This is a genomic window from Micromonospora aridisoli, from assembly GCF_056150025.1.
The window spans coordinates 1-230,686 of sequence record NZ_JAXCFK010000008.1 but is presented as its reverse complement, the minus strand read 5'-3'; the positions used below and the strand labels follow the sequence as shown (position 1 = coordinate 230,686).

Below are 230,686 nucleotides of genomic sequence, written 5' to 3'. Positions count from 1 at the left end.
GCCCGGTCCACGGCGAAGTTGTGCGAGCCGCCGAGATAGTAGTCGTACATGCGGGCGACGCTGGGACGTTCGACGTCGATCGTTTCGGGTGCCCAGTCCGGCCGCTGCAATGCCCCTCACCCCTTCGCACGCCCTCGGGGCGACTGTGCCCCGGCGGGTATTCTGCCCCGCTTTCGCAAGCGAGGCCATAGCGGGTGAGTGCCGGAGGACGATCGATGTGCCGGATCCGTGCCCGCCGTGGCGGACACGGATCCTCGTCGGTGCCCGTCGGGGGCGCGCTCAGAACTTCGGGGCGTCCGGCGCCTCGAGCAGACCCAGCCGCAGCGCGGTCATCAACGCCTGCGCCCGGTTGGCCGCGCCAAGCTTCTCGTACAGCTTCGAAATGTGGGTCTTGGCGGTCGACTCGCTGACGAACAACTGCTTGGCGATGCCGGCGACGCTCATTCCGTCGGCGAGCAGCCGCAGCACCTGACCCTCCCGGGGGGACAGTTGCGGACCGGACGGGGCGAGCCGTCGCTTCATCGCCTCGGCCAGGTCGGCGGCGGTGAAGGCGCTGGGGGAGGAGGCGGCGTGCCGGGCGGCGGCGACGACCTCGTCGGCCGGCGCGGTCTTCGGCACGAACGCGCTGGCACCGGCCTCCAGGGCGCCGAACAGCTGGTCGTCACCGGCATACATGGTGAGCACCACGATGCCCATCGACGCGCTGGACTTGCGCAACGCCCGGGTGGCCTCCAGGCCGCTGCCGTCGGGCAGTCGCAGATCCATGATCACCACATCCGGCTGCAGGGCGCCGGCCTGCCGGACGCCCTCCGCCGCCGTGGCCGCCTCGCCGACGACCTCGAACTGCCGGTCGCGCTCGAAGGCGTGCCGCAGGCCCTTGCGGATCAAGTCGTGATCGTCGACAAGGAGGACCTTGGTACGGGTTGCCGGTGTCGGGCTTGTGGTCATCCTCGGCTTACTCCCCTTCTGCTGCGGCGGCGCTACCGCGAACGTTATCGCGCCGGGGCGGTGAACCGACCACCACAGCGACGGTCGTGCCGCTCGGCTGCCGCGGCCTGATCTCCAACCGGCCCCGGATACGTTCCGCTCTCTCGGCCATGATCGCAAGACCATAGTGCCCGTCCGAGCGCTGGTCACCTATGCCGTGACCGTCATCCGACACTTCGATCTGCGCGTACGGCGGATCCACCTCGCAGGTGACCCAGAGATTGGACGCGCCGGCGTGCTTGCGGGCGTTGGTGACCGCCTCCTGGGCGATGCGCAGCAGCTCGGCCTCGGTGGCGGCGGGCAGCCGGGCGGTGGACTCGTCCAGCGACAGGTGCACCCGCAGACCGCCGGAGGCACCGACGGTGCGCGCGTACTCGGCGATCGCGGCGGCCAGCCCACCGTGCCGATCCACCTCGCTGCGCAGCTCGAACAGGCTCAGCCGCAGTTCGGTGATCACCCGGGTCACCTCCTGGCGCAGCAGACGCAGCGACTCGGCGGTCTCCTCGGCGTCGTCGTGGACGGTGGCCAGGGCGTTGTCGATGCCGTAGCCCACCATCACCAGTTCCTGGGCCACCCCGTCGTGGATCTCCCGGGCCAGCCGCTGCCGTTCCTCGTTGGTGGCCAGCGAGCGCACCTCGTCGAAGAGCAGGGCGGCCTCCAGGCGCAGCGCCGCCGGGCCGGTCAACCCGGTTACCTGCGCCACCACCGGTGACGGATAGGCGTGCGCGGCATCGGCCTCCAGCACCACCAGACCGACCGTACGCAACCCGGCCACCAACGGCACGATCAGCGCCGAGACCTCCCCACCGCGGTGCGAGCGGGACTGCGAGCGGGCCGCGGTCTGGGACTGCTGGCTGGCCCAGGCGTCGGCGATCGCCGAGTCCGCGTCGAGGGTGGTCTCCCAGTCGACCCGTTCGGCACCGAGCTGAGCGAGCACCACCAGCCGACCTCCGCCGCTGGCGGAGAGCACCGCGCCACGGTCGGTGCGGGCCACCGTGCGCAGCTCCTCCAACAGGTGCTCGGCGATCCCACCGGGATCCAGGGTGGCGCCGGGCAGCTGCCGGGCGACCGTACGCAGCTGGGTCAGCAGCCGGGTCGCCTCCGCGTACGGCTGGGGCTTGCTGTCGTGCCGGGCCTGCATCACCCGGTGCAGCGTGCCGGCGGCGTAGAGCCCGAGGGCCGCCAGGATCAGCCACTGCGCGCAGACCGCGAGGTACCCGGGCTGGGTCAGTTGCCGGACGCCACCGACCTCGGTCACCGCCCCGGCGACCAGCAGGCTGGCGGCGGTCACGGCGATCAGCGCCGCGCCCTCGCGGAAGCGGCGGCGCAGCGCCGTGACGGTCACCGGCACCGCGAGGTAGGGCAGCACGGCGGAGGCACCCAACCCGCCGATGTGACCGCCGACGGTGGCCACCGCGGCGACCTGGCTGGCGGCCAGACCGAGCACCACCACCTCCGCCACCCGGCTGAGCGGACCGACCAGCCGGTGCTGGGGAGCCAGCAACGCCGGTAGCCCGGCCAGTGCCAGCAGGACGATCCACCACAGCTGGGTCACGTCGCGGGTGGCGAACAGGGTCAGGACGGCGACCAGCGTGAGCACGACCACGCGCGCCGCCGCGGCGAGCGGGTGCGAACGGGCCAGGGCGGATGTGGAGGCGGGCACGTGACGGATGGTAGTCAGCCGCGGTAGATGTCGGCGATCTCCGCCGCGTAGGTCTTGTGCACGACCTGGCGCTTGACCTTCAGCGACGGGGTCAGCTCGCCGGTCGCCTCGGTGAAGTCGCGCGGCAGCACCCGGAAGACCTTGATCGCCTCGGCCTTGGAGACCGCCTGGTTGGCCCGGTCCACGGCGGTCTGGATCTCCGCCCGCAGCCCCTCGTGCCGGCGCAGCTCCTCGATCCCGGTGTCGGCGGGCAGTCCGGCCGACTCCAGCCAGGCCGGCAGGGCCTCCTCGTCGAGGGTGACCAGCGCGGCGATGAACGGCTGCCGGTCACCCACCACCACGCACTGGCTGACCAGGGGGTGTGCCCGTACCTGGTCCTCGAGCACGGCCGGGGCGACGTTCTTGCCGCCCGCCGTCACGATGATCTCCTTCTTCCGGCCGGTGATGGTCAGGTAGCCGTCACCGTCGAGCGAGCCGAGGTCGCCGGTGCGGAACCAGCCGTCGGAGGTGATCGCCTCGGCGGTGGCCTCGTCGTTGCGCCAGTAACCCTGGAAGATGAGGTCGCCGGCGATGAGGATCTCGCCGTCGTCGTCGATGCGGATGGTCACGCCCGGCAACGGCCGGCCGACCGTGCCGATCCGGGTGAAGCCCGGCAGGTTGGCCGAGGCGGCGGGAGAGGTCTCGGTCAGGCCGTACCCCTCGCAGACGGTCACGCCGACACCGCGGAAGAAGTGGCCGAGCCGGGCACCGAGCGGCGCGCCGCCGGAGATGGCGTCGCGGCAGCGGCCGCCGAGCGCGGCCCGCAGCTTGCCGTAGACCAGCCGGTCGAAGAGCGCGTGCTGGGCGCGCAGGGCCAGACCCGGCCCGCCGGGCGTCTCCAGCGCCTCGCTGTACGCGATGGCGACCGCCTCGGCCCGGGCGAAGATCTTGCCCTTGCCGGCGGCCTCGGCCTTCTGCTTGGCGCCGTTGTAGACCTTCTCGAACACGCGCGGCACCGACAGGACGAAGGTCGGCTTGAACTCCTGGAGCTGGGCGACCAGGTCCTTGGTGTCGGAGCAGTGGGCCATGGTGGCCCGGGCCTGCACCACGCCGATCTGGATGAGCCGGGCGAAGGCGTGCGCGAGGGGCAGGAACAGCAGGGTCGACGCGTTCGGTCCGAACAGGTTCGGCAGCACCGGAACGGCGTTGGCGATGTCGGCGTACATGTTGCGGTGGGTCAGCATGCAGCCCTTGGGCCGGCCGGTGGTGCCGCTGGTGTAGATGATGGTCGCCATGTCCGAGGAGCGCAGCCCCGCCCGGCGGCGCTCGATCTCGGTCGGCTCCACCGTCGCGCCGGCCGCGGTGAGCTCGTCCACTCCGCCCAGGTCGATCTGCCAGACGTGGGACAGCGCGGGCAACTGGTCGCGGACGCCGGCCACCAGCGTGGCGTGCGCGGTGCTCTCCACCATGACGGCCACCGCGCCGGAATCGGCCAGGATCCAGGACGCCTGCTCGGCGCTGGACGTCTCGTAGATCGGCACGGTGACCGCGCCGGCCGCCCAGATGGCGTAGTCGACCAGCGTCCACTCGTAGCGGGTGCGGCTCATCAGCGCCACCCGGTCACCGGGCTGGACTCCGGCGGCGACCAGCCCGCGGGCGACCGCCGCGACCTCGTCGCGGAACTGCCGGCAGGTCACGTCGACCCAGGCGCCCGCCGCGTCGCGGCGGACGAACTGCACCGCGTCGGGCGCGGTCTCGGCGTTCTCCCAGACCGGATCGGTGAGGTTGGCCGAATCGCCGACGGTGACGATCGGCGGGACGGAGAACTCGCGCACCTGCACTCCCTCGTGCTCACGGGACCGGGTCGGGCCGCCACCTGCGCCGGTGGCTTTGTCGAAACCTACCCGTCCGGTCGGCGTGGAGCACACTGCGGTGGGGCGGCGCGGCACGCGGGCGCTCACCGGACGGGTAGCCTCCCAGCATGGCGGACTCCTCCACCCAGTCGATCATCATCGGCGCGTCACCGGACCGGGTGGCCGCGGTCATCTGTGACTTCCCGAGCTACCCGGAGTGGACCGACGCGGTCCGCGCCGCGGAGGTGATCGAGGAGTACGAGGACGGATACGCCAGTCAGGTCCGTTTCGTCCTCGATGCCGGGGTGATGGCCGACGAGTACGTGCTGGCGTACGCCTACGCCGAGGATCTGTCCCGCATCGAGTGGCACCTGGTGGCCCCGTCGAAGATGCAGAAGGCGCAGCGGGGCGCGTACGACCTGGTGGCCAACGCCGACGGGGGCACCACCGTGACCTACACCCTGGAGGTGGAGCTCGCGGTCGGGATGCTCGGAATGTTCCGTCGCAAGGCCGAGAAAATGATCATGGATGCCGCGTTGAAGCAGCTCAAGCGCCGGGTAGAAGCATCCGGTGCGGCGCAGTGACGCGTCCGGCGACCCGGTCGCCGCGATAGAGGAGCCCAGCATGGGTGCGACAGATCCGGGTACGGCCCGGGAAGAGGCGGAGCGGCTGGTTGCCACTCTGCTGGCCACCGTGCGGATGGCCGCCGCCAACCCGGCGGCGGTGCCCCTCGGCCCGCTCGGTGGGATCGTGACCGGTGTCCTCGGTCACAACGACGCCCCCGGCGCCGGCGCCACCGGGGGTGGGTTCGCCACCGGCGCCGCCGAATGCTGCGTCTGTCCGGTGTGCCGGGGTATCGCCGCCCTGCGGGACCCGAGTCCCGAATTCGCCGAACGATTGGCCACCGGCGCCGGGGACCTGGCCGCCGGTCTGGCCAGTTTCCTACGCGCCTTCAGTTCCGCGGAACCGGCCGGTCGCCCCGCCGAGCCGCCCGCCGGTCCCTCCTCCGACGCCACCGGTGCCACCGACGTCGACCCGGACGGCGACCACGTGTGGCGCGAGGCCACCCGTACCGGGCATGATTCTCAGCCGGCACCGGAGCGGGACGTCTGGTCCGCCGCGACCCGGGCGGAGGACGTCACCGTTTCGACCGCCGCGCCCGTCGATGCCGCCGGGCCGGTCGCGCCGGCCGGCCGCCGGCCGCCGGCCGACCGTCGCGTGGTGCCCGCCTCCCGGGTACCCGACGGCGAGCCCGCGCCGGGCGACGAGCCCGCACCGGACGGCCGTGCCGTGCCCGGCGGGCGGCAGGGCGCACCAGGCGACGGGGCCTGACCAGGGACGACCCGCACCACCGGCGAGGGCAGGTGTGCGCGGGGTGGCACAGCAGAGGGGAGTGGCAGCGGTGACGCTGACCATCGGAGTCGACGTCGGTGGCACCAAGGTGGCCGGCGGTGTCGTCGACGACACCGGCACGGTCCTCGTGCAGACCCGACGGGACACCCCCGCCGACGATGTCGGCAAGACCCGCGACGTCATCATCGAGCTGGTGGCCGAGCTGGCCGCCGGCCACGACATCCGGGCGGTCGGCATCGGCGCGGCCGGTTGGATCGACGCCAGCCGCGCCACCGTGCTCTTCGCTCCCAACCTGGCCTGGCGCGACGAGCCCCTGCGGGCGTACGTCAGCGCGGCGGTCGGACTGCCGGTCATCGTCGAGAACGACGGCAACGTGGCGGCCTGGGCGGAGTTCCGTTACGGCGCCGCCCGGCACGCCGACGACTCGATGGTCATGTTCACCATCGGCACCGGCGTCGGCGGCGGCATCGTGCTCGGTGGCGAACTCGTGCGGGGCGCCAACGGCATCGCCGCCGAACTCGGCCACATGCTCACCGTCCCCGACGGCCACCAGTGCGGGTGCGGGCGACTCGGCTGCATCGAGCAGTACGCCAGCGGCAGCGCGCTGGTCCGGTTCGCCCGGGCCGCGGCCCGACAGGAGCCGCACCGGGCCGCCGCGCTGCTCGAGCTGGCCGACGGGGACGCCGAGGCGATCACCGGCCCGATGGTCACCGCCGCGGCCAAGGGCGGCGACCCGGTCTCGGCGGAGGCGTTCGCGCAGGTCGGGCGCTGGCTCGGCACCAGCCTGGCGGACATGGCGCAGATCCTCGACCCGCAGATCCTGGTCGTCGGAGGTGGCGTCATCGACGCCGGTGAACTGTTGATGGGCCCCACCCGTCGCTCGTTCACCGAGGCTCTGGCGCAACGCAGCCGACTGCCGGTGGCCGAGATCCGCCCGGCCGAACTCGGCAACTCCGCCGGGGTCATCGGCGCGGCCGACCTGGCCCGGCGGATCTAGCGGTGTCCTCGACACCGCAGCCGGTGACCGACCTCGGCGTGCCGCTGCGCGTCCTGTCGTACAACGTCCACGGCCAGCGCGACGACACCGCCGCGCTGGCCACGGTGGTGCGCGAGGTGGCACCGGACGTGGTCGTCGTCCAGGAGGGACCGCGCCGGTTCCGGTGGCGGGAGAAGTCGGCCGCGCTGGCCGAGTCGTTCGGCCTGGTGGTCGCCACCGGCGGGCTGCCGTCGCTGGGCAACCTGGTGCTGACCAGCCTGCGGGTGCGGGTGATGGGGACCCGCTGCCGGCGCTTCCCGCTCACCCCCGGCCGGCACCTGCGCGGCGCCGCGTACGCCGACTGCCGGGTGGGCACCTCGGCCCGGTTCACCGTCGCCGGGTCGCACCTGTCCACGGATCCGGCCGAACGCCCCGGCCAGGCCGAGCTGTTCAAGCGGGACCTGGCCGCCGCCCCCCACCCGGTGATCGCCGCCGCCGACCTCAACGAGGAGCCGGGGGGACCGGCGTGGCGCACCGTCGCCGACGGGTTGACCGACGCGGCGGTGGCGGCCGAGCGGGCCGACCGGCTGACCTACTCGTGCGCGGATCCCCGCCGGCGCATCGACGCGCTGTTCGTCGACCCCCGGATCACCGTGGTCGACTACGACGTGGTGGACAACCCGTTGACCCGGCGGGCGAGCGACCACTTCCCGGTCCTGGCCGACCTGTTGCTGCCAGCCACCGCCTGAGTGGCCGTCGGGCTGGACATCCCGCTCCGTTGTGGAGAGGATTTCGCGCGACCCGGCATTCGTGCCGAGACGAAGGAGACCCCCGGTGCCCACCCCCACCGAGCCCGGCCGGCCTGATCCGGAGACGACCACGCTCGCCCGCAGCCGCGACGGCGGCCCGGTGTCCGACCGGGGCGACACCGTCTGCGTCATCGGCGCCGGCGCCAGCGGCCTGACCGCCGTCAAGAACCTCGCCGAGCACGGCTTCGGGGTCGACTGCTACGAACGCGAGACCGGCGTCGGCGGCGCCTGGAACTGGCGGCACGACCGCAGCCCGGTGTACGCCAGCACCCACCTGATCTCGTCGCGGCCGTTCACGCAGTTTCCCGACTTCCCGATGCCGGACCACTGGCCGGACTACCCGCACCACAGCCAGCTGCTGTCGTACTTCGAGCGCTACGCGGACCATTTCGACCTGCGTCGACACATCTGGTTCGGCACCGAGGTGGTGCGCGTCGAGCCGGTGGCCGACGACCGGTGGGACGTGACCACCCGCAGCACCGGCGGCTACGGCCCCGAGCGGACCTCCCGGTACGCCGCGGTGGTGATCGCCAACGGGCACAACTGGTCACCCAAGCTGCCCCGGTACGACGGGCTGGAGCAGTTCCGGGGCGAGGTCATGCACGCCTCGTCGTACAAGGACCCGGCGCAGCTGCGCGGCAAGCGGGTGCTGGTGGTGGGTGCCGGCAACACCGGCTGCGACATCGCCGTGGAGGCCGCCCAGCAGGCGTCGCGCTGCTGGCACTCCACCCGGCGCGGCTACTGGTACGCCCCGAAGTACGTCTTCGGTCGCCCCGCCGACCAGGTCAACGACACGCTGCTGGCGCTGCGGGTGCCGCTGCGCGTACGACAGTGGCTCTACCACCGGACGCTGCGACTGACCGTCGGCGACCTGACCCGCTTCGGGCTGCCGAAGCCGGACCACCGGGTGTACGAGACGCACCCGATCGCCAACAGCCTGCTCGTCTACCACGTGGGCCACGGCGCGATCACCCCGGTGCCGGACGTCGGACGCTTCCACCCGCACTCGGTGGAGCTGACCGACGGTCGGCAGATCGACCCCGAACTGGTGGTCTTCGCCACCGGCTACCTGCCGCGTTTCGAGTTCCTCGACGGGAAGATCCTCGGCGACGACGAGGGCGTCGGCCGGCCCCGGCTGTGGCTCAACTCCCTCGTGCCCGACCATCCCACCCTCGCGGTGACCGGGCTGCTCCAGCCGGACTCCGGCATTTTCACCCTGGCGCACTGGCAGGCGGTGCTCTTCGCCCGGCTGCTGCGCCTGCGTGCCACCCGCCCGGAGCGGGCCGCGGCCTTCGCCGCTCGGGTGCGGGCCGGGGCCGGTGAGCGCTACTCGCCGCAGGTCAAAGACTCGACCCGGCACTGGTTCGAGGTCGGGCACGCCGACTACCTGCGCGCGCTCGAGCGCGCCCTGCGGGACCTGGAGGGCAAATGACCGTGGGCGCTGGCGAGCGGGTGATGCGCAGCTGGGAGTGGGCGCGGCCGGTGCGTCCGGTCCGGCGCGAGGTGCTCAGCGCGGTGCCGCAACTCGAGGAGGGCCGGCCACCACTGCTGTTCGTGCCCGGTTTCGGCCACGGTGCCTGGGCGTACGCCGAGAACTGGCTCGGACATGCGGCGGCCCGTGGCTTCAGCGCCTACGCGGTGAGCCTGCGTGGGCACGGCGGCAGCGAGCCGGCACCGGAGGCGACGCTGCGGGCGTACGCCCACGACGTGGTCCAGGTGGCGGCCGAGCTGCCGCGCCAGGCGGTGCTGGTGGGGCACGGCGCGGGTGCCCTGGTGGTGGCGCACGCCCTGGCCCGCTATCCGGCGCGGGCGGCGGTGTTGGCGGCGCCGGTCCTCGGCGGTTGGGCGACGTTCGGCACGGCCCTGCGTCGTAACCCGATCGGCACCCTGCCGGCGGTGTTCGGCGGCGGGCTGCGGCTGAGCCGCCGGCAACTGTTCAGCAACGAACTGCCCGACGCCGACGCCCGGCGGTACACCGCGCGGCTGGGTCGGGCGGCCCGGCGGGCCCAGTGGCAGCTGCTGACCGGGGCGGGTCCGGAGCCGGCGGTGGGCAACCCGCCCGTGCTGGTACTGGGCAGCCCGGACGACCGGGTGGTGCCGGCGTCGGCGCTGACCCGCGCGGCGCGGCGGTACGGTTCGGCTCCCCTGCTCTTCCCCGGCATGGGGCATGACCTGATGCTCGACGCTCGGTGGCGGGAGCCGATCGACGCGATCCTCGACTGGCTGCTCAAGGACCCGGCCGGCGCCGACCGGCCGTGACCGGCGGGGCCCGGGTCAGCTGCCGCCGAGCCGGGTGAGCAGCGAACCGCTCTGGTCCAAAGTGGACAGATAGGAGCGGGCCCAGGCGTGGATGTCGTGCTCGTGCAGGTGCGCGCGCATGGCCCGCATCCGGTCCCGCACGTCCGCCGGGTCGGCCCGCAACGCCGCGAGCAGGCCCTGCTTGAGCCCCTCAAGGTCGTGCGGATTGACCAGATAGGCCTGCGGCAGCTCGGCGGCGGCCCCGGCGAACTCGCTGAGCAGCAGCGCGCCGGTGTCGTCGACCCGGGCGGCGACGTACTCCTTGGCGACCAGGTTCATGCCGTCGCGTAGCGGGGTCACCGCCATCACGTCCGCGACCCGGTAGAGCGCGGCCAGTTCGGCGCGGTCGAAGGGCTGGGTCAGGTAGTGGATCGCGGGTTCGCCCACGCGGCCGAACTCGCCGTTGATCCGCCCGACCTCCCGCTCGACCCGGTCCCGGAGGATCTGGTACTGGCTGACCCGCTCCCGGCTGGGCACCGCCACCTGCACCAGCACCGTGTCGTGGACCTTCACGTGGCCGCCGGCGAGCAACTCGCTGTAGGCCTTGAGCCGGTGCTCGATGCCCTTGGTGTAGTCCATCCGGTCGACGCTGAGGATGACCTGGTCGGGGCTGCCCAGGTCGTGGCGTAACCGGCGGGCCCGATCGGCAACGTCGGGGCGGTCGGCCAGCGCGGCCATCTCCACGGTGTCGATCGACACCGGAAACGCGCCGATGCGCACCACCCGGTCCTCGATCCCGATCCGCCGGTCGGTGGCCGGCAGGTCCAGCACCTTCGTCACCAGCTGAGCGAAGTTGTGCGCGGCCTGGGCGCGCTGGAAGCCGACCAGGTCGGCGCCGAGCATCCCGCGCAGCAGCTCGGCCCGCCGGGGCAGCTGCATGAACAGCTCCGGCGGCGGGAACGGCACGTGCAGGAAGAAGCCGATGCGCAGATCGGGCCGCAGGGCGCGGAGCAAACCCGGCACCAGTTGCAGGTGGTAGTCCTGTACCCAGACCACCGCGCCTTCCTCGGCGGCCTGCGCGGTGGCTTCGGCGAACCGCTGGTTGACCCGTTGGTACGCGTCCCACCAGCGCCGATGATGCTGCGGCTGCTCTACCGCGTCGTGATAGATCGGCCATAGCGTGGCGTTGGCGAAGCCCTCGTAGTGGTCGCGCAGGTCGTCCTCGGTCAGTGCCACGGACTTCATCCGCACCCCGTCGATGTCGGGCAGGGCGGGTGCGGGGCCGGTCCCGCCGGCCCAGCCGACCCAGGTCGCGGGAGTGTGCCGCAGCAGAGGGTGCAGCGCGCTGACCAGCCCGCCGGGGCTGCGGCGCCACTCGCAGGCACCGTCGGGCGCCACGCTGTCGTCGATGGGTAGGCGGTTGGCCACCACCACGAGGGAGCTCTGTCGCATCTCGGGCATTCCGATCAGCAGGGGTGTGACCGCCACGAGGAAGGAACAACCGGGCAGTCGGCGGGGGATGTGACGTACTGCGGTATTCCTACTGACAGTAAGTTACACCACTGTTACGCACCTCGGCGCGGGCGGTAGCCGTCCCGGTATCCGGGCGGCTACCCTGCGCGGTGGCTCAGGGTCCGGTGGGCGTCCGCGTCCCCGGGCCGGCCGTCACACCACGGCGCCGTCGTCGGGGTCGCGGTCGTCGGCGTCGCCGGGGCGCAGCCGCCACACCAGCGTGACGAAACCGGCGAGGATGCCGGTGAAGCCGAGCAGCGTCACGATGCCCTGATCGGCGGGGAGCAGGTCGGGGAAGAGGAAGAGCACGAAGCCGAGCACCACGGCGAGGACCCCGGCCAGCGCGAACTTCGACACCCGGGGCAGCGGCGGAGGCGGCGGCGGTACGTAGCGCTCGTCGGCGTCCGGGTCGTCGGGCAGATCCGCGCCGAAGGTGTCCAGGCCGTCCAGCAGTGACGGGCCTTCCCCGTCCCGGGGACCACGCCCCACGGTGACGCCGGAGATGTCGGCTGCGTACGGCAGTCGGCGTACGTCCGTGGCGGTCGGCCCGGGCTCCTCGCCGCCCGGCCGGGTGGCGGTGGTGGTGCCACCGCCCCGCCCGGCCGGATCGTCCACGTTCTCGGCGGCGGGCCACGGGTGGTCGCCGGTGTCCGGCGGGTTGTGGAAGCCGGCGACGATCCGCTCCCACTCGGCGTCGATGTCCGGTTCCTCGCCGGAGCGGGGGGCACCGGACTCGTCGGCGAGTTGACTGAGGTAGTCGCGGGCGGTGCTCAGGTGCGACCGGTCCACGTAGAGCCGGTCCACCGGTCGGGGCGGCACGGTCGTGGTGCGGGTGACCGGGTTGAGGTCGGCCGACGGTTGCAGGTAGGCGGCGATCCCTCCGGCGGCCAGCACATCGAGCAGGTGCTCGCCGACGCGCGGGTCGACGTCGCCAGCGATGGCGTACTCGCTCGCGTCGAGCCCGTTGTCCCGCCGTCCCCGGCGGGCCCCACCCGCTGACACCGGACATCCTCCTCATCGCGCCACCGGCGCGCCCCGCAGCCCCTCGACGCGCCCCCGCACGCCCCGTGCCCTGAATCGTGACACGTCGAGGGTGGGTTCGGGGAGTGCCTTGTGGCGCGGCGTACGGCCGGCGTCGACCGACCGCTGGTTGCGCCCGGACCCTTTGCGCCCGCATGTCACCCGGTGGGCGACCGTGGGTGACGGCCACCCTCCGTGTCGAACGACGCTCCGGCACCGCATGCCATACCGACGCTTTGCTCTGCTTCAACGGACGCAACGGGTCCTGACCAGGCGCGGCAACATGGGCAACGTTGGGTTCCGCGCGACGACCGACACGGACAGTGACCCATGCGTGGATTGAAGCAGAGCAAAGCGTGGCGTGGGGGACGTGCTGGCGTGAGTCGATCCGCACTCAACGTGACGGTGATTTCGGCCCGGGCGTCCGTTGCCGCGGCCGGCCGGCGGTTCGTAGGCTCGTGACAGATCACCGACCCGGTACGGGCCGCGGTGACCAGAACCTGGGGAAGGGACGCCGGTGCTGTACTGGCTGCTGAAGTACGTCATCCTCGGCCCGCTGCTGAGGCTGATCTTCCGGCCGCAGGTGGAGGGCCTGCACCACGTACCGGCCACCGGCCCGGTCATCCTGGCCAGCAACCACCTATCCTTCTCCGACTCGATCTTCACGCCGCTGATCGTGCCCCGGAAGGTCACCTTCGTCGCCAAGGCCGAGTACTTCACCGGCAAGGGGATCAAGGGCTGGCTGACCAAGATGTTCTTCACCGGCACCGGCACCATCCCGGTGGATCGCTCCGGCGGCCGGGCCGCCCGCGCCGCGCTGGACACCCAGCTGAAGGTGCTGCGGGCCGGGGGCATCGCCGGCATCTACCCGGAGGGCACCCGATCGCCCGACGGGCGGCTCTACCGGGGCAAGACCGGGGTGGCCCGGCTGGCACTGGAGAGCGGCGCTCCGGTCGTGCCGGTGGTGATGCTCAACCTGGACGAGATCCAGCCGCCCGGCCAGCTCATCCCGAAGCTGGCGCGGGTCCGGATCCGGTTCGGTCCGCCACTGGACTTCTCCCGGTACGCCGGTCTGGCCGGTGACCGGTTCGTCGAGCGCGCGGTCACCGACGAGATCATGTACGAGTTGATGGAACTCTCCGGCCGCGAGTACGTCGACGTCTACGCCCAGAAGCTCAAGACGCAGCCCGCGCCACCCGCCACGCCCGTCGCCGCCTGACCGCAGCGCTTCAGGAGGCGAGGGTCCGTGCGGCGCCGGCGGGCGGGTGAGCGAGGGCGAGCAGTCCCGGGGCGGCGTTGCGGTGGGCGAAGGCCCGCAGCTCGGCCAGAGACGCGCCGGCCGCGGCGTGGTCGTCGCCGGCCGCCATCTCGCGCACCGCGAAGGTCAGCGCCAGCATCCGGTCGGTGACGTCGGGTATGCCGGCGTAGATCTCGGCGGCGGCCAGGTGCAGCTCGGCGGCGTGCCGGTGGTCGCCGTCGGCTCCGGCCAGCGCGCCGGTCACGGTTCGCAGCGCCGCCTCGGACCAGGGCGTACGGTGGCCGACCTGGTCGAGCATGGCGCGTACCCGGGCCGCGGGCTTACGCCCGGCGAGGCTGGCCGCCCAACCGGCTGCGGCGATCCACTCGCCGCTGGCCAGCGCGGGCACCGCCGCCCACGACCCGGCCAGCTCTTCGACCAGCGCGGTGGCCTCGTCGAGACGCCCCTGCACCGCCCGGCACAGCGCACCCATCGCCAGCATCGTCCAGTGCAGCCGGTGGAAGCCGCTGCGCCGTGCGGTGTCCAGCGCGGCGGCCACGTCGTCGCGCGGCGGCGTCCCGTCGGTCGACGCATCGAGGGCTGGGCCCGGCGGCACCGGCTGGCCGCGCAGCACCAGCAGGCACGATCGCAGGCCGCGCACCTGCATGTCCCAGCTGCCGGTCGGGGTGTCCACGAACGCCTCGGCGGCGGCGAGCAACCGACCGAAGTCCCCTTCGAACCAGGCCCGCATCGCCTCGCTGGAGTAGCTGGTGGTCAGCGTCTGCCCGCTCGCGGTGCGGGCCGGCACGGCCGAGAGCAGGGCGTCGGAACGGACCCAGTCGCCCTCCTCGCAGACGGCGTAGGCCAGATTCTGGGTGGCCCGGGGCAGCGCGAGCAGCTGACCGGCCCGACTGAACTCGACGATCGCGTACAACTCGTCGAGTCCGGCCCGGTCGCCGGCCTGATACCGGGCGGTGGCCGCGGTGATCCGGGCGTTGGTGCGGATCTCGGTCAACCCCAACCGCTCGCCGATCTCCGCCGCCGTGTCGGCCGCCGCCACCGCCGGGTCCCGCTCGTAGTTGAGCATGTGCAGCCGACCCAGTTCGGCGAAGGCGTCGGCCTTCTGCGCGCTGTCCGGCAGCGGCTCGAACAGCCGTACCGCCCGGTCCAGGCAGGCCAACGCCGCCGGCCGGTCGGCTCGCAGCCACGCCGCCTGTCCGAGCAGCGTCCAGGCCCGCGCCGCGCACGCCTCGTCGCCGTACGCGAGCAGCCGGTCGGCCAGCGCCTGCACCTGATCGGACCCGCCGCCGGAGAGGAAGGCGTTGCCGTCGCGGTGGAACGAGACTTCGGTACTGAGCAGCTCCAGTTGGAGCCGGCCAACCGGGTCGGAGTCGTCGGCCAGGCCGAGGGCCCGCGCGGCGTGGCTGGCGGCGGCGTCCAGCGCGTGCAGCGCGTACGCCCGGCGCGCCGCGCGGTGCAGCGCGGCCCGCGCCGGACCGGCGTAGCGGCGGGTCTCCATGCCCAGCGAGCGAGCGATCTCGTGCGCCGCCCAGCGGTGGTGGGCCAGCACCTCGGCCAGATCGGTGTCCCGGCTCTGCGACAGCGTGTCCAGCCAGTCGGCGGCGCGTTCGTGCCGGGCCACCCGCTCGGTGCGGGGCAACCGCTGATAACAGACGTCGCGGACCAGGACGTGCCGGAACCGGTACTCCGGCTGACCGGCCATCGTGGAGGCGGCCTGCTCGTGGACGAAGTCCCGCTGCTCCAGTCGGCGCAGGGCACGCTCGACGGACTCGACCGGCTGCCCGAGCGCGGCGGCCACCGCGCCGGGCCAGAACTGCACCCCGACCACCGCGGCGGCCAGCAGCACCGCCCGGTCCTTCGCGTCGAGCAGGTCGACCCGGTTGGCGATGACCGCGTGCACGCTCTCCGGCATCGGCAGGTCCAGGCGCTTCTCCAGCGACCAGCCGCGTCCGGACTGCCGCAGCGTGCCCTGCTCGATCAGCATCCGGACGTACTCGTGGGCATAGAGCGGATTGCCGCCGGCCACCTCGACCAGCGGGGTCAACAGATCGGCGGAGAACGCGGCCTGGCCGAACATGTGCGCGTACAGCGCGGCGATGCCGGTGTCCCGCAGCGGCGGCAGGGTGATGGTCACCGAGCCGGTGATGGTCCCCGCCCAGCTCGGATCCCGGTCGACCAGCTCGGGGCGGGCGGTGCACAGCAGCAGCAGCGGTACGTCCCGGGCCGCGGCGCCGAGCAGCTCCACGAAGCGCAGCATCGCGTCGTCGGCCCAGTGCAGGTCCTCGAAGACCAGCACGGTGGGGCGGCGGGCCGCGAGCGCCAGCAGAAACCGTCGCCATGCCGACTCCGCCTCCTCCGCCGGCAGCGGGTTACCGGCCAGGCCGACCAGCGGACGCAGCGCGTCGGCGACCCGGTCCCGCCCGGCGACGCCGACCAGCTCGCCGACGGCGGCGGCGAGTCGTTGCGCGGCGCTGGAGGCCGGGTCGGTGTCGAGGATGCCCGCCTCGGCCTTGACGATGTCGGCCAGCGCGGCGAACGTGACGTTCTCGCCGAACGGCGGGCATCGGCCGGTCCGCCAGGTCAGCGGCTCGTCGACCAGCCGTTCGGTGTGCCGGTGCAGCTCGCGGAGCAGCCGACTCTTGCCGATGCCGGCGCGCCCGAAGACGGTCACCACCTGGGGCCGGCGGTCGCGCAGGCTGCGATGCAGGGCGTTGACCAGCATGCCCAGCTCATGTTCGCGGTCGATCAGCGGGGTGGTGTCCGGTTCCCGGTCGGTGGGTTGTTGACGCACCGCGGACCGGGCCAGCCACACCTCGGTCGGCGCAGACCGCCCCCGCAGGGTGACCGGGGGCTGCTCGTCGTACCGGATGGTGTCCCGGGTCAACGCGTGCGTGGCGCCGTCGACCAGCACCCCGCCGGGGGGTGCCGCCGACTGCAACCGGCTGGCGGTGTTGACCACGTCGCCGGCGACGATCGCCTGCCCACCGTCGCGGGCGGCGGCCACGTCGACCAGGGCCTCCCCGGTCGCCACCCCGACCCGGAAACGCAGCCCGTCGGTGCCGGTGGGGGTGAACCGGGTGAGCACCCGCTGCAGCTCCAATCCGGCCCGCACGCACCGTAACGCGTCGGTCTCGGTGGCCACCGGCGCGCCGAACAGTGCCATCACCGCGTCGCCGATGTATTTCTCGACCACCCCGCCGTACTGGCCGACCACCCGTCGGGCCGCCGAGAAGAAGCCGGTCTGCATGCCGCGGACCAGCTCCGGATCGGCCCGCTCGACGTACGGGGTGAAGTCGATCAGATCGACGAAGAGCACACTGACCCGGCGGCGATCCTCCTGGTTGATGGTCACCGGCCGGTCGGTGCCCGCGCGTGGTGCGCCGCAGGAGGTGCAGAAGGCGACGTCGGGGGCGAGCGGGCGCAGGCAGTGCGGGCAGACGGCACCGAGTTCCGCGCCGCAGCCACCGCAGAAGCGGTCACCCTCGGCGGCGGTACGTCCACACCGGTCACACTGCGCGGCGATGACATCCTCCACTGGCAGGCCCCCGACGCCCCGGGGCGCAGCATCGAGTATCGCCGCCCGAGGCACTGTCGGGTACCGGGCTGTTGGCTTGTGGACATTCAGCCGGGCAGCTCACCACGCTTCGGAACGGCTAGATTCAGGCAGCCGATTCGTCGACCGCTGATCAGGGGGACAGCTCCATGGTGTACGTGATGTTGAAGAGTGACTGGACCGACGGCAACGGGGTCACCCACTCCGCCGGAGACTCGGTGGACGTGGACGCCGCCACCCTCGCTCAGCTCCAGGCGCAGGGAATCGTCGGCGAGGTGCCCGGCAGCGGCAAGGACGGTACCGACTGGGTCGGACCGGGCGGCACGGACTGGGTCGGGCCGGGCAGCACCAAGCCCTGACCAGGTGGACGGTGGCGGGGCCGGGACGAGCGTCCCGGCCCCGCTCGTACGTTGCGTCCTTCGTCCGGTGAAGCCCGCCGTGCCGGCGCGGCGGCACCGGCCCCGGTTCAGCGCTCGTTCATGCCGGCGCGGCGGCGCAGCGCCGGTACGTCGGTGACCACGATCCGCCGACCCTCTGTCCGCAGCCATCCGCGGTTGGCGAACGAGCCGATCGCCTGGTTGACGCTCTGCCGGGAACCGCCGGCCATCTCGGCGAGCTGGCTCTGGTTCAGCTCGATGGTGATCATCGGGGCCTGGCTCTCCCCGGCGAGCCGGACCAGGGTCTTGGCCACCCGGCCGGGCAGGTCGAGGAAGACGTGGTCGGCGTTCTGCTCGGTCAGCCGGCGGATCAGGGCGCCGAGGGAGCGCATCACCGCGTCGAGGATGCGCGCGTTCGAGTGGACCAGCTCCATGAACGCCGGCCGGGACAACGCCAGCGCGGCGGTGTCCTCGATCGCCTCGGCCGAGGTCGACCGGGTCGAGGCGTCCAACAGGGAGACCTCGCCGAGCACGTCCGGCGGTCGCATCACGGTCAGGATCGCCCGCTCACCGGTGGGCGCGGTCCGGAACACGGCCACCGCGCCCCGACGCAGGATGATCAGCGACTCGCCGGGGTCGTTCTCCACGAACAGCAGCTGACCCTTGCGGTACGTCCGGGGCACCGCCGCGGCGACCACCCGCTGACGCACCTCCGGCTCCAGCCCGGCGAACATGTCCACGCCGGTGAGCGCGTCGCCCGGCTCCGGCAGGCGCATCTCCACGGCCCCACCCCTCCCCGGTCAAGGACCCCAACTCGCTCACCGGGTGAGCCTGGCGGCCCTGACGAGGTGATCCGACACCCGTTCGGCGTCCGGCAGCGGTAACACATCAGATCATGACGGTCCGGTCGCGTGCTGTACACCCCTCAAATCACTTCCGTGACCGGTTCGAGCTGGGCGTGTCCCCGCGGCAGTCCGTGGAAGCGCTCCCGGCGGCGCCGACCCGGGCGACGGGCCGCAGTGGCCGTCGGCGAGGATGACGGGGATGGCCTACCGCTACTTCTACGACTGCGAGTTCATCGAGGACGGCCGGACCGTCGAGCTGGTGTCGATCGGCGTCGTCGACGAGCACGGCCGCGAGTTCTACGCGGTCTCCACCGAGTTCGACGCCTCCCGGGCGGTGCCCTGGGTCCGCCGCAACGTGCTCGACAAGCTGCCCTCCCCGGCCGACCCGTCCTGGCGGTCCCGGGAACGCATCCGGGACGAGCTGTACGACTTCCTCGTCGAGCCGATCCGGGGACGGCCCGGCGAGGAACTGGAGCTGTGGGCCTGGTACGCCGCGTACGACCATGTGGTGCTGGCGCAGCTGTGGGGCGCGATGCCCGCGCTGCCCCGGGAGATCCCCCGGTACACCAAGGAACTGCGGCAGCTGTGGGACGACCGGGGGCGGCCACCACTGCCCAACGCCGCCGCGGCCCGGCACGACGCGCTGGTCGACGCCCGGCACAACCTGGCCCGGTGGCGGGCGATGACCGGTTCGTGAGATCCGGTATTTCGGTGGTTTGACCCGTGCTGTCCCGGGCACCGCATTCGCCGATGGGCCGAGGCTAGGGAGTGCCGGCGTGAAGAGGGGGCAGGGGAGTACCGGAGTGAACGGTGGGGCGATCGGTGGGCGACAGGCCCGGACCCGGATCACGGAACTGATCCGGGCCGCCCGGATCTGCACCCTGACCACCATCTCCCTCGACGGTCGGCTGGTGGGCCGGCCGATGACCCTCCAGCGGGCGGAGTTCGACGGGGAGCTGTGGTTCTTCGCGTACGCCGCCTCGGCGACCGTCCGCCAGCTGCGGGTCAACCCGGAGGTCGAGGTGAGCCTGGGCGACCCGGGGACACGGGTCTGGGCGTCGATCACCGGCAGCGCCCGCGACGAGCACGACCAGGGGCGCGCCGAGCGGCTGTGGCAGCCGGAGCTGGACGCCTGGTTTCCCGACGGTCCGGTGACGGCCGGTCTCACCCTGGTCGCCGTGCACGCCACCGGCGCCCGGTGCTGGGACAGCCGGGGCGGGCAGGTCGACCTGATCGGCGGCGCCACGGTCTCGGACGGTGGGCCGAACGCCGATTCCCTCAACGACGGCTACTGACCGGTAGCGGGCCGCGGTGTGCGGCGTACCGAGCGGCGACTACAGTTCGTAGGGACGGCCCGCCCCGGGCCGGCAACGGTGCCGAGGTCCGCGCTGACACATATCCTGGGGCTTGATCGGGCTTGACCAGATGCTCCCCAGGAGGATGAGCAGATCATGCGTATCGGCGTGCTCACCGGCGGCGGCGACTGCCCGGGTCTCAACGCGGTCATCCGGGCGGTGGTCCGTAAGGGCGTCGCCACTTACGGTCACGAGTTCGTGGGTTTCCGCGACGGCTGGAAGGGCCCGCTGGAAGGGCTGTCCCGCCCGCTGGGAATCGCGGAGGTCCGCGGCATCCTGCCCCGTGGCGGCACGATCCTCGGTTCCTCCCGGACCAACCCGTTCAAGATTGAGAACGGCGTCGAGCGGATCAAGGACAACCTGGCCGCGCAGGGCGTCGACGCGCTCATCGCCATCGGCGGCGAGGACACCCTCGGCGTCGCGACCAAGCTGCACGAGTTGGGCGTCCACGTCATCGGCGTGCCCAAGACGATCGACAACGACCTGGGCGCCACCGACTACACCTTCGGCTTCGACACCGCGGTGAACATCGCCATGGAGGCGATCGACCGGCTGCACACCACCGCCGAGAGCCACCACCGCACCCTGGTGGTCGAGGTGATGGGTCGGCACGCCGGCTGGATCGCCCTGCACGCCGGTCTGGCCGGCGGCGCCAACGTGATCCTGCTGCCCGAGCGGCAGTTCGACGTCGAGCAGGTCGCCGGCTACGTCGAGAAGCGCTTCCAGCACCAGTACGCCCCCATCGTGGTGGTCGCCGAGGGCGCCCAGCCGCTGGAGGGCCAGATGGTCCTGCAGAACCAGGAGCTGGACGCGTTCGGTCACGTCCGGCTCGGTGGCATCGGCCAGTGGCTGGCCGAGCAGCTGGAGGCCAAGACCGGCAAGGAGGCCCGCACGGTCGTGCTCGGGCACATCCAGCGCGGTGGCACCCCGACCGCGTTCGACCGGGTGCTCGCCACCCGGCTCGGCCTTCAGGCGATCGACGCGGCGCACGAGGGTGACTGGGGCAAGATGGTTGCGATGCAGAGCACCGACATCGTCCGCGTCCCGCTCGCCGACGCCACCGCCGAGCTGAAGACCGTGCCGCTGGAGCGGTACGCCGAGGCCGAGGTCTTCTTCGGCAGCTGATCGTCGTTCCGGCGTCGCGGCCGGCCCGCCGGGGCCGCCGTGACGCCGGACCACCAAGGGGGTACGTCAGGTGTCAGCCGGGGTGCGGACCGTAGCGGTGATCGGTGCGGGCAAGATCGGCGAGCTGATGCTCTCCGGGCTGCTGCGTTCGGGCTGGCCGGTGGACCGGCTGCTCGCCACCGCCCGTCGCCCGGCCCGCGCCGAGGAACTGACCGCCCGCTACGGCGTGCGGGTGGTGGACAACCTCACCGCTGTGGACGAGGCCGAGGTGCTGGCCGTCTCGGTCAAGCCGCAGGACGCCGCCGCGCTGCTGGACGAGATCGGGCCCAAGGTGCCGACCGGCAAACTGCTGATCTCGCTCTGCGCCGGCCTGCCGAGCAGCTTCTTCAGCCGCCGACTGCCCGAGGGCACGCCGGTGGTGCGGGTCATGACCAACACCCCGGCCCTGGTCGACCAGGCGATGACCGCGATCTCGGCTGGCGCGCACGCCACCGGCGAGCACCTGGCCCTGGCCGAGGAGATGTTCAAGCCGCTGGGCGCGACTATCCGGGTGCCGGAGACCCAGCAGGACGCGGTGACCGCCCTCTCCGGCTCCGGTCCGGCCTACTTCTACCTGCTGGTCGAGGCGATGACCGACGCCGGCATCCTGCTCGGCCTGCCCCGCCAGGTGGCGCACGACCTGATCGTGCAGACCGCGATCGGGTCGGCGGTGATGCTGCGCGACTCCGGTGAGCATCCCGTGAAGCTCCGCGAGGCGGTCACCTCGCCCGCCGGCACCACCATCTCCGCCGTCCGCGAGCTGGAGAACCACGGCGTACGCGCAGCCCTGTTGGCCGCCCTCGAGGCCGCCCGCGACCGCGCCCGCGAACTAGCCGCCCAAGCCGAGTAACCCGCCCCACCCCCACCCCCACCCCAGCGTTGATCATGAGGTTAGCGGCAGTCTTCGATCTCTGAAACGCCGCTAACGTCATGATCAACGGGAGCGGGCGCATTTCGGTGTGGGCGGAGGGTGGTGTGGGGGTCGTGGGCAGGGCGGGGTGGCGCATACTGGCGCGGTGTTCACTCTCGCCCAGGCCCGGCACCTGGTAGCCACCCTGCATCCGCGGATCGACGAGCTGATCCGGGTCCGCGCCGACCTGGCCGAGTTGCAGGCCGACCTGGCCGGCCACGGGCTCAGCGCACTCGGCGGCCGGGCCGAGGTCAAGGGCCTGGAGGCTCGCCTGTACGCGGTCCTCGACGAGATCCAGCAGCACGGCATCGAGGTCAAGAGCGTGGCACCCGTACTGCTCGACTTCCCCGGCGAACGCGAGGGCCGGCAGGTGCTCTGGTGCTGGCTGGAGGGCGACACCGACGTCCGCTGGTACCACCGCGCCGACTGCGGTTTCGCCGGCCGCCGCCCCATCTGACGCCCTGCCCCGGAAGATCGGCGGACGACACGATCTCCTAGTCTTTGCCGGTGAGCGGGGTGCGGCGGGCGAATGTGGACGATGCCCGGGAACTGGTGCGGTTGCGGGCGGTCATGTTGGGCGCGATGAACGGTGCCCCGCCGGAGCCCGGCGAGTGGCAGCACGTCGCCCTGCGTACGTTGCGGCGACAGCTGCCGGACCCGGAGGCCGACCTGGCCGCCTACGTGGTGGAAGCCCCGGGCCGACCCGGGGTGCTGGCCGCGTGCGCGGTGGGCGTGGTCGACCTGCGGCTCGGTGGGCCGGCAGACGCGAGCGACCAGCGTGGTTACGTCCTGAACGTGGTCACCGACCCCGCGTACCGCCGGCGGGGTTACTCACGGGGCTGCGTGTCGGCGCTGCTCGACTGGTTCGCCGGGCGGGGGGTGCGGACGGTCGACCTGAAGGCCAGCCCGGAGGCGGAGCCGCTTTACCGGGAGTTGGGCTTCCGCCCCACCTCGACGCCGGTCCTGCGTCGAGGCGTACCGGAAGGTGAGTGCTGATGTTCGCCCTGCCGTTGACCGGCGACGCCGAACTGCGGCCGCTGAACCCGTGGCACGCCGAGGAGTTCCTGGCCAACCTGGACCGGTCGCGGGAACACATCGCGCCGTGGGTGTCGGCGTCCTTCGTGGCCACCGATCTCGACGGGGCGCGGCACGTGCTCCAGCGCTACGCCGACCGGTGGGCCCGGGACGACGGCGGGATCTGGGGAATCTGGTCCGGCGGCACGTTGGTCGGCGGGGTGCTGCTCGTCTCGCTGAGCACCGCGACCGGGGTCTGCGAGGCGGGTTGCTGGCTGGAGCCGGCGGCCGAGGGACGTGGGCTGGCGACCCGCGCGGTCGAGCGGATCGTCGACTGGGCGCTCGTCGAGCGTGGCCTGCACCGGGTCGAGTGGCGGGTCAACGCCGGCAACGTACGCAGCATCGGCGTGGCCCGTCGGCTCGGCATGCGCCGCGACGGTGTCCTACGGGACGCGTTGCCGGGACCGCAGGGGCGCATCGACCTGGAGGTCTGGTCGGTGCTGGCACCCGAGTGGCGAGCCCGCCGTGGGGTAGCGGCCTGAGGCGGGTCGGCAGCCGTCCGGCCGGTCAGGTCAGCCGCCAGCCCGGTCGGCGGGGCCAGGTCAGCGCCGTCCTCGGCGGGTCGGGTCAGCCGGCCTTGGCCAGCGCGGAGCGTAGGACGCCGGCGCCGGCCGGGCTTTCCCGTTCCAGGTTCGTCTGATCGGCGGAGTAGATGACGCCGTAGGCGGGAGTGTCCGGCTGGAAGCGCCAGCCGTCGGCGAGCGTACCGGCGTCAACCGTGTCGTACCCGATCCGGTCGAGGAAGGCGGCGACGGTGGCCTTGGCCTCGGCGTCGTCACCGGCGATCGGCAGCGCGCTGCGGTCGGCCGCGCCGGCCGGCCGGGCCAGGGTGAGCAGGTGCTTGAAGAAGATGTTGTTGAACGCCTTCACCACCCGGGACTGCGGCAGGTGGCGTTGCAGCAGCTCGCTGCTGGTGGTGCTGCCCTCGTCCAACTCGGGGATCTGGCCGTCGCGCTGTGGGTAGTAGTTGTTCGTGTCGATGACCACCTTGCCGGCCAGCGGTTCGGCCGGCACGGACCGGTACGACTTGAACGGAATGGTGACCACCACCAGGTCGCCGGCGCGGGCCGCGGCGTCGGCGGTGCCCGCGCTGGCCTGCGGCCCGAGTTCCTCGACCAGGTCGGTCAGGGTCTCCGGCCCGCGCGAGTTGCTCAACACCACGTCGTAGCCGGCGTCCACGGCCAGCCGCGCGAGCGTCCCGCCGATGTGCCCGCTCCCGATCAACCCCACCGTCGCCATACCCACCCCTCCATCTCCACCCCGAACCTACCTCGCTCCGCCGGCCCACCCACCGGCTCGTCGATCATCAGTTGTTGTCGGTCCGAAGGTGTGTGAAAGCCAGAAAAAGGCGCGACCACAACTGCAAGATCGACGAGGCGGGGTGGGGTGGGTGGTTACGCGGGGAGGGTCTTGTCGACGGCGGTACGCAGGTCCGGATCGTCGGGCGTGACGGTGGGCGCGAAGCGGGCGGCGACGGAGCCGTCGGGGGAGACGAGGAACTTCTCGAAGTTCCAGCGGACGTCGCCGGTGTGACCGTCGGCGTCGGCGGTGTCCACCAGGGCCGCGTACAGGGGGTGACGGTCGGGACCGTTGACGTCGACCTTCTCGGTGAGCGGGAAGGTCACGCCGTAGTTGACCTGGCAGAAGTCGCTGATCTCCGCCGCGCCGCCCGGCTCCTGGCCGGCGAACTGGTTGCACGGCACGCCGAGCACGGTCAGCCCTCGGTCGGCGTACTCGTCCTGAAGGGCCTGCAGGCCGGCGTACTGCGGAGTGAGGCCGCAACGGGAGGCCACGTTCACGATCAGCAGTGCGCGCCCGCGGTACTGCGCGAGGTCGGCCGGTCCGCCGGCGAGCGCGCCGATCGGGATGTCGAAGACGGTCATGCTCCGGAGGCTACCGGCGGTCGGACGGTCCCGGGCGGGTCGGGGTGGCCCGAAGTTACCGTCCGGTACCCGGGGCGCCGCCGACGGTGACGCCGGGTGCCGGGTCGATCTGACTCTCCGCGGCTAATCGATACATGCACATCTTGACGAAGTGGTGGCGTGTGAGTAGCGTCTCCTCATCATTTTGGAAAGTTTCCTAACTGTTTGGAGACGCCACATGAAGAGATCGCTCCGCCGGGCCCTCTGGGTCGGCGCCGTGGTCGCGGTGACCGTCGCCACGGTCCCGATGGCCTCGGCGTTCGGCGCCGGAAGCGTGACCACCTCGTTCGCCCGGGTGTCCGACTGGGGGACCGGTCACGAGACGCGGGTCACCATCACCAACGGGTCGGCCGCCAGCCTCAGCACCTGGCGCATCGAGTTCGAGCTGCCGTCCGGCACCAGCATCAGCAGCTCCTGGGATGCCGACGTCACCCGCAACGGCAACCGCTATGTGGCGGTCAAGAAGAGCTGGGCCGGTGCGCTGGCTCCGGGCGCCTCCTTCAGCTGGGGCTACAACGGCACCGGTGCGTACCGGGCGCCGCTCAACTGCACCATCAACGGTGCGCCCTGCGGTGGCGGCACCACGCCCACCACGGCACCGCCCACCACGACCCCGCCCACGACCACGCCGCCCACCACCGCCCCGCCGACCACCCCGCCCCCGACCACCCCGCCCCCGAACCCGGGCGCGCAGAAGGTGGTCGGCTACTTCGCCCAGTGGGGCGTGTACGCCCGCAACTACCACGTCAAGAACATCCACACCAGCGGCTCGGCCGCGAAGCTGACGCACATCCTGTACGCCTTCGGCAACACCACGGGCGGCCGGTGCACCATCGGCGACAGCTACGCCGACTACGAGAAGGCGTACACCGCGGCGGAGAGCGTCGACGGTGTGGCCGACACCTGGGACCAGCCGCTGCGCGGCAGCTTCAACCAGCTGCGCAAGCTCAAGCGGATGTACCCGCACATCAAGGTCATCTGGTCGTTCGGTGGCTGGACCTGGTCCGGCGGCTTCACCCAGGCCGCGCAGAACCCGACCGCCTTCGCCGAGAGCTGCTACAACCTGGTCGAGGACCCGCGCTGGGCGGATGTCTTCGACGGCATCGACATCGACTGGGAGTATCCGAACGCCTGCGGTCTGACCTGTGACGCCAGTGGCCCGAACGCGTTCAAGAACGTGGCCAGCGCGCTGCGCAACCGGTTCGGCTCGAACAACCTGGTCACCGCCGCGATCACCGCGGACGGCAGCAGCGGCGGCAAGATCGACGCCACCGACTACGCCGGTGCCGCCACGCACCTGAACTGGATCATGCCGATGACGTACGACTACTTCGGCGCCTTCAACGCGCAGGGCCCCACCGCCCCGCACTCGCCGCTGTACTCGTACTCCGGCATCCCGCAGCAGGGCTTCTGGTCCGACGCGGCGATCCAGAAGCTCAAGAGCAAGGGCATCCCGGCCAACAAGCTGCTGCTCGGCATCGGCTTCTACGGCCGTGGCTGGACCGGGGTGACCCAGACCACGCCGGGCGGCACCGCGACCGGACCGGCGCCGGGCACCTACGAGCAGGGCATCGAGGACTACAAGGTGCTCAAGAACACCTGCCCGGCGACCGCCACCATCGCCGGTACGGCGTACGCCAAGTGCGGCAGCAACTGGTGGAGCTACGACACGCCGTCGACCATCGGCGGCAAGATGACGTACGCCAAGAACCAGGGCCTCGGTGGCGCCTTCTTCTGGGAGCTCTCCGGTGACACCAGCAACGGTGAGCTGATCAGCGCCATCAAGGGCGGCCTCGGCTGAGCCGACGGCCGACGCACCACCCACACGACGGGGAGGGGCCCGCACCGGCCCCTCCCCGTCCGCGTGCGTGACGTGCGTGAAAGGAAGGGCCCCTTGTTAACGCCTCCGGTATAGCAGGGGCCCCCTCTTAACAGACCGTCGACGTGCGCCGAGCCGGCCGGCCTCAGGTTGCCGAATCCGCGCCGGTCCGGTCGCGCGTGTTAACAGGGGGCCCTTCCTATACAAAAGGCGTTAATAAGGGGCCCTTCCTTGAGCCAGCGGCGGGTGTGACAGACTCGCCGCTCGACCGTTGCTCGATGTCCGCCGTCGAGGAGGTGACCATGGTCCGGCGTCCGGCGACCACCGCCGCGCTGCTGGCTGCCGTGCCGTTCGCGTTGGTCGGCTGTGGGCTCGTCGGCGACGGGGAGGCGGAGCAGCCCGGGCGGGCACCGGCCGAGGAGGCCATGCTGAAGTCCCGCGAACGCGTCCAGGCGTACCTCGACGCGATGGCGGCCAAGGACGTGGCGGCCGGCCGGAGCCAGCTCTGCGCGGTGCTGCACGAGGCGTTCGATGCGGCCGCCACCGAGCCGAACGGTGACTTCGCCGACCACTTCGAGGTGTCGAAGTCCGAGATCACCGACATCCGACCCGGCCCGGCCGGGCAGGAGGTCAGCACCGCGGTCACGGTGACCGTCGGCAAGAAGAAGGCGACCCGCCCGCTGCTGTTCACCGTCACCCGCGACGGTCTCGACTGGTGCATCTCCGACGAGCGGCCCGGGGCGAACAGCCCGGCCCCGCCCGAGGTGTCCGCGCCCTGACCTGCGCCACCGGCGCGGGTCGTCCATCTGCCGGAACCCGGCCCCTCGCCGGTCGATCTCCCAGCCGGTCGCCGTACGCTGCATGTCATGCGCCATGAGTGGCATCAGTTGAGTCATCCGGCGGTGGGCAGCCCGGTGCTGCAGACCAGCCGCCCGACCGTCGACTCCGCCGAGGACGAGGCTCTCGGCCTGGACCGCTGGCGGGAGCTGCCGCGCGCCCAGACCCCACCCTGGCCCGACGAGGCCCAGGTGGCCGAGGTCTGCAAGGTGCTCGACACCGTGCCGTCGGTGGTCGCCCCGTACGAGGTCGACCAGTTGCGCCAGCGCCTCGCGCTGGTCTGCGAGGGCAAGGCGTTCCTGCTCCAGGGCGGTGACTGCGCGGAGACCTTCGCCGACAACACCGAGAGCCACCTGCTGGCCAACGCCCGCACGCTGCTGCAGATGGCGATCGTGCTGACCTACGGTGCGTCGCTGCCGGTGGTCAAGGTGGCCCGGGTCGCGGGGCAGTACACCAAGCCGAGGTCGCTGCCGACCGACGCCCGGGGGCTGCCGGCCTACCGCGGCGACATGATCAACTCGCTGGAGGCCACGCCGGAGGCGCGGGTCGCCGACCCGCAGCGCATGATCAGGGCGTACGCCAACTCGGCCGCCGCCATGAACATGCTGCGTGCGTACCTGGCCGGTGGGCTGGCCGACCTGCACGCCGTGCACGACTGGAACAAGGGCTTCGTGCGCAACTCGCCGGCCGGCGAACGCTACGAGGCGATCGCCCGGGAGATCGACCGGGCGCTGGCGTTCATCCGTGCCTGCGGGATGACCGACGACGAGGCGTTGCGTACGGTCACCCTCTACTGCTCCCACGAGGCGCTGGCGCTGGAGTACGACCGGGCGTTGACCCGGGTCTCCGGCGGCCGGCCGTACGGGCTCTCCGGGCACTTCCTGTGGATCGGCGAGCGCACCCGGCAGATCGACGGTGCGCACATCGACTTCATCTCCCGCATCGCCAACCCGATCGGGGTCAAGCTCGGCCCCACCACCACCCCGGACCAGGCGATCGAGCTGTGCGAGAAGCTTAACCCGGACAACGTCCCCGGTCGGCTCACCCTGATCAGCCGGATGGGTAACCACAAGGTCCGCGACGCGCTGCCGCCGATCGTGGCCAAGGTGACCGCCGCCGGGGCGAAGGTGGTGTGGCAGTGCGATCCGATGCACGGCAACACCCATGAGTCCTCCAACGGCTACAAGACCCGCCACTTCGACCGGATCGTCGACGAGGTGCTGGGCTACTTCGAGGTGCACCGGGGCCTGGAGACCCACCCCGGCGGCCTGCATGTCGAGCTGACCGGCGAGGACGTCACCGAGTGCCTTGGCGGCGCCCAGGGCATCGCCGACCTCGACCTGCCCGGCCGGTACGAGACCGCCTGCGACCCCCGACTGAACACCCAGCAGTCGCTGGAGCTGGCCTTCCTCGTCGCGGAGATGCTCCGTGGCTGACGCGAGGAGTGAGCTTGCGAGCCCCGCAGTCGGCGGCCGGAGGGACGACTGTGGCTGACGCGAGGAGTGAGCTTGCGAGCCCCGCAGTCGGCGGCCGAAGGAATGACCGTGGCTGATCCGATCGACCTGCGTTCGGACACGGTGACCCGGCCGACCGCCGGGATGCGCGAGGCCATGGCTGGCGCCGAGGTGGGTGACGACGTCTACGGCGAGGATCCGACGGTCACCGCTCTGGAGGCCGAGGTCGCCGCGCTGTTCGGGCACGAGGCGGCGTTGTTCTGCCCGACCGGGTCGATGGCCAACCAGATCGCCCTGCAACTGCTGGTGCCGCCCGGCGCGGAGCTGCTCTGCGACGCCGACGCGCACGTGGTCACGTACGAGATGGGGGCTGCCGCCGCGTACGGTGGGGTCACCTCGCGGACCTGGCCTGCGGTGGGCGCCCAGCTCGACCCCGACGTGGTCGCCGGCATGGTCCGTCCCGACGGCTACTGGGCGGTGCCCACCAGGGCGATCGCGGTGGAGCAGACCCACAACCGTGGCGGCGGCGGGGTGATCGCTCTCGACACGCTGCGGGAGCTGCGTCGAGTGGCCGACGCCGGGCAGCTGGCGCTGCACTGCGACGGCGCCCGCATCTGGCACGCCCACGTCGCCGACGGGGTGCCGCTGGCCACCTACGGCGGGCTCTTCGACACCCTGTCGGTCTGCCTGTCCAAGGGGCTCGGCGCGCCGGTCGGCTCACTGGTGGTCGGTTCCGCCGACCGGTTGGAACGGGCGCGGGTGATCCGCAAGCGGATGGGTGGGGGGATGCGCCAGGCCGGCATCCTGGCCGCCGCTGGCCGTTACGCGCTGGCGCACCACGTGGACCGGCTCGCGGAGGATCACGCGAAGGCGGCCCGGCTGGCCGAGGCGATCGCTCCGTTCGGGGTGCTGGCCACCACGGTACGCACCAACATCGTGCCGCTGGACCTGAGCAAGGCTCCACTGGACGCGCCCGCGTTGGCCGCCGCCGCCCGGGCCGAGGGCGTGCTGATCTCGGTGCTCGGCCCCCGCACCGCCCGTCTGGTCACCCACCTCGACGTCACCGACGCCGAGGTCGACCACGCCGCCACCACCCTCACCCGCATCCTCCGCCACTGACCCCACCCACAGCCCTCGCGATCTTGCACTTTCGGTCGCCGTTACGCCCCTTTCGTGGCTTGTGCGGCGACAAAAAGTGCAAGATCGCGGAGCGAAGGGGGATGGCGGGGTTGGTCAGGGGAGGAGGCGGCGGAGGGTGGTGATGTCGGCGGCGTGGCCCTCGTGGCGTTCGGTGGGGGTCTCGACGAGGATCGGAACGCCGAGGGTGGCGGGGTGACGCATCAGCTCGGCGAAGGCTGGTTCGCCGATCATGCCCTTGCCGATGTTCTCGTGCCGGTCCCGGGTGGACCCGCACAGGTCCTTCGAGTCGTTCGCGTGCACCAGCCGTAGCCGGTCCGCCCCGACCGTAGCCACCAGGGCGTCCAACGTCGCGGTCATCCCGCCCTCGGCGGCCAGGTCATGCCCGGCGGCCCAGGCGTGGCAGGTGTCGAAGCAGACCCCGAGCCACGGGTGCCGGTCCACCGCGTCGAGGTACGGCCCGAGCTGCTCCACCCGGCAGGCCAACGACCGGCCGCCGCCGGCGCTCGGCTCGACCAGCAGCATCGGCCCGCCCGCGTCGGCGGCCGCGTCCAGCAGCGGCAGGAGTGCCTCGCGTACCTGCCGCATGGCCGCCTCGGTGTGCCCGGCGTCCACCGCGCTGCCGGCGTGGAAGACCACTCCGCGCGCGCCGATCGCCGCGCCCCGGCGCAGCGCGTGCGCCAGCGTCTGCGCCGACCGCTGCACCGTCGCCGCGGTCGGGGAACCGAGGTTGACCAGCAGCGACGCGTGGATGTAGGCGGAGACGCCGCGCTCGGCGCAGCCGTCCCGGAACAGCGCGTCCTGCACCGGGTCGCCGGCCGGCATCGCCCAGCCCCGGGAGTTGCCGACGTAGACCTGCGCCACCTCGGAGCCGGCCGCGTCGAGGTACGGCAGTGCCGCCTTCGCCAGCCCGCCCGAGGTGGGCGTGTGTGAACCGATCGGCCGGTGGCCGGGATCCGTGACCGACATCAGAAGCACCCGATGGTGATCTGCGTCCCCGGCGGAACCTGGGCGTTCTCGTTCGGGTTCTGGAACCGGGTGACGGCGTTCGGGTTGAACTGCACCGCCACCGGGAAGCCCTGGCTCTCCAGCACCTGCTTGGCCTGCTGGCAGGGCAGGTCGACGACCCGTGGCACGGTCACCAGCGGGGGCCCCTCGCTCACCTCCAGCCGGATCTGAGCGCCCGGCTCCACGCCGCTGCCGTCGGCCGGGCTCTGCCCGATCACCTCGTCGCGCGGCTTGTCGGACTGCTTGCGGGTCGGCTCCACCAGCACCAGGCCGAGCTGGGCGATCTGGTTACGGGCGTCGTTGAGGTTCTTGCCGACCAGGTTCGGCACCGTGATCGGGGCCCGGCCCTTGCTGAGGATGACGGTGATCTCGTCGCCCGGCTTGACCTGCTTGCCCGCCTCCGGTTTGGTGGCCACCACCACGCCCTCGGGCAGGCTGTCGTCGTACCGGGCGGTGCCCTTGACGACCTTGAGCTGGGCGCTGAGCAGGTCGGCCTCGGCCAGGTCGAACTCCTTGCCGACCACGTCCGGCAGCTCGAAGCGCTCCGGCCCGAGCGACAGGGTGAGGGTGATGGTGCCGCCCTTGAGAATCCGGGCGGACGACGCGGGACTCTGCCCCAGCACGCCGTCGCGCGGGACCTGATCGTCGTGGCGCGGCTCGGCGTAGGCCACGGTGAAGCCGGACTGGGAGGCCTGCGCCTCCGCCTCTGCCTTGGTCATGCTCACCAGCTGCGGCGCGGTGGTGTACCGACCGACCCCGAACCACCAGCCACCGAGTGCGGCCACCAGCCCGAGCACCACGACGACGGCGGCGACGGCGAGACGGTTGCCGCCCGGGCCGGTCAGTCGGGCGGCCAGCCCGGCCAGTTGGGTACGCAGATCGTTGCCGCCCGACGTCGCCCGACGTCGCCCGCGAGCGGGCCCGTCCCCCTCCGGCAGGCGGGCCCAGGTCGGCCGCTCGGGTGGGCGCACGGGCGCGACCACCATCGTCGGTTGGGACACGGCCGGGCCGTCGGGCACCGGAGAGATCCGGGCGGTGTGGCTGTTCGGGTTGCCCAGGCCGTCCCGGGCCACCTGCACCTCGGCGAGCAGCGTGCCGGCGTCGCCGGGACGGGCCGTCGGGTCGCGTCGGGTGGCGCGGGCGACCAGGTCGTCGAGCACCCGCGGCAGACTGGGCACCAGCATCGAGGGTGCGGGGACGTCCCGGTCGACGTGCTGCCAGGCGATGTCGATCGGCCGGTCACCGTCGTACGGCACCCGGCCGGTGAGCATCTCGAACAGCACGATGCCCGTCGAGTAGACGTCGGTACGGGCGTCGGCGCGGCCGTCGGTGACCAGTTCGGGGGCGACGTACGCCACGGTGGCCATCAACTGGTTGCCGCTGTCGTGGTCGGTGCTGGCCTCGACCGCCCGGGCCAGCCCGAAGTCGGTCACCTTGACCACGCTGTCGACGAGGTTGGCGGGGCCGCCGCTGGGTGCCTCGGCGACCAGCACGTTCTCCGGTTTGACGTCCCGGTGCACCAGGCCGGCCCGGTGGGCGGCGCCGATCGCGGCGAGCATCTGTTCGGTGATGGCCAGCGCCTCGTCCGGATTGAGGCGACGGCGCTCGGTCAGCACCTCACGCAGGGTGCGCCCGCGGACGTACTCCATGACCAGGTACGGCCGCCCGGCGTGGGTGCCCTGGTCGTAGACCGCCACCACGTTGGGATGGGTGAGCCGGGCGATGGTCTTGGCCTCGTCGGTGAACCGGTCGACGAAGCTGGGCTGCCCGGCCTGGCCGGTCGGCCCCTGGGTGGAGTGAATGATCTTGACGGCGACGGTGCGTTCGAGCCGCTCGTCGGTGGCGGTGTACACGGTCGCCATGCCGCCACGGGCCACGCGACCGCGAATGCGGTAGCGCCCGTCGATCAGCGAGCCAAGCAACGTGTCGGCGACCTGTGTGTCCATCAGCAGGCAGTCTATGTGTCGGGGGGACGAAGGTTGAACAGGATGCTACCGCCGGGCATCCGTCGGCGGGTCCGGCGCGCGCGTAGCGTGACGGTCGTCCCTGCTCAGGGTGGTCGTCGGCAGGTCGTTGACCGGGCCTGGGGGTGGCGTGGCAGGGTGTTGCGCGTGACCGATTCCGTACCCGCCGAGGGTGCCGCGCCCGCGGCCGGCCCCGCCGACGCGGCCGGCTGGCTGACCCTGCCGGACGTCGCCGAGCGGCTCGACCTGCCGATCAGCAAGGTGCACCAGATGATCAGGGAGCGGGAACTGATCGCGGTACGCCGCGACGGTGTCCGCCGGATCCCGGCCGATCTGGTGGCCAACCGCACCGTGCTCAAACACCTGCCGGGTGTGCTCACCCTGCTGGCCGACGCGGGCTACGACGACGAGGCCGCCCTGCGCTGGCTCTACGAGACCGACGACACGTTGGCCGGCGGTACCCCCGCCGCCGCCCTCGCCGGCGACCAGGCCCGCGAGGTCAAGCGCCGCGCTCAGGCCCTGGGCTTCTGAGAGCGGTCCGAGAAGGCGGGCGCGGCTCCTCGAACCCGTTCTGAAGCTCAGTCGGCGCGGCGGGTGGCGGCGATGGCCAGGTCCACCAGGGCCTGGCGGGCCTCGGTGTCCAGGTCGACGGCGGTGAGCGCGGCGAGCGCCGCGTCGGTCAGCGTGACGATGCGTTGCTCCGTACGGGTCAACGCGCCGGTGTCGATGATCACCTCCCGCAGTCGGGCCACCCCGGCGGCGTCCAGCTCCGCGTCGCCGAGGCCACCGAGCAGCAGCGTGCGACCGGCGTCGTCGGCCGCCTCCAGGGCCGCCGCCACCAGGTAGGTCCGCTTGCCCTCGCGCAGGTCGTCGCCGGCCGGCTTGCCCGTCTGCGCCGGGTCGCCGAAGACGCCCAGCACGTCGTCGCGCAGCTGGAAGGCCTCACCCAACGGCAACCCGTACGCCGAGTACGCGATGCGTACGTCGGCGGGAGCGTCGGCCAGCGCCGCGCCGATCAGCAGCGGCCGTTCCACGGTGTACTTGGCCGACTTGTACCGGGCGACCTTGCCGGCCCGCTCCACCGAGGTGTCGCCGGTGGCCTGGGTCAGCACGTCGAGGTACTGCCCGATGGTGACCTCGGTGCGCATCTCGTCGAAGTCCGGCCGGGCGCGGGCCACCGCCCGGGGATCGAGCCCGGCGGAGTGCAGCAGCTCGTCGGACCAGACCAGGCACAGATCTCCCAGCAGGATCGCCGCGGCGTCACCGAAGCCGTCGGGGTCGCCACCCCAGCCGGCCGAGCGGTGCCGAGCGGCGAACCGCCGGTGCACCGCCGGCTCACCCCGGCGGGTGTCCGAGCGGTCCATCAGGTCGTCGTGGATCAGCGCGCTGGCCTGCACGAACTCCAGCGCCGCGAGAGCGGTCACCACCGGATCGGTGTCCACCCCGCCGGCCCCCCGGTAGCCCCAGTAGGCGAAGGCCGGCCGCAGCCGCTTGCCGCCGCCCAGCACGAACGCCTCGATCGCCTCGGCGACCGGCACCAGCGCGTCGTCGACGTCGGTCATCCAGGTGCGACGGCCGGCGAGGAAGTCCGACAGCGCCTTGTCCACCCGCTGGCGCAGGCTGGCACGGTCGACGGGGGAGACGGGAGCAGCATGGGTCACGTCCCGACGCTAATGGGTCGGGACGCGGCGCGCCGACCCACCCGCCCTCCGGCGCGTCGTGTTCGGCGCTGCTCGCGGCCGGGTCGACCCGGCCGACCCCGCCGTCGGGGCGTCGGGCGTCGGGGCACGCCGGGTCGGGCGCGGTCGAGCCCCGCCGGGCCTGGCGGCGGGCGCGGACGCGGCGGGCCGACAGTGCGGCACCCGGCCGGTCGGCGGCGGGTCGGCCCGGACGCAGCCGGCCGGCGGCCGGTCGGTCCGGGTACAGCCGATGGGTGGCGGGTCGGTCCCGACGCAGCCGGTGGGTGGCGGGTCGACGGTGAGGACCCGGGCCAGCCAGCCGCGCCAGAACGGCCCAGGCACGCGTACCTGCCGCTCCCACCGGGAGATCTCGTGCCGGCTCAGGGTGGCCACCCCGGCGGCGGCACAGAGTTCCGTGGCGAGGCGGGACTGACTCCAGCCCCGGGCGAGTCGTGACCTGGCCACCAGCGGGCCGAGCGGCGGCCGGCCGGGTGAGGTCGGGGACATCATGGGCCTCCGGACGGGTCGGCGTGGCGGTGGTCCGACCCGCCCCGCTCGGGCAGGTGCCGGCACCCACCGGTCTGCTGCTGACCCCCGGCGCGGGCCCCCGGTGCGGTTTCCGACCGCATCCGCGCCAGGTGAGCAAGCTAGCCCGGGGGTGTGACAGTCGCCCAAGGCGGACACCGCATCAACGGGCCTCGTCCCCACCGCTGGGAAGCCGGTGGGGGTGTCCGGCCCGGCCCGCTAGAGTCGGTGCGTGGCGCTCGGTCTTCCCTCGGTCCTCCCGAACTCGCAGCCGGCGATCGGAGAGCTGGTCCGCGACTGCCAGCCGACCTTCTCCTTCGAGTTCATGCCGCCGAAGACGGAGCAGGGCGAGCGGCAGTTGTGGCAGGCCATCCGGGAGCTGGAGCCACTGCGCCCCTCGTTCGTCTCGATCACCTACGGTGCCGGCGGCTCCACCCGGGACACCACGGTCGCGGTCACCGAGCGGATCGCCACCGAGACCACGTTGCTGCCGATGGCCCACCTGACCGCGGTCAACCACTCCGTCGCCGAGCTGCGGCACGTGGTCGGCCGGCTGGCCGGCGCGGGGGTGCGCAACGTGCTGGTGGTACGCGGTGACCCGCCGGGCGATCCCACCGGCGAGTGGATCCCGCACCCCGACGGCGTGCAGTACGCCGAGGATCTCGTCCGCCTGGTCCGTCAGTCCGGTGACTTCAGCGTCGGTGTCGCCGCCTTCCCCTACCGGCATCCGCGCTCGCCGGACGTCGACACCGACACCGAGTACTTCATCCGCAAGTGCCGGGCCGGCGCGGACTTCGCGATCACTCAGATGTTCTTCGACGCCGACGAGTACCTTCGGCTGCGGGACCGGGTGGCCGCGGCCGGCTGCGACACCCCGATCCTGGCCGGGGTGATGCCGGTGACCCGGATCGGCACCATCGAACGATCGGTGCAGCTGTCCGGGGCGCCCTTCCCGCCGGCGCTGGCCGCCCGGTTCGAGCGGGTCGCCGACGATCCGGAGGCGGTCCGTCGGCTGGGCATCGAGCAGACCAGCGAGATGTGCCGGCGGCTGCTCGACGAGGGGGTCCCGGGGATCCACTTCATCACCTTCAACCGGTCCACCGCGACCCGGGAGATCTGGCAGAACCTGCGGGTGGGCGCCGCGACGTGACACCCGGCGCGCGACACCTCGGCGCCGTCGCGACGGTTGAACCGTGGTGGGCAGACAGCTGAACTGGAACGAGTACGCCACGGCGTGGGCCCGGCTGCACGGGGGGTTCGATCCCCGGGCCGCCACTCCGGTGGTACGCGGCTGGCTGCGCTTCTCCTACCACGTCGGGTTCCTGCTGGGCCGGCTGCGGGTCGGCCCTACCGCGGTGACGGTGGTCGGGGTGCTGCTCTGCCTCTGCGTACCGCTGTTCGCGGTCCGGCCGGGCGACGGGCCGTTCCTGGCTGCCCTGTTCGTGCTGCTCGCCTCGGTGGCCGACAGCGTCGACGGGGCGGTGGCCGTGGCCACCGGCCGGACCACCCGCCTCGGTTACGTCTACGACTCGCTGGCCGACCGGCTCGGCGAGGCCGCCTGGCTGGTGGCGTTCTGGCTGGTGGGTGCGCCGGGGGCGCTGGTCGCCGCGGGCGGGGCGCTCTCCTGGCTGCACGAGTACGTCCGAGCCCGCGCGGTCGCCGCGGGCATGCGGGAGATCGGCGCGGTCACCGTGGGGGAGCGGCCCACCCGGGTCTGTGTGGCGGTGGCGGGCCTCCTGCTGGCCGGCCTGTCCGGGCTGATCGAGGCGGATCTGGCCGCCGGCACCATCACCATGGCGACCGCGGTCTGGGTGCTGCTCGCCGCCTTCGGCCTGGGGCAGCTGCTCTCCGCCGTCCGCCGGGCGCTGATCGACGCCGACTGACCGGCCACCGCCCGAGCGCGTTAACAAGGGGCCCTTCCTATACCGCAGGCGTTAACAGGGGGCCCTTCCTTGCACCTACCAGGCAGGGCCGATCGCGTCGGCGACGATCTGCGCGGACAGGGTCACCATCGGCAGGCCGCCGCCCGGGTGGCTGGAGCCGCCGACCAGCCACAGACCGCGGGCCGGTCCCCGGTTGGTCGGCCGGAGCAGGCCGCCGGCGGTGCCGTAGATGGTGCCGCCCGGAGCGCCGGTGGCGGTGGCCAGGTCCGCCGGGGTACGCACGTCGCGGAACACCAGCCGGTCGCGTACGTCCACCCCCCGCTCGGCCAGCACGTCGAGGATCCGGTCGGCGTACGCCTGGGCCAGGCCCGGTCGACGCCAGTCGACCGCCCCCGGTCCGGTGCCCTGCCGGGCGGCGTTGACCAGCACGAACCACGCCTCGTGCCCGGCGGGGCGGACGGCCGGGTCGTTCGCCACGGTGACGAAGACCGTCGGGTCGGCGGCCGGGCGGGCCCGCCTCCCGCGCCCCGGATCACCGAAGACCGCGTCGAACTCGGCGTCGTAGTCGTCGGGGAAGAAGACGTTGTGGTGGGCCAGCCCGGAGTCGCCGCGTACGCCGAGCAGCAGCACGAATCCGGCCAGGCTGCGGGCGGTGAGCCCGGCCAGCCGGCGCGGATCGGGCAGCAGATCGCGGTAGACGCTGAGCGCGTCCACGTTGGCCACCACCACGTCGGCCGGGACCGGGGTGGTCGAGTCGGCCACGCGTACCCCGTGCACCCGGCCGCCCACGGCGTCGATCCGGGTGACCGTGGTGCCGGTACGTACCACCACGCCCAGGTCCAGGCAGCGCGACAGCAGCGCGTCGGCGAGGGTGCCCAGCCCGCCGCGTAGGTACCAGCCGCCGAAGGCCAGCTCGGCGTAGGGGACCGCGACCAGCGCGGCGGGCGCCCGGCGGGGGTCGGCGCCGGTGTAGGTGGCGTACCGGTCCAGCAGCATCCGCAGTCGCGGATCGGACATCAGGGTGCGACCCAGCCCGCGGAGGCTCTGACCCGGCCGGATCGCGGCCAGGTCGCCCAGCCGCCAGGCCAGCCGGGCCAGGTCACGGGGAGAGTCGACGCGACGGCGCAGGATGTCGTGCTCGGAGGCTCGCCATACCCGGGCGGCGCGCCGCCACAGCCGCTGCCAGTCGGTGGCGGCCCGGTCGCCGAGGGCCGCGCCGATCCGGGCGGTGAACTCCGCCGGGTCGGCGCAGGAGTCGAGCACCGCTCCGCCACCGGGGAAGACGTGCCGCACGATCGGGTCCAGCGGCACCAGGTCGAGGTACTCGTCGAGCTTCGCCCCGGTCGCCTCGAACAGCTCGTGGAACACCTCGGGCAGGGTCAACAGGCTGGGGCCGGTGTCGAAGTGGAACGAGCCCTCGAGGGTGTCCCGGGTGTGTCGTCCGAGCTTGCCGCCGACCGTCTCGGCGCGTTCGAGGACGGTCACCTGGTGCCCGGTGACGGCCAGCCGGGCCGCGGTGGCCAGGCCACCCACCCCGGCGCCGACGACCACGATCCGCGCCATGCCGCACTCCCTAGCTGACCGGACGGCCGCGCCAGGACAGGCGCCGCCGCTTGCGCAGATGGTACGACCGCAGAGTCAGCCAACCGAGGACCGCGACCGACACGGGGTGGCTCAGCGCGTCGGGCCAGGCCCGTCCGCCGGTGGCCCGGGCGCTGACCACCCGCCCGGCCACCCCCGCCAGGTACGTGCCGGCGGCGATCCCGGCCACCGCCGGCGCACCGGCGAGCGAGGCCGCGACGGCGAGCAGCGGCGGTGCCGTGTAGAGCGTCAGCAGCAGGGTCAGCACGATGGCGGCGGCGGCCGGGTGCCCGAACGAGGCCCACAGCGACTTGGTGTAGCCGTCGCGCAGCTGCGGCCAGTTCTCGTACATCCGGCAACTGGCCAGCCGGGAACCGTCGGCGAGGGCGATCCGGCCGCCGGCCCGCTTCACCGCCCGGGCCAGCTCGATGTCCTCCAGCACCCGGTCGGCGACCGCCGCGTGTCCGCCGGCCCGCAGGTAACCGGCCCGGTCGACGACCAGGAACTGTCCGCCGGCCGCGGCCAGCGACGGCCGTGCCGAGCGTTCCATCGCCCGCAGCGGCAGGAAGGTCAGCCACAACCACTGCAACAGCGGCTGCACCAGCCGGTCGGCGGCCGTCCGCACCACGATCCGTGGGTACGGCGACAGCAGTGTCGCCCCGGCGGCGCGCAGTTCGGTGACGGCCGCCGCCACGGCGTACGGGTCGAGCACCACGTCGGCGTCCACGAAGACCAGGGCGCTGGCCGACTCCTCGGCGCGGGTGGCCAGTTGCCAGCAGGCGTGCGGCTTGCCCAGCCAGCCCGGTGGCGGGGCCGCCCCGGTGAGCAGGGTGACCCGGGGGTCGTCGGCGACCACCGCGCGGACCACCTCGGCGGTGCCGTCGGTCGAACCGTCGTCGAGCACCACGATGCGCAGCCCGGGCACGCCCCGCTGGGCGAGCAGCGCGCGCAGGCACGGGGTGACCCGGGTGGCCTCGTCGCGCAGCGGCAGCAGCACCGCCACCGTCTCGGTGACCTCGGTCGGCCGGTCGGGTGGTCGACGTAGCCAGCGGCCCGCGTTGACCAGGGTGTGCACGGTCAGCGTGGTGACACCGACCAGCAGGACGAGCGCGACGGTCATGCCGTCACGTCGGCCGCGTCGGCCGGGGAGCGCGGCGGGTCGGCCGCGCGGTCGCCGGTACGCCGGGCCCGCAGCAGCGTGAGGGCCAGCGGTACCGCGACCACCGCCATGCCGGCCGCGCCCCACACCGCCGAGGCGGGCAGGTCGAGGAAGACCGCGTGGGCCAGCACGCTGGAGCCGTACGTCCACAGGTAGAGCGCGTACATCGGCTGGTCGCCGTCGCCGGTGGTGGCCACGGCGGGCCCGGCGAGCGGGCGCAGCGCGGCCATCATCAGCACCGCGAACAGCAGCCAACCGAGGTAGTTGCTGACCGGGATGCCGGGCAGCCCGGGCAGGGCCGGAGTGGGGTCCCGCCACACCCAGTGCCCCTCGGCCACCATCTGCGGATCGAGGAAGAGGTCCCAGGCGGCCAACCCGACCGTGGCCAGCGCGATCCGGCCCGGCCAGCGCCATCGACCGGACGGCCGCCCGGTGAGCCGGGTCGCCGCCAGCCAGGCCGGCCAGGCCATCCAGGTCCAGGCGAGCGGAATGATCAGCGGCACCCCGGCGAGTTTCGGGCCGAGCTGTCCCGAGTAGTCGTAGCTGCCGAACGGAAATCCGGTGGCCACGCCGAGCGCCTCGATGGCGAACCCGCCGCCGGTGGCCACCGTGACCAGTGCCGCCGCCGTCCGGGGGCCCCGGGTGAGCAGGGCGTGGCCGACCGAGAGCAGGTAGCCGAGCACGACGGTGGCCACGGTCAGCCGCGCCCGGGTGACCCCGCCGGTCAGCGGGTAACAGATCTGCGCCAGCACCAGCAGGGCCAGCAGCGTCCAGGCGTAACCGCGGGCCGGTGACCGCCCGGTCATGACGGCGGCGTGGTCGGCGCCGACGCCGGTGGGATCGGGCCCGGCGCGGGCAGCGGCAGATCCCGGCCGAGCACCCCGAACGGACGCTCGTCGCCGGGGAAGCGGAAGTCGCGCAGCACGTCGACGAAGCCGAACCGGCGGTACAGCCGCCAGGCACGCGAGGTGGCCTCGTCGGCCTCCGGGGTGGACAGCAGGGTGGTGGCGCCCTCGGCCATGCTGAGCAGGGCGCGCAGCTGCCCGGCGCCCAGCCCGTGCCCCTGGGCCGGTGGCCGCACGTGCAGCTCGACCACCTCGAAGCAGTGGGCCAGCCAGCGTCGCCGGGTGGCCTGGTCCAGTGCCCGCCAGACCTGGTCGTGCCACCACTGCCCGGCGGCGCCGAGGTAGCCGTACCCGAAACCAGCCAGGTGACCGGAGCTGGTGAGGCTGGCCACGGCGCGGAAGCCGGGCCGGCGCACGTGGGTGGCGATGTAGCCGCGACGGGCCTCCAGCAGGTCGGCGCGGTAGCCCATCGCCTCGCCGTAGACGGCCACCACGTCGTCCAGCCGCCGGAGGAGATCGTCCGGTGTCCACCGCACCAACCTCATGCCCGCTCACCCTTCGCCGGGTCACCGTCGTCGGTGACCCACCCCAGTACCGTTCGGTCACCGACCACGTCCCGCACCTCGAATCGGGCGAAGAGTTCCTCCGCGTACCACCGCTGGGTCTCCGTCCGGGTGATCGCGGCCCGGTGCTGCGGGTGACGGTACGCGAACGCCACCAGATCCGCCGGATCGCGCCACACGCTCACCGTGCCCTGCCAGCCGAGGGGTGCCTCGCCGATGCCGAAGCGGGCCAACAGCCCCGGTGCGGCGTGCAGGGCCGCGGCGACCGGCGGGACCGCCCGCCAGAAGGTGAGGGCCCGGGGCGGGCGCAACCGGGCCCGGGTCAACGCCAGCACCGGGCCGGTGACCCGACCGCCGGTGGGCTCACCGAACGGCCGCCGGCCGGACCATTCGCCCCGGCTGGTCAAGGGTCGCAGGTCGAGCCGGACGCCCGCGTGGGCGAGGCCGGACCAGGCCCGTGCCACCGGCGAGTCGGCGAACCGGTCGGCCGCGGCGGGGGAGTCCCACACCGTCAGCGCCGCCCACCGGGTCAGGTCCGCGTCGCCGGGCCCGAAGCCGGTGCCGGTCCCGGTGCCGAGCAGCTTGCCGAAGCGTACGCCGGGCAGGGCACGCAGCCGGCGCGGATCGACCGCCATCCGGGTCAGCGCCCGGCCCACGGCGACCGGGGCGATCCGCCACACGTGCAGGGTGACCAGCTCGGGGACGCTCTCCGGGTGACTCACGCCGCCACCTCGCTGCGCTCGCCGCCGGCGCGAGGCACCACTGTGCTGTGCCTGATGGTTCGCTCGCTTCGCTCGTTCACGCCACGTCGGTCGGGGTTCCGCCGGTGACCCGCAGCAGTTCGGCGTACGTGGTGGGGAAGACCGCCTGCGGTACGCCGCCGGCGGCCCAGATCTCGTCGTACTTGTCCAGGGCGGTGTCGACCAGCGTGCGCAACGGCTGCGGGTGACCCACCGGGGCGACCCCGCCGATCACCTGCCCGGTGTGCTCCTTGACGAACTGCGGGGTGGCCCGGCGCAGCCGCGCGACGGCGAGCCGGGTGGCCAGGCCGGTGGTGTCCACCCGGTGGGCGCCGGAGGTGAGCACCAGCAACGGGGACCCGTCGGCGTCGAAGACGAGCGAGTTGGCGATGGCGCCGACGTCGACGCCGAGCGCCTCGGCGGCGGCCGTGGCGGTGTGCACGGCGTCGGGCAGCAGGCGGACCGTGGCGGGCGCGCCGGCGCCGTTCCGGGCGTTCGCGGCGTCGAGTGCGTCCTGCACCGCCCGGACGTTCGGGTGTGACTGCATGCCGCCATTCTTCCCGGTACGCGGGGCGCCCGCGCAGCCGGCCACGCCCGAGCCTCGCCCGGGATGTCGGCGCGTCACACGTTGCGTTTTCGTCGGTGGGAGGGTGTACTGTCAGCAGCAGTTAGAACGAGTGTTCGATTGCCTCGAACGTTCGTTCCAACCCCTCTCGGGGGCGGGTGTTTCGCGGCACCGGCTTCCGACAGGTGCGGTGCCGCGGACCGCACCTGGGCTCCGGGCAGTCGCGAGTCCGAGCCCGTCAGGCAGGACCGTCGTCCGCCGCCCACGACCCCCGGGCGGCGGACGACGGACCCGCCGGTACGCCGGCCGGGTGTGGTGTGGGGAAGCTCCGCACCCGGCTGGCCGCCCACCTGGTGCGTCTTCCTCCGCACCGACCGCCGCGGGCTTTCGCCGACGGATCCGACTCCGTCGTGCGCCTGCCCGCCCCGGCCCACCTGGAGGAGAGACCATGCCGACCAGTCCGGCTCAGGCGCCGACGGTGCCCGCGCACGTGCTGCCGCACCGCACTCCCGTCCAGTTGCTCGCGGTGGCCCGGCAGGGGCTCGCCGAGGCCGCCCGGACCGGCCCCGACGGCCTTCGGTACGCCGCCGCCCACCTCGCTGCCCTGCGTGCCGCGGCGGCGGTGCTCGCCGCCCGTGCCCGTCCCGCGCCCATCCGACGTCACCGGATCACCAGCGTCTGGGTTCTGCTCGCCAGCGTCGCCCCCGAGCTCGACGAGTGGGCCAGCTACTTCGCCCTCGGCGCCGGCAAACGGGCCGCCGCCGAGGCCGGCATACCCCGGGTGGTGACCGCCCGGGAGGCCGATGACCTGCTCCGTGCCGCCGAGGAGTTCGTGACGGTGGTGGAGGCTGCGCTCGGTCTGGCACACCAGCCGGCGATCGACGGTCTCGTCGCCTGAGCCGCGGCGTCCGGCCACCACCGGCGGGACCCCAGGGTGGCCGGACGCCGCCACGCGCACGTTCTTCTGATCCACGACAGCACCATCCATGGGCCGGATGCCCGTGGCGACGACGGGGGAGGTCCGATGGCGGGCCGCATGGTGGTCGGTTCCGCCGCGCTGGCCGGGCTGGTCCGCCCGGCCAGCGCACCCGACCCGGCGGGTGGGCACCGGGTGCTGCCGGTGCGGCCCGAGTTGACCGGGTTGCTGCCCAACCGGGGATTGCGGCGCGGCAGCACCATCGCGGTCGGTGTCGGTCAGGTCCGCCACAGCGGCACCACCTCGTTGCTGCTCGCGCTGCTCGCCGAGGCGTCCCGTGCCGGATCCTGGTGCGCCGTGGTCGGGCTGCCGACCTTCGGGGCCGGGGCGGCGGCCGAGGCCGGCATCGCCCTGGATCGGCTCGCCCTGGTGCCGCAGCCCGGTCCGGAGTGGCCCACCGTCGTCGCCGCGCTCATCGACGGGGTCGACGTGGTGGTCACCGCGGTGCCGTCCACCGTCTCCGCCTCCGTCGCCGACCGGCTGGCCGCGCGGGCCCGGCAACGGGGCAGTGTGCTGGTGCCGTACGGCCGGTGGGACGGCGCGGACGTGACGCTCCAGGTGGTCCGGGGGATCTGGGAGGGGCTCGGGCCGGGGCGGGGGCGGCTGCGCCGCCGGGAGGTGACCATCTCGGCTCGCGGGCGGGGTGCCGCCGCCCGCCCCCGGGAGGTGAAGGTCTGGCTGCCCGGCGACGACCTGACCCGGGTCATCCCCGCTCCGGCCGCCGCCGGTCGGCCGGGTGCCACTCGGCTGCGGGTGGTGGCGGATCGTGGGTGAACCGGTTCGGACGCTGCTGCTGTGGTGTCCGGACTGGCCGGTCCTCGCCGCCGAGATCGTCGACGGGGTACCCGCCACCGGGCCGGTCGCGGTGCTGCAGGCCAACCGGGTGATCGCCTGCTCCGAGCGGGCGCGCGCCGAGGGGATACGCCGAGGGCTGCGTCGACGGGAGGCGCAGGGACGCTGCTCCGGGCTCACCGTCGTCGACCACGACCCGGGGCGGGACGCCCGGGCGTTCGAGCCGGTGGTGGCCGCGGTCGAGGAGGTGGCGGTCGGGGTCGAGGTGATCCGCCCGGGGGCCTGCGCGTTGGCCGCGCGAGGGCCGAGCCGCTATCTGGGTGGCGAGGAGGTGGCCGCCGAACGGATCGTCGAGCACGTCGCCCTCAGTTGCGCGGTGGAGAGCCAGGTCGGTGTCGCCGCGGGGGTCTTCGCCGCCGGGCTGGCCGCCCGCGAGGGGCGGATCGTGCCGCCCGGCGGTACGGCGGAGTTTCTGGCCGGTCAGCCCGTCGAGGCGCTCGGCCGTCCTGCCCTGGCCGACCTGCTGCGCCGGCTCGGGGTGCGTACGCTCGGCGACTTCGCCGCGCTGCCGGCCGGCGACGTGCTGGCCCGGTTCGGGTTCGACGGGGCCCTGGCACACCGGCTGGCCGCCGGGCGGGACGACCGGCCGCTCGCGGTGCGGCGCCCGCCGGTCGACCTGACGGTCACCGCCGACCTGGACGAGCCGATCGACCGGGTCGACGTGGCGGCGTTCGCGGCCCGGACGTTGGCCGAGCGGCTGCACGAACGGCTCGCCGGGCACGGGCTGGCCTGCACCCGGCTCGGCATCGAAGCGGTCACCGCGCACGGCCAGGAGTTGCACCGGGTCTGGCGGCACGACGGCCTGCTCACCGCGGCGGCGATCGCCGACCGGGTCCGTTGGCAACTCGACGGTTGGCTCTCCGGCGCCCGTCGCGGCGGTGACCGTCCGGCCCGTCCCACCGCCGGGATCATCCGGCTGCGGCTGGTGCCGGACGGGGTGCTGGCCCAGGCCGGCCTGCAACCCGGGCTGTGGGGGGAGACCGGCGCGGAACGCGAGCGGGCGCACCGCGCGCTGAGCCGGGTGCAGGGCCTGCTCGGCCCCGAAGCGGTGGTCACCGCCGTGCTCGGCGGCGGGCGGTCACCGGCCGACCAGACGCGGCTGGTGCCCTGGGGCGACGAGCGCCGGCCCGCCCGCCCCGGTCCGCCGCCGCTGCCCGAGCCCGTCGAGCGCTCCTGGCCCGGTCCGGAGATCAAGCCCGCCGGCTCGGGTGAGTCGGCCAGCTTCGGTGAGTCGGTCGGCTTCGGTGAGTCGGCCGCTTCCGGTGGGCCGGCGGTCTCCGGCGGTGGATCGGCCCGGTCCGGTGGTCGGCGGGCGAGCGCCGGGCCGGCCGTACCGTCCTGGCCGGGGCGGCTGCCGCCGCCCTCGCCGGCCGTGGTGCTGCCCGTCCCGCTCGCCGCGAGCGTGCTCGACGCCACCGGCGCGCCGGTCGTGGTGAGCGCCCGGCTGGCGGTCAGCGCGCCACCGGCCCGGCTGAGCATCGGCGCGGTGCCACCGCAGGCCACCACCCCCATTCCCGCCCCGGGTTCCGCCGCATCGGCCACTGCGGCTTCGGCCACCGCTCTTCGCGGTGGCACGGTCGCGTCGGCCGAGATCGTCGGTTGGGCCGGTCCGTGGCCGGTCGACGAGCGGTGGTGGGCCCCGGCCGAGGCCCGCCGCCGAGCCCGGTTCCAGGTCCGCCTGGCCGACGGCAGCGCCCTGCTGCTCGCCGTCGAGTCCGGCCAGTGGCTGCTGGAGGCGATCTATGACTGACGTGAATCTTGGTGCGAAACAGCCCTCCGGAGGGTCGTTTCGTACCAAGATCCACCGGGTCTTCCGGGCGAGGTGGGGGTGGTGAGTTTCCACAATCCGCGGTTGCCGTGGTCGGAGTTGGAGCGGGTGCTCTCCGGGCGGGGTGGCGGGCCGGGCGACGGTGGCGGGCCGGGTGACGGCGGGCGGCGGCACCTGCATGTGGTGGATCCGCTCGCGGTCGACGCCGACGGGGGTGACTCGCCGGCCTGGAGCCGGCGGCGGGAGCACTACCGGCCGCCGGAGCTGACCCGGCCCGAGGGCGTGCCGGCGTACGCCGAGTTGCACGCGCACACCAACTTCAGCTTCCTCGACGGGGCCAGCCACCCCGAGGAACTGGCCGAGGAGGCCGTCCGGTTGGGGCTCACCGCGCTCGCCGTCACCGACCACGACGGCTTCTACGGCGTGGTGCGGTTCGCCGAGGCGGCCCGCGCGCTGGACCTGCCGACGATCTTCGGAGCGGAGCTGTCCCTCGGTCTGCCCGGCCCGCAGAACGGCGTACCCGACCCGCACGGCAACCACCTGCTGGTGCTGGCCCACGGCCACGAGGGGTACGCCCGGCTGGCCGCGACCATTGCCCGCGCCCAGCTGCGCGGCGGTGAGAAGGGCCGCCCGGTCTACGGCGAGCTGGAGGAGATCGCCGCCGACCTGCGTGACCACGTGCTGGTGCTCACCGGCTGCCGCAAGGGGCACGTGCCGGCCGCCCTGCTCACCGAGGGGGTCGACGCGGCGGCCCGGGAGCTGGACCGGCTCACCGCGCTGTTCGGCGCGGAGACGGTGGCGGTGGAGCTGACCGACCACGGGCACCCGGTCGACGGCGACCGCAACGACGCCCTGGCCGAGCTGGCGGCCGCCGCCGGGCTGCCCACGGTGGCCACGAACAACGTGCACTACGCCACCCCGGGGCGGCGCCGGCTGGCCACCACCCTTGCGGCCGTCCGGGCCCGACGCAGCCTGGACGAGATCGACGGCTGGCTGCCCGCGGCGGGCACCGCCCACCTGCGGGACGGCACCGAGATGGCGGCCCGGTTCGCCGCCTACCCGGGCGCGGTGGCCCGGGCCGCCGAGTTCGGCGCCGAGCTGGCCTTCGACCTTCAGCTCGTCGCGCCGCAGCTGCCGGCGTACCCGGTGCCGCCGGGGCACAGCGAGATGAGCTGGCTGCGCCATCTCACCGAGGCCGGCGCGCGGGAACGCTACGGCCCGCGCGAGGCGCACCCGCAGGCGTACGCGCAGCTCGACCACGAGCTGAACATGATCGAGGAGCTGGGCTTTCCCGGCTACTTCCTGGTGGTGTACGACATCGTCGACTTCTGCCGCCGGGCGGACATCTACTGCCAGGGCCGGGGTTCGGCGGCGAACTCGGCGGTCTGCTACGCGCTGCGGATCACCAACGTGGACGCGGTCCGGCACCGGCTGCTGTTCGAGCGGTTCCTGGCTCCGGAGCGGGACGGGCCGCCCGACATCGACGTGGACATCGAGTCCGACCGCCGGGAGGAGGTCATCCAGCACGTCTACGCCCGCTACGGCCGGGAGCACACCGCCCAGGTCGCCAACGTGATCTCCTACCGGCCCCGCTCGGCGGTGCGGGACGTGGCCAAGGCGTTCGGCTTTCCGCCCGGTCAGCAGGACGCGTGGAGCAAGCAGATCGACCGGTGGGGCGACGTGGCCACCGTCGACGTGCCGGAGATCCCCGAGCTGGTGGTCGCGTACGCCAACGAGCTCCAGACGTTCCCTCGGCACCTGGGCATCCACTCCGGTGGCATGGTGATCTGCGACCGGCCGGTGATCGAGGTCTGCCCGGTGGAGTGGGGTCGGATGCCCGGGCGCAGCGTGCTCCAGTGGGACAAGGACGACTGCGCCGCCGTCGGCCTGGTCAAGTTCGACCTGCTCGGCCTCGGCATGCTGTCGGCCCTGCACTACGGCTACGACATGATCGGGATGAGCCTGGATCTCGGCGACATGACGCTGGACGACCCCGAGGTCTACGACATGCTCTGTCGAGCCGACTCGGTCGGGGTGTTCCAGGTGGAGAGCCGGGCCCAGATGGCCACCCTGCCCCGGCTGCGGCCGCGCGAGTTCTACGACCTGGTGGTCGAGGTGGCGCTGATCCGGCCCGGCCCGATCCAGGGCGGCTCGGTGCACCCGTACATCCGGCGCAAGAACGGCCAGGAGCCGGTGACCTACCCGCATCCGCTGATGCGCAACGCGCTGGAGAAGACCCTCGGTGTGCCGCTGTTCCAGGAGCAGCTCATGCAGCTCGCCATCGACGTGGCCGGCTTCGACGCGGCCGAGGCCGACCAGTTGCGCCGGGCGATGGGCGCCAAACGGTCGGTGCAGCGGATGGAGAAGATCGCCGACCGGCTCTACCGGGGCATGGCGGAGCGGGGCATCACCGGCGAGCTGGCCGACGACGTCTACCGCAAGCTCACCGCGTTCGCCAGCTACGGCTTTCCGGAGAGCCACGCGATGAGCTTCGCCTACCTGGTCTACGCCAGCTCCTGGCTGAAGCGCTACCATCCCGGCCCGTTCCTGGCCGCGCTGCTGAGTGCCCAGCCGATGGGCTTCTACTCGCCGCAGACCCTGGTCGACGACGCCCGGCGGCACGGCGTGGAGGTACGCCGTCCGGATGTCAACGCCAGCGGCGCGACGCCGGTGCTGGAGTCCACGCCGGACACCCGCTGGGGCAGCCGGGCGGGGGAGCCACCGCACGCCTGGGGGTTGGGCGGTCCGGCGGTCCGGCTCGGACTGTCCAGCGTCCGTACCCTCGGCGACGGTGTGGCCGAGCGGATCGAGGCGGAGCGGGTGACGAACGGCCCGTACCGCGACATGTCGGATCTGGCCCGGCGGGTGGGTCTGACCGCCGCGCAACTGGAGGCGTTGGCCACCGCGGACGCCTTCGCCTGCTTCGGGTTGACCCGACGGCAGGCGCTCTGGGCGGCCGGTGCGGCGGCCCAGGAACGGCCCGGCCGGCTGCCCGGCACGGTGACCGGTACGGCGGCGCCGGTGCTGCCCGGAATGGAGGAGGTGGACCGGCTGGTCGCCGACGTGTGGGCCACCGGGTTGTCACCGGAGAGCCATCCGGCCCGGTTCATCCGGCCGCAGTTGGACGCCGTGGGCGCGGTGCCGATCGACCGGTTGGGCCGGGTGGAACCGGGCCGGCGGATCCGGGTCGGTGGGATCGTCACCCACCGGCAGCGTCCGGCGACCGCGGGTGGGGTCACCTTCCTCAACCTGGAGGACGAGACCGGCATGCTCAACGTCACCTGTTCACCGGGGTTGTGGCAGCGGCACCGGCGGGTGGCCCGGACCAGCGCGGCGTTGGTGGTGCGGGGGCGGTTGCAACGGCACGAGGGGGTGGTCAATCTGGTCGCCGACCGGCTGGACGCGATCGAGCCGCCGGTCCGCCCCACCTCCCGCGACTTCCGCTGACGAGGTTCGATCCGGTCACCTGGTTTGAAGTTCCCCGCGCAGGAGAAGTGCACCCCGGGCCACTGTGGCTTTTTCGTCTCGGGAGGGTGCCATGTCACGCACATTGCGGATGACCGCGGTCACCGCGGCGCTGGCCCTGGCGGCCAGCGGTTGCGGAGGAGTGGGCGGCGGCGGTGACGGTGGCGGTGGGACCGCCACCGAGGGCGCGCTGAGCACGATGGGTTTCGGTCTCTCCGACGAGATCGCCACCACCCGGGTGGATGCCTTCCGACAGGACCACCCGAACGTCGACCTGAGAATCGCCGAAGGTGCCTTCGACGAGCAGCAGTTCCTGTCGGCGGTGGCCTCGGGCAACCCACCCGATCTGGTCTACATGGACCGCAAACTCGTCGGCACGTACGCGACCCGCGGCTCCATCCAACCGCTCACCGACTGCGTCGAGGACCAGGACATCGACCTGGGGCAGTACCGTCCGGCCGCCCGCGAGCAGGTCACCCTCGACGGTGTCGTCTACGGCATCCCCGAGTTCTCCACCGTCCGGGTGCTCTACCTCAACGAGGCGGTGCTCCGTCAGGCGGGGGTCACCCCCGAACAGGTCGAGCTCGCCGACTGGACCGCCCTGGCCACGGTCAGCGACAAGCTGGCGCGGGTCTCCGGCGGCCGGCTGTCCCGCATCGGCGTCGACCCCAAGATCCCCGAGTTCCTGCCGATGTGGGCCAAGGCGAACGGCGTCGACATGATCTCCGCCGACGGCCGGACCGCCCGACTGGACGACCCGAAGGTGGTCGAGGCGCTGACCACCACCGTGGGGTTGGTCCGGGAGCAGGGCGGCTGGGGCAGATTCAAGTCCTTCCGGGACACCTTCGACTTCTTCGGGGCGCAGAATCCCCTCACCGAGGAGCAGATCGCGGCCTGGCCGATGGAGGAGTGGTTCCTCAACCAGGCGGCCAAGAACAGCCCGGACGCGGAACTGATCGTCAAGCCCTTCGTCGACCGGCAGGGCAACCCGCTCACGATGTCCTCCGGGCAGGCCTGGGTCGTCACCAAGGGCGCGAAGAACCCGGACGCGGCCTGTGCCTTCGTCAAGCGGATGACCGCCACCGAAACGTGGTTGGCGGCGGCGAAGGCCCGTGCCGAGGCGCGTCGGGCGGAGGGTCAGCCGTTCACCGGGGTCTGGACCGGTAACGCCGAGGCCGACAGGCGCATCTTCGAGGAGCTCTACCAGCCGACCGGCAACCAGCGCTTCGACGATGCGGTCGAGGTCATCCGATCGGTGCAGGACGCCGCCTTCGCGTTGCCCGCCTCACCGGCCGGAGCCGAGTTCGACAAGGCGTGGACCGACGCCGTCAACCGGGTGCTCTCCGGCCAGACGGAACCGGGCGAGGCCCTCGCGAGAGCACAACGGGAGGCCACCGCCGCCCTCGAACGGGCGTCGAGGTAGGCCCACCGATGGCGGCGACCGTCATCACCACCACGGACCGGCGGCGCCGTACGCCGCTGGCCCGTCGGGAGGCACGGTGGGCGTACCTCTTCCTCGCGCCCTGGATCGTCGGGTTCCTGGTGTTCCAGGCGGGGCCGATGATCGCCAGCGCCTGGCTCAGCTTCACCGAGTACGACGTGATCAACGCCCCCCGGTACACCGGCCTGGACAACTACCGGCAGTTGATGGCCGATCCCACGGTGGCGCGCAGCCTGGGCAACACCGTGTACTACACGGCGTTGCACGTGCCGCTGTCGATGGCGCTTTCGCTGGGGCTGGCGTTGTTGCTCAAGCGGGTGGGCCGGTGGCAGGGCTTCTTCCGTACCGTCTTCTACCTGCCGGTGATGACCCCGGCGGTGGCCGTCGGCATTCTGTTCCTGCTCCTGCTCAACACGCAGGACGGCTTGATCAACCGGGCGTTGGCGCTGGTGGGGGTGCAGGGGCCGAGCTGGACCACCGACCCGTCCTGGGTGATGCCCGGCATCGTTCTGATGAGTCTGTGGAGCCTCGGGTCGACGGTGATCATCTATCTGGCGGCGTTGCAGAACGTGCCGCGGGACCTGTACGAGGCGGCGGCGATCGACGGGGCCGGAGGCTGGGCCCGATTCCGGCACGTGACGTTGCCGATGATCTCGGGAGCGCTCTTCTTCACCCTCATCGTCAACACCATCGCGTCACTGCAGATGTTCACCGAGGTCTACACCATGTACTTCGGCAACCGGCAGACCCAGGGCAGCTTCAACAGCGACGCGGCCACCTTCTACGTCATCCACCTGTTCCAGGAGGCGTTCCAGTTCCTGCACATGGGGTTCGCCTCGGCGATGGCCTGGCTGCTCTTCGTGATCATCCTGTTGATCACGTTGGTGCAGGTGAAACTCAGCAACCGGTTCGTCTACTACGAGGGGGATGAGTCATGACGCGTGCCAGCGGCAACGGCGCGGTCAGCGCCGAGCACCCCCGACCGGGGAATCCAACAGGGGCACGGCGATGACCGCCGCGGTCGAACGGGCCGCCGTCGCGACGCCGGCCGAGCCGATGGTCGCCGCGCGGCCACCCGGCCCTGAAGCCGGCGCGGGGCCGTGGTGGCGGCGGGCGGTCTTCGTGACCCTGCTGGTGGCCGCGGCGGTGATCTTCACGCTGCCCTTCGTCTGGTTGATCAGCGCCTCACTGCGCCCCCGGGAGTACATCTTCGCTCCGGGCCTGCTGCCGACCCCCTTCACACCCGGCAACTACGCCGAGGCGTGGTCGGCCGTACCCCTGATGACCTGGTTGGGCAACAGCCTGGTGGTGGGCGTGGCCGCGGCGGCGGCGGTGACCATCTCCAGCGCCTGGGTCGCGTTCGGCTTCGCCTACTTCCGGTTCCCCGGCCGGGATCTGCTCTTCGGGCTGGTGCTGGCCACCATGATGCTGCCCTTCGCGGTGACCATGATCCCGACCTACCTGATCTGGTCGGAACTACGACTCACCGACACCCAGGTGCCGCTCTGGGCGGGCAACCTGTTCGGCTCGGCGTTCTACATCTTCCTGCTGCGCCAGTTCCTGCTCTCGCTGCCCCGGGAGTACTTCGAGGCGGCCCGGGTCGACGGCGCCAGCTACCCACAGCTGTTCTGGCGGCTGGCCTTCCCACTGATCCGTCCGGCCCTGCTGGTGGCGTTCGTCTTCGAGTTCAAGGCCAGTTGGACGGACCTGATGAAACCGTTGATCTACCTGCGCGACGAGCAGTTGTTCACCCTCCCGCGCGGGCTGAAGGTGGTCCTGGACCGCTTCGGCTACGGCGGTGAGCAGCAGTGGGAGGTCGTGCTGGCGGGCAGCGTGCTGGCCACCGTACCGATGCTGATCCTGTTCTTCCTCGCGCAGCGGCACTTCGTCGAGGGCATTGCCACCACCGGGCGCAAGGGATGATTCACGATGCTCCGCCACGCGGAGGGGGCTCGGCGGCCGACGTCGGCGTGACTAGGCTCGACCGGGTGGAACAGACCCCAGGCCCGGCCGGGCCGCCGCTCACCCCCCGTACCGCCGTGGTCTGGTCGGTGCTGCGCGCCGAGCTGGACCGCCGGCCGGCCGCCGAGCTGACCGTCTTGGACGTGGGGGGTGGCACCGGCGGCTTCGCCGTGCCGCTGGCCCGGGCCGGGCACCGGGTGACCGTGGTCGACGCCAGTCCCGACGCGCTCGCGGCGCTCAGTCGCCGGGCCACGGAGGCCGGGGTGGCCGACCGGGTACGCGCGGTGCAGGGCGACGGCGACGCGCTGGCCGGGCTGATCGAGCCGGCCAGCGTCGACCTGGTGCTCTGTCACGCCGTGCTGGAGGTCGTCGACGACCCGGCGCCGGTGGTGTCCGCGCTGGCCGGCGTGCTGCGACCGGGTGGCGCGGCGAGCGTGCTGGTCGCCGGGCGGGCCGCGGCGGTGCTCGGCCGAGCGATGAACGGCCACCTCGACGCGGCCGCGACGCTGGCCGCCGACCCGGCCGGCACCGCCGGTGCCCGGGACACGCTGCGTCGGCGCTTCGACGTCGAGGGCGCCGCCGCGCTGCTGGTCGCCGCCGGGCTCAACGTCGAGGAGATCCACGGCGTACGCGTCCTCGCCGACCTGCTTCCCGCGGCCGTGGCGGACGGTCAGGCCGCTGCCCTGGTCGAGCTGGAGCGGGCACTGGCCGCGCAACCGCCCTGGCGGGACGTCGCCGCCCAGCTGCACCTGTTCGCCCGCCGCCCGACATGAGCGGCGTGATCGGCCGGGCCCGGCCGCTGGAGATCGTCGCACCGGGATACGGCGGCGGCAGCCTCGCCGACGTGCTGCCCAGCGCCCTCGCGGTGCTCGGCGTCCCGGGCGCGGCCGATCCGCTCGGCCTCGCCGCCGAACTGCCCGAGGTGCGCCGGATCGCGGTGCTGCTGGTCGACGGCCTGGGTTGGTATCAGATCCCGACCGCCGCGCCGTACGCACCCACCCTGACCGGGCTGACCGCCGCGTCGGGCCGTCCCCTCACCTCGGGCTTTCCCTCCACCACCCCGACCAGCCTGGTCACCCTGGGCACCGGCGCGGCACCCGGCGCGCACGGGGTGCTCGGCTTCACCCTGCGTGTCCCGGGCACCGAGCGGGTGCTCAACCACATCGAGTGGCTCGCCGGCGACCCCGATCCGCTGCGCTGGCAGCCGGTCCCCACCCAGTTGGAGCGGGCCCGGACGGCGGGTGTGGCGGTGACCGTGGTGAGCCGGCCGGAGTTCGGTGGGACCGGCCTGACCCTGGCCGCGAACCGGGGCGGTGACTACCGGGGCGCGGCCGGGGTCGACGCGGTGGCCGCCACCACGCTGGCCGCGTTGACCGCCGGGCCGGGCCCGACCCTGGTCTCCGCGTACCACCCGGACGTCGACCGGCACGGTCACCTCAGCGGCGTCGACTCGCTGCCGTGGCGGGTGGCGGTGACCGAGTTGGACGGGCTGCTGGCCCGACTGGTGGACGGGCTGCCGCCCGACGCGGCGCTGCTGGTCACCGCCGACCACGGGCAGCTCGACATCCCCGAGGCGCACCGGTTCGACCTGGACACCGACCCCCGGCTGACCGACGGTGTGCGGGTGGTCGCGGGCGAGCCCCGGGTGCGCTACCTGCACGTCGCCCCGGGAGCCACCGCCGACGTGGTGGCGGCCTGGTCGGCCGTGCTCGGCACCGCCGCCCGGGTGCTGACCCGGGAGGAGGCGGTGGCCAGCGGCCGGTTCGGGCCGGTGCCCACCGACCATCTGGACCGCATCGGCGACGTCGTGGTGATCTGCAACGACACGTACGCCGTGCTGGCCAGTCGGTCGGAGCCGCCGATGGTGTCCCGGCTGGTGGCCTTCCACGGCGCGGACACGGCGACCGAGATGACCATTCCGCTGCTGGTGATCCGGGGTTGACCGGTCGGAATGTCACCCCGGCGGGCTAACCTGCGCGGGTGGGCCGCAGCCAGTCGTTGCCCCGGGGCGGCGATCCCCGGTTCGGGCCCGGCGCCGACGACGCCGGCTGTCCGATCCTGCACGTCGACATGGACGCGTTCTACGCCTCGGTGGAGGTTCGCCACCGACCCGAGCTGCGTGGCCGGGCCGTCGTGGTCGGCGGCATCGGCCCGCGCGGCGTGGTCAGTTCGGCCAGCTACGAGGCCCGGCGGTACGGCGTCCGCAGCGCCATGCCCACCATGCGGGCCCGTGCCCTCTGCCCGCACGCGGTCTTCCTCGCCCCCGACTTCACTCGCTACTCGGCGGCCTCGCGGGCGGTCATGCAGATCTTCCGGGACGTCACGCCGCTGGTCGAGCCGCTCTCCCTGGACGAGGCGTTCCTCGACGTCGCCGGTGCCCGCCGCCTGTTCGGTCCACCGGCGGCGATCGCCCGCCGCATCCGGGAACGGGTCGCCACCGAGCAGGGGCTGACCTGCTCGGTGGGGGTCGCGCCGAGCAAGTTCGTGGCCAAGCTCGGCTCGACCCGGGCCAAGCCCGACGGTCTGCTGGTGGTGCCCGCCGACCGGGTGCTCGACTTCCTCCACCCGCTGCCGGTCGCCGCGCTGTGGGGGGTCGGGGAGCGCTCCGAGCAGGCACTGTCACGGCTCGGTCTGCGTACGATCGGTGACCTCGCGCAGGCACCGCTCGGCATGTTGCGGACCGCGGTCGGCGAAGCGGCCGCCGCACACCTGCACGAGCTGTCCTGGGGGCGGGACCCGCGCCGGGTCACTCCGGAGCAGGCGGAGAAATCCATCGGCGCGGAGGTCACCTTCGACGTGGACGTCGACGACCCGGTCGAGATCCGGCGTACGCTGCTGGCCCTGGCGGAGAAGGTCGGTGCCCGGCTGCGAGCCAGCGGACAGGTGGGGCGGACGGTGTCGCTCAAGGTGCGTACCGCCGACTTCCGCACGGTGACCCGGGCGCGCACCCTGGACGTGCCCACCGACGTGGCCCGGGAGATGTTCGACACGTCGTGGGCGCTCTACACCGTGCTGGACCCGGGTGAGCGGATCCGCCTGCTCGGTGTGCGGGCGGAGGGGTTGACGGCGGCGGCCGAGACACCGCGGCAACTCGCCCTCGGGCAGCCGGAGCGGGGCTGGCGGGAGGCGGAGGTCGCCGCCGACGCCGCGGCTGCCCGTTTCGGGCGGTCCGTCATAGGTCCGGCCAGTCTTCTCACCAGGCGCGATCAGCGACGAAATGAAAATCCGGCCCGGCCGTAGGTCGTCCCGCTTTCCGACGCGCGAGGGCCCTCGTAGACTTGCGGGTAAGCAGCCGGTTGGCTGCCACGGTCTGTCGGTCCGACCGGACCGACCAACGTGACCGGGGAGGAGTGCCGTGCCGCTCTCGGAGCACGAGCAGCGGCTGTTCGAGCAGATCGAGCGGTCGCTTGCCGAGGACCCCAAGTTCGCCTCGGCCGTGCGCGCCAGCGATCCGCGCTTCCACGCGCGGCGTCGCCTGCTCGTCGCCGCCGGCGTGATCATCGCTGGCCTGGCGTTGCTGGTCTATGGCGCGGTGATCAAGACTCCGCCGTTGGCAGTGGCGGGATTCGTTGTCATGCTGGCCTCGGCGGCGTTCGCGGTGCAGTCGCACCGTCGGGCGCAGTCACCTGACCTGCATGTCGTCGGGGGCACGGCGAGTCGTCGCCGATCCCGAGGTCGTGCCGGCCGGCGGTCGGGTTTCCTCGACCGGATGGAGGACCGGTGGCGGCAGCGCCCGGAGGGCCATCGCTGAACCCATTGCGCTGCTGCTGACGAGGAGCATGTCCCCCCGGGCAAGCCGCCCGGGGGGTGAGTGGCGCTCGACCGGCCAGGGTGCCGTTCGAGCGCGTCGCGTTGCCTGTGCCCGCTGACCCACCAGCTGCCAGCCGGCCTGACCTGCGGGCGTGCAGCGGAGCCGAGCGCCTTCGCGTCGGCCGGTCCCTCCCCAGCCCTCATGGTCGACATGCAAACCGGGCCGGTCACCGTTGCGGTGACCGGCCCGTTCCGTCTCCTCAGCCCGTCGCCGGGTCCGCCCGGCGGGGCGACTCAGCAGGTCAGCGACCCGCCGCGCGACTGGCGATCAGCCGGCGCGGACTGAAGCGCAGCAGCCGCCGACGGACCTGGCCGCCGGAGTTGACCAGCCGCGACGAGTTGTCCGCGACGGCGGTGCGCCAGCGCTGCAGCACCGACGGCGGCAGCACGGTCGCCACCAACCGGGTCCGTCGGTCCGCCTGCTCGGCGAGCGCACCACGTACGGTCCGCAGGGCCGCCGGCAGTGGCTCGCCGGTCAACGGGTCCCGGGCATAGCGGGCCCGCTCCTCCGCCCGGCCGAGCAGGCGTACCGCCGAGCCGGCCTCGGTGTGCGCGGTCAGCCGCTCCCGGGCCAACCGTTCCGCCGTGGCCCGTGGGGTCTCCGTCCGGTCGACCCGGACCCGGTAGTCGACCAGCGTGTCGATCAACTCGTCCCAGGCGGCGTGCGCGTCGGCGCGCGCCCGGTCCGGATCGGTGGCGACGACCACGACCGGTTGGCCGGTCGCGTCCGGAGCGTCGTCCGGCGTGTCCACGGTACGCACCGCCGGTGCCGGCCGGCCCCGACGGCGACGCAGAGCGAGCCGGCGCAGCGCCGGCACGGCCAGCAGGACCAGCAGCCCGAGGACGCCGACGACGGCCAGCCACGGCCAGATCGGCGTCTGCCGCGCGGGAGTGTCGGAACCGACCGCCGCGCCCGGGTCCTCGCCCTCCTCGAACTGGTCCGGTCCCCGGTCCGGTCCGGCCGACGGGTCCGCCTCGTCGGGCGTGCCCGCGGTGCCGGTCTGCGGCGTGGTCTCCTCCGGGGCGTCGATGTCCGGCGCCCACGCCGAACGGGTCGAGCCCGGCACGCCGTAGGTCGGCGTGGCGTCGAAGGGCACCCAGCCGATCTGGTCGAAGTAGACCTCGGTCCAGGCGTGCAGGTTGCGGTTGGTCAGCGTGAGGGTGTCGTCGCTGCGTCGGCTGCCGTTGGTGAATCCGAAGGCGACCCGCGCCGGGATCCCCGCGTCGCGGACCATCCACGCCAGCGCCGCCGCGTACTGCTGGCAGTAGCCGACCTTGTTCTCCAGGAAGTCGAGGATCGCCTGGCCACTGGTGCCCTGTTCGGTGCTGAGCCGGTAGCTGAAGCCGTTGTCCTCGGAGAAGTAGTCGTAGATGGCGCGCACCTTGTCGTACTCGGTGCGCGCCCCCCGGGTCAGGTCCTCCACCAGCGCCCGCACCTCGGGCACGTCCGGCGTCACCGTCTGCTGGCGGCGCAACGGCAGGTCCGCCGGCAGCGGCTGGGCCCGGCGGAGCGCCTGCGGGGTGTACGAGGAGCGTACGTAGTCGAAGGAGTACTGCTTGCTCCGGGAGTTCTCCCGGTTGGAGAAGACGACCTGGAGGTTCGGGTCGTAGAACCAGTTGTTGCCGAGTTCGGCGAAGCCGACCGGCTCGGCGTACACCGGCAGCAGCGGCATGTTCAGGTCGCGGCTCACCTCCACGGTGGCCCGCTGCCGGGTCCGTTCCACGCCGGGCAGCGACCGCTCCGACGGATCGGGCAACTCGCCGGTGACCCGCCGACCGTTGGGCGAACGCACCCGGAAGCCGTCGTTACGCAGGTCGTCGGCGACACCGAAGCGCAGGTAGAACGGCTCCTTCTCGGTGGTGGTGACCTTCACCAGGTCGGTCACCTGGGACTGGTTGAGCTGTCCGCTGAGCGCGGCGAAGAGGTCGACCCGACCGGGGGCGCCCCCGAACCCGGGACCGATCCCGGAGCCGGCCCCCGAGTTCAGCGTGGTCATCAGCCCGGCGGTCATCCCCGGTACGGCCAGCGGCACCAGCACGGCCAGCGCCAGGCCCACCACCGCCAGTCGCCGGCCGGCGGCGGAGAGCGGGGAGGACTCCCACACGTCGACGTCGCGGCCGTCGCCGGTGAACCGCCGGCCGAACCGGCGTACCCGGTCCACGTTGTCGGTGACCAGCAGCCAGAGGAAGCCGGCGGCGCCGATCGCGAACGGCACCGGCGGGACGCTGTCCACGTAGACGGCCACCGGCACCGAGTAGATGGCCAGCATCGGCAGACCGGCCAGGGCGGGTCGGCGCAGCCCGACGCAGAGCACGTCCACCAGCACCGCCACCCCGCCGATGCCGAGCACGGTGATGAACAGCAGCGGATCGGTGTCCGGGACCTTCACCCCGTGGGAGCGCATGTCCTCGACCGAGTTGCCGAGCAGCTCCGCGAAGTGCCCGAAGGTGGCCGGGGTGGGCAGCACCGCCAGCAGTTCCGAACCGCTGGGAAACAGCCAGGTCAGGGCGAGCGTGAGGCCGCCGGCCATGGCCAGGATCTGCACCCACAGCGGGGTGCGCCCGAGCCGGGCCAGCGCCGCGGCGGCCGCCACCGCGGCCACCGCGATGACCGCCTGGACCAACCACGTCCAGCGTTCGAAGATGGCCGACAGCGGTGCCGCCGCGAGCAGCGTCGCGCCGGCGGCCACCAGGCCCAGGTTCCGATGGGCGATCATGAGGGGGACCTTCCGTTCATCGCACGCCACCCGCCACGGTCTCGGCCATCGCCGCCCGCAGCGCGAACCCCTGCGAGCCCCGCCCGGCCTGCGGCCAGAGCGCCGGCAGCCGGCCGCCGTGGTCGACGCCGATCACCCGCCAGCCGGACTGCAGCAGCGCCAGCGCGGCGGTGTCGTGCGCCTGGTCTGCTTCGGCCCGCGCGTGTGTCGGCAGGTTGAGCCAGGCGGAGCTGTCCAACAGGAAGCAGACACAGGTGGCGCCGTTGGCCCGCAGCCCCGCCAGCAGTTCCGCCTCGGCGGTGCTCAGCGACCCGAACAGACCGATGATCAGCCCACCGTCGGCGCGCTGCCGGACATGCTGCACCAGAGTGGTGATCTCGACCCGTTGGTCCAGCCGGACCTCCGCGAGCTGGTCGAGCAGCAGCCCGTCGCCGGCGCCCTCGCTGGCGTCGACGTCCGCGCCCGCCCCGGTGACCAGGCGCAGTTTGTAGCCGGCCTGGCGCAGGTGCACGGCGATACTGGCGGCGGCCGAGACCGCCCACTCGAAGCTGGCCGTCGGGCCGTCGCCCTGATGGCCGTACGCCCGGGTGTCCAGCAGCACCGTCGCCCGGCTCTCCCAGGGCTGCTCCTCCCGCCGCACCATCAGCTCGCCGGTGCGCGCGGTCGACTTCCAGTGCACCCGACGCAGGTCGTCACCGCGGCGGTACTCCCGGGTGGCCGCGTCGTCCTCGCCGTGCACCGCCACCGAGCGGGCCCGGCTCTCGCCGCTGCCGGCGTACTCACCCGGCAGCCGCACCGACGGCAGCGGCACCACCTGCGGGACGACCGTGAGGCGGTCGGTGCCGGGGAAGGCGCGACTGAGTTCGCACAGCCCGAAGGGATCGGTCATCCGCACCACCAGCGGCCCCACCTCGTACCGGCCGCGCACGTCGGCGCGCACCGTGTAGGCCACCGAACTGGCCTGGTGCGCGCCGAGACGTTCCAGCACCACCCGGGGCCGGCTGCCGAGGGCGTACGGGAGTCGGTCCTCCAGCAGCAGGGTGCCGGTGGGCAGCCGGGACATGTTCTGCAGGCGCAGCACCACCCGGGCGGTCGCGCCGACCGGCACCCGGTGCGGCTCCAGCGACCGGTGGCAGGCGAGCTTGTACCGGCTGCGGCCGACGTAGAGCGCGGCGAGCAGCGGCAGGACGGCCAACAGCACGGCCACCCGCAGCAGGTCCTTCTCGCCGAGGATGCCGGCGGAGATGGCCGCCGCCACGGCGGCGGCCAGGAAGGAACGGCCGCGGGTGGTCAGCCCGCGCAGCCCGTCACGCACGTCACGGCCTCCGCGGCTCGAAGGTGGCCCGGCCGTTGCCGCTCGGTGGCCGGGTGTCGTACGGCGAACGCTTGCGGTCGTGCGGCAGCGGCAGCCGGTGCACCAGGTCGGCGACGATCGCGTCGGTGGTACGCCGGGCGAGCTGGGCGTCGGCGGTGGGGATGATCCGGTGCGCCAGCACCGGCACGGCGAGCACCTGGAGATCGTCGGGCAGGACGTAGTCGCGTCCGTCGAGGGCGGCGACCGCGCGGGCGGTGCGCAGCATCTGCAGCGTGCACCGGGGGGAGGCTCCCAGGCGCAGGTCGGGTGACTCGCGGGTCGCGGTGACCAGGTCGACCGCGTACTGCTTGACCGCGTCGGCGACATGCACCTGCCGGACGTGCCCGATCAGCCGGCGCACGGTGTCGGCGTCGGAGACGGGTCGCAGCCCGGAGAGCGGGTCGACCGCTCCGTGCCCGTCGAGCATGGCCAGCTCGGCGGTCGGGTCGGGATAGCCCATGGCGATGCGGGCGGTGAACCGGTCGCGTTGCGCCTCCGGCAGCGGGTAGGTGCCCTCCATCTCGATCGGGTTCTGGGTGGCGATCACCATGAACGGCGTCTGCAACTGGTAGGTCACCCCGTCGACGGTGACCTGTCGCTCCTCCATGCACTCCAGCAACGCCGACTGGGTCTTCGGCGAGGCCCGGTTGATCTCGTCGCCGACGACCAGGTTGGCGAAGACGGCACCCGGACGGAACTCGAAGTCGTGCGTCTCCTGGTTGTAGACGCTCACCCCGGTGACGTCGCTGGGCAGCAGGTCGGGCGTGAACTGGATGCGGCGTACCGAGCAGTCGATCGACCTCGCCAGGGCCTTGGCCAGCTTGGTCTTGCCGACGCCGGGCACGTCCTCGATGAGGAGGTGACCCTCGGCGAGCAGGACGGCCAGGGCCAGCCGCACGGTCGCGGTCTTGCCCTCGATGACCTGTTCGATGTTGGCCACGATCGCGTCACTCGCGGCGCGGAACTCGTCGTACGGCAGCAGACCGCCAACTTCGTCCCAGGTCTGTTGTGTCACGGGCCTCCTCCTCGTCGCCGTCACGGCAGCTCTCTACAAGAGCACCTGGCCCCGCCGTTTCGTTCGCGACGTGTGAGCCTCATGTGCCGCGGCAATCTCACTGGCCTCTCAGGCTAACCATGTTTGTCGCCAACGCCGACCGCCGCAGGTGTTTGAGCGCTTACGCAGCGATTTGTCATTCACGCAGCGCATGTCACCGGTTCTGCCGGGTAAGGGAGCCGGAACCCACCATCGGCGGACAGGAGGGACATGCCGGAGACAACCCTGCCGATCAACCTTGGAACGTGGTTGCTGGCGATCAGTCCGATCCTCCTGCTCCTGGTGCTGCTCGCGGTGCTGCGCTGGAAGGCGCCGCAGGCCGGGCCGGTGGGCATGTTCCTCGCCATCGCGGTCGCGCTGCTGTTCTTCCGTACGCCGTGGGAGTCGGTCGCGGTCGGCGCGGGCAAGGGCGTCTGGGACGCGGTGTTCATCCTGCTGGTGATCTGGCCGGCGCTGCTGCTGTACCGGATCGGCACCGCTGCCGGCGCCTTCGACGCCCTGCGTCGGGGACTGTCCCGGTACAGCCGTAACCATGTCTTCCTGGTGCTCGCCTTCGGCTGGGTCTTCGCCTCCTTCATGCAGGGCATCGCCGGCTTCGGCGCACCGATCGCGATCGTGGCGCCGCTGCTGCTCGCGATCGGGGTGCGGGCGGTCTACGCCGTGGTCATCCCGCTGATCGGGCACGCCTGGGCGAACATGTTCGGCACCCTGGCGGTGGGCTGGCTGGCCACTCTCCAGGTGGTCGACGTCGAGGACGAGCTGACCACCACCCTGGTCACCGCGGCGCTGCTGGCCCCGGTGACCCTGATGGCGGGGGCGGCCATCGCGTGGATGGCCGGCAAGGGGCCGGCGCTGCGGCTGGCCTGGCCGTTCATTCTGATCATCTCCGCCATCCACGCCGGCCTCCAGTTCGTGATCATGTACTGGGAGCCGGTCCTGTCGACCTTCCTCGCCGCCACCGTGGCGCTCGTGGCGCTCTACCCGCTGTCGCGCTGGTCCCGCTACCGGGAGCCGGCCCGCGACGTGCCGGACCGTCCGGCGATGAAGGAGGAGAAGGCCGAGGAGGCGGCCGAGGACGACAACGAGGACGAGCGCGCGCCGACGATGAGCCTGTCCTGGGCGCTGCTGCCGTACGCGGTGCTCACCGCCGTCGCGGTGTTCACCCTCGCCGTCCCGCCGGTGGAGGCGGCGCTGGACCGCATCGAGTTCGGCTTCCCCTTCCCCGAGGTCAGCACGGGTTACGACGTGGCCACCGAGGCGGAGCAGCCCTACTCCGCCATCGCCCCGTTCACCCATCCGGGTTTCTCGCTGATCGTGGCGGTCCTGGTGACCTGGCTCGTCTTCCGAGCCAAGGGCTTCTTCGCCGCCCGGGCGGAGCGGCACGGACGGCAGCCGGTCTGGTCGAGCCTGGCGGCCGACGCCACGCCGGCCTCGGTGGCCATCCTGTCCTTCCTGATCCTGGCGGGCGTGATGGAGCACTCGGGGCAAACCGACGTGCTGGCCCAGGGCATCGAGCGGATCTCGCCACCCCTGCTGTACGCGTTCGCCGCCAACCTCATCGGACTGATCGGTGCCTTCATGACCTCCAGCAACACCGCCTCGAACGTGTTGTTCGGTCAGTTGCAGCAGGGCGTGGCGGCCGGCACCGGCCTGTCCGAGAGCGCGGTCATCGGCGCCCAGAGCGCCGGTGGAGCGATCGGCAACGCCATCGCCCCGGCCAACATCGTGCTCGGTACCGGCACCGCCGGCATCGTCGGCCAGGAGGGTGCGGTGCTGCGCAAGACGCTGCCGTGGACCCTCACCGCCGCCGTGGTGATCGGGCTGCTGACCCTGCTGTTCGTGTGACCCGGAAGGAGCGGAGAGATGACCGAACTGCGCTGGCTGCTGCTGGCGATGGTGCTGTTCCTGGCGGCCCTGCCCGCGTTGAGCCTGGGCACCGACGGCGAACTGCCGGCGCTGTGGTGGACCGGGCTGGCCCTGGTGGCCGTCGCGGGCGGGATCCCGGTCGTGCTGCGGTTCGCGCCGTCGGACGGTGAGGACTGACATGGCCGCGTACCGGGAGATCTACCGCGAGACCGGCGACGGTGGGGTGCAACTGGGCGCCAGCGCCGACCGCTGGTACCTGTACGAGGACCACGTCCATCTGGCGCCGCACCACACCGAGGGGGAGCTGGTCCGGTTCGACGCCGAACTGCTGCCGTTCGTCGACAACCTGGACCGGGGCGCGCTGGCCGTGGTGGACATGCAGAACGACTTCTGCGCACCGGGCGGCTGGACCGAACGCTCCGGGCTCGACCATGAGGCGTGCCGGGCCGCCATCCCGGGCGTGCAGCGGGCGATCGACGCCGCGCGGCGGCACGGCATGTTCGTCATCTGGATCTACTGGCACAACCGGCCGGACCTGCGCAACCTCGGCGCGCCGACGCTGCACTCGTTCAAGCACCGACTCGATCAGGTCGGGATCGGGGAGGAGTTGGACAACGGTCCGGTGCTCACCGCCGGGTCGTGGGGCGCGGAGATGGTCGACGAGCTGAAGGGCTACATGGCCGACGACGACATCCACGTCGAGAAGGTACGGATGAGCGGCTTCTACGGCACCCACCTCGACCAGGTCCTGCGTACCCAGGGCATTCAGACCCTCTACGTCTGCGGGGTCAACGCCGACCAGTGCGTCAGCACCACCCTGGAGGACGCCTACTTCCGCGACTACAACCCGGTGCTCATCGCCGACGCCACCGCCACCTCCAGTCCCGCCTACTGCAAGGACGCGGTGCTGTTCAACACCAAGCAGTGCTGGGGCTTCGTCACCACCACCGAGGCCTTCGCCAACCCGCAGCCGTACCAGCCGAAAGGGAGGACATGACCGCACCGCACGGACCCCGTACCGGCCGTCCGCCGACCCGCGCCGACCGCGGGATGGTCACCTCGCCGCACCACCTGGCCAGCGGTGCCGGCCTGGCGGTGCTGCGCGCCGGAGGCAGCGCGGTGGACGCCACGATCGCGGTCAACGCGTTGCTCTGCGTGGCATACCCGCACATGGCGGGTCTGGGCGGTGACGGCTTCTGGCTGCTGGCCGAGCCGGACGGCGCGGTGCACGCGCTGAACGCCTCCGGCCCCGCGGCCCAGGCGGCCACCCGTGACTACTACGGCGAGCGGGGCCACACCGACGAGGTGCCGTCGCGCGGCCCCCTGTCGGCGCTGACCGTGCCGGGCGCGGTGGACGGCTGGCGGCTGGCTCACGAGCGCTACGGCCGGCTCCCCTGGGCGAGCCTGTTCGACGACGCCATCCATTACGCGCGACACGGCATGCCGGTGGCCCGCTCGCTCGCCGACTGGCTGGTGGAGGATCTCGACCTGCTCGGCGCGGAGTCCTCGACCGCGCGGCTGTTCGCCCCGCAGGGGCGCGCGCGGCGTGAGGGGGAGCGGATCGCCCAGCCGGAACTGGCCCGTTCGCTGGAACTGATCGCTACGCAGGGCGCCCGCGCCGGCTTCTACGAGGGCGACCTCGGGCGGCGCTTCTGCGCCGGGATCGCCGAGCGGGGCTCGCCGCTGCACCCGGACGACCTGGCCGCCTACCAGGCCCACTGGGAGGAGCCGATCGCCACCGACTACCGGGGACACACCGTCTACGAGATGCCACCGAACACGCAGGGCTTCGCCGCCCTGCAGATCCTCAACCTGATCGAGGGCTACGACGTGGCCGCCTGGGGCGACGGCACCCCGGACTACTACCACCACCTGGCCGAGGCGGTGAAGCTGGCCTTCGCCGACCGCGACGAGTGGCTGACCGACCGGCACTGGGTGGACATTCCGGTCCCCGAACTGCTCGACAAGGCGTACGCGGCCCGGCGCCGGGAGCTGATCCGGCCGGACCGGGCGATGGTCATGGCCGACGTCGAACCGGGGATCCGCTTCGGGCCGGAGGCCCGCCGGCGGGCACCGGAGGGGGACACCTGCGCGTTCAGCGTCGTCGACGACCGCGGGCTGGTCGTCTCCGCCATCCAGTCGATCTACCACGACTTCGGCGCGGGGATCGTCTCCGCGGACACCGGGATCATCCCGCAGAACCGGGGCTCCTTCTTCTCCCTCGACGAGCGGCACCCCAACCGGATGGAGCCGGGGAAGCGCACCTTCCACACCCTCATTCCGGGGCTGGTCTGCCGCGACGGGCGGCCGTGGCTGGCCTTCGGGTCGATGGGTGGCGAGGGGCAGCCGCAGACCCACGCGGCACTGCTCACCCGCTTGATCGACTTCGGGTACGACGTGCAGCAGGCGATCGAGTCACCGCGGTGGCTGATGGGTCGGACGTGGGGCACCACGGCCCAGGACCTCTCCCTGGAGGGGCGCATCTCCGACGAGGTGGTGCGCGAGCTGCAACGCCGTGGCCAGCCGGTACGAATGCTGCCGAACTGGGACGACAACATGGGCCACGCCCAGGCGATCCGGATCGACGCCGAGCGGGGTCTGCTGGAGGCGGGTGCCGACCCACGTGGCGACGGCGCCGCGATTGGGTACTGAGGCGGCGTGATCCTCGCCGTCGTGCTCGCCTGGCAGGTCAGCCTGGCGGCCTGCGTACCGCTGCTGACCCGGCGCTTCGGCCGCGACGCCGGCTATCCGCTGGCCGCCGGTTATCTCGTCGCGGCGGCGCTGCTGCTCACCGGGCTGCCGGTGATCCTCGACGACCGGGAGGTCGCCGTGGCCTGGCAGTGGCTGCCCGGGCTGGAGGTCCACGCCGCACTGCGGATGGACGCGCTCGGTCTGGTGTTCGCGCTGCTCGCGCTCGGTGTCGGCGCGCTCATCATGGCCTACTGCCCGAGATACCTCAGCGGCGACGGGGCCGAGCACGATCGGGTCTACGTCACGATGACCCTCTTCGCCGCCGCGATGCTGGGCCTGGTGCTCGCCGACGACCTGCTGGTGCTCTTCGTCTTCTGGGAACTCACCTCGATCCTCTCCTTCGTGCTGATCGGGCAGGGCGGCCGGCCGGCGGCCACCGGACCCGCCGTGCAGGCGTTGCTGGTGACCGTCGCCGGAGGGCTCGCGCTGCTGACCGCGATCGTGCTGCTGGCGATGCACACCGGCACCACCAGCCTGGGCACCATCGTGGCCGAGCCGGAGCGGCTGAGTGGTGGACCGTTCTGGGTGGTCGGGACGCTGATCATCATCGCGGCGTTCACCAAGTCCGCGCAGCTGCCGTTCCACTTCTGGCTGCCCGGCGCGATGGTGGCGATCACTCCGGTGAGCGCCTACCTGCACGCGGCGACGATGGTCAAGGCCGGCATCTACCTGCTGATGCGCTTCTCGGCCGTGTTCTCCGGCTCGTGGGCGTGGGACACCACCTTGCTGACCGTCGGACTGCTCACCGCGGTCCTCGGCGGGCTGCTCGCGCTGCGCCAGTACGACCTCAAGGCGCTGCTGGCGTACTCCACGGTGAGCCAGCTCGGCCTGCTGGTCGGAGTGATCGGCGTCGGCACCCCGGCCGCCGACGCGGCGGCGATCCTCTACACCATCGCCCACGCCCTGTTCAAGGCGACGTTGTTCATGCTGGTCGGCATCATCGACCATCAGGCGGGCAGCCGTGACGTGCGCGAGTTGTCCGGACTGCACCGGGTGATGCCGGTGACGGTCTGGCTCACCGCGCTGGCGGCGATGTCGATGGCCGGACTGCCGCCCACCATCGGCTTCGTCGGCAAGGAGGCGATCTTCGAGTCCCTCGGCGAGGCCCACGGGGCCTGGTGGCTGGGCTGGTGCGCCGCCGGGCTCGGCGTGCTCGCCTCGGTGCTCACCTTCGCGTACGCGGCCCGTCTCGTGCACGGGATGGTGGAAGGCCCGACCCGGCAACGCCAGCTGCGCGAGCCGTCCCGGACGTTTCTCGCCCCGGCCGCGTTGGCCGCGGTGGCGGCGACCCTGCTCGGCCCGGCCGTGGCCGTGCTCAGCCCCCTGGTGGAACGGGCCGCCGAGAACGCTCGACCCGGGGGTACCCCGCCCTACCTGGCGTTCTGGCACGGCTTCACGCCGGCGTTGGGGCTGAGCGGCCTCACCGTGCTGCTGGGCGTGCTGATGTTCCTGGGCCGGGTCCGGGTGGACCGGTGGCTGCGGGCCGTACCCACCACGCCGCCCTTCGCCGAGTTGCTGGAACGTGGCCGGCAGGCGCTGCTGCGCGCGGGCACGCTCGTCGCCCGCACCGCGCACGCGCCGGGCCCGGCGCCCTACCTGGCCCGGCCGTTGCTGGCCGCGGTCGCGCTGGGGGCGGTCGCGGCGGTGACGCTGCCCGGCGTCCGGGCCGGCCTCGGCGACGGATCGGCCCAGCCGGGGGACTGGCTGATGCTGGGGCTGCTCGTGACGACCCTCGCCGGGCTGCTGGTGGTGCGTTCCGCGCTGGCGGCGATCGGACTGACCGGGGTGGTCGGACTGATCCTGTCCGCGTGGTTCCTGACCATCGGGGCTCCGGACGTCGCGCTGACCCTGATGCTGGTGGAGGTGCTGACGGCCGTGGTCGTGATGCTGGCCCTGAGACAGCAGCCGCGCCGGCTCACCCCCGTCGGGCGGCACTGGTCGGTGACGGGCGCGGCGCTGCTCGCGGTCGCCACCGGTGTCGCGGCGGCCGCGGGTACCGCCATGCTGACCGGCCGCGACCGGTTGTCCGAACCCGGCCGGTGGTACCTCGACCGGGCGGAGGAGCTGACCGGCGGTGCCAACGTCGTCAACACCATCCTGGTGGACTTCCGAGCCCTGGACACCCTCGGTGAGGCGGTGGTGCTCGCGGTGGTGGCGCTCGGGTTGGTCCGGCTCGCCGCGGGCCGCCCGGTCGATCCGGCCGCCGTCGAGCCCACCGGCGACGACGTGGTACTCGGCCTCGCCTACCGGGTGCTCGCCCCGGTGATGCTGTTCGCCTCGGCGGTGCTGTTCCTGCGCGGACACGAGGAGACCGGTGGCGGCTTCATCGGGGCGCTGCTGGCGGGTACCGCAGTCGGGCTCGGTCAGCTGGCCCATCCCGGCGGGGCGCCGGTGCTGAGCCGGGTCCGGTCGGTACCGCTGGTGGCGGCCGGGCTGCTGATCGCGATGGTCGCCGGGCTGGCGTCGCTCGCCGCCGGCGAGCCCCTGTTCACCCCGCTCACCCTCGCCACGCCGGGTCCGGTGCCGTCGCTGTCCACGGCACTGCTGTTCGACCTCGGGGTCTACCTGATGGTCCTGGCGCTGGTGGTGGCCGCCGTACGGCGGCTGGGCATACCGGCGGCGCAGCCGGCCGCCCGGGCTGACGCCGGAGGTGTCAGGTGAGCGCGCCGTTCGTCGTCGGGGTCCTGGTGACCGCGGGGGTGTTCCTGCTGCTGCGGCCGGGCCTGCTGCGCGTGGTGCTGGGCTTCGTGCTGCTCGGGCACGCGGTGAACGTGGTACTGCTCGCCGCCGGTGGGCTCGGGCGGCGGACCGCCGCGCTGGAGGAGGTGGGCCCCGACACCGCCGACCCGTTGCCGCAGGCGTTCGTGCTGACCGCCATCGTGATCACCTTCGGGATCACGGTGCACCTGCTCGGCCTGCTGCGGCCCGGTGCCGGCGGACCCGCCAGCGGTGGCGGTCCCGCCAACGAGGGCGACTCCGGCCACGGTGCTGGCCCCGCAGGCGACGTCGGGCGCGATGCGGACTCCGGTGGCGCCGACTCCGGCCACGGTGCCGACTCCGGCGGCACCAGCGACGTCGGTGCCGACGACACCGGCGGAACCCGCCGGGACGGTACGGCGGGAGAGCGGCGATGAACGCTCTCCTCATGCTCCCGGTGGTCGGACCGCTGCTGGTCGCCGGAGTGCTGCTCGCCCTCCCGGGCCGGATCCGGCTGCACCGGGTCGCCGCGCTGGCCACCATGACCGTGGTGCTGTCGGCCGGGGTGGTGCTGCTGGTGGACACCAGCGATGGCGCGGTGTCCGTGCTGCACATCGGCGGTTGGCCCGAGGCGATCGCCATCAGCCTGGCGGCGGACGCGTTCAGCGCCCTGCTGGTCACCGTGACGGCGCTGGTGGTCCTCTGCTGCCTGGTCTCCGCCATCGGCTCCGGAGACGACCGTCGCCCGTACTTCCTGCCACTGGTGCTGGTGCTCTCCGCCGGGGCGAGCGGCGCCTTTCTCACCACCGACCTGTTCAACCTCTTCGTGCTGATCGAGGTCATGCTGGTGCCCTCGTACGTGCTGTTGAGCCTGGCCGGCGGGGCCGGACGCGGCCCCGCGAGCCGGGTCTACGTGGCCACCAACCTGCTCGGTTCGACCCTGCTGCTGGCCGGGGTGGGCATGGTCTACGGCACCACCGGCACGGTCGGGCTGGGTGATCTGGCCGGCGCGGCCCGAGACGAACCGACGGTCGCGGTCGCCTGCGGCGTGGTGCTGCTCGCCCTCGGCCTCAAGAGCGCGCTGGTGCCGCTGCACGACTGGCTGCCCCGCGCGTACCCGGTGGCCTCGCCGGTGGTGGTGGCGCTCTTCTCCGGGCTGCTGACCAAGGTCGGTCTCTACGCGGTGATCCGGATCTACGCGGTGGTGTACGGCGGCGACCCCGCGTACCACTGGCTGCTCGGCGCGGTGGCGCTGCTGTCGATGGTGGTCGGCGTGCTCGGTGCGGTCGGCGAGAACTCGATGCGCCGGATCCTGAGCTTCCACATGGTCAGCCAGATCGGCTACGTGCTGCTCGGCCTGGCCCTGTTCACCGCCGCCGGGCTGGCCGCCGCGGTGTACTACCTGGCCCAGTACATCCTGGTGAAGGCGGCGTTGTTCCTCTGCGCGGGTGCGGTACGCGCCGGCCGGGGCACCGACCAGCTCGACGGTTCCGGTGGTCTGGCCGGGCAACGTCCGGCTCTCGCCCTGGCCTTCGCGGCGGCGGCGCTGTCACTGGCCGGACTGCCGCCGTTCTCCGGCTTCGTGGCGAAGTTCCTGCTGCTGCGGGCCACCGCGGAAACCGGGGCGTGGTTGGCGATGACGGTCGCGGTGCTGGTCAGTCTGGTCACCCTGCTGTCCATGTTGAAGATCTGGAGCGCGCTGTTCACCGGCGACCCGCCGGCCTCACCGACCGTGGCGAAGCGGATCGGCCCGTCACTGGTCGGCGCGCCGCTGGCCCTCGCTGGCCTGTCCCTGGCCGCGGGACTGGCGGCCCAGCCGCTGCTGGTGGCCGCCGACGCGGCGGCCGCCGGGCTGCGTGACCCGGCCGGGTATGTCCGGGCGGTGACCGGCCGATGAGCACCGACGCGACGACCTCCGCCGCCCGCCGCACGATGGTGCGGACCCGCCGGATCTTGCGGTTCGCCGGCTACTTCGCAGTCCGGCTGGCCCAGGCGAACCTCGCCGTGGCCTGGGAGATCCTGACGCCGGGTTCCCGGTTGACGCCCGCGGTGGTGCGGGTGCCGCTGCGGGCGGTCACCGACACCGAGATGGCGGCGGTGGCGCTGGCGGTGAGTCTGACCCCGGGGACCCTGACCCTGAGCGTGCATCGGGAACCGGCCCCCGCGCTGTCGGTGCACGGCATGTACGCCGCCGACCCGGTGGCGTTCCGGCGGGAACTGGCCGAACTGGAGTGGCGGCTGCTGGCCGCTCTGCGCCCGGCCGACCACCCGGACGGTGATGGTCCCGCAACGGGCCCGTCGGATGCGACGCGGAGGTGACGATGATCCTGCTCGACGTGGTGCTCGTGGTCCTGGCGGCCTCGATGGCGGTGGTGATCGTCCGGCTGGTGATCGGCCCGACCGACGCCGACCGGGCCGCCGCGCTGGACCTCGGCTTCTTCGTCTTCCTGGCGGCCCTGGCCGTACTCGCCGCCCGGCTGCACGCCCCGGACCTGCTGGACCTGGTGCTCACCGGGACGCTGGTGAGCTTCCTGGCGACGGTGGCGATGGCCCGGCTGGTGCACCGGAGGCAGCGGTGATCCGGACCCTGGCGGCGTCGGTGCTGCTGCTGCTCGGCACCGGGCTGATCGCGATCAGCGCGGTGGGTCTGATCCGGCTGCCGGACGTCTACAACCGGATGAACTCCGTGGCCAAGGCGGCCAGCCTGGGGGTGAGTTGCGTCCTGCTCGGCGTGCTGCTGCTGATTCCCAGTTGGCGTACCGCCGTGGTGGTCCTGGCCGCGGTCGGGCTGCAACTGTTCACGGCGCCGATCGGCGGCTACGCCCTGGCCCGCGCCGCGTACCGGGCCGGGGCGCCGCTGGCGTCGATCACCCGGTACGACGAACTCGGCGGCCGGGCCGGCGAGGGCGGCGACGAGCCGGCCCAGGACTCCGCGTGAGGGGTGGTGGGGGGCGGCGTCGCACCCTTGCGCGGTACACTGCCGGACATGGCCGGAGTCTTCCTGCTTCTTACCGGGCCGTGCTGATGCGCTGAGCGCGCGACAGCACGGCGGCCCCTCCTGCGTGAGGGGCTTTTTCGTGCCCACCGGCGGCCCCGCGACGGCCGTCGAGGCAGACCCGAGACCAGCCAGCACTCCGAAAGACTCCGCCGAGCGACGCGAGGAGAGGGCCATGACCGAGGCAGACGTCCCACCGTTCCGGTACACCGCGGCGCTGGCCGACGAGATCGAACGCCGCTGGCAGGACCGCTGGGAGCGGGAGGGCAGCTTCCACGCGCCGAACCCGTCCGGTCCGCTGGCCGACCCGGCCCACCCGCGCTCGGGGGCGGAGAAGCTGTACGTGCTGGACATGTTCCCGTACCCGTCCGGGGCCGGGCTGCACGTCGGTCACCCGCTGGGTTACATCGGCACCGACTGCTTCGCCCGCTACCAGCGGATGGCCGGGCGCAACGTGCTGCACGCGATGGGCTTCGACGCGTTCGGCCTGCCCGCCGAGCAGTACGCGGTGCAGACCGGCACCCACCCGCGTACCACCACCGAGGCGAACATCGACCGTTACCGGGCGCAGCTGCGCCGGCTGGGCCTGGCCCACGACCAGCGGCGATCGGTGGCCACCATCGACACCGACTTCTACCGCTGGACCCAGTGGATCTTCCTGCAGATCTTCAACTCGTGGTACGACCGTGCGGCCGGGCGGGCCCGGCCGATCAGTGAGCTGATCGCCGAGTTCGCCGGCGGCACCCGGCGTACCCCGGACGGGCGGCCGTGGAGCGAACTGTCCGCCACCGAGCGGCGGGCGATCGTCGACGAGCACCGCCTGGCGTACGTGTCGGAGGCGCCGGTGAACTGGTGTCCCGGACTGGGCACGGTGCTGGCCAACGAGGAGGTCACCGCCGACGGGCGCTCCGAGCGGGGCAACTTCCCGGTCTTCAAGCGCAACCTGAAGCAGTGGATGATGCGGATCACCGCGTACGGCGACCGGCTGCTGGACGACCTGGACAAGCTGGACTGGCCGGAGCCGATCAAGCTGATGCAGCGCAACTGGATCGGCCGATCGCAGGGCGCGCACATCGACTTCCCGACCGGCGTCGCACCGATCCGGGTGTTCACCACCCGGCCGGACACCGTCTTCGGGGCCACCTACATGGTGCTGGCCCCGGAGCACGAGCTGGTGGACACGCTGGTGCCGGCGGCCTGGCCGGCGGGCACCCGGGACGCGTGGACCGGCGGGCACGCCAGCCCGCGGGTGGCCGTCGAGGCGTACCGCAAGGCGGCGGCCGCCAAGACCGACGTGGAGCGGCAGGCGGAGACGAAGGAGAAGACCGGCGTCTTCACCGGCGGGTACGCCACCAACCCGGTCACCGGTGGGCAGATCCCCATCTTCATCGCCGACTACGTGCTGGCCGGTTACGGCACCGGCGCGATCATGGCGGTGCCGGCGCAGGACGAGCGCGACTGGGAGTTCGCCGAGGTCTTCGAGCTGCCGATCGTGCGTACCGTGCAGCCGCCGGAGGGCTTCGACGGCAAGGCGTACACCGGTGAGGGCCCGGCGATCAACAGCGCCGCGCCCGACCGCGGCCTGGACCTGGACGGCCTGGGGGTGGCCGACGCCAAGGCCCGGATCATCGCCTGGCTGGAGGAGACCGGCAACGGCCAGGGTGCGGTGACCTACCGGCTGCGGGACTGGCTGTTCAGCCGGCAGCGCTACTGGGGTGAGCCGTTCCCGATCGTCTACGACGCCGACGGCGCGGCCATCGCACTGCCGGAGGAGATGCTGCCGGTCGAGCTGCCCGAGGTGGACGACTTCTCGCCGCGCACCTTCGAACCGGAGGACGCCGACAGCAACCCGGAGACGCCGCTGTCGCGCCGCCGGGACTGGGTGGAGGTGGAGCTGGACCTGGGTGACGGCCCGAAGCGCTACACCCGGGAGACCAACGTGATGCCGCAGTGGGCCGGCTCCTGCTGGTACGAGCTGCGTTATCTGGACCCGACCAACGCCGACCGGTTCGTCGACGCGGACAACGAGCGGTACTGGATGGGCCCGCGCGGCGAGGGCGACTGCGGCGGCGTCGACCTGTACGTCGGCGGTGCCGAGCACGCCGTGCTGCACCTGCTGTACGCCCGCTTCTGGCACAAGGTGCTGTACGACCTGGGCCACGTGTCGTCCTTCGAGCCGTTCCGCAAGCTGTTCAACCAGGGCTACATCCAGGCGTACGCGTACACCGACGCCCGGGGCGCCTACGTGCCGGCGGAGGAGGTCGTCGAGCGTGACGGCGGCTTCTTCCTGGGCGACGTCCAGGTCAACCGCGAGTACGGCAAGATGGGCAAGTCCCTGAAGAACGTGGTGACCCCGGACGAGATGTGCGCCGCCTACGGCGCGGACACCTTCCGGGTGTACGAGATGTCGATGGGGCCGCTGGAGGTGTCCCGTCCCTGGGAGACCCGGGCGGTGGTCGGCTCGTACCGCTTCCTGCAGCGGGTGTGGCGGGCCATCGTCGACGAGCGGACCGGCGAGTCCCGGGTCACCGACGATCCGGCCGACGAGCAGACCCGGCGGCTGCTGCACAAGGTCATCGACGGTGTCCGGGGCGACATGGAGCAGATCCGGTTCAACACCGCGATCGCCAAGCTGATCGAGCTGACCAACGGGGTCACCCGGCTGCCGGGCACCCCGCGCGAGGTGGCCGAGCCGCTGGTGCTGATGGTCGCGCCGTTCGCCCCGCACATCGCCGAGGAGCTGTGGCAGCGACTGGGCCACGACACCTCACTGACCTACGCCGACTTCCCGGTCGCCGACCCGACCCTGCTGGTCGCCGAGACGGTCACCTACCCGGTGCAGGTCAACGGCAAGGTCCGCGCCCGCATCGAGGTCCCCGCCGACGCCACCGAGGACGACGTGCGCGCGGCGGCCCTGGCGTCGGTGGCCGCCCCCCTGGCCGGCAAGCAACCCCGCAAGGTCATCGTCATCCCCGCCCGCATGGTCTCCGTCGTCCTCTAGCCACCCGACCCTCAGCGTTGATCATGAGGTTGGCGGCAGTTTGAAGATCGATCACTGCCGTCAACCTCATGGTCAACGCTGAGCGGGGTGGTTCGGTGCCTGGCCGGGGCGGGCGCGGTCAGGGGTCGCGGTGGTGCAGGGCCAGCACGGTCACTACGGCCGCCAGCACGGCCCAGACCGCGTACGTGGTCCAGGCGCCGGAGACGGTGGCGGGGTAGGGGTTGTGGAGCCACTCCGGTGGACCGCCCGGTTCGATCAGTCGCTGCCAGGCCGGCACCGGCATGGCGTGCCGGAGCAGCGCGCTCCAGCGTTCGTCCTCGTTGACGGCGGTGGGCAGCAGGAGCAGCAGTGTCGCAGCCGTCACGATCGCCGGAGCGGTGTGCCGGGTCAGCGCGGCGAGGGCCATTCCGACGAGCGCGCAGAGCGGTACCAGCAGCGCGGAGGCGGCGATGCCGCGCAGTGCGCCAGGGTCGCCGACGGACATGTTCGCGCCGACGTCGGCGAGGATCGCCTGCGACACCGCGAACGCCGCCGCCGCGCCCAGCGCACCCAGCAGGGTGAGCAGACCGGTCAGCACCGTCAGCTTGGCGGCGGCCACCGCGCGCCGCCGGGGGACGGCCGCGAAGGTGGTACGCATCAGGCCGGTGGCGTACTCACCGCCGATCGCGACCGCGCCGACGCCACTGGCCGCGAGGACGATGAACATCTGCGCCTGGGCCGGGAAGGCGTCCCAGAGCGGGGAGCGCACGGCCCGCCGCTCGGCCGGCCAGTCGGGCCAGCCCGCGTGGGTGGCCAGTGCGGCGTGGGTGGCGAGGCCGACCATGGCGAGCAGGAGCAGGGCGAGAGCGCCCCAGGTCGAGCGCAGCGACCACAGCTTGATCCATTCGGCGGCGAGCAGGTCGCGGTAGCGGGCCGGACGGGTGGTTTGCGGCGCAGGGCGGATCACGGTGGTCATCGGGTCTCCCGGGCGGTGTACTCGACATCGGTGGCGGTGAGCGCCATGAAGGCCTCCTCCAACGAGGCGGTGCGGGTGGTCAGCTGGTGCAGCGGGATCCGCAGGCCCAGCGCCAGCTCGGCGATCCGTTCGGCGGTCACGCCGGTGACGGCGAGCGCACCGTCCGGCTCCGGTCGTACGGCCGCGCCGGCGCCGGTCAGCGCCGTGGCCAGGGCGGCGGGCTCGGACGTACGCACGACGACCTCGGCGCCACCGGCGCGGGCGGCGAACTCGTCCAGGGACTCCTCGGCGATCAACCGGCCCCGACCGATGACGACCAGCCGGTCCGCGCAGTGCTCCATCTCGCCCATCAGGTGGCTGGAGACGAAGACCGTGCGACCCTCGGCGGCGAGCCGCCGGAACAGCCCCCGTACCCAGCGCACCCCCTCCGGGTCCAGGCCGTTGAACGGCTCGTCGAACAGCAGCGCGGGCGGATCGCCCAGCAGCGCCGCCGCGATGCCGAGCCGTTGCCGCATGCCGAGCGAGAAGCGGCCGATCCGGCGGCCGGCGGCGTCGCCGAGACCGACCTGCCCCAGCACCTCGTCGACCCGCCGGAAGCCGACGCCGTTGCCTCGGGCGAGGGCCGCCAGGTGTGCCCGGGCGGTGTGCCCGCCGTGCACGTCCCCGGCGTCCAGCAGCGCACCGGCGTGCCGCAGTCCGCGGGGAAGGTCCCGGAAACGGACCCCGCCGACCGTTGCGGTGCCACTGGTCGGTGCGGTCAGCCCGAGAACCATGCGCAGGGTGGTGGACTTGCCGGCGCCGTTCGGGCCGAGAAAGCCGGTCACCACGCCCGGACGGACGGTCAGGGTCAGGTCGTCGACGGCGGTGGTGCGGCCGTACCGGCGGGTCAGGCCGTGGAGTTCGATCATGCCGTCCACGCTCCCGGTCGGCGGGCCCGGCCACGTCACCCCGCCGGCCGTACCGCACACCCCGTCGTTGGCCTACGGGCGTACGCCCCCGGGCCGATGCCGGGGCATTGGCCTACGGGCGTACGCCCCCGGGCCGATGCCGGGGCGGCGCGGTGCTGGATACCGTGTGCCGGTGGACGCCATCGCCCTGCTCCGGCCGCGTGCCGCCCTGCCGGTGATGCGGGCGGTGCTGGTCTGGGCCGGGATCGCTTCCCTGCCCGTGCTCTGGGTGCTGGCGCCGGCCGTGGCGACCAGCGGTGCCGGAGTCGGCGTCGTGGGCTGGTGGCTGCCGGAGCGCTACCTGGTGCCGATGCTGATCGTGGCGCTACCGGCGGGTCTGCTGCGCCGCCGCCCGGTCACCGCGCTCGGCCTGATGCTCACCGGGGCGACGCTGGTCAGCGTGACGGTGCACGGTGGGGACGCCGAGTACCTCCGCAACGTCTTCAACCTGCAGTTTCTCGCCGTCGACGCGGGACTCGCCGTGGTCGCCGCGAACCGCCCCCGTCGGGTCTCGGTGCCGGTCGTCGGGGCGGTGCTGGTGACGCAGGTGCTCGCGGCCTTCGTGAACCTCGGAGTCGACCCCGTGAACCAGGCCGCGCTGACCGTGCTGGCGGTCGCGGCCGCCTGGATCGCCGGCAACTCGGTACGTGCGCGGCGAGACTACGCGGCCGCCCTGCGCGTCCACGCCGCCGCCGAGGCGGTCGCCGCCGAACGGCTGCGCATCGCCCGGGAGCTGCATGACATGGTCGCGCACAGCCTCGGCGTCATCGCCATCCAGGCCGGGGTGGGCGCACGAGTGATCGACAGCCAGCCAGCGCAGGCCCGCGCCGCGCTCGCCACCATCGAGGAGGCCAGCCGGGACACCCTGGCGGGGCTGCGGCGTACCCTCGGCGCGCTGCGCCGCGGTGACGACGATCCGGCGTCGCTGGCACCGTTGCCCGGGCTGGCGGACCTGGACCGGCTGGTCGCCGCCACGAGGGACGCCGGAGTCCGGGTCGAACTGCGCGAACGCGGCGACGGGGCCGTCCCGCCGGAGATCGACCTGGCCGCCTTCCGCATCGTCCAGGAGGCGCTCACCAACGTGGCACGTCACGCCGGCACCGATTCGTGCCGGGTCACCGTCGAGCGCGGCGACCGCGAGGTCACGGTGGAGGTGGTCGACGACGGCCGTGGCGGGATGATCGGCGGCGCGGGACACGGGCTGGTCGGCATGCGCGAACGGGTCGTGGCGCTCGGCGGCCGGTTCCGGGCCGGGCCACGGCCGGACGGGGGCTTCCGGGTGGCGGCCGGGCTACCGGTGCCGTCGGAGCGAGCCGGATCGGCCAGTGGCGGCCCGCCCGCCCGTCGGCCGGCTGCCGATGGACCGGCTGGTGGTGGACCGGTCGGCAGCGGTGATGGGCCGGCTGGTGGTCGACTGGCCGGCGGCGGACCTGCTGGTGAGGGAACGGTTGGTGGTCGGCTGGACGAGGCGGTTGACCGGTGACCGTCCGGGTGCTGCTCGCCGACGACCAGCCGCTGGTGCGGGCCGGGCTGCGCGTGCTGCTCGCCGACGTGCCGGACATGGAGGTGGTCGGCGAGGCGGGCACCGGCGACGAGGCGGTGCGGCTGACGCGTCAGGTGGCACCCGATGTGGTGCTGATGGATCTGCGGATGCCGGGAACGGACGGCATCCAGGCGACGCGGGCGATAACCGCGGCCGGCGGTCCCGCCCGCGTACTCGTGCTCACCACCTTCGACGACGACGAGCACGTGCACGCCGCGTTGCGGGCCGGCGCGAGCGGCTTTCTGGTCAAGGACATGGCGTTGGAGGACATCCTCGGCGCGGTCCGGGTGGTGGCGGCCGGCGACGCGCTGATCGCGCCGGGTGTCACCCGGCGGCTCATCGCCGAGTTCACCCGCCGACCGGCGGCTCCGACACTCCGATCACGGCCGCTCGTCGGGGTGACCGATCGGGAGCGCGAGGTGCTCACCCTGGTGGGTCGGGGCCTGTCCAACAGCGAGATCGCCGCCGAACTGGTGATCAGTACGGCCACCGCAAAGGCGCACGTGGCCCGGCTGTTCAGCAAACTGGGTGCCCGGGACCGGGTGCACCTGGTCATCGCCGCCTACGAGGCCGGCCTGGTCACCCCGCCACCCTGACCAGGCACACCCGCCCCGCCGCCGCACCCCGCCCGCGCCCCCGCACGCCGCACGCCGCACGCCGGGCCAAGGGCGGCGCTCTACAACTTGGGGGAAACTGCTGCCTCCACGTCGCCGGACCCAGCAGTTTCCCGGAAGTTGCGCGGATCTTGCGCCGGTGGGTGGGTCTTGCGTGGGTGTGGTCAGCGAAGGCGGGGGCGGCGTTCGGCGCGCCACCAGCGGGCGAGCAGCACGGCGCTGGCGATGAAGCCCAGCGCGGCCGGGGCGGCGGCGAACCAGTTGATCTCGCCGGGGCTGGTGACGGCCGCGCCGACGGCCGCGTATCCGAAGGCGGTCGGTGCCGAGGCGATCACGCTGCCCACGAGGAACGGCAGCACCCGCGCACCGGTGGTGCCGTAGCCGTAGCTGACCAGACCGAAGCCGGAGATCGGCAGCAGCCGTACGGTGACCACGCCGAAGACGCTCTGCCGGGTGAACCAGCGGTCGAGCCGGGCCAGCCGGCCCCGGACGCGTTCGGCGACGAACTCCCGGCCCAGTACCCGGCCCACGGTGAAACCGATCGCCGCCGCCAGCAGGGCGGCGCCGAGTGCGTAGGCGGCACCCTCCAGGGCGCCGAAGATCGCCCCTGCCGCGAGCGTGATGAACGTGCGGGGGACCAGCGCCACCAGCAGCAGCGCCCCGCCGACCACACCGGCCACCGGGGCGAGTCGGCCCATCCGGTCGGCCAGGTCCGGCAGCGCGGTCGGGTCGGGGTGCGGCACCAGCAGCAGCGTCACCCCGAACCCGACGAGCAGGAGCAGCAGCAGCGCGAACCGGGCGACCGACGGCGTCGCGGCGACCAGTAGGCGACGCCGTTCGGCCGCCGAGGTGCCGGCCGGTGGCGCGTCGGGCACCGCGCTGTCGGGTCGGGCCGTGTCGGGGTGTGGGACGCCGGCTGCGGGATCGCCTGACCGGCTCGCCCGCAGAACTCGGCTCCACAGCGCCCGGATCATGCCCGCACGGCGGCCACCGCGGTTCGACGTTCGGCCCGCAGCCGGTCGGCCCAGGTGTCGTCGAGCGGCGGGAGCTGTTGCGCGCCGGTCGCCCAACGCAGCAGCAGGTCCGCCAGGGCCGGATTGCGGGCCAGCGCCGGGCCGTGCGAGTACGTGCCGAGCAGCTTGCCCCGCCAGGCCCCCTCGGTGGCGCCGTCGTTGCCGACCCCGGTGGTCACCCGGGCCAGCGGGGAGACCCCGGGGCCGAGATGGGTGCGGCCGCCGTGGTTCTCGAACCCGCTCAGCGGCGGCAGGCCGAGGCGGGCGTCGATGTCGCCGGCCAGTTCGCCGACGGCCCGGCTGGGACCGCGATCCGAGGAGAGGTCGAGCAGTTCCAGGCCCGGGTACTGGGTGCCCTTGGCGAAGAACGAGGTGCCCAGCAACTGGTAGCCGGCGCAGACGCCGAAGACCACCGAACCCTGGGCCACCGCCCGGTGCAGGCCGCCGTCGGCGATCAGCCGTTGCGCGCCGAGCGCCTGCGGGCCGTCCTCACCACCGCCGATGAGGTAGATGTCGGCAGTGGTGGGCAGTCGCTGGTCGGAGCGGACCTCCAGCACCTCGACCGGGAACCCCCGCTGCTGGGCCCGGCGGGCCAGGATCAGGGCGTTGCCCCGGTCGCCGTAGGTGGACAGCAGGTCCGGGTAGATCCAGACGATGCGCAGGGTCTCAGTTGACACGGTCCAACTCCGCTCGGATGTCCTGGAACGCGGTGTAGTTCGCGATGACCTCCAGCCGCCCCGGCGGCACCGCCCGGACGGCGTCGTCGAAGGTGCGCACGTACTGGAAGGGCACGTCGTTGACCTCCAGCCGCACGGCCAGGTCGTACGCCCGGTCCCCGGTGATGAGAACCTGGCGCCCGCGCAGCGGGGCGAAGTCGACGTCGAAGAGCCAGGAGGTGTCCAGTCCGTCGGGGTCCCGGGCGTTGATGGAGAGCAGCGTCGGCGCCTCGTCGGCCATGTCGAACGCCTCCAGCCAGCTGGCCGGGTTCTTGGCCAGCAACAGCCGGACGGTGCGACCCTCCCGGACGACCTGGGCGTAGCGCCCGGCCACCGAGGTCACGTCGCCGAGGCGGGGGACCGCGTCGAACGGGCGTACGCCGAACTCCGCGGCGACCGCGAGCGCGGTGGCCGCGTTGCCGACGTTGACCTTGCCGGGAAGCTGGAGCTTGACCTTGTACCAGGCGCCGGTCGGGTCGACCACGCCCTCCTCGTCCACGGTCCACTGCGGATCCGGCCGGCGCAGTGGGCAGCCGGTGCACCACCACTGCTCGCCGGAGCGCTGGATGGTGGAGCCGCACTCGGGGCAGACCCAGGAGTCGTCGTGCCACCGCTGCCCGGCGGAGAACCAGGTGATGTGCGGCGGGGTGATCCGCTGGTCGTGGGAGGCCGGTGGGGTGGCGGCCCAGACCACCATCGGGTCGTCGGCGTTGGCGACGACGCGGATGTCCGGGTGGCGGACCAGCGCCGCGCGCCAGAGCTGCGCCATCATGGCGACCTCCTTGGCCCGGTCCAGCTGGTCGCGGGAGAGGTTGAGCAGCGCCACCACGTGCGGGTGGGTGGCCTCGATCACCTGGGCGAGGTAGTGCTCGTCGACCTCCAGCACGGCGTACGGTGTGCTGCCCGCCTTGGCCAGCGCCGAGGTGTGCCCGGTGGGCATGTTGGCGCCGAAGGAGTTGGTGGCGACCCGGCCGAGCACCCCGACGGCCGCGGCGGCGAGCCGGGTGGTGGTGGTCTTGCCGTTGGTGCCGGAGATCAGGGCGATGGCCCGTCCGGCGGAAAGGTGAGCCAGCAGCTCCGGGTCGATCTTCAGGCCGATCCAACCACCGATCACCGAGCCGTCGCCCCGGCCCGCCGCCCGCGACAACGCCGCGGCGGTCCGTGACACGGAGCTGGCCACCTTCGCCCGCAGGGGCATCTTCGCGTCCGTCACGCGAGCGAGGTTACCGGACCAGCGGACCCGCGAGATCGCGGCCGACGACGATCCGTGCCGGCCGGGTTCGTCGACGCGCGGGCCGAGGGCGCTCGGCCGGGCGGAGTCGATCTATGTCGGATAGCGGACGCGCCCCGGGCGGCCGTCCGGCCCTCCACTCCGCTCCACCCTGGCTGACGTGCGGTTTTGTGGTCAGGCGCGGCGCGCCACGCGGGCGAATCCGGTTGCGAGTGGAGGGAAGTGGAGTAGAGTGGGGCGCATTGGTGGGGCCGGGAGGGGCCCACCGGCCCGGGGGGTCAGCGGCGCGCGAACGCCGCTAAAGGGCGAGGGGGTTGGGCCGATGTTCCTCGGCACCCACACTCCGCGCCTGGACGACAAAGGCCGGTTGATCCTTCCGGCGAAGTTCCGGGATGAGCTGGCGGGGGGTGTCGTGATCACTAAAGGGCAGGAGCGCTGCCTCTACGTCTTCCCGACGCCGGAGTTCCAGCGGATCGCGGAGCAGTTGCGTGCGCAGCCGATGACGCACAAGGCGGCCCGGGCCTACAGCCGTGTGTTCTTCGCGAGCGCACACGACGAGGTGCCGGACAAGCAGGGCCGGGTGACCATCCCGGGGCACCTGCGCACATACGCGGGGCTCGACCGGGACCTGGTGGTCATCGGCGCGAGCACCCGGGTGGAGATCTGGGACAAGGTCGCCTGGGAGACCTACCTCGCCGAGAGCGAAGACGACTTCGCCGACATCGAGGAAGGGGTGCTGCCCGGCGGTCTGTAGGGCGTGGCGACGCCCGACGTACTGCGAGATCTCCAGCCGCTTTCGAGTTCCTGGCATCCCTTCCCCGGTGCCAGGCGCGCGATCCGACCTCCGGGCCCACGGCCCGACGGGCGGGCGGAGAGCGGATGGGGATCTGGCGGTACGACGGCACGGCGTCGTCCGACGAACAGGGCGCGGATACACAACCGGTTCAACAGTGGGGGTCGACATGGGGGAGCTACGCGGCACGCATGTGCCGGTGCTGCTCGAGCGGTGTCTCGAGCTGCTGGCCCCCGCGCTGGACCGGGGTGGTCGCACCGTGCACGTCGACGCGACGCTGGGTCTGGCCGGTCACGCCGAGGCCGTACTGCTCGCCCATCCGGAGACGATCCTGGTGGGTCTGGACCGGGACACCGAGGCGCTGGCGCACGCCAGGGTCCGGTTGGCCCGGTTCGGGGACCGCGTCCATCTGGAGCACGCCGTCTACGACGAGTTGCCCGAGGTGCTCGACCGGCTGGGGTATCCGTCCGTCGACGGGATCCTGTTCGATCTCGGTGTCTCCTCGTTGCAGCTCGACGCGCCCGACCGCGGGTTCGCGTACGCGCAGGACGCGCCGCTGGACATGCGGATGGACCAGACCCGGGGGGTGACCGCCGAGGAGGTGGTCAACACCTACCAGCACCCGGAACTGGCCCGGGTGCTGCGGGTCTACGGCGAGGAGAAGTTCGCCGGACGGATCGCCTCGGCGATCATCCGGGAGCGGGAACGCGGCCGGATCACCTCGTCGGCCCGGTTGGCCGAGCTGGTCCGGGAGGCGATTCCGGCACCAGCCCGACGAACCGGCGGACACCCGGCAAAGAGAACGTTTCAGGCTTTACGGATCGAGGTAAACAGAGAACTGGCAGCGCTGGAGGCAGCGCTGCCGGCCGCTCTGGACAGGCTTGCCATCGGCGGCCGCCTGGTGGTCCTGTCCTACCACTCGCTGGAGGACAGGCTCACCAAACAGGCGCTCGCCGATCGGGTCCGCAGCACGGGCCCGATCGACCTCCCGGTCGAACTGCCCGGGTCGGAGCCGACGTTCCGGCTGCTCAGCCGGGGCGCGGAGCTGCCCGGGGAGGCGGAGGTCGCCGCGAACCCGCGGGCCGCTTCGGTGCGCCTGCGGGCCGCGGAGCGGATCGACCCGCAGGCACGGCAACGGGGGCGTACCGACCGCGAACGGTACCGCCGCCGGGTCAAGGCGATGCACCAACCGGGGACGGGGTCGGCCACGGGATCCGATCCGGATCCGCGGCGGGCGCCGGGGGACACGGACGAAGAGGGGGAGGGGACATGAATGTAGACAAGCGTCGGGACATCACCGGCGCCGGGCAGCGCGCACCGCGGTCGGGGGGCCGGATCGTGGCGGAGCGGACCCGGGGAGCGGGCGACGACGCCCGCCGGACGGACCGGGCGAACCGGTCGGCGGAGACTCGCGCCCGGGGGGCGCGCGAGTTTCCGACCCAGGGCAGCGCGGCGCTGCGTCCGGTGGAGCGGGTCGCCGTCGCGGCCGAGCGGTCGGAGTCACCGCGGCTGCGGGTCGCCCCGCCGCCGCCGGTGCGGGTGCCGCGGGCGCCCTTCGCGGCGCTGGTGGTGGTGCTGGTCGTCGGCGGGGTGCTGGGCATCCTGGCGGTCAACACGAAGATCAACGAGAACGCCTTCCGGCTGAACGAGCTGCAGCAGCAGCAGGCCAAGCTCGACGTGGAGCAGCAGCAGCTGAAGAAGCAGATCGCCGAGTCCGAGTCGCCGGGCAACCTCGCCGCCCAGGCCCGCAAGCTGGGGCTGGTCGAGTCGGGTGAGCCGGCGTACATCCGGCTGCCGGACGGAAAGGTGATCGGCGTGCCGCAGCCGGCCGGCGGGCAGCTCTCCGTCGCCAGCCAGCAGGGCGCGGAGGGGTAGGCCGTGCCACCGAGGTCGGACGAACCGCGCCGGGACGCCACGGGCTCCCGGCGCGGTTCGTCGCGTGGGCAGCGGGGGGCGACGCCCCGTTCGGCGGGGGAACGGGACGCGGAGCCGGGCATCGGCGGCATCTCCGACGCTCGCGCCTACACCCCCCGGGGTCGCTCCATCCGCGAAGGCGGCGCGCCGGCCGGCACCGGGCGCGCCGAGCAGCGCCGCACCCCGCGTAGCAGCCGGTCCCAGGATCCGTTCCGGCCCGCCCTGCAGGTTCTCGACGGCGGCCGGGCCGCCACCGGACGGGCGGGCGGACCAACCCGCCGGGACGGTGGCACCGGACGCGCCACGGTGGTCCGTACGGTCACCGACCGCACGCCGCGCGAGGAGCCGCCGGACACCGCCCCCCGACGGCGGGTGACCGGCCGGGAGCCGCGTCGTGGAGAGCGAACGCCGCCGCGCCGGCCGTCACGCAAACCGCCCCGCCCGCCCCGGCTGGCCGACCCGGGGCGCCGGCTGCGGCTGGGTACCGCGTTGACCCTGGCCCTCTTCGTCGCCGTCGGCGTGCGGCTCGTCGTGCTCCAGGCGGTCGACACTCCGGCGTACGCCGACGGCGGGCTCGCCGACCGGACGCGGACCGTGCAGTTGCCCGCGCCGCGAGGGGCGATCTACGACCGGGACGGTGCGGCCCTGGCGCACAGCGTCGAGGCCCGGTACGTCTACGCCGATCCCACCCGGGTGGAGGACATCGGGGCGACCGCGCGGGCGCTCTCCCCACTGCTGGGTATCCCGGCCTCGGAACTGGCCGAGAGGATGAAGCCCCGCAAGCGGATCAACGGCGTCGACTCGCAGTTCGAGTACCTGGCCCGGGGGGTGGACATCGACCGCGCCAAGGAGATCATGGCACTCAAACTGCCCGGCATCGCCACCCACCGCGACGAGCGGCGCGAGGTGCCCGGCGGTGATCTGGCCGCCAACCTGATCGGCTTCACCAGCCTGGACATGGTCGGCCTGGAGGGCCTGGAGGCGCGCTTCGACGACGTGCTGCACGGCGAGGACGGCCAGCGGGTCTTCGAGGTCGGCCTCGGCGACCTGGCCGCACCGATCCCGGGGGGCTACAGCCGCACCACGAAGGCCAAACCGGGCAGTTCGGTGGTGCTCACCATCGACCGTGACCTGCAGTACATGGTTCAGCGCATCCTCAGCGAGCGGATGCAGCAGGTGCAGGGCAGCACCGGTGCCGCCGTGGTGCTGGACGCGCGCACCGGTGAGGTGCTCGCCCAGGCCAGCCATCCCACCTACAACGCGGCGAAGCCGACGGCGAGCGAGCCGACCGACCGGGAGGACGCGGCGACCAGCTTCGTGGTCGACCCGGGCTCGGTGCACAAGGCGATCACGTTCGGCGCCGCCTTGCAGGAGGGGGTGATCACCCCGGAGACGTCGTTCCCCGTCGCCAACGCCATCCGCAAGGGCGACACCTGGTTCCGCGACACACACCAGGCGAACGGGCGGCGGATGAGCGTGGCCGGGATGATGGCGTACTCCTCCAACGTCGGCACCATCCAGATCGCCGACAAGCTCGGCCCGGAACGGCTGCTCGACTACCAGCGACGCTTCGGTCTGGGCAAGCCGACCGAGGTCGGCATGCCGGGCGAGGCGAGCGGGCGGCTGCTGCCGGTGTCGGAGTGGAGCGACTCGTCGCACGGGTCGGTGCCGATCGGGCACAGCGTGGACGCCACCCCGCTGCAGATGGCCGCCGCGTACGCCGCGATCGCCAACGACGGCACGTACATCCAGCCGCACCTGCTCAAGGAGACCATCGCCCCGGACGGGAAGCGGACCCCGGCCCCCGAGCCGGAGACCCGGCAGGTGCTCAGCCCGGCCAACGCCGCCGCGCTGCGTACGATCATGGAAGCGGTCACCACCGTGGCGGACGCCACCGGCCTGGCCGCGGCGGTGCCCGGTTACCGGGTGGCCGGCAAGACCGGTACCGGCTGGCGACTGGTCGACGGGAAGAAGCAGCCCGGCGAGGTCGCCTCGTTCATCGGGATGGCGCCGGCGGAGAACCCCCGGTACGTGATCGCGGTCTTCGTGCACAGCCCGAGCGGCGGCGGCGGTCAGATCTCGGCACCGGCCTTCCGGGACATGATGACCTTCACTCTGCGCCACTTCCGGGTGCCGCCGTCGAGCGAGGCGGCGCCGACGTTCACCGTCTTCCCGTAGCCGTCACCTGCGGTTCGACTCCATGAGACGGAGATTCAGGCGCGCCGTGCGGCCCGGACCGGGGGACCGGGTAGGGTCTGACGCCGTGCGCGGCAATCCTCGTCCCCGTTCCGTGACCGGAATCCGGCTCGGTGACCTGGCCGCCCGGCTCGCCGTGGCGTCCCCGACCGGTGCCGACCCGATGGTGACCGGGGTGACCCACGCCAGCGGCGAGGTCCGCCCCGGTGATCTGTACGCGGCACTGCCCGGTGCCCGCCGGCACGGCGCGGAGTTCGCCGCCGCCGCGGCGGCGGCCGGTGCGGTCGCGATGCTGACCGATCCGGCCGGGGCCGAGCGGGCCGCCGCCAGCGGGCTGCCGGCCCTGGTGGTGGCCGACCCCCGCGCGGTGCTCGGCACGCTCGCCTCGGCCGTCTACGGCGATCCGACGGCGGGGCTGACGGTGATCGGGGTGACCGGCACCGCCGGTAAGACCTCCACCGCCTATCTCGTCGAGTCGGGACTGCGCGCCGCCGGCCACACCACCGGACTGATCGGCACCGTGGAGACCCGGCTGGGTGACCTGGTGATCGACAGCGTGCGGACCACGCCGGAGGCCACCGACCTGCACGCCATGCTCGCCGCCGCCCGCGAGCGCGGGGTGACCGCGCTGGTCATGGAGGTCTCCAGCCACGCCCTGGCGATGGGCCGGGTCGGTGGGGTGCGGTTCACCGTCGGCGGCTGGACCAACTTCGGCTCCGACCACCTCGACTTCCACGCCGACGCCGCGGACTACTTCGCGGCCAAGGCGCGCCTGTTCGACGGCCGCTGCGCCGTCGAGGTGCTCAACCACGACGATCCGGCGCTGAAGGGGCTGTTCAAGCCGCACACGGTCAGCTTCTCCGCGGCCGGCGACCCCGCCGCCACCTGGTGGGCCGACGACGTCGACGGCGAGGGGTACGCCCAGCGCTTCACCGCGCACGGTCCGGACGGGCTGGTGTTGTCCGCCCGGGTCGCGCTGCCCGGCCGGCACAACGTGTCGAACGCCCTGTTGGCCATCGCCAGCCTGGTGGCCGCCGGGGTGGAACCGGTGACCGCCGCCGAGGGAGTGGCCGCCTGCGGCGGCGTACCGGGTCGCCTGGAGTCGGTGGGCGTGGCCGGCGGGGTACGCGGGGTGGTCGACTACGCGCACAAGACGGACGCGGTCGTGGCCGCGCTCGCCGCGCTGCGTGAACTCAGCACCGGCCGGCTGATCTGCGTCATCGGGGCCGGCGGCGACCGGGACCGGGGAAAGCGGCCGGCGATGGGTGCCGCCGCGGCGGCCGGCGCGGACGTGGTGGTGGTGACCGACGACAACCCTCGCACGGAGGATCCGGCGGCGATCCGCGCCGAGGTGCTCGCCGGTGCCCAGCGGGTCGACGCGCCGGCCAGGGTCGTGGAGGTCGACGGTCGCCGGGCGGCGATCGACGAGGCCGTACGGCTGGCGGCGCCGGGTGACGTGGTGGCCCTGCTCGGCAAGGGGCACGAGCGTGGCCAGGAGATCGCCGGCGAGGTGTACCCGTTCGACGACCGGACCGAACTCGCCGACGCGTTGCGCGGCCGGTTCGGGGATCTGGAGGGCCAGTGATCACACTCAGCCTGGCCGAGGTGGCCTCGGCGGTCGACGGTCGGCTGCTCGCCGCCGATCCGGCCGCGCAGGTCACCGGCAGCGTGGAGTTCGACTCCCGCAAGGTCACCACCGGGGGGCTCTTCGTCGCCTTCGACGGGGAGAAGGTGGACGGTCACGACTTCGCCGCCGCGGCCGTGGCGTCCGGTGCGGTGGCCGTGCTCGGCACCCGCGAGGTCCCCGGGGTGCCGATGATCCTCGTCGCCGACGCGTTGGACGCGATGGGCCGGCTGGCCCGCGCGGTGGTGGACCGGTTGCCGGAGCTGACGGTGATCGGGTTGACCGGTTCGTCCGGCAAGACCACCACCAAGGACCTGATCGCCCAGTTGACCGCCCGGCTCGGGGAGACGGTGGCGCCGCCCGGGTCGTTCAACAACGAGTTGGGGCACCCGTACACCGCGTTGCAGGCCGGACCGACCACCCGCTACCTGGTGATGGAGAAGGGTGCGCGGGGCATCGGTCACGTGCGGTATCTCTGCGAGGTGGCGCCGCCGCGCATCTCCGTGGTGCTCAACGTCGGGGTGTCGCACATCGGCGAGTTCGGGTCCCAGGAGAACATCGCGCTGGCCAAGGGTGAACTGGTCGAGGCGCTGCCGGCCGACGGCCTGGCGGTGCTCAACGCCGACGACCCGCTGGTCGACGCCATGGCCGCCCGGACGGTGGCCCGGGTGATCCGCTACGGCGAGTCGGCCCACGCCGACGTGCGCGCCGTGGACGTGACGCTGGACGAGCGGGGACGGCCCGGGTACACCCTGGTGACGCCGGAGGGCAGCGCACCGGTGCGACTCGGGCTTACCGGCCGGCACCAGGTCTGGAACAGCCTGGCCGCGGCGGCCGTGGCCCGCGAGCTGGGGATGCCGCTGGCCGAGCTGGCCATCGCGTTGGGCGCGCTCGGGCTGGTTTCCACCCGTCGGATGGACGTCTTCGAGCGCACCGACGGGGTGACCGTGATCGACGACTCGTACAACGCCAACCCGGCGTCGATGGCGGTGGCGCTGCGGGCGCTTGCCGGCATCGGCGCGGGACGGCGTACCGTCGCGGTGCTCGGCTACATGGCCGAGCTGGGCGACTTCGAGGAGCAGGGACACGCCGAGATGGGCCGGCTCGCGGCCGAGCTGGGCGTCGAGCTGCTGCTCGTGGTCGGCGAGGCGGCGGCGTCGATCCACCACGGGGCGACATCGGTAGGTGACTGGGGAGGAGAGTCGGTGCTGCTCACCGATCAGGCGGCGGCCGTCGAGGTGCTGCGCAGCGAGCTACGGCCGGGCGACGTCGTCCTGGTGAAGGGCTCCCGGTACCGGACCTGGGAGGTCGCCGACGCGCTGCGCGTCGACGCCGCCGGGGACGGCACGGGTACGTCGGCGTCGGCCGGGGGTGGCGCGGCGTGAGAGCGGTCATCGTGGCCATCGGGGTGGCCTTCCTCGTTTCGCTGTTCTGCACCCCGATCGCGATCCGGGTCTTCACCCGACTCAAGGCCGGTCAACCGATCCGGGCCGAGGGCCCGCAGATGCACCAGGGCAAGAAGGGCACGCCGACGATGGGCGGCGTGGTGTTCATCCTGGCCACGGTCATCGCGTACGTGGCCGGTCACCTCGCCCTGACCACCCTGCCGGACGCCCAGATCGCCCAGGTCGAGCCGACCATCACCGCGCTGGTGCTGCTGGGGCTGATGGTCTTCTGCGGGGCGGTCGGCTTCATCGACGACTTCCTCAAGGTGCGCAAGCGGCACAGCGGCGGCCTGAGCGCGCGCGGCAAGCTGCTCGGGCAGATCCTGGTCGGCGCGGTGTTCGGGGTCGTCGCGCTGTACTTCCCGTCCACCATGACCGACGCCACCGGCGCGGTCACCAACACCGAGACGGTCGGCAGCACCACGCTCAGCTTCATCCGGGACATCCCGGCGCTGGACGTCACCAAGATCGGCGCAGTGATCATCTTCATCTTCGTGGTGATGGCGGCGACCAACGGCGTCAACCTCACCGACGGCCTCGACGGGCTGGCCACCGGCGCCTCCGTGATGGTGCTGGGCGCGTACGCGGTGATCGCGTTCTGGCAGTACCGCCACTGGTGCGCCGACCCGGCGTACACCGCGAACCCGAACAACTACTGCTACACCGTCCGGGACCCGCTGGAGATCGCACTGATCGCCGGGGCGGCGGCGGGGGCGTGCGTCGGCTTCCTCTGGTGGAACACCTCGCCGGCCCGGATCTTCATGGGCGACACCGGCGCGCTGGGCCTGGGTGGCCTGATCGCCGGAATGGCGATGTCGACCCGCACGATCCTGCTCCTGCTGATCATCGGTGGGCTGTTCGTGATCATCACGATGTCGGTGGTGATCCAGATCATCTCCTTCAAGACCACCGGCAAGCGCGTCTTCCGGATGTCCCCCCTCCAGCACCACTTCGAGCTGGCCGGCTGGAGCGAGGTCAACATCGTGGTCCGCTTCTGGATCATCGCCGGCATCGGCGTCGCCATCGCCCTAGGCCTCTTCTACAGCGACTTCCTAGCCAACATGGGCTAACCCACCCACCCACCCACCCACCCACCCACCCTTCCGCGCCCCTCCCGGCGTCCACCTGCGTTGATCATGAAGTTGTTGTCCTGTCCGCCGTGGCGAGGTAACAACTTCATGATCAACGCGAGTGGAGCAAGTGCGACACGCCGAGTGGGGGATAGCGGAGGTGTCGGGTGCCAGCAGCGGCGATGATGACGTTGTGGGGGAGGCGCGGGAAGAGAAGGGTCCGGAGCCGAGCAGGCGGCGATCCGCCGGCGGGTCGGCGGGCGGCGGGGCGGCCGGTACGGTGCGAGCCGAGGACCCGCCGCGACCTTCGGGGGCAGGCGCGGGCGGCGCTACGCGCCCGACCGGGACGGGTGTGGCCGGTTCCGCATCCGACGGCGGCCCGTGGCGGGGGCTGGACGCGGTGGCCGGGCTGGCCGCGCTGCGGGGCCTGCTGTCCCGGCCGTTGGCCTCGTACCACCTGCTGCTGGCCAGCGCCGGACTGCTGCTGCTGATCGGGCTGACCATGGTCTTCTCGGCCACCAGCGTGCGGGACTACGCCCAGGGCGGCAACGCCTCGGCGTCGCTGACCAAGCAGGCAATCTTCGCGGTGATCGGCATCGTGGCGTTCTGGGCCTGCCAGCGCCTGCCCTCCAGCACCTACCGGTCGTTGGGTCGGCCGACGCTGGCGGTCGCGGTGGGCCTGCTGGTGCTGCTGAACCTGTTGGAGGCCTACGGTCGGCTGACCAACGGCCCGGCGCGGATCGGCCCGCTGGAGGCGGACCTGCTCTGGTTGGACATCGGCGGTTTCAGCATGCAGCCCTCCGAGCTGGCGAAGTTCGCGCTGGTGCTGTGGGGCGCGCACGTGCTCGCCCGCAAGGGTGCGGCGCTGGGCTGGTGGCGGGAACTGGCCACGCCGCTGTTCCCGGTGGTGGGGCTGCTCTTCGTCCTGGTCGGCTACAACGACCTGGGCAGCATGCTCTGCCTGCTGGCGCTGGTGGTGGGGCTGCTCTGGGCGGCCGGGGTCCGGCTGCGGGTCTTCGCCGCGCTCAGCGCGATCGGGCTGGTCGGCATCGGCCTGCTGGTCGCGGTCGCCTCCCTCGGTGCCGGCTCCGGCGTCCGGGGCGAGGAGAACTACCGCCTGGCCCGGCTCACCGTCTTCATCAGCCCACCGCCGCTGGAGCAGTGCAAGGAGGAACTCTGCTACCAGATGGTCCAGGCCCGCTACGCCATCGCCAACGGCGGCTGGTTCGGCACCGGGCTGGGCCAGGGGCGAACCAAGTGGGCGTGGCTGCCGGCCGCGGAGAACGACTTCATCTTCGCCGTGATCGCCGAGGAACTGGGGGTGGTCGGCTGCGCCGTGGTGGTCACCCTCTTCGCCGTGCTCGGCTACACCGGCCTGCGGATCGCCCGGCGGGTCGAGGACCCGTTCCGCAGGCTGGCCGCCGCCGGCGCCACCGCGTGGCTCGTCGGGCAGGCGTTCATCAACATCGGTGGGGTGATCGGGCTGCTGCCGCTGACCGGCGTACCGCTGCCCTTCATCTCCGACGGCGGCAGCGCCCTGGTGGTCACCCTCGCGGCGGTCGGCATGCTGGCCTCGTTCGCCCGGGCGGAACCGGATGCGGCCCGTGCCCTGCATGCCCGTCCACCGGCCCGGTGGGTCCGACTAGTGTGGGCACCGTTGCCGCCGCTTCCCGGCCGGCGTCGCCGCGCGGCGCCGCCGTCGGCCGCCCGGGGTGCCGTGCCCCAGGCACGCAAGCGGCGCAGGGACGACCAGGCCGCACCGCGTGGCACCCGGGACGGCCGGGGCCGCGGCGGGTCGGCGGACGAGAGGAGACGTTGATGGGTCCGCTGCGTTCGGTGGTGCTCGCAGGAGGTGGCACCGGGGGACACATCTACCCGTTGCTCGCCTTCGCCGACTGCCTGCGCCGGCACGACCCCGGCGTCCGGATCACCTGCCTCGGCACACCGAAGGGCCTGGAGAACGAGCTGATCCCGCCGGCCGGCTACGACCTGCGGAACATCCCCGCCTACCAGCTGCCCCGGTCGATCAACATGAACCTGGTCCGTACCCCGGGCCGGATGTGGACCGCGGCCCGCGCGGCGGGCAAGGTCATCGACGAGGTACGCGCCGACGTGGTGGTCGGCTTCGGCGGGTACGTCTCGGTGCCGGCCTACCTGGCCGCCTGGCGGCGGGAACTGCCCATCGTGATTCACGAGGTGAACGTGCCGCCGGGAGTGGCGAACCGGCTGGGCATGAAGTTCACCAAGCATGTCGCGGTCGGCTTCCCGCACCAGCCCGCGCAGGCAGAGTCGCTGCGCGACGCCCGGGTGGTCGGCGTGCCGCTGCGGCGCAGCATCGCCGGCCTGGACCGGGCGGCGATGCGCAACGCCGCGCGGGCCCACTTCGGGCTCCGCCCCGACCTGCCGGTGCTCTTCGTCGCCGGTGGGTCGCAGGGCGCCCGGTCGATCAACCTCGCGGTCGCCGGGGCGGCGAAGGAGTTGGCTCGCAACGGCATCCAGGTGCTGCACGTGATCGGTGCCCGCAACGAGCCGGTGTCGGTCCCGACCGATCTGCCGGTGCCCTATGTGACGCTGCCGTACCTGTCCGACATGGACGCCGGGTACGCTGCCGCGGACCTGATGCTCGGTCGCGGCGGAGCGATGACCTGCGCCGAGGTCGCGGCGATCGGACTGCCGACCATCTACGTGCCCTACCCGCACAGCAACCAGGAGCAGAAGCGCAACGCGCTGCCGGTGGTGGAGGCCGGCGGCGGCCTGCTCGTCGACGACGCCGAGGTGACCCCGGACTGGCTCGAACGCACGGTGATTCCGTTGATCCGGGACCAGCAGCGGCTGCACACCATGGGTGCCGCCGCGGCCGCCTACGGGCGGCGCGACGGCGACGAGGCGCTGCTCAACTTCGTCTACGAGGCGGTGAACCGGTGAGCGTGCGGAGTGAGCCGGGTCTGCGCGCCCCGCAGTCGCGAACGAAAGGTTGGTCCCGATGACCACGTTCAGCCCGGCGGGCACGCTGACCGCCGAGGACCTCGGCCACATCCACCTGATCGGGGTGGGTGGGGTCGGCATGAGCGGGTTGGCCCGGCTCTTCCTCACCCGGGGCCTGCCGGTCTCCGGCAGTGAGCTGCGCGAGTGGCCGTCGTTGGCCGGACTGCGGGCGCTCGGCGGGACGATCCACATGACCCACGAGACGGCCAACCTGGACGGGGTCGACACGGTCGTCTACTCCTCGGCGATTCCCGCGGACCACCTCGAGATGGTCGAGGCGCGCCGGCGCGGGCTGCGGGTGCTGCACCGCTCTGAGGCGCTCGCGGCGGCGATGACCGGCCGTCGCACGGTGGCTGTCGCGGGTACCCACGGCAAGACCACCACCACCTCGATGGTCACCATGGTGCTTCAGCAGGCCGGGGCGGATCCGTCTTTCGTGATCGGTGGGGAGATCTCCGAGGTCGGCTCGGGGGCGCACCACGGCACCGGTGAGTACTTCGTGGTCGAGGCCGACGAGAGCGACCGCTCCTTCCTCATCTACCGCCCGTTCGTCTCGATCGTCACGAACATCGAGGCGGACCACCTCAACACGTACGGCGACCTGGCCAACCTGGAGGCCACCTTCGCCGAGTTCGCCCGGCTCACCGACCCGGACGGCTTCGTCATCACCTGCGCGGACGACGCGGGCGGGCGGCGGCTGGCGGCCACGCTGCGTGCCGAGGGGCGTCGGGTGTTCACCTACGGCGAGGCCGAGGATGCCGACCTGCGGCTGACCGACATGGCCTCCTCGGCGCGCGGGGTCCGTTACCTCGCCCACATCGACGGCCGCTCGCTCGGCGAGTTCCGGCTGCCGGTGCCGGGCCGGCACATGGGGCTCAACAGCGCTTCGGCGGTGCTGGCCGCGTACCTGTTGGAGCTGCCGCTGCCGGCGGCGGAGGCCGCGTTGGCGGCCTTCCCGGGGGTGCGCCGGCGCTTCGAGCGCAAGGGTGTCGCCGACGGGGTGCTGGTCTACGACGAGTACGCCTACCACCCAACCTCGATGACGCTGGCCCTGCGGACGCTGCGCGAGGTGGCCGGCGACGGTCGGCTGATCGTCGTCTTCCAGCCCTACCGGCTCTACCGCACCCGCGAGCTGCAGGCGGAGATCGCCGAGGCGCTCGCGATCGCCGACGAGCTGGTGCTGCTGGAGGTCTTCGGGCCGGGCGAGCAGCGGGCCCCCGGCGAGGGTTCGACCGCGCTGGTCGAGGCGGTGTCGTTGCCGGCGGAGCGGAAGGTCTTCGTCGACTCGTGGGAGGCCGCCCCGGTGGAGGTGGCCCGGCGGGCCCGGTCCGGCGACGTGGTGGTGACGATGGGTGCTCCGCCGATCTCGTTGATGGGTGACGAGCTGTTGGCCGCGCTGGCGGCGCGTACCGCCGATGCGCGGGCGCTGACCGGCACCGTGGCCAGCGGCGTGACCGGTGGGTCGACCGGCATCGGGGGCAGTGTGCCCGGTGCGGTCGGCGTGGACGGCGCGGCGCCCGCGGCGGAATGAGTCCCGGCCCGGCCCGAGGGCGCGGCACCGGTGTGGACGGCGGTGCGGGCCGTCGCCCCGCCCGCAGATGGCAGCTGGTGCGCGCCGGCAGCGACGCGGTGCCCGCCTCCACCCGGCGCTTCATGGCCCGCGCCCGGCGTCGCCGGATGCGCGCGGCGCTGCCCTGGGCGGTGGCCGGTGGCCTGCTCGCGGTGGCCGGGCTGGTGGCCTGGACGCTGCTGGGCACCGGCCTGTTCGGGGTACGCGAGGTGCGGGTGGAGGGCGCCGAGCTGGTGACGGCGGTGCAGGTGCGGGACGCGGCGGGGGTGCCGGACGGGGCTCCGCTGGCCCGGGTGGACCTGGCCGCACTGGCCGACCGGATCGGCACCCTGCCGCCGGTGGAACGGGTCACCGTGACCCGGGACTGGCCGGACGCGCTGGTGGTCCGGCTGACCGAGCGCACCGGTGTGGCGGTGGTGCCGCGCGGTGAGCAGTTCGCCGTGGTCGACGCCGCCGGGGTGGTGTTCCAAACGGTGCCGCAGCGCCCGGGCGGGCTGCCGCTGGTGCGGTTGGCCACGCCGGGACCGGACGATCCGGGCACGCTTGCCGGCCTGGACGTGCTCGGTGTGCTCACCCCGGAGCTGCTGGAGCAGCTGGTCGAGATCAGCGTCGAGGGGTTGGCCCGGATCAGCTTGCGGTTGCACGACGACCGGACGGTGTTCTGGGGCGACGCGACCCGTGGTGCGGACAAGGCCCGGGTGGCCACCGCGCTGCTCGATCAGGACGCGGCCCGAATCGACGTGAGCGCGCCGGACGTGGTCACCTTCCGGTGAGCGGCCGGTCAGTTGGTGAACCGTCTCGCTACACCGGCGACACGCCGGAGAGGTCCTTGGCTCATCGCTCGGCTGCCCTTACGTTGCCCCGAAGAGGATCAGTGGTTGACATAACTCTAACCCTCTAGTAGAGGGTGAGGGTTTGCCTCTCGACCTCGCTGGTGACAGCTGCGTCGACCGCCGGTCCGGCCAGGCCGTAGCCGGTCGGGGAGTAGCCGATCTCGAAGGGAAAGGACCGGAGATGACACCTCCGCACAACTACCTGGCGGTCATCAAGGTCGTCGGCATCGGGGGTGGCGGCGTCAACGCCGTCAACCGGATGATCGAGGTTGGGCTCAAGGGCGTCGAGTTCATCGCGATCAACACGGACGCGCAGGCGCTGCTGATGAGCGATGCCGACGTCAAGCTCGACGTCGGCCGCGAGCTGACCCGTGGGCTGGGCGCGGGCGCCAATCCGGACGTCGGCAAGAACGCCGCCGAGGACCACCGCGACGAGATCGAGGAGGTCCTCAAGGGAGCCGACATGGTCTTCGTGACCTGCGGGGAGGGCGGCGGTACCGGCACCGGCGGCGCGCCCGTGGTGGCGAACATCGCCCGCAAGCTCGGCGCCCTGACCATCGGTGTGGTCACCCGGCCGTTCTCCTTCGAGGGCAAGCGCCGTCAGGTGCAGGCCGAGGCCGGCATCGACGAGTTGCGCAACCAGTGCGACACCCTGATCGTCATCCCCAATGACCGGCTGCTGGCCCTCGGCGACCGCAACATCAGCATGATGGACGCGTTCCGGACGGCAGACCAGGTGCTGCTCTCCGGTGTGCAGGGCATCACCGACCTGATCACCACGCCGGGTCTGATCAACCTGGACTTCGCCGACGTCAAGAGTGTGATGAGCGGCGCGGGCAGCGCGTTGATGGGGATCGGCAGCGCCCGGGGTGAGAACCGGGCGGTCGAGGCCGCCGAGGCGGCCATCTCCAGCCCGCTGCTGGAGCAGAGCATGGACGGCGCCCGGGGCGTGCTGCTCTCCATCGCCGGCGGTTCCGATCTCGGCCTGTTCGAGATCAACGACGCCGCGCAGCTGGTCACCGACGCGGCACATCCGGACGCGAACATCATCTTCGGCGCGGTCATCGACGACGCGCTCGGCGACGAGGTGCGGGTCACCGTGATCGCGGCGGGCTTCGACGGAGGCACCCCGGCGTACAAGGCGGCCGAGGCGCCCCGCAAGACCAACCAGAACCAGCCCGCCCCGCCGAGCACGCCGATCGTGCCGTCGCCGTCTCCTCCGGCCGCGCCGCAGTCGCCGCGCCGGGTGCTCTTCGACGACGTGGATGTGCCGGACTTTCTGAAGAACGGGTCCTGAGCACCGCCGATGACGGACAGCCAAGCCCCGGCCAGAGCCGACCGGCGCGCGGAAATCGCCGCCGGGCTCGCGCGCGTACGGTCGCGCATCGCCGACGCCTGTGCCGCCGCGGGACGTGACCGGGCCGACGTGACCATGATCGCGGTGACCAAGACCTACCCGGCGTCCGACGTGGTGACCTTGGCCGGCCTCGGTGTGACCGATGTGGGGGAGAACCGGGACCAGGAGGCGGCGGCCAAGGCGGTGGAGGTCGCCGCGGCCGGCGTCACGCTCCGGTGGCACTTCGTGGGCCGGTTGCAGCGCAACAAGGTCAAGTCGGTGCTGCGGTACGCGGATGTGGTCCAGTCCGTCGACAGCGTCCGGTTGGCGTCCGCGTTGGACCGGGCCGTCGACGCCGGTGGCCGGGACCGGCAGTTGGACGTGCTGGTGCAGGTCAGCATCGACGGTGATCCGGCACGTGGTGGCGCGGTGCCCGACGCGGCCGACCCGGACGTCGGTCTCGGCGCGGTCACCGAGGCGGTCGCCGTCGCCGGTGGGCTGCGCCTGGCCGGTCTGATGGCGGTGGCCCCGCTGGGCTGGGAACCGGAGCGGGCGTTCGATCGACTCGCCCGGATCGCGGCGTCGGTACGGGCGGACCACCCGCAGGCCACCGCCCTGTCGGCCGGCATGAGTGGCGACCTGGAGGTGGCGATCGGGCACGGCGCGACACATGTCCGCGTCGGCAGCGCGTTGCTCGGAATGCGTCCCACGCTGCGGTAGCCTGACCGCGAGGGAAGCAAATTACATCAGTGTTGTTTGCGGGGACGGCCTTCCCGGTGACGGGGGGCGTGACGTGCAACGCGAATTGCGCGTCGGGGGATTGCCGTTCCGGTCCGGTGGGCAGGAATGGTCCACTCGCGACAGGCGACACGGCGGGGGCGTGTGCCGCACGGCGGACGGGAAGGGCGCGGGGATGGGTGCACTGCGCAAGGCGGGGGTCTGGCTCGGACTGGTCGAAGAGGACGACGAGCGGGCCTACGACGACGGTGGCTACGACAAGGGTGGCTACCGGGAGTCGCGCTACCGGCAGAGCCGGTACGCCGAGGAGTTCGCTGACGAGGAGGACGAGGCGGAGGAGCCGCCGGCACCTCGTCCGCGGCTCGGTGACCGTGGCCGGCTCAGCGAGCGGCCGGGTCGACTGGGCGAGGCCGAGCGGCTGGAGTCCGAGCGTCCGGAGCGGGTCGAGCGGTCCAGCGTCCGGTCCATCACCCGGTCCAGCGGCGAGCCGTCCGGCGCGCTGACCTACCACACCCGTGACAACCTCGCCCTGGCGCCGCAGGTGCAGCCGCGCGAGCGCGCCCTGGTGCCGGAGGAGGAGCAGCGTTACCAGATCACCACGCTGCACCCGACCACCTACCGTGAGGCGCGCACGATCGGTGAGCACTTCCGCGACGGGGTGCCGGTGATCATCAACCTCACCGAGATGGATGAGGCGGATGCCCGCCGTCTGGTGGACTTCGCCGCCGGGTTGGCCTTCGGGCTGCGCGGTACGATCGAGCGCGTGACCAACCGGGTGTTCCTGCTCTCACCGGCCAATGTCCAGGTCACCGCGGAGGACAAGGCCAAGATCGCTGAGGGCGGGTTCTTCAGCCTGAGTTGACCCGCCCGACCCGAGGGACGTCGTCTGCCGTGTTGTCGATCTTGTTACAGGTCCTCTACCTGATCACCTATGTCTTCCTGATCGTTCTTCTGGCCCGTTTCGTGCTGAGCGCGGTGTTGCAGTACGGCCGGCGTTGGCAGCCTGGTCGGGGAGCGTCGGCCGGACTGGAATCCGTGTGGAGCGTCACTGATCCCCCGCTCTGGGCGTTGAGGCGTGTGATCCCTCCGCTGCGAATTGGTACCGTGAGCATCGACCTGGCCTCCCTTGTGCTCCTGGTTATCCTGTTCGTGCTGATGAGGTTTGTGTTAGAGCCGGCGATCATCAGGACCGCCTGATGACCGACGCGCTATCGCGGCCGCAACTGACCCGAGGAGTTTCGATGCCGCTGACCCCGGCCGACGTCCACAACGTCGCCTTCAAGAAGCCGCCGATCGGCAAGCGGGGCTACGACGAGGAGGAGGTCGACGCCTTCCTGGACGAGGTCGAGCGTGAACTCGCCCGTCTGATCGAGGAGAACAACGAACTGCGCGCCCAGGTGGAGCGCGGTGGTCGGGGCGGTGCCCCCGCCGGCCCCGGCGGTGACGCCCGTCTGGCGGCCGAGCTGAACGACGTCAAGGCCCAGCTCGACCGGGTGCAGCGCGACAAGGCCGCCGCCGAGCAGGCCGCCCGCGCCATGCAGGCCGAGCTGGAGCAGGTCCGGGTCGCCGGTGCCGGTGTGGCAGCCGGCCCCGACGGTGAGCAGCAGGCGCTGCGCGTGCTGATGATGGCCCAGCGCACCGCCGACGACCACGTCTCCGACGCGCGCCGCGAGGCCGACCAGCTGCTCTCCGAGGCCCGTTCCAAGGCCGAGGAGGTCACCCGTGAGGCCCGCGCCAAGGCCGACGCGCTGGAGCGCGACGCCCGGCAGCGGCACCAGGAGGCCATGGGCGGCCTGGACGCCAAGCGCACCGCGTTGCAGAAGCACATCGAGGAGCTCAAGCAGTTCGAGCGGGAGTACCGCACCCGGCTCAAGGCGTACCTGGAGAGCCAGCTGCGTGACCTCGACGGCCGTGGTCAGGGCCTGGAGGCCGAGATGACCCGCGGCGAGGGCAGCCGGGCCGCCGGCAACGGGCTCGCTGCCGCAGGCCTCGCCGGATCCTACGGCGGGGGTCGCTCCGGCGCGCTCGAGGCCGGTCGCTGAACCGGGTCGGTGACCGCCGCCGCCGACGCGGCGATCACCCGCCCTGCCTCATCGGCACGACACGGCGGGGGTGAGCCGTGATAGTCATCAGTCTCGCGCTCATCCTTGTCGCGGTGGTGCTGCTGGTCTTCGGCCTGGCCGGTGGCTCCAGCCCACTGCTGGTCGTCTCGATCGGGGCCAGCCTGCTGGCCGCCGTGGCACTGGTCGCGGGCGCCCGCCAGGCGGCCGGCCGTGCCTCGGTCCTCAGCGGCACCCCGGGCGCCCCGACGCGCCGTGACGGCGGTGGGCGCGAGCCGGGTATCCCGGCTCAACAGACCTCGGCAACGGTGGACACCGGCGACGCCGGGTGGCGGCAACCACCCGGCTCGCCGGTGACCGATCCGCGCGAGCGGTTCAGCGTCGCCGAAGCGTACGAGGACGAGCCCGGGGTCCAGGAGACCACGGCCGAGCAGGCGGCCCGGGTGGCCCGCCTCGCGGACGAGGTGCGGGTCGTCGACGGCCGGCCGCGCTACCACCTCGACGATTGTCCGCACCTGGTCGGCCGGGAGCACGAACCGCTGCCGGTGGCCGAGGCCGTCGATCTCGGCTTCACCCCTTGCGCGCACTGCACCCCCGACAGCGTGCTGCTGTCGGAAGCCGAACGCCGCTGAGTCTCCCTTGACAGATGATGCATTCACCGTCGCCGTGCGGGTGAAACCGGGCGCGTCCCGGGCCCGGGTGGGCGGCCGGTTCGACGGCCCGCACGGGCCCGCCCTCGTGATCGCGGTGCATCCTCCGGCGGCCGACGGCCGGGCCACCGAGGCGGCGCGTCGCGCGCTGGCCGCCGCGCTGGGTGTCCGTGCGGCCGCCGTGTCGCTGCGCGTCGGCGCGGCCAGCCGGGACAAACTCTTCCTGGTCAGCCCGGCCGGGCCGGATCTGGTCGACCGGCTGAGCCGACTGCGCGACGGCGCGGAACCAGCGGGCTGAGCGGCGATCATCTGCTAGCGTTCCTTTTGCCCCGAAATGGCAGTAACCGGGGTGGAGCGGGCGGTTCGGTGCGGCACGTTGTCGGACGCCTTTACGTTCCGTATCCTTGCCAACCTCCGGAGTGCGCGGCCCCGTTGCCGCGCGCCCGTTTTGTACCTGGGGCGGCCGAACCGGCGGCCCCTGTCCAGGCGTCGCGGACACACCGCGGCTCCGTGGCTGAGGGAGCGACTATGGCCAAGCCAGCCGACACCAGGACCGCAGGCCGCAAGCCGGCGGCGAAGTCCACCCGCAGCGCCGCGGAGACCGAGAAGATCCGAGCCGCGTTGGCGGCGCGGCACGAGGAACTGCGAGCCGAGTACGATCAGACGCTGAGCGAGATCACCGAGCTGCAGCGCGACCGCCTCACCGACTCGGCCGGGGACGACCAGGCCGACACCGGCACCAAGACGTTCGAGCGGGAGCAGGAGATCTCCCTCGCCAACAGCATCCTGGAACGGATCACGCAGGTCGAACGCGCTCTGGAGCGCCTCGACGAGGGTGGCTACGGCTGGTGCGAGCGGTGCGGCAACCCCATCCCGGTGGAGCGGCTGGCCGCCTTCCCGTCCGCCACTCTCTGCGTGACCTGCAAGCAGCTGGAGGAGCGGCGCTGACGGCGCGCTCCCCGGCACCCGTGCGTGGCGGTGCGACGGCACCGCCACGATCGTCGATGGGGAGCAGATGAGCGCAGCACCGCCCGCCGGGTCCGGCACCGCCACGAGATCGCGGCGCCGATCCGTCACGATCCTGCTCTGCCTGGCGGCGTTCGCGTTGACCGTCGACCTGCTGACCAAGCACCTGGCGCTGCAGGAGCTGAGCGACCGCGAGCCGGTGCGGCTGCTGGGCGGGGCCGTCTACCTGTCGTTGACCCGCAACAGCGGGGCGGCGTGGAGTCTCGGCAAGGACTACACTTTCATCTTCCCGCTGATCGGGATCGGGGTGCTGACCTGGATCGCCTGGATGGCGCGGACGCTGCGTTCGGTGCCGTGGGCGATCTCGCTCGGCCTGGTGGTCGGCGGCGTGGTCGGCAACCTGCTCGACCGGATCTTCCGGGCGCCGGGCTGGTTCGTCGGGCACGTGGTCGACATGGTCAGCGTCTTCGACCCGTACGGCCGGGTCTTCCCGATCTTCAACGTGGCCGACAGCGCCCTGGTCTGTGGCGTGCTGCTCGCCGTCGGTCTGGAGTTCACCGGGCGTCAGCGGGACGGCACCCGGGCGCTCGCCGACGACCGGCGGGGCGACACCGACCGCGGCGACGCACCGGCGGACGACGACACCGCCGCGCGGCAGCCCGCCGGGGCGGGCGAACAGGGCGGCGGCGACACCGACGCCGGACGGCGGGAGCGGGCGTGACGGCCACCTTCGCCGCCAGCGGCGACCGACGCAGCCTGCCGGTGCCCGACGGACTCGACGGGATGCGGCTGGACCAGGCCGTCGCCCGCCTCTTCGGCCTCTCCCGGACGGCCGCCGCCGCGCTCGTCGACGCCGGTGCGGCGCTGGTGGACGGCGCGGTACGCGCCAACTCGCACAAGGTGCGGGCGGGATCCTGGCTGGAGGTGACGCTGCCCGCTCCGGCCGCGGCGCCGGTGGTGGTGCCCCAGGCGGTGCCCGGCCTGCGGGTGGTGTACGCCGACGACGACATCGTGGTGGTCGACAAGCCGGTCGGCGTGGCCGCGCATCCCAGCCCGGGGTGGACCGGTCCGACCGTGATCGGCGGGCTCGCCGCGATCGGGCACACGATCGCCACCAGCGGTGCCGCGGAGCGGCAGGGCGTGGTGCACCGGCTCGACGTCGGCACCACCGGCGTCATGGTGGTGGCCAAGAGCGAGCAGGCGTACAGCGCCTTGAAGCGGGCCTTCAAGTACCGGGACGTGGAGAAGCGCTACCACGCGGTGGTGCAGGGACACCTGGACCCGCTGCGCGGCACCATCGACGCCCCGATCGACCGGCACCCCCACCACGACTACCGCTGGGCGGTGGTCTCCGGCGGCAAACCGAGCATCACCCACTACGACACCCTTGAGGCGTTCCCGTCGGCGAGCCTGGTCGATGTGGGGCTGGAGACCGGTAGGACGCACCAGATCCGGGTGCACTTCTCCACGCTGCGCCATCCCTGCGTGGGTGACCTCACGTACGGTGCCGACCCGACACTCGCCGCCCGGCTCGGACTGGACCGGCAGTGGTTGCACGCCAGAGAGTTGAGCTTCGAGCACCCCCGTACGGGGGACGAGGTCCGCTTCGTCAGCGACTACCCTGACGATCTGGGACGCGCGCTGGACATCCTCCGCGACTGACGCGTGCCACCCGTCCGAACCGACCGACGAGGGGACCGCCCGTGCGTGCCGGCGATCTGCTGCGGAAGTTGGATCAGCGCCTGCTGCCCCAACTCGCGGCCACAGTGACCCGGCTGGGCCAGAGCCCGAGCCGCACTCCGCTGCTCGGGTGGGTGACGATGCTGTCGTGCACCGCGGTGCTGGCCACGGCCGTGCTCGCCACCGGGGGCCCGCCCGGGCAGGACCGCACGGTCGGCGAGGTGACCCGGGTGGGGGTCGTCGAGGGCGACTCCATCCCCCGTTACGAGGCGACCGCGGCCGCCGACCTGGCCGCTCTGGCCGGCCGGTCGTTCGGCGACGGCACGTACGCGCTGGTCTCGCTCACCGAGTACCTCACCCCCGCCCGGCTCGCCGCGGTGGTCGGTGACGTGGGCGTCGCGGTCGTCTTCGGACGGGTACCGCTGCCGGACCGGCAGACCGAGATCGTCCGCATTCCCGCCCAGCGGGTGCCGGAGGACGTGACGGCCGGAATGGTCAGGCTCGCCGAGCGCAAGGAGCGCGAGGCCGCCGACTACCGGTCCCGGGCCGCCGCGCTCGGTGGCGGTGGCCCACCCGAACGCGAACTGCGCGACCTGTACCTCAGCGGGGCCCAGGTGGCGGCGGCGGAGGCGGCCGCGTACCGGGCCGGATGCGCCTGTCTCTACGCGCTGGTGGTGCGCGCCGAACCGGCGAAGCTACGCGGCGTGGCGGCCCGGTCCGGGGTGCGGGTGGTGGATCCGGCACCGGAGGTACGGCGGCTGGAGCGGACGGTCTTCACCCCGCCGCTGCCCGAGCAGCGGGACATCGTCCGACCACCGGTCGATCGTGCGGCCACACCCGAGCCGACGGCGAGCGCCACCACCGGTGCGCCCGCACCGGATCCGACCCCGGCGGACCGCTCGCCCGGACCGCCGGAGGTGACGGAATCGTCACCGTCACCGCGGCCGCCGGAACCCGCACCGTCGGCGGCGATCTGGACGCCGTCCACCTCGACAGACATCGCCGACGAGGGTGATCCGGAGCCGACACCGTGACGGTTGTCGACACATCCGGGTGCCGCCCGGTGTGGCCTGAATAGGCTTTCGTTCGTAGCCTGTCAGACGGAAACCGAAGCGCTGGGGAGGCGATCCGTGGAGGGCAGCGAGACCGGTTGGGGACGGCCCGCCGAACCGGCACCGCGGTGGCGGGCGCTGCTCGACCGAGCCCGCCTCGGCGGTCGCAACGCGGAGCAGGCCGCCGAGCGACGAGCCGAGGAGGCACCCCCGTCAGAGTCGCCACCGGCGCCGCCGTCGCACGAACCGTTGCCGCGGCGCGGACCGGGCACCGGCTACGCGGGTCGGGTGCCGGCCGTCGGGCAGCCGGCGGACCGGTCGTACGGCGGGGAGCCGGCCTACCGGGCCGAACCCGCCTACCGGGTCGACCCGGCGCATCCCGCCCAGCCGTACCGGGGGCAGCCGGGGCAACCGCCGTACCCGGCGGTGCCAGAGCCGCGCCGGCCTGAGCCGGTGGAGTCGCGGTACACCCTGCTGGACAACGGCTACCGGCACGCCGCACCACCGGTGGATTCCCGGTACGCCCTGCTGGACAACGGCGCCTATCGGCCGCCCTCGGCGGCGGTGGCGCCACCGGCCGTGGCACCGCCACCGGTCGCCGTGCCGCCAGCGGCGGTGGCACCGTCGGCCCCGCCACCGGTCGCGGTGCCGCCGGCCACGGTGGCCGGCCGTCCGGGACGCATCGAGTGGCGTGCCCAGAACGCCGGCGGCGACCTCGAACGGGCCGCCGCCGTGCTCCGCCGCGACCTGGGCACCCCCCGGGTGATCGCGTTCGCGAACCCCAAGGGTGGCGTGCACAAGACGACGGCCACCGTGCTGGCCGCGGCCACCGTCGGCAGCGTACGCGGACGTGGCGTGCTCGCCTGGGACGACAACGAGTTGCGCGGCACCCTCGGGCTGCGCGCCGGCAGCGCTCGGCACGCCCGTACGATCCGGCATCTGGTCGCCGATCTCGTCCAGATCGAGATCCGGGAGGGCGCCGAGCTGCTGGAGATCCTCGACGACTATCTGCGGCACGCCTCCGACGGCTCGTACGACGTGCTGGCCGGCGAGGAGAGCCCCCGGTTCGCCCAGCGACTGGACCAGTTCACCGTCAAGCGGGTGCTGGAACTGCTGCGCCGCACCCACGACGTGATCTGTGTCGACACCGGCAACAACGTGGAGAGCCCGAACTGGCGCACCGTCATGCAGGCCGCCGACCAGCTGGTGGTCACCACGGTGCCGCGCGAGGACGCCGCGTTCAGCGCGGACTGGATGCTCGACCTGCTGCACGAGGAGGGGATGGGTGAGCTGGCCGACAACGCCGTCACCCTGATCTCCTGCCCCACGCCCGGCCGGTTGCCGTTGCAGGACGACCTGGAGCGGCATTTCGCCACCCGGACCCGGGCGGTCACCGTGGTGCCGTACGACCCGGCGCTGGAGACCGGTTCCTCGATCGAGTACCACCAGCTTCAGGGCGAGACCCGGCAGGCGTGGCTGCGAGCGGCATCGGCGATGTTGGAGCCGTTCGGCCGCTGACGGGGGCGTGGGCCGACCACGTGAGACATGCGGTGGCGGTCGCCTGGGTGGTCGTCGCATCAGGACGTTGTCCCGTCCCCGACGCCGGTGCCGGTCCCGCCTGAAGTCGGCGACGCCGTGCACGGCTCGCGGCGGCAACTGCGAGGATCGTCGGGTGACCCCGGACAATCCCGCCGCCGACCCGCCCGCACCGCCGCCGTCGGCCGCCGCACCGCCCACCGACGCAGCGCCGGTCGCGCCACCGACGGCTGACCCACCGACGGTTGGCACACCGACGTCCGAGCCACCGTCGCCGGTGGCCGGTCCACCGTCGCCCACCGGGCCGCGGCGCCGGCCCGGCCGGGTGCCGACGGCCGGTGCGGCAGCGGTGCTCGTCCTGGGGCTGCTGGGGGCGCCGCTGGGGCTGCTCTGGGCGGCCGTCGCCCCGGCCACACCCGTCGTCAAGAGCGGAGACGGCGCGGTGTACGGCCAGGCGCAGCCGGAGCAGCCGATCGCCGCCGACGGGTGGTTCAGCCTGCTCGGACTGGCCTTCGGAGTGCTCGCCGCGCTCGCCGTGTGGTTCCTGCTGCGCCGTCACCGTGGTCCGGTCGGGCTGCTCGTCGCGGCGCTCGGTGGACTCGCCGCCGGCCTGGTCGCCTGGCAGGTGGGGCGCCGGGTCGGGCTGGCCGACTACCAGCGGCTGCTGGACACCGCCCCGGACGGCACGCGCTTCACCAAGCCGGTCGACCTGCGGGCCGGCGGGATCGACCTGTTCCTCGGAGTGCTGCCGGTGCCGTACGGCAACCTGCTGCTGCCGGCGTTCGCCGCCGCGGTGACGTACACCCTGCTCGCCGGATGGTCGCGGTGGCCGTCACTGCGTCCCGAGCCGGAGCCCGGGACGGCCTGGCTCACCGCCCAACCGCCGGCAGGGGTCAGTTCGGAGCCGGCGGCGGCGTGGCCAGCTCAGCCAGCGGCACCGGAACCGCCCGCACCTGGCGCAGCAGAGCCGCCTCGCGGTTGAGCAGGTGCAGCTCGGCGCGCAACCGGGCGGCCGTACCGTCGATGGCGAGCAGCCGCTGGCGGTCGGTCAGGGTCAGCGCCGCCGTTGCGGCGACCAGGTGGGAGAGCACCGTCGGATCCTCGGGCAGCTGCTCGGTCAGCTGCCCGGCCTCGGCCCGGATCAGGCCGAGGTACTGCCGGAAGACGGCGATCACCCGGGCCGCCAGCACGTTGGCGGCCTCGTCCGGGCCGTCCGGCTCCGGCAACCACTGGACCTCGGCGGTCAGGTACGGGGCGGAGTCGCGGTCGACGTCACCCACCCGGAACCGCCGCCGCCCCACGGTGACGATGTCGAAGCCCCCGTCGTCCAGCTCGGTGACCTGCCGCAGCTCGGCCGTGCAGCCCACCTCGTGCAGGGTGACCTCCCCGGCCCCGGGCACGGCGCGCCCGGCACCGGGATCGACCTCCCAGCCACTGCGGATGGCCACCACCCCGAACTCGCGTGGGGTGCCCTCGGGCAGCCCGACCAGGTGCCGGACCAGGGCGCGGTAGCGCTCCTCGAAGATGTGCAGCGGCAGCACGAGCCCGGGAAAGAGCACCGTGGCGAGCGGGAACACCGGCAGCCGTGCGGTCACGTGATCAAGCGTAGCCCGATCGGCGGTCGGCGGCGTGTCCCGGCTCACCGTCTCGGACAGCGGGCGGCAGCGGCCGGCCCGGTCGACGGCCGCCTAGACTCGCAGGCGTGTTGAACCGGATCGACCTGCGCGGTGGCGGGCGTGACCCGCGCCACCTGCTGCCTCGTGCCCAGCTCGACGTGTCGGTGGCTGTCGAGCGCATCCGCCCGATCGTCGCGGCGGTGCGTGAGCATGGCTACCCGGCGGTCCGCGAGGCCAGCGAGCGCTTCGACGGGGTCGCCCCGGAGGTGCTGCGGGTACCGGCGGAGGCCATCGCGGCGGCGGAGGGCACGCTGGACGACCAGGTCCGGGCGGCGCTGCTGGAGTCGATCGCCCGAGCCCGTCGGGTGCACGCCGACCAGCGCCGGGTGGACCACACCACGCAGGTGGTGCCGGGCGGCACGGTCACCGAGCGGTGGATCCCGGTGGACCGCGTCGGCCTCTACGTCCCCGGCGGGCTGGCGATGTACCCGTCGACCGTGGTGATGAACGTGGTGCCCGCCCAGGCTGCCGGCGTCCGGTCGCTGGTGGTGGCCAGCCCGCCGCAGCAGGAGAACGGCGGCCTGCCCGATGCGCGGGTGCTCGCCGCCTGCGCGTTGCTCGGCGTCGACGAGGTGTACGCCGTCGGCGGTGCCCAGGCCGTGGCGATGCTGGCGTACGGCTGTGCCGTCGACGCCGCCGGCACCGCCCACTGCGCCCCGGTGGACATGATCACCGGCCCGGGCAACATCTGGGTCACCGCCGCCAAGCGGCTGCTGCGCGGCGTGGTCGGCATCGACGCGGAGGCCGGCCCGACCGAGATCGCGATCCTGGCCGACGACACCGCCGACCCGGTGCACGTCGCCGCCGACCTGATCAGCCAGGCCGAGCACGACCCGCTCGCGGCCAGCGTGCTGGTCACCCCGTCGGTCGCACTGGCCGACGCGGTGGACCGGGAGCTGGCCCGGCTGGTGCCGGCCACCAAGCACGCCGAGCGGATCGGCACCGCGCTGACCGGCGAGCAGAGCGGCGTGGTGCTGGTCGACGACCTGGCGGCGGGGCTGCGGGTGGTCGACGCGTACGCGGCCGAGCACCTGGAGATCCAGACCGCCGACGCGCGCCAGTGGGCGATGCGGGTACGCAACGCCGGCGCGGTCTTCGTGGGCGCGTACTCGCCGGTGTCGCTGGGTGACTACTGCGCCGGCTCCAACCACGTGCTGCCCACCGGGGGATGCGCCCGGCACTCGTCCGGGCTGTCGGTGCAGTCGTTCCTGCGCGGCGTGCACGTGGTGGAGTACACCGAGGAGGCGCTGCGGGAGGTCGCCGGCCACGTGGTGACCCTGGCGAACGTGGAGGACCTGCCGGCGCACGGCCAGGCGGTCACCGCCCGCTTCCCCGGAGGTGCGTCTTGACCAGCCTGGACGACCTGCCCATCCGCGACGATCTGCGAGGGCTGTCGCCGTACGGCGCGCCGCAGTTGGACGTGCCGGTGCGGCTGAACACCAACGAGAACTCCCACCCGCTGCCGGAGGCGGTGACCGAGGCGATCGGCAAGGCCCTCGCGGCGGAGCTGCGTGACCTCAACCGTTACCCGGACCGGGACGCGCTGGCGTTGCGTGCCGATCTGGCCGGGTATCTCGGCCACGGGCTCACCGTCGACGGGGTGTGGGCGGCCAACGGCTCCAACGAGATCCAGCAGCAGCTGCTCCAGGCGTTCGGCGGGCCGGGGCGCAGCGCGCTCGGGTTCACTCCGGCCTACTCGATGCATCCCCTGCTGGCGCTCGGCACCGGCACCCGGTGGGTGCCCGCCCGCCGGGGCGTCGACTTCGGGCTGACCGCCGACGAGGCGGTCGCGCAGGTCCGCGAGCACCAGCCGGACGTGATCTTCCTCTGCTCGCCGAACAACCCCACCGGCACGGCGCTCGACCCGACGGTGGTCGCGGCGGTGCTCGACGTCGCGCCCGGCATGGTGGTGGTGGACGAGGCCTACGCGGAGTTCGCCCGCCCGGGCACGGTCAGCGCCCTGGCGGTGCTGCCCGGGCAGCCACGGCTGGTGGTGACCAGGACGATGAGCAAGGCGTTCGGGTTCGCCGGTGGTCGGCTGGGTTACCTGGCCGCCGACCCGGCGGTGGTGGCGGCGGTGCAACTGGTCCGACTGCCGTATCACCTCTCCGCGCTCACCCAGGCCGCCGCGCGGGCCGCGCTGGCGCACCGCGACGTCCTGCTCGGTACGGTTGCCGAGATCATGGAACAACGCGACCGCATCGTCACCGAACTGCGTCGCCGCGGCCTGCGGGTCGCCGACAGCGACGCCAATTTCGTGCTGTACGAGGTGGGCGGTGACCAGACGGTCGCCTGGCGGACCCTGCTGGACCACGGGGTGCTGGTACGTGACGTCGGCCTGCCCGGCTGGCTGCGGGTGACCGCCGGTACCGCCGCCGAGACCGACGCGTTCCTCACTGCGATGGAGAAGCTGACATGAGCCGGACCGCCCGGGTGGAGCGGATCACCAAGGAGACCAAGGTCCTGGTCGAGGTCGACCTCGACGGCACCGGAGTGGCCGAGATCAGCACCGGGGTCGGTTTCTACGACCACATGCTGCACCAGATCGCCCGGCACGGCGGCTTCGACCTGACCGTACGAACCGTGGGTGACCTGGAGATCGATGCGCACCACACGATGGAGGACACCGCGCTGGCCCTCGGTGCGGCGTTCGACCAGGCGCTGGGGGACAAGGCGGGCATCCGTCGGTACGGTTCGGCCACCGTGCCCATGGACGAGGTGCTGGTCCGGGCGGCCGTCGACCTCTCCGGCCGGCCGTACGTGGTGCACGACGAGCCGGCCCTGGCGCCGTACATCGGCCCGGTGTACCCGACCAGCATGACCCGGCACATCTGGGAGTCCTTCGGCCAGGCGGCCCGGATCACCCTGCACGTGGACGTGCTGCGGGCGGCCCGCCCGGGCGGGCACCCGGACGCCCACCACGTGGTGGAGGCACAGTTCAAGGCGGTTTCCCGGGCGCTGCGGGAGGCCACCGCGGTGGACCCGACGGCCGCCGGGGCGATTCCCAGCACTAAGGGGGCGTTGTGACGGGCCCGCTCACGGGGCGGCGGAGGTGCCGCCGATGAGCGGCATCCTGCCCACGTTGCTGCTGATCCTGGCCGGCGTGCTGGTCGGCGGAACGCTCTCCCTGCACCGGCAGGGAGCACCGCGCGGCGCGGTGGTGGTCACCGCGCTGCTGGCCATGCTGGCCACCGCCGCGGGCGTGCTCTGGCTGCTGCCCGGGGACGGGTCGTGACCGGCCGGGCAGGCGGTGTGGCGGCCCCGAACGGGCGGCGCCGGATCGTGGTGCTCGACTACGGCTCGGGCAACCTGCGTTCCGCCGAGCGCGCGCTGGCCGCGGCCGGTGCCGACGTGCTGGTCACCGGTGACCTCGCCGCCGCGGCCGACGCCGACGGTCTGGTGGTTCCCGGGGTCGGTGCCTTCGCCGCCTGCATGGCCGGCATCGAGGCGGTCGGCGCCGGCCCGGTGATCGCCGGGCGGGTCGCCGCCGGCAGGCCGGTGCTGGGCATCTGCGTGGGCATGCAGATCCTCTTCGAGTCCGGCGACGAACACGGGGTGGTCACCAAGGGGCTCGGCCTGTTGCCGGGTACGGTGACCCGGCTCGCGGCCGCCCGGCTGCCGCACATGGGCTGGAACACCGTGCAGGCGCCGGTCGGCTCCGTCCTCTTCGCCGGCCTGCCCGCCGACAGCCGGTTCTACTTCGTCCACTCGTACGCCGTCGGTGACGCCGCCGCGCTGACCGCTGCCGGGGCGAAGGTGACCACGGCCCACCACGACTGCGACTTCGTCGCGGCGGTGGAACGGGGCGCGCTGTCGGCCGCCCAGTTCCACCCCGAGAAGTCCGCCGACACCGGTGCCGCGTTGCTGCGCAACTGGCTGGCCACCGTGCCCGCCGGTGACTGACCCGGTGGGCGGCGACCGTCGGGAGCCACGGTGAGCAGGGAGCGGGCCCGACGTCGGGCTGCCCGGGAGGCGGAGGCGGCGCGGCAGCGGGTGCTGCGTGAGCGCGCCACCGCCCGCCGGGCCCGGCGTCGTGCGCTGGTCCGCCGCGTGGTGCCGACGGTGCGTCGTGGTCGCACGGGGCGGCTGCTGAGGTATTCGCGGGGGGAGCGGGCCGCCATCGTGGCGCTCGCCCTGGCCGCGATCACCCTGATCTGGGTGTTCGTGCCGGACCTGGCCCTGCGTGTCGGGCTGATCCTGCTGCTGCTGCTCGTACTGCCGGTGATCGTGGTGATCGCCCTGGACCGCCGTTGACCATGCGAGAGGGACAAGACACATGAGCCTCACCCTGTTGCCCGCCGTGGACGTCGCCGACGGCCAGGCCGTCCGTCTCGTGCAGGGTGCCGCGGGCAGCGAGACCACCTACGGCGACCCGTTGGAGGCCGCGCTGGCGTGGCAGCGTGACGGCGCCGAGTGGATCCACCTGGTCGACCTCGACGCCGCGTTCGGCCGGGGCTCCAACGCCGAGCTGCTCGCCGAGGTGGTGCGCCGCCTGGACGTCCGGGTGGAGCTGTCCGGCGGTATCCGGGACGACGCCTCGCTGCGTGCCGCGCTGGCCACCGGCGCCGAGCGGGTGAACATCGGCACCGCCGCCCTGGAGGACCCGCAGTGGTGCGACCGGGTCTGCGCGGAGTACGGCGACCGCGTCGCGATCGGGCTGGACGTGCGGGGTCGGACCCTCGCCGCCCGGGGCTGGACCCGGGACGGTGGCGACCTGTACGAGGTGCTGGAGCGGCTGGACAAGGCGGGCGCCTCCCGGTACGTGGTCACCGACATCACCAAGGACGGCACCATGCGCGGGCCGAACCTGGACCTGCTGCGCGAGGTGTGCGCCCGCACCGACGCCCCGGTGATCGCCTCCGGCGGCGTCTCCACCCTCGACGACCTGCGCGCGCTGGCCACCCTGGAGCCGGTCGGCGTGGAGGGTGTCATCGCCGGCAAGGCGCTCTACGCGGGGGCGTTCACCGTGGCGCAGGCCCTGGAGGTGCTCGCCCGGCCGTGATTCCGGACCGGGCCCCCGCCCCGGTCCGCCGTGACCGCCCGACGGCAGAGGAAGGACACTCCCGTGCCCACCAACCGTGAGATCCACCTGGCCTCGCGTCCGCAGGGCTGGCCCACCGAGGACAATTTCCGGCTGGTCACCACCGAGGTGCCGACGCCGGGTCCGGGGCAGTTGCTCGTCCGCAACCGGTACATGTCGGTGGACCCGTACATGCGCGGACGGATGAACGACGTGCGGTCCTACGTGCCGCCGTTCGCCCTGGACGCCCCGCTGGACGGCGGGGCGGTCGGCGAGGTGGTCAGCGGCGGGACCGACGGCATCGCCCCGGGCGACACCGTGCTGCACGGCCTCGGCTGGCGGGACTACGCGCTGGTCGAGGCGAAGGCCGCCCGGAAGGTCGAGCCGGGCCTCGCGCCGGTGACCGCCTACCTCGGGGTGCTCGGCATGACCGGGCTGACCGCGTACGCGGGGCTGCTGGAGGTGGCCGCGATGCGCCCGGGCGAGACCGTCTTCGTCTCCGGCGCGGCCGGCGCGGTGGGCAGCATGGTCGGCCAGATCGCCCGGCTCCGCGGTGCCGGCCGGGTGATCGGCAGCGCCGGGTCGGCGGCCAAGGTCGAGCGGCTCCGGGCGCTCGGCTTCGACGCCGCGTTCGACTACCACGACGGCCCGGTCCGCGACCTGCTGCGGGCAGCCGCTCCCGACGGCGTCGACGTCTACTTCGACAACGTCGGCGGCGAGCACCTGGAGGCCGCCATCTCGGCGATGAACCTGCACGGCCGGGCGGCGATCTGCGGCATGATCGCGCAGTACAACGACACCGAGGCACCGGCCGCCCCGCGCAACCTGGCCCAGGTCATTGGCAAGCGGCTGACCCTGCGTGGCTTCCTGGTCAGCGACCACGGACACCTGCGCGAGCAGTTCGTCCGGGAGGTCTCCGGCTGGCTGCGTGAGGGCACCCTGTCGTACGACGAGACGATCGTCGACGGACTGGAGAACGCCCCCGCGGCCTTCCTCGGCCTGCTGCGGGGCGAGAACCTCGGCAAGATGCTGGTGCGCCTGTGACCCGCGGCTCAGGATGTCGGCCCGGCCGCTCCGGCGGCCGTGGCACGCGCGGCGATAGGCTCGGCACATGACGGTGGCGGTACGGGTGATCCCCTGTCTCGACGTGGACGCGGGACGGGTGGTCAAGGGCGTCAACTTCCTCGACCTGCGCGACGCGGGCGACCCGGTGGAGCTGGCCGCCGCGTACGACCGGGCGGGTGCCGACGAGCTGACCTTCCTCGACGTGACCGCCTCCGCCAGCGACCGGGGCACGATGCTCGACGTGGTCCGACGCACGGCGGAGTCGGTCTTCATCCCGCTGACCGTCGGCGGTGGGGTCCGGACGGTGGCGGACGTGGACACGCTGCTGCGTGCCGGTGCCGACAAGATCGGCGTGAACACGGCGGCGATCGCCCGACCGGGGCTGCTCGCGGAGATCGCGGAGCGCTTCGGTCGGCAGGTGCTGGTGCTCTCGCTCGACGTGCGGCGGGCACCGGCGGGCACCACGTCCAGCGGCTTCGAGGTGACCACCCACGGCGGCCGGCGCGGCACCGGCCTGGACGCCGTGGAATGGGCCCGGCGCGGCGCCGAGCTGGGAGCCGGCGAGATCCTGCTCAACTCGATGGACGCCGACGGCACGAAGGCCGGCTTCGACCTCGAACTCATCGGCGCGGTGCGCCGGGTGGTGGACGTGCCGGTGGTGGCCAGCGGCGGCGCGGGCGAGGCGGCCCACTTCCCTCCGGCGATCGGTGCCGGTGCCGACGCGGTGCTGGCCGCCAGCGTCTTCCACTTCGGGGAGCTGACCGTGGCGGAGGTCAAGGACGTGCTGCGCGGCGCCGGACACCCCGTGCGCTGACGTCCGTCCCCGCCGCGCGTCGCGGCCGCTCCGGCCGCCGGTCAGCCGCGGCCGGAGTGCCCCTCGGGGGAGCGTCGGGGCATCGGGATGGAGCGCACCAGGTACTCCTGCACGGCGGCGGCGTGCTCCTGCTCGTCGAGGTGCCAGTCGGCGGCGACCGGCGCGTGTCGACGGCTGAGCACACCCTGCACCGTGTCGACGGTGGTGGCCAACCCGGCGCTGGGCCGCGAGCGCCAGAGGCGCTCACCGTCGGGGGTGATCCGGAACCAGCCGTCGGCGACGTCGACCAGCCCGGCGCCGAGCAGCCGGCGGATGGCCTCCTCGATGTCGTGCCGTTCGGGGATGCTCTGGTCGAGGTGGTCGGCCGTGGAGAGCACGTCGGCGAGGCGTACGCCCTCGGGGCGGCGGGTGGTCGTGGACCGTCGGTGGCGTCCGGCGCCGCTGGCGATCACCAGCGAGACGAAGATCCATGCGTCGGTACGACGCCAGGCGTTGTCCCCCATGCGGAGATTCTGCCGGGCGACCCGGCTTCAGGAAAACACCGATCGCCGCACTGCGACCGTGAGTGGCGTCATTATTGCCGACAGTCAATGCGGGTGGACGAAGCTGACCCGATCCGCTATGGGTGGTGGCGGTCAGGTGGCCGGTGCCGGCTCGATCCGTTCCGGCGCCGGCGGGGTCGGTTCGGCGACGTCGAACAGGGGCAGGAAGAGCTGGGCCAACGGTCCGATGGCCAGCGCGTAGGCGACGGTGCCGATGCCGACCGTGCCGCCGAGCAGCGCTCCCGCGGCCAGCACGCCGATTTCGATGACGGTGCGGACCAGGCGTAGTGATCGGCCGGGGCGGCGGGCGACGAGACCGGTCATCAGCCCGTCCCGTGGGCCGGGGCCGAGCCGCGCGCCGAGGTAGAGCGCGGTGGCCGCGCCGTTGCCGACGATGCCGGCCACCAGGAGCAGAATCCGCAGCGGGAGGGGCCCGCCGGGCGGCAGCAGGGCCAGGGTCGCGTCGACCGCGAGGCCGATCACCACGACGTTCGCGACCGTGCCGAGGCCGGGGCGCTGGCGCAGCGGGACCCAGGTCAGCAGCACCAGCGCGCCCACCGCGATGACCACCGTGCCCATGCTCAGCCCGGTCAGCCGGGACAACCCCTGGTGGAAGACGTCCCACGGGTTCAACCCGAGTCCGGAGCGGATCATCAGCGCCATGCTGAAGCCGTAGAGGACGAGCCCGACGAACAGGTGCGTCAGCCGTCGGACCGGCCGGTGCCGGAGGTTGCCAATCATTGCCACGCATGCCACTGTAGGTGCCAATTGGCGGCACGATAGAGCCAATATCGGGGGAGTGGCCATGGTGAGTCAGGTGCGTGGGGTCCAATTGGCCCGGTTGCTCGGGCAGTGGCATGCCCTGCCCGGCCGCCGTCGCAACCCCGACTACGCCGCGCTGGCCGGGGCCGTGCGTGGCCTGCTGGCCGACGGACGGTTACCGCTGGGTGTGCGCCTGCCGGCCGAGCGGGACCTGGCCGAGGCGCTACGGATCAGCCGTACCACCGTCACCGCCGCCTATCGGGAACTGCGCGACAGCGGGCACCTGGCCAGCCGGCGGGGCGCCGGAAGCTGGACGATGCTGCCGGGGACGCACCGGGTGGCGCCCAACGGGCTCTGGATCCCGCTGGACGACCGGGACATGCTCGACCTCGGGGTGGCGGCCCTAGCCGCCCCGCCCGAGCTGCTGCCGGCGGCCCGTGCGGCGGCGGAGGACCTGCCCCGTTACCTCACCGGTGCCGGATACCACCCGATCGGCATCATCGAGCTGCGGGAGGCGGTCGCCCAGCGGTACACCGAGCGGGGCCTGCCCACCTCACCCGACCAGATCATGGTCACCAACGGCACGCAGCACGCTTTGGACCTGGTCCTGCGGCTGGCGCTCGCGCCGGGCGGCGGTGTGCTGGTCGAGTCGCCGAGCTACCCCAACGCGCTCGCGGCGCTGGCCGCGCGGCGGGCCAGGATCACCACCTACGGCATGACGGCCGACACCGGCGGGTGGGACGCGGACCTGCTGCTGGGCACCCTGCGGCAGGTACGACCCCGGGTCGGGTACCTGATCCCTGATTTCCAGAACCCGACCGGGTACCTGATGCCGGCCGAGCTGCGGGAGCGGCTGGTGGCCACCGCGCACGCGGTCGGCACCGACCTCGTGATCGACGAGTCCTTCGTGGACCTGCCGTTGGACGGCACCGCGGTGCCGCCGCCGACGGCCAGCTTCGACCGGCACTCCCGGGTGGTCAGCATCGGCGGCATGAGCAAGCCGTTCTGGGGCGGGCTCCGGATCGGCTGGATCCGCGCCTCGGCACCCCAGGTGCAGCGGCTGGCCGCGGCGCGGGTCGGTGTCGACATGTCCAGCCCGGTGCTGGACCAGCTCGTCGCGGTGCACCTGCTGGACGCCGCGCCGGCCATCGTGGCCGCCCGGCGGGCACAACTGGCGGTGCAGCGGGACGCGTTGCTCGGCGCGCTGGCCGCCCGGCTGCCGGAGTGGCGGGTCACCGTGCCGCCCGGTGGGGTGACGCTCTGGGCCGAGCTGGACGGGCCGATCTCCAGCGCCCTGGCGCGGGCGGCCGAGGAGGTCGGCGTACGCCTGGCCCCCGGGCCCCGTTTCGGCCTGGACGGCACGCTGGAGCGCTTCCTGCGACTGCCGTTCACCCTGCCGGCGAACGACCTGGTGGAGGCGGTCGGTCGGATCGCCGCGGTCCGCTACGACCTGGACCGGGCGGGGCAGCCCCGGTGGCGGGAGCCCAGCGTCATCGCCTGAGCAGGCGTCGCCGGTGCCACCTGGCATGGCGGGCGGGACCGGCGGGCGGATCCGGACGATTCGCGACGGCCGCCCGGCGGTGACGGGCAGACTGCCGGGGTGGACAGCGTCAGCGGGGTGCGATGGTCGCGCGGGGTGCGACCCGGTGCCCCGGGGTCACGCACCACGCGCCTCGAGCTCTTCTACGACCTGGTCTTCGTCTTCGCCTTCATCAACGTCACCACGCTCACCGCGGAGAACCCCACCCCGCGCGGCCTGGCCCAGTGCCTGATCGTGCTGGCCCTGCTCTGGTGGGCCTGGGCCGGATTCGCCGCACTCGGCAACGCGGTCCGTACCGACCAGGGCGTCCTGCCGTTCATCGCGTTCGCCACCATGGCCGTGGTCTTCCTGTTCACCCTGGCCATGCCCCAGGCCTTCCGCGAGCTGACCGGCGGGCTGCCCGGCCCGTTGGTCTTCGCCGTCTGCTACTTCATCGTCCGCGCCCTGCCGGTGGCGGTCTTCGCCTGGCTGGCCCGGGCCGACCGCCAGCTGCGCCGTCGTTTCCTGGGCGTACTGGGCCGAGGGGTGGTCGTCGGTGCGCTGGTGCTGGCGGCCGCGCTGGTGCCGCAGCGGCTGGCCGACGAATCCGGCGAGGTCGGGCTACGGCTGATGCTCTGGGTCGCCGCCCTCGTGGTCGACTACACGGCCGCGCTGGCGCTGCGCGGGACCGGCTGGACGGTGTTGTCGGCCGGCCACTGGGCGGAGCGGCACGCCCTGATCGTGCTGGTGGCCCTCGGCGAGACGATCATCGCGCTGGGAGTCGGGAACGGGTTCGCCGCCGAGCTGCCGCTGAGCTGGCCGGTGCTGATCGCGGCGACGCTCGGGGTGGCGGTGGTGGCGGGGCTGTGGTGGGCGTACTTCGACACGCTCGCCCTGGCGCTGGAACAGGCGCTGCACCGCACCCGGGAACCGTCGGCGCGGGCCCGGTTGGCCCGGGACGTCTACACCTATCTGCACCTGCCGTTGGTCGCCGGCCCGGTGCTGTTCGCCCTCGGCCTCAAGGGGCTGCTCGGTGGGGCCGGCGACCCGGACGTCCCGGTCGGTGGCGCCCGGCTCCAGACGTTCGACCTGCTGGTCCTGCACGGCGGGGTGGCGCTCTACCTGCTCACGCTGGTGGTGCTGGGCCGGCGGGTGCTGCGGCTGTCACGGTGGCCGACGCTCACCGGGGTAGCCCTGCTGGGAGCGCTGTTCCCGGTCGCCGCCCGGGTGCCGGAGCTGGCCGCGCTGGGGCTGCTGACGGCGGTCGTGCTGGCCGCCGTCGTGGTGCAGACACTGGCGGACGCGGGCCTGCGTCGGCGGGTGCGCGAGGTGGCGTTGGCGGAGCAGTTGGCCGCCGAGGCCGAGCAGACCACCTGGCGTGGGCGCCACCTGTGACCGCGCCGCCCGGGTACGCGTCGGCCCCGTACCCGCGGAGACGGGTACGGGGCCGGCGGCGGCAGGTCGTCAGATCTCGGCGACGGTGCCGGCGTACATCTTGTCGATCTCGGCGGAGAAGTTGTTCTCCACCCCGCGGCGCTTGATCTTGAGCGAGGGGGTGATCTCGCCGTCCTCGATGGTCAGGTCACGCGGCAGGATGGTGACCTTCTTGATGGTCTCCCAGCGGTTCAGCTTCTGGTTGAGCTGGGCGACGTACTCCTCGACCATGGCCTGGGCCTCGGGGGAGGCGACGATCTCGGCGTAGGGGCGACCCTCCAGCGGGGTGCCGGCCGCCCAACCGGTGATGGCGTCCGGGTCCAGGGTCACCAGCATGGTGCAGAAGTTGCGGGCCTGGCCGATCACCACCGCCTGCGAGGTGTACGGGCAGGTGGCCTTGAACATGCCCTCGATGTGCGACGGTGCGACGTACTTGCCGCCGGAGGTCTTGACCAGGTCCTTCTTGCGGTCGGTGATGCGCAGGTAGCCGTCGTCGTCGAGGCTGCCGATGTCGCCGGTACGGAAGAAGCCGTCCTCGGTGAAGGCGGCGGCGGTCTCCTCGGGCAGGTTGTGGTAGCCGCGCATCACCGGCCGGCCCTTGATCAGGATCTCGCCGTCGGTGTCGATGCGGCACTCGAGGTCGCCCATGGCCTTGCCGACGGTGCCGATCCGCAGCCCGTCCGGCGGGTTGACGAAGTTGCCGGCGCTGCTCTCGGTCAGCCCGTAACCCTCGGAGATGGGCAGGTTCGCCGCGGCGAAGAAGGTGGCGATCTCCGGGCTGAGCGGCGCGGCGCCGGAGACCAGCACCCGGATCCGGCCGCCGAGACGGGCCTGGAGCTTGCTGAAGACCAGCTTCTCCGCCACCGCGTACTTGAGCTTGAGCCCGCCCGGCACCGGCTTGCCGGCCTGCTCCAGAGCGACCTTCTCCTTGCCGACACCGACCGCCCAGGCGAAGATCTTCGCCTTCGCGCCACCGGCGTCCTGCGCGGTGGTGACCGACTTGTTGTAGACCTTCTCGAAGACCCGGGGAGCGCCGCACATCAGCGTCGGGCGGACCACCGAGAGCAGCTCGACGAGCTTGTCGACCCGGCCGTCGACGTACGTGGGCAGGCCGACGTGCGTGGCGCCGCAGAGCAGCGTCTTACCGAACGAGTGGGAGAGCGGGAGCCAGAGATACTGCAGGTCGTCGTCGCGCAGCAGCCCGACCGCCTCCTGCGCCACACCCTCCCAGCACCAGCCGCCGTGCAGCAGCTCGACGCCCTTGGGGCGGCCGGTCGTGCCGGAGGTGTAGATCAGGGTGGCCAGGTGGTCCGGGCCGATGTCGGCGACCAGCCGCTCGATCAGCTCCGGGTCCTCGGCGAGTCGCTGTGCGCCCTGCTCCTCCAACTGGGCGAGGGTCAGCTGGGGCACCGCCGCGGACGGGTCGGGGGCACCGTCGAAGAGGACCACGTGGGTCAGCGCGGGCAACTGCGCCCCGGCGATCTTCGCCGCCTGGTCCGGGTTCTCCGCGAACAGCACCTTGGAGCCGGAATCGGAGATGATGTAGGTGGCGTCCTCGGGCTCGGTGGTCGGATAGACCGTGGTCGTGGCGCCGCTGGCGCACATGATGCCGAAGTCGGCGATCACCCATTCGAGTCGGGTGTTCGCCAGGATCGCCACCCGGTCCTCCTGACCGACGCCCAGGCCGTGCAGGCCGGCGGCGACCGCCTTGGCCCGCTGGGACACCTGCTCCCAGGTCAGCCAGACCGGTCCGTCGGCACCGGGGTGGGCGAAAGCGTGGCGGTCGGGGGTCGCCGCCACGCGCTTGAGGAACATGTCAGGAATGGAACGGTACGGTACATCGAGAGCCATCGCTGTAGCCGCCTTCGGGGGTGGAGGCGTGACGGTCGTCACGGTCGGTGTTCGTTACCGAAGGGTATTGCCTGTGCCCGGGCGTCGGCTAGCCCTGACGATCATCCACCAGCGCGTTCCCGCCAGGTGGAATGTTTGTCTCACGCGTAGCGCGCCGCGGCCCGTGACCAGTCGTAGGTGGCCCGGATCCAGTTCCGCCGGGTGTCCAGCGCCGGGCGTACCGCGTCGCCGTGGCTGGCCAACAGGTCGGCCTCGGCCCTGAGGTAGGCGCTGAGCCGGTCGTTGAACCGGTCGGCGGCGGCCCGTAGCGCCGCCGACTCGTCGCCGGTCTCCCTGGTCAGCACGGTGATCAGGTTGTGTGCGTCTGGGCCGCCCTGGTGTTCCTTGCCGTAGGAGAAGACATCGTTGCACCAGCAGATCAGGTCGGCGGCGAGGTTCTCCAGGGTGGCCCACCCGGGATCGGCCCGGCGGGCGGCCGGCGGAAAACCGTCCAGGGCCAGGTCGGTCAGGGTGAAACTGGGGTAGACCGCGCCGGTGTGCCGGCGCATCTGGATGTACTCGTCGACCGGCGGGACCCGTTCGTGCTCCCGGTTGGCCGCCTCCCACAGCAGCGCGAGCAGGTACTCGCGCATTCCGGCGACGAAACGCAGCAGCACGGCCGGACGTCGGTGGCTGCGTACCCGCTGGCACAGATCGGCCAGGCCGAGGGCCAGCGTCCCGGCCGCGCCGGGTGGCACCGGGCCCGGTCCGCCGTGGCGGTCCAGCACGTCCATCAGGGCGGCCACGGTCGGCGCGAGCCGGGTCGGGTCGTCACCCAACCCGTCCTCGTCGCAGGCGTCGTCCATCACGAACAGCCAGGAGATCAGGTCGGTCAGCAGGCGTAGACGCTCCAGTGGGGCCTGCGGGCAGGCCCGACCGGCGAGCCCGGCGGCGTCCGCCCGGTGCAACCGCTGCCCGTTACTGATCAGGCCCAGCTCCTGCGCCCAGTCCGCGCTCTCCCGGGCCACCCGTTCGGTATCGCCGTGCCGGACGCCGGAGAACGGGGGCTCTCGCAGGGCCGAGACCGCAAAGCTCCGCATCGGCGCTCCCTGTCGCGCCGCCCCCCCACGAGGCGGCGCGGACAGCGTACGGGAGCACCGACGGTGGTCGGTCGATGAGCCGAGTAACGTTTCGGATTTCGCCGTGACCGGTTCCGCACAGAGGGTTAGAAGCCCAGTTCGGCGGTGCGTAGACGGTCGGCCAGGGCGGGGGAGCCGTCGATCTGCACCCGCGTCGCGCGCTGCCGGCCGGTCAGGAACAGGGCCACCTCACCGGGCGTGCCGACCAGTCGCAGCGGTTCACCGCCGCGGCCGGTGGCCACCTCGCCGTGTCCGGGTGCCTGGACGAGCAGGTGGGCGGGGAACCGGCGCAGGGCCAGCCGGCCCACGGCCGACACGCGTCGCCACAGCGCCCGCTCCAGCCCCATCGGCAGCTCCCGGGGCCGCCAGCCGGCCTGGGCACGGCGCACGTCCTCGTGGTGGATGAAGAACTCCAGCGTGTTGGCCAGCTCGTCGGTCAGCGGGTTGCTCACCGGGCTCCAGACCGGAGGACGCCGCACCTGGCCGACCAGCTCGGCCCAGTCGAGGGCGGCGACCTGACGCCGTACCCGTTCGGCGTATCCCCGCAGTGGCGGAATGAAGATGCCCGGCGCGGCGTCCAGGCGACGCTCCCGGACCACCAGGTGCGCGGCGAGGTCACGGGTCGTCCAGCCCTCGTTGAGCGTCGGGGCCTCCGGCCCCAGGGCGGACATCAGCTCGGCGAGCGCCTCGCGCTCCGATCGGGCGTACCGCGGCATGACAGTGATCATATGCCGGTGCGGTCCGGTCGCGGCTCGAGCGCGGCGAGCGGGGTCGATCCGTTCGCCGGGGTGACGTCGGACATATCGCCGCGGGTCGGCGTACCCGGCGCGCAGCGGTAAGGATGAGGGAGGATTATGGCGGCTTACGGCGGGGGAGAATGTGGCGAGTGGGACTAGTCGGGACGTGCTCGTTCGCGGGCTGACCGTCCTCGGGCGGGCCATCCGGGAACAGCCGAGGATCTTCGCGGTCGCCGTCTCCGGCAGCGTGCTGTTCGGCCTGATGGTGGTCGCCAGCGCCTTCGTGGTCGGCGCGGTGGTCGGCGAGGTGGTGGTGCCGGCCGTCGAGACCGGGTCGGTGGCGGTCGGCGCGTTGGCGCTGGCCGCGGCGGCGCTGTTCGGGCTGAGCGTGCTGCGGGTGGTGGGCATCTTCGGTCGCCGGCTCGGCGCGGGTTACATGCAGTTCCGTCTTCAGGCCGCCTACCGTCGCCGGGTCACCCGCCGCTACCTGGAGCTGCCGCTGTCCTGGCACCACCGCAACGCGACCGGCACGTTGCTCTCCAACGCCAACTCCGACGTGGAGGCGGCCTGGCAGCCGATCGCGCCGCTGCCCTTCGCCGTGGGCACGCTGGTGATGCTGGTCGGTGCCGTGGCGTCACTGTTCGCCGTGGACTGGGCGCTGGCGCTGGTCGGGCTGGCCGTCTTCCCTGCCCTGTTCGCGCTCAACGTGGCGTACTCCCGCCGGATGGCGCCGCGCCAGGCGCGGGCGCAGCGCCTACGCGCCGAGGTCAGCGGCATCGCGCACGAGAGCTTCGACGGCGCGCTGGTGGTCAAGACGATGGGTCGGGAGGCCCAGGAGACCGCCCGGTTCGCCGCCCGGGCCGGCCAGTTGCGCGACGCGCTGATCTCGGTCGGCCGACTGCGGGGCATCTTCGACCCGATGTTGGAGACGCTGCCCAGTCTCGGCACCCTCGCCGTGCTGGTGGTCGGCGCGTACCGGCTGCGACAGGGCGCCATCGAGGTGTCCGAGCTGGTCAGCGTGGCCTTCCTCTTCACCGTGCTGGCCTTCCCGGTGCGGGCCATCGGCTGGGTGCTGGCCGAGCTGCCGCGCAGCGTCGCCGGCTGGGACCGGATCCGCCGGGTGCTCGACGCCACCGGCGAGATGCCGTACGGCGACACCCGGCCGGACCGGGTGACGACCCCGGCCGCGCTCACCTTCGCCGACGTCGGGTTCGCCTACGAACCCGCCGAGGCGCACCTGCCCGGTGCCGAGGTGCTGGGCGAGGTGTCCTTCACCGTGCCGGCCGGAAAGACCGTCGCCCTGGTCGGGCCGACCGGGGCTGGCAAGTCCACCGTCGCCGCGCTGGCGGTCCGGCTGGTCGATCCGCAGTCGGGCACGGTCAGCATCGACGGAGTGGACGTCCGCGAGCTGGCCGCGGACGTGCTGGCCGATACCGCCGCGCTGGTCGCCCAGGTGCCGTTCGTCTTCGACGACACCGTCCGGGCCAACGTCTCGCTGGACCGCCCCGGTGTCGACGACGAGGCGGTCTGGGCCGCGCTGCGGCTGGCCGAGGCCGACGGGTTCGTCGCCGCCCTGCCCGACGGGCTGGACACCATGGTCGGTGAGCGGGGCACCTCGCTCTCCGGCGGCCAGCGGCAACGCCTCACCCTCGCCCGGGCGCTGGCCGGTCGGCCCCGCCTGCTGGTGCTCGACGACGCGACCAGCGCGGTGGACCCCCGGGTGGAGGCCGCCATCCTGGCCGGGCTGCGCTCCTCGGCCGACGGCGGCCCGGGCGCGTCGATCCTGGTGGTGGCCTACCGCCGGGCGACCATCGCCCTTGCCGACGAGGTCATCTATCTGGAGCAGGGGCGGGTGGTGGCGCGGGGCACCCACGCCACGCTGCTGGCCACCGTGCCGGGCTACGCCGATCTGGTGACCGCCTACGAGCAGGCCGAGGTCGACCACGACCGGCAGCGCACGTACGACGAGGTCACCCCGATGACCTCCGGACTGGAGGTGGACCGGTGAGCGTGGGCTCGGTGACGGTCAGCGAGGCGCCGGAGCGGGCCGAGTCGACGTGGCGGACGCTGCGTCGGGGACTGGCGCTCTCCCCGGAGCTACGGGTCGGGCTCGCCGGTACGCTCGGCCTGGCGCTGGTGTACATGGTCGGTCGGGTGGCCGTCCCGGTCGCCGTGCAGCAGGGCATCGACCGGGGTATCACCGGCGGACTGAACCTGGACGCGTTGTACGTGGTGGTGGCGAGCACCGCGGCGGTGCTGGTGGTGACCACAACCTGCGGCTACCTGATGATGCGGCGGCTGTTCACGGTCAGCGAGACCGCGTTGGCGGGGGTGCGGGTACGAGCCTTCCGGCACGTGCACGACCTGTCGATGCTGCACCAGCAGTCGGAACGGCGGGGTTCGCTGGTCTCCCGGGTCACCAGCGACGTCGACCAGATCACCCAGTTCCTCCAGTGGGGCGGCGTGATCCTGCTGGTCAACCTGGGGCAGCTGGCGGTCACCACGGCCGTGATGCTGGCGTACTCGTGGCAGCTGACGCTTGTGGTCTTCGCCGCCTTCGGGCCGGCGGTGCTGGTGATCCGGCTGCTCCAGCGCCGCCTCGCCGCGGCGTACGGGGTGGTCCGGCAGCGTACCGGCGCCCTGCTGGCGGCGGTCGGGGAGAGCGTGGTGGGCGCGCCGGTGATCCGGGCGTACGGCATCGCGGGGCGCACCTCCCGGCGGCTGGACGAGGCGATCGACGGCCAGCGGCAGGCCCAGCAGAAGGCGATCCGGATCAGCATTCTCGGCAGTTCCGTCGGCGAGCTGGCGGCCGGGCTGGCGCTGGCGGGTGTGGTGGTGCTCGGGGTGTTCCTCGGCGCGGACCGGACGCTGAGCATCGGTGAGGTCACCGCCTTCCTGTTCCTGGTGACGCTCTTCATCCAGCCGGTGCAGATCGCCACCGAGGTGCTCAACGAGGCGCAGAACGCGATCGCCGGCTGGCGTCGGGTGCTGGACGTGCTGGACGTCGCCCCGGACGTGGCGGACCCGGGTCAGCAGGGGCGCGAGCTGCCCACCGGACCGCTGGACATCCGCTTCGCCGGGGTGCGTTTCGCCTATCCGGGTGGTCCGACGGTGCTGCACGACATCAGCCTGGAGATCGCCGCGAAGAGTCGGGTGGCGGTGGTCGGCGAGACCGGTAGCGGCAAGACCACCTTCGCCAAGCTGGTGACCCGGCTGATGGACCCGACGGAGGGCGCGGTGCTGCTGTCGGGGGTGCCGCTGACCGACGTACGGTTCGACTCGTTGCGCTCCCGCGTGGTGATGGTGCCGCAGGACGGTTTCCTGTTCGACGCCACGGTCGCGGAGAATGTTCGGTTCGCCCGTCCCGAGCTGACCGACGAGCAGCTCACCGCTGCCTTCACCGAGCTGGGCCTGGCCGACTGGCTGGACGGGCTGCCCGCCGGGCTGGCGACCGGGGTGGGCGAGCGTGGCGAGGCGTTGAGCGTGGGGGAGCGTCAGCTGGTGGCGTTGGCCCGGGCGTACGTGGCCGATCCGGATCTGCTGGTGCTGGACGAGGCGACCAGCGCGGTGGACCCGGCCACCGAGGTGCGGTTGCAGCGGACGTTGGACGCGGTGACCCGGGGCCGGACCACCCTGGCCATCGCGCACCGGCTCTCCACCGCGCAGAACGCCGACGAGGTGATCGTGGTGGACCGGGGACGGGTCGTGCAGCGCGGTCCGCACGACGAGTTGGTCGGCGATCCGGATTCGGTCTACGGCCTGCTCTACGCCTCGTGGCTTGAGCAGACCCGGTAGACGCCGCCGGGCCGATGCCATACCCTCCGAGTTAGGTAAGCCTAACCTCAAAGGAGGTCGTGTCATGCGGCCCAGCCCCGCTGAGATCGTCCGGACCCTGGTGGCGGGTCGGTTGCCCGGCCTCGTCCACCTGGCCTGCCGGCCCGGCCTGCACCACGTGCGACACGCCACCGACTCCGAGGGACGGGTGCTGTTGCTGGTGCCGGTGGTCAGCGATCTCGCGGCGGCGCTCGCGCCCGACGACGAGCGCGACGCGGCGGTGGTGCTCGACGTGCTCGACCTGCCGCCGGCCGCCGGGGCGCCGTCACTCGGCCGGGCCCTGGTCTCCGGTTGGGTGCGGCGACTGGCCGGCGACGAGGCTCGCGCCGCCGCGGTGGAGTTCGCCGCCGTGGAACCCACCGGCGACCTGCTCGACGTCGGCACCCGCTTCCGGCTGTTCCGCTTCGAGGTGGTCGAGGCCCGCTGGAACCGGGCCGGCGAGCTGCGCCGGATCGACCCCGAGGCGTACGCGGAGGCCGAGCCGGACCCGCTGCACCCGGTCGAGGCGGGGCTGCTCACCCACCTCGCCGAGCACCACGCCCAGCGGATGACGGACTACCTGCGCCGTCAGTTGGGCCTGACGGCCGGGCCGGCCGACCACGCGCCGCGGGTCGAGCGGATCGACCGGTACGGGATGCTGGTGACCTTCGGGCGGCCCGGCGCCCGGCGCCGCGCCCGGCTGACGTTCGGCCGCCGGTTGGCCGACCAGGCCGACCTGACCCGGCTGCTGCACCCGGTGTTCTGCCCGGGCTGACCGACGGTCGGTCGTCGGCCGGGCCCGCCGCCGTGCTTCTCCCGACGGTTCTCGTCAACCGGGCAGTTCGCCGGTGAGGTAGCGGTGCACGGTCGGGCCGACCGTGGCGACCAGGGTCTCGGGCGCGGCGGAGGCGACCGGCTCCAGCCGGATCACGTAGCGCATCAGGGCCAGCCCGATGAGCTGACTGGCCACGAGGGACCCGCGCAACGGAAGCTCGGCCGGTTCCACGTCGAGGTGCTCGAGGACCCGGCGCAGCACCTGGGTGGTGAGGAACTCGCGCAGCAGCCGGGCGGTCCACTCGCTGCTGACCGCGGAGCGCAGCAGGGCCACCCCGGCGGCACCGGCCGGCGAGTCCCACACCGTGAGGAACATGCGTACCAGCCGCTCGCCGAGGGCGTCGCGGTCGCCGGCGAGCACCTTCGGCAGCAGTTCCCGGGGGTTCACCGGAAACCGCATGGCGGCCAGGAAGAGCTGCTCCTTGTTGCCGAAGTAGTGGTGCACCAGGGCCGGGTCGACCCCGGCGGAGGCGGCGATGGCGCGGATGGTGCTGGCGTCGAAACCACGTTCGGCGAAGGTGGCCCGGGCCGCGTCGAGAATCGTGTCCCGGGTGCCGGGATTGCCGGGCCGCCGTCCACTGCGCCGTATCATCGCCCTCCCTCGCTCCTCGCTGTCGTGCCGGCCCGGTGGCGCGGTGCGCCACCGCCGGGCCGGCACCCGTGCCGTCAGCCGCTGCGCCGGCGCAGGGTGGCCGCGGCGAGCACCAGCGCCAGCACCGCCGCGCCCGCGACGATCGCCACGTCGCGCCACATCGTGCCGGTCGGTTCGGCGTGTGCGCCGACCTCCTGCAGGGCCTCGACGGCGTACGACAGCGGCAGCACGTCACTGATCGCCTGCAACCAGCCGGCCATCTCGTCGCGCGGCACGAACAGCCCGCAGAGCAGCAGTTGCGGCGCGACCACGACCGGCATGAACTGTACGGCCTGGAACTCGGTGCGGGCGAAGGCACTGCACAGCAGCCCGAGCGCGACGGCGAGCACCGCGTTCAGCGCAGCGATCATGATGACCAGCGCGCTGCTGCCGGCGGTCTCCAGGCCGAAGACCCAGTACGCGACGGCCGAGGCGATGGCGGCCTGTACCGCACCGGCCAGCCCGAAGGCGATGCCGTAGCCGAAGAGCAGGTCGGTCTTGGCCAGCGGGGTGGTGAGCAGCCGTTCCAGCGTGCCGGTGGTCCGCTCCCGCAGCATCGCGATGCTGGTCACCAGGAACATGATGATGAAGGGGAAGAAGCCGAGCATCACCAGCGCGATCCGGTCGAAGGTGGACGGCTGCCCGGGGGGCGCGGGCTGGTCGGCGTACATGTAGTAGACCAGGGTGAGCAGGACGGTCGGCACGGCCACCAGCAGCGCGACGGTCCGCCGGTCGTGGCGCAACTGCCGCAGGATGCGCACGACGGTGGCGGCCAGGATCCGCAGGTTCATGACGACTCCTCGGCCTGGTCGGTCTGACTGGCCCTGATCAGCCGCAGGAACGCCTCGTCGAGGTCGTCCACCCCGGCGCGGGCCCGGATCGCGTCCGGCGTGTCGTCGGCGATCAGCCGCCCCTCGCGGATGAGCAGCAGCCGGTCGCACCGGGCGGCCTCGTCCATCACGTGGCTCGACACCAGCAGCGTCGTCCCGGTCGCGGCCAGTTCGTGGAAGCGGGCCCAGAGGTCGGCCCGCAGCACTGGGTCCTGGCCGACGGTGGGCTCGTCGAGCACGATCAGTTCGGGCTCGCCGACCAGCGCGCAGGCCAGTGACGCTCGGCTGCGCTGCCCTCCGGAGAGGGTGCCCACGAGTTGGCCCGCGGCCGACGCCAGCCCGACGTCGGCCACCGCCCGATCGGCCTCGGCCCGGTCGCGGCCGTGCAGCGCGGCGAAGTAGCGGGCGTTCTCCCGCACCGTCAGGTCGGCGTAGACGCTCGGCGCCTGGGTCAAGTAACCGACCCGGTGGCGCAGCGGCGCTGAGCCGGCCGGCGCCCCGAGCACCGTCACCGTGCCGCCGGTGATCACCTGTACGCCGACGACCGCCCGCATCAGCGTGGTCTTGCCACTGCCGCTCGGCCCGAGCAGCCCGGTGACCGAGCCGCGCGGCACCGCCGCGTCGATCCCGTGCAGCACCCGCCGTCCGCCCCGGTCCACGACCAGGCCCCGGACGGCGATCGCGTCCGCCATCGCCCACCTCCCCAATTCATCGTCTGTTGAAATCAACAGTAGGTGAAATACGGCCGCGACGGCAAGGGTGGTCGCGGGGTCGCGCCGAACGGGTCGATGCTGGGACCCTCGACCGATGGACATCGGTACGCGGGAGGCGACCTTCACCGTCAGCGAGGCGGCCCACCGGGTCGGACTGACCACCCACACGTTGCGCTGGTACGAGCAGGAGGGGTTGGTGGCCCCGGTGGGTCGGGACTCGGCCGGCCGGCGTCGCTACACGTCGCGGGACGTGGACTGGCTGCTGCTGCTGACCCGGCTGCGTCGCACCGGGATGCCGGTGCGCGACATGCGCCGCTACGTCGAGCTGGCCCGGCAGGGCGACGGCACGCTCGGTGCCCGGCGGGCGCTGTTCGAGGAGCATCGCGTACGGGTGCTGAGTCGGATGGCCGAGTTGGAGGAGGATCTCAAGGTGCTCGACTTCAAGATCGACCACTACCGTCGAGCGGAACTGGGCGAGATAGGCTGATACCTGGGTGCAACGGCCTCCGAGGCAGCAACGCCATAGCACGGGCAGCGGGCCACAGACCGGACAGCAGGTCCGTCATCGGTCATTGCACCCTGATCGGACGTACGGCACGATGGCGCGGTGGATCACGCTCCGTCACCGGACAGTGGGTTTCTCGACGACTGGGCCGCGCGGTTGCGGGCGAGTGCCGACCGTCCCGTGGTGGGCATCCTGCTGCGCGGCAGCCACGCTCGGCGGGCCGCCACCGCCCACAGCGACGTCGACGTCGACGTGCTGGTCGGTGGTGCCCCGTACGCGGCCCGCCGGGCGTACTTCGCCGAGCATTCCGGCCGATTGACCCACGTGTCGGTCGCCGCCCGGGACATCCGTTCCTGGGTGACCCGGCTCGGCGAGCCGGCCGACTGGGCGTTCGGTCTGCCGGTGACGGCTCCCGCCCGGCTGCTCTGGGCCGATCCGCACTGGCGACACCGCATCGACCTGCCGGTGCTCTGCCAGCCCGCGGACGAGCCGCGGCTGGAGGAACTGATCGCCACGCTCGGCAAGGTGGCCTCGGCCCGGGACGCCGACGATCCGCTCGGTGTCCGGCTGGCCGCAGCCGACCTGGCCCGGCTCTGCCCGTCGGTGCTGCGGCTGGCGAACCCGTCGGTACGGGTCGTCTCCCGTCGGTCGGCCTTCGCCGCCGCGCTCGACCTGCCGGTGGCGCCCGACGGCTACCGCGAGGACATGCTGCGCTGCCTCGGCCTGCTGCCCGGGGCGACCGCCCAGTTGTGGGCGGCGGCGGCCCGCCTGGTGACGGGCACGCTGCCGCTGATCCGTCCGTACGCCGCCGAGGTGGCCCGGGTGGGCGGACCTGATCTCGCCGACGCCCTGACCGACGGGCGGTTGGACCGCTACGTGGCCCAGTTGGGGCGACCCACCGGCCGCGTGCCGTCCGCCAGCCGGGAGCCCGCTGGGGTACCCGCGCCACGTACGGGACAATGGCTCACTGTGCCCGTACCTGACGCGCCGGTGACCGGCGCCCACCCCGATCAGCCGGAGCCGCCGGGCGGTTCGCGGCGGCCGTCGCGGCTCGATCCGGCGATCGCCGGACGCCTGCGGCGCACCCCCGACGGCCTGGTGGCCGCCGTGGTCCGCCAGCACGACAGCGGTGAGGTGCTGATGGTGGCCTGGATGGACGACGAGGCCCTGCACCGCACCCTGACCACCGGCCGGGCCACCTACTGGTCCCGCAGCCGGCGCGAGTACTGGGTCAAGGGCGCCACCTCGGGTCACCACCAGTACGTCCGCTCGGTGGCGCTCGACTGCGACGGCGACGCGGTGCTGGTCAGCGTCGAGCAGGTCGGCGCCGCCTGCCACACCGGGCAACGCACCTGCTTCTCCACCGAACTCCCCGTCACCGGCGAGGTGACCTCGTGAGCGAGCGGAGCGAGCGAATCATCAGGCTCAGCGCGGTGGTGCCTCATGACGGCACGGAGCGAAGCGGAGTGCCGGCATGAGCGACGGTCGGGTGAGTCCGGACGCGGCCACCTTCCACGAACTGGCCGCACGGTGGCGGGTGGTGCCGGTGACCCGCCGGCTGCTCGCCGACGCGGAGACCCCCGTCGGCGTCTACCGCAAGCTCGCCGGTGGCCCCGGGACCTTCCTGCTGGAGTCCGCCGAGCAGGGCGTGGGCTCGTCGGGGCTGGCCTGGGCCCGGTACTCCTTCGTCGGGGTGCGGAGCAGCGCCACCCTGGTCGAGCGCGACGGCAGCGCGGCCTGGCTCGGCGTGCCCCCGGTCGGGCTGCCGACCACCGGTGACCCGGTCGAGGTGCTGCGGGAGACGGTGACGGCGCTTGCCGGCCCACCCGGCGCACCGGGTGACGGAACGCCGCCGCTGACCGGCGGCATGGTCGGCTACCTCGGCTACGACCTGATCCGTCGCTTCGAGCGGCTGCCCACGCTCACCGAGGACGACCTGCGCCTGCCGGAGCTGGGCATGATGCTCGCCACCGACCTGGTGGTGCTCGACCATTTCGACGGTTCGGCGATCCTGGTCGCCAACGCGATCCTGCCGCCGCTGGACGAGCCCGGCCGGGACGAGCGGGTCGCGGCCGCCTACCACCACGCGGTGGGCCGGCTGGACGCGATGACCACGGCGCTGTCGCGGCCGATTCCGCCGATGGTCGCCACGGTCGCCCGCCCGCCGGCCGGCGAGGTGCACAGCCGGACCCCGGATGGCGGGTACCCGAAGGCGGTGGAGGCGGCGAAGGAGGCGATCCGGGCCGGCGAGTGCTTCCAGATCGTGCTCGCCCAGCGGTTCGAACGGCCGACCGACGCCGACCCGTTGGACGTCTACCGGGTGCTGCGCACCACCAATCCCAGCCCCTACATGTACCTGCTGCGCTTCGACGACTTCGACATCGTCGGCTCCTCGCCGGAGGCGCACCTGAAGGTGACCGGTGAGGTCGACGGTGAGCGGCGGGCGTTGCTGCACCCGATCGCCGGTACCCGCCCGCGCGGCGCGACCCCGGAGGCCGACGCCCGGCTCGCCGCCGAACTGCTCGCCGATCCGAAGGAGCGCGCCGAACACGTGATGCTGGTCGACCTGGGCCGCAACGACCTCGGCCGGGTCTGCCGGCCCGGCACCGTCGAGGTGCCGGAGTTCGCCACCATCGAGCGGTACAGCCACGTGATGCACATCGTCTCCACCGTGGTCGGCACGCTCCGGGCGGACCGCACCGCCTTCGACGCGCTCGCCGCGACCTTCCCGGCCGGCACGCTCTCCGGCGCGCCGAAGGTCCGCGCCATGGAGATCATCGAGGAGCTGGAGCCGGTCCGGCGGGGGCTCTACGGCGGCACGGTGGGTTACTTCGGCTTCGCCGGCGATCTCGACATGGCCATCGCCATCCGGACCGCACTGATCCGCGCCGGCCGGGCGTACGTACAGGCCGGTGCCGGTGTGGTCGCCGACTCCGATCCGGTCGCGGAGGACCAGGAGACCCGGAACAAGGCCGCCGCGGTGCTCGCCGCCATCGCCGCCGCGGAAACCCTCCGGCCGGCCCGATGAGCGCGCCGGCAGGCCCCCCGACCGGCGGCGCGCGGTCCGGCTCGGCCCGACGCGAGCTGGCGTACGCCGTGCTGCTCTGCCTGGCCGGCGCGGGGTTGGCGTTCTGGGCGGCGACCCGCACCTGGGTGGTCGGTGTGACCGCCCAGCCCTTGGAGATGCTGCGGGTGGACGAGGTGCGCACGGGTGGGCAGCTGCTGCCGTGGCTGCCGGCGTTGGCTCTCGTCGGGCTGGCCGGCGGCGGCGCGGTGCTGGCCACCCGGGGTCGGCTGCGCCGGTTGCTCGGTGGGCTGCTGACCCTGCTGGGGCTGGCTCTGGCGGCCGGTGGGGGCTACGGGTTGGCCGCCGATCTCGATGGCCAGGTCACCCGGCCATGGCCGGCGCTGTGCCTGCTCGGCGGGCTCCTCGTCGTCGCCGGTGGTTCGTTGACCGGGTCGCGGGGGCACCACTGGCCGGCGATGGGTGCCCGCTACGAGCGTCGGCCGGCCCGGCCGGCCGGCACCGGCGGCCCGATCGGTGGCACCGGCACGGTCGAGGCGTGGGAGGCGTTGGACCGGGGCGAGGACCCGACGATCCGCTGAGGCGACCGGGTGTCGCCGGGTGGCCGGCGCGCTCGCATCCGGGTCCGCGGTCGCCCAGGGCGGTCCGGGACAGACGTGGTGTGCCGGTCCGGCCGGGTCAGCCGATCGGTTGCCGGGCGCGCGCCCGGGCCGCGGCGAGTTCCGCGACGAGCCGGTCCAGCTCGGCCCGTTGGTCGGCCCGGGCCCGGTCGGCGCAGATGGCCTCCCAGGCGTTGCCGCGGGCGGTCCGCATCCGGTCCGGTCCGACGACGGCCCGCTCCAGCGTGTGGACCACACCGACGGCGAGCGACGCGACGGTGCGCGAGATGGTGGTGAGTCCGATGGTCTGCTGCGGCGCGGAGGTATTCATGATCACCCCGGGGAGAGATCGTCGTGACGATGGGGCAGGCGCGTCATTGAGTTTGCCCGAGGCCGATGGTGCTCGGCTCGCGTTTCGTGGTGATGACTGCACGGTCAACTCTGCGGTAGGGGGCCTGAGCAGGCAAAGGGTCCTTGGTCCTTGAGCTTGGTCACAGCATCGAAGTGGCCGGATCTCCGGCGGCGATCAGAGCGTCGGCCGCCCTGCGCATTAGTGAACGTCGATGATATCGTGACGCAGAGTCACAGGCTGTGCGCACAAGTCGGCCATTATGCCCCAGCCCATTTCGTGAGGAGCGCCATACCCCCGGCGGTCGGGTCCAGGTGGGGCCCCCTAGCATCGGCCCATGACACCCGGAGAGGGGAGTCCGTTGGTGACTGCTGAGCATGCGCACGCGGAGGGGGACGAGGCCGCTCCGACGGCGCCCGTCAGCGTGCTCGACGAGATCCTGGCCGGCGTCCGGGAGGACGTGGCCCGGCGGCAGGAACAGGTTCCGCTGGAGCGGATCCGGGAACTGGCCGCCGCCGCGCCGCCGCCACTGGACGCGTACGCGGCCCTGCGTCGGCCCGGCGTCGCGGTCATCGCCGAGGTCAAGCGCGCCTCGCCGTCCAAGGGCAAGCTGGCGGAGATCGCCGACCCGGCGGACCTGGCCGGCGAGTACGCGGCGGGCGGTGCCCGCGCGATCAGCGTGCTCACCGAGGGGCGCTGGTTCGGCGGGTCGCTGGACGACCTCGCCGCCGTGCGGGCCGCGGTGAACATCCCGGTGTTGCGCAAGGACTTCGTGGTCTCCAGCTACCAGGTGCACGAGGCCCGCGCGCACGGTGCCGACCTGGTGCTGCTGATCGTCGCCGCGCTGGAGCAGAACGTGCTGGTCGGCCTGCTGGAGCGGATCGAGTCGCTGGGCATGACCGCGCTGGTCGAGGTGCACGACGAGGAGGAGGCCGACCGGGCCATGGAGGCGGGCGCCCAGGTGATCGGGGTCAACGCCCGTGACCTGCGTACCCTTCAGGTCGACCGGTCGGTGTTCGAGCGGATCGCGCCCGGCCTGCCGAGCAACGTCGTCAAGATCGCCGAGTCGGGCGTACGCGGTCCGCACGACCTGATCAGGTACGCCTCGGCCGGCGCCGACGCGGTCCTCGTCGGCGAAGGGCTGGTGACCCAGAAGAGTCCCCGCGAGGCGGTGGCCGAGCTGGTCAACGCCGGCAACCACCCGGCGACGCCCCGCCCGGTGCGCTGATCCGCGCCGGTTACCGTCCGTGAGCGAGAGGACCCGCGATGAGTGGTGACGCCACGAACACCGACGTGCTGGCGCAGTTTCCCGACGCCGCCGGCCACTTCGGCCAGTTCGGCGGCCGGTTCGTGCCGGAGGCGCTGGTCGCCGCTCTCGACGAGCTGGCAGCGGCGCACCGCGCGGCCATGGCCGACGACACGTTCCGGGCGGAGTTCGCCGGGCTGCTGCGCGACTACGCGGGTGCGCCGTCACTGCTCTACGAGGCCCGCCGGTTCTCCGCCCGGGCCGGTGCCCGGGTGCTGCTCAAGCGCGAGGATCTCAACCACACCGGCGCGCACAAGGTGCGCAACGTGCTCGGCCAGGCGTTGCTGACGAAGCGGATGGGCAAGCGGCGGGTGATCGCCGAGACCGGGGCCGGTCAGCACGGTGTCGCCACCGCCACCGCCGCCGCCCTGTTCGACCTGGAGTGCGTGGTCTACATGGGCCAGGTGGACACCGAGCGGCAGGCGCTGAACGTGGCCCGGATGCGGATGCTCGGCGCGACGGTGGTGCCGGTGACGAACGGCTCGCGCACGCTCAAGGACGCGATGAACGAGGCGATGCGGGACTGGGTCGCCAACGTCGACGAGACCCACTACCTGATCGGCACCGCCGCCGGACCGCACCCCTTCCCGGCACTGGTCCGCGACTTCGTCCGGGGCATCGGCGACGAGGCCCGGGAACAGTGTCTCGACCTGATCGGCGCGCTGCCGGACGCGGTGACCGCCTGTGTCGGTGGCGGCTCCAACGCGCTGGGCATCTTCCACGCCTTCACCGACGACCCGCAGGTGCGGCTGTACGGCTTCGAGGCCGGCGGCGACGGGGTGGACACCGGCCGGCACGCGGCCAGCATCACCGGCGGCTCCGCCGGGGTGCTGCACGGTACCCGCACCTACGTGCTCCAGGACGCCGACGGCCAGACGCAGGAGTCCCACTCGATCTCCGCCGGCCTGGACTACCCGGGCGTTGGTCCGGAGCACGCCTGGCTGCACGACACCGGTCGGGCCACGTACCAGCCGGTCACCGACGACGAGGCGATGGCCGCGTTCGAGTTGCTCTGCCGCACCGAGGGGATCATCCCGGCGATCGAGAGCGCGCACGCCCTGGCCGGCACCCTGGCCGTCGCGCCGAAGCTCGCCGCCGAGCTGGGCCGGGAGCCCACCATCGTGGTCAACCTCTCCGGTCGGGGTGACAAGGACGTGCACACCGCCGGCGAGTACTTCGGCATCCTCGACAAGGAGTGAGGCCATGAGCGAGCGGACCAGCCGGATCGGGGTGGCGTTCGACAAGGCCCGGGCGGACGGCCGGGCGTTGCTGGTGGGCTGCATGCCGGCCGGCTTTCCCACTGTCGAGGGCAGCATCGCCGCGATGAAGGCGATGGTCTCCGCGGGGGTCGACGTGATCGAGGTGGAGATCCCGTACTCCGACCCGGTGATGGACGGCCCGGTGATCCAGCGCGCCAGCGACATCGCCCTGGCTGGCGGCGTGCGTACCCGGGACACCTTGCGCATCATCGAGGCGGTGGCCGCCACCGGGGCCCCGGTGGTGACGATGACCTACTGGAATCCGATCGAGCGGTACGGGGTAGACGCGTTCGCCCGGGACCTCGCCGCGGCCGGCGGGACCGGGTTGATCACCCCCGACCTGATTCCGGAGGAGGCCGGCGAGTGGCTGGCCGCCTCCGACGCGCACGGGCTGGATCGTACGTTCCTGGTCGCGCCCTCCTCCACCGACGAGCGGTTGGCGATGACGGCCGCGCACTGCCGGGGCTTCGTCTACGCCACCGCCATCATGGGCGTGACCGGTGCCCGGGCGCAGACCTCACAGGCTGCGCCGGTGCTGGTGTCCCGGGTGCGGGAGGTCACCGACCTGCCGGTCGGTGTCGGGCTGGGTGTGGGCACCGGGGCGCAGGCCGCCACGGTCGCCGGGTACGCCGACGCGGTGATCGTCGGCAGCGCCCTGATCCGCTGCCTGCTCGACGCCCCCGACGAGGCGGAAGCCCTGACCGCCCTGCGCACCCTCAGCGCCGAACTCGCCGAGGGCGTCCGCAACCCCACCCCCTAGACACCCCGCCCCGCCGCTCAGCGCGCCGATCTTGCACTTTCTGTCGGGTTTCTGCCCTGAATGACGCTTATGCCGCGACGGAAAGTGCAAGATCGCGGGGATGGTTGAGGGGGTTGGGCGGTGGGCCGGGGTGACGGTGGAGGGGTCCGCAGCGGTAGCGTGTGCACCCGTGAGTCTCGCCTCGCCGACGTTCCTGGCCGCCATCCCGAGTCCGAGCAACGCCGTGTGGCAGCTCGGCCCGATCCCCATCCGGGCGTACGCGCTGTGCATCATCGCCGGCATCGTGGTGGCCTGCTGGGTCACCGAACGGCGGATGCGGCAGCGTGGGGTCGCGCCGGGTGCGGTGCTCGACATCGCCATCTGGGCGGTGCCGGCGGGCATCATCGGCGCCCGGATCTACCACGTGATCACCTCACCGGCGCCGTACTTCGGCACCGGCGGGGATCCGATCAAGGTGTTCTTCATCCACGAGGGTGGGCTGGGCATCTGGGGTGCGGTCGCCGGTGGCGCGATCGGCGCCTGGATCGCCGCCCGGCAACTGGGCATCCCGTTGACGGTGGTCGCCGACGCGCTGGCCCCCGGTCTGCCGCTGGCTCAGGCGATCGGCCGGCTGGGCAACTGGTTCAACAACGAGCTGTACGGCGGTCGGACGGACCTGCCCTGGGGGCTGGAGATCCACCGGATGGACGGCGGCCAGGCGCTGCGCGACGAGGCTGGCCAGCCGATCCTGGAGGAAGGGCTCTACCACCCCACCTTCGCGTACGAGTTGCTGTGGAACGTCGGCGTGGCCGCGATGGTGTACCTCCTCGACCGTAAGCTGCGGCTCGGCCGTGGCCGGGCCTTCGCCCTCTACGTGATGGGGTACACCGCCGGCCGGTTCTGGATCGAGCTGATGCGTACCGACGAGGCCAACACCATCCTCGGCGTACGGCTCAACGTCTGGACCGCGGCGCTGGTCTTCCTCGGCGCGCTCGTCTACTTCCTGCGGGTACGCGGTCCACGGGAGTACCTGATCCCGATCGGCCTGCCGGCCGTCGCCACCGTCCCGCCGGCCGCTTCCGACGTCTCGCAGGTCGACCTGTCGGCGAAGGGGACCACCACCGAGCCGGCCGCGCCGGAGGGCTACCGCGTGGTCAGTGAGGAGCAGTTCCGGCACTGGCGGGAGACCGGCGAGACACCGTCCGATCCGGCGGGCGCCGACGGCCCCGCGACCGCCGCTGACCCGGACGTGTCGTCCGGGACCGACGCGGACCGGCCGGAGGGCGACCCCGCCGACGGTGAGGCGGCCGGCTCCACCTCGGCACGCCCCGCCGACCGCGACAGCTGAGGGCGAGGGGGCGCATGCGGACCGCGGTGGTGGTCGGCGGCGGGCTCGGCGGCCTGGCGGTCTCCGGTGCGCTCGCCCGCTCGGGCTGGCAGGTCACCCTCCTGGAGCGGGCCGACCGGATCCGTCCCGAGCCGGCCGCCGTGGTGCTCTGGCCCAACGGGGTCCGCGCGCTACGCGCCCTGGATCTCGGCGCCGGCCTGGACGCGATCGCCACCACGCTGCCCGACGGGGGCGTACGCCGCCCGGACGGGCACTGGCTGGTGCCGCCCCGGCCGACGCCCGCCGAGCGACTGCCGGTGGTGGTGCACCGCGAGGACCTGCACGACGCGCTGATCGCGGGCCTGGGCGAGCGGGTCGAACTGCGCACCGGGGTCACCGTACGGACGGTGCGCGCCACGGCCGGCCAACGGCCCGCAGTCGGCGACGGCCGGCACACGTACGAGGCGGACCTGGTCATCGCGGCCGACGGCGCCGACAGCGTGATCCGTCGCCAACTCGCCCCCTCCTCGGGCGTGGTCAGCTCCGGCTGCGCCGCCTGGCGGGCGGTGATCCCCTGGTACCGGGCGCCGAGCCTGCCCGATTCGTTCGGCGGCGAGATCCTCGGTGCCGGTTACCGGTTCGTCGCCGCCTCGCTGGGCGATCGCGGCTCCTCCGGCGCCTCCAGCCGGGGCGGCGTCTACTGGATGGCCACCGCGGCGGGTGCCCCGCGACCCGAGCCGCCGGAGACGCAACTGGCGCTGCTGCGCCGCTGGTACGCCGGGTGGCCCGCGCCGGTCGACGACCTGCTGGCCGCGACCGATCCGGCCGACCTGGTGCAGCAGGAGATCCGGGAACTGCGTCCGCTGCCCCGGGCGTACGGCTTCCCGGCCGGACCGGGCGGCGTGGTGCTGCTCGGCGACGCGGCCCACGCCATGCCGCCGCACCTCGGGCAGGGCGCCTGTCTCGCCTTCGAGGACGCCGCGACGCTCGCCGCGCTGCTGCGCGAGTCGACCCTGCCCGACGCGGTGGTGGCGTACGACCGGGTGCGGCGTCCCCGCGTGGCGGCCGTGGTCCGGCAGACCCGCCGGATGTCCGCCGTGCTGCGCACCCGGGGCCGCCTGGCCCTGCGCGCCCGCGACGCCGCCCTGGGCACCATCACGCCTCGCCTGCTCGGCAGCGCCGCCTCGATCGCCGCTCAGTGGCGGCCACCGGCCTGACCACCCCGTCTCGGTTGATCAAGAAGGTCTGGTCTCCAGAAGCGCGGAGTCCGACCAGAACTTCTTGATCGATCCGACCGGTGTCGGGCGGTGACGGCGACCCTTCTCGGAGCCGTTCAGGTGGTGACGGCCGCGGGTTCGGCCACGCAGGCGGTGCCGACGCGGTGGAAACCGGCGCGCAGGTAGACCCGGGCGATCTCCTCGCTCCCGGCGGAGAGGAAGATCAGGTCGGTTCCGTCGGCGAGCAGGGCGTGGGCCAGGGTGGCGGTGACCGCAGCGGCCAGGCCACGGCGGCGGGCGCTGGGCAGGGTGGCCACCCCGGCGATCTCGGCGACGTCGCCGACCCGCATGGCCATCCCGCTGGCCAGCGGGCCTTCGGTGGGGGTGCCGGCCAGTGCCGAGAGGCGGCTGCCGTCGGCGATGCGGGTGCGCTCCTCGTCGACCGCCGCCGCGTCCAACCCGACCATGGCCGCGTCACGCTCGGCCGCTCCCGCTACACCCCGCGCGGTGCCGGGAGCGGCGAATCCGACCGCCGCCACCGCCCGCCGGGCGGCCACCGCCTCGCCCAGGTCCTCGTCCGCCGGGTCGAGCAACCGTACCGACACGCCGTCGGCGGAATCCGGGTGCAGCAGGGTCGCCGGGTCGGGCAGGGCGGCCGGGTCGAGCACCATCAACGGCGCTTCGAGCACGGCCAGGCCGGCGGAGCGGGCCACCGGGAGCAGTTCCGGGTCGAGGTCGTGCACCCACTCCAGTGCCTCGGGCAGGCCCAACTCCCGCTGCCGGGCGCGGACCGCCGTCAGGTCGGCCAGCGACGGCGATCGCCCGGCGGCCGGCCGCGGTCGCGCGTAGAACGGCCATCCGGGTCCTTCCCGCACGAAAAGCACCAAAGCGCCGTGATCTTCCACACGGGCCGCGTCCCGGGGCACCGCGTCGTAGAACCGTTCCAACCGGTCAAGGAGGTCGGTACGCTCGGAATCCACGGCGCGAGACTACATGTCCCAGATTCTGGACGGTGTGATCAATCTGCACTGGCCTTGCGTGCCGGGCCCTAACGTAGACTCAATAGTCCGATACAGGGCCGACGTCGTCCCGACCATGTTCATGCCTGAGCGACGACAGGAGGCCCGGTGGCCCTTGCGTACCCACACCGCCCCCAGCCGGCGCCACGAGAAGGCCAGGTAGCGTCCCCTACCGGCCTCTACGATCCCGCGTTCGAGCACGACGCGTGCGGCGTGGCCTTCGTGGCGGACCTGCACGGCCGACGTTCGCACACGGTGGTCGCCAACGGTCTCGGCGCGCTGTGCCGGCTGGACCACCGGGGTGCCCGGGGCGCCGAACCGAACACCGGTGACGGCGCCGGCATCATGATCCAGGTGCCGGACGCGTTCCTGCGCGCGGTGGTCGAGTTCCCACTGCCGCCGGCCGGCGAGTACGCCACCGGCCTGGTCTTCCTGCCCGACGACGACGCCGCCGAGGCCCGTGCCCGGCAGGTGGTCGAGAAGTACGCCCTGGTCGAGGGGGCCGAGGTGCTCGGCTGGCGGGACGTCCCGGTCGACCCGAGCGACCTCGGCGAGACGGCCCTGGCGGCCATGCCCCGCGTCCGTCAGCTCTTCCTCGCCGCGCGGCGGCTCACTGACACCCCCGTCGGCGCGGCCGGTTCCCCGCTGCGCGGCATCGAGCTGGAGCGGGTCGCCTTCTGCGTACGCAAGCAGGCCGAGCGTGAGTCCGCCGAGCGCGGCGTGCCGGCCTACTTCCCGTCGCTGTCCGGCCGGACCATGGTCTACAAGGGCATGCTCACCCCGGACCAGTTGCCCGCGTTCTACCCGGACCTGACCGACGAGCGGGTGGAGAGCGCCATCGCCCTGGTGCACTCCCGGTTCTCCACCAACACCTTCCCGTCCTGGCCGCTGGCGCACCCGTACCGTTTCATCGCCCACAACGGTGAGATCAACACCATCCGGGGCAACCGGAACTGGATGCAGGCCCGGGAGGCCCTGCTGCGCACCCCGGACCTGCCCGGCAACATCCGGCGGGTCTTCCCGGTCTGCACCCCGGCCGCGTCCGACTCGGCCAACTTCGACGAGGTCCTCGAACTGCTGCACCTGGCCGGGCGCAGTCTGCCGCACGTGGTGCTGATGATGATCCCGGAGGCGTGGGAGAACGACCCGGACATGCGCGCCGACAAGCGCGCCTTCTACCGGTTCCACGCCAGCCTGATGGAGCCGTGGGACGGTCCCGCCTCGGTCGCCTTCACCGACGGCGAGATCGTCGGCGCGGTGCTCGACCGCAACGGCCTGCGGCCGGGCCGCTGGTGGCAGACCGCCGACGGCCTGGTGGTGCTGGGCAGCGAGGCGGGCGTGCTCGACCTCGACCCGGCCGCCGTGGTGGCCAAGGGCCGGCTCCAGCCGGGGAAGATGTTCCTGGTCGACACCGTCGCCGGCCGGATCGTGCACGACGACGAGATCAAGACCGAGCTGGCCGCCGCCGAGCCGTACGCCGACTGGCTGCACGCGGGGCTGATCGAGCTGGACGACCTGCCCGCCCGCGAGCACGTCGTCTACACCCACGATTCGGTACGCCGCCGCCAGCTCACCTTCGGCTACACCGAGGAGGAGCTGAAGATCCTGCTCGCGCCGATGGCGCGTACCGGCGCCGAACCGATCGGCTCGATGGGCACCGACACCCCGATCTCGCCGCTGTCCACCCGGCCACGGCTGCTCTACGACTACTTCCATCAGCTGTTCGCCCAGGTCACCAACCCTCCGCTGGACGCCATCCGGGAGGAGCTGGTGACCAGCCTGGCCTCGACCATCGGCCCGGAGGGCAACCTGCTCGATCCCGGCCCGGCGAGCTGCCGGCAGATCGTGCTGCCCTATCCGGTGATCGACAACGACGAGCTGGCGAAGATCCTCTGCATCGACGAGGACGGTGACCTGCCCGGGTTCAAGGCGGTGCGGGTCTCCGGGCTGTACCGCATCCGCGACGGCGGCGCCGGGATCAAGGCGCGGCTGACCGAGATCTGCCGGCACGTCTCCGAGGCGATCGAGGACGGCGTACGGATCCTGGTGCTCTCCGACCGGGACTCCAACGCCGACCTCGCCCCGATCCCGTCGCTGCTGCTCACCGCGGCGGTGCACCAGCACCTGGTCCGCGAGCAGACCCGGACCCAGGTCGCGTTGATCGTCGAGTCGGGCGACTGCCGCGAGGTGCACCACGCGGCCGTGCTGATCGGCTACGGCGCCGCCGCGGTCAACCCGTACCTCGCCTTCGAGTCGGTCGAGGACATGATCTCCACGGAGGCGCTGGTCGGCGTCGAGCCGAGGGCCGCGATCCGCAACTACGTCAAGGCGCTCGGCAAGGGCGTGCTGAAGATCATGTCGAAGATGGGCATCTCGACGGTGTCGTCGTACTGCGGCGCGCAGGTCTTCGAGGCGGTCGGGCTGGACACCCGGCTGGTCGAGCGCTACTTCCGGGGTACGCCGAGCACCATCAGCGGCGTGGGCCTCGACGGCATCCACGCCGAGGTGGCGGCCCGGCACGCGCTGGCCTGGCCGGCGCCCGGCGCCGAGGCGGTCGACCTGCTGCCGGTCGGCGGCGAGTACCAGTGGCGCCGCGAGGGTGAGCTGCACCTGTTCAACCCGGAGACGGTCTTCCTGCTCCAGCACGCCACCCGCAGCCGCCAGTACGACGTGTTCCGGGAGTACACCGCCAAGGTGGACGAACTGGCCGCGCGGGCGGGTTCGCTGCGAGGGCTGTTCCGGCTGCGCGAGGGCGTGCTGCCGCCGGTGCCGATCGAGGAGGTGGAGCCGGCCAGCGAGATCGTCAAGCGGTTCGCCACCGGCGCCATGTCGTACGGGTCGATCTCGGCCGAGTCGCACGAGACGCTGGCGATCGCGATGAACCGGCTCGGCGGCAAGTCCAACACCGGCGAGGGCGGCGAGGACGTCGAGCGGCTGCACGACCCGGCCCGCCGCTCCGCGGTCAAGCAGATCGCCAGCGGCCGGTTCGGCGTCACCAGCGAGTACCTGGTCAACGCCGACGACCTCCAGATCAAGATGGCGCAGGGAGCCAAGCCCGGCGAGGGTGGGCAGCTGCCCGGGAACAAGGTCTGGCCGTGGATCGCCCGTACCCGGCACGCCACCCCGGGCGTCGGCCTGATCTCGCCGCCGCCGCACCACGACATCTACTCCATCGAGGACCTCGCCCAGCTGGTGCACGACCTCAAGTGCGTCAACCCGGCCGCCCGGGTGCACGTGAAGCTGGTCAGCGAGGTCGGTGTCGGCACCGTCGCGGCCGGGGTGGCCAAGCTCAAGGCGGACGTCATCCTGATCTCCGGGCATGACGGCGGCACCGGCGCCTCCCCGCTGAACTCGCTCAAGCACGCCGGCACGCCGTGGGAGCTGGGTCTGGCCGAGGCGCAGCAGACGCTGCTGCTCAACAAGCTGCGTGACCGGGTCACCGTGCAGGTCGACGGTCAGCTCAAGACCGGCCGGGACGTGGTCGTCGCCGCGCTGCTCGGCGCGGAGGAGTTCGGTTTCGCCACCGCCCCGCTGATCGTGTCGGGCTGCGTCATGATGCGCGTCTGTCACCTGGACACCTGTCCGGTGGGCATCGCCACCCAGAACCCGGTGCTGCGCGAGCGCTACACCGGCAAGCCGGAGTTCGTGGAGAACTTCTTCCTCTTCCTCGCCGAGGAGATCCGCGGCTACCTGGCCGAGCTGGGCCTGCGCAGCATCGACGAGGCGATCGGGCGTACCGAGCTGCTCGACGTCGCACCGGCGGTCGAGCACTGGAAGGCGGGCGGGCTCGACCTCGGTCGGGTGCTGCACCTGCCCGAGCTGCCCGAGGGGGCGGCCCGGCGCGGCGTACGCGCCCAGGACCACGGCCTGGAGCTGGCACTGGACAACGAGCTCATCGCGCTCGCCGAGCCGGCGCTGCGCACCGCCGGGTCCGACGGGTCGGTCCCGCTGGTGCGGGCCGAGGTGGCGATCCGCAACGAGCACCGCAGCGTCGGCGCGATGCTCGGCGGTGCGGTCACCCGTCGCCACGGCGGCGCAGGACTGCCCGCCGACACCATCGAGTTCACCCTGCGCGGCACCGCCGGGCAGTCCTTCGGCGCGTTCCTGCCGCGCGGGGTCACCCTGCGCCTGCACGGCGACGCCAACGACTACGTCGGCAAGGGACTCTCCGGGGGCCGGCTGATCGTCCGACCGGACGCGGCGGCGCCGTTCGTGGCCGCCGACGCCGACGCGGGCCACCGGGCTGAGGACCAGATCATCGCCGGCAACACCATCCTGTACGGGGCCACCGACGGTGAGGTCTTCCTCCGGGGCCGGGTGGGGGAGCGGTTCGCGGTCCGCAACTCGGGCGCGGTGGCGGTCGTCGAGGGCGTCGGCGATCACGGCTGCGAGTACATGACCGGCGGCACCGTGGTGGTGCTGGGTCCGACCGGCCGCAACTTCGCCGCCGGCATGTCCGGCGGGACGGCCTTCGTCTGGAACCTCGACCGACGCCGGGTCAACACCGAGCTGGTCGACCTGTCCGCGCCGAGCGAGTCGGAGCGGGGCCGGCTGCATGAGCTGGTGCAGCGGCACTTCGCCGAGACCGACTCGGCGATCGCCGAGCAGCTGCTCAAGCGTTGGCCGGAGGCGGTGGAGGAGTTCACCGCCGTGGTGCCCCGGGACTACCGCCGGGTGATGGAGATCATGCAGGCCGCCGAAGCCGCCGGCCAGGACGTCGACGACGCGGTGATGAGCGCACTGGCGGCACCGGCGCAGCCGGCCGCCGGCTCGGCCGCGCCGGCCCCGCCCGCCCCGCGGGTGGTCGCCCAGGAGGTGGCTCGTGCCTGACCCGAACGGTTTCCTGCGCTACGGCCGGCGGCTGCCGGCCCGCCGGCCGGTGCCGGTGCGCATCAGCGACTGGCGGGAGGTCTACCCGCCGGCCGGCGCGGAACTGATCCGCGAGCAGGCCACCCGCTGCATGGACTGCGGCATCCCGTTCTGCCACGACGGCTGCCCGCTGGGCAACCGCATCCCGGACTGGAACGACCTGGTCCGCACCGGCAACTGGGACGCCGCGGTGGATTCGCTGCACGCCACCAACAACTTCCCCGAGTTCACCGGTCGGCTCTGCCCGGCGCCCTGTGAGGCCGCGTGCGTGCTCGGCCTCGGCGGCCAGCAGCCGGTGACCATCAAGCAGGTCGAGGTGGAGATCGCCGACGCGGCCGCGGGTCGAGGGCTGACACCGCGCCCGGCGTCCGTGCCGTCCGGCCGGTCGGTCGCCGTGGTCGGCTCCGGGCCGGCCGGACTCGCCGCCGCCCAGCAGCTGGCCCGGGCCGGTCACGCCGTCACCGTGTACGAGCGCGACGACGCGATCGGCGGGCTGCTGCGGTACGGCATCCCCGACTTCAAGCTGGAGAAGCGGCACATCGACACCCGGCTGGCGCAGCTGCGTGCCGAGGGGGTCGTGTTCCGCACCGGGGTCGACGTCGGCGTCGACATCACCGCCGAACAGCTGCGCGCCCAACACGACGCGGTGCTGCTGGCCTGCGGCGCGTTGCAGGGCCGGGACACCGACACCCCCGGCCGGCAACTGCGCGGCGTACACCAGGCGATGGCGCATCTGGTGGCCGCCAACCGGGTGGTCGCGGCGGCCGGCCAGGGACGGCCCGCGCTGGCCACCCTTGCGGACGGTACGCCGATCGACGCGGCCGGCAAGCACGTGGTCATCATCGGCGGTGGCGACACGGCGGCCGACTGCCTCGGCGTGGCCCATCGGCAGGGCGCGGCCGGCGTGCACCAGCTCGACCTGTACCCGCAGCCACCGCGAACCCGCGACGAGGACCGCGACCCGTGGCCGACCTGGCCGTGGATCCTGCGGGAGTACCCGGCCCACGAGGAGGGCGGCGAGCGGGTCTTCGCGGTGGCGGTGCAGGAGTTCGTCGACGACGGCACCGGGGCGGTGCGGGCGGTGCGGATCGCCGAGGTGACCGTGGAGAAGCACGACGGCCGGCGCATCGTCACCGTGGTGCCGGGCACCGAGCGGGAACTCCCCGCCGACCTGGTGCTGCTGGCGATCGGCTTCGAGGGCACCGAGGAGCAGCCGCTGCTGGCGCAGTTCGGGGTGAGCCGCAACGCGCGGGGCGCCGTCGACTCCCGGGCGGACTGGCAGACCGACGCCGACGGCGTCTTCGTCGCCGGTGACATGCACCGGGGCGCCTCGCTGATCGTCTGGGCGATCGCCGAGGGCCGGGCCGCCGCCGCGGCGATCCACACGTACCTGGACGGCGCCGGCACCCTGCCGGCCCCGGTCCACCCGGCCAGCCGCCCCCTGGCAGCCCGCTGACGGTGCAAGGAAGGGCCCCCTGTTAACGCCTGGCGTATAGCAGGGGGCCCTTCTTAACACCTCGGCCTCGACGGACGTTCCTTAACGGCTATTCACTTTATCCAACTGTTTCGATAGCATTACCGACCAGTAACAACCCTTGGCCACGCGCGCGGCTCTCGGGCTCCACCACCACCCCCGTGGAGGTCCGTCATGCCACACCGTCCGCTGGCCCGCGCCCTGACCGCGCTGGTCGCCCTCCTCACCGCCACCATCGGCGCGCTGGCCGTCCCCGGCGTCGCCCAGGCCGCCGCGCCGATCCACTACGTCGCCCTCGGCGACTCGTACTCCTCGGGCGTCGGTGCCGGACCGTACGACCTGTCCACCTGCCTGCGCAGCCAGAAGTCCTACGCGCCACTGTGGGCCGCCGCCAACAACGTGGCCAGCTTCCGCTTCCCCGCCTGCGGCGGCGCGGTCACCGCCGACGTGCTCAACAACCAGTTGGGCTCGCTGAGCGCCACCACCACCATGGTCACCATCACCATCGGCGGTAACGACGCCGGTTTCGCCGACGTGATGACCAGCTGCCGGTTCGGCAGCACCTCCACCTGCACCAACGCGGTCAACGCCGCGAAGGCGTTCGCCACCGGCACGCTGCCGGCGCGGCTGGACCGCACCTACGCCGCCATCCGGGAGCGGGCCCCCAACGCCCGGCTGATCGTGCTCGGCTACCCACGGCTGTTCGAGACCGGCTCCTGCGGCCTGCTGGCGATGAGCAGCTACAAGCGCACCATCCTCAACGAGGCCGCCGACGTCCTCGCCACCGTCACCGCCGACCGGGCCGCCGCGGCCGGCGCCACCTTCGCCGACACCCGACCCACCTTCGCCGGCCACGGCGTCTGCGGCGCCCAGCCGTGGATCCGGGACGTCTCCGGGGTCATCGAGGCGTACCACCCGAACGCCGACGGCTACCGCTACGGCTACCTGCCGGCGCTCAACGCGGTCACCGGCTGACCGAGCCCCTGCGGCCGACGGTCCCGGCCGGACCGTCGGCCGCCGTGCGCCGTTGCCGCCGTTGCGCCGGTAGTCACTGCCGGCGTCGCGGCGGCACCGCGCGGCGGGTGCCGGTGGCTGGTTGACATGCCGACCGACACGTCCGGTTCGGACTGTGCCGGCATCGCCGCCGTCCGTTAGGGTTTCTGCGACCAGGGGCGCTCGGCGGTGAGGGGCAGGGGTTTGGGCAAGCTCGCGTCGGCGTACGAGCAGGCGGTCAACGCCCACCGGGCCGCACGCGCCCACCTCGACTCCGCCCGTGCCGCGCTGAACGTCGCCACCGCACCCGCCCCGGCGGTCGACGCCGACCTGCTGGCCCGGCTCGCCCGGGTCGGCACCGCGTTGGCCACCCCGACCCCCGGCACCTCACTGACCCGGGGACCCGTCCCGGTACGCGTCGGGGAGGCCGTCACCGCCGCCGGCGGCTTCCCGGTCCTGCTGCCGTTGGGCGCCGGGCATCACCTGGCAATCGACGGCGACGCCCGTCATCCGGCGGTCGCCGGCCTGCTGCGGGCCCTCGTGCTGCGGCTGCTGGCCACCGCCGCGCCCGGCGGCGTCCGGGTCGCCGCGCTGGACACGGCCGCCCTCGGCGCCACCTTCGGTCCCCTGCGACCACTGCTCGACGCCGGTGTCGTCGACCCGCCCGCCACCACCGAGGCGGAGGTCACCGCGCTGCTCGACGCCGCCGAACGGCACGCCCGCACCGCCCGTCAGGCCGACCGGCCGGATCAGGACCTGCTGGTGCTCGTCGCCGCGTCCGTGCCGTCCCCCCGCGAGGCCGCCCGGCTGGCCGCGCTCACCCACGCCGGCCCGGCCGCAGCCGTCTGCGTGCTGCTCGGCGGCTGGCCGTCGGCCGGGCCCGGCGAGTCGGCCCCGCCGCTGGGCGCCACCACCATGCTGCGGCTGACCGACGGGTACGCCCGGGTCGGCGACCCGCCCGGCGCGCCGTTCAGCGCCGACGGCAGTGGCCTGGCCGCCCCGGTGGTCCTCGACGGTGACCCGCCGCCGGCCTCCGTCGCCGCGCTCGCCACCCACCTGGGCGAGGCCGCCCGGCGTGGCGCGACGATCGGCTTCGCCGACCTGCTGCCCGGGCAGCGGTGGACCGCCTCCGCGCGGGCGGGTCTGCGCACCGTGGTGGGCCGCGCCGGACGCGACCCGGTGACCATGGCCTTCGACGACGTCACCCCGCACTGGCTGGTCGGCGGGCGCACCGGCGCCGGCAAGACCGTCTTCCTGCTCGACGTGCTCTACGGGCTGGCCGCCCGCTACTCTCCGGCCGAGCTGCAGCTCTACCTCCTCGACTTCAAGGAGGGGGTGAGCTTCACCGAGTTCGTGCCCACCGAGCGCGACCCGTCCTGGCTGCCGCACGCCCGTGCCGTCGGCATCGAAAGCGACCGGGAGTACGGCGTGGCGGTGCTGCGCGAACTGCGCCGCGAACTGCACCGGCGGGCCACCGCCCTCAAGCGGCACGGCGTCACCAAGCTCGCCGACCTGCCCGCCGACACCACGGTGCCCCGGATCGTCGCCGTGATCGACGAGTTCCACGTGCTGCTGGCCGGCAACGACCCGCTGGCCCGCGAGTCGGTGGACCTGCTGGAGGAGTTGGCGCGCAAGGGTCGCTCGTACGGCGTGCACCTGGTACTGGCCAGCCAGAGCACGACGGGGATCGAGGCGCTCTACGGCCGCGCCGAGGCGGTCTTCGGACAGTTCGCGCTCCGCGTGGCGCTGCCCGGCGGCGGGGGAGTGCTCGACCAGCTCAACGATGCGGCGGCGACGCTGCCGGTCGGCTCGGCCGTGGTGAACACCGCCGCCGGCGCGCCCGGCGCGAACACCGTGATCCGCTTCCCCGACGCACACGCCGCGACCGGCGAGCTGACCCGGCTGCGCCACGAGCTGTGGCACGACCGTCCGTCGGGTGCCCGCCCGCCGTCGGTGTTCCGGGGCTACGACACCGCCCGCGTCGAGGACGACGCCACCTTCGCCGGGTTGCGTCCCGGCGGCCGGCGTCCGCTGGCCTTGGTCGGCCGCACCGTCGACGTGGACGGCACCACCGCGCTGTTCATCATGGACACCGCACCGGGACGGCACCTGGCCGTGGTGGGCACCTCGTCCGCCGGTGCCGAGGTGCTGCGGGCGGCGACCCTGAGCCTGGCCCGCCAGCACGCCCCCGGCGAGGCGGCGTTCCTGCTCGCCCCGCTGGTCGCCGCCGCCGACGCGGCGGCCGACGACACCGCCGCAACGCTGGCTGCCGCCGGGCACCGGGTGCAGCGCCTCGACGCCGCCGCGCTGCGCGACCGGATCGGTACCCTCGCCACCGGCCTCGCCGGCGGGCACCGGCCCGGTGGTGCACCGCCACCACCTGCCGGGGACGCCGCCGCCCCGACCGCGCCAGATGCCGCATCGGCGGGTCCGGTTGGTGTGCCGTCGGGTCCGGTTGGTGTGCCGCCGGGTCCGGACGCCGGGTCGGCGGGGCGCACCTACCTGGTGGTGTTCGGCATGGACGCCGCCGCCGGCCTGCTCGGCGAGAGCGACCCCACCTCGTTCCGTTCCGGTCACGACGACCTGCGGGTGCTGCTGCGTCAGGGGCCCGGCCACGGAGTGCACCTGCTCGGCTGGTGGCGCGGCCTGCGCCGGCTCGCCGACGACCTTGGTGGCACGCAGAACCGCGACGACGTCGCCTGCCTGGTCGCCCTGAACGTGCCCGGACCGGATCTCGGCCTGCACCTCGGCGTGCACGACCTGGCGTACACCCCTCGCGCCGACCGGGCACTGTTGATCGACCGGCACGACCAGCGGGTCCGGCTGATCGTGCCGTTCGCCCGTGACGATCACCCCTCCGACGGGCAGGAGTGAGGCGTGTCCACCTTCGACGAGTACGCCGCGCTGGCCCGCCACCTCGCCGTGCAGCAGCGCGCCGGGGAACAGGGCGCCGCCGCCGAGGCCGATCGGCGGCGGGATCTCGGCGCCGCCGTGGACTACCTCGACCGTCGGCTGGTCGCCCAGGGACAGCGCCTCGACCACCTCGGCCGCACCATCGGCGTCGCACGGGCCACCGCCGGCCCGCCAGCCGCACCCCCGGTCTCCGGCCCACCGGCATGGGGTCCGCCGGTGTCGGGTCCGCCGGGGTCGGGTCCGCCGGTGTCGGGCCCGCCGGGGTCATCGGCGGGTTCGACGGCCGGCACGACGAATCCGCCGCTGCCGCCGCACCCGTCGGGCGCCCCGACACCGGGGACGGGGTCGGACGGCGGCGCAGCCGCCGCGCCGGGGCGGCCGGAGGTCGGGGCGTACTCCCCGGTGGGTGGCGGGGCGGCGGGCCGGGCGCTGCCGGTGGCGGTGAGCACGACGGCGGCGGGGGTGCCGGCACCGCGCGCCGGTGAGGTCGACCCGGCGGCGGAACTGGAACTGGCCCGGCGCTGGGCCGACGAGGCCGATCGGCACGGACAGCAGGCGGAACTGCTCGCCCAGCGGCCGGCGCTGCTGCCGACGTGGTCACCGATGGCCCGGGCGGTCGCCGTCTACCTCGCCTTCGCGGGCGTGTCGGTGCTGCTCATGCTGGTGATGGTGCTCGCCTCCGGCGTCGGGGTGGTCGGTCCGGGCACCCTCTACGCCTGGACGTGCGCCGGCCTGCCCGCCGTGTCACTGATCGGCGGGTGGCTGGTACTCGGCCGCTGGGGCCGACCCGCCGTCGGCGCCGCCACCCCGCCCCGCTATCCGGTCCTGGGTTTCCTGCTCTGCTTCCTGGCGGTTCCGCTCGCCTACTGCGGCTACCTGCTGCTCTTCCGTGCCATGCGCTGATCCGGGCGTGGTTGCGCGGACGGCGTGCGCGGCGGGCGACGGTGTCGGCGCCTGGGCGCTGTCGCGCTGATAGCGGAGACGGCTCGCGGAGGCTGCCCGGCGAGCACGACCGGCCGGCAGTGCAGCACCTCGCCGGCTGTCGTCGATTGCGGCCGGTGCCGGGCGACTGCCGGGCTTTGGGTGCACCAGTTGTCGCTCCAGCGACAACACGTGCACCCAAACCTACTAGCCTGGCGCGGTCTGGTGGTCGCGATGGGTGGGTGGATCTCGTACCCTCCTGTGTGGTCGCCGATCGGGTGAGGGCGGCGACGCCGGTTCGGTGCGATCGTGGGAGGGCGTGTGAGCGCAGCGGAGATGATCGCCAGGCTGGCGGCGGCAGCGCAGAAGCTGGACGAGGCCAAGGCGAAGACGGCCGCCGCGGCCCAGGACGCGGCCGAGGCACGCCAGCTCGTCGCCGGGGCCCTGCAGGGCGTCGCCGCCGGTCCGCTGATCGGCATGATCGACTCGTACCGGCAGGCGCTGGCCCAGGCCGCCCAGGGGCACGAGCCGGCCCGGCAGCACGTCCAGGAGACGATCGCCAAGGTACGGGCACTGGGCAACTGACGCTGGAACAATCCGTGCGATCGAGGCGGTGGGATGGGCGACGAGACGCGTGACGGCGGGGTGCTGGACGGCTTCCACATCGGGCAGGTGCCGGACGGGGTCGGCGAGGAGGTGTCGGACTTCGCCAGCGAGTGGGACGACGTACGCTTCGCCACCCGGATCTGGGAGCGGCAGGTCCCCGACGGCCACCGGGTGGACCTGCGGGTCCACGTGCTGCGTGGGGAGCGGCTGGTCGATCTGACCGCCCTGCGGGAGTTCCTCGGCGACTACCACGAGCGCGACCCCGCCGAGTGGGCGCTGGTCGAGTTCGAACACGGCGACCTGCCTGGTCTGACCGACGGAGTCCAGGCGTTCTGGCTCGTCGAGCCCGGCGTGGCGGTCAACGTGCTGACGCTCCCGGAGTTCAGCGAATCGCTCATGCCGACCGTCCGGTCCATTCAGGAAGGTATCGACGGCGGGGCGTGACGAGGCAGGGGTGGCCGGGCGTGGGTGCTCACCGCAGCCAGCGCACTCGTTTCTCGACGTGGCGGATCACCTTGCGCCACGCGGAACTCGCAAGTCCTGACTGAAAGGATTCGAGCTGGCGGCGCGCGCCCCAGCCGGCAAGCGGCCGGTCGACCACCCGCATCAGATCGTCGAGCGTGTCGATCGGCGATCCCACGCTCAGCAGACCGAGCACATCGTCCAGTGCGAAGGCCTCCGCGATCTCGAAAATGAGATCGCGGTTGGCGATGAAGAGCCGAGGAACCCAGGCGGTGACGGGACTCCTGATGTTGTAGAGAATCAGCCCGAAGTCGAACGAAAGGTCGTCGCCAACACTGATTCCGGTCTTGAGGACCGAGTTCATGAAATCGTCCCAACCGGGAACGGCGGCCAGTTCGTGGGAGCCGGTCTCGGTCAGGTAGCGCTGCAACGCCTCCGCGGAGCGAAAAAGGAGCAGTTCGCCATCGGCGCCGGGAAAGAAGACGACGGACCCCTGGCTTTCGGACCGGGCCAGCAGCGTGTACCCCTCCGCGCCATCCGACAACGAAATGGAGATCGGGTGGATGGTCAGCGGCCCTTGTAGTTTCGCCGGCTCGTACCAGGGGTGCGTCCACCGCGCCCTGGGATGCTGATGCTCGCGCGCCTCCCGCTCGCGTGCCTCACGTTCGCGTGCCCGACGTTCGGCTGCCGCCCGTTCGCCCGCCTCGCGCTCTCGGGCCTCCCGCTCGCGTGCCTCCCGTGCCTCGCGTTCTCGGGCCCGCCGTTCGCGTTCCTGCTGCTCCCGGGCCGCCCGCTCGCGTGCCTCGCGTTGCTGCGCCTGCCAGTCGCGGGCCTGCCCCGCACTGCCCTGCCGCTGGCGCTTCGCGCGTTCCTGTTCGTCGGCCTGTCGGGCCTGTCGGTCGCGCGTCTCGCGTTGATGAGCGTCGGTGAGCAGCTTGTACGCGATGTTGATCCGCTGCATCTGCCGGGTCGCTTCTTCGCGAACATTCTCCGGGCTCGACTGGTGCTTGTCCGGGTGCCAGACCTGCACGAGGATGAGGTAGCGCTCCCGTATCTGCGCCGGTGACGCATCCCGGCCGACGCCGATAACCAGATACGGATCCTGCTCGTCGGGTGACATCTGTTCGCCGGATCCTCAGGAGTGTGCGGGACGCGTCCGTCGCGGTGATGCTAACAGCACGCGTCGATGCGAATGATTGAGCCGCGCGTATGCCGTCCCCTGGACGATGACCTTGGGTGTGGTGTCGGGTGCAGGTTCTCCGACGAGACGGTCCCGGGTGTGACTCACTGTCGCGCGGGACGCCGGGCAGGGCGGACGGGCACCCGGTCGGTGAAGCGTTTGTGCAGGTCCGGTAGGCGGATGCCGGGGTTCAAGCGGACGAGCTGGTCGATGGCTTCCTTGCGGAGTGTCACCAGGTAGACCATCAGTCCCGGGATGTTGCCTCGATGTTCGGCGAGCAGGCGCAGCTTCGCCGGGGAGCAGGGCCAGGCGATGCCGCAGGTCCGGCAGCGCCACGTCGGGCGGGAGGCCACGTGCTCGCGGGCGGGCGCGCTCATCGGGCGACCGTCGCCGCACCGCGTCGGACTGGGGTGCGGCGTGCGGTCGAGGGCGGCGGCGCGGGGCGCATCCCGTCGGGGCGTACGTACAGCTCGCGGCGGTCGATCGCGTCGCCGCGCTTGTCGAGCTGGTACACCTCGATCCAGGTCCAGCCGTCGTAGGCGAGCCGGTCGGTCCGCTCGCGGATCACCCGGACCGTGATCGGCCTGGCGAACTGCGGTGAGGCGTCGCGGGTCGGCAGGTAGACGCCGGGTGTGACCAGGGGCGTCCCGTCCTCGCGGGTGTCGTCCGCCCCGGGGCTGGCAGTCCGGCGGGTCGACCAGCGTGACGCCGGGACGGCGTTGGCGTGCCTCGTCACGGACACGGGTGCCTCCCTGGTCGGTGGATGGGATGGGGGGTCGCCGCGGTTGCTCGCCCGGCGGCGACCCCCGGCACGGACGTGCCAACCGTTCCGGGGGATGGACCGTCACCAGGCGCGCCGTGCTCCTCCCACTCTGGACGTACGCCCCTACGCCCGGAACAGTCATCGCTCGATCGCGGAACGTGACGACCGGTTTCAAGGTGGCACGGAACGGCGTGGACCGTCCTGGAAGGGCGCTGACCCCACCACCCCGTCACCGCCGCACGCGATCATGCAGTTGTGGCACCCGAAAAGCGGCGTTCAGCCACCTTTGTCAGGTGCCAAAACTGCATGATCGACGGGAGTGGGGCGGGCGGGGAGGGAGGGGAGGGAGGGGGGAGGGAGGGAGGGAGGGGGTTACGGGTCGGTGAGGAGGAGCCAGTCGTCGTCGAGGGGGCGCACGGCGGTGTTGTCGGGCCAGGTGTGGGTGGCTGACGTGGTGGCGCGGGCCTGGTCGACCAGGGGGCGGTGGGCCAGGGTGGCGCCCTCGAAGGTGACGGGGCCGTGGAAGCGGGCGCGGCCGAAGTTCGTCGCCCCGGCGAAGCGGGCGTCGGCGAACGAGGCGTCGGCCCCGAACTCCGTCCAGCGGAACAGGGCCAGGTCGGCGAAGCGGGTCCGGCGGAAGCCGGCGTGCTCGGCGAAGGTGGTGTGCTCCATGGACAGCCCGCCGACGAACACCGCGTCCCGGAAGCTGGCGCTGCCGGTGAAGGTGGTGTGGTCGAAGGTGGCCGTGCGGCGGAACGTGCTGCCCCGCCAGGACGTCTCGCCGAGGGTGGCCCGCTGGCACGACAGTCGACCACCGATGTCGGCTCCGTCGGCGCTGAACCCGCCGGTCACCCGGGCGCCGTCCAGCACGATCGTCGCGTCGCCGGTCACCCCGTCCAGCAGGAGATCCTCGAAGGCGGCGGCGAGCGCCAGCCGGCCGCGTAGCGTCGCGCCGGTGAAGCGGGTGACGCCGGTGCAGAGCGCGCCGGTCAGGTCGGCGTCGACCAGGGTGCAGCCGGTGGCGTCGAAGTCGTCCAGCCGTGCCCCGCTCAGGTCCAGCCGCATGTCGGGCCAGTAGGCGTCGTCGTCCGCGCGCAGGTGCCGGGTCAACACCCGCTGCGCGCTGCGGCGTACTTCCGTCTCTCGCGCGTCGTCGTCCGGCGACGGCATCCGCAGGTACGCGCAGAGCACCCCCACGATCGTCGTACGCTGCGCCGGATTGTCCTGACCGAGCCGCTCCAGGGCGTGCAGGCCGCCGAGGCGTACCGCCGCGTTGTCGTTGCCGAGCAGTTCGACCGCCCGGGTGTACAGCTCGGTCAGCCGGCGCTCGGCGGCGTCGTGCGCGGCGGCTTCGGCCTGGTGCTCCTGGTGCCGCTGCCCGGCCTCGGCGACCGCCTCGGCGTGTGCCTGCACCCGGTCGCGATGGGCCTGGTCGGCGGCGGCGACGGCTTCCTGGTGCCGCTGCGCCCGCTCGCTGATCCACTGTCGTCGGGCGGCGAGCAGCAGGGCCAGCCCACCACCGGTCCCGGCGACCACGGTGAGGCCGGTGCGGATGGCATCGATCCGCAGCGTGGCGCGGGTGTCCGGCGCGCCGGCGCGGTCGGCCTCGCCCAGCAGCCAGTGCAGCACCCACCAGCCGAGCAGGACGGCCAGCAGCAGCCCCACGAGGACCAGCCACCACGGCATGACCCGGAGCCGTTCGTCGGGGGATGGGGTGCGGCGCACGGCCCACAGCATGCCATCGATCCGCCCGTGACGTGGGTGACCCCGGGCCGGGTTGCGGCGGCGCGGTCGGGGCGGTACGCATCGGTGTGCAGATCAGCCGATGGTCCGGGTGCCGACCCGGCGGCGATCGTGAGAGTCGAGGATCCAATGGAGTTCCTGACCAGTCCCGAGCTGTGGATCGCGTTCGCGACCCTGCTCCTGCTGGAGATCGTGCTGGGCATCGACAACGTCGTGTTCATCTCGATCCTGTCCGGCCGGTTGCCTGAGCACCAGCAGGCCCGTGCCCGGACGATCGGCATCTCGCTGGCCCTGATCACCCGCCTGATGCTGTTGGCGTCGCTGTCGTGGATCATCGGCCTGACCGCACCGCTGTTCACCGTGCTGGGTCAGGAGATCTCCGGGCGCGACCTGATCCTGCTGCTCGGCGGGATATTCCTGGTCGGCAAGGCGACGTACGAGATCCATGAGCACCTGGAGGGCTCCGACCACGGCCGGTCGGGCAAGAAGGCGGTCTCGTTCGGTTCGGTCATCGCGCAGATCCTGGTGCTGGACGTGGTCTTCTCGCTCGACTCGGTGATCACCGCGGTCGGGATGGTCGACGAACTCACCGTCATGGTGGCCGCCGTGGTCATCGCGATGATCATCATGCTGGTCTCGGCCGGCGCGGTCAGCCGGTTCGTCAACCAGCATCCGACGGTGAAGATGCTGGCCCTGTCGTTCCTGCTGCTCATCGGCGCGACCCTGATCGCCGAGAGCTTCGACCAGCACATTCCGAAGGGCTACGTGTACGGCCCGATCGCCTTCTCGATCTTCGTGGAGTTCCTGAACCTGCGCGTGCGGTCCCGGCAGCGCCGGCAGCAGGAGGCGCAGCCGGTGCAGTTGCACCCGACGTACGTCAAGAACGGCCCGGCCCGGCCCGAGCCGGAGCCGGAGGTGACCCCGGCCGGCTGACCCCGGGCGGACCTCGACGCCGCACGCACCCACCCGGTGCGTGCGGCGTCTGTCTCTTGTGGACGATCTCGCCGGAGCTGCTCGCGGGATGCCTGGTGGGGCAATCGCTACCCGCGCGTAACTTTTCATTGACGTTTCTGGATCGTAACCCGCATCATCAGTTCACGGTCGATCGGACATCCCACCGCCTCCACCCGGTAACCCCGGGATCCCCTTGGGAGGTGCAGCGATGCTGCTCCGAAAGGCTGTCCCCGTCCTCGCCCTCACGGTCGCCGCCGTCCTGGCCGTACCGGCCACCGCCGGGGCCGCCCCGGCCCCGGTGACCCCCACCTCCGGCACCCTCCACACCGCCCCCGCACCCGATGCCACCACCGCCTCCGACGGCCTGCAGGCGATGGCCAACGCCAATCCGGTCATCGTCGTCGGCGGACTCAGCGGCTTCGCCGCGGTCTACGCGCCGTTGGCCGCCCGGCTGCGCGCCGACGGCTACCGGGTCTGGGTGTACGAGCTGCCGAACCTCGGGCTCGGCGACATCACCGCCTCCGCCGCCGGGCTGCGCGGGCTCGTCGGTCAGGTCCGCTCCGCCACCGGCGCGGCACAGGTGGACCTGGTCGCCCACTCCCAGGGTGGCCTGGTCAGCCGCTACTACATCAAGAACCTCGGCGGCGGTGACGCCGTCGGACGGTACGTCAGCCTGGGCACTCCGCAGTACGGCACGTACGTCGCCAACATCGTGGCGTTCCTCGGCCTGGGCAGCTGCGCCGGCGTGATCGCCTGCCAGCAGATGACCATCGGGTCGTCGTTCCTGGCCGCCCTCAACGCGGGAGACGACACCCCGGGCGCGGTGCGCTGGACCACGGTGCGTACCTGGCAGGACGAACTGGTCCGACCGGTGGACAACGCGAAGCTGGCCGACGGGGTGACCAACGTGCTGATCCAGTCCCGGTGTCCGCTGCGCATCGTCGGGCACCTCGGACTGGTGCTCGACGGCACCACGTACAGCGTCATCCGGCAGGCGTTGCGCGACGCCGCGATCCGCCCCGACTGCCTGGCCCTGTGACCCCGTTGCGGCCCGGCGACTCCACGGACTCGCCGGGTCGCGGCACGCCCGGACACCGCACCAGCCGCAAGACCGCGCCACCCGCCCGTGCCCCGGAGTCCCAGAGACCGCAGTTTCCCTGTTGTTGTCGGGTCCGGGCCTGCTGGAGGCGGCAACATCCCCGATGTTGCTGCCGCCGCTTCAGCGTGGTGGCGGCGGAACGGTCAGGCGGTGGCGGCGGAGAGCGCGTCGTACTCGGCGTCGGTCAGCTTCACCAGGGCGGCGGCCACGTTCTCCTCCAGGTGCGCCACCGACGACGTACCGGGGATCGGGAGCATGACCGGCGACCGGCGCAACAGCCAGGCCAGGGCCAGTTGCGCGGGCGTCGCGTGGTGCTCGGCGGCGACGGCGTCCAGCGGACCGCCCGGCCGGGCCAGGTCGCCGGTCGCGATCGGGAACCACGGGATGAACGCCAGGTCGTTGCGTTCGCAGTAGGAGAGGACGTCCTCCGCGTCGCGGTTGGCCAGGTTGTACAGGTTCTGCACCGACACGATCGGCACGATGCGGCGGGCCGCCTCGATTTGCTCGACGGTCACCTCGGAGAGCCCGATGTGCCGGATCTTGCCCTCGTCGCGCAGCAGCGCCAGCTCACCCAGCTGGTCGGCCAACGGCACGGCGGGGTCGATGCGGTGCAGCTGGTACAGCCCGATCGACTCCAGCCCGAGATGACGCAGGCTCAGCTCACACTGCTGACGCAGGTACTCCGGTCGGCCCACCGGCCGCCAGTCGCCCGGCCCACTGCGGGTCAACCCGGCCTTCGTCGCGATGACGAGGTCGTCGGCGTACGGGTGCAGCGCCTCCCGGATCAGCAGCTCGGAGACGAACGGCCCGTACGAGTCGGCGGTGTCGATGAACGTCACCCCCAGCTCGTAGGCGCGGCGCAGCACCCGGACCGCCTCGGCCGGGTCCTTCGGGTCACCCCACACCCCGGGGCCGGTGATCTGCATCGCGCCGTAGCCGAGCCGGTCGACCTGGAGGTCACCACCGATGCGGTAGGTGCCGGACTCCTTCGCGGGTCGACTGCCGGCTTCGGTCGTCATGTGGGCCACCCTTCGGATCGTTGCCCCGTCGGAGCCCCAAGCTACCCGGTCGGCTTTGTGCTAGTGGGCGGGTCATTCACCTGCTACCCCTGTGTGGGACGGTGCCTGCGACGGGAGGGCTGGCATGTGGCGGCGATCGAAGCCCGACCCGGTGCGGCGGCTCCGGGAGCGGCTGGACGGCTTCGGGGCCACCAAGGATCCCCGTCGGGTGCTGGAACCCGACGCGCTACGCGACGCCGGACCGCTCTACGACCTGCTCGACGGGGCGGGTGGCCGGTCGCTCACGGAACACGAGGTCGAGGCCCTCTTCCTGCTGGCCTGCCTGCACTGGTACCGGTACCAGGTGCTGCCGTCGGGTTCGGACGGACCCGACCTCCTCCAGGCGGTCGGCCTGACCCAACTGCTGCTCGGTGCGGCGCCGGAGCGGGTACCGCCGTCGTTGCTGGCGCTGCTGCGCGCACACGTCCCCGCTGCCCGCACCGCCCCCGGCCCGGCTGGCGACCCGGGCGCGGCACTGTTCGGCCAGGCGGTCGCCCTGATGGGCGGTGCCGAACTCTCCGGTGACTACCGGGCGGCCGACCGGGCGCAGGTCCTGCTGGAACAGGCGTTGGCCGGCACCCCTGCCGGCGCGCCCGAGCGGCTTCGCTACCTGTCCGCGTTGGGGCGGGTGCACCGGGAGCAGTACCTGCACCTGGGCCGGCAGCGGTCGCTGCCGGCGGCGATCGACGCACACCGGCAGAGCCTGGCGTCGACCCCGGCCGGCGACCCGGAGCGGCCGGCCCGGCTGTTCAACCTCGGCAACGTCCTCGGCGACCGGTTCGAGCAGGCGGGCGACGCCGCGGCGCTGGACGAGTCGATCCATCTGCTCGGCGACGCGGCCCGCGCCGCGCCCACCGACTCGCCGGTGTGGACGCTGGCCCGGACCAACCTCGGCCAGCGGCTGCGGGAACGGTGGCACCTCCGTCGTGACCCGGCCGACCTCGACCGGGCCGTCGACGCGCTCAGCCTGACGGTGCCGACCGGAGCCGATCCGCGGATGTTCTTCGTGTACGCGTCCCTGCTCGGCGAGCGGTTCCTGGTGACCGGCGCCGACCACGACCTGGACCGGGCGATCGACGCCACCCGGGCCGCCCTGGCGGGCGGACTCGACGGCGACCTGGGCGGCCTGGCCCAGGTCACCCTGGCAGGGCTGGTCGGTGAGCGGCATCGGCGGCGGGCCGACCCGGCCGACCTGGACGCGGCGATCGAGGCGTACCGGGTCGCGGCGGCCGGTCGCCGGTCCGCCGGGCAGGACCCGGGCGGGCTGCGGCACGCCACGGGCAAGCTGCTGGAGGCACGCTACGCGCTGCACCGCCGGAGAGAGGACCTCGACGAGGCGGTGCGACTGCTGCGGGCGGCGGTGGCCGAGGCGACCGACCCGGCGGAGCGGAGCGGACGCCTCGGCGACCTCGGGTACACGCTCAGCCGCTGGCACACCGAGCTGGCCGGGGTGCCGACCCTGCGGGAGGCCCGTGACGTGCTGGGTGAGGCGGAGCGGCTGCTGCCGGCGGATCATCCGGATCGCCCCGACCTGCTCAACAACCTGGGCAACCTGTTGCGTGAGCTGGCCGACCAGGCGGGGGAGCCCGACCTGCTGGAGGCGGCCGTGGCGAAGCTGCGCGAGGCGGTGGCGGACCCGGTCGAGCCCGCGAAACTACCCGTCCGGCTGTCGAACCTGGGGCTGGCGTTGCAGGAGCTCTTCGCCCGTACCCAGGACCTGAACATCCTCACCGAGGCGATCGCGGTGCTGCGGCGCGCGGTGGCGGCGACCTACCCCGAGGACGCGGACCGGCTGCCGGCCCTGCTCAACCTGGGATCGGCGCTGAACCGGCGCACCGAGCTGGTCGTCAACGCGGCGCTGCCGGCCGACGGCAACGCCACGCGGGAGCAGGCCCGAGCGGCCGCGCTGCCCGACGCCGACCATGCGGTGGTGCTGCTGCGGGAGGCGGCCGACCTGGCGCAGTCCGAGGCCGAGCCGGGCGTACGCCTCCGGGTCGTCGGCACCCTCGCGCTCAGCCACCTGCTGCGCCACCAGCTCACCGGGGACACCGCCGCGCTCGACGAGGCGATCACGCTGCTGCGGGAGATACAACAGACGGCAGCCGCCTCCGCGGTGGACCGGTACCGACTGCTCACCAACCTCGGCAACATGCTGCTGATCAGATTCCGGGCCGGCCGCGACGCCCGCGACGCCCACGAGATGCTGGCGGCGGGCCGGGCGGCGGTCGCGGCGCTGCCCGTCGACCATCCGGAGCGGACGACCTGCCTGAACAACCTGGCCACCGTCGTCGAGGAGATCGCCACCGCCACCGCCTCGGCCGACTCCGGCGACCTGCCGCGGGTCGACCTGGCCGAGGCGGTCGCCGCGCTGCGCGAGGCCGCCACGATCGAGGCGGCGCCGTCGCTGCTGCGGGCCACCACCGCCCGGGCGTACGCCGGTCTCGCCGCCGCCTCCGGCGACCTGCCGGCGGCCCTGGCGGGTTACGCCACGGCGATCGAGCTGCTCGACCTGGTCGCCTGGCACGGCATGGACCTCGACGATCAGGGCCGCCTGCTCGGGCAGTTCCCGGGTCTGGCCGGCGACGCCGCGGCGGTCGCGATCGCGCTCGACCGGCCGGAACGCGCGGTGGAACTGCTGGAGTACGGCCGTGGGGTGCTGCTCACCCGGGCCCACGACGCCGGTGCCGACCTGGCGGCGCTGCGCGCGCGGGCACCCGAACTGGCCGAGCGGCTCACCGCCCTCCAGGCCGCCCTCGACCACCTCGATCCGCCGCCCGGCACAGCCGGACCCGCGCTGACACCGGCGGCACCGGCCCTCGGCTCGACGGAACGTCGGCACGAACTGGCGACCCACCGGCGGGCGCTGCTGGCGGAGATCCGGCAGCTGCCCGGATTCGACGGGTTCCTGCGCCCACCGCCCTTCGCCGACCTGGCCCGGGCGGCCGAGAACGGTCCGGTGGCACTGATCAACGTCGCCGCCCGACGCTGCGACGCGCTGCTGGTCACCGGGGGACGGGTGGCGGTGGTGCCGCTGCCCGAGCTGACCCTCGGCGAGCTGCAACTGCGGCTCGTGTACTTCCTGGTCGGCCTCGCCGAGATCACCGCGCCCACCGGTGACCCGGGACCGGAGGCGCAGCGTCGCCGGGCCGCCTTCCGGCGCCGGATCCCCGAGACCCTGGACTGGCTCTGGCGGGCGGTCGCCGCCCCGGTGCTGGACGCGCTGGGTGCGGCCGCCGCGCCGCCGGAACCCGGTGCCGACCCGACCCGGCTGTGGTGGTGCCCCACCGGGCTGCTCACCCTGCTGCCGCTGCACGCGGCCGCGCCCCTCGGCGGTGGTGCCGGGGTCCTCGACCGGGTGGTGTCGTCGTACACGGCCTCGCTGCGGACGCTCGTCCGGGCCCGTCGGGACCGGTCGGGCCCGACCACGCCGGTCACCTCGGCCCTGGTCGTCGGGATGCCACGGACGCCGGGCCTGGCCGACCTGCCCGGCGCGGCGGGGGAGGAGGCGATCGTCCGTCGGTACGTGCCCGAGGTGACGTCGTTGACCGGTGCGAGGGCCACCCCCGCCGGGGTGCTCGGCGCACTGCCGGACGCGCCCGTGGCGCACCTGTGCTGTCACGGCACCCAGGATCTCGCCGCACCCGCCCGGGGTCGGCTCGCGTTGGCCGGCGGTCCGCTGCACGTGCGGGACCTGTGGCGCCCCGCCGGCACCGCGGCCGCGCTCGCGGTCCTCTCCGCCTGTGACACGGCCCGTGGTGGCGCGGCCCTGCCGGACGAGGCGCTGACCCTGGGCACCGCGTTCCAACTGGCCGGTTTCCGGCACGTCGTCGGCGCGCTCTGGTCCATCTCCGACGCGCTGACCGTGCAGCTGTGCGAGGAGTTGTACGGCGCGTTGGCGGTGCCCGGTGGCCTCGATCCGCAGCAGGCCCCGTTCGCCCTGCACCACGCCGTCCGGCAGGTCCGTGCGGCCCTGCCCGACCTGCCGGAACTCTGGGCCGGCTACGCACACATCGGGCCCTGAACCGGCCGCCTCGCCGAACGTGACAGGTGCGCTCGCCTCAGCCGGGGTCGGCGACCGCGCGGCGCGGCCGGACGGTGCCGGTCCGCACCACGTACGGCGCGACGGCTCAGGGCTGGCCGGGGGCGTACCAGGTGACACCCACGGCGGCGATCAGCAGCGCGGTGCAGAGCAGCACCAGCAGCACCCCGAGCCGCAGGGCCCGGGCCGCGGCGACGGCCTCCTGATGCGCGCCGAGCGGGGCCGGTGGCAGCGCGGCGACCGGGGTCACCGACAGCGGCCCGTGCGCGGCGCGCAGCAGCGCCAACGCCCCGGCGACCCCGGCCACGATCGCCGCCAGCAGCAGTACGCCGACCAGCGCGCCCCAGCCCGGCGCGAGGGTGCTGACGTCGGAGCGACCTCGGATCAGGCTGAAGCCGACCAACGCCACCAGCAGCCCACCCAGCCCGTTGCGCCAGGCCAGCGCGGCGGCCCGGACCCGGTCCAGCTCGCCGCGCAACAGCTCGGCCAGCTCCTGCGCCCGACGCAGGTCGGCGGGGGTGGCCGGCGGGCCGGGCCGCAGCCGGATCACGACCCGACCTCCAGCGTCACCGTCCAGTACGCGCCGCAGCCGGTCAGCCCGTCGGGGCGGGCCGGATGGTCGACGGCGCAGCTGCACAGCAGGGTGCGGTAGCCGGGGTCGGCCGCCGACTCCGGCGTCGCCCGCCGGTACACCTCGCCGACGATGGGGCAGCTGATCGGGTGCTGGCAGCGGGGGCAGTCGCCGCTGAGCAGCACCGCCGGCCCGAACTGGCGCACCGCGAACGTCTCCGCGACCCGGGTGGCGTACCCCTCGTCGGTGACCTCGGCGTACGGCAGCGGCTCCGCCGCCGGCTCACGACCCTGCACCGATGCACCCTCCCGCTGTCGGCCGTAGGCGTCGACCACACGGTAGCGGTCGCCCGCCCACCGGTCACCCGGCGCGCGGGCGACACCCGAGGGTCGGCTCGGCGGCGGGATCGGCGGAGCGCCCGTGCGGCCGGGCCGTCCGTGGGAGGCTGGACGGTACCGCCGCGCGCACCGCCTGGCGTCGGCGGCCCGCGGAAAGGGAAGCCATGCCAGGAGAGCCGCAGGTCGATTTCGCGCTCGACACGTACGAGTGCATCGTGCTGTATCCGGGCGCTGCCGGACGGGCCCTGCCGGCCGAGACCGTCCAGCGGTTGCAGGCCGAGCACGCCGGTCACATGCAGGCGATGCAGCGCCGGGGAATCATCCTGGTCGCCGGTGCGGTCGACGGTCCGGCCCGGGAGCCGGACCCGCCGCTCGGGTTCGGTCTGGCCCGTACCGGTTCGGTCGACGACGTCCGCAGCGTGATGGAGGCCGACCCGGCGGTGCAGGCCGGTCTCTACCGGGTGGACGTGATGACCTTCCTCTGCCCGGCCGGCTCGCTGGAGTTTCCGCTGGTCAAGACGGAGAGCTGAGCCGATCTGCCTTGATCCACACCAGGTCGTCGGACGCTCGCCGACAGTTGTTCACCAGGAGCGCCCCCACACGCGCTGGCACCAGGGGCGTACCATTCCGGCGCGCGGTCGCCGTTGCCCGCCATCGACGTCCGGAGGGGCCTGTGCCCGCTGGCTGCGCGCGTGTGCGCGCGCCGTTGGACAACTGTTCCACATTGCGCAAGGGGTCGGCCGGTGGTCCGACCCGGAGGAGAGACTAGCCTGATGGGCGTGACACGCCGCGCGAAGATCGTCTGCACTCTTGGCCCCGCCACCTCGTCGCCCGAGCGCATCCGCGGGCTCGTCGAAGCCGGCATGAACGTGGCGAGGCTCAACTTCAGCCACGGCAGCCACGCCGACCACGAGGCGGTGTACCGGCTCGTCCGGGAAGCGGCCGAGGCGGCGGGTCAGCCGGTGGCGATCCTGGCCGACCTGCAGGGGCCGAAGATCCGGTTGGGCCGGTTCGCCGACGGGCCGCACGAGTGGCGTACCGGTGACTCCGTCGTGATCACCGGCGACGAGGTCATGGGCACCAAGGAGCGCGTCTCCTGCACGTACCGCAAGCTGCCGCAGGAGGTCAAGCCCGGTGACCGGCTGCTGATCGACGACGGCCGGGTCGCCGTCGAGGTCACCGACGTCACCGGCAACGACATCCGGGTGCTGGTCACCGAGGGTGGTCCGGTCAGCAACAACAAGGGTGTCTCGCTGCCCAACGTGGCGGTCAGCGTGCCCGCCCTGTCGGAGAAGGACGCCGCCGACCTGCGTTTCGCGCTCGGCCTGGGTGTCGATCTGGTCGCCCTGTCGTTCGTCCGTTCCGCCGACGACATCAAGCTGTGCCACGCGATCATGAGCGAGGTCGGCGTGCACCGCCCGGTGCTGGCCAAGGTCGAGAAGCCGGAGGCGGTCGACCACCTCGAAGCGATCGTGCTGGCCTTCGACGGGGTCATGGTGGCCCGCGGCGACCTCGGCGTGGAACTGCCTCTCGACGAGGTGCCGCTGGTGCAGAAGCGCGCGGTGCAGCTGTGCCGGGAGAACGCCAAGCCGGTCATCGTGGCCACCCAGATGCTCGACTCCATGATCGAGAATTCGCGGCCGACCCGGGCCGAGGCCTCCGACGTCGCCAACGCGGTGCTCGACGGCGCCGACGCCGTGATGCTCTCCGGGGAGACCAGCGTCGGCAAGTACCCGGTGCTCACCGTCAGCACCATGTCGAAGATCGTCACCACCACCGAGGCCGGCTCCATCCTGGTGCCCCGCCTCCAGCACGACCCCCGTACGCACGGCGGCGCGCTGACCGTGGCCGCCTCCTCGATCGCCCGGGCCATCGGCGCCAAGGCGCTGGTCGCGTTCTCGCAGACCGGTGACACCGTGCGCCGGCTCAGCCGGCTGCACTGCGACCTGCCGCTGCTGGCCTTCACCCCGGTGCCCGAGGTGCGTGCCCAGCTCGCCCTCTCCTGGGGTGTGGAAACGTTCCTGATGCCGTTCGTGCAGCACACCGACGACATGTTCCGCCAGGTGGACCAGGCGCTGCTCGGGCTGAACCGGGGCAACCCCGGCGACTACGTGGTGATCGTGGCGGGCAGCCCGCCCGGCACCCCCGGCTCCACCAACACCCTGCGGGTGCACCAGCTCGGCTCGCTGGTCGACGCCGCGTCGGCGCGGGCGTTGCAGTGACCGACGGTTCCCTCGTCGGCCAGGCCGCCGTCGATCAGCTCCTGGAGGTGCTCGACCTCGCGCCGACCGGCGCCATGTCGTTCCGGGGGATGAGCCCGCCGGTCGGTCCGCAGCGGGTGTACGGCGGCCAGGTCGCCGGTCAGGCCCTGGTCGCCGCCGGCCGCACCGTCGACCCGGAACGGGTGGTCCACTCGCTGCACGGCTACTTCGTGCGCGCCGGTGACCCGGCCGAACCGATCGAGTACGAGGTGGAGAACATCCGCGACGGCCGCTCCTTCTCGGTGCGCCGCTCGGTCGCGCTCCAGCACGGCAAGCCGATCTTCTTCATGTCCGCCTCCTTCCAGCGGCCGGAGGAGGGACTGGACCACCACGCCCCGCTCCCGCCGGACGTGCCCGGGCCGGAGTCGGTCCCGACCATGACCGACCGGCTCTCCCGGTACCCGGAGCGGCTGGGCATCTGGGGGCAGATTCCCCGACCGATCGACGTACGCTACGTCGGCGAGCCCGGCTGGGTACGCCCGGGCGACCGGCCGGCCGACCCGCACCAGCGGGTGTGGATGCGCATCGACGGCAAGCTGCCCGACGACCCGCTGCTGCACGCCTGCGCCCTGACGTACGCCTCCGACCTGACCCTGCTCGACTCGGTGCTGTCGGTGCACGGCGAGGTGTGGGGGCCCGGCGGGGTGGTGGGGGCGAGTCTGGACCACGCCCTGTGGTTCCACCGGCCGTTCCGGGCCGACGAGTGGTTCCTCTACGACTGCTGGAGTCCGTCCGCCTCGGGAGCGCGTGGCCTGGCCACCGGCCGGATGTTCACCGTGGACGGCCGGCAGATCGCCAGCGCCGTGCAGGAGGGCCTGCTGCGCCGGGTCGGCGCCTGAGCCCTGCCCTGGGCGCCGTGGTCCGCCCCGGCCCCGGTGTCTGGTGTCCCCGGCCCCGATCTGAGTGCGCCCGGCTCGGTCTGGGTGCGCCCGGCTCGGTCTGGGTGCGCCCGGCCCGGTCTGGGTGCGCCCGGCCCGGCGGCCGAGCGCGGCCGGTGGGCGGCCCGCCGGTTAATGGCCGGATACCGGACGGTTAACCTGTCCGGCATGCGTCTCTCAGCCCGGGTGGACTACGCCCTTCGAGCGGTCGCCGAACTGGCCTCGGTGACCGGGGCTGGACGCGGCCGGCCGGTCACCGCCGAGCAGATCGCGCGGGCCCAGCAGATCCCGCCGAAGTTCCTGGAGAGCATCCTGCTGCAACTGCGGCGCGGCGGCGTGGTGCAGGCCCAGCGCGGGCCCGAGGGGGGCTACTGGCTGGCCCGGGAGGCGGAGGAGATCTCCCTCGCCGACGTGATCCGGGTGATCGACGGGCCGTTGGCCCACATCCGTGGTCAACGACCCGAGCACCTCGGGTACCAGGGCGCGGCCCGGGCGTTGCAGGAGGTCTGGATCGCCCTGCGCGCCAGCGAGCGGCAGATCCTCGAACTGGTCACCATCGCCGACGTGGCCCGGGGCACCCTGCCCGAGCCGGTCACCAAACTGGTCGCCGACCCCAACGCCTGGACCTGACCGGAGCCCCACCGGGGCTTCGGCGGATCGTCGTCTCACTGACTGATCGAGGGCTTGACCGGAGCCCCACCCATGCCGCATTGTCGACCAAGTCGATAGGAGATGCCTAAAAGTCGGGAGGCGTCCGTGCGCAAGCTGCTCGTCATCGCGCTGGTGGGCCTCGCCGCGCAACTGGTCGACGGGGCACTGGGCATGGCCTACGGCCTGACCTCCTCGACGCTGCTGCTCGTGGTCGGGGTCGCGCCGGCCGCGGCGTCCGCCTCGGTGCACCTGGCCGAGATCGGCACCACCCTGGCCGCCGGTGCGGCGCACTGGCGGTTCGGCAACGTCGACTGGCGGGTGGTACGCCGCATCGCGGTGCCCGGTGCGCTCGGCGCCTTCGCCGGCGCCACCTTCCTCAGCGCGCTGTCCACCGAGTCGGCCGCCCCGTGGATGGCCACGATCCTGTTCACCCTCGGCGCGTACCTGCTCATCCGCTTCTCCCGCCCGCTGCGCCGCAACCCGGCGGCCGGCCGGCTACGCGGGCGTTTCCTCAGCCCGCTCGGCCTCGTCGCCGGCTTCGTCGACGCCACCGGCGGCGGGGGATGGGGGCCGGTGGCCACCCCGGCCCTGCTGGTCAGCGGGCGGATGGAGCCGCGCAAGGTGATCGGCTCGGTGGACACCTCCGAGTTCGTCGTGGCGGCCGCCGCCAGCCTCGGCTTCCTGATCGGCCTGGGCACCGACGGCTTCCTGCTGCCGATCGTGCTCGCGCTGCTCGCCGGTGGCCTGATCGCCGCACCGATCGCGGCCTGGCTGGTGCGCATCGTGCCGGCCCAGCTCCTGGGTGCCGCGATCGGCGGGGTGATCGTGCTGACCAACGCCCGCGTCCTGATGCGCGCCGCCGACCTGGACGGCACCCTGCCGGTGGTCGTCTACCTGCTGCTGGCCGCCGGCTGGATCACGGCCTTGACGCTGGCGATCCGGGTGCTGCTGCGCACCCGCCGCCAGCGCGCCCTCGCCGACTCCCAGCACGCCACGCTCTCGCCCACCGCCGAGCAGGCCAGCCCGGCCGGTGCGCCGACGCACACCACCGCCGAGCCGGTCGGCGTCGGCGCAACCCCCCGCCCTCCCGGCGATCACTGATCACGCCACCCCCTGATCCCCGTCGATCATGAGGTTGTTGTCCCCGACACGCCGCAGCGGAGGCAACCACCTCATGATCCACGGGTGGTTGCGGAGGGTGGGGGTCAGGTCTCTGGTGGCAGGGTCGAGGCGGCGTGTGAGATCAGGTTCCAGGCCTCGTCGACGTGCGCCTGCGTGGTCTGCGGGGCGCCGACGGCGAGGCGCAGCGTGTGTCGGCCCGCGACCCGGGTGTGGGTCAGGTACACCCGACCGGTGGCGTTCACCGCCGCCAGCAGCCGCTCGTTGGGCCCGTCCGGGCCGCGCAGCCGGAAACAGACCAGGGCGTACGGGTGCTCGGCGACCAGTTCGAACCGCTCGTCGGCGCGGACCCGGTCGGCGAACCCGGCGGCCAACGCCACCCCCCGGCGGATGTGCTCCCGCAGCCCCTCGACGCCGTACCAGCGCAGCACGAACCACAGCTTCAACGCCCGGAACCGCCGACCCAACGGCACCTGCCAGTCCCGGTAGTCGATCACCGCGCCGGACTCGGAGGCCGCGTTGCGCAGGTACTCCGGCAGCACGGTCAACGCCTCGACCAACTCACCGGCGTCGGCCACCCAGAACGCGTCACAGTCGAACCCGGTGAGCAGCCACTTGTGCGGGTCGAAGCAGTACGAGTCGGCGTACTCCAGACCGGCGTGCCCCGAGCGCAACTCCGGACAGACCGCCGCGGCCCCCGCGTACGCGGCGTCGACGTGCAGGAAGACACCGTGCTCGGCGCAGATCGGCCCGATCTCCGGCAACGGATCCACCGCCGTGGTGGAGGTGGTGCCGACGGTCGCCACCACCAGGGCGGGTACCACCCCGGCAGCCCGATCCGCCTCGACCGCCGTACGCAGCGCCGCCGCAGACATCGCCCGGGTCACCGGATCCACCTCGATCAGCCGTACGCCCTCCGCGCCGAGTCCCGCGATCCGGGCGGCCTTCTCCACCGACGAGTGCGCCTCGGTCGAGGCGTACACCCGGTAGCGACGGTCCACGCCGGCCTGACGCCACCGTCCGCCGGCGGCCCGGTGCAGCGCGACCAGGGTGGCCACCAGCGTGGCCGAGGAGGCGGAGTCCTGGATGACGCCACCACCGGGACCGGTTGAGCGGAACCGCTGCGGCAGGCCCAGCGTCTCCGCCAGCCAGTCCAGCAGCACCGTCTCCAACTCCGTGCAGGCCGGGCCGGTGGCCCAGAGCATGCCTTGGACGCCCAGCCCGGCGCTGACCAGGTCGCCCAGCACGCTGGGACCGGAGGTGTTGGCCGGGAAGTAGCCGAAGAAGCCCGGGTGCTGCCAGTGGGTGAGCCCGGGCGCGATCAGCGTGTCCAGGTCGGCGAGGACCGCCTCGACCGGTTCGCCCCGGGCCGGTGGCCCGGCCGGCAGTGCGGCGGCCACCGCGCCGGGCGGATCCTGGGAGGTCACCGGGCGTTGGGGGAGCGTCGCCCAGTAGTCGGCGATCCAGTCGACCACCGCGTACCCGGCCTGGCGAAACTCCTCGGGGGTCATGTGCGCAGCCACCCGCCGAGTGGATCAAAGGGACCCGCGTCGGAGCAAGACGGCGGATCAATTGTGCGCAGAAAGCGCTTGCCCTACCATCACAGGCGCGCGGGGCACACTCATGGGCATCGATAATCGGGCACATTTCCGTCAGCGTGGCGTACTCCCGTCGGCCCCGGCACGGCCAGCGGAGCACCTTTCGTCGGCTCCGGGCACGGCCGGCGGACCACCGGCCGCCGCGCGTCCGACCTCCACCGGAGGAGCCATGCTTCGCACCGCCCCCCGGGCGGCCCTGCTCGCCGCGGCCACCGTCACCGCGGTCGCTGCCGCCGGCGTGCTGACCACCCTGACCGCCTCGGCCGCCGCCACGGGATGCCGCGTCGACTACCGCGTCACCAACCAGTGGAGCGGCGGCTTCGGCGCCGACGTCACCGTCACCAACCTCGGCGACCCGGTCAACGGCTGGACGCTCACCTGGTCCTACGCCGCCGGGCAACAGGTCACCCAGGCCTGGAACGCCACCGTCACCCAGTCCGGCGCCCAGGTGAGCGCCCGCAACGTCGACTACAACGCCGCCATCGCCACCAACGCCAGCGCCACCTTCGGCTTCAACGGCTCGTGGAACGGCAGCAACCCGGCCCCCACCAGCTTCGCGCTGAACGGCATCACCTGCACCGGCGCCACCACCCCGACCACCACGCCGACCACCGCACCGCCCAGCCCGCCGCGTCCGTCACCCACCGTCGCGCCGTCGACGACTCCATCGCCGACCAGCTCACCGCCCACCCCACCGCCCGGGACGATGCAGGCGGAGAACCTGGAACGGGGCCTGGTCAGCGTGCGCTCCGGGTCGGCCAACCTGGTCTCCTGGCGGCTGCTGGGCACCGAGACCACCGGTGTCACGTTCAACCTGTACCGGGGCACGACCAGGGTGAACGCCAGCCCGATCACCGGCGCGACCAACTACCTGGACAGTGGCGCGCCGGCCGGAGCGATCTACACGGTGCGGGCCGTGGTGGGCGGCGTCGAACAGACCCCCTCCGTGCCGGCCCTGCAGTTCCCCGCCGGTTACCTCGACGTGCCGTTGCAGGTCCCGCCGGGCGGCACCACGCCCAGCGGCGAGGCGTACAGCTACTCGGCGAACGACGCCAGCGTCGGCGACCTCGACGGCGACGGCGACTACGACTTCGTGGTCAAGTGGGAGCCGTCCAACGCCAAGGACAACTCGCAGTCCGGCTACACCGGCAACGTCTACATCGACGCGTACACCCTGCCTGGCTACCGGCTGTGGCGCATCGACCTGGGCCGCAACATCCGGGCCGGGGCCCACTACACCCAGTTCCAGGTGTACGACTACGACGGCGACGGCCGCGCCGAGGTGGCCATGAAGACCGCCGACGGCACCCGCTCCGGCACCGGCCAGGTGATCGGCAACGCGAGCGCCGACCACCGCAACTCCGCCGGCTACGTCCTCGCCGGCCCCGAGTACCTCACCATGTTCGACGGCAGCACCGGCGCCGCCCTCTCCACCGTCAACTACGACCCGCCGCGCGGCACCGTCTCCTCCTGGGGCGACAACTACGGCAACCGCGTCGACCGGTTCCTCGCCGGCACCGCGTACCTCGACGGGCAACGACCATCCCTGATCATGGCTCGCGGGTACTACACCCGGGCGGTCGTCGCCGCCTGGGACTTCCGCAACGGCACCCTCACCAAGCGGTGGACCTTCGACTCCAACGCCTCCGGCAACGCAGCCGCCGCCGGGCAGGGCAACCACAGCCTCTCCATCGCCGACGTCGACGGCGACGGCCGGCAGGAGATCGTCTACGGCGCGGCCACCATCGACGACAACGGCCGACTGCTCTGGTCCACCGGCCACGGCCACGGCGACGCCGGACACGTCGGCGACCTCGACCCGTCCCGCCCGGGATTGGAGTACTTCAAGGTCAGCGAGGATTCGAGCAAGCCCAGCTCCTGGTTCGCCGACGCCCGCACCGGGCAGATCCTCTGGTCCACCCCGGCCGGCGGCGACAACGGCCGCGGCGTCTCCGGCGACATCTGGGCCGGCAGCCCCGGCGCCGAATCCTGGTCGTCCGCGGTGAGCGGACTGGCCAACACCCGGGGCCAGAACATCGGCCGCAAACCCTCCTCGACGAACTTCCTCATCTGGTGGGACGGCGACCCGGTCCGCGAACTGCTCGACGCCACCCGCATCGACAAGTACGGCACCAGCGGCGACACCCGCCTGCTCACCGGCAGCGACGTCGCCGCCAACAACGGCACCAAGGCCACCCCCGCGCTGTCGGCCGACATCCTCGGCGACTGGCGGGAAGAGGTGATCTGGCGGACCAGCGACAGCCGGGCGCTACGGATCTACAGCACCTCGACGCCGACCAGCAGCCGGATCCACACCCTGATGCACGACATGCAGTACCGGGTCGCCGTCGCCTGGCAGAACACCGCCTACAACCAGCCCCCGCACCCGAGCTTCTTCATCGGCGACGGGATGGCCACCCCACCCGCGCCCCGCATCTACCTGCGTTGACCGCGGAGCGCGAGAGACGGTAGAAGAAAGGGGACAGGCACCGGGCCGCAATCGCGGAATCCGCACAACTGCGGCCCGGTGCCCCACACCGCGGCACCCCCGACCCGTCCCGACCGGGGAGTGCCGTACCACCACCGGATACAACGTTAGGCGGGCTCCGCGTCGCGAGGGTGACGCTGTCGTGAAGATCGTGTTTCACGACCCCGCAAACGCTGTGACCTGGCCCACCATGCCTGGCCGACCTCCCGGACGCCGCCAGCGGCCGACCGGCGGCCCCCGCCGCCCGATTAGCGGCGCAGACCCCCGGCGACCTCGGTCGCGATCAGCTCGAACGAGCGCACCCGGTCGGCGATGTCGTACACCATCGTGGTCAACATCAGCTCGTCCGCGCCGGTGCTGGCCAGCAGGTCGCCCAACTGCCGGCGCACCGTCTCCGGGGAACCGGTCGCCTGACCCTCCCGCCGCTGCGCCAGGAACTCCCGCTCCAGCTCGGTGTACGGATACGCCGCCGCCTCCTCCGGCGTAGCGAGGGGCTCCGGTCGCCCCGACCGCAGCCGCAGAAACGACAACCCGGCCGGCCCGGACAGCCACTCGGCGCGTTCGTCCGACTCCGCGCACACCGCGTTCACCGCCACCATCGCGTACGGCCGCTCCAACCACCGCGACGGGCGGAAACTCTGCCGGTACAGCGCCAACGCGGGCAGGGTGTTCCGCGCGCTGAAATGGTGCGCGAACGAGAACGGCAGGCCCAGCGCGCCGGCCAGCTGGGCGCTGAACCCACTCGAACCCAGCAACCACACCGCCGGCCGCTGCCCACGACCCGGAGTCGCGGTGATCCGCGCCGACGCCGACTCGTCGAAGTAATCCATCAGGTCACCCAGCTCCCGGGGGAAACCCTCGGCGGACAGGCCCTCCATCGTGCGCCGCAGGGCCAGCGCGGTGACCTGGTCGGTGCCCGGAGCCCGACCGATACCCAGGTCGATACGCCCCGGATGCAGCGCCTCCAGGGTGCCGAACTGCTCGGCCACCACCAGCGGCGCGTGATTGGGCAGCATCACCCCACCCGAACCGAGCCGGATGTCGGTGGTGTGCGCGGCCAGGTGCGCGATCAGCACCGCCGGCGCCGACGACGCGATGGCCGGCATGTTGTGGTGCTCGGCCACCCAGAACCGGCGGTACCCCAGCTCGTCGGTGCGCCGGGCCAGCTCGGTGGTGTGCCGCAACGCCTCACCGGCGGACGCGCCGGCGGCGACGGGGGCGAGGTCGAGAACAGACAACGGTACGTCGATCACAGCGATGGCCAACCCAACGGACGACGGTTCTGTTCCCCGGCGAGACCACCACGTGATCAACCCGACCCGCGGGCCTGCTCGAAGATCAGACTGGTCTGGGTGTGCTGCACCGCCGGATCCACCGCCAGGTGATCCAGCACGAAGTCGCGCAACGCCTCCGCCGAGGCCGCCCGCACGTGCAGCACGTAGTCCTCCGCGCCGGCCACGTGGAACACCGACACCACCCCCGGCAGACGCACCGAACGGGCCCGGAACGCATCCACCGCCGCCCGCGCGTGCTCGGTCAGCCGCACCGACACCAACGCCTGCAACGGCAACCCCAACGCGGCCGGATGCACCTCGGCGTGGAACCCCCGGATCGCCCCGCACTCCCGCAACGCCCGGGTGCGGGCCAGGCAGGTCGACGGGGCCACCCCGACGCGCTCGGCGAGGGCATTGTTCGGCAACCGGCCGTCCCCGGCCAGCTCGGTGAGGATCGCGCGGTCGGTGTCGTCGAGAGCCGCGAACGGCCGAACATCGTTCGATACGGGGGGCATGCCGCCATCCTTCACCGAACGACACCGACTCCGGAAGGGAAAATAACGAATAATATTCGGAACTATTGCCCCTGTTGGGCGGGATGTTCGATCCTCTCCGGCATGACGACCGTGGACACCCGAGCCGTGCACGCCGGCCGCGACGACCTCGCCGCCCTCGGCGTCCACGTACCGCCGATCGACCTCTCCACCACCAACCCGCTGCCCTCGGTCGACGGCGGCGGCGACGCCTACGAGACCCTCGCCACCGGCGGCACCCTGCCCGCCGGCGCCAGCGCCGTCTACCAACGGCTGTGGAACCCCACCGTGGCCCGCTTCGAGGCCGCCCTCGCCGAACTGGAAGGCACCCCCGAGGCGATCGCGTTCGCCAGCGGCATGGCCGCGCTCACCGCCACCCTGCTCGCCGCCACCCGCGACGGCCGGCGGCACGTGGTCGCCGTCCGCCCCCTCTACGGCGGCACCGACCACGTGCTCGCCACCGGCCTGCTCGGCACCGAGGTCACCTGGGCCACCCCCCACTCCGTCGCCGACGCCGTCCGCCCCGACACCGCCCTGGTGATCGCCGAGACCCCGGCCAACCCCACTCTCGACCTCGTCGACATCGCCGCCCTCGCCCACGCCGCCGGCCAGGTGCCCCTGCTCATCGACAACACCGTCGCCACCCCGGTGCTCCAGCAACCCACCCGCCACGGCGCCCGGCTGGTGCTGCACAGCGCCACCAAGAGCATCGGCGGCCACGGCGACGTACTCGCCGGAGCGATCGCCTGCGACGCCGAGTGGGCCGCCCGGCTGCGCCAGATCCGCGCGCTCACCGGCGCGATCCTGCACCCCCTCGGGGCGTACCTGCTACACCGCGGCCTCCAGACACTGCCGGTACGGGTCCGCGCCCAACAGGCCGGAGCGGAGAAACTCGCCGCCTGGCTCGCCGAACACCCGGCGGTCACCCGGGTCCACCACCCCGGCGCCAACGACCCGGCCGGGCTCGTCGGCCGGCAGATGTCCGGCCCGGGCAGCCTCCTCGCCTTCGAGGTACGCGGCGGCGCGCCCGCCGCGGCGGCGGTCGCCGACGCCTGCCGACTGATCACCCACGCCGTCTCCCTCGGCGGCGTCGACACGCTCATCCAGCACCCGGCGTCGCTCACCCACCGCCCCGTCGAGGCGGACGCGAAACCCGACGGCGGCCTGCTGCGGCTCTCCGTCGGCCTGGAGGACCCGGAGGACCTGCGCGCCGACCTGGAGCGGGCCCTCGCCACCATCTGATCGCACGACTGGCCGGCGCGGGCGACCGACGCCCGTGCCGCCCGACCGGTCACGACTTCGGGCCGACGTGACGGTCCAGCGCGACGACCGCCTCCCGCCGAGCGACCGAGAGACTGTTGCGGCGGTTCATCCGCCAGGCGATGCCGAGCAGGTCCAGCGCCCACTGGCACAGCCCCATGATGTCGGCCGACTCGTTGACGAACATGTAACGCGGGTAGACGTACACCTTGCCGCGGACGGAGACCCGGTTGGCGATCCGGCACCCGTCGGAGTGGAACAGCCCGCGGAGAAAGTCACCGGGAAACGTCCGGACGATGCGCTCCTGCCAGTCGGCAAGAACGATCGGCCGCTCGTGCTTCTTGCCGGGCCCGTGTTGTGGCAGCAGGCAGGGCCAGTGTGTCCCGTAACTCTGCACGCTTACGCAACCCTCTTTCTGGACCCGCTGGACCTTGATCGCCAGTACCGCCCGCATGGCCGCCTCACACGCGTCGATCAGGCCGGGCCACGCGTTGCTGCACGAGATCCGGAGAACTGGCACCCGCGCGGAGGTCACCAGGTGCCCGTCGCCGAGGTACAGACCGTGCAGATAGGCGTAGGCGGCAAGGATTGTCGGGTTGTCGACGTCGGCGCGACATCGGAAGCAACGTAAGGCGGTGGCGCGCATCTTTGGGATTGACCGATCCCTGCACCAGTGACGCACGGTCGGATAAGGCAGCCCGACGCTCCTGGCGACCTCCGCGATGGTCGCACCGGCTAGAAACAAGCTGCGTGCGCGGGCGCGCACCTCGGGCGGATGCATGGCGCTATCGTCGAACGCTCGTACGACACTTTCGGTGTCCCCGGTGGGATTCGAACCCACACTGTCGGAGGTTTGAGCTCCGTTTCTCTACCGATTGGAATACGGGGACTTCTCGCTCAACGCCTGTCGCGTCGTGCCATAGGTTACCCACTACGCTAGGAGCGGCGACACCCGGTACCGCGGGTGTCGAGGCTCAGACTGGGTGGGAGTGGCTCGTGGCCGAGACGCAGACGGATGCCGCGCGCAGGCGGGTACTGATCGCCGAGGACGAGGCGCTGATCCGGCTGGACCTGGCCGAGATGCTGGCCGAAGAGGGCTACGAGGTGGTCGGCGAGGCCGGTGACGGCGAGACCGCCGTGCGGCTGGCCGAGGAGCTGAAGCCCGATCTGGTGATCCTCGACATCAAGATGCCGATCATGGACGGGTTGGCCGCCGCCGAGCGGATCGCCGGGGCCCGGATCGCCCCCGTGATCATCCTGACCGCGTTCAGCCAGCGGGACCTGGTGGAGCGGGCGCGGGCGGCCGGCGCGATGGCGTACCTGGTCAAGCCCTTCCAGAAGAGCGACCTGGTGCCGGCGGTGGAGATCGCCCTCTCCCGCTACTCGGAGATCGCCGCCCTGGAGGCCGAGGTGGCCGGGCTGACCGACCGGCTGGAGGTCCGCAAGACCGTCGAGCGGGCCAAGGGCGCGCTGATGACCACCTACAACATGAGTGAGCCGCAGGCGTTCAAGTGGATCCAGCGCACCGCGATGGACCACCGGATGACCATGAAGGAGGTCTCCGAGCGGATTCTCGCCGAGACCACCGGCGGCGAGGTGGCCGAGCCGGTGGAGCCGACCTCCTGACCGACCGGCCGCTTCGGCTCGGCCGGGGAGGCCGGTACGGGCGCTAGCATCTGGCCGCATGGGCGGTCGATGGCTCGCGCACACCCGGCGTTCCGGTGGTCGTCGGTTCCTGCTGGTCGGGGCCGGTCTGCTGGCCGTGCTGCTGGCGGGTTGCCCGGCGCCGGTCCGCGAGCCGGCAGAGCCGGGGCCGCTGCGGGTGGCGTGGCAGCGGGTCCAGTTGCCGTCGCCCGACGGGCCGGGGCGGATCGTGTTGCGGGACCTGGCGGTCTGCGGCGGCCGTTGGTACGCCGCCGGTGCGGTGACCGACGGGGCGGGCGGCACCCGTCCGGCGGCGTGGTCCAGTCCGGACGGTGCGGCGTGGACGCCGGTGCCGGTGGTGGCTGACTCCTACTACGGCCGGCGGAGCGTGTTGTTCTCGATCGCCTGCCGGGACGGGGTCGCCGCGGCCGTCGGGGGCAAGGTCGGTGGCGCGCACGGGAATCCGCGGGTGAGCACCTGGTGGCAGCGCGGTGACGGCACGCTGGTCGAGGTGGCGGCGTCGTTCGAGCTGTACGGCGGGCCGAAGGCGGTGAACGTGTCCCGGCTGGCCGTCGGTCCCGCCGGCTGGTTGATCGTGGGCAACCGGGCCAGTGGCGCGGCGGCCTGGGTGTCGCCGGACGCGGCGGAGTTCTCCCTGGTCGAGGGTGCGCCGGAGCTGTCCACCGACGATCAGGGGGTGACCTGGGCGTTCGACGCGGTGGCCGGGCCGTCGGGGTGGTTGGCGGTGGGTGGGGTGCTGCCGCCGGGTCGGATCGACCGTGATCCGGCGGCCTGGTCGTCGGTGGACGGGCGTGACTGGCACCGCACCGCGCTGCCCGGCACCGAGGCGTACGAGGAGATGCAGCGGGTGGTGCTGGTCGACGGCGCGCCGGTGGGGGTGGGGTTGCGGGGTCGGGAGTTCGGTGCCTGGCGCCAGGAGCCGGCCGGCTGGACTGTCGGCGGTGGGTTCGGTGCGGTGGGCGCTGGGGTGCCCTCGGTCGGTGGGTTGGCCGCCGCGGGCGGGCAGGTGATGGCGGTGGTCTCCGACGGCGAGCGGTACGGCGGGTGGATCTCCGGGGACCGGGGTGCCGGGTGGCGGGCGGTCGAGTTGCCGGTGGTGGCACCGGTGGGGGCGGACCGGGGCGTAAGCCTGGCGGCGGACGGTCAGCGGTGGTGGCTGGCGGTGGATGACGGCTCGGCCACGTCGCTGTGGGTCGGCGGACTTTCCGGGACGTCGTAGGGAAGCCATTCGGCTACTTTCTGTAGTTGCTTCGGCTCGTCTGGGGGTGCCGCCCGGGCGGGTGATCCGGCTGTCCGGGCAGGCCGGTTGCGGTGATCGATGAGGTCCCATCTGGCGGACGGGCAGCCGTCGAACGACCGGTCAGCGGATTGACCTGTTACGGGAGTGGCGGCATTCGGGGCCGTCTTCGTAACGGTTTCGCAGACCCCGCCCCAGCCTCTTCCGAGACCGTATGAGTGTGGGTACGCTCCGCCATCACGAGCCGTAATGCAGGGGGTGTCCTTGCTGGGTCGGTGGTGTCGCGCCACAGCCGTCGCCGCCGTCCCGGGCCAGGTGGTCCGCCTGCTTCTGGAGGAGGTCAGGAAGCCGTGAGGCGAAGCTATTCAAGGGCGCTGGGTACTGCCGCGCTCGCCGCGGTGCTGGTCGCCGCCGCGGGCTGCCAGGACACCGGCAGCAGCAACGGCGACAACGCCGCGTCCGGGGACTGCGGTGGCAAGATCGCCATCTTCGGCGCGTTCACCGGTGACAACGCGGGCCTGGTGCTGCCGTCGCTGAACGGCGCGAAGCTCGCGATCAAGCAGCACAACGACGCGAACGCCGACTGCCAGATCGAGATGGTCGAGTTCGACACGCAGGGTGACCCGGCGCAGGCGACTCCGGTCGCGAACCAGGTCGCGGGCGACGCCTCGTTCCTCGGTGTCATCGGCGGTCACTTCTCCGGTGAGTCGGACGCCACCATGCCGGTCTACGAGGCCGCCGGCCTCGTGATGGTCGCCCCGTCGGCGACCCGGACCGACCTGACCCAGAAGGGCAACAAGTCCTTCTTCCGGGTGGTCGGCAACGACGGCACCCAGGCGGGTGCGGTGGCGACCTACCTGAAGTCGCAGAACGCCCAGCGGGTCTTCCTGATCGACGACGCTAGCGCCTACGGTGCCGGCATCACCGCCGAGCTGACCAAGAACCTGGGTGCGACCATCGCCGCCAGCGACAAGATCCAGGAGCGGCAGTCGCAGTTCGAGGCGACCATCTCGAAGATCAAGGCGGCGAACGCCGACTTCGTCTTCTACGGCGGCTACACCCGTGAGGCCGCGCCGCTGGTTCGCCAGATGCGTGCCGCCGGTGTGCAGGCGAAGTTCATCGGTCCGGACGGTCTCTACGACCCGGCCTTCCCGGCTGGCGCCTCCGGTGGTGCCGAGGGCTCCATCATCACCTGCCCGTGCCTCCCGGCCGACAAGGCCGGTGGCACCTTCACCGCCGACTACCAGGCCGCGTACGGCCAGGCGCCGGGTTCCTACGGTGCTGAGGGCTTCGACGCCGCGCAGATCTTCGTGGACGCCTTCAAGGACGGCAAGAAGACCCGTCCCGAGATCCTGGAGTACGTGAAGAACTACGACAAGCAGGGCGTGTCGAAGTACATCAAGTTCGCCGAGAACGGTGACGTCGACCCGAGCCGCGTTGTCATCTGGTCCTACGAGATCAAGGGCACGGCGTTCGAGCCGCTGCAGGAGCTCAAGCTCAGCTGACGACCGGCACCGAGTGCGGCCGGGGTTCGTTCCTGTAGCCCCGGCCGCGCTCCATGCAAGGAGACCTGGTGAATTTCGACGACCTCTTCGGCCACATCGGCCAGCACACCGTCGACGGGTTGTCCAAGGGGGCGATCTATGCCCTGATCGCCCTCGGTTACACCCTGGTGTACGGCGTCCTGCGTCTGATCAACTTTGCCCACTCCGAGGTGTTCATGGTCGGCACCTTCGCGGTGCTGGGCCTGTGGACCGCCTTCGGGGTGGAGAACAACCCGCCGCTCGGCCAGGCGGTGCTGTTCCTGGTACTCGGCCTGATAGTCGCGGCGCTCGCCTCGGGTGGCACCGCGCTGGCGATCGAGCGGATCGCCTACCGTCCGTTGCGGCGTAAGAACGCCCCACCGCTGATCTTCCTGATCACCGCCATCGGTCTGTCGCTGGTGCTGGTCGAGATCTTCGGCCTGGTGCTGCCGAAGCTGCTCGGCGAGGCGGTGCCCTCGATGTTCGGCCGTGCTCGGATCATCCTCGGCATGCCGACCATCATCGAGTCGAAGACGCTCTTCACGGTCCTCAACACGTCGATCACCAACATTCAGGTGATCGTGTTCGTGGCCGCCGTGGCGATGATGGCGCTGCTGGACTGGTTCATCAACCGCACCCGGTACGGCCGGGGTGTGCGGGCGGTGGCGCAGAACCCGGAGACGGCCGCGTTGATGGGCGTCAACCAGGAACGCGTGATCATGCTGATCTTCGTGCTGGGCGGCATCATGGCCGGTGCGGCGGCGTTGCTGTGGAGCATGCGCTTCGGTTTCACGCAGAGCAGCATCGGTTTCGTGCTCGGCCTCAAGGCGTTCACCGCTGCCGTGCTCGGTGGCATCGGTAACCTGCGCGGCGCGTTGCTGGGCGGTCTGTTCCTCGGCATCGTCGAGGTCTACGGCGCCACCCTGTTCGCGTCGAACTGGGAGGACGTCATCGCCTTCATCGTGCTGGTCGTGGTGCTGATGTTCCGTCCCACCGGCATTCTGGGCGAGTCGCTGGGGAGGGCCCGAGCATGATCAACAAGATGCGAGAGCTGGACCGCGGCAGGGTCAACGCCCTGCACTCGGTCGCCGACCGGTGGCGGGCGCTGCCGAGGTGGCAGCGGTCGTTGGCGTTCGTCGCCTTCGTGGTCTTCCTCTACTACCTGCCGTTGCTGGGCATCCCGGGTCTCACCTGGCTGCGGACCGACTCGATCTCGGGCGGCAGCAACTGGGCCGGTGTGCTGTTCACCTGTGCCGTCTACGTGCTGGTGGCGATCGGCCTCAACGTGGTGATCGGCCTGGCCGGTCTGCTCGACCTCGGTTACATCGGCTTCTTCGCCATCGGCGCGTACGCCGTGGCGTTGTTCGGTTCGGTGAACTCGCCGGTGGTCAAGTGGTTCCAGGCGGAGTTCGACCTGCCGCCCACCTGGGCGGTGACCTGGGCGATCTGCGCCTTCATCGCGCTGGTGATGGCGCTCATCTCCGGGGTGATCCTGGGCTGGCCGACGCTGCGGCTGCGCGGCGACTACCTGGCCATCGTGACGCTCGGCTTCGGCGAGATCATCCGGATCGTCGCCCGCAACATGGAGGGTGTCACCCGGGGCCCGCAGGGCATCGCGGCGATTCCCGGTCCGGAGGGCCCGCCCTCGTCGGACAACCAGGTCTTCGGCCTGATCGACATCAAGCCGTGGTACTGGCTGGCGCTCACCGTCGTGCTCCTCATGGTCTTCGCGGTGCGCCGGCTGGAGCACAGCCGGGTCGGCCGGTCCTGGCTGGCCATCCGCGAGGACGAGGACGCGGCGGCGGTGATGGGTGTCTACCCGTTCAAGTTCAAGCTCTGGGCCTTCGCCATCGGCGCGGCGCTCGGCGGCTTCGCCGGCTTCCTGTTCGCCAGCCGGTACGCCTTCATCGACCCGACCCAGTTCAACGTGAACCTCTCCATCCTCTTCGTGGCGATGGTGGTGGTCGGCGGGTCCGGCAACATGGTCGGCGTGTCGGTGGGCGCGGTGCTGCTGGCGTACCTGCCGGAGCGGTTCCGGGAGATCGCCGACTACCGGTGGTTGGCCTTCGGTCTGGCCATGGTGCTGGTGATGATCCTGCGGCCGCAGGGCCTGATCCCCAGCCGGCGGCGGGCCCGCGAGCTGAAGGACCGTGCGGCGGAGGCAGAGGAGGCGCCCGCTCATGTCTGACGAGACGAACACCCCGGCGGCGTCGGACACCCCGGCTGCGCCGAGGATCCCGGCGCAGCCGGGACCGGCGAAGACCTTGCTGGAGGTCGACAACGTCACGCTGCGCTTCGGTGGCGTGGTCGCCCTCAACGAGGTCAACTTCGCGATCAAGGAAGGCGAGATCCTCGGGCTGATCGGGCCCAACGGGGCCGGCAAGACCACCTGCTTCAACGTGATGACGGGGGTCTACAAGCCGACCTCGGGTGCGGTGCGGTTCCGCGGCGAGCGGGTCACCGGCCGTAAGCCGCACCAGATCAGCCGGCTGGGCATCTCCCGGACGTTCCAGAACATCCGGCTGTTCCCGGAGATGTCGGCGCTGGAGAACGTCATGGTCGGGACGGACTCCCGGCACAAGACGAGCGTGCCCGGCGCGCTGTTCCGGCTCTACCGGGTGCGGCCCAAGCCGGAGGAGCTGCCGGAGGTCACCGCCTCCGGCGGCATCGTGCGCACCTGGCAGCAGGTGCGGCGCTCGTTCGCCAAGACCTTCGGTCTGTCCCGGCACATCCTGGAGGAGCGGGCGGCCGAGGAGAAGGCGATGGAGCTGCTGCGCTTCGTCGGCATCGCCGACCGGGCCAACGACGCGGCACGCAACCTCCCGTACGGCTACCAGCGTCGGCTGGAGATCGCCCGGGCGCTCGGCACCGAGCCGCAGCTGCTCTGCCTGGACGAGCCGGCGGCCGGGTTCAACCCGGCCGAGAAGGAGGAACTGCTGGGGCTGATCCGCCGGATCCGCGACAAGGGCGTGACCGTGCTGCTGATCGAGCACGACATGCGACTGGTGATGGGTGTCACCGACCGGATCGTGGTGCTGGAGTTCGGCAGCAAGATCGCCGATGGGCTGCCGGACGAGGTCAGCCGAGACCCGCGGGTGATCGCGGCGTACCTGGGGGAGCCCGCCGATGCTGCTTGAGTTGGACAACGTCAGCGTCTCGTACGGTCGGATCGAGGCGTTGCACGGCATCAGCCTCACCGTCAACGAGGGGGAGGTGGTGGCCCTGATCGGCGCCAACGGCGCCGGTAAGACCACCACCATGCGGGCGATCTCCGGCATCCGGTCGCTCTCCGGCGGTCGGATCACCTTCAACGGCGAGGACATCAGCAAGCTCCGCGCCGACCTGCGGGTGGTCCGGGGCCTGTGCCAGTCGCCCGAGGGTCGGCAGATCTTCCCCGGCATGACTGTCCTGGAGAACCTGGACATGGGGGCGTACACCCGGCGCGACCACGCCGGCATCGCCGCCGACCTGGAGCGGGTGCTGACCATGTTCCCTCGGCTGCGGGAGCGGCGTAAGCAGGCCGGTGGCACCCTCTCCGGTGGTGAGCAGCAGATGCTCGCCGTCGGTCGGGCGCTGATGAGCCGGCCGAAGCTGCTGCTGCTGGACGAGCCGTCGATGGGTCTCGCCCCGATGATCATCCAGCAGATCTTCGACATCATCGTGGAGATCAACCAGCAGGGCACCACGGTCCTGCTGGTGGAGCAGAACGCGCAGCAGGCGCTCTCCCGCGCCCACCGGGCGTACGTGCTGGAGACCGGGCGGATCGTCAAGGAGGGCACCGGTCAGGAGCTCCTGCGCGATCCCTCGATCAAGGAGGCGTACCTGGGCGTGGCCTGAGGCACGTCGTACCGTCGTCGGCCGTCCGTCCCCTGCGGGACGGGCGGCCGGTGGCGTTCCCGGCGCTGCCTGCCGGGCTTGTCGGCGGTACGGACTAGAGTCGCAGCCGTGACAGCTACGACCCCACGCCTGCTCCTCGTCGACGGACACTCCCTGGCCTACCGGGCGTTCTTCGCCCTGCCGGTGGAGAACTTCTCCACCACGACCGGGCAGCCGACCAACGCGGTCTACGGCTTCACCTCCATGCTGATCAATGTGCTGCGCGACGAGCAGCCGACCCACATCGTCGTCGCCTTCGACGTCTCCCGTCGCTCGTTCCGCACCGAGAAGTACGCGGAGTACAAGGCGGGCCGCAGCGAGACCCCGACCGACTTCAAGGGCCAGGTCAGCCTGGTGAAGGAGGTCCTGGCGGCGTTGCGGGTCCCGGTGGTGGAGAAGGAGGGCTACGAGGCCGACGACGTCATCGCCACGCTGGCCTGCCAGGCCCGCGACCAGGGCATGCCGGTGCTGATCTGCACCGGCGACCGGGACGCCTTCCAGCTCGTCGGCGAGCAGATCACCGTGCTCTATCCACGCAAGGGCGTCTCCGACCTGGCGCGGATGGACCCGGCGGCGGTCGAGGCGAAGTACGGCGTCGCCCCCGACCGCTACCGTGATCTGGCCGCGCTGGTCGGCGAGACCAGCGACAACCTGCCCGGCGTTCCCGGGGTCGGCCCGAAGACCGCGGCGAAGTGGATCAACCTGTACGGCGGGGTCGAGGGTGTCATCGCCCGCGCCGACGAGATCAAGGGCAAGGCGGGCGACAGCCTCCGCGAGCGGCTCGCCGACGTGATCCGCAACTACGAGATCAACTGCCTGGTCTCCGACCTGGAGCTGCCGCTGCGTCCCGAGGACGCCCGCTGGCAGGGGTGGGACCGGGAGGCGGTGCACCAGGTCTTCGACACCCTTCAGTTCCGCATCCTGCGGGACCGGCTCTACCAGTACCTGGAGGCGGTCGAGCCGGAGGCCGAGTCGGGCTTCGACCTGGCCGGCGAGGTGCTGGCCGCGCCCGGCGCCCTGGCGGGCTGGCTGGAGACGCACGCTCCGGCCGGCACCGGTGTCGGCGTCGCGGTCAAGCTCGACACCGGTCCGAACCGTCGCCACACCGCCAGTGTCACGGGGATGGCCCTGGCCACCGCCGACGGCGCGGCGGCCTGGTTCGACCCGGTGCAACTGGAGGCCGGCGACGAGGCGGCGCTGGCGGCGTGGCTGGCCGACGAGACCCGGCCGAAGGTGCTGCACGACAGCAAGCCCGCGGTGCTCGCCTTCGCCGCCCACGGTTGGGTGCTGGCCGGCATCGCCCGCGACACCCAGATCGCCGCCTACCTGGCCCGCCCCGACCAGCGCTCCTACGACCTGACCGACCTGGCGCTGCGCTACCTGCACCGGGAGTTGCGGGTGGACGCCCCGGAGACCGGCCAGTTGACCCTCGACGGGCTCGGCGGCGACGGTGAGGCGGAGCAGAACCTCATGCTCCAGGCCCGGGCCACCCTCGACCTGGCCGACGCGATCGACGCGGAGCTGTCCCGCGACGGGGAGCAGTCGGCCCGGCTGATGGCCGGGGTGGAGCTGCCGCTGATGCGGGTGTTGGCGCAGATGGAGCGCACCGGCATCGCCGCGGACACCGACTACCTGACCGAACTGGAGGCGCACTTCGCCGCCGAGGTGAAGGCCGCCGCGCAGGGCGCGTACGAGGCGGTGGGGCGGGAGTTCAACCTGGGCTCGCCGAAGCAGTTGCAGGAGATCCTCTTCGGTGAGCTGAACCTGCCCAAGACCAAGCGGATCAAGACGGGCTACACCACCGACGCCGACGCGTTGCAGTGGCTCTACGCGCAGAATCCGCATCCGGTGCTGGCTCACCTGCTGCGCCACCGCGATGTGGCGAAGTTGAAGTCGACGGTGGACGGGCTGCTGAAGTCGGTCTCCGACGACGGGCGCATCCACACCACCTTCAACCAGACGGTGGCCGCCACCGGTCGGCTCTCCTCCACCGAGCCGAACCTGCAGAACATCCCCATCCGCACCGAGGAGGGGCGGCGGATCCGCCGCGCCTTCGTGGTGGGGGAGGGCTACGAATGCCTCCTCACCGCCGACTACAGCCAGATCGAGATGCGGATCATGGCGCACCTGTCGGCCGACGACGCGTTGATCGAGGCATTCAACTCCGGTGCCGACTTCCACGCCGCCACCGCGTCGTCGGTCTTCACGGTGCCGCTGGCCGAGGTCACCCCGGACCAGCGCCGCAAGATCAAGGCGATGAACTACGGCCTGGCGTACGGGCTGAGCGCCTTCGGCCTGTCCCAGCAGCTCGGCATCAGCGCCGAGGAGGCGCGCGGGTTGATGGAGAACTACTTCGCCGGCTTCGGCGGCGTGCGTGACTACCTGCACGAGGTGGTCGCCCGGGCCCGGCAGGACGGCTACACCTCCACCATCCTCGGCCGCCGGCGATACCTGCCCGACCTGGTCAGCGACAACCGGCAGCGGCGGGAGATGGCCGAGCGGATGGCGCTCAACGCCCCGATCCAGGGTTCCGCGGCGGACATCATCAAGGTCGCCATGCTGCACGTCGACACCGCGCTGCGCGACGCCGGCCTGCGCTCCCGGATGCTGTTGCAGGTGCACGACGAGCTGGTCTTCGAGGTGGCCCCGGGGGAGCGGGCGGCGCTGGAGGAACTGGTGCGGCGCGAGATGGGCGGGGCGTACCCGCTGTCGGTGCCGCTGGAGGTCTCGGTCGGCGACGGCCGCGACTGGAACAGCGCCGACCACTAATCCGGTTCTCGTGGAGGGTTTCGGGGCAGCCCGACCCGCTCCGGGCGGTCAGGCTTGATCCCTGCGCGGGCCGGGCTGCCCCGAAATCCGGATGTGGTCACGGAACGCGGGTCAGGCACGGTCCTGCGGGCGAATCGTGCGCTGATGCCAGGCAGTTTCGGGGGCGTTGCTGCCTCGCGGGTCGGCTGACACCGCAACTTCGCCGAAGTTGTCGCCTGCTGGTGTGGGCCGCAGTCCAACGCAGGTCTCAGCGGCCGGGGCCTCGGCGGGACTTCGGTGGGGTGCCGTGTCGGTCGAGGGCCTTGCGGGAGGGGCCGCCGGGCGGTGGCAGCGGGGCCTTGACCGGGTCGTGGCCCCAGTTCATCAGCGAGTACCGCCACCGGGTGTCGCGCACGTCGCCGCTGGGGCGCTGGGCCATGTGCCGTCGGACGTACCCGACGACCTTGCGCATGTGCTTGTAGTCGGCCTCGGAGAGCTGGCCGCGCTTGCGGCGGAGCAGGTCGATGATCCTCCGGCCGGACTCGTGGCCCACCGTCTCGCCGCCGCCGCTGCCCTTGCGACGCCAGCCGACGTGCTTGGACTCGTCGGTCTCCAGCCACTTGGACAGCTCGCCGGGCTTCATGTTCACCGCCTCGGTGAACTCCCGGTAGGTCTGGTCGGGGTCGTCACGACGGCTCACGGCGCAGCACCTCCGGGCGGTGGGCGACGTCCCGGCCCGAGTCGTCGTTGCGGATGCGGTACTGCGGCTGTTCCGGTGAGGCGTTGACGGCGTGTCCGCGTACGTGGGTCCGTTCGGTCAGCTTCTCCTTGACCACGCCGTGGGCCCGGCCGCTGTGGCTGGCCCAGGAGACGTGGTCGCCCCGGCGGAACTCCTCGTCGGCCATGCCGACCGGGTACCCGGGCCGGACCGGTGAAAACGCGCTGGCCCGCCCACGGGGTCACCGGGGGCGGGCCGGTCGCGGCCTAGCGGAGGATGCGCGGGTCGGGGTCGAGCGAGCGGGGCAGCGTGATGACGATCCACTCGTTGTCCTCGGCCACGCCGGGGGCGCGGCCGGTGGAGAACGGGAAGTTGTTGTCGTTGAGCACCGCGACCCGCTTTTTGTCCAGGATCACCACGTTCTCGATGGTCTGGAACGGGAACGTGAAGGTGGTGTCGAAGCCACCCAACCGCTTCGGGTTGGCGACGTTCATCAGGTCGACCAGCAGCGTCTTGTCCAGCAGGCCGTCCTTGTCCCGGTCGCGGGTGTCGGCTACGTAGAGCCGCTTGATCACGGCGGTGGGGCCCTGGCCGCCGTCCCGCTCGATGATCAGGAAGCGGTGCCGGTCTATCGCGATCGCGTCACCGATGGCGAGGTTCGGCGCCTCCAGCCGGTAGGTGTGGCGCTTGCCGGTGTAGCGGCCGGTCCGCAGGTCGAACTCGTTGAGCCGCAGGTCGCCCGGGGTGTCGCCCTGGACGGTGCCCTCCAGCATCGCGTAGAGGTGGCGGCCGTCGGGGGAGGCGACCAGGCCCTCGAAGCCCCGGCTGCTGGCGAGGGTGGCGGGGACGCCGGTGCGCGCGGCGGTTTCCGGTGCGACCACGCCGTCAAGCGGGACCGGTGCCCGCAGCAGCCGGCCCGCCCGGTCGAAGTGCAGCAGGTACGGACCGAACTCGTCACCGATCCAGTAGGTGCCGTCCGCCGCCTTGACGATCGACTCGACGTCGAAGTCGGCGCCGGTGAGCACCCGGTCGGCGCGGGTCAGCTGCCACGGGACGTGCCCGGCGGGGTCGGTGAGGTTGATGCCGCCGACCACGTCGACCGTGCCGGTGGCGAACACCGGGGCGAGCCGGTGGATGCGCAGCAGGAAGTCGGCCGAGTTCGCCTGGTTGCCGTAGCCGTTGTCGGACAGCACGTCGAAGGTGCCGTCGCCGTTGTCGGCGATACCGGAGAAGCCCTGGATGGGCTGGTCGGCGAAGGGGGTGGCGTAGCCGTTGGTGTTGCCGGTGATGAGGCTGCCGGAGGGTTCACTGCCCGGTACGAAGCTGGCGGCGGGCAGCGACGCGAAGCCGGTCAGCGTCGGCGTGGCGACCTTCGGAGCGCCGGCGAGGGACGCGGTGCCGCTCAGGCTGAGGGTGAGGACGAGGACGCCGGCGCCGGCGAGGACCCGACCCAGGCGCCTGGTGGTGATCTCTCTCATGGAACCGGACGCTAGGGAACGCGGGTGAACTCAAGTGGACCTGTCGGTGGCGCCAGTCGGGCCCTAGTGGGTGATTTCGCTGATCGCCAGCTTGATGTCGAACGGCTCGGTCAGCTCGACCAGCTCCGCGCTGTCGGCGACGAGTTCGTACTGTCGCTCCCCGCCCGGCCCGATCCGGTCACCGAGGCGGTACGCGTACAGGTGTACCGGGTCCTGCTCGATGCGCCAGTAGAAGGGGATGCCGGCGGCGGCGTACTCGCCTGGTTTGGCGAACCGGTCGACCCGGCGGGTGCCCGGCGAGACGACCTCGACGGCCAGGACGACGTCCGCCGGCCGCAGTCGGGACCGGTCGGACGGCAGTGCCGCGTGGCACAGCAGCACGTCCGGTTGCCGGCTGGTGTTGTGGCTGAGCCCGACGCCGACCGCCTGGGCGGCGCGCAGGTGGGCCGGCGCGTGGGCGCGGAGCCACAGCCACACCAGGCTGGAAATGTCCTGATGGCCCAGGGTGGGGGAGGGTGTCACGTGGATGACTCCGTCGACGAGTTCGACGCGGGGGGCGTCGTCCGGCAGGGCGAGCAGGTCCTCCAGCGTGTAGTCGGCACGCTGCTGCCGCATCGGGTCCGGACACCAGGGGCCAGGTGATGTCGGGATGGGCTCGGCGCTCATGACCTGAGGGTACTGCCGCTGGCGGGGTCCGGGTCGCACCACGAGTGTGGTGCCGCTCAGTGGGCCTGTTTCTCAGCCACGAAGATGGCGGTGCCGGGGAAGAGCCGGCCGCGCAGCGGGCTCCACTGCCCCCAGACCCCCTCGTGTCCCTCGGGCCACTCCGGTTCCACCAGGTCCAGCAGCCGGAAGCCGGCACCGACCAGTTCGCGTACCCGGTCGCCGAGGGTGCGGTGCTGCTCGACGTAGCTGGCCCGGCCGTGCTCGTCCTGCTCCACGTAGGGCCGGGTGTCGAAGTACGAGTGCACGGCGGTCAGTCCGCCCTCGCCGGGGTCGTCCAGGAAGATCCAGCGCATCGGGTGGGTTACCGAGAACACCCACCGGCCGCCGGGTCGTAGCACCCGGTGCACCTGGCGCATCAGCGCCGCCGAGTCCTCGACGAACGGCACCGCGCCGAACGCCGTGCAGGCGGTGTCGAAGGTCTCGTCGGCGAAGGGCAGCGCCAGCGCGTCGGCCTGGGCCAGCGGGACGCGTACCCCACTGCGGGCGCTGGCCTGCGCCGCGTGCCGCAACATGCCGGCGGACAGGTCCACCGCGACCGGGCGGGCACCCTGGGTGGCCAGCCAGCGGGAGCAGGACGCCGCCCCGCAGCCGACCTCCAGCACCCACCGCCCGGTCACGTCGCCGAGCAGCCGGGCGTCGGCCTCGCGCAGGCCCTCCGGGCACCAGACGAAGTCCACGTCGCCCAGGAAGCTGCCGTGTTCCGCCTGGTACGCGTCGGCGTCGGCGTCCCACCAGCGTCGGTTGGCGTCGCGGGCCTCGGCCTCGTCGACCCGGCGCCGGGTCACCCGGTCGTCGTCGGTCACCAGGCCACGCTAGGCCTTCACTCCGGCACGGCGGGCGGCGGCCCGCTCCGCCATCGGGCGCGCTGGTCGAAATCTCCGCTTTCGCGGCTGGTGCGCCGATGAGGAGACGGGAGGGCTTGCACGCTGTGGTAATGCAGCAGGTAGGGTAGACGATGCGCTCGCGGATCGTGTGCCTCGGCAGGGAGCAGGTGCGCGGTCGACGGAGTCACATCACGATGTCGTTCAGCGATTTCCGGGTGGGCCCGCCGGCGGATCCGTTGGCGCACACAGGTCACCGCGACACCAGCCTGCTGTGACACACCATCCGACCGGAGCAACCGCCCACATGACGAGCAGCATCGAGGCCCCCTCGAGCGCCACCAAGGTCACCGTCGACGATCTCGGCTCTGAGGAGGCTTTCCTCGCCGCGATCGACGAGACCATCAAGTACTTCAACGACGGCGACATTGTCGAAGGCACCGTCGTCAAGGTCGATCGGGACGAGGTCCTGCTCGACATCGGCTACAAGACCGAGGGTGTCATCCCCTCTCGTGAGTTGTCGATCAAGCACGACGTGGACCCGGCAGAGGTCGTCTCGGTGGGCGACCACATCGAGGCCCTTGTCCTTCAGAAGGAGGACAAGGAGGGTCGGCTGATCCTCTCGAAGAAGCGGGCACAGTACGAGCGGGCCTGGGGCACGATCGAGAAGATCAAGGACGAGGACGGCGTCGTCCGCGGCTCGGTCATCGAGGTGGTCAAGGGTGGCCTCATCCTCGACATCGGGCTGCGCGGCTTCCTGCCGGCCTCCCTGGTCGAGATGCGGCGCGTGCGTGACCTGCAGCCGTACGTCGGCCGCGAGCTCGAAGCCAAGATCATCGAGCTGGACAAGAACCGCAACAACGTGGTGCTGTCCCGCCGGGCCTGGCTGGAGCAGACGCAGTCCGAGGTGCGTACCGAGTTCCTCAACAAGCTCCAGAAGGGGCAGGTCCGCAAGGGCGTCGTCTCCTCGATCGTCAACTTCGGCGCCTTCGTCGACCTGGGCGGCGTGGACGGTCTGGTGCACGTCTCCGAGCTGTCCTGGAAGCACATCGACCACCCGTCCGAGGTCGTCGAGGTGGGCCAGGAGGTCGAGGTCGAGGTCCTGGACGTCGACCTGGACCGCGAGCGGGTCTCGCTGTCGCTGAAGGCGACCCAGGAGGACCCGTGGCGTCAGTTCGCCCGGACCCACGCGATCCAGCAGATCGTGCCGGGTAAGGTCACCAAGCTGGTGCCGTTCGGCGCCTTCGTCCGGGTGGACGACGGCATCGAGGGTCTGGTCCACATCTCCGAGCTGGCCGAGCGTCACGTGGAGATCCCCGAGCAGGTCGTCCAGGTCGGCTCCGAGGTCATGGTCAAGGTCATCGACATCGACCTGGAGCGCCGCCGGATCTCGCTGTCGCTCAAGCAGGCCAACGAGGGCTTCGTCGAGGGCGAGGAGCACTTCGACCCGACCCTCTACGGCATGGCCGCGACCTACGACAACGAGGGCAACTACATCTACCCGGAGGGCTTCGACCCGGAGACGGGCGAGTGGCTCGAGGGGTACGAGAAGCAGCGCGAGACGTGGGAGACGCAGTACGCCGAGGCGCGGCAGCGCTGGGAGGCGCACCAGAAGCAGGTGCAGACCTCCCGGGCCGCCGAGGCCGAGGCCGCTGCCAACCCGCAGCCGGCGCCCACCGGCGGCACCACCACCTCGACCAGCGCGGCGCCCAGCCGGCAGGCCGAGGAGCCGGCGGGCACGCTGGCCACCGACGAGGCGCTCGCCGCGCTGCGGGAGAAGCTCGCCGGCGGCAAGTGACCCGACCACGTCGGCGCGTGACGCCGCGCCGTCGCTGACAACGGAGGGCCCCGCCCCGACCCCGGTACTCCGGGTCGAGGCGGGGCCCTCCGCCATCACCCCCTCCCACCCCACTCATCCCGTTGATCATGAGGTTGGCGGCACTTTGAAGATCAACAACTGCCGTCAACCTCATGATCGACGCCGGGTGGGCGGGTGGGGCGGGGGTGGGGGAGCGGGGTGGGTTGGCGGGAAGGGCATGATCGGGTTGACTGGGTGCCGTGCTGAGGGTGGGGTTGACCGGCGGGATCGGTTCGGGCAAGAGCGCGGTGGCGCGCCGGCTGGTCGAGCGCGGCGCGGTGCTGATCGACGCCGACCAACTCGCGCGGGAGGTGGTGGCGCCCGGCACCGAGGGCCTCGCCGAGGTCGTCGCCGCCTTCTCCGACCGGGTGCTGGACGCCGACGGGGCTCTGGACCGGGCCGCCCTGGGTGATCTGGTCTTCACCGACGAGTCGGCCCGGCGCAGGCTGGAGGCGATCGTCCACGGCCGGGTCCGGGCCCGTACCGCCGAACTGTCCGCGGCCGCGCCGCCGGACGCCGTGGTGGTCAACGACGTCCCGCTGCTGGCCGAGGTGGGGCTGGCGCCCGCGTACCACCTGGTGGTCGTGGTGCAGACGGCCGTGGAGACCCGCCTGACGCGGCTGGCCCGCGACCGGGGGATGGACCGGGCGGAGGCCCAGCGCCGGATCGCCGCCCAGGCCGACGACGCCCGCCGGGCGGCGGTGGCGGACGTGCTGCTGACCAACGAGGGCACTCTCGATCAACTGCACGCGGTGGTCGACGCCCTCTGGCGCGACCGGCTGGTGCCCTTCGAGGCCAACGTGCGAGACCGGCGGGCGGTTCAGGTGGAGCGGGTCAGCCTGGCCGCGCCCGACCCCACCTGGCCCCAGCAGTACGCCCGGCTGGCGGCCCGGATCCGGCACGCCATCGCCCCCGCCGACCTGCGCATCGATCACATCGGCTCGACCGCCGTCGCCGGTCTGGCCGCCAAGGACATCATCGACATCCAGCTCAGCGTGCCGTCGCTCGCCGAGGCGGACGGCATGCTGGTCGAGCGGCTGGCCGAGGCCGGCTTTCCCCGGCTGCCCGGCGAGTGGTGGGACAGTCCCCGACCGGCCGGCAGCCGCCGGTGGGAGAAGCGGCTGCACGGCAGCGCCGATCCGGCCCGCCCGGTTCACCTGCACGTGCGGGTGGCCGACTCACCCGGCTGGCGGTACGCCCTGCTGATGCGCGACCACCTGCGGGCCGACCCCGACCAGCGGGCCGCGTACCTGGTGCTCAAGCGGGAGCTGGCGGCGTCCGCGCCGGACAGCGGCTCGTACGCCACGGCGAAGGACCCGTGGTTCGACGAGGAGCACCTGCGGGCGGAGGAGTGGGCGGCGCGTACCGGTTGGCGCCCCTGAGACCGCGGGCGTCGGAGCGGAACGGTGCGCCCCGGTCAGCGTTTCGCGGGCGGCGGTGTCAACCGCGGCACCCGGCCCGGGTCGAGGTCGAGCTGCGCCCAGACGCCGGCCCGGGTCGGCAGCTCCACCCGGCGCAGCATTCCGTTCCGGTCGACCCAGTAGCGCCGCGGCCCCCGAGCGGTGTCGACCTGCACCACGTCGACCGTGGCACCGGCGAGGCTGTCGCCACGTACCCGGCGTGCGCTGCCCTGGGGGCCGGTCCGGCCCGCCCGTAGCGCGGCGTCCACCAGCGGTTGCAGGGCCTCCGTGCGGTGTGGCCCGGCCCGCCAGCCGGTGGCCGGTGGCGGCAGTGGCGGACGCGTCGACCCGCCGGCCGTCGCGGCGTCGTCGATCCGGGTGACCTTGCCGCCGTGGTGGCGTACCAGGGTGCGCCGGCCCTCCGCGTCCAGGTCGGTGATGCCGAGGTACGCGGTACCCGACGTCCAGCTCAGCCAGCCGCCGCCGCGCAGGTTGGTGGCGGCGGAGACGGGACCGGTCAGGGTGACGGTCGCGCCACCGGCGGCCCGCAGGCGGGCCGGCAGCCGACGCCAGCGGTCCCGTTCCGCGGCGGTCAGGGCGCGGGGCAGGCCGGGGCGACCGCCGAGCGCCTCGACCGGCCGCAGCGTCGGCCGGTCGGCCCGGTTCAGGGCCACCGTCACCGGCCCGATCCCGGCGAGGTCGGCCTGGACCCGGTGCAGCCGGCCGGCCGCATCCAGCCAGTAGCGGGCCGGGGCACGGCCATCGGAGGCGGCGGCATCGGGGGTGCGGTTCGTGAAGGCGTCCGGGGCCGGGGTCGACACCTCCAGGACGTCGACGGTCTCGCCGTTGAGGTGCTCCCGGCCCACCCAGCGGCCGGTCCAGCCGTCCACCGGCTCGGGCCGGTCGGCGGCCAGTGTGAAGATCAGCCCGAGCAGCGGGTCGAGGCCACGGTCGGTGGGCAGCCGCCAGCCGTCGGCCGGAGGCACCAGTGGTGGCATGGCGGGTGTCGGTACGGCCGTCGGGTCGGGCCTGATCACCAGTGCGGTGGGGGTGGCCTGGGCCAGTCCGCGCAGCGGGCCCGCGCCGGGTCCACCCACGTCGAGGTAGGCCAGCCCGCGGGCCCAGTCGACCCAGCCGAGGAGGTCCGTGCGGGTCGCGCCGTCGCCGGCGGTGACCCGCAGCCCGGCCCGCAGGTCGCGGTAGTTGGTCACCCGCATGGCGGCCAGGCGTTCCCGTTCGGCCGCCGTCAGATCCCGGGGCGGCGGCCCGTCGGGTGCCCAGTTGACCAGGGTGGCCACCAGCATCACGGCGGAGAGCACCGCGGTGAGGGCCAGCCCCGCGAGGGTGAGCCGTCGCCGGCGGTTGGCCGTGCGCCGCGGGTCGTCCGCTGCGGTGGCCGTCACGGCCAGATCCTCCTCCTCGGCCCGGTTGCCGGCGGCCAGGTCGAGCAGCCCGCCGGGTACCACGGCCCGCCGGACGCCCGGCCGTGCCTCGGGTCGCCGGGCGGCCGGCTCGGCGACGGTCAGGTTGAGCGCGGCCGGTGGCACGATGCCGGCGCGGTGGCGGCGGCCGGCCGCGCGACGCCGACGGGTCTCGGGTGCCGGTCGTGAGCTGTTCTCCACGGGAGGATGAACGGGCGGGACCGTGCCGGGGTGACGAGCAGGGGCGCTCGCGGCGGCCGGTCTGCGCCCTCGGCGCGACCACGTCCGGTGCGCACGCCAGGCATGCCGGGTGCTGCGACCCTCGGTGCCGGGGGCGGCGTGGCCTGTGCGGCCCGCCACCGGCCCGGTCGGCCGCCGCGAGCGGCCTACGGGAAAAGCGTAGCCGGGTGAGAAGAACCACACAATGCGAATATCGAAGCCGATCAAGTGCCGCACGTAGTCGTCGCGGGCCGGTTCCCTGCCGACGGGTGGAGCAACGGATCCGGGTTCGCCGCCGCCGACCTCGTGGTCCGTCGGGCCGCCCGGGAGGTGGAAACGGGTTCACTGTCGGTGCCCCGGCGTACCGTTGGTCTCATGGCGCTCGACATACCCCGGCTCGACGGCCGCTTCCAGGTCGTCAGCGACTTTCAGCCGGCCGGCGACCAGCCGGCGGCGATCGACGATCTTGAGCGGCGGGTTCGCCGCGGTGACCGGCACACGGTGCTGCTCGGTGCCACGGGCACCGGCAAGAGCGCCACCACCGCCTGGCTCGTCGAGCGCCTCCAGCGGCCCACCCTGGTGCTGGCACCCAACAAGACCCTCTGCGCGCAGCTGGCGAAGGAGTTCAGCGAGCTGCTGCCGGACAACGCGGTGGAATACTTCGTCTCCTACTACGACTACTACCAGCCCGAGGCGTACATTCCGCAGACCGACACCTACATCGAGAAGGATTCCTCGATCAACGAGGAGGTCGAGCGGCTGCGGCACTCGGCGACGATGTCGCTGCTCACCCGCCGCGACGTGGTGGTGGTCGCGACCGTCTCGGCGATCTACGGACTGGGCACCCCGGAGGAGTACCTCGACCGCGCGGTGCGGGTGGCCGTCGGCCAGGAACTCGACCGTGACCAACTGCTGCGCCGGTTGGTCGACATCCAGTACACCCGCAACGACATGGCCTTCCAGCGCGGCACCTTCCGGGTCCGCGGCGACACACTGGAGATCATTCCGGCGTACGAGGAACTCGCCGTGCGCATCGAGCTCTTCGGTGACGAGGTGGAGAAGCTCTACTACCTCAACCCGTTGACCGGTGACGTGGTGCGGGAGGTGGACCATCTGCTGATCTTCCCGGCGACGCACTACGCGGCCGGGCCGGAGCGGATGGAACGGGCGGTCCGCGACATCGAGACCGAGCTGGGCGAGCGGCTGGCCGAGCTGGAGCGGCAGGGCAAGCTGCTGGAGGCGCAGCGGCTGCGGATGCGCACCACCTACGACATCGAGATGATGCGGCAGGTGGGCTTCTGCTCGGGCATCGAGAACTACTCGATGCACATCGACGGCCGGCTGCCCGGCAGCCCGCCGCACTGCCTGCTCGACTACTTTCCCGACGACTTCCTCACCGTGATCGACGAGTCGCACGTGACGATTCCCCAGATCGGCGGCATGTACGAGGGCGACGCCTCCCGTAAGCGGATGCTGATCGACCACGGGTTCCGGTTGCCCAGCGCGGCCGACAACCGCCCGCTGCGGTTCGACGAGTTCCTGGACCGGGTCGGCCAGATGGTCTTCCTGTCGGCGACCCCCGGCCCGTGGGAACTGGAGCACGCCCAGGGCGAGTTCGTGGAGCAGGTGATCCGCCCGACCGGTCTGGTCGACCCGGAGGTGGTGGTCAAGCCCACCAGGGGGCAGATCGACGACCTGATGCACGAGATCAAGCTGCGTACCGAGCGCGACGAGCGGGTGCTGGTCACCACCCTGACCAAGAAGATGGCCGAGGATCTGTCGGACTACCTCCTGGAGAACGGCATCCGGGTGCGCTACCTGCACTCCGAGGTGGACACGCTGCGCCGGGTGGAGCTGTTGCGGGAGTTGCGCCGGGGCGACTACGACGTGCTGGTCGGCATCAACCTGCTGCGGGAGGGTCTCGACCTGCCCGAGGTGTCGTTGGTGGCGATCCTGGACGCGGACAAGGAAGGCTTCCTGCGCAGCGGCCGGTCGTTGATCCAGACCATCGGCCGGGCGGCCCGTAACGTCTCCGGTCAGGTGCACATGTACGCCGACAAGATCACGCCGTCGATGGCGGACGCGATCGAGGAGACGAACCGGCGGCGGGCCAAGCAGATCGCGCACAACGAGGCGCACGGCATCAGCCCCGAGCCGCTGCGCAAGAAGATCCACGACATCCTCGACGACATCTACCGTGAGGCGGAGGACACCGAGGCCACGCGGGTCGGCGGTGCGGTGCGGCAGTTGTCGCGGGGCAAGGCGCCGGTGAAGGAGACGCGTAGTCGGGTCCGCCCCGGGGCGGGCGCGCCGGCCAGGGAGGGCATGGCGCGAGCCGAGCTGGCGCAGCTCATCCAGGAACTCAACGACCAGATGCTGGCGGCCGCGCGGGAGCTGCAGTTCGAGCTGGCGGCGCGGATCCGCGACGAGATCGGCGAGCTGAAGAAGGAGCTGCGTGGGATGGACGCCGCCGGGGTGCGGTAGGGCCGGGCGGGGTGTCCCGGGTGACGGCTCGACCGGCCCGGGCGGATCCCGCCGGGCGGACCGTCCACTTCCTACGGTGGGAGAATAGCGGAATGCGAGCGTCCTATTGCGCTAAGTGATCGCCGTGCGTACTCTCCCTCGGTGGGGAGGCAGGGATGCCGTTGCCAACGAGTCCGGTCATTCGACGTGCGCGACTGGGCGCCGAATTGCGTCAGCTACGCCGGCGGGAGTCGCTGACGCTGGAACAGGTGTGTGAGCGGCTCGGGTGGGCGTCCACCTCCAAGCTGTCCCGCATCGAGTTGGGGCAGAGCCGGCCTGATCTGGCGGACGTGCTCGACCTGCTCGACGTCTACGAGGTGCCGTCGATGCAGCGGGACGCCCTGATCGTCATCGCCCGGGACGCGGCGACCAGCCGTGGGTGGTGGAGGTCGTTGGGGGAGATGAGCGAGCGGCAGCGCACGTACGCCGAACTCGAAGCCGGCGCGGCGGGCATCGTCGAGTACCAGCCGGCGATCGTGCCGGGCCTGCTGCAGACCCCGGCGTACGCCCGGCTGCGCATCGTCGCCGGTCAGCTGATCGACCCGACCGTGGATGTGGAGGCCGACCTGCGGGCCCGGGCCGCGCGGCACGCGGTGCTCCGCCGTGTCGAGCCGCCCCGCTACACGGCGCTGATCACCGAACTGGCCTGCGAACCGGGCGACGACCCGGTGGAGGTCTGGCGCGACCAGGTGCGGCACCTGCTGGAACTGGCCGCCCTGCCGCACGTGACGATCCGACTGCTGTCGACCGGGGCGGGTCGGGGTCCGCTGCCGCTCACCCCGTTCTCCTGCTATTCCTTTCCCGACCCGGCGGACCCGCGCACGGTGATGCTGGAGGCGCTGACCACGGATGTCCGGCTGACCACCGCCACCGACGTGGACCGGTACGAGCGGATCACCGAGAGCCTGCTGGCGGCGGCCCTGCCGGAGGAGGAGACCGTGCGGCTGCTGGAACGCCGGCTCGCCGGTTGACGACCCCCACGGCGACCGGGGCGCGGAGCCGCCCGGGCCATGGTGGCCGGAAGGCCCGGCCGGGCCCTGCACCCGAACGCGGAAGCCCGCTGCGCGTCGGAACCGGGCCCGGCGCCCCCGAAGCCGTCGGGTCCGGTTCCGACGCGAGATGCACGATAGGTGGCCGGTGTGACAGTTTCTCGGGTCGGTGTGTGGTGACCCGGTGTCCGTCAGGCGGGTACGTCCACGAAGTGCTCGACCCGCGGCGGGGCGGCGAAGTGCGGGCCGATCAGCTCGCGCCACCCGACGAACCGCTCCGAGGCCCGGAAGTTCTGCTCGTGTGCCTCGACCGAGTCCCACTCCACCAGCAGCACGAAGCGGCTGGGGGACTCGATGCCCCGGGTCATGCGTACCGAGCGGCAGCCGGGCGTGCCCGCGAGCAGCTTGTGCCCCTGGGCGTACGCGGCGGCGAACGCCTCCTCGTGGCCGGGAGTGACATCGATGAGCGCTACCTCAAGCACCATGGCGGCAGCCTGCCACACCGTTGGGCGGGTCGACGCCGACCCGGGCGGCTTTCCCACCCACTGACTGCGTGGGCGGAGGGCGGTCAACTGACAACCCATCCTCCTAGGATGCTCAGCCAGGGTGGGGCCGCTCACCCGCACCCGAGGGCGTACCGTGTGCCGGTTGCTGCGCGGCTGCCGGGAGGAATGAGACTGTGAACGTGTCCGGACTGGTGTGGGCGGCCACACTCGTGGCCCTGACTGCGGTCCTCGTGGTGGACCTGCTCATCATCGGGCGCCGGCCGCACGAGCCGAGTGTGCGGGAGTCGAGTCTCTGGGTCGCCTTCTACGTCGGGTTGGCCCTGCTCTTCGGCGGCGGGCTCTGGCTCACCGCCGGGGCGAGCGTGGCCGGCCAGTTCTACACCGGATGGCTGACCGAGTACAGCCTCTCCGTGGACAACCTCTTCGTATTCGTGATCATCATGGCCCGGTTCGCGGTTCCCCGGCAGTACCAGCAGAAGGTGCTGCTCATCGGCATCGTCCTGGCGCTGGTCATGCGGGGTGGGTTCATTGCCGCGGGCGCGGCGTTGATCTCGCAGTTCACCTGGGTCTTCTACGTCTTCGGCGCGTTCCTGATCTACACGGCGATCAACCTGGCCCGGCAGGGTGAGTCGAGCGAGGAGGAGTTCACCGAGAACGTGCTCATCCGCTGGAGCCGGCGAGCGTTGCCCATCTCGCGGGGCTATGACGGTGCTCGGGTGGTGGTGCGGGAGAACGGCCGGCGGATGTTCACGCCGATGCTCATCGTCATGATCGCCATCGGCACCACCGATCTGATCTTCGCTCTCGACTCGATCCCGGCGATCTTCGGGATCACCCACGAGCCGTACCTCGTCTTCACCGCCAACGTGTTCGCGTTGATGGGGTTGCGGCAGCTCTACTTCCTGCTGGGTGGGCTCCTCGAACGGTTGATCTACCTGAGTCACGGGCTCGCGGTGGTGCTCGGTTTCATCGGGGTCAAGCTGATCCTGGAGGCGCTGGCGGAGAACAACCTGCCGTTCATCAACAACGGCGAGCACGTCGGCTGGGCGCCGCACGTCCCGATCTGGCTGTCGCTGCTGGTCATCCTGGGAGCGCTGGCGGTGGCCACGGTGGCGAGTCTGGTCAGGTCATCCCGGGATCAGCGACGCGAGCTGACCGGAGTCCGTCGCTGATTCGCGGCCTTCCGGGGGCGGCTGTCGGCCGTGCGAGGCAGGCGGCAGGTCAGGGCCGGTGACCCACGCCCCGACGTCGGCGGTTGAGCCGAGCGCCGGGGCGTCCACCGGCCGGACCGCGTCGGGGGATCTCCACAGGGCGGCGACGGCGACCCGGACACCGCCTCGGTGCCGTGCCGCGCGATCACCCCGGTCGGTCGCACCCCCGTTGCTCAGACCATAGGAGCGGCGTCGCCACACATCAATTCATCAGTCTGAATCTTTACGCGACGTCGAGGTGGCGCCGCGACCGGCTGCGGCCGACCGGACGAGGACGGGTACCGTTCGACACCGGCCAGCTCCACGACCGGGCGGGCGCGTACCGCGACGACCGTCGGGTGCGGCACCCGGTACGCGAGGGGGGGGGAACATGAGCGAGCGCGTGAGCACGGACTGGACGCTCGTCGGCGCACCCAACGCGCGGGACCTCGGCGGCCTGATCGGCGCCGGGGGCCGGCGGGTACGCGCGGGACGACTCATCCGTACACCGGCGCTGGGCCGGCTGACCGACGAGGACCTGCCGGTGCTGGCGAAGCTCGAACCGGCCTGTGTGGTGGACCTACGGGCCCACGCCGAGGTGTCGGTGGCGCCGCCGGACCGGCTGGCCGGGGAGCCGACGGTGGTGCACCTGCCGGTGCACGACCCGGCGCATCCGGTCTTCACCTACGTCTCGGCCGTGCTGCTCGGCCACGACCTGAGCGGGTACGCCGAGTTGGCGCGGCAGGGGACCCCGGCGGCGATGGCGGCGATCTACCGCTGGTTCGTCACGGGGGACCCGGCCCGGGAGGGGTTCGCCGCGGCGGTACGGCTGGCGGCCGACGCCGGCAACCTTCCGCTGGTCTACCACTGCTCGGCCGGCAAGGACCGCACCGGTTGGCTGACCGTGGTGCTGCTGCACGCCCTCGGCGTGGACGAGGCCGCGATCCGGGCCGACTACCTGGCCAACAATCCGCTGACGGCGAGCCTGCGCGAGGTGCTCATCGAGGCGATGCGGCGGCGCCACCCGGGGCTCGACGAAGCGGCCGTGCGGCCGGTGCTGGAGGTCCGCCCGGAGTATCTCGATGCCGCCTACGAGCAGGTGCGGCGGGTACACGGATCGTTCGGGGCGTACCTGCGCGACGGTCTGGGGATCAGCGGGGAGACGGTGGCGGCGCTGCGGGCGAACCTGCTGGAGTGAGCGCGCCCAGGTCGTGGCGGGCCTGCCAGACCCGGCGGGAGATGTCGGCCACCAGTTCCCGGGCGTCGGCGTCGGCCCGACCCTCGCCCTCGTCGGCGGTGGTGCAGACGACGAGCAGGTAGGCGGGGGCGTCGTCGGGGTAGACCACGGCAGCGCCGTGTCGTACGCCGCGTACCCAACCGTTCTTGTGGGCGAGCCGGGTGCCGGCGGGTAGTCCCTCGGCGATGTCCTGGCGGATCTGCTGGGCGCAGAGCGCGTCGAGCATGGCCGCGCAGCCGGCGGGCGAGGTGATCGGACCGGGGCGGGTGGTGCCGGTGGCGACGGCCCCGAGCAGCGCGGCCAGGTCGGCGGCGGTGACGAGGTTGGTGATGTCGGCCTCGCGGGCGGCGAAGTCCTCGATCCCGCGTCCGGTGACGCTGTGCCGGGCACCGGCCAGCTGCCACACCCGGGCCACGGCGGGCAGGCCGACGTGTTCGATGACCAGGTTGGTGGCGAGGTTGCTGGAGCGGACGATCATCCGGTCGGCGAGCCAGCGCAGTGACGCCTGCCCGCCGAGGCGCTGCCACACGGCCTCGTCGTTGTCGTACTCGCGGCGGCAGGAGTACGGCGGGGCGTCCGGCCGGGCGGAGGTGAACCGGTTGACGACCTCGACCGGGGCGTCCGGATCGAGGTCGCCGGCCTCGGCCGCGCGGTGCAGCGCGGCGAGCACGGCCAGTTTCATCGTGCTCGCCGCGTAGTGGGTGACCTCCGCGTGCCGGGTCCAGGTGGGCGGGGAGCCGAGTGGCCCCGCCCACACCGAAATCGTGCCCGGCTCCCGGTCCAGCCGCGCGTGGAGGTCGTCTGCGGCCATCGGCCGGTCAGCCGGCGTGCTTGCGCCGGGCCGCGGTACGGGCCCGCTGGGTCTGGTCGAGCACGACCTTGCGGATGCGGACGGCCGCCGGGGTGACCTCGACGCACTCGTCTTCGCGGCAGAACTCCAGCGCCTGCTCCAGCGAGAGCTTGCGCGGCGGGATCAGCTTCTCGGTCTCCTCCGCCGTGGAGGAGCGCATGTTGGTGAGCTTCTTCTCCTTGGTGATGTTGACGTCCATGTCGTCGGAGCGGGAGTTCTCTCCGACGATCATGCCTTCGTACACCTCGGTGCCGGGCTCGACGAAGAGCGTGCCGCGCTCCTGGAGGTTCATCATGGCGAACGCGGTGGCGGCACCGGCCCGGTCGGCGACGAGCGAGCCGTTGTTGCGGGTCCGCAGTTCGCCGAACCAGGGCTCGTAGGACTCGAAGACGTGGTGCAGGATGCCGGTGCCCCGGGTCTCGGTGAGGAACTCGGTGCGGAAGCCGATCAGGCCGCGCGCCGGGACCAGCCACTCCATCCGGATCCAGCCGGTGCCGTGGTTGACCAGCTGCTCCATCCGACCCTTGCGGGTGGCCAGCAGCTGGGTGATCGCGCCCAGGTACTCGTCGGGGGCGTCGATGGTGAGCCGCTCCACCGGTTCGCAGGTGCGTCCGTCGATCTCCCGGGTCACCACCTGCGGCTTGCCGACGGTCAGCTCGTAGGACTCGCGGCGCATCTGCTCGACCAGGATCGCCAGGGCGAGTTCGCCGCGGCCCTGCACCTCCCAGGCGTCGGGGCGCTCGGTGGGCAGCACCCGCAGCGAGACGTTGCCGACGAGTTCCTTGTCCAGCCGGTCCTTGACCATGCGGGCGGTGACCTTGGCGCCCTTGACCCGGCCGACCAGGGGGGAGTTGTTGGTGCCGATGGTCATCGAGATCGCCGGCTCGTCGACGGTGATCAGCGGCAGCGGCACCGGATTCTCGGCGTCGGCGAGGGTCTCGCCGATCATGATCTCGGGGATGCCGGCCACCGCGATGATGTCACCCGGGCCGGCGCTGTCGGCGGGCTTGCGCTCCAGGCCCTCGGTCATCAGCAGCTCGGAGATGCGGACCCGCTGGGTGCTGCCGTCGGTGCGGCACCAGGCCACCGTCTGGCCCTTGGCGATGGTGCCCTGGCGGACCCGGCACAGCGCGAGACGGCCGAGGAACGGCGAGGCGTCGAGGTTGGTGACGTGCGCCTGCAGCGGGGCGCTCTCGTCGTACGCGGGCGGCGGGATGGTGTCCAGCAGGGTGCGGAACAGCGGCTCCAGGCTGTGGCTGTCCTGTGGCACCGAACCGTCTGCGGGCTGGGTCAGGGAGGCGATGCCGTCCCGGGCGCAGGCGTAGACGATCGGGAAGTCGATCTGCTCCTCGTCGGCGTCGAGATCGAGGAAGAGCTCGTAGGTGTCGTCGACGACCTCCTTGATCCGGGCGTCCGGTCGGTCCACCTTGTTGATCACGAGGATGATCGGCATCCGGGCCTTGAGGGCCTTGCGGAGCACGAAGCGGGTCTGCGGCAGCGGTCCCTCGCTGGCGTCGACCAGCAGCACCACCCCGTCGACCATGGTCAGTCCGCGCTCGACCTCGCCGCCGAAGTCGGCGTGGCCGGGGGTGTCGATGATGTTGATGGTGACCGGGTCCGAGCCGTCGGCCGGCAGGTAGCGGACGCCGGTGTTCTTGGCCAGGATGGTGATGCCCTTCTCCCGTTCGAGGTCCATCGAGTCCATCACCCGCTCGGTCACCTCGCCCCGGGCGCCGTAGGCGCCGGCCTGCCGCAGCATGGCGTCGACCAGGGTGGTCTTGCCGTGGTCGACGTGAGCGATGATGGCGACGTTGCGGAGGTCGGTGCGAAGCTGCATGGGCTCCATCCTCCCGCCTGTGGGGTTGCGCCACGGCGTCGGGGGTCACCCTGGGTGCGTACCGGCTCGCCGGGGCGGCCGCTGTCACACTTGCGGGGTGGTCTGGCTGAGGTGATCCGGGGGCGCCGTGCACGACCTGCTGAGCTCGTTACAGAACCTGCCGCCGTCGTTGATCTACGTGGTGGCGGCGTTGATCGTGGCCGCCGAGACGGCACTGATCGTCGGGCTCGTGGCGCCGGGCGAGGCCACGCTGCTGCTGGTGGGCTTCCTCACATACGCCGGTACGCTGCGGCTCGGTCCGGCGCTGCTGGTGATGATCGCCGCCGCCGCGGTGGGTGACGCGGTGGCGTTCCGCGCCGGCCGGCGGTACGGGCCGCGGTTGCGGGCCAGTCGATGGGGCGCCCGGGTGGGTACGCACCGGTGGGCCCGCGCCGACGCGATGCTCGGGCGGATGGGTGGGCGGGGTGTGCTGACCGCCCGCTGGGTCGCGTTCGCCCGCACCTTGGTGCCGAGGCTGGCCGGGGCGGCCGGCATGCCGTACCGCCGGTTCGCGCCGTGGAACCTGGCCGGGGTGGGTACCTGGGTGGCCGCCTCGGTGCTCGTCGGACATCTGGCGGGCGAGTCGTACGAGACGGTCTCCCGGGTGCTGGGCCAGGCGACCGGTGCGGTGCTGGTGCTGGTGGCCGCGCTGGTGGCGGTGGTGCTGGCCGGGCGGTGGCTGGGCCGAAACCCCGACCCGGCGCGGGCGTTGCTGAGCCGGGCGGCCCGGGTGCCGCCGGTACGGTGGCTGTCGGCCCGCTACGGGTTGTTGTTCTTCCTGCTGAGCCTGCGTCTCGGCCCGGCGTGGGCCCTGCTGGCGAACCTGGCGGCCGGGGTGGTGCTGCTGTTCGCGGTGGGACTGGCCATCGCGTGGACCCTGCGGGCGGTGGTCCGGCACAGCGGGCTGGCCCTGATCGACGGGGCGATCGCGAGCTGGTTCGCGGCCCGGCGTACGCCCGACGCGGTGGAGGCGACGCAGGCCGCGGTGTCGGTGCTGCGTGGCTCGTCGCTGATCGTGGTGGTGGCGGTGGTGGCCCTGGTGCAGGCCTGGCGGCACCGGCCGTGGCGGGCGGACCTGCTCAGCGTGGTCGGCACGGTCGGCGCGTTCGTGCCGCTGGTGGTGCTGGCTGCGGTGGCCGACCTGGCCGCCGGTGAGCGGGTGGTGCTCTTCTCCACGCAGAACGTGCTGGTGACCGCGAGTCTGTGCACGTTGGCGTGGCTGCTGTCGCGGGGTGCCCGGTGGCCGGTCGCGGTGGCCGCGTGGACCGTGGCGACGGCCGGTGTGGTCACCATCGGCGGCGCCCGGCTGTACCTGGGCCTGAGCACGGCCAGCGGCACCGTCGGGGCGGTGCTGCTCGGTGCCGCCTGGACGGCGGTGTTCATGGTGGCCTGGGCCACCCGGGACCGTGCGGTGGCCGGCGGTCGCTCCGCCCCTGGCTGAGGCGCCGGCGCGACCCGGAGCGGGGCCGGCAGCCGTCGCGCGGGGCCACGCGCGACGGCCCGTAGCTGTTAATGTGCGGCGGGTTCATCACGGTCGGAGGGGGTCGACATGGGACGCAGCGTCGCACGGTGGGGCGTCGCAGCGGTCGCCGGGATGCTGTTGCTGACCGGCGGCGGTTGCGCCGAAGTGGACACTCCCGCGCGGGACCTGCCGGCCCCGGTGGCGCTTCCGGAGGAGTTGCCGGACGCCTCCGCGGAGCCGGACGACTCGCCGACGCCGGAGGAGGCGTCGGCGACACCGGCGGCCGTGGAGTCGATGGGGGCCGCCCCGAAGGCCAGCCCGAGCGCCAGCGCGTCGCCGTCGTCGGCGAAGCCGAGTCCGAAGCCGAAGCGCACCACGGCCACCGCGCCGCGGGCGGTGCCGAAGCCGCCGACGGAGACGAAGGTCCCGCCGGCCCCGCCGAAGCCGGCGCCCAGCGGCTGCCAGCCCAGCTACAAGGGCGACCAGGCCAGCCGGGCCCAGGCCAAGGCGGCGCTGACCGACGCGGCCGGGCGGACGTACTGGCCCACGTCGGCGCCGGACATCCGCATCCCGCTGAGCCTGATCAAGGCGACGGCCTGGCAGGAGAGCGGTTGGCAGTCCAACATCGTGGCCTGCGACGGGGGCATCGGCCTGATGCAGGTGATGCCGGACACCGCGACCTGGATGAACCAGCGCTTCGGGCAGAGCTACGACGTGTGGGACTACCGGGACAACGCCTACCTCGGCGGCACCTACCTGGCCTGGCTGACCAAGTACATCGGCGACATGTACTTCGACGCCGACTACCGGCTCGACGCCGACCTGTGCACCTCGGAGCTGAACTCGTGCCTGTTGAACGCGGTCATTGCCGCGTACAACTACGGTCACGGGGCGGTGGCCCGGGAGGGGCAGCCGCTGACCGTGCCGAACCCGGGTTACGTGCGCAACGTCCGGGCGCTGATGACGGAGTGTGTCTGTCTCGGGTTCTGATCGGCGGTGATGCGGCCGGGCCACCAGAAGCGTTCCCCGAGCAGGAACGCCAGGGCCGGGACGACGACCGTGCGGACCAGCAGGGTGTCCAGCAGGACGCCGAGGCAGACGATGATTCCGATCTGGGTCAGGGTGATCAGCGGCAGTACGCCGAGGACGGCGAAGACGGCGGCGAGCAGGATGCCGGCGCTGGTGATGACGCCGCCGGTGACCCGTAGCGCGGAGAGCATGCCCTCCCGGGTGCCGGCGGTGCGGGCGTCCTCGCGGGCGCGGGTGACCAGGAAGATGTTGTAGTCCACACCGAGGGCCACGAGGAAGACGAAGGCGAGCAGCGGCACGCTGGTGTCCAGGGCGGGGAAGCCGAGGACGTGGTCGAAGATCAGCCAGGCGCCGCCGAGGCTGGCGAAGTAGGACGCGACGACGGTGACCACGAGCAGCACCGGGGCGAGCAGGCCGCGTAGCAGCAGCACCAGGACGGCGGCCACCAGCAGCAGGATCAGCGGCAGGATGAGACGCAGGTCCTCGGCGTCGGCCGCCGCGGCGTCGTACGTGCCGGCGACGGTGCCGCCGACGACGGCCCCGGCCGGGGCGTCGCCGTCCGCCGGCGCGGGTGGCGCGGAGTCGGGTACGGCGGCGACCGCGTCGCGCAGGGCCTCCAGCGTCCGGTCGGAGGCGGCGGTGCCCGGCTCGGCGTCGAGGACGACGTCGACCTGGGCGACGGTGGGGCCGGCGGCGCCGGGGCGGGCGGAGGCGACCCCGGGCACCGCGGCGGCGGCAGCGGTGACCGCGGGTACGGCGTCGGGGCTGGTCATCACGGCGACCGGTTGGGTCGTGCCGGCCGGGAAGGCACCGGCGAGGGTCTGCGCCCCGGCGACCGCCTCCGGCTGTACCCGGAACTGCTCGGTCTCCGACAGTCCGGTGCGCAGGCCGAGGCCGCCCAGTGCGAGTCCGGCCAGCAGCAGGGTGGCCAGGGCCGCCACGGGGACCGGTCGGCGGATCACGGCGGCGCCGAGGCGGCCCCAGACGCGTCCCTCCCGGCCGGTGCTGCCCACGTCCGGTACGAACGGCCAGAACAGGCCGCGTCCGAGCAGCACCAGCGCGGCGGGCAGGACGAGCAGGGCCGAGGCCATGGCCAGCAGGATGCCGGTGGCGCAGGCGACGGCGAGGGCCCGGTTCAGTTCCCGCTCGCTGAGCAGCAGGGTGAGCACGCCGAGCATGACGGTGCCGCCGCTGGCGAGGATCGGCTCGGCGGTACGGCGCAGCGCGGCGCGCATGGCGGCGAAGCGGTCCGGCTCCCGGCGCAGTTCCTCGCGGTAGCGGGCGATCAGCAGCAGGGCGTAGTTGGTGGCGGCACCGAAGACGAGGACGCTGGCGATGCCGGTGACGGCACCGCCGGCGAAGTTGATGCCGACGGCGGGGATGACGGTGTCCAGGGCCCGCAGGGCGACCTGTTCGGTGGCGGCCACGACGGCCAGGGGCACCATCCACAGCAGCGGGCTGCGGTAGGTGACCAGCAGCAGCAGCGCCACGACGGTGGCGGTCACGGCGAGCAGGGTGGTGTCGGCGCCCGCGAAGACCTTCGTGAGATCGGCGGTGAAGGCCGGCGCGCCGGTCACCTCGACGGTCAGCTCCGCCGGTAGCGCCGTCAGCGCCTCGCGGACCTCGGTCACGGTGGCGGCCACCGCCTCCTGGCCACCGTCGATGCTCAGCGGCACGGCGACCAGCGCCACGGTGCCGTCCGGGGAGAGCTGCGGTGGCGCGACCTGACCGCCGGCGGCGAGTCCGCCCAGGTCGGCGGTGCCGGCGGCGACGGCGGCCCGGTCGCCGTCGGTCAACCGCGTGCCGTCGTCGCGGGTGACCACCACGATGGCCGGCTGGACGTCGCTGGCGGGCAGTTCGTCCTGAAGTCGCTCGACCTGGGTGGACTGCCAGCGGTCGGACAGGCCGGTGGCGGAGACCGGTGCCGGGTTGTCGGGGACGGGCAGCCAGAAGACGGCCGCGCCCACGAGGATCGCCGCGAGGACGGTGAACCAGGCGTTCAGGCGACCGCCTGCCACGCGGGTGAACACGGACATGAGCCCCCCCAGCCACGGAATGTCTAGACAATCGAGAGTTTCGCCTATCAAGAGAGATGTTGCAACAGCTCTTGTGGCGAGAGATTCTCGGCCGTCGAGACGAGGGCCCGTCTCGGTTATGCTGCGACCCGGGACCTCGGGGAGGAAGCGGCGGGACGTGGCAGCTCACGGGATGTACCGCCGGCGCGACACGCGCCGGGACGTGCTGATCGCCGAGATCACGGCAGAGCTACGGCGGTACGGCGTGGACGCGCAGCACGTCGGTCACGCCTTCGCCGGCCAGCACGGCCTCAACGCCACCGACCTGCAGGCGCTGATCGCGGTGATGGACGCCGAGCTGGTGGGCGACCCGATCACGCCGGGCCGGCTCGGCGAACACCTCGGGCTCTCCTCCGGCTCGGTCACGGCGCTGATCGACCGGCTGGAGCGCGGCGGACATCTGCGTCGTGACCGGGACACCACGGACCGGCGCAAGGTCCTGCTGCGCTACGCCGAACGCGGCGCCGAGCTGGCGATGGGCTTCTTCCGGCCGCTGGGCGAACGCACCGACCGGGTGATGTCCGGCTTCCGCGACGAGGAGCTGGAGGTGGTGTACCGGTTCATCACGGAGATGGGTGCCTCGCTGAGGGAACACCGGGACGAGGTGCGTGCCGCCCGGCCCGAGCCGCACCGACGTCGGGCGGAGTGAGCCGTGCTGGATCGTCTGGCGGCCGGACTCGCCGCCGCCGCGCTGCGACTGCCCCCGGCGCGTACCCGACGGGTCACCGTCACCCGGGACATCGCGCTGCGGGTACGCGACGGGGTGATACTGCGCACCGACCACTACGCACCCGACCTGCCCGCCGCGCCCACGGTGCTGATCCGCACCCCGTACGGCCGGGCCGGACCGATGCGGCTGCTCTGCCGACTCGCCGCCGAGCAGGGGTTCCACGTGGTCATCCAGTCCTGCCGGGGCACCGGCGGTTCGGGCGGCGCGTTCGAGCCGTTCGTGCACGAACGTGACGACGGGCTCGACACGCTCGACTGGCTGCGCCGGCAGCGCTGGTGGACCGGCGCGTTCGGCATGTTCGGTGCCAGCTACCAGGGCTTCGTGCAGTGGGCGCTCGCGGCGGACGCGGGCCCGCAGCTGCGGGCGATGGTCGCCGTCGCCACCGCCTCCACCACCCGCGACTCCACCTACGCGGGGGAGTCGTTCGCCCTGGACACGGTGCTGACCTGGGCCGAGCTGCTGCAGGCACAGACCGTGCCGTGGCTGGCCCGCCAGTGGGAACTCAAACGCGGTCAGCCGAGGCTCACCGCCGCCCTGTCCCACCTGCCACTGATCGAGGCCGACCGGGTCGCCACCGGGGTGACCGTGCCGTTCTTCCAGGAGTGGCTGCGGCACCACACGCCGCAGGCCGACTACTGGCGCAGCCGGGTCTTCGACGACCGACTTCACCTGGTCAGGTCCCCGGTGGCGATGGTCAGCGGCTGGCACGACATCTTCCTGCCGGCGCAGCTGCGCGACTACATGGCGCTGCGGGCCACCGGCGCCCGGCCGCGCCTGGTCGTCGGGCCGTGGACCCACGGCAGCCCCGGGCTCTTCGTGGCCGCGCTGCGGGAGGGACTGAGCTGGCTGGGCACCCACCTGTCCGACGACCGGGCCGCCGACGAGTGGACCGGTGGTGGCGCGGGGGCGTCCGGCACGGCGGCCGATGCCCCGGTGCGGGTCCACGTCGGGGGCGACGGCGGGGGCTGGCGTGACCTGCCCGACTGGCCGCCACCGGCCGACCCGACCCAGTGGTACCTGCACCCGGGCGCGGCCCTGCGCACCTCGGCCCCGGTGCCGTCGCCACCGGACGGATTCTGGTACGACCCCGCCGACCCGACGCCCTCGCTCGGCGGTCCCCTCCTGGTGGCCCAGCGGGCCGGCCCGTTCGACAACCGTCCGGTCGAGGCCCGCCCCGACGTGTTGACCTGGACCAGCGAGCCGTTGTCCGGCGGGCTCGAGGTGGTCGGGCCGGTGCGGGCCGAGATCCACCTGCGCAGCGAGCTGAAGTACCTGGACGTCTTCGTACGACTGTGCGACGTGGACGGCCGGGGACGTTCGTGGAACATCTGCGACGGGCTGGTCCGGGTCGATCCGCAGCGGTTTCCCGCCGACGGTACCGGCGCGGTCACGGTGCCGGTGGAGATGTGGCCCACCGCCCACCGCTTCGCCGCGGGGCACCGACTGCGGTTGCAGGTCTCCGGTGGTGCCCATCCCCGCTACGCGCGCAACCCCGGCACCGGCGAACCTCTCGGCGCGGCTGTCACCCTCCGTGGTGGATACCGGGAGATCATGCACGACCCGGATCATCCGTCCGTAGTGGTCCTACCGGTCGTCCACTCTGCCTCTCAGCCTTCTCCAAGCTGAATCAAAGCGCACCTGAGCTGGGCATTTGCGGGTTTCGCGGGCTATCGTGGTGACACGCCCGGCGCCGTGCACCGATTGGCCGGGTCCGCCTGTGAGCCTCTCCACCGCGTACGCGGTGTCACTGTCGCGCCCGGTCCCCGACGAGCGAAGCAAAGGGGGACCCATGACGCGGGCACCGGCAAACCTTCTCGCCGTTCGTAGTCTGCTGCTCGAGCATCTCAACCGCGATCCCAACCGCAAACGCGACGAGGACCTCGAACCCGAGGAGGTCGGCATCGTCGGCGACGCCAACCACCGAGGGGGCTACCACGTCGGTTCGGACCGGGTCGTCGCCAACGACTACTCGGTGGTCGAGTCGCCCCGTGACCGCAACGGCCTGACCCTGGACGCCGCGGCCCTGGACGTGGGGATGTTCCGGGTCAACTCCGGCGGCCGCACCCACAACCTGTTCACCTTCTCGACCTGGTGTGTGGCGCAGTGCGTCGCCAACGCTCCGGACACCCTCGACATCCGCGAAATCATCTATTCACCGGACGGCAACGTGGTCCGCCGCTGGGACCGGCTCGGCCGTCGCAGCACCGGCGACCGCTCCCACCTGCGGCACACCCACTTCAGCTTCTTCCGGGACTCGATCAAGGCCAACCGCGACCAGCGGCCGCTGTTCCGCCGCTACCTGACCACCATCGGACTGCTGAACTCCGAGGAGGGGGAGAACGACATGACACCCGAGGAGCACAACTGGCTCAGGACCGTCCACCGCAACCTCACCGTCCTGGACGGACGCAACCCGATCGGGCAGACCTACACCCGGATGGCCATGGGTGAGGACCACACGGACCCCAACTTCCGGGTCTCACACCCGACACTGCGCAGCATCGGCGCCCAACTCACCGCGCTGCAGAGCACGGTCGAGTCGCTGATGAACCGGGACTTCACCGATGAGCAGGCAATCATCACCGGTGTGCTGGCCGGCCTCACGCCGCAGCAGATCGCCGCCGCGATCCCTCCCACCGTCGCCCAGCAGGTCGTGTCCGAGTTGAGCCGGCGTCTGGCGGCCTGAGCCGCTCCCACGGGTGGCGGCCGGTGACGGCCGCCACCCGTGGCGGTGCGATCAAGCCTCGCTGACCGGCACGAGTCAGAGCGGACGGACGTTGTCCGCCTGCGGGCCCTTCTGCCCCTGCGTCACATCGAACTCGACCTTCTGGCCCTCGGTCAGCTCTCGGTAACCGCCGGACTGGATGGCCGAGTAGTGGACGAAGACGTCGGGCCCTCCACCGTCCTGCTCGATGAAACCGAAGCCCTTTTCGGAGTTGAACCACTTCACGGTGCCGGTTGCCATGCGTACTCTCTCCCTGTTCCATGCGGGCGACCCCTGGCTGCTCGCCGGTGATCGCCCAATACCTTCCCGACAGTAACCGGTGAATAGCGGATTTGCCGGGCGAAGCGCTCCAGGCGTTGCCGCGAATGGGTGCCGACGATCAGGGATCACCCTCAGGGGGCTCGGCCGCCGGGTCGGGAGGAAACCCGGTGTCCACGGTGGCGGCCAGGTCCTAGCGTACGAGGAATGGCGGACCAGTTGGCTCAGGTCGGAGAGCTTCCCGTGGTGCTGCTGATGGGTGTGCTCGGGGTGATCATGCTCTTCGACGCGGTGCCGCTGTTCGGGATCCTCGTGCCCGGCGACGTGGCAGTGCTCGCCGCCGTGGCGGTCGGCAGCCCCGCCACCGGGTTGGCGACCTTCGTCGCCGTGGTGACCGGCTGCCTCGCCGGCTGGTCGCTGAGCTTCCTGGTCGGTCGGCGGTGGGGCGACCGGCTGCGGCACAGCCGGTTCGGCGGGTGGGTCGGCGAGGCCCGCTGGACGGCTGCGGAGGGCATCCTGCGCCGCGACGGCGGACGGCTGGTGCTGATCGCGCCCTTCCTGCCGGTGTTCAACGCGCTGCTGCCGTTGGCCGCGGGCGGACTGCACATGTCGTACCGGCGCTTCCTCGGCTTCGCGGCGCTCGGCGCGGCCGGATGGGCCGGTCTCTACCTGGCGGTGGGCACCGCCTCGCGGACGCTGGCCGGGCTGCTTCCCGCCGGGGCGAGTCCGCTGCTGGTGACCATGGTCGGAGGTCTGCTGCTGGCCGCGCTGGTGTTGCTGGTCACCCGACGACGGCTGCGGACGGTCACCCGCTGAGCGGCGCGGCGGTCACCAGCCGCGAGCGCGCCACTCGGCCAACTGGGGGCGTTCCGCGCCGAGCGTCGAGTCCCGCCCGTGCCCCGGGTAGAACCACGTCTCGTCGGGCAGTCGGTCGAACAGTTTGTGCTCGACGTCGTCGATGAGCGCGGCGAAACGCTCCGGATCCCGGTCGGTGTTGCCGACCCCACCCGGAAAGAGGCTGTCCCCGGTGAAGAGATGCGGAACGCCGGCCGGATCCCGGTAGAGCAGGGCCACCGAGCCCGGGGTGTGGCCCCTGAGGTGGATGACCTCCAGGGCGCAGTCGCCGACCGGGATGGTGTCGCCCTCGGTGAGGGTCTGCGCCTCGATCGGCAGCCCGTCCGCGTCCTCGGCGTGCACCAGCGCGCGGGCGCCGGTCTTGGCCACCACCTCCTCCAGTCCCACCCAGTGGTCCATGTGCTGGTGGGTGGTCACCACCGCGGTGAGCCCCGCGTCGCCGACGAGTTCCAGCAGGCGGGGCGCCTCGTTCGCGGCGTCGATGAGGACCTGCTCACCGGTGCCGGCGCAACGCAACAGATACGCGTTGTTGTCCATCGGACCGACCGACACCTTGGTGATGGTCAGCTGCCCGAGTTCGCGTACCGCGGGTGGGCCGCCGGGGGTGACTTCTCCGCTGTAGGTCATGACTCCCTAGATCCATTCGGGTGGGCGGGGCAACTGGCCGTCGGGGGTGACGGTCAGGGTGCTGCCGGGGTCGCGGCCGGTCAGCCAGGCGGCGAGTTCGGCGGCGGAACCGGCGACGACGGGCGCCTGCGTCCGGTCGCCGAGCACCAGTTCGTGACTGCTGCCGTCGAAACGCAACACCATCGCCGGGGCGTCCCCGCGCTCGGCGAAGGCGGTGGTCACCTCGTGCAGCAGCCGATGGGCGAACTGCGGTGACCAGTCCGTGGGCCGGTATCCCGCCGCCAGGTCGACGTGGTGGATCTCCAGCTCCCGCAGCCGGCCCCAGACGAGCAGGGCGGCCGGCCAGGGGCCGCCCCGGGTCTGGACGGTGGCACCCCACGCCGACACGGTCATCGCGGCGACCGCCTCGGCGAACCGGTCCGCGCTGCGCCGCAGATCGTCCAGCTGCTCCTCGGGGGCGCGCGTGGCACCAGCCTCGATGTCGGCGGTCCGGGCCTCGGCGCTGGCGTACATCGGGATCGGCTCGCCGGTGCGCGCCGAGGTGAGCAGGTTGACGAAGCCGTCGGCGTTGCGGGCGACGTGAGCGAGCACGTGCCCCCGGCTCCACTCGGGCAGCAGCGAGGGTGCCGCCAGGTCGGCGGCGTCGAAGGTGGCCGCCGTCCGCAGCAGGCGGGCCGTGGCGTCGGCCACGTCGCCGGTCAACAGGAGCGGGTCCAGGGTCACGTGCTGACCCTAGCCGCCCGGGTCCACCGCGTCGTCGGGGAATTCACTTCCGGCGTGGCAGCGCCCGGCCTACCGTCGTGGTCAGCGACCCGCCCGACGCGGATCGCGTGCTGTGGGCGCACCGCCGGTGGCACGCGGCCGACCGACCGTCGGGACCAGGGGGTCATGCGCGGCGCCGGAGCGGAAGGAGGTGGTGGTCATGCCGGTCACCGCACCCGTGTATCACCCGCACCGACCCTGAACGAGGAGCCATGACCATCACGCTGACCGCCCTGGGCTGGGACACCGACCGGGCGGCCCATCTGGGACGTATCCGTACCGATCAACGTCCGGGCCGGGTGGCCCGGGTCGACCGCGGCGTCTGCACCGTACTCACCGAGGACGGGCCGGTGCGCGCCTCGACCGGCGGGGCCGTGCTGGCCGCCGCCGTCGGCGACGCCACGCGGCTGCCGTGCGTCGGCGACTGGGTGCTGCTCTGCTCCTGGCCCGACGCTCGGGTGACGGTGGAGGCGGTGCTGCCCCGGCGCACCGCGCTGATCCGACGCACCGCCGGCAAGGACGCCAGCGGCCAACTGCTGGCGGCCAACCTGGATGCCGCCGCCGTGGTGGAGCCGGTGCACCCGGCGCCGGACGCCGCCCGCATCGAGCGGCTGCTCTCCCTGGTCCACGAGTCCGGTGCCCGGCCGCTGGTGGTGCTGACCAAGACCGACCTGGCGGCCGACCCGGCGGCGGTGGCGCGCCAACTCGCGGCCCTCGCGCCCGGTGTGCCGGTGCTGCCGGTCAGCGCCGAGCACGGCACCGGACTGGAGCCGCTGCGCGCCGAGGCCGGCCCCGGCCGGACCCTCGGCCTGCTCGGGCCGTCCGGAGCCGGCAAGTCGAGCCTGGTCAACGCGCTCGCCGGCACGGTGGTGATGCCCACCCAGGCGATCCGTCGGGTCGACGGCAAGGGCCGGCACACCACCACCTGGCGGGCGCTGGTGCCGCTGCCCGGCGGGGGTGCCGTGCTGGACACCCCCGGGGTACGGGCCGTCGGCCTGCTCGACGGGGCGACCGGGCTCGACCGTGCCTTCGCCGACATCGCCGAGTTGGCCGCCGGCTGCCGGTACGGCGACTGCGGGCACGAGGCGGAGCCGGGCTGCGCGGTGCGGGAGGCGCTCGATTCCGGTGAACTGACCGCCCGCCGCTGGGAGAGCTGGCGCCGGCTGCAGACCGAGATCGCCCACGAGACCCGTCGCCGCGCCAACCGCCCCGCCCGCGTGTCCCGCCCCACTCGCGTGTCCCGCCCCACCTCCCGTCCCCACTGACGGCCCCCGCGCCCCACCCGCCGCCCGCACGGACAGCACCTTCGCCCCACCGCCCGGGGTGCGCCGATCCTGCAGTCCTGGCCGTTGACCTGTGCTTTTGTCGCCTTTCGCAGAGTGTCACGACCGCCTCATCGACGGAGCCGGGGCGGGTGGGGTGGTCGGGCGGGGTGGGTCGGGGCCGGGTGGGTCGGGGCGGGGGAGGGGTCGGGTGGGATCGCGGGTGGGGAAAGTTGTCGGAGGGCGGGTCTACAGTTGCCGGGGCGCACTCTCCGCGCTGGCACAACCGCCGGGTTCATCCCGAACGCGGACAGATCACCTCGTCATCCTCACCCGGGAGTACACGGACCGTGGCCGACCGTTTGATCATTCGTGGCGCACGCGAGCACAACCTGCGTGACGTCAGCCTCGACCTGCCCCGGGATGCCCTGATCGTGTTCACCGGGCTGTCCGGATCGGGCAAGTCGAGCCTGGCCTTCGACACGATCTTCGCCGAGGGACAGCGCCGGTACGTCGAGTCGCTGTCGTCGTACGCCCGGCAGTTCCTCGGCCAGATGGACAAGCCGGACGTCGACTTCATCGAGGGCCTGAGCCCGGCGGTGTCCATCGACCAGAAGTCCACCTCGCGCAACCCCCGCTCCACCGTCGGCACGATCACCGAGGTCTACGACTACCTGCGGCTGCTCTTCGCCCGCGTCGGCGAACCGCACTGCCCGGTCTGCGGCGAGCGGATCTCCAGGCAGAGCCCGCAGCAGATCGTCGACCGGGTGCTCGCCATGGCCGAGGGAACCCGCTTCATGGTGCTCGCCCCGGTCGTGCGCGGACGCAAGGGCGAGTACGTCGACCTCTTCGCCGAACTGCAGTCCAAGGGGTACGCGCGAGCCCGGGTGGACGGCGTGGTGCACCAGCTCACCGAGCCGCCGAAGCTCAAGAAGCAGGAGAAGCACACCATCGAGGTGGTGATCGACCGGCTCAGCGTCAAGCCCAGCGCGAAGCAGCGACTCACCGACTCGGTCGAGGCGGCGCTGGGTCTCTCCGGCGGGCTGGTCCTGCTCGACTTCGTCGACCTGGCGGAGGACGATCCCGACCGCGAGCGTCGCTACTCCGAGCACCTGGCCTGCCCCAACGACCATCCCCTCGCCATCGAGGACCTGGAGCCGCGGGTCTTCTCCTTCAACGCGCCGTACGGCGCCTGCCCGGAGTGCACCGGCCTCGGCACCAAGAAGGAGGTCGACCCGGAGCTGGTCGTGCCGGATCCGGAGCGTTCCCTGCGGGAGGGGGCGATCCAGCCCTGGGCCACCGGGCACAATCTCGAATACTTCCTCCGGCTGCTGGAGGCGCTCGGCGAGGCGGAGCACTTCGACGTCGACACCCCCTGGCGGGCCCTGCCGTCGCGGGCGCAGAAGACGATCCTGCACGGCTCCGACGACCAGGTGCACGTGCGCTACCGCAACAAGTACGGCCGGGAGCGCTCGTACTACACCGGCTTCGAGGGCGTGGTGCAGTGGATCGAGCGCCGGCACTCCGACACCGAGTCGGAGTGGTCGCGGGAGAAGTACGAGGGCTACATGCGCGACGTGCCGTGCGCCGCCTGTGGCGGTGCCCGGCTCAAGCCCGAGGTGCTCGCGGTCACCCTGGCCGGGCGCAGCATCGCCGAGGTCTGCAACCTGTCGGTCGGCGAGTGCGCCGACCTGCTGGCCGGCATCGAGCTGACCGACCGGCAGAAGCTGATCGCCGAGCGGGTGCTCAAGGAGATCAACGCCCGGCTGCGCTTCCTGCTCGACGTCGGGCTGGACTACCTCTCCCTGGACCGGCCGGCCGGCACGCTCTCCGGCGGTGAGGCGCAACGCATCCGGCTGGCCACCCAGATCGGCTCCGGCCTGGTCGGGGTGCTCTACGTGCTCGACGAGCCGTCGATCGGGCTGCACCAGCGGGACAACCACCGGCTGATCGAGACGCTGGTGCGGCTGCGTGGCCTGGGCAACACGCTGATCGTGGTCGAGCACGACGAGGACACCATCCGCACCGCCGACTGGATCGTCGACATCGGTCCGGGTGCCGGGGAGCACGGCGGTCGGATCGTGCACAGCGGCTCGGTGCCGGCGCTGCTGGAAAACGCGGAGTCGCTGACCGGGGCGTACCTGTCCGGCCGGCGGGAGATCCCGACGCCCAAGGGACGCCGGCCGCAGACCCCCGGGCGGGAACTGGTGGTGCACGGGGCCCGCGAGCACAACCTGCGCAACCTGACCGTGAGCTTCCCGCTCGGCCAGTTGATCGCCGTCACCGGCGTCAGTGGCTCGGGCAAGTCGACCCTGGTCAACGACATCCTCTACGCGGTGCTGGCCAACCAGATCAACGGTGCCCGGCTGGTGCCGGGCCGACACACCCGGGTCTCCGGCCTGGAACACGTCGACAAGGTCGTCGGTGTCGACCAGTCGCCGATCGGCCGTACCCCGCGATCCAACCCGGCCACCTACACCGGCGTCTGGGACCACGTCCGCAAACTGTTCGCCGAGACCACCGAGGCGAAGGTGCGCGGGTACGGCCCCGGACGGTTCTCGTTCAACGTCAAGGGCGGTCGTTGTGAGGCGTGCTCCGGCGACGGCACCATCAAGATCGAGATGAACTTCCTGCCCGACGTGTACGTCCCCTGCGAGGTCTGCAAGGGCGCCCGCTACAACCGGGAGACCCTGGAGGTGCACTACAAAGGCAAGACCGTCTCCGACGTGCTGGAGATGCCGATCGAGGAGGCGGCGGAGTTCTTCTCGGCCATCCCGGCCATCCACCGGCACCTCAAGACGCTTGTCGACGTGGGTCTGGGCTACGTGCGGCTGGGGCAGCCCGCGCCGACCCTCTCCGGCGGCGAGGCGCAGCGGGTCAAGCTCGCCTCGGAGTTGCAGAAGCGCTCCACCGGGCGGACGGTCTACGTGCTCGACGAGCCCACCACCGGCCTGCACTTCGAGGACATCCGCAAGCTGCTGCTGGTGCTGGAGGGCCTGGTCGACAAGGGCAACACGGTGATCACGATCGAGCACAACCTCGACGTGATCAAGAGCGCCGACTGGCTGATCGACATGGGTCCCGAGGGCGGTCACCGGGGCGGCACCGTGCTCGCCACCGGCAGCCCGGAGGAGGTTGCCGAGGTCGCCGAGAGCCACACCGGCCAGTTCCTGCGTACCGTCCTCAAGCTCGACGGGGCGGCGAAGGGCGCCGTGGCGGCCACCGCCCGGGCGGCGAAGGCCAACGGTGGCCGGTCCCGGGGCGGCCGGAAGGCCACCGCCGCCACCTCCTGACCGGCCGCGGCGCGGCGGTCGGGGCGACACCCGACGGTGCGTGACGGGTCGGTCGAGCGGTGCCGACGGGACGGCGGTGGCGACCGTTGGTGCTGGCGGGCGGTCGTGCCGGCACGGTCAGGTGGCCGATCGGGTGAACCGGCAGGCAGAGTGGTGCGTGTAAGGGAGGGTAGCCACAGATCATGCACCGGGGTGACCGACGGAGGGGCGAGGCATGAGCGAGCCGCAGCGGAAGGCTGGCGTCAGCGACGATCAGGTGCCGGCCGGACCGGGAGTGCGTACCCGCCGGGCAGTGCTCACGGGTGCGGGGGCGGTGGGCGCGGCGGTGCTGTTGGCCGGCTGCGGCGGCGAGGGCGACGACGGCGCGGGGCCCAGCCCCGGCCCGCAGGTCACCGACACCGGTGACGCCGGCGGCGGGGATCGCGAGGGCGCCCAGTCACTGGCCCGGACCACCGACATCCCGGTCGGTGGCGGCGCGGTCTTCGCCGCCCAGGGCGTGGTCATCACCCAGCCCACCGCCGGTGACTTCAAGGGTTTCGACCCGATCTGCACCCATCAGGGCTGTCCGGTGTCAAACGTCGACGGCGGCACGATCAACTGCACCTGCCACGGCAGCAAGTTCTCCATCGAGGACGGGTCGGTCAAGGCCGGCCCGGCCACCACGCCGCTGCCGGCCAAGGACATCCGGGTCGACGGCGACCAGATCGCACTGGCCTGACAACGACCGGCGAGTGGCCGCGGCCGGGGCGGATCCGTCCCGGCCGCGACCGTCGGCCTCACTGGGCGTGGACCGACATCTCCCACAGCGAGAAGCCGTAGGACGTGCCCCGGGTCAGCCCGTACATCCGCACGTACCGGGCCTGCTGCGGGGGAAAGGCCACCACGTCGGTGCCGCCGTCCCCGGCGGTGGTCGACCAGACCGGCCGCCAGGTGTTCCCGTCGGTGGAGACCTCGATCCGGTACGACCGGGCGTAGGCCGCCTCCCAGGCCAGGACCACCCGGCCGACCGGCCGCACGGATCCGAGGTCCACCCGCAGCCACTGGTTATCGGACCAGGAACTGGCCCACCGGGTGCTCAGGTCGCCGTCCACGGCGCGCGCGGCGCCGTTGAACAGTTGACTGCTGGACGCGGTGACCGGTCGACCGGCCGCCAGGTTGGTCAGGTCGTCGCCGCGTCGGGCGGGGAACGAGACCACCTGCTGGTAGGTGGGACGGTTCTGCCAGGCGATGGTGGCGTGCTTGATGCCGCCCAGCGGTGACTGGATGATCGCGTCGGCACACCACTGGTCACCGGCGGCGCACGTCGAGTCGCCCGGATAGGTCTGCGTGGCCGGCGTCGCCGCCGCCGTCCGGAGCGTGTCGAGCAGGATCTGCCGGCAGGAGCCCAGGTTCCCGCCGCCGCAGAAGGTACGCCCCGGCCCACCGGCGACCGGGTCGCCGAGGACCGCCCGCAGGTCCTTGTCGACCCAGCCCCACCACCCGTACTGGAACGACGAGCCCTTGTGCGTCTGGGCGCTGTTCGCCGACGACGGCAGGTTGGAAACGTCGCCCTGTTGGTGGCCGGAGGGGGACTCGTTGACCTGGAGGGTGTTGACCAGGGACTGGTACAGCTCCGCGCCGAGGGGGTCCCGGAACATGCCCCGCACCAGCAACGGCCACCAGGCGTCGAAGGTCCGGATCGCCTCGGCGTGCTGGTAGACCTTGCTGCCCCTGGTCGTCTCCACCCGCAGCGCGCCGGCCTGACGCCACGCCTTCAACCGGGCGATCTCGGCGGCCAGGGCGCTGTCGGTGACCGGCTGGCTCTCCAGCACCCGGATCAGCTCACCGAGCACCTCGGCGCCGCGCAGGTCGGTGAGCCCGGCCCGCTGCACCAACTCGGTGAGCGTGGCCCGGTCGAACGTGCGGCCCGCCGCGAGGGCCGCCCGCACCGGCTTGTCCAACAGGTCACCGCGGTGCACGGCACCGAAGCTGAAGTTGCCGTCGGCGGCCCCGAAGTCCTTGGCCTGCTTGTTGTTCCAGCTGACGTAGTAGTCCTGGTTGACCGACTGCGGGTGGGCGGCGGCCGGCGCGTACCGGGCGGTGCCGGTCTCCGGATCGAAACCCTGCCACTCGTACGCCCGCTCGGCCTTCATCGGCAGGTTCGGGTTCGCGCCGGAGGCCCGCAGCGGGTTGAGCCCGGAGTTGAAGTACGCCGACTCGGTGGAGTTGACGTAGAACCAGTTGAAGGCGTACTCGACGTTGTTGGCCGAGTTCAGGAACGCCGCGGCGGAACCCATCTGGGTCGGGTCGTTGTACATCTGGAAGCCGATCGCCGAGTCGGCCTCCCGACCGTAGGTGGAGCGCAGGTGGGTGAAGGCGTGCGGCGCGCCACCGACGGTGCCCCGCCATCCCACCAGGCCGAGCTTGGTCCGCCAGGCGACCAGCTTGTACGACCCGGCCGCGGTGCCGTCGGCGACGGTCGGGTTCCAGCGGTTGACGTGGGACAGCTCCTCCATCGCCAGGCACTGGCCCCGGAACAGGTAGTGGTTGCTGGCCAGCGTCGGCGTGCCGCCGCCGGGTACGCAGAGCGGCACCGCGTACGTGTCGGTGATGTCGTGCACGGCGGAGGTGGCGCTCCAGGCGTAGTCCTGGCCCCGGCCGAGCAGGACGTACAGGTTGAGCCCGGCGAAGGCGGCACCCCGGGCGCTGATTCCCGGCCCCTGCAACTCCTGGACCATCAGCAGTTGGGGCGAGAAGTAGCCGGTCTGCGGCCCGAAGACGGCCACCGGGTGACCGGTCGTCGAATGGGCGGCGGAGATCACGGCCGCGTTGGACATGCCCCGGTGCGCCGGGTCGATGGTCAGTCCGGACAGCGCGGCGGCCAACTCCGAGGAGCGGGTCGAGGCGGAGGTGACGGTGCTGGTGGCCGAGCCGGTGGGGTTGGTGAAGACCGGTTCGACCCGGGCCGAGCCGGCGTCCGGCAGCACCACGCTCGGTGCGTCGGGGGAGGCGTCACCGTACGGGAAGCTCTGCCCGTCGTGCAGGGTCAGTACGGCCTCCGGGTCGTTCTGCCCCCGGAAGCCGTTCCAGACCCGGTCACCCTCCACCGGACCGAACTTCGCCCGGGCGGCGATGCGGACCAGCGCGGACTGCATCTCGGTGCCGCCCCCGCCGCCGAACAGCCCGCCGACCACGCCGGCGATGGCGACCAGGTCGGTCATGACGAACGGCTTCGGTCCGCCGGCGTTGGTGATCGCGTCGAGATGTCCGGTGAGCACGTACTCCCCGGGGCAGTTGCGGTTGGCCATGCAGGAACGGATGTAGGCGTTGATCCCCGCGATGTACTCCTGCACGTCGGTGTAGAGCTGTTCACCGCGCCCGCCGCCCTTCTGCCGTAGCGCCGTCACCTGGGCCTGCAGGTCGGCCTCCGTGTACGGGGAGGTACGCCAGACGCTCTGCTCCAGCGCCCGGTTGCCCGGGGCGCCGCCGGCGAACGGGGTCAGGGTGCCCCGGCCGACGTGCCGCAGCAGGTCCATGGTGAAGAGCCGGTCCTCGGCTCCGGCGTAGCCCGCGCCGAACATGGTGCCGGCGCGGGTGGTGCCGGTGATGTGCGGGACGCCGGTGACCCGGTCCCGCACGATCCGGACGTCCGAGCGGGGCGAGTAGTCGCGTTCCACCTGGCTGGGTGCCACCCCGAAGGAGGCGTCGTTGAAGAAGGCTTCGATGTGGTCCTCGCGCAGGCCGGCGTAGCCGTAGACCAGGTTGGCGTACTTGTCGAGCTGGTCGGCGGAGTGCCGGGGCAGCGTGCCGAGGGCCTGGTTGCCCAGGATCTCGACCAGGGTGGCGTTGCCGTTCTGGCCGGGCGGCAGGATCTCGGAGCATTCCCCGAGGCAGTAGTCGTTGGCGGCGAAGGCGGTGGCGGCGTTCTCCGCGACGGTGCTCGTCGTGCTGTCGGTCGGGGTGGCGGTGGCGGTGGTGGGGGCGGCGACGAGGAGGGCGGCGACGGCGGCGGCGGTCGTGGCACCGGCGAGCAGCCGGCGGGGGGCGGTGTGACCGGTCATGGCGATCCTCTGTGGACGGGGGCCATCGGACGGGATCATTACATGAAGAACATTCGGTTACTGGATGGTAGGACGCCGTGCTCGATATTGGAAGGCGTCGATCGGGGCGTCCCGGCCGCTCATGCCAGCGCGGGCGAGACCGGCCAACCAGGGATGATTCGGGCTGTCGGAGGCGGCGACTAGTCTCGGACTGTGGCTGATCCGTCGACCTACCGACCCGCGCCGGGCACGATCCCCGAGGCGCCGGGGGTCTACCGCTTCTACGACGGCACCGGCCGGGTGATCTACGTCGGCAAGGCGAAGAACCTGCGCAGTCGGCTCAACTCCTACTTCGCCGACCTGTGGGGGCTGCACCAGCGCACCCAGCAGATGGTCACCACGGCCGAGTCGGTCGACTGGGTCACCGTGGGCACCGAGGTCGAGGCGCTCCAGCTCGAATACCTCTGGATCAAGCAGTACGACCCGAGGTTCAACGTCCGTTACCGCGACGACAAGTCCTACCCCTACCTGGCGGTGACCCTCGACGAGGAATACCCCCGGCTCCAGGTGATGCGCGGGGCCAAGCGCAAGGGGGTGCGCTACTTCGGGCCGTACTCGCACGCCTGGGCGATCCGCGAGACGCTCGATCTGCTGCTGCGGGTCTTCCCGGCCCGCACCTGCTCCGCCGGGGTGTTCAAGCGGGCCGGCCAGGTCGGTCGACCCTGCCTGCTGGGCTACATCGGCAAGTGCTCGGCCCCCTGCGTCGGCAGCGTCTCCGCCGAGCAGCACCGCGAGATCGTCGACGGGTTCTGCGACTTCATGGCCGGGCGCACCGACACCATGGTGCGCAAACTGGAACGGGAGATGGCCGAGGCCAGCGCCGAGCTGGAGTTCGAACGGGCCGCTCGGCTGCGCGACGACGTCGCCGCGCTGCGCCGGGCGATGGAGAAGCAGACCGTGGTGCTCGGCGACGGCACCGACGCCGACGTGGTGGCCTTCGCCGACGACCCGCTCGAAGCCGCCGTGCAGGTCTTCCGCGTCCGCGACGGCCGGGTCCGTGGCCAGCGCGGCTGGGTGGTGGAGAAGACCGAGGAGCTGACCACCGGCGACCTGGTGCACCACTTCTGCACCCAGGTCTACGGCGGCGAGCACGGCGAGACCGATGTGCCGCGTGAGCTGCTGGTGCCTGAGCTGCCCGCCGACGCCGAGGCGCTGGCCGACTGGCTCTCCGCCCATCGGGGTGGCCGGGTGACCCTGCGGGTGCCGCAGCGCGGCGACAAGCGGGCCCTGATGGAGACCGTCGAGCGCAACGCGAAGGACGCTCTCGCCCGGCACAAGCTCAAGCGGGCCGGTGACCTGACCACCCGCAGCAAGGCACTCGACGAGATCACCGAGGCGCTCGGACTGCGGACGGCGCCGCTGCGCATCGAGTGTTTCGACGTCTCCCAGATCCAGGGCACCGACGTGGTGGCGAGCATGGTCGTCTTCGAGGACGGGCTGCCCCGCAAGAGCGAGTACCGACGGTTCATCATTCGCGGCGCCACCGACGACCTCTCGGCGATGTCCGAGGTGCTGCGCCGCCGCTTCGCCCGTTACCTCGACGCCCGCGCCGAGACCGGCGAGGCCGGTGTCGAATCCGCCGCCGCCCGCGAGTCGGCTGCCGTTGACCTGGACGGTGGCGACACGGGCGCGGATGACGTCGGCGACGAGCCGAGGATCGGCGTCCTGGTCGACCCGACCACCGGTCGGCCGCGCAAGTTCGCGTACCCACCGCAGCTGGTGGTGGTCGACGGCGGTGCGCCACAGGTCGCCGCCGCCGCGCAGGCCCTCGCCGAGCTGGGCATCGACGACGTGGCGCTGTGCGGCCTGGCCAAGCGGCTGGAGGAGGTCTGGCTGCCCGACGACGACTTCCCGGTCATCCTGCCGCGTGCCTCAGAGGGGCTCTACCTGCTGCAACGGGTACGCGACGAGGCGCACCGCTTCGCCATCACCTTCCACCGGCAGCGCCGCTCCAAGCGGATGACCACCTCCGCGCTGGACAGCGTTCCCGGGCTGGGCGAGGTGCGCCGCAAGGCTCTGCTGCGTCACTTCGGCTCGCTGAAACGCCTCTCGGCCGCCACCGTGGAGGAGATCACCGAGGTTCCCGGCGTCGGCCGCCGTACCGCCGAGGCGATCCTGGCCGCCCTCGACGGCGACACGGCGTCCTCCACCCCCTGACCGCCGTCCAGGAGTGACCCGCCGTTGGGCCTTCCTGCCGGCCGGACTCCGGTGCGGGGTGTCGTCGCTGTCGAGCTGATAGCACTCGGTTCCACGCCAGGCCAGGCCAGGCCACTGCCACCAATGGCCGGATGTCCGTCGCGGTTGTCAGTCGGCGTCGGCGAGCACCCCGAGGATCTGCTCGCCGTACTTGGCCAGCTTGTTCTCGCCGACGCCGCTGATCCGGGACAGCTCGGCCAGCGAGGTGGGGGAGTCGGCGGCGATCTGGCGCAGCGTCGCGTCGTGGAAGATGACGTACGCGGGTACGCCCTGCTCCTTCGCCGTGGCCGCCCGCCACGCCCGCAGCCGCTCGAACGTGCCGGCCGCCTCCGCGGGCAGCTCCGCGACCACGGTGGCCGCGCCCCGGGGCTTGGCCACCTTCGCCGGGCGCGCCTGCTCGCGGCGCAGCATGACGGTGCGCCGTCGGCCGAGCACCTCGGCGCTGGCGTCGGTGAGCGCCAGCGTGCCGTAGTCGCCCTCGACGGTGACCAACCCCTCGGCGAGGAGCTGCCGTACCACGCCGCGCCACTCCGCCTCGCTCAGTTCACCGCCGATGCCGAACACGGTGAGCGAGTCGTGCCGGTGCTGGGTGATCTTGTCGGTGGTTCGGCCCAGCAGGATGTCGATGCAGTGCCCGGCGCCGAAGCGTTGGTTGCGCTCCCGGTCGAGCCGGAAGACGGTGGAGAGCAGCTTCTGGGCGGCGACCGTGCCGTCCCACGACTCGGGCGGCTCAAGACAGGTGTCGCAGTTGCCGCAGGTGCCGTCCAGCGTCTGACCGAAGTAGTCGAGAAGTTGCACCCGGCGGCAGCGGACCGTCTCGCAGAGCGCCAGCATCGCGTCGAGGTGAGCGGCGAGGTTGCGTCGGTGGGCCAGATCCCCCTCGGAGGTGTCGATCATCTTGCGTTGCTGCACCACGTCCTGGAGCCCGTACGCCAGCCAGGCGGTCGACGGCAACCCGTCGCGGCCGGCACGGCCGGTCTCCTGGTAGTAACCCTCGACCGACTTCGGCAGGTCCAGGTGGGCGACGAACCGTACGTCGGGCTTGTCGATGCCCATGCCGAAGGCGATCGTCGCCACCATCACCACGCCGTCGGCACGCAGGAAGCGCTGCTGGTTGGCGGCGCGGGTCGCCGCGTCCAGGCCGGCGTGGTAGGGCAGCGCGTCGATGCCGTTGGCGACCAGGAACTCGGCGGTCTTCTCCACCGAGGCGCGGGACAGGCAGTAGACGATGCCGGAATCGCCGGGATGCTCGTCGCGCAGCAGGGCGAGCAGCTGCTTGCGCGGCTCCCGCTTCGGCACGATCCGGTACTGGATGTTGGGCCGGTCGAAGCTGGCCACGAAGTGCCGCGCCTCGGTCAGGTCGAGGCGGGTGGCGATCTCGGACCGGGTGGCGCTGGTCGCGGTGGCGGTCAAGGCGATCCGCGGCACGCCCGGCCAGCGCTCGTGCAGCATGGACAGGTTCAGGTAGTCCGGCCGGAAGTCGTGGCCCCACTGCGAGACGCAGTGCGCCTCGTCGATGGCGAAGAGGCCGATCCGCCCCCGGTCCAGCAGGCTCAGCGTGGCCCGGCTTGCCAACGCCTCCGGCGCGAGGTAGAGCAGGTCGATCTCACCGGCCACGAACTCCGCCTCCACCACCCGACGGGTGTCCAGATCGAGGGTGGAGTTGAGGAAGCCAGCCTTCACCCCGACCGCGGTCAGCGCGTCGACCTGGTCCTGCATCAGCGCGATCAGCGGCGAGATCACCACGGCGACGCCGTCGCGGACCAGGGCGGGAATCTGGTAGCACAGCGACTTGCCGCCGCCGGTCGGCATCAGCACCAGCGCGTCCCCGCCGGCCACCACGTGGTCGATGACCTCCCGCTGGAAGCCCCGGAACGAGTCGTACCCGAAGATCCGCCGCAGCACGTCGAGCGCCGCCGTCACCTTCTCCCCGGTCGGCGCGTCGGAGGTGGTCAGGTCGGTGATGCTCACGTCGGCGGGGGAGACCATCCGAGGATTCTACGAGCGCCCGTCGGCGGCGCGGATCCGTGGCAGTTCAGGTCGTGTCGCCCCGGCGTGTCGACCACCTACGCTGCCACGGTCCGAGGTGAAGCGGGGCCGACGCAGCCGGGACGCTCACCCGGTCGGTGGGACGGGGACCCGTTTGGCCCAGCGGACGTCGCCGTCGGGGTCGACGTAGCAGAACGCCACGACCAGGCGCGCGGGGTCGGTCAGGGGTAGGGCATCGGGTTCCAGCTGGAACACCGCGATCAGGGTGCCGTCGGCGGTGGCGCGGGTGCCCAACGCGCCGACGTTGGGCGGGGTGGTGAAGGTGCCCTCGGGGTTCTCGCGGGTGGCGGTGTCGGCGAGCCAGGGGTACCGCTCGGCCAGCACGTCGTACGCTCCGGCCCAGTTGGACCCGGTGCCGCCGTCGGCGTCCCGGCCGGCGTACGGCTGCACCACCCGGGCGGGTTCCACCCGGCCGTCCAGCAGGATGACCTGGTAGTGGCCCTTGCGGGGCGGCCCCGACCAGCGCAGCCGCAGCACCACCGACTGCCGGTCGGGGTCACCGATGATGTTGTCCACCGGTTCGGGCCAGCCGAACGCGGTGACCGCGCGTGGCACCTGGTCCGGCTCCGGCAGCACGGCCTCGACGCTCACCGCCACCTGGTCGCCGCCGCGCGCCCACTCACGCTCCCGATCGACGTACCGATCCACGGTGGCCAGCACGGCGATCGTGACCGACACCAGGGCAACCACCCAGCGCAGCCGCGCCCCGTGCCTGCCCATGGCCGCAGGATACCGACCCCGCAGGCCGCGCGCCGTCGGTCAGCCGACAGCGATGAAAGGAAGGGCCCCCTCTTAGGGCGTGTTTTGAAATCCGGGTGGGGTGTGTTGGTGCCCGGGATGTGGCGAGGTCTCCGGTAGATGGTTCATCGACGAAGAAGAACCTGATACCGG

The 230,686-nt window shown here is 72.6% G+C and carries 198 protein-coding genes, 1 tRNA gene and 3 pseudogenes (1 of these 202 cut by a window edge); 135 read left to right on the top strand and 67 right to left on the bottom strand.

Going from position 1 to position 230,686, the window contains the following annotated elements:
* From SM447_RS18790 to SM447_RS18775, 4 genes are all read right to left on the bottom strand, one after another.
* On the bottom strand, positions 1–110 hold the 5' portion of the coding sequence (locus SM447_RS18790; protein WP_474574117.1) for an SAM-dependent methyltransferase. Its footprint begins 700 nt before the window's first position; only the first 110 of its 810 coding nucleotides appear in the window; its start codon is at positions 108–110; the stop codon falls past the left edge of the window.
* A 169-nt stretch (positions 111–279) separates the two neighbouring features.
* Positions 280–948, bottom strand: coding sequence for a response regulator transcription factor (locus tag SM447_RS18785; RefSeq protein WP_007072219.1), 669 nt, complete (start codon positions 946–948; stop codon positions 280–282).
* Positions 949–955: 7 nt separating this feature from the next.
* Positions 956–2,650, bottom strand: coding sequence for a sensor histidine kinase (locus tag SM447_RS18780; protein ID WP_474574116.1), 1,695 nt, complete (start codon positions 2,648–2,650; stop codon positions 956–958).
* 14 nt (positions 2,651–2,664) lie between these two features.
* Complete coding sequence (locus tag SM447_RS18775) at positions 2,665–4,464, bottom strand: AMP-dependent synthetase/ligase (RefSeq protein ID WP_474574115.1); 1,800 nt, start codon at positions 4,462–4,464, stop codon at positions 2,665–2,667.
* A gap of 146 nt (positions 4,465–4,610) precedes the next feature.
* Here SM447_RS18775 and SM447_RS18770 point away from each other — a divergent pair, with 146 nt between their 5' ends.
* The 6 genes from SM447_RS18770 to SM447_RS18745 all read left to right on the top strand — a co-directional run bounded on the left by SM447_RS18770 (position 4,611) and on the right by SM447_RS18745 (position 9,879).
* Positions 4,611–5,066 carry an SRPBCC family protein gene (locus SM447_RS18770; protein WP_474574114.1) on the top strand — a complete coding sequence of 152 codons (456 nt, stop codon included), beginning with the start codon at positions 4,611–4,613 and terminating at the stop codon, positions 5,064–5,066.
* A 40-nt stretch (positions 5,067–5,106) separates the two neighbouring features.
* Positions 5,107–5,814: a hypothetical protein gene (locus SM447_RS18765; protein ID WP_474574113.1), complete on the top strand. Its 708-nt coding sequence runs from the start codon at positions 5,107–5,109 to the stop codon at positions 5,812–5,814.
* Positions 5,815–5,884: 70 nt separating this feature from the next.
* Entirely contained in the window at positions 5,885–6,832 is a 948-nt protein-coding gene (locus SM447_RS18760; RefSeq protein WP_474574112.1) for an ROK family glucokinase, read from the top strand.
* Positions 6,833–6,834: 2 nt separating this feature from the next.
* Positions 6,835–7,560 (top strand): endonuclease/exonuclease/phosphatase family protein, encoded by a 726-nt coding sequence (locus SM447_RS18755; protein ID WP_474574111.1) that lies wholly within the window; start codon positions 6,835–6,837, stop codon positions 7,558–7,560.
* An 85-nt stretch (positions 7,561–7,645) separates the two neighbouring features.
* On the top strand, positions 7,646–9,052 hold the full coding sequence (locus tag SM447_RS18750; protein ID WP_474574110.1) for a flavin-containing monooxygenase: 1,407 nt from the start codon (positions 7,646–7,648) through the stop codon (positions 9,050–9,052).
* Positions 9,049–9,879, top strand: coding sequence for an alpha/beta hydrolase (locus SM447_RS18745; protein ID WP_474574109.1), 831 nt, complete (start codon positions 9,049–9,051; stop codon positions 9,877–9,879). The genes SM447_RS18750 and SM447_RS18745 overlap by 4 nt, the downstream gene beginning before the upstream one ends.
* A gap of 15 nt (positions 9,880–9,894) precedes the next feature.
* On the opposite strand, the gene SM447_RS18740 is transcribed toward SM447_RS18745, so the two are convergent.
* Both SM447_RS18740 and SM447_RS18735 read right to left on the bottom strand, forming a co-directional pair.
* Positions 9,895–11,310 carry an alpha,alpha-trehalose-phosphate synthase (UDP-forming) gene (locus SM447_RS18740; protein WP_474574108.1) on the bottom strand — a complete coding sequence of 472 codons (1,416 nt, stop codon included), beginning with the start codon at positions 11,308–11,310 and terminating at the stop codon, positions 9,895–9,897.
* Positions 11,311–11,523: 213 nt separating this feature from the next.
* Positions 11,524–12,372 carry a DUF308 domain-containing protein gene (locus SM447_RS18735; protein WP_474574107.1) on the bottom strand — a complete coding sequence of 283 codons (849 nt, stop codon included), beginning with the start codon at positions 12,370–12,372 and terminating at the stop codon, positions 11,524–11,526.
* Between the two features lie 535 nt (positions 12,373–12,907).
* Between SM447_RS18735 and SM447_RS18730 the strand changes: the two genes are divergently transcribed.
* Positions 12,908–13,609 carry a lysophospholipid acyltransferase family protein gene (locus SM447_RS18730; protein WP_474574106.1) on the top strand — a complete coding sequence of 234 codons (702 nt, stop codon included), beginning with the start codon at positions 12,908–12,910 and terminating at the stop codon, positions 13,607–13,609.
* A gap of 10 nt (positions 13,610–13,619) precedes the next feature.
* Here the strand turns inward: SM447_RS18730 and SM447_RS18725 are convergent, their stop codons facing one another.
* A complete protein-coding gene (locus SM447_RS18725; protein WP_474574105.1) occupies positions 13,620–17,183 on the bottom strand; it encodes an ATP-binding protein in 3,564 nt (1,187 codons plus the stop codon).
* A 167-nt stretch (positions 17,184–17,350) separates the two neighbouring features.
* On the opposite strand from SM447_RS18725, the gene SM447_RS18720 reads away from it, so the two are divergent.
* Entirely contained in the window at positions 17,351–17,560 is a 210-nt protein-coding gene (locus tag SM447_RS18720) for a hypothetical protein (protein ID WP_474574104.1), read from the top strand.
* Positions 17,561–17,667: 107 nt separating this feature from the next.
* On the opposite strand, the gene SM447_RS18715 is transcribed toward SM447_RS18720, so the two are convergent.
* Complete coding sequence (locus SM447_RS18715; protein WP_093401197.1) at positions 17,668–18,360, bottom strand: Crp/Fnr family transcriptional regulator; 693 nt, start codon at positions 18,358–18,360, stop codon at positions 17,668–17,670.
* A gap of 262 nt (positions 18,361–18,622) precedes the next feature.
* On the opposite strand from SM447_RS18715, the gene SM447_RS18710 reads away from it, so the two are divergent.
* The 7 genes from SM447_RS18710 to SM447_RS18680 all read left to right on the top strand — a co-directional run bounded on the left by SM447_RS18710 (position 18,623) and on the right by SM447_RS18680 (position 23,408).
* Complete coding sequence (locus SM447_RS18710; RefSeq protein WP_474574103.1) at positions 18,623–19,120, top strand: polyadenylate-specific 3'-exoribonuclease AS; 498 nt, start codon at positions 18,623–18,625, stop codon at positions 19,118–19,120.
* 79 nt (positions 19,121–19,199) lie between these two features.
* Positions 19,200–19,718 carry a pyridoxamine 5'-phosphate oxidase family protein gene (locus tag SM447_RS18705; RefSeq protein ID WP_474574102.1) on the top strand — a complete coding sequence of 173 codons (519 nt, stop codon included), beginning with the start codon at positions 19,200–19,202 and terminating at the stop codon, positions 19,716–19,718.
* Positions 19,719–19,874: 156 nt separating this feature from the next.
* Entirely contained in the window at positions 19,875–20,903 is a 1,029-nt protein-coding gene (locus SM447_RS18700) for a 6-phosphofructokinase (RefSeq protein WP_474574101.1), read from the top strand.
* A gap of 82 nt (positions 20,904–20,985) precedes the next feature.
* Positions 20,986–21,792: a pyrroline-5-carboxylate reductase gene (proC, locus tag SM447_RS18695; RefSeq protein ID WP_474574100.1), complete on the top strand. Its 807-nt coding sequence runs from the start codon at positions 20,986–20,988 to the stop codon at positions 21,790–21,792.
* Between the two features lie 166 nt (positions 21,793–21,958).
* The gene (locus tag SM447_RS18690; RefSeq protein WP_204007960.1) at positions 21,959–22,309 is read left to right on the top strand and encodes a DUF2203 domain-containing protein; all 351 of its coding nucleotides are present in this window, start codon (positions 21,959–21,961) and stop codon (positions 22,307–22,309) included.
* Positions 22,310–22,359: 50 nt separating this feature from the next.
* Positions 22,360–22,848, top strand: a complete 489-nt coding sequence (locus SM447_RS18685; protein WP_474574099.1) for a GNAT family N-acetyltransferase — start codon at positions 22,360–22,362, stop codon at positions 22,846–22,848.
* Positions 22,848–23,408, top strand: coding sequence for a GNAT family N-acetyltransferase (locus tag SM447_RS18680; RefSeq protein ID WP_474574098.1), 561 nt, complete (start codon positions 22,848–22,850; stop codon positions 23,406–23,408). The genes SM447_RS18685 and SM447_RS18680 overlap by 1 nt, the downstream gene beginning before the upstream one ends.
* A gap of 85 nt (positions 23,409–23,493) precedes the next feature.
* Here the strand turns inward: SM447_RS18680 and SM447_RS18675 are convergent, their stop codons facing one another.
* Positions 23,494–24,165 carry an NADPH-dependent F420 reductase gene (locus SM447_RS18675; RefSeq protein WP_474574097.1) on the bottom strand — a complete coding sequence of 224 codons (672 nt, stop codon included), beginning with the start codon at positions 24,163–24,165 and terminating at the stop codon, positions 23,494–23,496.
* 155 nt (positions 24,166–24,320) lie between these two features.
* Complete coding sequence (locus SM447_RS18670; RefSeq protein WP_474574096.1) at positions 24,321–24,809, bottom strand: glutathione peroxidase; 489 nt, start codon at positions 24,807–24,809, stop codon at positions 24,321–24,323.
* 217 nt (positions 24,810–25,026) lie between these two features.
* On the opposite strand from SM447_RS18670, the gene SM447_RS18665 reads away from it, so the two are divergent.
* The 4 genes from SM447_RS18665 to SM447_RS18650 all read left to right on the top strand — a co-directional run bounded on the left by SM447_RS18665 (position 25,027) and on the right by SM447_RS18650 (position 30,077).
* The gene (locus SM447_RS18665; RefSeq protein ID WP_474574095.1) at positions 25,027–26,649 is read left to right on the top strand and encodes a glycosyl hydrolase family 18 protein; all 1,623 of its coding nucleotides are present in this window, start codon (positions 25,027–25,029) and stop codon (positions 26,647–26,649) included.
* A gap of 314 nt (positions 26,650–26,963) precedes the next feature.
* Positions 26,964–27,446 (top strand): hypothetical protein, encoded by a 483-nt coding sequence (locus tag SM447_RS18660; RefSeq protein WP_474574229.1) that lies wholly within the window; start codon positions 26,964–26,966, stop codon positions 27,444–27,446.
* An 87-nt stretch (positions 27,447–27,533) separates the two neighbouring features.
* Entirely contained in the window at positions 27,534–28,940 is a 1,407-nt protein-coding gene (locus SM447_RS18655; protein WP_474574094.1) for a class II 3-deoxy-7-phosphoheptulonate synthase, read from the top strand.
* A 162-nt stretch (positions 28,941–29,102) separates the two neighbouring features.
* A complete protein-coding gene (locus SM447_RS18650; protein ID WP_474574228.1) occupies positions 29,103–30,077 on the top strand; it encodes a threonine aldolase family protein in 975 nt (324 codons plus the stop codon).
* A 114-nt stretch (positions 30,078–30,191) separates the two neighbouring features.
* On the opposite strand, the gene SM447_RS18645 is transcribed toward SM447_RS18650, so the two are convergent.
* Both SM447_RS18645 and pknB read right to left on the bottom strand, forming a co-directional pair.
* A complete protein-coding gene (locus SM447_RS18645; RefSeq protein ID WP_474574093.1) occupies positions 30,192–31,064 on the bottom strand; it encodes a deoxyribonuclease IV in 873 nt (290 codons plus the stop codon).
* Complete coding sequence (gene pknB, locus SM447_RS18640) at positions 31,064–33,049, bottom strand: Stk1 family PASTA domain-containing Ser/Thr kinase (protein ID WP_474574092.1); 1,986 nt, start codon at positions 33,047–33,049, stop codon at positions 31,064–31,066. Before pknB ends, SM447_RS18645 begins: the two co-directional genes overlap by 1 nt.
* A gap of 165 nt (positions 33,050–33,214) precedes the next feature.
* On the opposite strand from pknB, the gene SM447_RS18635 reads away from it, so the two are divergent.
* Positions 33,215–33,598, top strand: coding sequence for an Rv2175c family DNA-binding protein (locus SM447_RS18635; protein ID WP_474574091.1), 384 nt, complete (start codon positions 33,215–33,217; stop codon positions 33,596–33,598).
* A 47-nt stretch (positions 33,599–33,645) separates the two neighbouring features.
* Here the strand turns inward: SM447_RS18635 and SM447_RS18630 are convergent, their stop codons facing one another.
* Both SM447_RS18630 and SM447_RS18625 read right to left on the bottom strand, forming a co-directional pair.
* On the bottom strand, positions 33,646–34,728 hold the full coding sequence (locus SM447_RS18630) for a polyprenyl synthetase family protein (RefSeq protein WP_474574090.1): 1,083 nt from the start codon (positions 34,726–34,728) through the stop codon (positions 33,646–33,648).
* A gap of 9 nt (positions 34,729–34,737) precedes the next feature.
* Entirely contained in the window at positions 34,738–35,256 is a 519-nt protein-coding gene (locus SM447_RS18625; RefSeq protein WP_474574089.1) for a helix-turn-helix domain-containing protein, read from the bottom strand.
* A gap of 247 nt (positions 35,257–35,503) precedes the next feature.
* On the opposite strand from SM447_RS18625, the gene metF reads away from it, so the two are divergent.
* Positions 35,504–36,421 (top strand): methylenetetrahydrofolate reductase [NAD(P)H], encoded by a 918-nt coding sequence (metF, locus tag SM447_RS18620; RefSeq protein WP_474574088.1) that lies wholly within the window; start codon positions 35,504–35,506, stop codon positions 36,419–36,421.
* Positions 36,422–36,464: 43 nt separating this feature from the next.
* The gene (locus tag SM447_RS18615) at positions 36,465–37,154 is read left to right on the top strand and encodes a CDP-alcohol phosphatidyltransferase family protein (protein WP_474574087.1); all 690 of its coding nucleotides are present in this window, start codon (positions 36,465–36,467) and stop codon (positions 37,152–37,154) included.
* A gap of 75 nt (positions 37,155–37,229) precedes the next feature.
* Here the strand turns inward: SM447_RS18615 and SM447_RS18610 are convergent, their stop codons facing one another.
* The 6 genes from SM447_RS18610 to SM447_RS18585 all read right to left on the bottom strand — a co-directional run bounded on the left by SM447_RS18610 (position 37,230) and on the right by SM447_RS18585 (position 42,589).
* The gene (locus SM447_RS18610; protein WP_474574086.1) at positions 37,230–38,717 is read right to left on the bottom strand and encodes a phytoene desaturase family protein; all 1,488 of its coding nucleotides are present in this window, start codon (positions 38,715–38,717) and stop codon (positions 37,230–37,232) included.
* Between the two features lie 10 nt (positions 38,718–38,727).
* On the bottom strand, positions 38,728–39,855 hold the full coding sequence (locus SM447_RS18605; protein ID WP_474574085.1) for a glycosyltransferase family 2 protein: 1,128 nt from the start codon (positions 39,853–39,855) through the stop codon (positions 38,728–38,730).
* Complete coding sequence (locus SM447_RS18600; RefSeq protein WP_474574084.1) at positions 39,852–40,700, bottom strand: carotenoid biosynthesis protein; 849 nt, start codon at positions 40,698–40,700, stop codon at positions 39,852–39,854. The genes SM447_RS18605 and SM447_RS18600 overlap by 4 nt, the downstream gene beginning before the upstream one ends.
* Entirely contained in the window at positions 40,697–41,284 is a 588-nt protein-coding gene (locus SM447_RS18595) for a GNAT family N-acetyltransferase (RefSeq protein WP_474574083.1), read from the bottom strand. The genes SM447_RS18600 and SM447_RS18595 overlap by 4 nt, the downstream gene beginning before the upstream one ends.
* Positions 41,281–42,024, bottom strand: coding sequence for a monooxygenase (locus SM447_RS18590; protein WP_474574082.1), 744 nt, complete (start codon positions 42,022–42,024; stop codon positions 41,281–41,283). Before SM447_RS18590 ends, SM447_RS18595 begins: the two co-directional genes overlap by 4 nt.
* A gap of 76 nt (positions 42,025–42,100) precedes the next feature.
* On the bottom strand, positions 42,101–42,589 hold the full coding sequence (locus tag SM447_RS18585; protein ID WP_474574081.1) for a YbaK/EbsC family protein: 489 nt from the start codon (positions 42,587–42,589) through the stop codon (positions 42,101–42,103).
* Between the two features lie 466 nt (positions 42,590–43,055).
* Here SM447_RS18585 and SM447_RS18580 point away from each other — a divergent pair, with 466 nt between their 5' ends.
* The 11 genes and pseudogenes from SM447_RS18580 to SM447_RS18530 all read left to right on the top strand — a co-directional run bounded on the left by SM447_RS18580 (position 43,056) and on the right by SM447_RS18530 (position 56,822).
* Entirely contained in the window at positions 43,056–43,505 is a 450-nt protein-coding gene (locus SM447_RS18580; protein WP_474574080.1) for an SAV_6107 family HEPN domain-containing protein, read from the top strand.
* Positions 43,506–43,631: 126 nt separating this feature from the next.
* Positions 43,632–44,357: a hypothetical protein gene (locus SM447_RS18575; RefSeq protein ID WP_474574079.1), complete on the top strand. Its 726-nt coding sequence runs from the start codon at positions 43,632–43,634 to the stop codon at positions 44,355–44,357.
* Positions 44,347–46,056 (top strand): annotated as a pseudogene (locus SM447_RS18570) (DNA polymerase Y family protein); the annotation flags it as partial. The gene SM447_RS18575 and the pseudogene SM447_RS18570, both read left to right, overlap by 11 nt.
* A gap of 210 nt (positions 46,057–46,266) precedes the next feature.
* Entirely contained in the window at positions 46,267–49,650 is a 3,384-nt protein-coding gene (locus tag SM447_RS18565) for an error-prone DNA polymerase (RefSeq protein ID WP_474574078.1), read from the top strand.
* A 91-nt stretch (positions 49,651–49,741) separates the two neighbouring features.
* Positions 49,742–51,091 carry an extracellular solute-binding protein gene (locus tag SM447_RS18560; RefSeq protein ID WP_474574077.1) on the top strand — a complete coding sequence of 450 codons (1,350 nt, stop codon included), beginning with the start codon at positions 49,742–49,744 and terminating at the stop codon, positions 51,089–51,091.
* A gap of 8 nt (positions 51,092–51,099) precedes the next feature.
* On the top strand, positions 51,100–52,047 hold the full coding sequence (locus SM447_RS18555; RefSeq protein WP_474574076.1) for a carbohydrate ABC transporter permease: 948 nt from the start codon (positions 51,100–51,102) through the stop codon (positions 52,045–52,047).
* 70 nt (positions 52,048–52,117) lie between these two features.
* Positions 52,118–53,032 (top strand): carbohydrate ABC transporter permease, encoded by a 915-nt coding sequence (locus tag SM447_RS18550; protein ID WP_474574075.1) that lies wholly within the window; start codon positions 52,118–52,120, stop codon positions 53,030–53,032.
* Positions 53,029–53,844 carry a methyltransferase domain-containing protein gene (locus tag SM447_RS18545; protein ID WP_474574074.1) on the top strand — a complete coding sequence of 272 codons (816 nt, stop codon included), beginning with the start codon at positions 53,029–53,031 and terminating at the stop codon, positions 53,842–53,844. Before SM447_RS18550 ends, SM447_RS18545 begins: the two co-directional genes overlap by 4 nt.
* Positions 53,841–55,013: an alkaline phosphatase family protein gene (locus SM447_RS18540; protein ID WP_474574073.1), complete on the top strand. Its 1,173-nt coding sequence runs from the start codon at positions 53,841–53,843 to the stop codon at positions 55,011–55,013. The genes SM447_RS18545 and SM447_RS18540 overlap by 4 nt, the downstream gene beginning before the upstream one ends.
* A gap of 38 nt (positions 55,014–55,051) precedes the next feature.
* Entirely contained in the window at positions 55,052–56,311 is a 1,260-nt protein-coding gene (locus tag SM447_RS18535; RefSeq protein WP_474574072.1) for a DNA polymerase IV, read from the top strand.
* 115 nt (positions 56,312–56,426) lie between these two features.
* Entirely contained in the window at positions 56,427–56,822 is a 396-nt protein-coding gene (locus tag SM447_RS18530; protein WP_099850992.1) for a DUF3040 domain-containing protein, read from the top strand.
* A gap of 301 nt (positions 56,823–57,123) precedes the next feature.
* Here SM447_RS18530 and SM447_RS18525 read toward each other — a convergent pair whose 3' ends face one another.
* From SM447_RS18525 to SM447_RS18515, 3 genes are read right to left on the bottom strand one after another with little or no spacing between them, the layout of a single operon-like run.
* Positions 57,124–59,598 carry a transglutaminase TgpA family protein gene (locus tag SM447_RS18525; protein ID WP_474574071.1) on the bottom strand — a complete coding sequence of 825 codons (2,475 nt, stop codon included), beginning with the start codon at positions 59,596–59,598 and terminating at the stop codon, positions 57,124–57,126.
* Positions 59,599–59,614: 16 nt separating this feature from the next.
* On the bottom strand, positions 59,615–60,913 hold the full coding sequence (locus SM447_RS18520) for a DUF58 domain-containing protein (RefSeq protein WP_474574070.1): 1,299 nt from the start codon (positions 60,911–60,913) through the stop codon (positions 59,615–59,617).
* Position 60,914: 1 nt separating this feature from the next.
* Positions 60,915–61,967, bottom strand: coding sequence for an AAA family ATPase (locus SM447_RS18515; protein WP_474574069.1), 1,053 nt, complete (start codon positions 61,965–61,967; stop codon positions 60,915–60,917).
* A 249-nt stretch (positions 61,968–62,216) separates the two neighbouring features.
* Between SM447_RS18515 and SM447_RS18510 the strand changes: the two genes are divergently transcribed.
* From SM447_RS18510 to leuS, 11 genes and pseudogenes are all read left to right on the top strand, one after another.
* Positions 62,217–63,851 carry an L-lactate permease gene (locus SM447_RS18510; RefSeq protein ID WP_474574068.1) on the top strand — a complete coding sequence of 545 codons (1,635 nt, stop codon included), beginning with the start codon at positions 62,217–62,219 and terminating at the stop codon, positions 63,849–63,851.
* An 18-nt stretch (positions 63,852–63,869) separates the two neighbouring features.
* Positions 63,870–64,049, top strand: coding sequence for a hypothetical protein (locus SM447_RS18505; protein ID WP_474574067.1), 180 nt, complete (start codon positions 63,870–63,872; stop codon positions 64,047–64,049).
* On the top strand, positions 64,039–64,869 hold the full coding sequence (locus SM447_RS18500; protein ID WP_474574066.1) for a cysteine hydrolase family protein: 831 nt from the start codon (positions 64,039–64,041) through the stop codon (positions 64,867–64,869). The genes SM447_RS18505 and SM447_RS18500 overlap by 11 nt, the downstream gene beginning before the upstream one ends.
* A complete protein-coding gene (gene ggt, locus SM447_RS18495; protein ID WP_474574065.1) occupies positions 64,866–66,524 on the top strand; it encodes a gamma-glutamyltransferase in 1,659 nt (552 codons plus the stop codon). The genes SM447_RS18500 and ggt overlap by 4 nt, the downstream gene beginning before the upstream one ends.
* Positions 66,525–66,530: 6 nt before the next feature.
* Positions 66,531–69,284: a hydrogen gas-evolving membrane-bound hydrogenase subunit E gene (mbhE, locus tag SM447_RS18490; protein ID WP_474574064.1), complete on the top strand. Its 2,754-nt coding sequence runs from the start codon at positions 66,531–66,533 to the stop codon at positions 69,282–69,284.
* Positions 69,281–69,604, top strand: a pseudogene (locus SM447_RS18485) (sodium:proton antiporter); the annotation flags it as partial. The gene mbhE and the pseudogene SM447_RS18485, both read left to right, overlap by 4 nt.
* A gap of 149 nt (positions 69,605–69,753) precedes the next feature.
* Entirely contained in the window at positions 69,754–71,217 is a 1,464-nt protein-coding gene (locus tag SM447_RS18480; protein WP_474574063.1) for a monovalent cation/H+ antiporter subunit D family protein, read from the top strand.
* Positions 71,214–71,639: a Na+/H+ antiporter subunit E gene (locus SM447_RS18475; RefSeq protein ID WP_474574062.1), complete on the top strand. Its 426-nt coding sequence runs from the start codon at positions 71,214–71,216 to the stop codon at positions 71,637–71,639. The genes SM447_RS18480 and SM447_RS18475 overlap by 4 nt, the downstream gene beginning before the upstream one ends.
* Positions 71,640–71,641: 2 nt before the next feature.
* Positions 71,642–71,899 carry an MrpF/PhaF family protein gene (locus SM447_RS18470; protein ID WP_474574061.1) on the top strand — a complete coding sequence of 86 codons (258 nt, stop codon included), beginning with the start codon at positions 71,642–71,644 and terminating at the stop codon, positions 71,897–71,899.
* Complete coding sequence (gene mnhG, locus SM447_RS18465; protein ID WP_474574060.1) at positions 71,896–72,258, top strand: monovalent cation/H(+) antiporter subunit G; 363 nt, start codon at positions 71,896–71,898, stop codon at positions 72,256–72,258. Before SM447_RS18470 ends, mnhG begins: the two co-directional genes overlap by 4 nt.
* Before the next feature lie 232 nt (positions 72,259–72,490).
* The gene (gene leuS, locus SM447_RS18460; RefSeq protein WP_474574059.1) at positions 72,491–75,316 is read left to right on the top strand and encodes a leucine--tRNA ligase; all 2,826 of its coding nucleotides are present in this window, start codon (positions 72,491–72,493) and stop codon (positions 75,314–75,316) included.
* A 118-nt stretch (positions 75,317–75,434) separates the two neighbouring features.
* Here the strand turns inward: leuS and SM447_RS18455 are convergent, their stop codons facing one another.
* Both SM447_RS18455 and SM447_RS18450 read right to left on the bottom strand, forming a co-directional pair.
* Positions 75,435–76,271 carry a hypothetical protein gene (locus SM447_RS18455; RefSeq protein WP_474574058.1) on the bottom strand — a complete coding sequence of 279 codons (837 nt, stop codon included), beginning with the start codon at positions 76,269–76,271 and terminating at the stop codon, positions 75,435–75,437.
* Complete coding sequence (locus SM447_RS18450; protein WP_474574057.1) at positions 76,268–77,179, bottom strand: ABC transporter ATP-binding protein; 912 nt, start codon at positions 77,177–77,179, stop codon at positions 76,268–76,270. Before SM447_RS18450 ends, SM447_RS18455 begins: the two co-directional genes overlap by 4 nt.
* On the opposite strand from SM447_RS18450, the gene SM447_RS18445 reads away from it, so the two are divergent.
* Together SM447_RS18445 and SM447_RS18440 are read left to right on the top strand one after the other, a co-directional pair.
* Positions 77,178–78,701, top strand: coding sequence for a sensor histidine kinase (locus tag SM447_RS18445; RefSeq protein ID WP_474574056.1), 1,524 nt, complete (start codon positions 77,178–77,180; stop codon positions 78,699–78,701). The two genes, SM447_RS18450 and SM447_RS18445, sit on opposite strands and share 2 nt — an antisense overlap.
* Positions 78,698–79,357: a response regulator gene (locus tag SM447_RS18440; protein ID WP_474574055.1), complete on the top strand. Its 660-nt coding sequence runs from the start codon at positions 78,698–78,700 to the stop codon at positions 79,355–79,357. The genes SM447_RS18445 and SM447_RS18440 overlap by 4 nt, the downstream gene beginning before the upstream one ends.
* A 182-nt stretch (positions 79,358–79,539) precedes the next feature.
* Here the strand turns inward: SM447_RS18440 and SM447_RS18435 are convergent, their stop codons facing one another.
* The 3 genes from SM447_RS18435 to SM447_RS18425 are packed head-to-tail and all read right to left on the bottom strand — an operon-like array spanning position 79,540 to position 82,302.
* Positions 79,540–80,349: a TVP38/TMEM64 family protein gene (locus SM447_RS18435; protein WP_474574054.1), complete on the bottom strand. Its 810-nt coding sequence runs from the start codon at positions 80,347–80,349 to the stop codon at positions 79,540–79,542.
* Entirely contained in the window at positions 80,346–81,065 is a 720-nt protein-coding gene (locus SM447_RS18430; RefSeq protein ID WP_474574053.1) for a type 1 glutamine amidotransferase, read from the bottom strand. Before SM447_RS18430 ends, SM447_RS18435 begins: the two co-directional genes overlap by 4 nt.
* Positions 81,055–82,302 (bottom strand): MurT ligase domain-containing protein, encoded by a 1,248-nt coding sequence (locus SM447_RS18425; RefSeq protein ID WP_474574227.1) that lies wholly within the window; start codon positions 82,300–82,302, stop codon positions 81,055–81,057. The genes SM447_RS18430 and SM447_RS18425 overlap by 11 nt, the downstream gene beginning before the upstream one ends.
* Before the next feature lie 355 nt (positions 82,303–82,657).
* Between SM447_RS18425 and mraZ the strand changes: the two genes are divergently transcribed.
* From mraZ to SM447_RS18305, 24 genes are all read left to right on the top strand, one after another.
* Positions 82,658–83,089 (top strand): division/cell wall cluster transcriptional repressor MraZ, encoded by a 432-nt coding sequence (gene mraZ / locus SM447_RS18420; protein WP_474574052.1) that lies wholly within the window; start codon positions 82,658–82,660, stop codon positions 83,087–83,089.
* Positions 83,090–83,297: 208 nt separating this feature from the next.
* A complete protein-coding gene (gene rsmH, locus SM447_RS18415; protein WP_474574051.1) occupies positions 83,298–84,401 on the top strand; it encodes a 16S rRNA (cytosine(1402)-N(4))-methyltransferase RsmH in 1,104 nt (367 codons plus the stop codon).
* Positions 84,398–85,003 (top strand): cell division protein FtsL, encoded by a 606-nt coding sequence (ftsL, locus tag SM447_RS18410; protein ID WP_474574050.1) that lies wholly within the window; start codon positions 84,398–84,400, stop codon positions 85,001–85,003. Before rsmH ends, ftsL begins: the two co-directional genes overlap by 4 nt.
* Before the next feature lie 3 nt (positions 85,004–85,006).
* Positions 85,007–87,220, top strand: coding sequence for a peptidoglycan D,D-transpeptidase FtsI family protein (locus tag SM447_RS18405; protein WP_474574049.1), 2,214 nt, complete (start codon positions 85,007–85,009; stop codon positions 87,218–87,220).
* Between the two features lie 46 nt (positions 87,221–87,266).
* Positions 87,267–88,823 carry a UDP-N-acetylmuramoyl-L-alanyl-D-glutamate--2,6-diaminopimelate ligase gene (locus tag SM447_RS18400; RefSeq protein ID WP_474574226.1) on the top strand — a complete coding sequence of 519 codons (1,557 nt, stop codon included), beginning with the start codon at positions 87,267–87,269 and terminating at the stop codon, positions 88,821–88,823.
* Complete coding sequence (locus SM447_RS18395) at positions 88,820–90,247, top strand: UDP-N-acetylmuramoyl-tripeptide--D-alanyl-D-alanine ligase (RefSeq protein ID WP_474574048.1); 1,428 nt, start codon at positions 88,820–88,822, stop codon at positions 90,245–90,247. The genes SM447_RS18400 and SM447_RS18395 overlap by 4 nt, the downstream gene beginning before the upstream one ends.
* The gene (gene mraY, locus SM447_RS18390; RefSeq protein ID WP_474574047.1) at positions 90,244–91,377 is read left to right on the top strand and encodes a phospho-N-acetylmuramoyl-pentapeptide-transferase; all 1,134 of its coding nucleotides are present in this window, start codon (positions 90,244–90,246) and stop codon (positions 91,375–91,377) included. The genes SM447_RS18395 and mraY overlap by 4 nt, the downstream gene beginning before the upstream one ends.
* Positions 91,378–91,786: 409 nt before the next feature.
* Positions 91,787–93,196, top strand: a complete 1,410-nt coding sequence (locus SM447_RS18385; RefSeq protein ID WP_474574225.1) for an FtsW/RodA/SpoVE family cell cycle protein — start codon at positions 91,787–91,789, stop codon at positions 93,194–93,196.
* Positions 93,196–94,302, top strand: a complete 1,107-nt coding sequence (murG, locus tag SM447_RS18380) for an undecaprenyldiphospho-muramoylpentapeptide beta-N-acetylglucosaminyltransferase (protein WP_474574046.1) — start codon at positions 93,196–93,198, stop codon at positions 94,300–94,302. The genes SM447_RS18385 and murG overlap by 1 nt, the downstream gene beginning before the upstream one ends.
* Positions 94,303–94,360: 58 nt before the next feature.
* Entirely contained in the window at positions 94,361–95,893 is a 1,533-nt protein-coding gene (gene murC / locus SM447_RS18375) for a UDP-N-acetylmuramate--L-alanine ligase (RefSeq protein WP_474574045.1), read from the top strand.
* Positions 95,894–95,925: 32 nt separating this feature from the next.
* Positions 95,926–96,705, top strand: coding sequence for a cell division protein FtsQ/DivIB (locus SM447_RS18370; RefSeq protein ID WP_474574224.1), 780 nt, complete (start codon positions 95,926–95,928; stop codon positions 96,703–96,705).
* Between the two features lie 241 nt (positions 96,706–96,946).
* Positions 96,947–98,062 (top strand): cell division protein FtsZ, encoded by a 1,116-nt coding sequence (ftsZ, locus tag SM447_RS18365; protein WP_474574044.1) that lies wholly within the window; start codon positions 96,947–96,949, stop codon positions 98,060–98,062.
* Positions 98,063–98,071: 9 nt separating this feature from the next.
* A complete protein-coding gene (locus SM447_RS18360) occupies positions 98,072–98,821 on the top strand; it encodes a YggS family pyridoxal phosphate-dependent enzyme (RefSeq protein WP_474574043.1) in 750 nt (249 codons plus the stop codon).
* Positions 98,822–99,014: 193 nt separating this feature from the next.
* Positions 99,015–99,701 carry a cell division protein SepF gene (locus SM447_RS18355; protein ID WP_474574042.1) on the top strand — a complete coding sequence of 229 codons (687 nt, stop codon included), beginning with the start codon at positions 99,015–99,017 and terminating at the stop codon, positions 99,699–99,701.
* 29 nt (positions 99,702–99,730) lie between these two features.
* The gene (locus tag SM447_RS18350; RefSeq protein ID WP_111212523.1) at positions 99,731–100,036 is read left to right on the top strand and encodes a YggT family protein; all 306 of its coding nucleotides are present in this window, start codon (positions 99,731–99,733) and stop codon (positions 100,034–100,036) included.
* A gap of 44 nt (positions 100,037–100,080) precedes the next feature.
* Positions 100,081–100,881, top strand: coding sequence for a DivIVA domain-containing protein (locus SM447_RS18345; RefSeq protein WP_474574041.1), 801 nt, complete (start codon positions 100,081–100,083; stop codon positions 100,879–100,881).
* A gap of 77 nt (positions 100,882–100,958) precedes the next feature.
* Complete coding sequence (locus tag SM447_RS18340) at positions 100,959–101,531, top strand: hypothetical protein (RefSeq protein ID WP_474574040.1); 573 nt, start codon at positions 100,959–100,961, stop codon at positions 101,529–101,531.
* 7 nt (positions 101,532–101,538) lie between these two features.
* Positions 101,539–101,847: a DUF167 domain-containing protein gene (locus SM447_RS18335; RefSeq protein WP_474574039.1), complete on the top strand. Its 309-nt coding sequence runs from the start codon at positions 101,539–101,541 to the stop codon at positions 101,845–101,847.
* A gap of 230 nt (positions 101,848–102,077) precedes the next feature.
* Positions 102,078–102,497 carry a TraR/DksA family transcriptional regulator gene (locus SM447_RS18330; RefSeq protein WP_164449180.1) on the top strand — a complete coding sequence of 140 codons (420 nt, stop codon included), beginning with the start codon at positions 102,078–102,080 and terminating at the stop codon, positions 102,495–102,497.
* Positions 102,498–102,564: 67 nt separating this feature from the next.
* Positions 102,565–103,236: a signal peptidase II gene (gene lspA, locus SM447_RS18325; RefSeq protein ID WP_474574038.1), complete on the top strand. Its 672-nt coding sequence runs from the start codon at positions 102,565–102,567 to the stop codon at positions 103,234–103,236.
* Positions 103,233–104,177 carry an RluA family pseudouridine synthase gene (locus tag SM447_RS18320; RefSeq protein ID WP_474574037.1) on the top strand — a complete coding sequence of 315 codons (945 nt, stop codon included), beginning with the start codon at positions 103,233–103,235 and terminating at the stop codon, positions 104,175–104,177. Before lspA ends, SM447_RS18320 begins: the two co-directional genes overlap by 4 nt.
* A 41-nt stretch (positions 104,178–104,218) precedes the next feature.
* A complete protein-coding gene (locus SM447_RS18315; protein ID WP_474574036.1) occupies positions 104,219–105,229 on the top strand; it encodes a hypothetical protein in 1,011 nt (336 codons plus the stop codon).
* Positions 105,230–105,325: 96 nt separating this feature from the next.
* Positions 105,326–106,765, top strand: a complete 1,440-nt coding sequence (locus SM447_RS18310; protein ID WP_474574035.1) for a MinD/ParA family ATP-binding protein — start codon at positions 105,326–105,328, stop codon at positions 106,763–106,765.
* Between the two features lie 154 nt (positions 106,766–106,919).
* Positions 106,920–107,765 carry a DUF2567 domain-containing protein gene (locus tag SM447_RS18305; protein ID WP_474574034.1) on the top strand — a complete coding sequence of 282 codons (846 nt, stop codon included), beginning with the start codon at positions 106,920–106,922 and terminating at the stop codon, positions 107,763–107,765.
* Here the strand turns inward: SM447_RS18305 and SM447_RS18300 are convergent.
* Positions 107,677–108,378 carry an LON peptidase substrate-binding domain-containing protein gene (locus SM447_RS18300; protein ID WP_474574033.1) on the bottom strand — a complete coding sequence of 234 codons (702 nt, stop codon included), beginning with the start codon at positions 108,376–108,378 and terminating at the stop codon, positions 107,677–107,679. The two genes, SM447_RS18305 and SM447_RS18300, sit on opposite strands and share 89 nt — an antisense overlap.
* Before the next feature lie 107 nt (positions 108,379–108,485).
* On the opposite strand from SM447_RS18300, the gene hisD reads away from it, so the two are divergent.
* The 9 genes from hisD to hisF all read left to right on the top strand — a co-directional run bounded on the left by hisD (position 108,486) and on the right by hisF (position 115,358).
* Entirely contained in the window at positions 108,486–109,808 is a 1,323-nt protein-coding gene (hisD, locus tag SM447_RS18295) for a histidinol dehydrogenase (RefSeq protein WP_474574032.1), read from the top strand.
* Positions 109,805–110,878 carry a histidinol-phosphate transaminase gene (locus SM447_RS18290; protein WP_474574031.1) on the top strand — a complete coding sequence of 358 codons (1,074 nt, stop codon included), beginning with the start codon at positions 109,805–109,807 and terminating at the stop codon, positions 110,876–110,878. The genes hisD and SM447_RS18290 overlap by 4 nt, the downstream gene beginning before the upstream one ends.
* Positions 110,875–111,486, top strand: coding sequence for an imidazoleglycerol-phosphate dehydratase HisB (gene hisB / locus SM447_RS18285; protein WP_474574030.1), 612 nt, complete (start codon positions 110,875–110,877; stop codon positions 111,484–111,486). Before SM447_RS18290 ends, hisB begins: the two co-directional genes overlap by 4 nt.
* Before the next feature lie 34 nt (positions 111,487–111,520).
* On the top strand, positions 111,521–111,694 hold the full coding sequence (locus SM447_RS18280; protein WP_474574029.1) for a hypothetical protein: 174 nt from the start codon (positions 111,521–111,523) through the stop codon (positions 111,692–111,694).
* 17 nt (positions 111,695–111,711) lie between these two features.
* Entirely contained in the window at positions 111,712–112,362 is a 651-nt protein-coding gene (gene hisH / locus SM447_RS18275) for an imidazole glycerol phosphate synthase subunit HisH (protein WP_474574223.1), read from the top strand.
* 30 nt (positions 112,363–112,392) lie between these two features.
* Complete coding sequence (locus SM447_RS18270; RefSeq protein WP_474574028.1) at positions 112,393–112,713, top strand: hypothetical protein; 321 nt, start codon at positions 112,393–112,395, stop codon at positions 112,711–112,713.
* A gap of 22 nt (positions 112,714–112,735) precedes the next feature.
* Positions 112,736–113,461 (top strand): bifunctional 1-(5-phosphoribosyl)-5-((5-phosphoribosylamino)methylideneamino)imidazole-4-carboxamide isomerase/phosphoribosylanthranilate isomerase PriA, encoded by a 726-nt coding sequence (gene priA, locus SM447_RS18265; RefSeq protein ID WP_474574027.1) that lies wholly within the window; start codon positions 112,736–112,738, stop codon positions 113,459–113,461.
* 63 nt (positions 113,462–113,524) lie between these two features.
* The gene (locus tag SM447_RS18260) at positions 113,525–114,523 is read left to right on the top strand and encodes an NADP-dependent oxidoreductase (RefSeq protein ID WP_474574026.1); all 999 of its coding nucleotides are present in this window, start codon (positions 113,525–113,527) and stop codon (positions 114,521–114,523) included.
* A gap of 67 nt (positions 114,524–114,590) precedes the next feature.
* Positions 114,591–115,358, top strand: coding sequence for an imidazole glycerol phosphate synthase subunit HisF (gene hisF, locus SM447_RS18255; RefSeq protein WP_474574025.1), 768 nt, complete (start codon positions 114,591–114,593; stop codon positions 115,356–115,358).
* Between the two features lie 41 nt (positions 115,359–115,399).
* Here the strand turns inward: hisF and SM447_RS18250 are convergent, their stop codons facing one another.
* Both SM447_RS18250 and yczE read right to left on the bottom strand, forming a co-directional pair.
* Complete coding sequence (locus tag SM447_RS18250) at positions 115,400–115,861, bottom strand: hypothetical protein (protein ID WP_474574024.1); 462 nt, start codon at positions 115,859–115,861, stop codon at positions 115,400–115,402.
* 132 nt (positions 115,862–115,993) lie between these two features.
* Positions 115,994–116,647 (bottom strand): membrane protein YczE, encoded by a 654-nt coding sequence (gene yczE / locus SM447_RS18245; RefSeq protein WP_474574023.1) that lies wholly within the window; start codon positions 116,645–116,647, stop codon positions 115,994–115,996.
* A gap of 58 nt (positions 116,648–116,705) precedes the next feature.
* Here yczE and yczR point away from each other — a divergent pair, with 58 nt between their 5' ends.
* Positions 116,706–118,163 carry a MocR-like transcription factor YczR gene (gene yczR / locus SM447_RS18240; RefSeq protein WP_474574022.1) on the top strand — a complete coding sequence of 486 codons (1,458 nt, stop codon included), beginning with the start codon at positions 116,706–116,708 and terminating at the stop codon, positions 118,161–118,163.
* A gap of 99 nt (positions 118,164–118,262) precedes the next feature.
* Positions 118,263–119,576, top strand: coding sequence for a low temperature requirement protein A (locus SM447_RS18235; protein ID WP_474574021.1), 1,314 nt, complete (start codon positions 118,263–118,265; stop codon positions 119,574–119,576).
* Positions 119,577–119,645: 69 nt separating this feature from the next.
* Here the strand turns inward: SM447_RS18235 and SM447_RS18230 are convergent, their stop codons facing one another.
* From SM447_RS18230 to SM447_RS18220, 3 genes are all read right to left on the bottom strand, one after another.
* Positions 119,646–121,466, bottom strand: coding sequence for an AMP-dependent synthetase/ligase (locus SM447_RS18230; RefSeq protein ID WP_474574020.1), 1,821 nt, complete (start codon positions 121,464–121,466; stop codon positions 119,646–119,648).
* A gap of 140 nt (positions 121,467–121,606) precedes the next feature.
* Positions 121,607–122,545, bottom strand: a complete 939-nt coding sequence (locus SM447_RS18225) for a terpene synthase family protein (protein WP_474574019.1) — start codon at positions 122,543–122,545, stop codon at positions 121,607–121,609.
* 125 nt (positions 122,546–122,670) lie between these two features.
* Positions 122,671–123,300 carry a TIGR03085 family metal-binding protein gene (locus SM447_RS18220; RefSeq protein ID WP_474574018.1) on the bottom strand — a complete coding sequence of 210 codons (630 nt, stop codon included), beginning with the start codon at positions 123,298–123,300 and terminating at the stop codon, positions 122,671–122,673.
* Between the two features lie 163 nt (positions 123,301–123,463).
* Here SM447_RS18220 and SM447_RS18215 point away from each other — a divergent pair, with 163 nt between their 5' ends.
* The 3 genes from SM447_RS18215 (at position 123,464) to SM447_RS18205 (ending at position 127,909) form a co-directional block, all read left to right on the top strand.
* Complete coding sequence (locus tag SM447_RS18215) at positions 123,464–125,329, top strand: ABC transporter ATP-binding protein (protein WP_474574017.1); 1,866 nt, start codon at positions 123,464–123,466, stop codon at positions 125,327–125,329.
* Between the two features lie 2 nt (positions 125,330–125,331).
* Complete coding sequence (locus SM447_RS18210) at positions 125,332–127,116, top strand: ABC transporter ATP-binding protein (protein WP_474574222.1); 1,785 nt, start codon at positions 125,332–125,334, stop codon at positions 127,114–127,116.
* Positions 127,117–127,180: 64 nt separating this feature from the next.
* Positions 127,181–127,909 (top strand): DUF2470 domain-containing protein, encoded by a 729-nt coding sequence (locus SM447_RS18205; RefSeq protein ID WP_474574016.1) that lies wholly within the window; start codon positions 127,181–127,183, stop codon positions 127,907–127,909.
* 54 nt (positions 127,910–127,963) lie between these two features.
* On the opposite strand, the gene SM447_RS18200 is transcribed toward SM447_RS18205, so the two are convergent.
* The 3 genes from SM447_RS18200 to SM447_RS18190 all read right to left on the bottom strand — a co-directional run bounded on the left by SM447_RS18200 (position 127,964) and on the right by SM447_RS18190 (position 130,121).
* Positions 127,964–128,560 carry a TetR/AcrR family transcriptional regulator gene (locus SM447_RS18200; protein ID WP_474574015.1) on the bottom strand — a complete coding sequence of 199 codons (597 nt, stop codon included), beginning with the start codon at positions 128,558–128,560 and terminating at the stop codon, positions 127,964–127,966.
* Positions 128,561–128,634: 74 nt separating this feature from the next.
* Positions 128,635–129,390 carry an ABC transporter permease gene (locus tag SM447_RS18195; protein ID WP_474574014.1) on the bottom strand — a complete coding sequence of 252 codons (756 nt, stop codon included), beginning with the start codon at positions 129,388–129,390 and terminating at the stop codon, positions 128,635–128,637.
* Positions 129,387–130,121 (bottom strand): ABC transporter ATP-binding protein, encoded by a 735-nt coding sequence (locus SM447_RS18190; RefSeq protein ID WP_474574013.1) that lies wholly within the window; start codon positions 130,119–130,121, stop codon positions 129,387–129,389. The genes SM447_RS18195 and SM447_RS18190 overlap by 4 nt, the downstream gene beginning before the upstream one ends.
* Before the next feature lie 115 nt (positions 130,122–130,236).
* Between SM447_RS18190 and SM447_RS18185 the strand changes: the two genes are divergently transcribed.
* The 5 genes and pseudogenes from SM447_RS18185 (at position 130,237) to SM447_RS18165 (ending at position 134,253) form a co-directional block, all read left to right on the top strand.
* Positions 130,237–130,629, top strand: coding sequence for a MerR family transcriptional regulator (locus SM447_RS18185; protein WP_474574012.1), 393 nt, complete (start codon positions 130,237–130,239; stop codon positions 130,627–130,629).
* Positions 130,630–130,749: 120 nt separating this feature from the next.
* A pseudogene (locus SM447_RS18180) lies at positions 130,750–131,430 on the top strand (phosphoribosyl-AMP cyclohydrolase); the annotation flags it as partial.
* Between the two features lie 186 nt (positions 131,431–131,616).
* The gene (gene hisI / locus SM447_RS18175) at positions 131,617–132,045 is read left to right on the top strand and encodes a phosphoribosyl-AMP cyclohydrolase (protein ID WP_474574221.1); all 429 of its coding nucleotides are present in this window, start codon (positions 131,617–131,619) and stop codon (positions 132,043–132,045) included.
* Positions 132,046–132,121: 76 nt separating this feature from the next.
* Complete coding sequence (locus SM447_RS18170) at positions 132,122–133,675, top strand: anthranilate synthase component I (protein ID WP_474574011.1); 1,554 nt, start codon at positions 132,122–132,124, stop codon at positions 133,673–133,675.
* Positions 133,672–134,253 carry a Trp biosynthesis-associated membrane protein gene (locus SM447_RS18165; RefSeq protein ID WP_474574010.1) on the top strand — a complete coding sequence of 194 codons (582 nt, stop codon included), beginning with the start codon at positions 133,672–133,674 and terminating at the stop codon, positions 134,251–134,253. The genes SM447_RS18170 and SM447_RS18165 overlap by 4 nt, the downstream gene beginning before the upstream one ends.
* A gap of 97 nt (positions 134,254–134,350) precedes the next feature.
* Here the strand turns inward: SM447_RS18165 and SM447_RS18160 are convergent, their stop codons facing one another.
* A complete protein-coding gene (locus SM447_RS18160) occupies positions 134,351–134,602 on the bottom strand; it encodes a hypothetical protein (RefSeq protein ID WP_474574009.1) in 252 nt (83 codons plus the stop codon).
* Between the two features lie 442 nt (positions 134,603–135,044).
* Here SM447_RS18160 and trpC point away from each other — a divergent pair, with 442 nt between their 5' ends.
* The 5 genes from trpC (at position 135,045) to SM447_RS18135 (ending at position 140,468) form a co-directional block, all read left to right on the top strand.
* Entirely contained in the window at positions 135,045–135,848 is an 804-nt protein-coding gene (trpC, locus tag SM447_RS18155) for an indole-3-glycerol phosphate synthase TrpC (protein ID WP_170863280.1), read from the top strand.
* A 38-nt stretch (positions 135,849–135,886) separates the two neighbouring features.
* Positions 135,887–137,125 (top strand): tryptophan synthase subunit beta, encoded by a 1,239-nt coding sequence (gene trpB, locus SM447_RS18150; protein WP_474574008.1) that lies wholly within the window; start codon positions 135,887–135,889, stop codon positions 137,123–137,125.
* A 4-nt stretch (positions 137,126–137,129) separates the two neighbouring features.
* Positions 137,130–137,945 (top strand): tryptophan synthase subunit alpha, encoded by an 816-nt coding sequence (gene trpA / locus SM447_RS18145; protein ID WP_474574007.1) that lies wholly within the window; start codon positions 137,130–137,132, stop codon positions 137,943–137,945.
* 169 nt (positions 137,946–138,114) lie between these two features.
* Positions 138,115–139,272 (top strand): prolipoprotein diacylglyceryl transferase, encoded by a 1,158-nt coding sequence (gene lgt / locus SM447_RS18140; protein ID WP_474574006.1) that lies wholly within the window; start codon positions 138,115–138,117, stop codon positions 139,270–139,272.
* Between the two features lie 14 nt (positions 139,273–139,286).
* Positions 139,287–140,468, top strand: coding sequence for an FAD-dependent oxidoreductase (locus tag SM447_RS18135; protein ID WP_474574005.1), 1,182 nt, complete (start codon positions 139,287–139,289; stop codon positions 140,466–140,468).
* A 116-nt stretch (positions 140,469–140,584) separates the two neighbouring features.
* On the opposite strand, the gene SM447_RS18130 is transcribed toward SM447_RS18135, so the two are convergent.
* Positions 140,585–141,448, bottom strand: a complete 864-nt coding sequence (locus SM447_RS18130) for a GNAT family N-acetyltransferase (protein WP_474574004.1) — start codon at positions 141,446–141,448, stop codon at positions 140,585–140,587.
* Positions 141,449–141,595: 147 nt separating this feature from the next.
* On the opposite strand from SM447_RS18130, the gene gltB reads away from it, so the two are divergent.
* The 7 genes from gltB to SM447_RS18095 all read left to right on the top strand — a co-directional run bounded on the left by gltB (position 141,596) and on the right by SM447_RS18095 (position 153,707).
* On the top strand, positions 141,596–146,317 hold the full coding sequence (gltB, locus tag SM447_RS18125; RefSeq protein ID WP_474574003.1) for a glutamate synthase large subunit: 4,722 nt from the start codon (positions 141,596–141,598) through the stop codon (positions 146,315–146,317).
* Positions 146,310–147,812, top strand: a complete 1,503-nt coding sequence (locus SM447_RS18120) for a glutamate synthase subunit beta (protein WP_474574002.1) — start codon at positions 146,310–146,312, stop codon at positions 147,810–147,812. Before gltB ends, SM447_RS18120 begins: the two co-directional genes overlap by 8 nt.
* A gap of 192 nt (positions 147,813–148,004) precedes the next feature.
* Positions 148,005–148,805 carry an SGNH/GDSL hydrolase family protein gene (locus SM447_RS18115; protein ID WP_474574001.1) on the top strand — a complete coding sequence of 267 codons (801 nt, stop codon included), beginning with the start codon at positions 148,005–148,007 and terminating at the stop codon, positions 148,803–148,805.
* Positions 148,806–149,027: 222 nt separating this feature from the next.
* Positions 149,028–151,697: an FtsK/SpoIIIE domain-containing protein gene (locus tag SM447_RS18110; RefSeq protein WP_474574000.1), complete on the top strand. Its 2,670-nt coding sequence runs from the start codon at positions 149,028–149,030 to the stop codon at positions 151,695–151,697.
* Positions 151,698–151,700: 3 nt separating this feature from the next.
* The gene (locus SM447_RS18105) at positions 151,701–152,639 is read left to right on the top strand and encodes a hypothetical protein (protein WP_474573999.1); all 939 of its coding nucleotides are present in this window, start codon (positions 151,701–151,703) and stop codon (positions 152,637–152,639) included.
* A gap of 339 nt (positions 152,640–152,978) precedes the next feature.
* On the top strand, positions 152,979–153,242 hold the full coding sequence (locus SM447_RS18100; RefSeq protein WP_474573998.1) for a DUF6244 family protein: 264 nt from the start codon (positions 152,979–152,981) through the stop codon (positions 153,240–153,242).
* A 33-nt stretch (positions 153,243–153,275) separates the two neighbouring features.
* Complete coding sequence (locus SM447_RS18095; RefSeq protein WP_474573997.1) at positions 153,276–153,707, top strand: hypothetical protein; 432 nt, start codon at positions 153,276–153,278, stop codon at positions 153,705–153,707.
* 28 nt (positions 153,708–153,735) lie between these two features.
* Here the strand turns inward: SM447_RS18095 and SM447_RS18090 are convergent, their stop codons facing one another.
* The 4 genes from SM447_RS18090 to SM447_RS18075 form a co-directional block, all read right to left on the bottom strand.
* Entirely contained in the window at positions 153,736–154,845 is a 1,110-nt protein-coding gene (locus SM447_RS18090) for a J domain-containing protein (RefSeq protein ID WP_474573996.1), read from the bottom strand.
* A 164-nt stretch (positions 154,846–155,009) separates the two neighbouring features.
* On the bottom strand, positions 155,010–155,282 hold the full coding sequence (locus SM447_RS18085; RefSeq protein WP_474573995.1) for a flavin reductase: 273 nt from the start codon (positions 155,280–155,282) through the stop codon (positions 155,010–155,012).
* On the bottom strand, positions 155,279–155,647 hold the full coding sequence (locus SM447_RS18080; RefSeq protein WP_474573994.1) for a hypothetical protein: 369 nt from the start codon (positions 155,645–155,647) through the stop codon (positions 155,279–155,281). The genes SM447_RS18085 and SM447_RS18080 overlap by 4 nt, the downstream gene beginning before the upstream one ends.
* A gap of 393 nt (positions 155,648–156,040) precedes the next feature.
* On the bottom strand, positions 156,041–157,393 hold the full coding sequence (locus SM447_RS18075) for a pentapeptide repeat-containing protein (RefSeq protein WP_474573993.1): 1,353 nt from the start codon (positions 157,391–157,393) through the stop codon (positions 156,041–156,043).
* Between the two features lie 147 nt (positions 157,394–157,540).
* Here SM447_RS18075 and SM447_RS18070 point away from each other — a divergent pair, with 147 nt between their 5' ends.
* Entirely contained in the window at positions 157,541–158,344 is an 804-nt protein-coding gene (locus SM447_RS18070; RefSeq protein ID WP_474573992.1) for a TerC family protein, read from the top strand.
* 229 nt (positions 158,345–158,573) lie between these two features.
* Positions 158,574–159,404, top strand: a complete 831-nt coding sequence (locus SM447_RS18065; RefSeq protein WP_474573991.1) for an esterase/lipase family protein — start codon at positions 158,574–158,576, stop codon at positions 159,402–159,404.
* 203 nt (positions 159,405–159,607) lie between these two features.
* Here SM447_RS18065 and SM447_RS18060 read toward each other — a convergent pair whose 3' ends face one another.
* Positions 159,608–160,483 carry an aldo/keto reductase gene (locus tag SM447_RS18060; protein WP_474573990.1) on the bottom strand — a complete coding sequence of 292 codons (876 nt, stop codon included), beginning with the start codon at positions 160,481–160,483 and terminating at the stop codon, positions 159,608–159,610.
* 124 nt (positions 160,484–160,607) lie between these two features.
* Between SM447_RS18060 and SM447_RS18055 the strand changes: the two genes are divergently transcribed.
* A complete protein-coding gene (locus SM447_RS18055; RefSeq protein ID WP_474573989.1) occupies positions 160,608–164,543 on the top strand; it encodes a CHAT domain-containing protein in 3,936 nt (1,311 codons plus the stop codon).
* Between the two features lie 106 nt (positions 164,544–164,649).
* Here SM447_RS18055 and SM447_RS18050 read toward each other — a convergent pair whose 3' ends face one another.
* Positions 164,650–165,111: a hypothetical protein gene (locus SM447_RS18050; protein WP_474573988.1), complete on the bottom strand. Its 462-nt coding sequence runs from the start codon at positions 165,109–165,111 to the stop codon at positions 164,650–164,652.
* Positions 165,108–165,428, bottom strand: coding sequence for a hypothetical protein (locus tag SM447_RS18045; protein ID WP_474573987.1), 321 nt, complete (start codon positions 165,426–165,428; stop codon positions 165,108–165,110). Before SM447_RS18045 ends, SM447_RS18050 begins: the two co-directional genes overlap by 4 nt.
* A gap of 206 nt (positions 165,429–165,634) precedes the next feature.
* On the opposite strand from SM447_RS18045, the gene SM447_RS18040 reads away from it, so the two are divergent.
* The 5 genes from SM447_RS18040 to SM447_RS18020 all read left to right on the top strand — a co-directional run bounded on the left by SM447_RS18040 (position 165,635) and on the right by SM447_RS18020 (position 170,361).
* Positions 165,635–166,000 (top strand): YciI family protein, encoded by a 366-nt coding sequence (locus SM447_RS18040; RefSeq protein ID WP_474573986.1) that lies wholly within the window; start codon positions 165,635–165,637, stop codon positions 165,998–166,000.
* 243 nt (positions 166,001–166,243) lie between these two features.
* Positions 166,244–167,692, top strand: coding sequence for a pyruvate kinase (pyk, locus tag SM447_RS18035; protein ID WP_474573985.1), 1,449 nt, complete (start codon positions 166,244–166,246; stop codon positions 167,690–167,692).
* On the top strand, positions 167,689–168,570 hold the full coding sequence (locus SM447_RS18030; protein ID WP_474573984.1) for an acyl-CoA thioesterase: 882 nt from the start codon (positions 167,689–167,691) through the stop codon (positions 168,568–168,570). Before pyk ends, SM447_RS18030 begins: the two co-directional genes overlap by 4 nt.
* A 207-nt stretch (positions 168,571–168,777) precedes the next feature.
* Positions 168,778–169,239 carry an RrF2 family transcriptional regulator gene (locus SM447_RS18025; protein ID WP_474573983.1) on the top strand — a complete coding sequence of 154 codons (462 nt, stop codon included), beginning with the start codon at positions 168,778–168,780 and terminating at the stop codon, positions 169,237–169,239.
* A 126-nt stretch (positions 169,240–169,365) separates the two neighbouring features.
* The gene (locus tag SM447_RS18020) at positions 169,366–170,361 is read left to right on the top strand and encodes a sulfite exporter TauE/SafE family protein (protein WP_474573982.1); all 996 of its coding nucleotides are present in this window, start codon (positions 169,366–169,368) and stop codon (positions 170,359–170,361) included.
* Positions 170,362–170,465: 104 nt separating this feature from the next.
* Here SM447_RS18020 and SM447_RS18015 read toward each other — a convergent pair whose 3' ends face one another.
* A complete protein-coding gene (locus tag SM447_RS18015) occupies positions 170,466–171,902 on the bottom strand; it encodes a pyridoxal-dependent decarboxylase (protein ID WP_474573981.1) in 1,437 nt (478 codons plus the stop codon).
* 244 nt (positions 171,903–172,146) lie between these two features.
* Between SM447_RS18015 and SM447_RS18010 the strand changes: the two genes are divergently transcribed.
* Positions 172,147–174,426, top strand: a complete 2,280-nt coding sequence (locus SM447_RS18010) for a rhamnogalacturonan lyase family protein (RefSeq protein ID WP_474573980.1) — start codon at positions 172,147–172,149, stop codon at positions 174,424–174,426.
* Between the two features lie 287 nt (positions 174,427–174,713).
* Here the strand turns inward: SM447_RS18010 and SM447_RS18005 are convergent, their stop codons facing one another.
* Positions 174,714–175,730 (bottom strand): LLM class flavin-dependent oxidoreductase, encoded by a 1,017-nt coding sequence (locus tag SM447_RS18005; protein ID WP_474573979.1) that lies wholly within the window; start codon positions 175,728–175,730, stop codon positions 174,714–174,716.
* A gap of 44 nt (positions 175,731–175,774) precedes the next feature.
* Entirely contained in the window at positions 175,775–176,254 is a 480-nt protein-coding gene (locus SM447_RS18000; RefSeq protein WP_204013943.1) for an Lrp/AsnC family transcriptional regulator, read from the bottom strand.
* A 102-nt stretch (positions 176,255–176,356) separates the two neighbouring features.
* Between SM447_RS18000 and SM447_RS17995 the strand changes: the two genes are divergently transcribed.
* Positions 176,357–177,514, top strand: coding sequence for a trans-sulfuration enzyme family protein (locus SM447_RS17995; protein WP_474573978.1), 1,158 nt, complete (start codon positions 176,357–176,359; stop codon positions 177,512–177,514).
* A gap of 49 nt (positions 177,515–177,563) precedes the next feature.
* Here the strand turns inward: SM447_RS17995 and SM447_RS17990 are convergent, their stop codons facing one another.
* A complete protein-coding gene (locus SM447_RS17990) occupies positions 177,564–178,313 on the bottom strand; it encodes a terminase gpP N-terminus-related DNA-binding protein (RefSeq protein WP_474573977.1) in 750 nt (249 codons plus the stop codon).
* 35 nt (positions 178,314–178,348) lie between these two features.
* A tRNA-Leu gene (locus SM447_RS17985) sits at positions 178,349–178,422 on the bottom strand.
* 106 nt (positions 178,423–178,528) lie between these two features.
* Between SM447_RS17985 and SM447_RS17980 the strand changes: the two genes are divergently transcribed.
* The 8 genes from SM447_RS17980 to polA all read left to right on the top strand — a co-directional run bounded on the left by SM447_RS17980 (position 178,529) and on the right by polA (position 188,602).
* Positions 178,529–179,158 carry an ANTAR domain-containing response regulator gene (locus tag SM447_RS17980; RefSeq protein WP_474573976.1) on the top strand — a complete coding sequence of 210 codons (630 nt, stop codon included), beginning with the start codon at positions 178,529–178,531 and terminating at the stop codon, positions 179,156–179,158.
* Positions 179,159–179,216: 58 nt separating this feature from the next.
* Positions 179,217–180,416 carry a hypothetical protein gene (locus SM447_RS17975; protein WP_474573975.1) on the top strand — a complete coding sequence of 400 codons (1,200 nt, stop codon included), beginning with the start codon at positions 179,217–179,219 and terminating at the stop codon, positions 180,414–180,416.
* A 368-nt stretch (positions 180,417–180,784) separates the two neighbouring features.
* A complete protein-coding gene (locus SM447_RS17970; RefSeq protein WP_474573974.1) occupies positions 180,785–181,939 on the top strand; it encodes a branched-chain amino acid ABC transporter substrate-binding protein in 1,155 nt (384 codons plus the stop codon).
* Between the two features lie 68 nt (positions 181,940–182,007).
* The gene (locus SM447_RS17965; protein ID WP_474573973.1) at positions 182,008–182,991 is read left to right on the top strand and encodes a branched-chain amino acid ABC transporter permease; all 984 of its coding nucleotides are present in this window, start codon (positions 182,008–182,010) and stop codon (positions 182,989–182,991) included.
* An 8-nt stretch (positions 182,992–182,999) separates the two neighbouring features.
* Complete coding sequence (locus SM447_RS17960; protein ID WP_474573972.1) at positions 183,000–184,145, top strand: branched-chain amino acid ABC transporter permease; 1,146 nt, start codon at positions 183,000–183,002, stop codon at positions 184,143–184,145.
* The gene (locus SM447_RS17955; RefSeq protein WP_474573971.1) at positions 184,138–185,094 is read left to right on the top strand and encodes an ABC transporter ATP-binding protein; all 957 of its coding nucleotides are present in this window, start codon (positions 184,138–184,140) and stop codon (positions 185,092–185,094) included. The genes SM447_RS17960 and SM447_RS17955 overlap by 8 nt, the downstream gene beginning before the upstream one ends.
* On the top strand, positions 185,084–185,794 hold the full coding sequence (locus tag SM447_RS17950; RefSeq protein ID WP_474573970.1) for an ABC transporter ATP-binding protein: 711 nt from the start codon (positions 185,084–185,086) through the stop codon (positions 185,792–185,794). Before SM447_RS17955 ends, SM447_RS17950 begins: the two co-directional genes overlap by 11 nt.
* A gap of 108 nt (positions 185,795–185,902) precedes the next feature.
* The gene (gene polA / locus SM447_RS17945) at positions 185,903–188,602 is read left to right on the top strand and encodes a DNA polymerase I (RefSeq protein WP_474573969.1); all 2,700 of its coding nucleotides are present in this window, start codon (positions 185,903–185,905) and stop codon (positions 188,600–188,602) included.
* A 247-nt stretch (positions 188,603–188,849) separates the two neighbouring features.
* On the opposite strand, the gene SM447_RS17940 is transcribed toward polA, so the two are convergent.
* The 5 genes from SM447_RS17940 to SM447_RS17920 form a co-directional block, all read right to left on the bottom strand.
* Positions 188,850–189,281, bottom strand: a complete 432-nt coding sequence (locus SM447_RS17940) for a DUF3140 domain-containing protein (protein ID WP_474573968.1) — start codon at positions 189,279–189,281, stop codon at positions 188,850–188,852.
* Positions 189,268–189,486: a hypervirulence associated TUDOR domain-containing protein gene (locus tag SM447_RS17935; protein ID WP_357585235.1), complete on the bottom strand. Its 219-nt coding sequence runs from the start codon at positions 189,484–189,486 to the stop codon at positions 189,268–189,270. The genes SM447_RS17940 and SM447_RS17935 overlap by 14 nt, the downstream gene beginning before the upstream one ends.
* Before the next feature lie 79 nt (positions 189,487–189,565).
* Entirely contained in the window at positions 189,566–190,777 is a 1,212-nt protein-coding gene (locus SM447_RS17930) for an esterase-like activity of phytase family protein (protein ID WP_474573967.1), read from the bottom strand.
* Positions 190,778–190,840: 63 nt separating this feature from the next.
* Positions 190,841–191,443 carry a Uma2 family endonuclease gene (locus tag SM447_RS17925; protein ID WP_474573966.1) on the bottom strand — a complete coding sequence of 201 codons (603 nt, stop codon included), beginning with the start codon at positions 191,441–191,443 and terminating at the stop codon, positions 190,841–190,843.
* A 56-nt stretch (positions 191,444–191,499) separates the two neighbouring features.
* Positions 191,500–192,306: a class I SAM-dependent methyltransferase gene (locus tag SM447_RS17920; RefSeq protein ID WP_474573965.1), complete on the bottom strand. Its 807-nt coding sequence runs from the start codon at positions 192,304–192,306 to the stop codon at positions 191,500–191,502.
* Between the two features lie 325 nt (positions 192,307–192,631).
* Here SM447_RS17920 and rpsA point away from each other — a divergent pair, with 325 nt between their 5' ends.
* Entirely contained in the window at positions 192,632–194,122 is a 1,491-nt protein-coding gene (gene rpsA, locus SM447_RS17915; RefSeq protein WP_474573964.1) for a 30S ribosomal protein S1, read from the top strand.
* 260 nt (positions 194,123–194,382) lie between these two features.
* Positions 194,383–195,564, top strand: coding sequence for a dephospho-CoA kinase (gene coaE, locus SM447_RS17910; protein ID WP_474573963.1), 1,182 nt, complete (start codon positions 194,383–194,385; stop codon positions 195,562–195,564).
* Between the two features lie 35 nt (positions 195,565–195,599).
* On the opposite strand, the gene SM447_RS17905 is transcribed toward coaE, so the two are convergent.
* Positions 195,600–197,204 (bottom strand): hypothetical protein, encoded by a 1,605-nt coding sequence (locus SM447_RS17905; RefSeq protein WP_474573962.1) that lies wholly within the window; start codon positions 197,202–197,204, stop codon positions 195,600–195,602.
* A gap of 393 nt (positions 197,205–197,597) precedes the next feature.
* Here SM447_RS17905 and uvrB point away from each other — a divergent pair, with 393 nt between their 5' ends.
* The gene (uvrB, locus tag SM447_RS17900) at positions 197,598–199,706 is read left to right on the top strand and encodes an excinuclease ABC subunit UvrB (RefSeq protein ID WP_474573961.1); all 2,109 of its coding nucleotides are present in this window, start codon (positions 197,598–197,600) and stop codon (positions 199,704–199,706) included.
* A gap of 155 nt (positions 199,707–199,861) precedes the next feature.
* The gene (locus tag SM447_RS17895; RefSeq protein ID WP_474573960.1) at positions 199,862–200,716 is read left to right on the top strand and encodes a helix-turn-helix domain-containing protein; all 855 of its coding nucleotides are present in this window, start codon (positions 199,862–199,864) and stop codon (positions 200,714–200,716) included.
* 209 nt (positions 200,717–200,925) lie between these two features.
* Here SM447_RS17895 and SM447_RS17890 read toward each other — a convergent pair whose 3' ends face one another.
* On the bottom strand, positions 200,926–201,219 hold the full coding sequence (locus SM447_RS17890) for an antibiotic biosynthesis monooxygenase family protein (RefSeq protein WP_474573959.1): 294 nt from the start codon (positions 201,217–201,219) through the stop codon (positions 200,926–200,928).
* 194 nt (positions 201,220–201,413) lie between these two features.
* Between SM447_RS17890 and SM447_RS17885 the strand changes: the two genes are divergently transcribed.
* Both SM447_RS17885 and SM447_RS17880 read left to right on the top strand, forming a co-directional pair.
* Positions 201,414–202,412: a TerC family protein gene (locus tag SM447_RS17885; protein ID WP_474573958.1), complete on the top strand. Its 999-nt coding sequence runs from the start codon at positions 201,414–201,416 to the stop codon at positions 202,410–202,412.
* 409 nt (positions 202,413–202,821) lie between these two features.
* The gene (locus SM447_RS17880) at positions 202,822–203,628 is read left to right on the top strand and encodes a tyrosine-protein phosphatase (protein WP_474573957.1); all 807 of its coding nucleotides are present in this window, start codon (positions 202,822–202,824) and stop codon (positions 203,626–203,628) included.
* Here SM447_RS17880 and SM447_RS17875 read toward each other — a convergent pair.
* Together SM447_RS17875 and typA are read right to left on the bottom strand one after the other, a co-directional pair.
* The gene (locus SM447_RS17875) at positions 203,582–204,478 is read right to left on the bottom strand and encodes a serine hydrolase (protein WP_474573956.1); all 897 of its coding nucleotides are present in this window, start codon (positions 204,476–204,478) and stop codon (positions 203,582–203,584) included. The genes SM447_RS17880 and SM447_RS17875 overlap by 47 nt on opposite strands.
* Positions 204,479–204,485: 7 nt before the next feature.
* A complete protein-coding gene (gene typA, locus SM447_RS17870; protein WP_474573955.1) occupies positions 204,486–206,354 on the bottom strand; it encodes a translational GTPase TypA in 1,869 nt (622 codons plus the stop codon).
* Positions 206,355–206,481: 127 nt separating this feature from the next.
* Here typA and SM447_RS17865 point away from each other — a divergent pair, with 127 nt between their 5' ends.
* Positions 206,482–207,834 carry a DedA family protein gene (locus SM447_RS17865; protein ID WP_474573954.1) on the top strand — a complete coding sequence of 451 codons (1,353 nt, stop codon included), beginning with the start codon at positions 206,482–206,484 and terminating at the stop codon, positions 207,832–207,834.
* Between the two features lie 108 nt (positions 207,835–207,942).
* Positions 207,943–208,845 (top strand): lytic transglycosylase domain-containing protein, encoded by a 903-nt coding sequence (locus SM447_RS17860; protein WP_474573953.1) that lies wholly within the window; start codon positions 207,943–207,945, stop codon positions 208,843–208,845.
* On the opposite strand, the gene SM447_RS17855 is transcribed toward SM447_RS17860, so the two are convergent.
* On the bottom strand, positions 208,791–210,920 hold the full coding sequence (locus SM447_RS17855; RefSeq protein ID WP_474573952.1) for an MMPL family transporter: 2,130 nt from the start codon (positions 210,918–210,920) through the stop codon (positions 208,791–208,793). The two genes, SM447_RS17860 and SM447_RS17855, sit on opposite strands and share 55 nt — an antisense overlap.
* 172 nt (positions 210,921–211,092) lie before the next feature.
* Between SM447_RS17855 and SM447_RS17850 the strand changes: the two genes are divergently transcribed.
* The 3 genes from SM447_RS17850 (at position 211,093) to SM447_RS17840 (ending at position 214,375) form a co-directional block, all read left to right on the top strand.
* Entirely contained in the window at positions 211,093–211,608 is a 516-nt protein-coding gene (locus SM447_RS17850; protein WP_474574220.1) for a MarR family winged helix-turn-helix transcriptional regulator, read from the top strand.
* Between the two features lie 3 nt (positions 211,609–211,611).
* A complete protein-coding gene (locus tag SM447_RS17845; protein ID WP_474573951.1) occupies positions 211,612–213,315 on the top strand; it encodes a CocE/NonD family hydrolase in 1,704 nt (567 codons plus the stop codon).
* A gap of 163 nt (positions 213,316–213,478) precedes the next feature.
* Entirely contained in the window at positions 213,479–214,375 is an 897-nt protein-coding gene (locus SM447_RS17840) for a hypothetical protein (protein ID WP_474573950.1), read from the top strand.
* A 75-nt stretch (positions 214,376–214,450) separates the two neighbouring features.
* Here the strand turns inward: SM447_RS17840 and SM447_RS17835 are convergent, their stop codons facing one another.
* Complete coding sequence (locus SM447_RS17835; protein WP_093401468.1) at positions 214,451–214,654, bottom strand: cold-shock protein; 204 nt, start codon at positions 214,652–214,654, stop codon at positions 214,451–214,453.
* A 225-nt stretch (positions 214,655–214,879) separates the two neighbouring features.
* Between SM447_RS17835 and SM447_RS17830 the strand changes: the two genes are divergently transcribed.
* A complete protein-coding gene (locus tag SM447_RS17830; RefSeq protein ID WP_474573949.1) occupies positions 214,880–215,488 on the top strand; it encodes a DedA family protein in 609 nt (202 codons plus the stop codon).
* 12 nt (positions 215,489–215,500) lie between these two features.
* Here the strand turns inward: SM447_RS17830 and SM447_RS17825 are convergent, their stop codons facing one another.
* Positions 215,501–216,154 (bottom strand): MBL fold metallo-hydrolase, encoded by a 654-nt coding sequence (locus SM447_RS17825; protein ID WP_474573948.1) that lies wholly within the window; start codon positions 216,152–216,154, stop codon positions 215,501–215,503.
* Between the two features lie 6 nt (positions 216,155–216,160).
* Complete coding sequence (locus tag SM447_RS17820) at positions 216,161–216,877, bottom strand: maleylpyruvate isomerase family mycothiol-dependent enzyme (protein ID WP_474573947.1); 717 nt, start codon at positions 216,875–216,877, stop codon at positions 216,161–216,163.
* 251 nt (positions 216,878–217,128) lie between these two features.
* On the opposite strand from SM447_RS17820, the gene rsgA reads away from it, so the two are divergent.
* From rsgA to SM447_RS17805, 3 genes are all read left to right on the top strand, one after another.
* Positions 217,129–218,181 carry a ribosome small subunit-dependent GTPase A gene (gene rsgA / locus SM447_RS17815; protein WP_474573946.1) on the top strand — a complete coding sequence of 351 codons (1,053 nt, stop codon included), beginning with the start codon at positions 217,129–217,131 and terminating at the stop codon, positions 218,179–218,181.
* A gap of 347 nt (positions 218,182–218,528) precedes the next feature.
* Positions 218,529–221,471 (top strand): excinuclease ABC subunit UvrA, encoded by a 2,943-nt coding sequence (gene uvrA / locus SM447_RS17810; protein ID WP_474573945.1) that lies wholly within the window; start codon positions 218,529–218,531, stop codon positions 221,469–221,471.
* A gap of 214 nt (positions 221,472–221,685) precedes the next feature.
* A complete protein-coding gene (locus SM447_RS17805; RefSeq protein WP_474573944.1) occupies positions 221,686–222,189 on the top strand; it encodes a Rieske (2Fe-2S) protein in 504 nt (167 codons plus the stop codon).
* Positions 222,190–222,247: 58 nt separating this feature from the next.
* Here SM447_RS17805 and SM447_RS17800 read toward each other — a convergent pair whose 3' ends face one another.
* Positions 222,248–225,511, bottom strand: a complete 3,264-nt coding sequence (locus SM447_RS17800; RefSeq protein WP_474573943.1) for a penicillin acylase family protein — start codon at positions 225,509–225,511, stop codon at positions 222,248–222,250.
* A gap of 192 nt (positions 225,512–225,703) precedes the next feature.
* On the opposite strand from SM447_RS17800, the gene uvrC reads away from it, so the two are divergent.
* Positions 225,704–227,707, top strand: coding sequence for an excinuclease ABC subunit UvrC (gene uvrC, locus SM447_RS17795; protein ID WP_474573942.1), 2,004 nt, complete (start codon positions 225,704–225,706; stop codon positions 227,705–227,707).
* Positions 227,708–227,854: 147 nt separating this feature from the next.
* Here the strand turns inward: uvrC and recQ are convergent, their stop codons facing one another.
* Together recQ and SM447_RS17785 are read right to left on the bottom strand one after the other, a co-directional pair.
* Entirely contained in the window at positions 227,855–229,735 is a 1,881-nt protein-coding gene (recQ, locus tag SM447_RS17790) for a DNA helicase RecQ (RefSeq protein WP_474573941.1), read from the bottom strand.
* A 126-nt stretch (positions 229,736–229,861) separates the two neighbouring features.
* Positions 229,862–230,515 carry a hypothetical protein gene (locus SM447_RS17785; protein ID WP_474573940.1) on the bottom strand — a complete coding sequence of 218 codons (654 nt, stop codon included), beginning with the start codon at positions 230,513–230,515 and terminating at the stop codon, positions 229,862–229,864.
* Between the last annotated feature and the right edge of the window lie 171 nt (positions 230,516–230,686).

Coding starts and splice junctions, on each gene's coding strand:
- SM447_RS18785 (WP_007072219.1), bottom strand. CDS start 948: ATGACCACAAGCCCGACACCGGCAACCCGTACCAAGGTCCTCCTTGTC.
- SM447_RS18770 (WP_474574114.1), top strand. CDS start 4,611: ATGGCGGACTCCTCCACCCAGTCGATCATCATCGGCGCGTCACCGGAC.
- SM447_RS18765 (WP_474574113.1), top strand. CDS start 5,107: ATGGGTGCGACAGATCCGGGTACGGCCCGGGAAGAGGCGGAGCGGCTG.
- SM447_RS18745 (WP_474574109.1), top strand. CDS start 9,049: ATGACCGTGGGCGCTGGCGAGCGGGTGATGCGCAGCTGGGAGTGGGCG.
- SM447_RS18740 (WP_474574108.1), bottom strand. CDS start 11,310: ATGCGACAGAGCTCCCTCGTGGTGGTGGCCAACCGCCTACCCATCGAC.
- SM447_RS18720 (WP_474574104.1), top strand. CDS start 17,351: ATGGTGTACGTGATGTTGAAGAGTGACTGGACCGACGGCAACGGGGTC.
- SM447_RS18710 (WP_474574103.1), top strand. CDS start 18,623: ATGGCCTACCGCTACTTCTACGACTGCGAGTTCATCGAGGACGGCCGG.
- SM447_RS18700 (WP_474574101.1), top strand. CDS start 19,875: ATGCGTATCGGCGTGCTCACCGGCGGCGGCGACTGCCCGGGTCTCAAC.
- SM447_RS18680 (WP_474574098.1), top strand. CDS start 22,848: ATGTTCGCCCTGCCGTTGACCGGCGACGCCGAACTGCGGCCGCTGAAC.
- SM447_RS18675 (WP_474574097.1), bottom strand. CDS start 24,165: ATGGCGACGGTGGGGTTGATCGGGAGCGGGCACATCGGCGGGACGCTC.
- SM447_RS18670 (WP_474574096.1), bottom strand. CDS start 24,809: ATGACCGTCTTCGACATCCCGATCGGCGCGCTCGCCGGCGGACCGGCC.
- SM447_RS18665 (WP_474574095.1), top strand. CDS start 25,027: ATGAAGAGATCGCTCCGCCGGGCCCTCTGGGTCGGCGCCGTGGTCGCG.
- SM447_RS18655 (WP_474574094.1), top strand. CDS start 27,534: ATGCGCCATGAGTGGCATCAGTTGAGTCATCCGGCGGTGGGCAGCCCG.
- SM447_RS18650 (WP_474574228.1), top strand. CDS start 29,103: ATGCGCGAGGCCATGGCTGGCGCCGAGGTGGGTGACGACGTCTACGGC.
- SM447_RS18645 (WP_474574093.1), bottom strand. CDS start 31,064: ATGTCGGTCACGGATCCCGGCCACCGGCCGATCGGTTCACACACGCCC.
- pknB (WP_474574092.1), bottom strand. CDS start 33,049: ATGGACACACAGGTCGCCGACACGTTGCTTGGCTCGCTGATCGACGGG.
- SM447_RS18625 (WP_474574089.1), bottom strand. CDS start 35,256: ATGATGTCCCCGACCTCACCCGGCCGGCCGCCGCTCGGCCCGCTGGTG.
- SM447_RS18610 (WP_474574086.1), bottom strand. CDS start 38,717: ATGGCGCGGATCGTGGTCGTCGGCGCCGGGGTGGGTGGCCTGGCCACC.
- SM447_RS18605 (WP_474574085.1), bottom strand. CDS start 39,855: ATGACCGTCGCGCTCGTCCTGCTGGTCGGTGTCACCACGCTGACCGTG.
- SM447_RS18600 (WP_474574084.1), bottom strand. CDS start 40,700: ATGACCGGGCGGTCACCGGCCCGCGGTTACGCCTGGACGCTGCTGGCC.
- SM447_RS18595 (WP_474574083.1), bottom strand. CDS start 41,284: ATGAGGTTGGTGCGGTGGACACCGGACGATCTCCTCCGGCGGCTGGAC.
- SM447_RS18585 (WP_474574081.1), bottom strand. CDS start 42,589: ATGCAGTCACACCCGAACGTCCGGGCGGTGCAGGACGCACTCGACGCC.
- SM447_RS18580 (WP_474574080.1), top strand. CDS start 43,056: ATGCCGACCAGTCCGGCTCAGGCGCCGACGGTGCCCGCGCACGTGCTG.
- SM447_RS18575 (WP_474574079.1), top strand. CDS start 43,632: ATGGCGGGCCGCATGGTGGTCGGTTCCGCCGCGCTGGCCGGGCTGGTC.
- SM447_RS18560 (WP_474574077.1), top strand. CDS start 49,742: ATGTCACGCACATTGCGGATGACCGCGGTCACCGCGGCGCTGGCCCTG.
- SM447_RS18555 (WP_474574076.1), top strand. CDS start 51,100: ATGGCGGCGACCGTCATCACCACCACGGACCGGCGGCGCCGTACGCCG.
- SM447_RS18550 (WP_474574075.1), top strand. CDS start 52,118: ATGACCGCCGCGGTCGAACGGGCCGCCGTCGCGACGCCGGCCGAGCCG.
- SM447_RS18545 (WP_474574074.1), top strand. CDS start 53,029: ATGATTCACGATGCTCCGCCACGCGGAGGGGGCTCGGCGGCCGACGTC.
- SM447_RS18540 (WP_474574073.1), top strand. CDS start 53,841: ATGAGCGGCGTGATCGGCCGGGCCCGGCCGCTGGAGATCGTCGCACCG.
- SM447_RS18525 (WP_474574071.1), bottom strand. CDS start 59,598: ATGATCGCCCATCGGAACCTGGGCCTGGTGGCCGCCGGCGCGACGCTG.
- SM447_RS18510 (WP_474574068.1), top strand. CDS start 62,217: ATGCCGGAGACAACCCTGCCGATCAACCTTGGAACGTGGTTGCTGGCG.
- SM447_RS18505 (WP_474574067.1), top strand. CDS start 63,870: ATGACCGAACTGCGCTGGCTGCTGCTGGCGATGGTGCTGTTCCTGGCG.
- ggt (WP_474574065.1), top strand. CDS start 64,866: ATGACCGCACCGCACGGACCCCGTACCGGCCGTCCGCCGACCCGCGCC.
- SM447_RS18480 (WP_474574063.1), top strand. CDS start 69,754: ATGAACGCTCTCCTCATGCTCCCGGTGGTCGGACCGCTGCTGGTCGCC.
- SM447_RS18475 (WP_474574062.1), top strand. CDS start 71,214: ATGAGCACCGACGCGACGACCTCCGCCGCCCGCCGCACGATGGTGCGG.
- SM447_RS18470 (WP_474574061.1), top strand. CDS start 71,642: ATGATCCTGCTCGACGTGGTGCTCGTGGTCCTGGCGGCCTCGATGGCG.
- leuS (WP_474574059.1), top strand. CDS start 72,491: ATGACCGAGGCAGACGTCCCACCGTTCCGGTACACCGCGGCGCTGGCC.
- SM447_RS18455 (WP_474574058.1), bottom strand. CDS start 76,271: ATGACCACCGTGATCCGCCCTGCGCCGCAAACCACCCGTCCGGCCCGC.
- SM447_RS18445 (WP_474574056.1), top strand. CDS start 77,178: ATGCCGTCCACGCTCCCGGTCGGCGGGCCCGGCCACGTCACCCCGCCG.
- SM447_RS18450 (WP_474574057.1), bottom strand. CDS start 77,179: ATGATCGAACTCCACGGCCTGACCCGCCGGTACGGCCGCACCACCGCC.
- SM447_RS18435 (WP_474574054.1), bottom strand. CDS start 80,349: ATGATCCGGGCGCTGTGGAGCCGAGTTCTGCGGGCGAGCCGGTCAGGC.
- SM447_RS18425 (WP_474574227.1), bottom strand. CDS start 82,302: ATGCCCCTGCGGGCGAAGGTGGCCAGCTCCGTGTCACGGACCGCCGCG.
- mraZ (WP_474574052.1), top strand. CDS start 82,658: ATGTTCCTCGGCACCCACACTCCGCGCCTGGACGACAAAGGCCGGTTG.
- rsmH (WP_474574051.1), top strand. CDS start 83,298: ATGGGGGAGCTACGCGGCACGCATGTGCCGGTGCTGCTCGAGCGGTGT.
- ftsL (WP_474574050.1), top strand. CDS start 84,398: ATGAATGTAGACAAGCGTCGGGACATCACCGGCGCCGGGCAGCGCGCA.
- murG (WP_474574046.1), top strand. CDS start 93,196: ATGGGTCCGCTGCGTTCGGTGGTGCTCGCAGGAGGTGGCACCGGGGGA.
- murC (WP_474574045.1), top strand. CDS start 94,361: ATGACCACGTTCAGCCCGGCGGGCACGCTGACCGCCGAGGACCTCGGC.
- ftsZ (WP_474574044.1), top strand. CDS start 96,947: ATGACACCTCCGCACAACTACCTGGCGGTCATCAAGGTCGTCGGCATC.
- SM447_RS18360 (WP_474574043.1), top strand. CDS start 98,072: ATGACGGACAGCCAAGCCCCGGCCAGAGCCGACCGGCGCGCGGAAATC.
- SM447_RS18355 (WP_474574042.1), top strand. CDS start 99,015: ATGGGTGCACTGCGCAAGGCGGGGGTCTGGCTCGGACTGGTCGAAGAG.
- SM447_RS18345 (WP_474574041.1), top strand. CDS start 100,081: ATGCCGCTGACCCCGGCCGACGTCCACAACGTCGCCTTCAAGAAGCCG.
- SM447_RS18330 (WP_164449180.1), top strand. CDS start 102,078: ATGGCCAAGCCAGCCGACACCAGGACCGCAGGCCGCAAGCCGGCGGCG.
- lspA (WP_474574038.1), top strand. CDS start 102,565: ATGAGCGCAGCACCGCCCGCCGGGTCCGGCACCGCCACGAGATCGCGG.
- hisB (WP_474574030.1), top strand. CDS start 110,875: ATGAGCCGGACCGCCCGGGTGGAGCGGATCACCAAGGAGACCAAGGTC.
- SM447_RS18280 (WP_474574029.1), top strand. CDS start 111,521: ATGAGCGGCATCCTGCCCACGTTGCTGCTGATCCTGGCCGGCGTGCTG.
- priA (WP_474574027.1), top strand. CDS start 112,736: ATGAGCCTCACCCTGTTGCCCGCCGTGGACGTCGCCGACGGCCAGGCC.
- hisF (WP_474574025.1), top strand. CDS start 114,591: ATGACGGTGGCGGTACGGGTGATCCCCTGTCTCGACGTGGACGCGGGA.
- SM447_RS18250 (WP_474574024.1), bottom strand. CDS start 115,861: ATGGGGGACAACGCCTGGCGTCGTACCGACGCATGGATCTTCGTCTCG.
- yczR (WP_474574022.1), top strand. CDS start 116,706: ATGGTGAGTCAGGTGCGTGGGGTCCAATTGGCCCGGTTGCTCGGGCAG.
- SM447_RS18230 (WP_474574020.1), bottom strand. CDS start 121,466: ATGGCTCTCGATGTACCGTACCGTTCCATTCCTGACATGTTCCTCAAG.
- SM447_RS18225 (WP_474574019.1), bottom strand. CDS start 122,545: ATGCGGAGCTTTGCGGTCTCGGCCCTGCGAGAGCCCCCGTTCTCCGGC.
- SM447_RS18220 (WP_474574018.1), bottom strand. CDS start 123,300: ATGCCGCGGTACGCCCGATCGGAGCGCGAGGCGCTCGCCGAGCTGATG.
- SM447_RS18205 (WP_474574016.1), top strand. CDS start 127,181: ATGCGGCCCAGCCCCGCTGAGATCGTCCGGACCCTGGTGGCGGGTCGG.
- SM447_RS18200 (WP_474574015.1), bottom strand. CDS start 128,560: ATGATACGGCGCAGTGGACGGCGGCCCGGCAATCCCGGCACCCGGGAC.
- SM447_RS18195 (WP_474574014.1), bottom strand. CDS start 129,390: ATGAACCTGCGGATCCTGGCCGCCACCGTCGTGCGCATCCTGCGGCAG.
- SM447_RS18190 (WP_474574013.1), bottom strand. CDS start 130,121: ATGGCGGACGCGATCGCCGTCCGGGGCCTGGTCGTGGACCGGGGCGGA.
- SM447_RS18185 (WP_474574012.1), top strand. CDS start 130,237: ATGGACATCGGTACGCGGGAGGCGACCTTCACCGTCAGCGAGGCGGCC.
- SM447_RS18170 (WP_474574011.1), top strand. CDS start 132,122: ATGAGCGACGGTCGGGTGAGTCCGGACGCGGCCACCTTCCACGAACTG.
- SM447_RS18165 (WP_474574010.1), top strand. CDS start 133,672: ATGAGCGCGCCGGCAGGCCCCCCGACCGGCGGCGCGCGGTCCGGCTCG.
- SM447_RS18160 (WP_474574009.1), bottom strand. CDS start 134,602: ATGAATACCTCCGCGCCGCAGCAGACCATCGGACTCACCACCATCTCG.
- trpB (WP_474574008.1), top strand. CDS start 135,887: ATGAGTGGTGACGCCACGAACACCGACGTGCTGGCGCAGTTTCCCGAC.
- trpA (WP_474574007.1), top strand. CDS start 137,130: ATGAGCGAGCGGACCAGCCGGATCGGGGTGGCGTTCGACAAGGCCCGG.
- SM447_RS18135 (WP_474574005.1), top strand. CDS start 139,287: ATGCGGACCGCGGTGGTGGTCGGCGGCGGGCTCGGCGGCCTGGCGGTC.
- SM447_RS18115 (WP_474574001.1), top strand. CDS start 148,005: ATGCCACACCGTCCGCTGGCCCGCGCCCTGACCGCGCTGGTCGCCCTC.
- SM447_RS18095 (WP_474573997.1), top strand. CDS start 153,276: ATGGGCGACGAGACGCGTGACGGCGGGGTGCTGGACGGCTTCCACATC.
- SM447_RS18090 (WP_474573996.1), bottom strand. CDS start 154,845: ATGTCACCCGACGAGCAGGATCCGTATCTGGTTATCGGCGTCGGCCGG.
- SM447_RS18085 (WP_474573995.1), bottom strand. CDS start 155,282: ATGAGCGCGCCCGCCCGCGAGCACGTGGCCTCCCGCCCGACGTGGCGC.
- SM447_RS18070 (WP_474573992.1), top strand. CDS start 157,541: ATGGAGTTCCTGACCAGTCCCGAGCTGTGGATCGCGTTCGCGACCCTG.
- SM447_RS18065 (WP_474573991.1), top strand. CDS start 158,574: ATGCTGCTCCGAAAGGCTGTCCCCGTCCTCGCCCTCACGGTCGCCGCC.
- SM447_RS18060 (WP_474573990.1), bottom strand. CDS start 160,483: ATGACGACCGAAGCCGGCAGTCGACCCGCGAAGGAGTCCGGCACCTAC.
- SM447_RS18055 (WP_474573989.1), top strand. CDS start 160,608: ATGTGGCGGCGATCGAAGCCCGACCCGGTGCGGCGGCTCCGGGAGCGG.
- SM447_RS18040 (WP_474573986.1), top strand. CDS start 165,635: ATGCCAGGAGAGCCGCAGGTCGATTTCGCGCTCGACACGTACGAGTGC.
- pyk (WP_474573985.1), top strand. CDS start 166,244: ATGGGCGTGACACGCCGCGCGAAGATCGTCTGCACTCTTGGCCCCGCC.
- SM447_RS18025 (WP_474573983.1), top strand. CDS start 168,778: ATGCGTCTCTCAGCCCGGGTGGACTACGCCCTTCGAGCGGTCGCCGAA.
- SM447_RS18010 (WP_474573980.1), top strand. CDS start 172,147: ATGCTTCGCACCGCCCCCCGGGCGGCCCTGCTCGCCGCGGCCACCGTC.
- SM447_RS18000 (WP_204013943.1), bottom strand. CDS start 176,254: ATGCCCCCCGTATCGAACGATGTTCGGCCGTTCGCGGCTCTCGACGAC.
- SM447_RS17995 (WP_474573978.1), top strand. CDS start 176,357: ATGACGACCGTGGACACCCGAGCCGTGCACGCCGGCCGCGACGACCTC.
- SM447_RS17990 (WP_474573977.1), bottom strand. CDS start 178,313: ATGCATCCGCCCGAGGTGCGCGCCCGCGCACGCAGCTTGTTTCTAGCC.
- SM447_RS17975 (WP_474573975.1), top strand. CDS start 179,217: ATGGGCGGTCGATGGCTCGCGCACACCCGGCGTTCCGGTGGTCGTCGG.
- SM447_RS17960 (WP_474573972.1), top strand. CDS start 183,000: ATGCGAGAGCTGGACCGCGGCAGGGTCAACGCCCTGCACTCGGTCGCC.
- SM447_RS17955 (WP_474573971.1), top strand. CDS start 184,138: ATGTCTGACGAGACGAACACCCCGGCGGCGTCGGACACCCCGGCTGCG.
- SM447_RS17950 (WP_474573970.1), top strand. CDS start 185,084: ATGCTGCTTGAGTTGGACAACGTCAGCGTCTCGTACGGTCGGATCGAG.
- SM447_RS17935 (WP_357585235.1), bottom strand. CDS start 189,486: ATGGCCGACGAGGAGTTCCGCCGGGGCGACCACGTCTCCTGGGCCAGC.
- SM447_RS17930 (WP_474573967.1), bottom strand. CDS start 190,777: ATGAGAGAGATCACCACCAGGCGCCTGGGTCGGGTCCTCGCCGGCGCC.
- SM447_RS17925 (WP_474573966.1), bottom strand. CDS start 191,443: ATGAGCGCCGAGCCCATCCCGACATCACCTGGCCCCTGGTGTCCGGAC.
- rpsA (WP_474573964.1), top strand. CDS start 192,632: ATGACGAGCAGCATCGAGGCCCCCTCGAGCGCCACCAAGGTCACCGTC.
- uvrB (WP_474573961.1), top strand. CDS start 197,598: ATGGCGCTCGACATACCCCGGCTCGACGGCCGCTTCCAGGTCGTCAGC.
- SM447_RS17895 (WP_474573960.1), top strand. CDS start 199,862: ATGCCGTTGCCAACGAGTCCGGTCATTCGACGTGCGCGACTGGGCGCC.
- SM447_RS17890 (WP_474573959.1), bottom strand. CDS start 201,219: ATGGTGCTTGAGGTAGCGCTCATCGATGTCACTCCCGGCCACGAGGAG.
- SM447_RS17880 (WP_474573957.1), top strand. CDS start 202,822: ATGAGCGAGCGCGTGAGCACGGACTGGACGCTCGTCGGCGCACCCAAC.
- SM447_RS17875 (WP_474573956.1), bottom strand. CDS start 204,478: ATGGCCGCAGACGACCTCCACGCGCGGCTGGACCGGGAGCCGGGCACG.
- typA (WP_474573955.1), bottom strand. CDS start 206,354: ATGCAGCTTCGCACCGACCTCCGCAACGTCGCCATCATCGCTCACGTC.
- SM447_RS17860 (WP_474573953.1), top strand. CDS start 207,943: ATGGGACGCAGCGTCGCACGGTGGGGCGTCGCAGCGGTCGCCGGGATG.
- SM447_RS17855 (WP_474573952.1), bottom strand. CDS start 210,920: ATGTCCGTGTTCACCCGCGTGGCAGGCGGTCGCCTGAACGCCTGGTTC.
- SM447_RS17850 (WP_474574220.1), top strand. CDS start 211,093: ATGTACCGCCGGCGCGACACGCGCCGGGACGTGCTGATCGCCGAGATC.
- SM447_RS17840 (WP_474573950.1), top strand. CDS start 213,479: ATGACGCGGGCACCGGCAAACCTTCTCGCCGTTCGTAGTCTGCTGCTC.
- SM447_RS17835 (WP_093401468.1), bottom strand. CDS start 214,654: ATGGCAACCGGCACCGTGAAGTGGTTCAACTCCGAAAAGGGCTTCGGT.
- SM447_RS17830 (WP_474573949.1), top strand. CDS start 214,880: ATGGCGGACCAGTTGGCTCAGGTCGGAGAGCTTCCCGTGGTGCTGCTG.
- SM447_RS17825 (WP_474573948.1), bottom strand. CDS start 216,154: ATGACCTACAGCGGAGAAGTCACCCCCGGCGGCCCACCCGCGGTACGC.
- rsgA (WP_474573946.1), top strand. CDS start 217,129: ATGACCATCACGCTGACCGCCCTGGGCTGGGACACCGACCGGGCGGCC.
- SM447_RS17805 (WP_474573944.1), top strand. CDS start 221,686: ATGAGCGAGCCGCAGCGGAAGGCTGGCGTCAGCGACGATCAGGTGCCG.
- SM447_RS17800 (WP_474573943.1), bottom strand. CDS start 225,511: ATGACCGGTCACACCGCCCCCCGCCGGCTGCTCGCCGGTGCCACGACC.
- recQ (WP_474573941.1), bottom strand. CDS start 229,735: ATGGTCTCCCCCGCCGACGTGAGCATCACCGACCTGACCACCTCCGAC.
- SM447_RS17785 (WP_474573940.1), bottom strand. CDS start 230,515: ATGGGCAGGCACGGGGCGCGGCTGCGCTGGGTGGTTGCCCTGGTGTCG.